This is a genomic window from Escherichia sp. F1, assembly GCF_046764225.1.
GTDB classification, from domain to species: Bacteria; Pseudomonadota; Gammaproteobacteria; order Enterobacterales; family Enterobacteriaceae; genus Escherichia; species Escherichia coli.
On the sequence record NZ_CP177202.1, the window covers coordinates 2,121,247 to 2,351,932 of the forward strand.

Sequence of the window (230,686 nt, forward strand, 5' to 3'; positions counted from 1 at the left end):
ATGGTATGGACCAGTCACCGTTAGTATCGTGTATTTTACCCATCAGCGGCGGCCCACAGGCTGCCAGCAAATACCCGACGGATTGTGCCATCCCCGAGAGTGCCGCCGCCTGATGCGCAGAACTTGCCCGAAGACCAATGAACGTCAACCCCAGTATCATTGTTGCGCCGGAACCAAAACCGAAAAGCAGAGTCCAGGTGATCGCGTGCGCTGGCATAAAGCAGAGCCCAACCGCGCCCACTGCGCACATCAAGGCAACGAACGCTGCAATACCACGCTGATCTTTCACATGATGTAAGAAAAGTGGGATCAGCAAACCGGGAGCTGCTGTGGCTAGTTGCAGCAAACCATGCAGTGAACCCGCCTGTGCTTCGCTATAGCCGTGACTGATGAGGATCGCTGGAAGCCAGCCAATAATCACGTAATAGACCAGTGAGTTGATCCCAAGAAACAATGTTACCTGCCAGGCAAGCGGAGAACGCCAGATACCCCGAGTATGTAAGGCGCGTGAGGTACTCAAATTTGCATGTTGTTGACTTCGCCACTGTGGCAGCCATAAAAAAAGAGCCAGCAGAGGAAAACACATCAGCATGAGCAACGCGCCTTGCCAGCCAAAACCGTTCAAAGCCAGCGGCACGACCATAGCCGATCCCAGTGCCGCTGCAGCTCCCATTGTCAGGGAATATGCGCCGGTAAGTCTGGCGACGGAATGAGGGAAATCGCGTTTGATTAATCCTGGCAGTAAGACATTGCCTAATGCAATTCCACCGCCAATGACCGCTGTACCGCCAAATAATAAGTAAGGCGAAGGGAGAGAGCGAATTGCGATACCAGCACAGATCAAAAGTAACGCGGCAAACAGGCTACGCTCCATACCAAAACGTCGCGCCACCGGGGCAGCCAGAGGTGAGATTAGCGCAAAGGCTAATAATGGCAGGGTGGTCAATAAGCCGGTTTGCGCCGTCGTCAGCGAGTAAGCGGAACGAATCGTATCCAGTAACGGTGCTGCGCCGGTAAAGGTGACGCGTAATGTTGTGGCAATCATTAGAATGCCAGCGATAAGGACAATCCTGTTTTTGCCGCTTAATGAAGTTGAACAGGTCATATGCTTCTCATTGTTACAAACGAGGCTGTACCATACCGTTTTTATTGTTATGTTGAATCAAGCTAAAATGACAAATTATCGCTAAATGCGGACAAAATGATGCATAGGTTGAATCTCAATGGCTATGAACCCGACCGACACCATGAAGCCGCGGTCGCATTTTGTATTCACGCCGGAACGGATGAGTTAACCAGTCCTGTACATCAGCACCGCAAAGGGCAGCTGATACTGGCGCTACATGGTGCAATTACCTGTACGGTGGAAAATGCTTTGTGGATGGTGCCACCGCAATATGCGGTTTGGATACCGGGCGGGGTGGAACATAGCAATCAAGTGACAGCTAACGCTGAACTCTGTTTTCTGTTTATCGAACCCAGCGCAGTGACAATGCCGACAACCTGTTGCACATTGAAAATATCGCCCTTATGCCGGGAATTAATTTTAACCCTGGCAAACAGGACGTCGACTCAGCGTGCTGAGCCGATGACCCGCAGATTAATTCAGGTCCTGTTTGATGAACTCCCTCAGCAGCCACAACAACAGCTGCACCTACCCGTTTCTTCTCATCCTAAAATTCGCGCGATGGTGGAGATGATGGCGAAAGAGCCCGTCGAGTGGGGGTCATTGGGGCAATGGGCTCGCTTTTTTGCGATGAGTGAACGCAATCTTGCCCGACTGATAGTGAAAGAGACGGGGTTGAGTTTTCGCCAGTGGCGTCAGCAGTTACAGCTGATTATGGCGCTTCAGGGATTAGTGAAAGGCGATACTGTACAGAAAGTTGCTCATACGCTGGGGTATGATTCAACAACGGCCTTTATTACTATGTTTAAGAAAGGCCTGGGGCAAACGCCAGGCCGATATATTGCGGGATTAACTACTGTTTCCCCACAATCAGCGAAACCAGACCCGCGGCAATAAGCGGGCCAACCGGTACGCCGCGAAACAGCGCCACGCCCAAAACAGTGCCCACCAGCAGCCCGGCGACCAGTTGCGGCTGGCTGCCCATTAACGTCACGCCGCGCCCACCTAGCCAGGAGACAATAACGCCTACTGCAATTGCCACCAGCGATTTCCAGTTCAGAAACGAGTGAATCAGGGTTGAGGGCGGTAGCGTCCCGCTGGCGATGGGGGCCATAACGCCAATCGTCAGAATGATTATCCCGATACTTAGCCCCTGTTTTTCAATCCACGGGAAAAAGGTGCTTAACGGTGTGACGCGGACAATGATTAACACCAGAATTGAAACGGCGACAGTGGTGTTATGACTGATAAAGCCCAGCGCAGCTAACCCGAGCAGGATCAGCAAAGTGACATCAAACATCGTGGTTTCCTTGCCAAAAAATAATAAGCCTGCTTACTTTACGCTTGCTGCAGGAAGGAAGTAGAAAATCTTTACGTTTTTTGCATAAAAAATCAGGCGAACTGTCATCAAACTGCAATTTGTGCACGCTAACAATAACGTGAAAACAGCTATCTCCCGGGGGCATACTATGAACGATCAAATGTTCGTCGAGACACTGATTATCACGTCATCGTTTTTTGCCATTGCTGTTGTGCTGGTTTTGTCCGTTCTTCTTATCGAACGGACAGGCTAGTTACGCAGTGCGGCGGAAATTGACCAGTTCTGGTTGCGCAATGCGCAAATAATCCGCGGTTTTCAAAATAACGGATTTATCCAGCATGCCTGCATTGAAGGCGATTTCATCAAATCGTTCGAAGAGTAGGGGATCGGCAACCAGTTTGAGTTTTGGATGGAAGCTGAAAGGGGGGATCGCGCCGAAGACACAGCCTGTGAGTTCATCGACTTCCGCCGGGCTGGCCAACGAAGCGCGTAATCCGCCTATATGGCTGGCGAGTTGGCTCAGATCGGCCTGTTGATCGGCCGCGAGGATCGCCAGAACATGTTGATTTACACCATTGCCTTTGACTTTACATACCAGTGCCTTAGCCCCCTGGCCTAAAGCGGTGCCACGAATTTCTGACACCGCTTCACATTTACCTACCGCTTCATGGGTAACGACGCGGAAGTCAGCACCTTCTTGTGATAATAAAGCGATTAACCGCTGATGCGTCACGCTTCCTTTAGCCATTTCAGTCATTTCATGCTCCTGAGATTACAAGCAAACAACCACAGAAGGTTATCATGAACGGCTGTTTTTGTTCTGCTTATTGACATATAAACGCTCATCGGAAGCTTTATACGCATCATGTAACGTATCGTTTTCTTTCATCGCGTAAATACCGGAAGAGAAGCCGATCTCTTTCTGCGGCGCGATATGTTGCAGACGTTTTTCGATACGTTCAGGCAGTTGTGCTGCAATTTGCGGCGTCGAATCGACAAGAATGATGCAGAATTCATCGCCACCGAGTCGGATAGCATAATCACTTTTACGAATCGACTGTTTAATCGCCTGAGCTAATAACGTAATCGCTAAATCCCCCTCCTGATGACCGAGGGTGTCATTTATTTGCTTTAACTTGTCCATGTCAATTGCAATAAACATCACCGAAGAACCGGATTGCACCAGTTTTTGCAACCGCTGCTCCAGTTCAGGAGTTAAAATTTTGCGATTATAGAGTCCAGTCATCGCATCACTAATATTTTCTCGCGACACATTTTGGTATAAACGGAAGTGCATCCGCACCATATTCAGCAAAATTAACGCCGTCAAAATCCAGAACAGAACGCTTTTCCACGAAGACGTGATAAAGTAAAGAATATCAATGGATAACGAGACACGAATGCCGCCCGGTAAGTCATGGACGTAACTGACATACTGGAACAGATTATCTTCGCTCTGGTTGATGATAATGTCGCGCCCCGAATCGGTATCGGTTAGCGTGACATTGAGAAAACGCCAGAGGAGAGGGCGGTCATGAGTGTAAAAGATATTCCGCAGATTGTTTTTGTTAATATCCAGCAGCACAATCCCTTTTAGCTGCCCTGCGACATATACCGGCGTCAGCAAACTCATCACGTTCTGTTTAGTACGCTGATCCTGGTAAATGCTCGATAAAACGGTACGCCCGGTAAATACCTTTTCAATATCTTTGCGATCGATGCCAATACTTCCTGACTGCAGGAAAGACCAGTTATTCATCGCAAAGTATTCAACATTAACCGGCTCATAAAAATAGACATAGCGGTCATTGAGATCGAGATAATAGTGAAATTTCTCTTCGGCCATCCCAAGACCTGAACCGTAATCATCCTGGTGGCGGTTGCCTTCCACTGCCTGATCAAAAGCGGGTAATAGTGCTGCAGCTTCCACAATTGTGTCGCAGTCAGTGGATGCGGTTTGTAGTGTGCCGCGTAAGCCAGGGTATTTATGGGCAGTCAGGTTTAAGCCATGGGTATTATTGGCAGACTCAAAAGCCTCGCAGATGGTGCGCCGCTGTTCTGGCGACACTTCCGACTGCTCAGCAGCGAGAGCGCGCATCACATGCGCGGCAATACTCTGATTCTGATACTTATCATAAAGAAAGGAGGAGTCTGCTCTCTGCACGATATAGCGCAGATAGGCACTCATTGCTCTGTCACTGGCGACAAGTTCAAAAATAAGGAAGGAAGATGTCAGCACAATGACACTTGCGGCGATAAAATGCCGGAGCATTCTATGGTGCAATTTCATGATAAATGGCACTCCTTCGGTTAGTGAAACGAGAAAACCAGATAAAGTTCGATTGCGGCCTGGCACAGGGGCGCTAATTATACTCATCTCTGCGCCGCTGGGGAGGGGAAATTTAGGGGTAATGGTAATAAATTGTATGCAAAAGCCACGCAAAAAGCATGGCTCTGAATATTTTTGCACTTAAATATGATGAATAATCACTTTGTTGCCCCCCTCGCTTTTCGCTTCGCGTAAGGCTTTATCTGCTTCCGTCATGACAAGCGAGATATTACGTGTGTCACCCGTTGAAAAAACCGTGCCAATACTGATGGTCATTTGCTCAGGAACATCATATCTGTTACTAAAGCCGGTCAGGAGTTCGACATTTTTACGCATACGTTCCGCAATGATTTTTGCCTGGGCACTATTGAGTTCGGTAAATAGCAAGCCAAACACCTCACCCTCCAGTCGCGCTAAAATATCATCGGGGCGGATGCTTTGCTGGATAATATCGACAATTGAAACCAGCACTTTATCACCCACACGATGTCCCCATTGGGCATTGATGCGTTTGAACTGATTAATATCAACCAGCATGACACAGAAGTCCTTAACAACAGGTCGCGACAATAATGACTCTACGCTGTTGAAAAAGTAGCGCCGATTATAAATATTGGTCAGTACATCATGAACTGCCAGTTTGCTGGAGAGTTGCAGTTCCTGAAAAATGTTATAAATCAGAAAAGACACCACAAACAGTTTACTGGAAACTTCAATCCCGCGACTGATATACCAGATGGTGTAATTATACTCATCCAGAGTCAGTAGAAGTAAGTTGCAGCATAGCGATGCCAGACATAATAATGCTATTAACGGCCATAGTTCGCTGGCTAATCGTGTACGCATGATAATAAAGAACAGTAAAAATGCCCACAGACAAACCAATATTTTTGTATAGTTGATTCCCCAGGTCGCAGTATGGTTGTCCGGACAGTAATCGACGACATACAAAGAATAGTCAGCGTTATAACTGCTCAGATTGTGTGCCAGAAGGGGAAAAACTAAAAAAGGAATCAGCGCCAGTAACAGAATGCCAGTTTTTTTCTTATTGTTGTCAAGGATGTTGTCTTTCCCATAACAAAAGAGCGCCAGCGAGGTTAAACAAATGAAACTGAGTTGGCGGAAAATATAGAAAATAGAAACATCATTCGACTTTGTCTGGATCAGTGTACTGCCGTTGATTGGTTTATGGATAATTACAATGGTTTCAACTAAATAGATAAGGCCACTTAAAAACGCAAGGCTTAAAATGAGTGTTGGTAAAATTTGTTTGTTAGTGAAATATTTCATTAACATGAAAAGAAAAATGACGGCGTTAAGGAAAAACAAAGCCACAACAACCATCAGGTAATTCATCTGTGGGATGAGTTTTACATTTGTGTTTTCGTTATATAAGGTAGTAATGCAAAATAAAATTAACGTCAGCAATAAGCTGAAAATAAAAAAGCCTTGAGCTTTTAATTTTTGTGTACCCATAGAAGCCATAAAAAGGAGAGCAATGTGAGTGCTGGATTTTATTGATGGCAGAGATATATAGTTTTGACCAGGATCAATTTTCGTTAACGATAAAAAATATTTAAAGAATAACCCCAGGGAAACACGTGTTGACCGAATCATTTTTCCGAATGATTGTTTTCTGGAACTAAATTGTGTAAAGGTTATGCTGTCATATTTAAAGCGATTGTAAGCTAATGTATGTAATAAATGAGATAATTTACAGTGAGCTAAAAATCAGCCAGGCGATAATGACCCGGCTGATAGTTTTAGTCTTTAGCTGTTGCATTTTGTTTATGAAACAGTTCACGGAACACCGGATAAATATCATCCTGGTCGCGGATATGCTGCATCGCAAAGTTGTCGAAAGTAGATTGCAGATGCTCATATTCTCGCCACAGTGTCTGATGTGCACGACGGGTAATTTCGATATAGCTGTAATAACGAACGACGGGTAATAATTTTTTCGCCAGGATTTCATGGCAAAGCGGAGAGTCATCGGCCCAGTTATCGCCGTCCGATGCTTGTGCCGCGTAAATATTCCACTGTGCCGGGTTATAACGCTCTTTCACTACCTCATCCATCAGTTTCAGGGCGCTGGAAACAATGGTGCCGCCTGTTTCCTGCGAGTAGAAAAACTCATGTTCATCGACTTCTTTCGCCTGGGTATGATGGCGGATGTATACGACTTCCACGTTCTTATACGTTCTGCTGAGGAACAGATACAGCAGAATATAAAAACGCTTAGCCATATCTTTAGTGGACTGATCCATTGAACCGGAAACGTCCATCAGGCAAAACATCACTGCCTGGCTGGAGGGATCGGGCCGCTTCTCATAGTTCTTGTAACGTAAATCGAAGGTGTCAATGAAAGGGACGCGTTCAATTTTGGCACGTAATTCTGCAATTTCTTTGCGCAGACGTTCCTCTTCCAGCAGTTGCGCAGGTTCACTATTGCTGATGATGGCCAAATTCTCTTCCAGCGCATGAAGTTCCCGCCGCTTGCCCGCCGTCATGGCTGTGCGTCGTGCCAGTGAGTTCTGCAATGAACGCACAACACTGATATTGGCCGGAACGCCGTTAGCGGTATAACCCGCCCGATGCGTTTTATATTCGGTCAGCTGGCGTTGTTGGTTTTGTTTCAGATTCGGTAAGGCCAAATCTTCAAAGAGCAGATCAAGATACTCATCTTTCGAAATCTGAAAGACAAATTCATCCTGACCTTCACCATCCTGGCTGGCCTGGCCCTGACCGCTGCCGGAACCTCCGCCGCCACCCTGGGGACGTTCAATTCGATCGTTCTGGACGAAATGGTCATTGCCCGGATGCACGCGGTGGCGCAGACCGCCACGCCCCTGATGAAACATCGGTTCGCTAATATCTTCCGTGGGAATGGATACGGACTCGCCGCTGTCGACGTCAGTCACCGAACGCTTATTAATGGCCTCGGAGATCGACTGTTTAATTTGCGCTTTATAACGGCGTAAAAAACGCTGGCGATTCACCATGCTTTTGTTTTTGCCGTTCAGACGCCGGTCAATAAACCAGGTCATATGCCCCCCGTACTACATTTGCCAACTGTATGCTACGCCTGTGTTGCCGCTTCTCTGGCCCACGGTTCGCTGTCGTTGTAGGCCCGGTAGCATGTGTACCGGGCCAGGGTTGTTAAGACGATTTACGTACGCGCAAATACCATTCGCACAGTAAACGCACCTGTTTACGGGTGTAGCCTTTTTCCATCATACGGTCGACAAAATCGTCGTGTTTCTTTTGCTCGTCGGTTGACGTTTTGGCGTTAAACGAAATAACCGGCAACAGCTCCTCGGTATTGGAGAACATTTTCTTCTCAATAACCGTGCGCAGTTTTTCATAGCTGGTCCAGTTCGGATTGCGTCCGCTGTTATTCGCTCTGGCGCGCAGTACGAAGTTAACAATCTCGTTGCGGAAATCTTTTGGATTACTGATCCCCGCCGGTTTCTCGATTTTCTCCAGCTCGGCGTTAAGAGACTCGCGGTCAAACAACTGCCCGGTATCCGGATCGCGATACTCCTGATCCTGAATCCAGAAATCCGCGTAGGTAACATAACGGTCGAAAATGTTTTGCCCATATTCGGAATAGGATTCAAGGTAGGCCGTCTGGATCTCTTTGCCGATAAACTCGGCATATTTCGGGATCAGATAACCTTTCAGGAACTCCAGATAGCGTTCTGCCTGCTCTTGCGGGAACTGCTCGCGCTCGATCTGCTGTTCCAGGACGTAGAACAGATGGACCGGGTTTGCCGCCACTTCTACATGATCGAAGTTGAACACGCGGGAGAGGATCTTAAACGCAAAACGCGTCGACAGACCGTTCATCCCTTCATCGACACCGGCGTAGTCACGATATTCCTGATACGACTTGGCTTTGGGATCGGTGTCTTTCAGACTTTCGCCATCATAAACCCGCATCTTTGAATAAATGCTGGAGTTTTCTGGTTCTTTAAGGCGCGAAAGAATGGAAAAACGTGACAGCGTTTCCAGCGTGCCAGGGGCGCAGGGGGCGTGAGTCAATTCACTGTGATTAAGCAATTTCTCGTAGATTTTGATCTCTTCGGAAATGCGCAAGCAATACGGCACCTTCACGATGTAAACACGATCGAGGAAGGCTTCGTTGTTTTTGTTATTACGGAAAGTGACCCATTCGGATTCGTTCGAGTGGGCGAGAATAATCCCGTTGAACGGCAGGGCGGAGATACCTTCCGTCCCGTTGTAGTTACCTTCCTGAGTGGCGGTTAACAGCGGATGCAGCACTTTTATCGGTGCTTTAAACATCTCGACAAATTCCATGATCCCCTGATTGGCGCGGCACAGCGCACCGGAATAGCCGTAGGCGTCCGGGTCATTCTGCGCGTAGTGTTCGAGTTTACGAATATCGACTTTCCCAACCAGCGCGGAGATGTCCTGGTTGTTCTCATCACCGGGTTCCGTTTTGGCGATAGCAATTTGTTGCAGAATTGACGGCCAGACCTTCACTACCCGGAACTTAGTGATATCGCCACCAAATTCATGCAGGCGTTTTGCCGCCCACGGCGACATGATGGTGCCGAGATAGCGGCGAGGAATGCCATACTCTTTTTCCAGAATCTGCGCATCTTCCTGCGGATTGAAAAGACAGAACGGATGATCGTTGACCGGGCTACGCTCACCGTTGGCGCTCAATACATAAATCGGTACGAGCTGCATTAATGATTTCAGTCGCTCAGCAAGCGATGATTTACCCCCACCCACAGGCCCCAGCAGATACAGAATTTGTTTCTTCTCTTCCAGCCCCTGAGCCGCGTGTTTCAGATAAGAGACAATCTGTTCAATCGCGTCTTCCATGCCGTAAAACTCTTCAAACGCCGGATAACGTGCAATGACCCGGTTAGAAAAGAGTCGAGAAAGTCTGGGTTCCTGGGCTGTATCGACCATGACAGGCTCACCGATAGCCATCAATAGCCGCTCAGCCGCGTTGGCATAAGCACTGCGATCTTGCCGACAAGTGGTAAGAAACTCCTGCAGTGTGAACTCTTCGTCCTTGGCAGCTTCATATCGCTGGCGATAGTGATCGAATATATTCATGGTATGCCGTCCTTTCGTTTTTTAGCACAGGTTAAGAGCCGTTCATATGAATAGTAGAGGCTCCCGGAAGAGGTAAACTGAACGACGTCTCTTGCTAAAACACAGCAACTCTCATGCCATTTTATCGACGATGAGAACAACGTGCCCGGTGATACACCTTCAAAATTAAGCGTAGATGGCAAATGGAAAACTTGCCTGCACGGCTTTCTTAATTTCAATGGCATATCAACAACTCATCCATAAATTTTGCATAATTAATGTAAAGACCAGGCTCGCCAGTAACGCTAAATTCATTTGGCTGTAAGCGCGGTGTCATCCGCGTCAGGAAAATTAAACAGTTACTTTAAAAAATGAAAACGTAAAAAGGTTGGGTTTCGATGTATTGACGGGTAAACTTTGTCGCCCGCTAAACATTTGTTTAAGGAATGATTAATTGTGACCAAACTCAAACTTCTGGCACTTGGAGTGCTTATCGCAACGTCTGCAGGCGTAGCGCACGCTGAAGGTAAATTTTCCCTGGGCGCAGGCGTAGGTGTCGTTGAACACCCATATAAAGATTACGATACCGATGTTTACCCAGTACCGGTAATCAACTATGAAGGCGATAACTTCTGGTTCCGTGGCTTAGGTGGTGGTTACTACCTGTGGAATGACGCAACGGACAAACTTTCAATTACCGCTTACTGGTCGCCGCTTTACTTCAAAGCTAAAGACAGTGGCGATCACCAAATGCGTCACCTGGATGACCGTAAGAGCACCATGATGGCTGGTCTGTCTTATGCTCACTTTACCCAGTACGGTTACCTGCGTACCACTCTGGCTGGCGATACCCTGGATAACAGCAACGGCATCGTCTGGGATATGGCCTGGTTGTATCGTTACACCAACGGTGGCCTGACCGTGACTCCGGGTATTGGTGTGCAGTGGAACAGCGAAAACCAGAACGAATACTATTATGGCGTATCGCGCAAAGAGTCCGCTCGCAGCGGTCTGCGTGGCTATAACCCGAACGACAGCTGGAGCCCTTACCTGGAGCTGAGCGCCAGCTACAACTTCCTCGGCGACTGGAGTGTTTACGGTACCGCGCGCTACACCCGTCTGTCTGATGAAGTTACTGACAGCCCAATGGTGGATAAATCCTGGACTGGCCTGATTTCTACCGGGATCACCTACAAATTCTGATAATGCATCTTTCCAGGGCATTTTGTGCATAAAAACAGGGCGTCATGCCCTGTTTTGCATTACGGTGGTGCAATACCTGGGAGGAAGCAATGCAACAAAAAATGATTCAATTTAGTGGCGATGTCTCACTGCCAGCCATAGGGCAGGGAACATGGTATATGGGCGAAGATGCCAGTCAGCGTAAAACAGAAGTTGCTGCACTACGCGCGGGCATTGAACTCGGTTTAACCCTCATTGATACCGCCGAAATGTATGCCGATGGCGGTGCCGAAAAAGTGGTTGGGGAAGCATTAATCGGTCTGCGTGAGAACGTCTTTCTCGTCTCTAAAGTCTATCCGTGGAATGCTGGCGGGCAAAAAGCGATAAATGCATGCGAAGCCAGTTTACGCCGTCTCAATACTGATTATCTCGATCTCTACTTATTACACTGGTCTGGCAGTTTCGCTTTTGAAGAGACTGTCGCAGCGATGGAAAAATTGATCGCCCAGGGAAAAATCCGCCGCTGGGGCGTTTCTAACCTTGATTATGCCGATATGCAGGAACTCTGGCAGCTGCCGGGGGGAAATCAGTGTGCCACTAATCAGGTGCTTTACCATCTCGGTTCACGAGGGATTGAGTACGATCTACTCCCCTGGTGCCAGCAACAGCAGATACCGGTGATGGCTTACAGTCCGTTAGCTCAGGCCGGGCGGTTGCGCAATGGGCTGCTAAAAAACGCAGTAGTCAACGAAATTGCACATGCTCACAATATCAGCGCGGCACAAGTATTGTTGGCGTGGGTGATCAGTCATCAGGGTGTGATGGCGATTCCAAAAGCGGCCACGATTGCCCATGTCCAACAAAATGCGGCTGTGCTTGAGGTTGAACTTTCGTCAGCGGAATTAGCTATGCTGGATAAGGCATATCCGGCACCAAAAGGAAAAACTGCGCTGGATATGGTGTGATGTTGATACGTGCCGGATGCAACGCACCCGGCACACAACATTAACGCAAATTAACGTTTCGCAACGCGAATGGATTGCGCCAGATGTGCAGGTTTTTCTTTGGTCACTTTTTGCGTTTCTGAAGCGTAAGCCGTTTCTACACAAACAAAGGTTTTGTAGCCATCGTCCGGCATATCGCCCATGCTAACTGAAAGCGCCGGTCCTGGGTTCCAGCCAACGACGTTCAGATGATGCTGGTGGCCTACGGCGATAATACGATTCAGCGCTTCGTCATTAATCACGCTGCAATCTTGCGGATTCAGATACACGCGATCGGTACGGTCAGGGAAGGTCTGAATACCGTCGGTCAGTACATCTTCTTTCGCGTCATTTACTTTATCAATGAAGCGATCGCCCAGCCCACTGACGCTTACCTTAGTGATATCACCCACGTTAAAGTAGGTATGCAGGGCAGAGGTGGTTTCAAATTCGCCGTGTGCTTCAAGATCGATTTCACAGGCTTTACCCACGCGGAAATGCGCTAATAGCGTAAAGTCGTGCGGCCAGAATTTTTTCGTCTCTTCGCTTTGTGTCAATTCAAAAGTCAGCGCTACGCCATCAGCATCTTCACGATGTGATTTCAGCGTCCACGGCAGGTTGCGGGCAAAACCGTGCGCAGGCAGACCTTGTTGTGCAGCCGGACCAAACCACGGCCAGCAAACCGGTACGCCACCGCGAATAGCGACGCCATTTTTGAACGGTGTGTTATTGCTCAACCACAGAACTTCTTCTTCGCCCGCAGGTTTCCACGAGAGAAGGTGTGCGCCCTGTAATGCAAAAGAGGCTTTTACCTGGGGATGATCGACCACAATGAGGTCCAGTTCATCCAGTTTACGACGGGAGAGGACAGGGGAGATTTGTTCGATGACCGGAAGGGCAAAAATTTTCTTAATCATGACGCAGTCCTTTAACTTCATTTTATCAGGTAAAAAAAAGAGCGACCGAAGTCGCTCTTTTTAGATCACAGTGTCATCTCAACTTATTTGGAGATGTGAGCGATCAGGTCCAGAACTTTGTTGGAGTAACCGGTTTCGTTGTCGTACCAGGATACCAGTTTCACGAAGTTGTCGTTCAGAGCGATACCAGCTTTAGCATCGAATACGGAAGTGCAAACTTCGCCGTTGAAATCGGTAGATACTACGTCATCTTCGGTGTAGCCCAGAACGCCTTTCATTTCGCCTTCAGCAGCAGCTTTAACGGCAGCTTTGATCTGCTCGTAAGTTGCAGCTTTTTCCAGACGAACGGTCAGGTCAACTACGGATACGTTCGGGGTCGGAACGCGGAACGCCATACCAGTCAGTTTGCCATTCAGTTCTGGCAGTACTTTACCTACAGCTTTAGCAGCACCGGTAGAGGACGGGATGATGTTCTGGGAAGCGCCGCGGCCGCCGCGCCAGTCTTTGTGAGACGGGCCATCAACAGTTTTCTGAGTAGCGGTAGTAGCGTGAACGGTGGTCATCAGACCTTCGATGATGCCGAAGTTATCGTTGATAACTTTAGCCAGCGGAGCCAGGCAGTTGGTGGTGCAGGAAGCGTTGGAAACGATGTCCTGGCCAGCATATTTGTCGAAGTTAGCGCCTTTAACGAACATCGGAGTGTTGTCTTTAGACGGACCAGTCATAACCACTTTTTTCGCGCCAGCGGTGATGTGTTTACGAGCAGTTTCGTCAGTCAGGAACAGACCAGTTGCTTCAGCGACAACGTCAACACCAACTTCGTCCCATTTCAGGTTAGCCGGATCACGTTCAGCGGTAACACGGATTTTTTTACCGTTAACGATCAGATGACCGTCTTTCACTTCAACGGTACCGTCGAAACGGCCGTGAGTGGAGTCATATTTCAGCATGTATGCCATGTAATCAGCGTCTAACAGGTCGTTGATTGCAACGATCTCGATGTCAGAACGTTTCTGAGCAGCACGGAAAACAATGCGACCGATACGGCCAAAACCGTTGATACCTACTTTGATAGTCATATATTCCACCAGCTATTTGTTAGTGAATAAAAGGTTGCCTGTAAAATTACAAAAACCTTACGCAGCGTCAAGCGGAATCGTGTCAATCATTGCGACAAATCAATCCTGTGCCTAAGCATTACGCGACTGACTCGCCTCACTCTTCCTTTGGGCTTGAGACCACATGGGGTCGGCGTCCCGAATTTTAAAGGGCAATTACGATAAAAATGTGATTTTCATCACGATTTAGGTGCAGCCATTTCGTCGAGATCAAGTTTAGGACAAATTTTTGCCAGTTGGTGTTAATGTTTTGTTAGAATCAGTCACGTAATGTGAGCACGATTAATGTGAGATGTGAGCAAATGGCTAATAAACCTTCGGCAGAAGAACTGAAAAAAAATTTGTCCGAGATGCAGTTCTACGTGACGCAGAATCATGGGACAGAGCCGCCATTTACGGGTCGTTTACTGCATAACAAGCGTGACGGCGTATATCACTGTTTGATCTGCGATGCCCCGCTGTTTCATTCCCAAACCAAGTATGATTCCGGCTGTGGCTGGCCCAGTTTCTACGAACCGGTGAGTGAAGAATCCATTCGTTATATCAAAGACTTGTCACATGGAATGCAGCGCATAGAAATTCGTTGCGGTAACTGTGATGCCCATCTGGGGCATGTCTTCCCCGACGGGCCGCAGCCAACGGGCGAACGTTATTGTGTTAACTCTGCCTCTTTACGCTTTACCGATGGCGAAAACGGCGAAGAAATCAACGGTTGAAAAAACGATTCAGCAACTTATTCCACAGGAGCGGAAAAATTATGAATCTTGATGACATTATCAACAGCATGACGCCTGAGGTATACCAGCGTTTGTCGACCGCCGTTGAATTGGGGAAATGGCCTGATGGCGTTGCGTTGACCGAGGAACAAAAAGAGAACTGCCTGCAACTGGTGATGCTGTGGCAAGCCCGCCATAATACCGAAGCACAGCATATGACAATTGACACAAATGGTCAGATGGTCATGAAGAGCAAACAGCAGTTAAAAGAAGATTTTGGTATCTCAGCAAAGCCGATTGCCATGTTTAAGTAAGTGGTTTGTCCCCTTTTTGCCGCGGTTATAAAGGGGATAGCCAACAATAACCCCACGACTCATCTCAATTATCTCGTCACGACCAGGCTAAGTCCCAGCCCGGTTTCTTGCAGTCGCGTTCACGCCTGAATGACTTCTCCTGAACTTAAGTCTCAGACCTATTTGGCCGGTAATCCCTCTCAAATTTGCTCATTTTGCGTTCCGCCTTCCATCAACCTGTAACAGATCCAGCCATTTTCTGCGTAATTGTGATCTGAGTTGTAAAACGCAGATCATTATCTGTGATTTGCAGATTTAATGTTGACCTCAAAAATCATGTGGGTAAGTATGATGACCATCTAAGCAAAACAAAACACAGAGGATGACGCAATGAAAGCACTGGCTCGGTTTGGCAAAGCCTTTGGCGGCTACAAGATGATCGATGTGCCACAACCCATTTGTGGCCCGGAAGATGTAGTGATTGAAATTAAAGCCGCGGCAATCTGCGGCGCAGACATGAAGCACTACAATGTCGATAACGGTTCTGATGAGTTTAACTCTATCCGCGGCCATGAGTTCGCAGGTTGTATTGCGCAGGTTGGTGAAAAAGTCAAAGACTGGAAAGTGGGGCAACGCGTCGTGTCGGATAACAGCGGTCACGTCTGCGGCGTTTGTCCGGCCTGTGAACAAGGTGATTTTCTGTGTTGTACAGAAAAAGTAAACCTTGGTCTGGATAACAATACCTGGGGCGGTGGTTTTTCCAAATATTGTCTGGTTCCTGGTGAAATTCTCAAAATTCATCGTCATGCGTTGTGGGAAATCCCTGATGGTGTTGATTATGAGGACGCAGCCGTACTTGACCCTATCTGTAACGCCTACAAATCCATCGCGCAGCAATCGAAATTCCTTCCTGGTCAGGATGTGGTCGTCATCGGCACTGGCCCACTCGGGCTGTTCTCCGTACAAATGGCGCGGATTATGGGGGCGGTAAATATCGTCGTCGTTGGTCTGCAAGAAGATGTGGCGGTCCGCTTTCCGGTTGCAAAAGAACTGGGTGCGACGGCTGTAGTAAATGGTTCTACCGAAGATGTGGTGGCGCGCTGCCAGCAAATTTGTGGCAAAGACAATCTGGGACTGGTGATTGAATGCTCCGGTGCCAATATCGCACTGAAACAAGCCATCGAAATGCTCCGTCCGAACGGGGAAGTGGTACGCGTTGGAATGGGCTTCAAACCTCTTGATTTCTCGATTAATGACATTACCGCCTGGAACAAAAGCATCATTGGGCATATGGCCTATGACTCCACCTCATGGCGTAACGCTCTCCGGCTATTAGCCAGCGGCGCTATCAAAGTCAAACCGATGATCACGCATCGTATTGGCCTGTCGCAATGGCGCGAAGGGTTTGAAGCGATGGTCGATAAAACCGCAATCAAAGTGATCATGACTTACGACTTTGATGAATAACTACTCTCCTGAAGGAACGTTATCGCATGGAACAGATAACAAAACCGCATTGTGGTGCACGGCTGGATCGCTTACCGGATTGCCGCTGGCATTCGTCAATGTTTGCTATCGTCGCGTTTGGCTTGCTTGTCTGCTGGAGTAATGCCGTTGGTGGCTTGATCCTCGCGCAGCTGAAAGAGTTGGGCTGGACAGATAATTCCACCACTGCCACATTCTCAGCAATCACGACCGCCGGAATGTTTCTCGGTGCGCTGGTTGGCGGCATCATCGGTGACAAAACCGGTCGCAGAAATGCGTTCATCCTCTATGAGGCCATTCATATTGCCTCGATGATGGTCGGTGCTTTTTCACCGAATATGGATTTCCTTATTGCCTGCCGTTTTGTGATGGGCGTTGGGCTGGGAGCTTTACTGGTGACGCTGTTTGCTGGGTTCACCGAATATATGCCCGGTAGAAATCGCGGAACGTGGTCCAGTCGGGTTTCCTTTATTGGCAACTGGTCATATCCGCTCTGTTCATTGATTGCGATGGGACTCACGCCGCTGATTAGTGCTGAGTGGAACTGGCGGGTACAACTGCTTATCCCTGCAATATTGTCGCTTATCGCTACGGCGCTGGCCTGGCGCTACTTTCCTGAATCCCCGCGCTGGCTGGAATCGCGCGGACGGTATCAGGAAGCCGAGAAAGTCATGCGGAGTATAGAAGAAGGCGTCATACGCCAGACGGGTAAACCTTTGCCGCCCGTGGTTATTGCTGATGACGGTAAAGCGCCACAAGCGGTGCCGTATTCAGCCTTACTGACAGGAGTATTACTGAAACGCGTGATATTAGGTTCTTGTGTGCTGATTGCCATGAACGTTGTGCAGTACACACTAATTAACTGGTTGCCAACGATATTCATGACCCAGGGGATTAATTTAAAAGACTCGATTGTTTTAAATACCATGAGTATGTTTGGCGCGCCATTTGGTATTTTTATTGCCATGCTGGTGATGGATAAAATTCCGCGTAAAACAATGGGTGTGGGGCTATTAATCCTGATTGCGGTGCTCGGATATATCTATTCACTGCAAACCAGTATGTTGCTCATAACGCTGATTGGTTTCTTCCTGATTACTTTCGTCTATATGTACGTTTGCTATGCCTCGGCAGTGTATGTCCCTGAGATCTGGCCGACAGAGGCCAAATTACGTGGCTCCGGTCTGGCGAATGCAGTAGGGCGAATCAGTGGTATTGCCGCACCTTATGCCGTTGCAGTGCTGCTCAGTAGTTATGGCGTAACGGGAGTCTTTATTCTTCTGGGGGCGGTTTCAATTATTGTCGCAATTGCTATCGCCACCATTGGAATTGAAACCAAAGGTGTCTCCGTTGAAAGTTTAAGTATTGATGCAGTAGTCAATAAATAATACTGGTGGATTCAAAATGAAAAATTCAAAAGCAATATTGCAGGTGCCGGGCACAATGAAAATTATTTCAGCAGAAATACCTGTGCCTAAAGAAGATGAAGTTTTGATTAAAGTGGAATATGTCGGTATTTGTGGTTCAGATGTACATGGTTTTGAATCAGGCCCGTTTATTCCGCCTAAAGACCCAAATCAAGAAATTGGCCTGGGTCATGAATGCGCCGGGACGGTTGTGGCTGTGGGAAGCCGAGTGCGCAAATTTAAAGCGGGGGATCGAGTAAATATCGAACCTGGCGTTCCTTGCGGTCACTGTCGTTACTGTCTGGAAGGCAAATATAACATCTGCCCGGACGTTGATTTTATGGCGACACAACCTAACTACCGCGGCGCATTAACGCACTATCTGTGTCATCCGGAGAGCTTTACTTACAAACTGCCCGACAATATGGACACGATGGAAGGGGCGCTGGTGGAGCCTGCCGCAGTCGGGATGCATGCCGCGATGCTGGCAGATGTTAAACCGGGTAAGAAGATAATTATTCTGGGAGCGGGTTGTATTGGTTTGATGACGTTGCAAGCGTGCAAATGCGTGGGAGCTACGGATATTGCCGTCGTTGATGTACTGGAAAAACGTCTGACAATGGCGGAACAGCTCGGCGCGACAGTGGTTATTAACGGCGCAAAAGAAGACACTATTGCACGCTGTCAGCAATTTACCGAAGAAATGGGCGCAGATATTGTTTTCGAAACAGCGGGTTCTGCGGTCACCGTTAAACAGGCACCTTATCTGGTAATGCGCGGCGGTAAAATTATGATTGTTGGTACTGTACCGGGCGATTCGGCAATCAATTTCCTCAAAATCAATCGCGAAGTCACTATCCAGACAGTATTCCGCTATGCCAATCGTTATCCGGTCACGATTGAAGCTATTTCCTCAGGGCGATTCGATGTGAAATCGATGGTGACACATATTTACGATTATCAGGATGTACAACAGGCATTTGAAGAGTCGGTTAACAACAAACACGACATTATAAAAGGCGTTATTAAAATTAGCGATTAACTAATACGGGAGAACAGAATATGCTCGCAGATATCAGATATTGGGAAAACGATGCCACAAATAAACATTATGCAATTGCCCATTTTAACGTATGGAATGCGGAAATGTTGATGGGCGTTATCGACGCAGCCGAAGAAGCGAAATCACCGGTTATTATTTCTTTTGGTACAGGTTTTGTCGGGAACACCTCATTTGAAGATTTCTCTCACATGATGGTATCAATGGCAAAAAAAGCAACGGTGCCGGTAATAACTCATTGGGATCATGGTCGGAGTATGGAAATTATTCATAACGCCTGGACTCATGGTATGAATTCATTAATGCGTGATGCTTCCGCATTTGATTTCGAAGAAAATATTCGTTTAACCAAAGAGGCTGTTGATTTCTTCCATCCGCTGGGTATTCCGGTAGAGGCAGAATTAGGGCATGTCGGTAATGAAACCGTTTATGAAGAAGCGCTGGCGGGCTATCACTATACTGATCCTGACCAGGCGGCTGAATTTGTTGAACGTACGGGCTGTGACTCATTGGCTGTCGCCATCGGCAACCAGCATGGGGTTTATACGTCAGAGCCACAATTGAACTTTGAGGTCGTCAAACGCGTACGCGATGCCGTTTCTGTTCCGCTGGTTTTGCACGGCGCATCGGGGATCAGTGATGCCGACATTAAAACTGCAATTTCGTTGGGTATCGCGAAAATCAACATTCATACGGAGCTCTGTCAGGCCGCAATGGTAGCAGTGAAAGAAAACCAGGATCAGCCTTTCCTGCATTTAGAACGTGAAGTACGTAAAGCTGTAAAAGAACGGGCATTGGAAAAAATTAAACTGTTCGGTTCTGATGGCAAAGCGGAATAATGATATGGATAATCTCGACGTTATTTGTATAGGTGCCGCTATTGTTGATATTCCATTGCAACCGGTCAGTAAAAATATCTTTGATGTGGATTCTTATCCTCTTGAAAGAATCGCAATGACCACCGGGGGTGATGCAATAAATGAAGCAACAATTATTTCTCGTCTGGGCCATCGCACAGCATTAATGAGTCGTATTGGTAAAGATGCCGCCGGGCAATTTATTCTCGACCATTGCCGCAAAGAGAATATTGATATTCAAAGCCTGAAGCAGGACGTCAGCATAGATACCTCAATTAACGTTGGACTGGTGACGGAGGATGGCGAGCGGACGTTTGTCACAAACCGTAACGGCAGTCTGTGGAAATTGAATATTGACGATGTTGATTTTTCGCGGTTTTCTCAGGCGAAATTATTATCTCTGGCCAGTATTTTCAACAGTCCTCTATTGGATGGTAAAGCGCTAACAGAAATTTTTACGCAAGCTCAAGCCCGGCAGATGATTATCTGTGCCGATATGATCAAACCGCGGTTGAATGAAACGCTGGATGATATTTGCGAAGCATTGAGTTATGTCGATTATCTGTTTCCTAATTTTGCCGAAGCAAAATTACTCACCGGGAAAGAGACACTGGATGAAATTGCTGACTGCTTTCTTGCGTGCGGCGTAAAAACGGTGGTGATTAAAACGGGTAAAGACGGCTGCTTTATCAAGCGTGGTGACATGACGATGAAGGTGCCGGCGGTCGCAGGAATAACCGCCATCGACACTATTGGCGCAGGCGATAACTTTGCTTCTGGCTTTATCGCGGCTCTGTTAGAAGGCAAAAATCTGCGTGAATGCGCACGCTTTGCCAATGCAACGGCGGCTATTTCGGTTTTAAGCGTCGGTGCCACCACCGGTGTAAAAAACAGAAAGCTGGTCGAACAATTGCTGGAAGAATACGAAGGATAATGAAGGCAAATGAAAAAGATACCTTTAGGCACAACGGATATAACGCTTTCGCGAATGGGGTTGGGGACATGGGCCATTGGCGGTGGTCCTGCATGGAATGGCGATCTCGATCGACAAATATGTATTGATACGATTCTTGAAGCCCATCGTTGCGGCATTAACCTGATTGATACTGCGCCAGGATATAACTTTGGCAATAGTGAAGTTATCGTCGGTCAGGCGTTAAAAAAACTGCCCCGTGAACAGGTTGTAGTAGAAACCAAATGCGGCATTGTCTGGGAACGAAAAGGAAGTTTATTCAACAAAGTTGGCGATCGGCAGTTGTATAAAAACCTTTCCCCGGAATCTATCCGCGAAGAGGTAGAAGCCAGCTTGCAACGTCTGGGTATTGATTACATCGATATCTACATGACGCACTGGCAGTCGGTGCCGCCATTTTTTACGCCGATCGCTGAAACTGTCGCAGTGCTCAATGAGTTAAAGGCCGAAGGGAAAATTCGCGCTATAGGCGCTGCTAACGTCGATGCTGACCATATCCGCGAGTATCTGCAATATGGTGAACTGGATATTATTCAGGCGAAATACAGTATCCTCGACCGGGCAATGGAAAGCGAACTGCTGCCGCTATGTCGTGATAATGGCATTGTGGTACAGGTTTATTCCCCGTTAGAGCAGGGATTGTTGACCGGTACCATCACTCGTGATTACGTTCCGGGCGGCGCTCGGGCAAATAAAGTCTGGTTCCAGCGTGAAAACATGCTGAAAGTGATTGATATGCTTGAACAGTGGCAGCCACTCTGTGCTCGTTATCAGTGCACAATTCCCACTCTGGCACTGGCGTGGATTTTAAAACAGAGTGATTTAATCTCCATTCTTAGTGGGGCTACTGCACCGGAACAGGTACGCGAAAATGTCGCGGCATTGAATATCAGCTTATCGGATGCAGACGCAACATTGATGAGGGAAATGGCAGAGGCCCTGGAGCGTTAAATACTCAACACGATTCACCTCTGTTTCTGTGAAAACTGTGATGAAAATCTGTGATTCAAACAGGTTATTTTGAAAGTAAACATCGGTTATGCGATAATCGCGCTAATGTGATGTAAAAAGATACAGGGGTGTAATCGTGGCGGCAAAAGACAGGATTCAGGCAATTAAGCAAATGGTTGCCAACGATAAAAAGGTGACAGTCTCAAATTTGAGTGGGATTTTTCAGGTAACCGAAGAAACCATTCGCCGCGATCTTGAGAAGCTGGAAGATGAAGGCTTTTTGACCAGAACCTATGGTGGTGCTGTTTTAAATACAGCGATGTTGACGGAGAATATCCATTTTTATAAGCGCGCTTCATCGTTTTATGAAGAGAAGCAGCTTATTGCACGCAAGGCACTACCCTTTATCGACAATAAAACCACCATGGCAGCCGATTCCAGTAGTACCGTAATGGAATTGCTCAAATTATTACAGGACCGTAGTGACCTGACGTTGCTAACCAACTCGGCGGAAGCGATTCATGTTCTGGCTCAGTCAGAAATTAAAGTCGTTTCAACGGGTGGGGAACTAAACAAAAATACACTTTCCCTGCAAGGAAGAATTACTAAAGAGATCATCAGCCGCTACCATGTCGATATCATGGTAATGAGTTGTAAAGGTCTAGATATTAACAGCGGCGCGCTGGACTCTAACGAAGCGGAAGCTGAAATCAAAAAGACAATGATCCGTCAGGCGACAGAGGTTGCGTTATTGGTTGATCACTCTAAGTTTGATCGCAAAGCTTTTGTCCAGTTAGCTGACTTTAGTCATATTAATTACATAATAACTGATAAATCACCGGGTGCAGAGTGGATAGCATTTTGCAAAGACAATAATATCCAGCTGGTGTGGTAATTTAAGCACACGTCGTCAATATTATTTGTTCCTGCGCCTGGAAAATAAAATGATGATAAAGATGCGGCAAGTGAATTTGCCGCAATTGCTACCTTTTTAGCAAATCCGAGGCACCTAATGGAACAATATGATCAAATTGGCGCAAGACTGGACCGCTTGCCTTTGGCCCGGTTTCATTATCGTATATTTGGTATTATAAGCTTTAGTCTGTTATTAACGGGTTTTTTGAGTTATTCAGGCAATGTTGTTTTAGCAAAGCTGGTAAGCAATGGATGGTCAAATAATTTCCTCAATGCCGCCTTTACCTCGGCATTAATGTTTGGTTATTTCATCGGCTCTCTTACCGGTGGGTTCATCGGTGATTATTTTGGGCGGCGCAGGGCTTTCCGCATAAATCTTCTCATCGTCGGTATTGCGGCAACAGGGGCCGCTTTTGTCCCTGATATGTACTGGCTCATTTTCTTTCGCTTCCTGATGGGCACAGGAATGGGGGCGCTGATTATGGTTGGCTATGCTTCGTTTACGGAGTTTATCCCCGCGACGGTGCGTGGAAAATGGTCCGCGCGGCTGTCATTTGTCGGTAACTGGTCGCCCATGCTGTCTGCGGCGATAGGCGTGGTGGTTATCGCTTTTTTTAGTTGGCGGATAATGTTTCTGCTGGGTGGTATTGGCATACTGTTAGCCTGGTTTCTCTCAGGTAAATACTTTATTGAGTCGCCTCGATGGTTGGCGGGGAAAGGGCAAATCGCAGGTGCAGAAAGCCAACTTCGTGAAGTAGAGCAGCAAATTGAAAGAGAGAAGAGTGTTCGTTTACCCCCGCTTACTTTGAATCAGAGCAACAGCAAGGCTAACATAATCAATGGTACTTTCTGGCTGCTGTTTAAAGGGGAAATGTTACGACGTACATTAGTCGCGATTACTGTTTTAATTGCAATGAACATTTCACTTTATACCATCACCGTATGGATACCGACCATATTTGTTAACTCCGGCATTGATGTCGATAAATCAATATTAATGACTGCTGTTATTATGATTGGCGCTCCGGTAGGAATATTTATTGCGGCATTAATTATTGATCATTTTCCTCGTCGATTATTTGGCTCCGCCTTGCTTATTATAATTGCCGTGTTAGGCTATATCTATTCAATTCAGACTACAGAGTGGGCGATTTTAATCTATGGCCTGGTGATGATCTTCTTTTTATACATGTATGTTTGCTTCGCGTCGGCGGTCTATATCCCGGAGCTTTGGCCAACGCATTTACGCCTGCGCGGTTCGGGTTTCGTTAATGCCGTCGGACGGATCGTCGCGGTCTTCACGCCTTATGGCGTTGCGGCACTATTAACGCATTATGGGTCAATCACGGTGTTTATAGTGCTTGGCGTGATGTTAGTGCTCTGTGCGCTGGTTCTCTCCATTTTTGGCATCGAAACGCGGAAGGTGTCGCTGGAAGAGATTTCTGAGGTGAATTAAATCTTTCGTTGATGGCGTCAATTGCCAGATGTACCACTGACGTGTTTTATCTGGCCTACAATGACAGTACAGAATTGTAGGCCAGCATAAAATTACTCCTGCGTCTCTTCCCAATCTGCCAGCGTATATAGCGTTGCCCCAGCTGCTGACATCTCCATAAACGCGTGCGCACTGTCCTGTGGCTGGATATTCACCCCACGACAGCCATCGGTAATCACGTTTACCTTATAACCTAACTGTAACGCGTCCAGCACGGTAAACTTCACGCAATAGTCAGTAGCCAGGCCCATAACGATCAATTCATCGATTTCATGATCGCGTAACCAGTCATCAAGCGAGGTTTTCTGCCGACGGCCGTTATCAAAAAAGGCACTGTAACTGTCAACTAAAGGATTTTCGCCTTTATGGAACACCGCTGCGATCGCTTTTTGGTTCAGTAACGGATGTAATTGTGCGCCTTCACTGTTCTGCACACAGTGATCTGGCCAGAAGGTTTGTGGCAAACCGTCGAGTTGGCCTGGCGTATAAGGCTCTACACCGTGCTGACTGGCAAAACTGCCGTGATTCGCCGGGTGCCAGTCTTGACTGGCGATAACCGCTTCACCGCGCGACTGGCACCAGTCAATCAGGCGGTTAGCGACATCCACCGTACTGTCACCTTCCGGCACGGCGAGCGCGCCACCAGCACAGAAATCATTTTGTAAATCGACCAGTAACAGGGCGCGAGGGGGCATTGCAGTCTCCTTAATCATCCGGCGTCAGTTCGCCGCGCAGGTTTTGGCTCATGGCCTTGCGAATGGTTTCGGTATCCAGTTCCTGGCTAAGCAGGTAATGCAGTTTGGTTAGCGTGGCTTCTACAGTCATATCTGCACCGCCAATAACGCCGGCATGGGCGAGGGCGTTACCAGTGGCATAACCACCCATGTTCACTTTACCGGACATACATTGTGTCAGGTTGACCACCACAATACCGCGATCGCTGGCTTCTTGTAATTCCTGCAGGAAGGCTTTGTTTTGTGGCGCATTACCCACGCCATATGAGCGCAGAATCAATGCTTTCACCGGTTGGCGCAGAAAATTGCGCACGACATCAGCAGAAATCCCCGGATAAATCGTCACTACGCCAATTGGTTGTGGCGTGATTGGATGAACGATCAATTCCCCTTCACCGTGCGGGGCGGGTGGCGTATTCAAACGACGAATATGGATACCTGCTTCCAGTAACGGAGGAAGGTTTGGAGAGGCAAACGCATCAAAACCATCGGCATGGGCTTTGGTAGTGCGGTTACCGCGATAAAGTCGGTTATTAAAAAAGAGTGTTACTTCGTTGATCGGATAATTCGCCGCAACGTACAACGCATTCAGCAGATTAATTTGTCCGTCAGAGCGTAACTCAGCTAGCGGGATTTGTGACCCTGTCACAATAACCGGTTTACCGAGATTCTCGAGCATGAACGACAGCGCAGAGGCGGTATACGCCATCGTGTCGGTGCCGTGCAGAATGACAAAACCATCATAGTCGTCATAATGCGCTTTAATATCTTCAGCAATATGCTGCCAGTCTTCTGGCGTCATATCTGAAGAATCCATCAGCGGCGTATATTCATGAATGGTGAAATCTGGCATCTCCGGGCGATGGAATTCCGGCATCAGCGCCAGTTGGCGTTGTAGATGACCTGACACCGGAATATAACCCTGCTCGGAACGCTGCATCCCGATGGTCCCGCCCGTGTAGGCGACGTAAATTGATTTCTTTTGCATGATATTGATATGAATGATATCGAAAGAGCAAAAGTATATACGTGAGGCAGGGGGAGCGCACCTGATACTATGCGGATAAGGAAATATGGGGCGAGACAGCGGGAAGAGGATTCGTCGACGTAAAAAGTAATGTGGCCGACGATCTGTCGGCCACTTAGTACAAGGCTTAACGCACGTTGGCGCAGGTCAGGCAAAACGCATAACGGTTTTGTGGGTCGTTAAACGCGGCCAGCTTGTCGCTTTCACTTTTAACGGTAGAGGCTACCGAGGCCAGCGGTGCAGGTAACATGGCCTGGAACGCATCTGGCAACATTGCCCGGACAGAACCAGACATGTTGTCCATCACTTTGTCGAAGAAGGTCGGTTCATCAACGTAGTATTCCAGATGCCACTGTTTCACTTTTGCCAGCTCTGCTGCTTTGGCGACCGCATCATCGAAATCACCGAGACTATCGACCAGCCCGTTAGCTTTTGCATCCTGACCGGTCCAGACGTGGCCCTGGGCGATTTTATCAATCTGCTCCGGCGTCGAATGACGCGCATCAGCAACCAGCGTGATAAAGCGTTTATAGCCATTCTCAATGCTTAACTGCATCATCTGCTGCGCTTCCGGCGGCAGTGCCTTGGTGATGGAAATATCTGCCAGCGGTGAAGTTGAGACGCCATCGGTATGAACACCAATCGAATCCAGACTATTTTCTACGGTAGTGATCACGCCGAAGATACCGATAGAACCGGTCAGGGTGCTGGGGTTAGCCACAATGTAATTAGCTGGCGTGGAAATCCAGTAACCACCAGATGCCGCCATACCGCCCATCGACACAACCACAGGTTTACCCGCTGCTCTGGCGGCAGCCAGTTCAGCGCGAATCACTTCGGACGCGGTAACGCTGCCGCCTGGGCTATTAACACGCAGAACAATCGCTTTCACTTTCGGGTCAAGGCGAGCGTCGCGGATTTGTGCCGCAGTGGTATCACCGCCAACATTCCCCTGAGTTTCCTCGCCATCCATAATTGCGCCATTCGCGAAGACGACACCGATGCTGTCACCGGTATCTGCCGGCGTTTTCAATGCGTAATCGTAATAACTGATGGCGCGATAATTTTTATCAGTCTTACTCCAGCCGAACTCTTTGGTCAGCGCTTTTTCGATTTCGGCACTTGATGCCAGTGCATCGACCAGCTTGTTTTCCAGCGCATATTTCGCGGTATCGCCACCGGTTTTGGTTAAACCCTCAAGCAACCCTTGCGCGCCAGGGAATACCTGCTGAGCAGGGATCTGCCGGTTAGCGGCAACAGTATTCAGATAGTTTTGCCACAGCTCACCAATCCAGCGGCTGTCAGCTTCGCGAGCTGCCGGCGACATATCATCACGAATAAACGGTTCAACGGCAGATTTATACGTACCCACGCGGAACACATGGGTGGAAACTTTCAGCTTATCCAGTAACGATTTGTAGTACAGACCGTTGGTGGCAAAGCCGTGCAGATCAACCACACCTTGCGGAGACAGCCAAATTTTATTGGCGAAACTGGCGAGATAATATTGCCCCTGGCTGTAGTTCTCGCCAACGGCATAAACCGGTTTCCCGCTGTCACGAAACTCTTTCAGGGCTTTGCCGATGTACTGCATAGACGGCTGGTCGCCGCCTGCGAAGTTTTTCAGATCCATCACGATACCGGTGATATTGCGGTCATCCTTCGCCTGGCGAATGGTATTGACGATATCAAACAGTGAGTTTTCCTGCAGACGATCGGAACTGGCACCAAGCAGTTGGCGGCTTAATTTACTAAACCGCTGAGAACTGTCGGGTTTATCGACGATCACACCAGAAATGTCCAGCAGCAGTGCGCCACGACTGGCCGTTTCTTTCGAATCACCACCACTGACCTGCATCCAAATCCCCACACCAACCAGTACGAGAAAAATAAAGAACAGGTTAAGTACCATTTCACGGACGAAATTCAGCAGACGCCACGTCCATTTAAAAAATCCGGCAATAAATCGCCAAAGGGTTCGCATGTATTCTCCCAACTTAAGGTCACACCTGTTTCAGGCGCAATAGATGTGGTTATCGTAATGACCCAACCGGCACTTGTCAGCAGGAATTGCGGACTGGGCTGTAACAAAATTCACTCTCGTGTTAATTTTGTGAATAATTATCACGACAGGAGTTAATCAAATGGATGCACTCGAACTATTGATCAATCGCCGTAGCGCCTCCCGCCTGGCTGAACCCGCACCAACGGGTGAACAACTGCAAAACATCCTGCGTGCGGGTATGCGTGCGCCGGACCATAAGTCCATGCAACCGTGGCATTTTTTTGTGATTGAAGGGGAAGGACGCGAGCGTTTCAGCGCATTATTGGAACAGGGGGCGATTGCTACCGGTAGTGATGACAAAGCCATCGACAAAGCGCGTAATGCGCCGTTCCGCGCACCGCTCATCATAACGGTGGTGGCGAAATGCGAAGAAAATCATAAAGTCCCGCGCTGGGAACAGGAAATGTCTGCGGGATGCGCGGTCATGGCGATGCAAATGGCAGCCGTTGCCCAGGGGTTTGGCGGCATCTGGCGCAGTGGCGCATTAACTGAAAGTCCGGTAGTGCGTGAAGCATTCGGTTGCCGTGAGCAGGATAAAATTGTCGGTTTTCTCTACCTCGGCACGCCACAACTGAAAGCATCTACGTCGATAAACGTCCCGGACCCGACGCCGTTTGTCACTTATTTCTGATAATTGTCGCGAAACTGTCTGGATTGTGAGCAAAGGCGCAGGAATTCAGACACTCTCACTTATCACTTCACGGAATGAGGGTTACCATACCCGGATTGCATTGACAGGAGATGTCCATGAGCGAGAACTCGATTCGTTTGACCCAATACAGCCACGGAGCTGGTTGCGGCTGTAAAATTTCCCCAAAAGTGTTGGAAACTATCCTGCACAGTGAGCAGGCGAAGTTTGTTGATCCGAATTTGCTTGTGGGTAATGAAACCCGCGACGATGCGGCGGTGTACGATCTGGGCAATGGCACCAGCGTTATCAGTACCACCGACTTCTTCATGCCGATCGTTGATAATCCTTTCGATTTTGGCCGCATTGCGGCGACTAACGCCATCAGCGATATCTTCGCGATGGGGGGCAAACCGATTATGGCGATTGCGATCCTCGGCTGGCCGATTAACAAACTTTCCCCGGAAATTGCCCGCGAAGTAACCGAAGGTGGACGCTATGCATGCCGTCAGGCGGGTATTGCGCTGGCTGGCGGTCACTCCATCGATGCGCCGGAGCCGATTTTTGGTCTGGCGGTAACGGGGATCGTACCGACCGAGCGGGTGAAGAAAAACAGTACCGCACAAGCCGGATGCAAACTGTTCCTGACGAAACCGCTGGGGATCGGCGTTCTTACCACGGCTGAGAAAAAATCACTGCTGAAACCAGAACATCAGGGACTGGCGACGGAAGTGATGTGCCGGATGAACATCGCAGGCGCGTCCTTTGCCAACATCGAAGGCGTAAAAGCGATGACCGACGTTACGGGCTTTGGTCTGCTGGGCCATTTGAGCGAAATGTGTCAGGGCGCAGGTGTGCAGGCGCGCGTTGACTATGACGCGATCCCAAAATTGCCGGGGGTTGAAGAGTACATTAAGTTGGGCGCAGTGCCTGGCGGCACCGAACGTAACTTTGCCAGCTACGGTCATCTGATGGGTGAAATGCCGCGTGAAGTGCGCGATCTGCTGTGCGATCCGCAAACTTCTGGCGGTCTGCTGCTGGCGGTCATGCCGGAAGCAGAAAATGAGGTTAAAGCTACAGCCGCCGAGTTTGGCATTGAACTGACGGCGATTGGCGAACTGGTGCCAGCGCGCGGCGGTCGTGCCATGGTTGAGATCCGTTAATTCAATGCGGTTGTTTATTGCCGAAAAACCGAGTCTGGCGCGCGCCATTGCTGATGTCCTGCCCAAACCGCACCGGAAAGGCGATGGCTTTATCGAGTGCGGTAATGGTCAGGTAGTGACCTGGTGTATCGGTCACCTGCTTGAGCAGGCGCAGCCAGACGCCTACGACAGCCGCTATGCGCGCTGGAATCTTGCGGATTTGCCGATTGTCCCGGAAAAGTGGCAATTACAGCCCCGACCCTCCGTGACTAAACAACTTAATGTCATCAAACGCTTCCTGCATGAAGCCAGCGAAATCGTTCACGCCGGTGACCCGGATCGCGAAGGGCAATTACTGGTGGATGAAGTGCTGGACTATCTGCAACTGGCACCGGAAAAGCGCCAGCAGGTGCAGCGTTGCTTGATAAACGACCTGAACCCACAGGCGGTTGAGCGGGCGATCGACCGTCTTCGTTCCAACAGTGAGTTTGTACCGCTGTGCGTTTCTGCGCTGGCGCGAGCGCGTGCCGACTGGCTGTACGGCATCAATATGACCCGTGCGTATACTATTCTCGGTCGCAATGCCGGTTATCAGGGCGTACTTTCCGTGGGACGCGTGCAGACGCCCGTACTCGGACTGGTGGTGCGCCGCGACGAAGAGATTGAAAACTTCGTGGCGAAAGATTTCTTTGAAGTCAAAGCGCATATCGTGACACCTGCCGATGAGCGGTTTACCGCTATCTGGCAACCGAGCGAAGCGTGTGAACCTTATCAGGATGAAGAAGGGCGCTTGTTACATCGTCCGCTGGCGGAGCATGTGGTCAACCGCATCAGCGGCCAACCGGCTATTGTCACCAGCTATAACGATAAACGGGAATCAGAATCCGCACCGCTGCCGTTTTCGCTTTCGGCGTTGCAGATTGAAGCGGCAAAACGCTTTGGTCTGAGTGCGCAGAACGTGCTTGATATCTGCCAGAAGCTGTACGAAACGCACAAGCTAATCACTTATCCGCGTTCCGATTGTCGCTATTTGCCAGAAGAACATTTTGCCGGACGCCACGCGGTGATGAATGCCATCAGCGTTCATGCACCAGATCTGTTGCCGCAGCCAGTGGTCGATCCAGATATACGCAACCGCTGCTGGGATGACAAAAAGGTCGATGCGCACCACGCCATCATCCCGACCGCACGGAGTTCTGCGATCAACCTGACGGAGAACGAAGCGAAGGTCTATAACCTGATTGCCCGTCAGTATTTGATGCAGTTCTGCCCGGATGCGGTGTTCCGCAAGTGTGTTATCGAACTGGACATTGCCAAAGGCAAATTTGTCGCTAAAGCCCGTTTTCTTGCTGAAGCAGGCTGGCGCACACTGTTAGGCAGCAAAGAGCGCGATGAAGAAAACGACGGCACGCCGCTGCCTGTGGTGGCGAAAGGCGATGAGTTGCTGTGTGAAAAAGGTGAGGTGGTAGAGCGGCAAACCCAGCCGCCGCGCCATTTTACCGATGCAACACTGCTTTCGGCGATGACCGGGATCGCGCGCTTTGTGCAGGACAAAGATCTGAAAAAGATCCTTCGTGCGACCGATGGTCTGGGAACAGAAGCGACTCGCGCCGGGATTATTGAACTGCTGTTCAAGCGTGGTTTCCTGACCAAAAAAGGGCGCTATATCCACTCCACCGACGCCGGAAAAGCGTTATTCCATTCGCTGCCAGAGATGGCGACGCGACCGGACATGACCGCGCACTGGGAATCGGTGCTGACGCAAATCAGCGAAAAGCAGTGTCGCTACCAGGACTTTATGCAACCGCTGGTGGGGACGCTGTATCAGCTTATTGATCAAGCCAAACGTACTCCGGTGCGGCAGTTTCGCGGCATAGTGGCTCCGGGCAGTGGAGGCAGTGCTGATAAGAAAAAGGCGGCTCCGCGTAAACGTAGTGCGAAAAAAAGTCCGCCAGCAGATGAAGCCGGAAGCGGGGCGATAGCGTAAGCGCGCGAGTTTTTCGCACCACACGAGTCATATTCTGAAATATCCAGCGGATCAAGAAAATTCGTTGGATATTTTTTTGGCATGGATAAAATTATCGCCTCTAAAGTAAGTAATAACAGGGAATGTGATGAAAAAAGTTTTATTGCAAAACCATCCAGGGAGCGAGAAGTATTCTTTCAATGGCTGGGAAATATTTAATAGTAATTTTGAACGGATGATTAAAGAAAATAAGGCCATGCTGCTTTGCAAGTGGGGGTTTTATTTAACAGGTGTTGTCGCTGTAATGTTTGTATTCGCAGCTATAACATCCAACGGTTTGAATGAAAGAGGCCTGATTACCGCGGGATGCTCTTTTCTTTGTCTATTAATTATGATGGGTCTTATTGTTCGGGCCGGGTTTAAAGCAAAAAAAGAACAACTGCATTATTATCAGGCTAAAGGTATTGAGCCGCTCAGTATCGAGAAATTACAGGCGCTACAATTGATCGCACCTTATCGATTCTATCATAAGCAATGGTCTGAAACGCTGGAGTTCTGGCCGCGAAAGCCTGAGCCTGGCAAAGATACCTTTCAATATCATGTGCTTCCTTTTGATTCGATCGATATCATCAGTAAAAGACGCGTGTCTTTAGAGGATCAATGGGGTATCGAAGATAGCGAAAGTTATTGTGCCTTAATGGAGCATTTTCTTTCTGGCGACCATGGAGCCAATACCTTTAAAGCGAACATGGAGGAAGCCCCAGAGCAGGTTATCGCCTTGTTGAATAAATTTGCTGTTTTCCCCTCTGACTATATCTCTGATTGCGCTAATCATTGCTCCGGTAAATCCTCGGCGAAGCTAATATGGGCGGCGGAATTATCATGGATGATCTCGATATCGAGCACAGCTTTTCAAAACGGGACAATTGAAGAAGAACTGGCCTGGCATTATATAATGCTTGCTTCTCGAAAGGCGCACGAGTTGTTCGAAAGCGAAGAAGATTATCAAAAAAATAGTCTAATGGGATTTCTTTACTGGCATATCTGCTGCTATCGCAGAAAGTTAACGGATGCTGAACTTGAAGCGTGTTATCGTTACGACAAGCAGTTTTGGGAGCACTACAGTAAGAAATGCCGTTGGCCCATCAGAAATGTTCCCTGGGGAACATCATCCGTTAAATACTCATAAACGCCTGAAATTTTGCCGGGGGCGCTGCGCTTGCCCGGCCTACATTAGAGCGTAATTTCAATGAATTGTGCCCAATTGTAGGTCTGATAAGCGTAGCGCCATCAGACATTTACAACTTAAATCACACCCTGCGCCAGCATCGCATCGGCAACCTTCACAAAACCGGCAATGTTCGCGCCCTGCACGTAGTTGGTTTGCTCACCTTCACCACCATGCTCAACACAGGCATGGTGGATATCCAGCATGATGTGATGCAAACGCGCATCAACTTTCTCGGCTTTCCAGCCCAGGCGCGCAGCGTTTTGCGCCATTTCCAGGCCCGATGTTGCTACACCGCCAGCATTAGCCGCTTTACCCGGTGCAAACAGTACGCCTGCCTGCTGGAACAGTTCAGTCGCTTCGATGGTGGTCGGCATATTTGCCCCTTCGGCGACGGCTTTAACGCCATTGGCGATAAGCTGATGCGCGGCGTCTACATCCAGTTCATTCTGGGTGGCGCAAGGCAGGGCGATATCAACCGGTACAGACCACGGCTGTTGGCCTTCGAGATAGACCAGACCAAATTCTTTGGCGTAATCTGCCACTCGGCCATCGCGGCTGGCTTTGATTTCGATAAGACGTGCCAGTTTCTCTTTCGTGAATCCGCTTTCATCAACTACAGTGCCACTGGAGTCTGACGCAGTGATCACACGAGCACCAAATTCCATCGCTTTTTCGATAGCGTACTGGGCGACGTTGCCGGAGCCAGAAACGGAAACGCGCATTCCTTCAAAACCCATACCGTGGCGTTTTAGCATTGCTTCTGTGAAATAAACCAGACCGTAGCCGGTAGCTTCCGGGCGAATAAGGCTGCCGCCAAATGAAAGGCCCTTACCGGTGAAGACGCAGGCGGTATTGTTGGAGAGCTTTTTCATCATCCCCGCCATAAAGCCGACTTCACGACCACCAACCCCGATATCACCTGCCGGAACGTCGGTATCCGCGCCCAGGTGGCGATACAGTTCAGTCATCAGCGCCTGGCAAAAACGCATCACTTCACCTTCGCTTTTTCCTTTCGGATCGAAATCGCTGCCGCCTTTACCACCGCCCATCGGCAGAGTAGTCAGGGCATTTTTGAAGGTTTGTTCGAAGCCGAGGAATTTGAGAATGGAAAGGTTAACTGACGGATGGAAGCGCATACCGCCTTTGTACGGGCCGATGGCAGAGCTGAACTGCACACGCCATGCACGGTTGACCTGTACCTGGTTGCGATCATCAACCCATACCACGCGAAACTGGATCACGCGCTCCGGTTCAACCAGACGCTCCAGTAATGACATCTGGCGATATTTTGGATTTTGTTCAAGAAAAGGCCAGAGTGTGGTCATTACTTCACGAACGGCTTGCGCGAACTCGGTTTGATTCGGGTCGCGCTTTTGGACATGGTTGAGGAATGACTCCAGAGAATATGTCTGATCCATAGATATAAAACCCTTATATATTAATACGATTGTGCTTATGTTGTTTATGTCATGTGCTTTTGCAGTTTTCGACTATACCATCAAGAATGTGACGGTAAGCAAGAAAAAAATGACCCAGGAAAGCAAATTAATAACGAGAGTAATCTCATAACCAAATGCGATAACTCAGACGCTAAAGTTTTGCCACCCGGCTACCGTTATCAGTAGCAGAGACAATAACGTTAAGGAGTTCCCTGTGAGTCGAGCATTGTTCGCCGTAGTATTAGCATTTCCATTAATTGCACTGGCTAACCCGCATTATCGTCCGGACGTGGAGGTAAACGTACCGCCAGAAGTGTTCAGTTCAGGCGGGCAGTCAGCGCAGCCCTGTACTCAGTGCTGCGTTTATCAGGATCAAAATTATTCTGAAGGGGCGGTAATTAAAGCCGAAGGAATACTGCTGCAATGCCAGCGGGATGACAAAACCCTTAGCACTAATCCGCTGGTCTGGCGGCGCGTAAAGCCATAAACGCCTCTAATAATGGAATGTCAGCAGGGGCCAGAGGATATTGCAGCGCCTCTTCAGGTGAGCACCAGACCAGCGCCTGATGTTCATGTGCCTGTAACGTCCCGTGGAAGTCGGGTACGTGCCAGGCATGAAGATGGATAATCCGCCCCGACACTTCTCGCTGATGGCTGGCAACATAGTCACCAACAGTTGCTTCGATGCCCAATTCTTCGCGTAACTCACGCACCAGCGCCTGCTGCTGGCTTTCATCCAGCTCGACTTTACCACCGGCAAACTCCCATAATCCCGCCTGATCGCTATGCGCGGGGCGTTGCGCGAGTAAAATTTTGCCATCACGTTCGATGATGGCGGCAACAACTTCAACCATTTTCATAAATTACACACGGGTAGATAAGCGAAAAATGCCATAATATCCGCACTGTTGCTCAATCAGAAAGGCTTTATATTTAAGGAGTGCCTGTGCTAGACCGCCATCTTCATCCCCGAATTAAACCTTTGTTGCATCAGTGTGTGAAGGTGCTGGATAAACCCGGCATTACGCCAGATGGTTTAACATTAGTGGGATTTGCCATCGGCGTGCTGGCACTGCCGTTTCTGGCGCTGGGCTGGTATCTGACGGCGCTAATCGTCATTTTGTTGAACAGGCTGCTTGATGGTCTGGACGGTGCGCTGGCGCGGCGCAGAGGACTTACCGACGCGGGCGGCTTTCTCGATATTTCTCTCGATTTTCTCTTTTACGCGCTGGTGCCGTTTGGTTTTATTCTCGCCGCACCAGAACAAAACGCGCTGGCCGGAGGCTGGCTGTTGTTTGCGTTTATCGGCACGGGCAGCAGTTTTCTCGCCTTTGCTGCACTGGCAGCAAAACATCAGATTGATAACCCCGGTTATGCACATAAGTCGTTTTACTATCTGGGGGGATTAACCGAAGGCACAGAAACGATCTTACTGTTTGTGCTGGGATGTTTATTCCCTGCATGGTTTGCGTGGTTTGCGTGGATCTTCGGTGCGTTGTGCTGGATGACGACCTTTACGCGGGTGTGGAGTGGGTATCTGACGCTGAAGTCGCTCCAGCGTCAGTAATTGCAATGTTATTTGCTGCTGTCCGGGCCGCGTTCACCGGTTGCAACCGGATTTTTTGGATCGCTGCTCCATTCGTACCAGCCGCCGTCGTAAACGGAGACGTTATTCCAGCCCATTGCTCGTGCGTACATAAAGGTTTCGGACGCGCGCCAGCCAGTGCCGCAGTAGAATGAAACTTGCTGATCTGGTTTGATATTCCATGCTTTCCACATAGCGGTAATATCATCGGCGCTACGCATGGTGCCATCCGGGTTATGGAAATCTTCCATATGCGTCGAGTCGCTACCAGCGTGTCCCCAACGTGCTCCGGCTATTTCACCTTTTGGTTTAATATAGCTGTAACCGCTGGTCGTACCGATAAATTCTGGCCACGAACGAATGCTCACCAGCGATGCATCCTGGCGATGCAGCAGTCCACGCGCCTGTTCCATATCAAGCATCAGTTGCGGTTGTGCCGGGATCTTCACGCCGAAATCCGGTTCCGCTTTCACTTTCGGTGGCGTTCCGCGCTCAACGGGCAGACTCGCGTCGGACCAGGTTTGCCAGCCTCCGTCCAGCAGGCGCACATCTTTCACGCCGGCATAAAGCATAATTTGCGCCACACGCGCTGCAGCGTATACGTCACGCCCGTACAGAATGACCGTGGTGTCATGGCGAATGCCGTGTTTTGCCAGCATCGCTTTCAGTTGTTCATCAGAAACTTTGTTCCACAGCGGTTCGCTTTCTACTTCGTTGGTATCGATGTAGTCAGCGCCGGGAATATGGCTGATAAGGTAAAGCTTAGGAGCGCCCCAGGCCGCTTCAATGACTTTCCAGTCACCGGCAGGTTTCGCCGTAACCTCTTTACCTTGTTGCAGGTCGTGCAGCCATTGCGGATAAACCAGCTGCTCAAAGTGCGGCAGTTTTTGCAGACGGGAAGGTTCGCTTAGTGCGTCGCTCAAAATGGAGATATGCGTAAAACCTGCTTTTTGCAGTCGCGTTTTGACGGCGTCGACATCTTTGTCATTACCGTACAGCGCCACCGGAGCATCGGCTTTCAGGTTATGTTGCTTGATCCACGCGTTAAGCTGTTCGGTGCTCATTTTGTCGAGCCAGCTAGCAGAGAGGTTTAAGGCGGCAGGTTCATGACCAGAAGGGCCATTTAAGGTTTGTGGCCAGCCGTTATAAAACGCGCTGGGGCGAGTATCTATCGCTTTGCCATTTTGTTGTTGAAGCTGGTCAAGTGTAAGAGGCTTCGCCAGTTCAGCGGCCCACGAAGAAGCGCAAGCCAGCCCTAAAGCCATTGCCAGCGCGGTCATTTGAGAAACACGTTTCATCGAAAATCCCGACATTGTAGTTTTGAGTGCGCCATTCTGAACTGACGCATTGGGAAAAACTTTGCGTTATCGCAGTTTGTTGTAATTTTCTGACCACTGCGCCATATCCAGAACAGAACTATCAGCAGGAACATCCTGGAGATCGTGCGTTACCTGAACGACTGGGATCGCCTGGGCGCGAACTTCGCTGAACACCCACTGGCGAAAATTATCGCGCAGAGCCACATCAAGACGGCTGAATGGCTCATCCAGTAGCAACGCTTTTGGCTGAGCGAGAAGAGCGCGAAGCAGAGCAACGCGCGCTCGCTGACCGCCAGACAAAGTGGCAGGATCCTGATGGAACATACCGCCAAGCCCCGCACGCTCCAGCGCATCATTTACCGCATCGCGCCTTGCAACACCTTTGAGTGCCGCTGGCAGAGCCAGCAGTAAATTTTGCCCGACGCTGAACTGGTCAAATAACAGTGCATCCTGGAAAAGAATGCCAATCTGACGCTGTGCGGTGGGTAGCATGTCAATCCGTTGCTCATTGAGCCATAGCTCACCTGTACAAGAAAACTGTCCGGCCAGCGCACCAATCATCCATGAAAACAGAGTGGATTTTCCACAGCCAGACGGCCCCATTAACGTGACAATGTCACATTTATCCACCGTAAAGTTAACGTTTGTCAGCAAGCGGCTTTCTGGTAAACGTAGCGAAACATTTTTCACGCAGAGCATTAGCGGAGTCCTTGTCTGACATAACCTACCCATTTTGCGACTAACGCGGTCAGGGCAAAAATAATAAGCGGCAACAGTAGTTGCCATAAAGCCTGGGCGGCGAGAATGCCGTTGCTGCCGCCGCTGCTTAATGCCACCGCTTCAGTGGTGAGCGTCGGAAAACGCCCCGCGCCCAGCCACAGCGTCGGCATATACTGTGCAATACTGACTGAAAATCCCACCGCGAAGGCAATCAGCACAGGGCGCAACATGAGTGGGCATTTCACGTAAAAGAAGATTTTGGCCCGCGACCAGCCCAGTGTTTGCGCAATCAAAATTAACCGTGAATCAATGCGCTGCCAGGCGGGTTGCAGGATAAATAGCATCCACGGCATTACCCACAGCAGATGCCCCCAGACCACCGCCGTCCAGCTTCCATCCAGGTTTAGCCATAGCGCCAGCGTGTACTGGCCCGCCACCAGTGGCAGAGCGGGTAATAAAATGGGCAACCATAGCCAGAAGTGCCGACGTGACGATCCCCATTCCAGCCACGCCAGTATCAGGATTAAAGCGATAAACGTCGCGTTAAGTCCCATCGTCAGGCTATTGATGAGCGCTTCACTATTGATCGTCGACTGATCCGCGAGGATCGCCAGCAGAACCACACACAGCACACCGGTCAAGGGTAAAAAACTCGCCAGCGTATTGCCTGGCAATAAAGACGTGGCAGGCTTACGAACGCCATCTACGCGGGGAATAGTACGCCGCCAGCTACGCCATAGCAGATAGCCCAGCAAAACGTAGGCGGCGAGTAACAGCATCAGCAGCAGGCTGGCGAGTGCGCCTTTCGTTTGTTGATCGGCGTCGCCCTGAGTTAACCACTGCCAGCTAATTACTGCCAGCGTCGGGGGATTACCTGGCCCAAGGATAATCGCCACATCCACGACCGACAGCGACCAGGCGACAATCGCCAGCATCGCCATTGCCAGTGCAGGTGCGACGGAGGGCAACAACAGCCAGTTCAGGCATTGCCAGCGGCTGTAGCCCAGCGAATCCAGTACAATAACTTGCTGCAACAGCCGTTTTTCGCTCAATACTGCCGCTAAGATCCACAGCAGAAATGCGCTTTCTTTCACTGCAAGGGTGAGGCCCAGACCGATGCCAAATCGGTCCATTGGCGGAGTGAAATACGGGAAATAGTCATAAAGCAGCCCTCCGTCAGCAAAGAGCAGAAGGGCGCTGGTGGCAAAAGCCACATGGGGAATGGCGAGCAGCCACGGCAGACGGGCGCACATACGCTGCCATTTCGGCCCTGGCCACAGCGCCACAATCACCAGCAGGGCAATCAACAACGCCCCGACCGCCGCGATGGTTGTCGACACCAGCGTTGCCAGTAATGCCTGCGGTAACTGTGGATCGACAAATAACGTCTGCCAGTGTGTCAACGACAAAGCAGGCGATATCAGCGTGAGAGCTGCCGGGATCAGCGGTGCATAAATCACCGCCACCATCGCCCACAGCAAAAAGATTAATGCGTACCGTAACGGTGTAGCCATTCTTGTTCCAGCGCATTTACCCAACCTGCGTGCGGTTCAGCCAGTACCGGCGGCAGATCCTGCGGCATTCTTGATTGCAATATTTCGCGCTGCCCGTCAGGCAGTTTTTGCGGATCGAGAACCGAAGGATCGCCCCAGACAGCAGGGTCTGCTTTACGCAGTTGTGCATCGGGTGAGAGCAGGAAATTGGCAACTACCTTCGCCGCAGCACTGGCATTCGCGTTAGCAGGAATGGTGACGAAATGCACGTTGCCAATCATCCCCTCGCTAAAGCCAAAGCTGTAACTGCTGGCGGGTAAATCGCCGCTGGCGATTTTTTGCTGCGCATGAGCAGGATTAAAGGTCAGCGACAGGCGCAATGTGCCGGCTTTCAGCAGAGCATCCATCCGCGCGGGCGAAGGCGGGAAATCCTTTCCTTCGCGCCATAAATACGGATGCAGCGCATCAAGAAATTGCCACAAGGGCGCAGTGACACGGGCGAAAGTCGCATCGTCCGGCGCTTCTTTTAATGCGGCGGGATCGGGCGTCAGCATAATCAGCAACTGTTCAAGAAACGCCGTGCCGGTAAAGTCCGGTGGGCGCGGATAGGTAACCGTGCCAGGATTGGCTTTAGCAAACTCCAGCAACGCTTGCGGCGTTTGTGGTGGCTGTGGCGTAACATCGCGGCGGGCGATAAACGTCAGTTGTGCGCCACCCCAGGGCGATTCAGCCCCTTCTGTAGGCACTGAAAAATCTTCCCGCACCGGCAGCTGCGTGTCGACATAGCGCCAGTTGGGCAGAGTCTCTGCCCAGTCGGTTTGCAGTAAATTAGCCTCTTTTAAGGTGCGGAAGTTTTCGCCGTTCACCCAGAGCAGATCCACCGAGCCGCCCGTTTTGCGCCCGGCAGCAGCTTCGGTCTGAATGCGCTTCACCGCGTCTGCGGCATCCGCGAGACGAACAATCTTCAGGTTTATAGCGTAATGGGTTTTCATCTCGCCGCTAACCCAGTCGAGATAGCGGTTAATTGCGGTATCGCCGCCCCAGGCGTTAAACCAGACGGTTTGCCCTTTGGCGTCGTTTTTGATTTCCTGCCAGTCACTGGCATGTGTTGCCAAAGAAAACAGCGATAACAATCCCAGCAACCACCCACAATGGCGCATCATCTCTCCTTAAGAACGTTTTTCAGGAATACGGCACAGCCCCTGAGCGGGAATGTCCATGGCAGAATTAAAACGGGCTGACAGGTTTTGCAGGCCGATCAATGCCGTCAGTTCGGTGAGCGCCTGGGCGTCAAAATGCGCAGCCAGTCGGGTACGCAGGGCATCATCGACCGTTGGCGGCGTTACGCTTGCGGCTTCGGCGTACTCCAGCGCCAGCCGTTCTTCATCGCTAAAGAGCGGGCTTTGCCGCCAGTCAGCCACTGCCAGCAGTTTATCGGTGCTGCCAGTGCGCTCGGCGACTTTCATACTGGTGATATCCACGCAAAACTCACACAGACACATTTGCGCAATGCGCGCGCTGACAAGCGATCGCACTACTGGATCCAGCGGTGAGCGTTTGCGCTCCAGCCAGCCGACAAACATCGACACCAGATAAAAGATAAACGGGATCCGCCCCCACCAGCGAATCGGGCTTAGCACCTCGCCGTAATGGCGACGATGCAGCCACGCCTGCGGACGTAAAATGAAAGGAATTTTGCTAAGCGGCGGTAAACCCATCAGGCATTCCTCTTCTGGCGCTCAAGCCATATTTTCTTCGCCATAAAAATCACCACGGTCAGGGCAAACAGAATAAACAGTCCGGTGACAAACCAGAAAGTACCGCCTGTTAACATGCTGCCCGCCCAGGAATAAACAATAGTCGCCGGTAACTGACCAAGCCCGGTGGCGATAAAAAACGAGCGAAAACGTATTGAAGTCAAACCGGCAGCATAGCTGATTGGATCGAAAGGGACAAAAGGCAATAACCGACATACCAGGATGGTGTGTTTGCCGTAGCGAGTGAAAAAGCCGTCCATACTCTCAAGCACGGTCTTGCCGGTTAATTTTTCCACCACTTCGCGGCCCATCACTCTGGCGATAAAAAAGCACAGCGCCGCGCCGGCCATCGAACTGGTCCACGACAGCAAGCCGCCCCAGAACGCGCCAAACAGCGACGCATTTGCAAAGGTGATCAGAAACGCAGGTAGCGGTGCAGCAATGGCCTGCAAAATCATCAACAAGAACGAGACAACTGCCGCTAGTGCGCCGTAAGACTGAATAAAGCGTTCTATACCCTGTTGGTCCACGGCGGCAAACGCCGCAACGCTGCGATTGATAAACTCATGGACGCCGGGAAGCAGCGCCCATGCCAGCAGCATAGCGAACAACAGGATGATGAGGGTTATACGGTAATACCAGATTTTTCGCGATTGCATCTTCATCATCCTTTATTCTGGCTTTATTCGGTGATTTTAAAGGTAACCGTTGCCAGCGTGTTATCCGCCGGGAGAACCGAGGCATTGCCTTTGAATTTAACTTCACCTCGTTTTTCAACCGCACCATAAGTGTATGTTGCATTGCTGACGATGCCGACCGGGCAGCTATCCAGACACACCAGGCAGCCCGTTTTCTTCTCTTCTGCTGCCGTTAAATTACCGCCAAAGCGCATGTCCAGTTTCTTGCCATTACTGTCAACAATCACTTCATCGAAGGAATACGCTTTTGCCGCCCCTTGCCAGTTGACCGAAATATCCAGTTTGCTGCCTGTGACATGAGTCGTTTCTTTATTATCCATCGTCATGTTTTCGCCCGGTGTACCACCTGCCTCTTTCAGGGCTTCATAAAATGCTTTCGGGGTCGCATAACCCATAAACAGCGATTTATGTCCGTTGGAGCCATCTTTAAACACAATACCGTGACGAGTGTCGTCGGTGAGGAAACGACCATTAATTTGCACCAGCATGGTTACCGTATGGTTATTGGCATCGACACGCAGCGGTTGGCTGTTCGAAAGTCCGTCGTATTCCACTTTTGCACCCGCATTCTCTTTTTGATCGCAGCCGCTAAGCCCGGCAACAGCCAGTAAGCAGAGTGCAGCCAGTCCTTTTTTCCATGACGCTGAATAATGTTGCAACATCGTTCTATCCTTCATTTTTGGGGTGAGTAAGTGGGCTGCGGCGCGAAGCAGACAGATCCACATGTTTGTGTCGGGCGTAGAGTTTGGCGAGCTGGACGAGAATAAACAGCGCCAGGCCCGCCAGACAGAGTTGTAAAATAAAGCGCAGCGTAATGCCTTCATTGGCGAGATCGCTTGCCATCACGGTATAAATAACAATACCGGGCAGGGTCGTGAGTGCCGAAATAAGGGTATAAGGCCAGAAGGCGATTGTGGTTAATCCGTAAGCGTAATTTTGAATATTGTAAGGAAACAACGGGATTAAGCGGGTCAGAATAAGAAAATCAATACCGTTACGCGCAATGCCTTTTTCAATGGCCTGAAAGGTATGGCTATGGCCAACGTATTTCAGCAGTAAATCACGTCCCAGCCAGCGCGCCAGCAGGAATGAGCACGAGGAGGCCAGCGTGGCGGCAATTAATGATAGTAGTGTCCCTAAGAGCGGGCCAAAAACTATCCCTCCAGCGATCACCAGTATGCTTCCTGGTAACAGAAAGAAGGTGGCAATGATGAATAACAGAATATAGAGGCTATAACCGAACAATCCGCTCTGGCGAATGAGTGTTTGTAAGTGAGGTAAATCGGTGAGCAGCTCGAATAAACCGAAAGCGTGGATAGCGTAAATGACCAGCGCAAAAATAAGACAGGCAAAAAGAAATTTACGCTCAGCGTTCATTGTGGAGTTTCCTATATCAAACTTGATAATAGAGAAGTGGTCAGACAACTAAAAACGCAGTGACGGTATAACAAAGGGCGGCAGGCAACAAATCATTACTGACAGTTTGTTGATTTTTCTCAAGGTTAATTCTCCTGACCCAGTTTGAGCCAGGAGAACAGCTAAATTAGCGGCGGAAGGTCGCCCAGACGGGGGCGTGATCGGACGGTTTTTCCATGCTGCGGATTTCATAGTCGATGCCGGTTTCTACGCAACATTCTGCCAGCGGTTGGCTGGCGAGAAGCAGGTCGATACGCAGACCGCGGTTATCGTCAAAACCTTTTGAGCGGTAATCAAACCATGAGAAACGATCGGCTGTTTGCGGATTCGCATGGCGGAAGGTATCGACCAACCCCCAGCTCATCAGTCTCTCCATCCATTCGCGTTCTTCCGGAAGGAAAGAGCATTTTCCGGTACGCAGCCAGCGCTTACGGTTCTCTTCGCCAATGCCAATATCCAGGTCGCCAGGACTGATATTCATATCGCCCATAATCAGCACCGGATTTTCACGCTTGAGTTCGGTTTCCAGGTAGTTTTGCAGATTCTGATAAAACTGCGCCTTTGCCGGGAATTTTATCGGATGGTCGCGGCTTTCACCCTGCGGGAAGTAACCGTTGATCACGGTGACATTACCCAGCGGTGAGGGGATTTCCGCCATAATAATCCGCCGCTGCGCCTCTTCGTCGTCACCGGGAAAACCGCGACGCACGGCAATCGGCGTCTCTTTGGTCAGCAGCGCCACGCCATAATGGCCTTTCTGCCCGTGATAAAACACGTTGTAGCCGAGCTTCGCCACCTCTTCGAGTGGAAACATATCGTCATGAACTTTTGTCTCCTGCAGGCCAATCACATCCGGCTGGTGCTTTTCGACGATGGCTTCAAGCTGGTGAGGTCTGGCGCGCAGGCCGTTGATATTAAAAGAGACAAATTTCATAGTCGCTGCCATTTATTCAGATAAAGAGTGCGTGGATGGTAGCAGAATTTCGCTTTGCTTACCGCCTGTTGTTAAGTGATTTGATCGATGGTTGTTAATGATGTCAACGATGGCGCAAAAAATGCCCGCTTTTGGTGCGCGCTGCGTCAGAATGGCGCAGTAATTTCCAGTAAATTTCGTCAATGATCACAATTCCAGAATTATATTTTACTTCTGCATAACATTGCGTTTTTTATTCTTTTTATTCACCCATATCGCAAACGTATTCACTTTATATGCACTTTAAATGCATATGGTTTGGTTATAACTCCTTGATTTCCAGTTAGCCACCGCGGTTTATGCACTTTTATCACTGGCTGGCACGAACCCTGCAATCTACATTTACAGCGCAAACATTACTTATTATTAACATATAAATAACGAATTATTTACTGTAGAGGTCGCTATGTCTCAGCCAATTACGCGTGAAAACTTTGATGAATGGATGATACCTGTTTACGCTCCGGCACCGTTTATACCGGTACGTGGCGAAGGTTCGCGCTTGTGGGATCAGCAGGGGAAAGAGTATATCGACTTCGCGGGTGGCATTGCGGTGAACGCGCTGGGCCATGCGCACCCGGAACTGCGTGAGGCGCTGAACGAACAGGCGAGTAAGTTCTGGCATACCGGCAACGGTTACACCAACGAGCCGGTACTGCGACTGGCGAAAAAATTGATCGACGCCACGTTTGCCGATCGCGTCTTCTTTTGTAACTCCGGTGCGGAAGCCAACGAAGCGGCGCTAAAACTGGCGCGTAAATTCGCTCACGACCGCTACGGCAGCCATAAGAGCGGTATCGTGGCGTTCAAAAATGCGTTTCATGGTCGCACGCTGTTTACTGTCAGTGCGGGTGGGCAGCCCGCCTATTCACAGGATTTTGCGCCACTGCCGCCGGATATTCGTCATGCTGCATATAACGATATTAACTCTGCCAGCGCGCTGATTGACGACTCTACCTGTGCGGTGATTGTCGAACCCATCCAGGGGGAAGGCGGTGTGGTGCCAGCCAGCAACGCATTTTTACAAGGTCTGCGTGAATTGTGTGACCGCCACAATGCGCTGTTGATTTTTGATGAAGTACAAACCGGCGTCGGGCGCACCGGGGAACTGTATGCCTATATGCACTACGGCGTGACGCCTGATCTGTTAACTACCGCCAAAGCGCTGGGCGGCGGTTTCCCGGTCGGTGCGTTGTTGGCAACCGAAGAGTGCGCCAGCGTGATGACTGTTGGCACTCATGGCACCACCTATGGCGGCAATCCGCTGGCCTCGGCGGTGGCAGGCAAAGTGCTGGATCTCATCAACACGCCAGAGATGCTTAATGGCGTTAAACAGCGTCACGACTGGTTTGTTGAGCGTCTTAATACCATTAATCACCGCTACGGTTTGTTCAGTGAAGTTCGCGGCTTAGGTTTGTTGATTGGTTGCGTGTTGAATGCCGATTACGCCGGGCAAGCGAAACAGATCTCTCAGGAAGCGGCGAAAGCAGGCGTGATGGTACTGATTGCGGGTGGCAACGTGGTGCGTTTTGCGCCTGCGCTCAATGTTAGCGAAGAAGAGGTGACGACCGGACTGGATCGCTTTGCAGCTGCTTGCGAACACTTTGTTAGCCGAGGTTCTTCATGATGGTCATCCGTCCCGTTGAGCGTTCAGATGTCTCGGCGCTGATGCAGCTTGCCAGCAAAACGGGCGGCGGCCTGACGTCGCTTCCCGCCAATGAAGCCACGCTTTCGGCGCGTATCGAAAGGGCAATCAAAACCTGGCAAGGCGAACTGCCCAAAAGTGAGCAGGGCTATGTGTTCGTGCTGGAAGATAGCGAGACAGGCACAGTGGCGGGGATTTGCGCCATTGAGGTGGCAGTTGGGCTGAACGATCCCTGGTACAACTATCGCGTCGGCACGCTGGTTCACGCTTCGAAAGAGCTGAATGTCTATAACGCGTTGCCGACGCTGTTTCTCAGTAACGATCACACCGGCAGCAGCGAGCTGTGCACGCTGTTTCTCGACCCGGAGTGGCGCAAAGAGGGCAACGGCTATTTGCTGTCGAAATCGCGCTTTATGTTTATGGCGGCTTTTCGCGACAAGTTTAATGACAAAGTGGTTGCCGAAATGCGCGGGGTGATTGACGAACATGGCTATTCACCGTTCTGGCAAAGCCTCGGTAAGCGCTTCTTTTCGATGGATTTTAGCCGCGCCGATTTTCTCTGCGGCACCGGGCAAAAGGCATTTATTGCAGAACTGATGCCGAAACATCCGATCTATACCCACTTTTTATCTCAGGAAGCCCAGGACGTCATCGGTCAGGTACATCCGCAAACCGCGCCTGCCCGTGCGGTACTGGAGAAAGAAGGTTTTCGCTACCGTAATTATATCGACATCTTCGACGGTGGGCCGACGCTTGAGTGTGACATCGACCGCGTGCGCGCCATCCGTAAAAGTCGGCTGGTGGAAGTGGCAGAAGGGCAGCCTGCGCAGGGCGATTTTCCGGCCTGCCTGGTCGCCAATGAAAATTATCACCATTTCCGCGTGGTGCTGGTGCGTACCGATCCGGCAACCGAGCGTTTGATTTTAACCGCCGCACAACTGGATGCCCTCAAATGCCACGCAGGGGATCGCGTTCGTCTGGTGCGCCTGTGCGCAGAGGAGAAAACAGCATGACTTTATGGATTAACGGTGATTGGGTAACGGGCCAGGGCGCATTGCGTGTGAAGCGTAATCCGGTATCGGGCGAGGTGTTATGGCAAGGCAATGATGCCGATGCCGCTCAGGTCGGGCAGGCTTGTCGGGCAGCCCGTGCGGCGTTTCCGCGCTGGGCGCGTCTCTCCTTTGGCGATCGTCAGGTAAGAGTTGAACGCTTTGCCGGATTGCTGGAAAGCAATAAAGCCGAATTAACCGCGATTATTGCCAGAGAAACGGGTAAGCCGCGCTGGGAAGCGGCAACCGAAGTGACGGCGATGATCAATAAAATCGCGATATCAATTAAGGCGTATCATGTTCGTACCGGCGAGCAGCGTAGCGAAATGCCGGACGGCGCGGCGAGCCTGCGCCATCGCCCGCACGGCGTGCTGGCGGTGTTTGGGCCGTATAATTTCCCTGGTCATTTGCCGAACGGACATATCGTTCCGGCATTGCTGGCAGGTAACACCATTATCTTTAAACCCAGCGAACTGACACCGTGGAGTGGCGAAGCGGTAATGCGTTTATGGCAGCAGGCTGGCTTGCCGCCGGGCGTGCTGAACCTGGTGCAGGGCGGGCGTGAAACGGGTCAGGCGCTGAGTGCGCTGGAGGATCTCGACGGCTTGCTGTTTACCGGTAGCGCCAATACTGGCTACCAGTTGCATCGTCAGCTTTCCGGTCAGCCGGAGAAAATTCTCGCCCTCGAAATGGGCGGCAATAACCCGCTGATTATCGATGAGGTGGCGGATATCGACGCGGCTGTCCATCTGACCATTCAGTCGGCGTTTGTCACAGCCGGGCAACGCTGCACCTGCGCCCGCCGTTTATTGTTGAAAAGTGGAGCGCAGGGCGATGCATTTCTTGCCCGCCTGGTTGCCGTCAGCCAGCGATTAACGCCGGGCAACTGGGATGACGAACCGCAGCCGTTTATTGGCGGGCTGATTTCTGAACAGGCCGCACAGCAGGTGGTTACTGCCTGGCAGCAACTGGAAGCGATGGGCGGACGAACCCTGCTTGCGCCGCGCTTATTACAAGCAGGGACATCGTTGCTGACGCCGGGGATCATTGAAATGACAGGCGTTGCTGGCGTACCAGATGAAGAGGTGTTCGGACCGTTATTGCGCGTCTGGCGTTATGATACTTTCGATGAAGCGATTCGAATGGCGAATAACACTCGCTTCGGACTCTCTTGCGGACTGGTTTCCCCCGAGCGGGAAAAATTCGATCAACTGTTGCTGGAGGCGCGGGCGGGGATTGTTAACTGGAACAAACCGCTTACCGGCGCTGCCAGTACCGCGCCATTCGGCGGCATTGGCGCTTCCGGTAACCATCGCCCCAGCGCCTGGTATGCCGCAGATTACTGCGCCTGGCCGATGGCGAGTCTGGAGTCGGACTCGTTAACATTGCCCGCCACGCTTAACCCTGGGCTGGATTTTTCCGATGAGGTGGTGCGATGAACGCCTGGGAAATCAATTTCGACGGGCTGGTAGGGCTGACGCATCATTACGCGGGCCTGTCGTTTGGTAATGAAGCCTCCACCAGTCACCGTTTTCAGGTCTCTAACCCGCGACTGGCGGCGAAGCAGGGCTTACTGAAAATGAAAGCCCTTGCCGACGCGGGATTCCCCCAGGCTGTGATCCCGCCGCACGAGCGCCCGTTTATTCCGGTGCTGCGTCAGTTGGGTTTCAGTGGTAGCGATGAGCAGGTGCTGGAAAAGGTTGCACGCCAGGCACCGCACTGGCTTTCCAGTGTCAGCTCCGCTTCGCCAATGTGGGTAGCCAATGCGGCAACGATCGCGCCATCTGCCGATACGCTGGATGGCAAAGTGCATCTCACCGTTGCTAACCTGAACAATAAATTTCACCGTTCGCTGGAAGCGCCCGTCTCTGAATCGCTGTTAAAAGCGATTTTTAACGACGAAGAGAAATTTAGTGTCCATTCGGCGTTGCCGCAGGTAGCCTTGCTCGGTGATGAGGGGGCGGCAAACCACAATCGTCTCGGCGGTCATTACGGTGAACCGGGTATGCAACTTTTTGTCTACGGGCGAGAAGAGGGCAATGATACCCGGCCTTCCCGTTATCCGGCGCGACAGACTCGCGAAGCCAGCGAGGCGGTGGCAAGGCTGAATCAGGTGAATCCCCAACAGGTGATTTTCGCCCAGCAAAACCCGGACGTTATCGACCAGGGCGTTTTTCATAATGACGTGATTGCCGTGAGTAACCGCCAGGTGCTGTTTTGTCATCAACAGGCGTTCGCTCGACAGGTGCAGTTACTGGCAAACCTGCGTGCGCGGGTGAACGGTTTTATGGCGATAGAAGTTCCGGCGACTCAGGTTTCCGTGTCGGATGCGGTGTCTACGTATCTGTTTAACAGCCAGTTACTGAGCCGCGATGATGGTTCCATGATGTTGGTGCTGCCTCAGGAGTGTCGGGAACACGCAGGAGTATGGCGTTATCTCAATGAACTCCTTGCCGCTGACAACCCGATTAGCGAACTAAAAGTTTTTGATTTACGTGAAAGTATGGCAAACGGCGGCGGCCCGGCGTGCCTGCGGTTGCGCGTGGTATTGACAGAAGAAGAACGCCGGACGGTGAATCCGGCGGTGATGATGAACGATACGCTGTTTAATGTGCTCAATGACTGGGTGGATCGTTACTACCGCGATCGTCTTACTGCTGCCGATCTGGCCGACCCGCAATTGCTGCGCGAAGGGCGGGAAGCACTGGATGTATTGAGCCAATTACTGAATCTCGGTTCGGTTTATCCGTTCCAGCGCGAGGGAGGGGGCAATGGATAATTTTCTTGCTCTGACCTTAACGGGTAAAAAACCGGTTATCACCGAGCGAGAAATCAACGGCGTTCGCTGGCGCTGGCTGGGCGATGGTGTGCTGGAACTGACGCCATTAACGCCACCGCAAGGCGCACTGGTGATTTCAGCGGGAATACACGGTAATGAGACGGCACCTGTGGAGATGCTGGACGCGTTGCTTGGCGCGATATCTCACGGCGAGATCCCGTTACGTTGGCGGTTGCTGGTGATCCTCGGGAATCCTCTTGCGCTGAAGCAAGGGAAACGTTATTGCCATAGTGATATGAACCGAATGTTTGGCGGTCGTTGGCAGCTATTTGCTGAGAGCGGGGAAACCTGTCGGGCGCGTGAACTGGAACAGTGCCTGGAAGATTTTTATGACCAGGGCAAAGAATCTTTGCGCTGGCACCTTGATCTCCATACCGCAATTCGTGGCTCCTTGCATCCGCGGTTCGGTGTATTACCGCAACGCGACATTCCCTGGGACGAGAAATTTCTGACGTGGCTGGGTGCGGCGGGGCTGGAGGCGCTGGTGTTCCATCAGGAGCCTGGTGGTACGTTTACCCATTTCAGCGCCAGACATTTTGGCGCGCTGGCCTGTACGCTGGAACTCGGCAAAGCGTTGCCCTTTGGACAAAACGATCTTCGCCAGTTTGCAGTCACTGCCAGCGCCATTGCTGCGCTGCTATCTGGTGAGAATGTCGGTATCGTGAGAACGCCGCCGCTCCGTTATCGGGTGGTTTCGCAAATTACTCGCCACTCGCCGTCCTTCGAAATGCATATGGCAAGTGACACGCTGAATTTTATGCCGTTTGAGAAAGGAACATTGCTGGCGCAGGACGGGGAGGAACGTTTTACCGTAACCCATGATGTAGAGTATGTATTATTCCCTAATCCATTGGTAGCGTTGGGATTACGCGCGGGATTAATGCTCGAAAAAATAAGCTAATACTTACCCGCAGAAATCATTCTGCGGGTATTAAGTTGCTTTCTTATAAATTAATACAGATTAATCCTGGTTATTTGCTTTATTTATCACCAGTCATCCGGTATAGTTCTTCATAATCTCTGCAAAATCATCGTGTTGTAATATTCTCTCATCACTCTCCATCAAATTTTCTTTTTTTCTCCATAATTGGCGCAAAAGTGTTTTTTACACTTTCATTGTTTTACCGTTGCTCTGATTAATTGACGCTAAAGTCAGTAAAGTTAATCTCGTCAACACGGCACGCTACTTAAGAAAGCCGTAATAAATAACTGAAAGGAAGGATATAGAATATGCGTAAATTAACTGCACTGTTTGTTGCCTCTACCCTGGCTCTTGGCGCGGCTAACCTGGCCCATGCCGCAGACACCACTACCGCAGCACCGGCTGACGCGAAGCCGATGATGCACCACAAAGGCAAGTTCGGTCCGCATCAGGACATGATGTTCAAAGACCTGAACCTGACCGACGCGCAGAAACAGCAGATCCGCGAAATCATGAAAGGCCAGCGTGACCAGATGAAACGTCCGCCGCTGGAAGAACGCCGCGCAATGCATGACATCATTGCCAGCGATACCTTCGATAAAGCAAAAGCTGAAGCGCAGATCGCAAAAATGGAAGAACAGCGCAAAGCTAACATGCTGGCGCACATGGAAACCCAGAACAAAATTTACAACATCCTGACGCCGGAACAGAAAAAGCAATTTAATGCTAATTTTGAGAAGCGTCTGACAGAACGTCCAGCGGCAAAAGGTAAAATGCCTGCAACTGCTGAATAATCTTTCAGCCAAAAAACTTAAGACCGCCGGTCTTGTCCACTACCTTGCAGTAATGCGGTGGACAGGATCGGCGGTTTTCTTTTTTGTTCTCAAACAGATGCAAAAAAAGCCTGATCGCCACTAACGTAAATCACCCGAGTTGCCGATAACCATCCACGGTTACCTGAACGATAACAATGAAAAGAACGGGCCGGGAGCGAGTATGGAATACTTTGATATGCGTAAAATGTCGGTGAATCTGTGGCGAAATGCTGCCGGTGAAACGCGCGAAATTTGCACTTTCCCACCGGCAAAACGTGATTTTTACTGGCGTGCCAGCATTGCATCCATCGCGGCGAATGGGGAGTTTTCTTTGTTTCCTGGTATGGAAAGGATAGTGACGTTGCTGGAAGGCGGCGAGATGTTCCTTGAAAGCGCAGACCGCTTTAACCATACCCTAAAGCCGTTACAGCCTTTTGCCTTTGCGGCGGACCAGGTGGTTAAAGCGAAACTGACGGCAGGGCAGATGTCGATGGATTTCAACATCATGACACGACTGGATGTCTGTAAGGCGAAAGTCAGAATTGCCGAACGTACGTTTACTACCTTTGGCTCACGCGGCGGGGTAGTGTTTGTGATTAACGGGGCGTGGCAACTGGGCGATAAACTGCTCACTACCGACCAGGGCGCGTGCTGGTTCGATGGCAGGCACACCCTGCGGCTTTTACAACCGCAAGGTAAACTGTTGTTCAGTGAAATCAACTGGCTTGCTGGTCATTCGCCGGATCAAGTTCAGTAATTTCATAGTTACCGGAAAGCAGCGGCTTACAAAGAATTTTATAACCGTCGTGATCAAACCCGGCGGGTGTCCGAATTAACGTTGTCGCTTCTTCCAGCGAATTAACCGCCCCCAGCCACAGCCAGTTTTGAATAATATGATATTGAGTCATTTCCGGGTGCTGTTCTTTCAATGCCACCGCCCCTTGCCAAGGCCAACACACCACCCGCAAACGCTCCAGAGCCTGGCGCAAGCGTAGCGCATGTTCCTCATGGCTCTCTTTACCGCAACACGCCCCGGCGCAACGTTTTAATGCAGAACGAAAACATGAACGACCGCGGCTTAACGGTTCCAGTCCCAACAGGCCATAACAAAGTTTTTGTTCATCGGCGATGGTCTGCAATGCTTGCAAAGCTGCGCGCCTATTGGCAAACAGGCCAAACAGGTTGGAGGCTCGTGAAAAATCCACCTCTTTGGCATACACCACATCAACACGCTTTTCATTTAATTGCAGGGCGCAGAGCTGGCGATTGCGGCGCAAGCGTTTATTAAACAGCGGCTGTTGTTCTTTGATTAATCGCGCTTCAAGGAGTAGAGCGCCGATTTCGCCTGCGGTGCAGATCCAGCTAATTCGCCGGGATTGCCGCAGCATGGCGGCTTCATCAGGGGTGCGTAAATGAGAAAGCACCCGACTGCGGATATTAACGCTTTTGCCGATATAGAGCGGCATGGTGTCACTTTCGCCATGAAACAGATACACCCCTGGTCGGGTGGGTAAGTCATTAAGGAATGAACGTAAATGTTCGGGATATTCATAAATTGCCGCAGCTTCAAATTCGAGCCGCGGAGAAGTTAAACGCCGTACCACTGTTGACTCCGAATGCTGGTTATCTATCCAGTGTAACAGGCGGGGAGCGATTAAAAAAGAGGCGGGTTGATGACAAAGGTTACACCGTCTGACGTGCTACGCCTGTCAGGCCTATTCGACTCATGCAATATATTGAATTTGCATAGTTTTGTGGGGCGAATAAGGCGTTCACGCCGCATCCGGCGTGAACAAAGTACTCTTTTTCGCACAAACCAATATGTGCAAATTATTACTTATTCCAGAAATCATCGAAAACGGTAATTGGCGGACGGCGTTTATGTTCGGTTTTCAGATACCAGTTCTCTATTGTTCTGGCGACCTGTTCAGGTAGGTTTTTCCCTTCCAGATAGTCGTCGATATTGTCATAGGTCACGCCGAGTGCCACTTCATCTGGCAGAGAAGGGCGATCATCTTCCAGATCGGCCGTTGGGGCTTTCTTATAAAGGTGTTCCGGGCAACCTAATGCCGCCAGTAACTGTTTACCCTGGCGTTTGTTGAGACGATACAGCGGATTAATGTCCGTACCGCCGTCACCATATTTAGTGAAGAATCCGGTAATGGCTTCTGCAGCATGATCGGTGCCCACCACGACACCGCTGGTCATACCCGCAATGCTATATTGTGCTTTCATCCGCTCACGCGCTTTTTCATTGCCACGGACAAAATCACTTAATTCAATACCCGCTTCGCGCAGCGCCTGTTCGCTGGCCAATACCGCGCCCTTGATATTAACGGTTAATACGCGATCCGGTTGAATAAAGGCAATGGCATCCTGGCAATCTTGTTCGTCGGCCTGAACACCATAGGGCAGGCGTACGGCAATAAATTGCAGTGATTCGTTGCCGGTTTCCTGGCGCAGCTCATTAATCGCCATCTGGCACAGCTTACCGACAAGCGTGGAGTCCTGACCGCCGCTGATCCCGAGCACCAGTGATTTAATGAACGGATAAGTTTGCAGGTAGCTTTTCAGAAAATCGACACTACGACGAATTTCCTCTTCAGCATTAATCTGCGGTTTTGCGCCCAGCGCCTTTATTATTTGTTGTTGCAATGTCATTGAACCCCTCCAGACAGAAAAGACAAAACTTCCTTAAAGCTAACCCGTTGCTACTGAAACGACAAGCGACAGCGGGTTGAATGGTGGTTAAAACGTCATACAGGAATCCTCTGAAAGCGGAGCCGTTTCGTTCACGGGCTTGAAAAAGCGCCCAATGTATTCCAGGCTTATCTAACACGCTGATAAACAAGAGGACGGAATATGAACAAGAATATGGCAGGAATTCTGAGTGCAGCGGCGGTATTAACCATGCTGGCGGGTTGTACGGCTTATGATCGTACCAAAGACCAGTTTGTACAGCCTGTGGTGAAAGACGTCAAAAAAGGCATGAGCCGGGCGCAGGTTGCACAAATTGCGGGTAAACCTTCGTCTGAAGTGAGCATGATCCATGCTCGTGGTACTTGCCAGACCTACATCCTGGGTCAACGTGATGGTAAAGCAGAAACCTACTTTGTCGCGTTAGATGATACCGGACATGTCATCAACTCCGGTTATCAGACCTGTGCTGAATACGACACTGATCCACAGGCTGCGAAGTAATCACTTCGTCTGAAAGCTTGAGTAACAACGGAAACCGGCCATTGCGCCGGTTTTTTTTGGTCTGAGTTCTTAATTATCTTCGCGAATTATTTGCCCGAAATGTGAAGAGGGTCATAACCGCAGGTCAAGGAGAGACAATTTATAAGGTCAAAGAAATACTATTGCTCAGGTCTATACCGTATACTCCTTTCAGCCACAAAAAAAGTCATGTTGGTTTCGCAAGTTACCCAGAGCATGGAAGCAGGTTAAGGCTTGCGGAGTGTCTGGCTGACAGATAATCGTCGATGAGGGCAGTTTTATGGAAAAGAAACACATTTATCTGTTTTGTTCTGCGGGCATGTCTACCTCTTTACTGGTATCAAAAATGCGCGCACAGGCAGAAAAATATGAAGTTCCGGTCATTATTGAAGCATTTCCGGAAACACTGGCTGGTGAAAAAGGTCAGAATGCCGATGTCGTGTTATTAGGGCCGCAGATTGCTTATATGTTGCCCGAAATCCAGCGTTTGTTACCCAACAAACCGGTTGAAGTAATTGACTCGCTGCTTTATGGCAAAGTCGATGGTTTAGGCGTGCTTAAGGCTGCGGTTGCAGCGATTAAAAAAGCCGCAGCAAATTAATTTATTTTAAATTTTCCCGTCAAAGAGTTATTTCATAAATCAATACCGCAATATTTAAATTGCGGTTTTTAAGGGTATTTTTCTATGAGTAATGTTATTGCATCGCTTGAAAAGGTACTCCTCCCTTTTGCAGTTAAAATAGGAAAGCAGCCACACGTTAATGCAATCAAAAATGGCTTTATTCGCTTAATGCCGTTAACCCTTGCGGGGGCCATGTTTGTATTAATTAACAACGTTTTTCTAAGCTTTGGGGAGGGGTCGTTTTTTTATTCCTTAGGTATTCGCCTGGATGCCTCAACCATTGAAACACTTAATGGTCTGAAAGGTATTGGCGGCAACGTATATAACGGAACATTAGGGATAATGTCTTTAATGGCACCGTTCTTTATTGGCATGGCACTGGCAGAAGAGCGTAAAGTCGATGCGCTGGCGGCTGGGTTGTTATCCGTTGCAGCATTTATGACCGTCACCCCTTATAGTGTCGGTGAGGCCTATGCGGTTGGCGCAAACTGGTTAGGTGGGGCGAATATCATCTCCGGGATTATTATTGGCCTGGTGGTGGCAGAAATGTTTACCTTTATTGTCCGCCGCAATTGGGTCATTAAATTGCCCGATAGCGTACCTGCTTCAGTATCGCGTTCCTTCTCGGCATTAATTCCCGGCTTTATTATTCTTTCCGTGATGGGGATTATTGCCTGGGCGTTGAATACCTGGGGCACCAACTTCCATCAGATCATTATGGATACCATCTCAACCCCACTGGCATCGTTGGGTAGCGTGGTGGGCTGGGCCTATGTGATCTTTGTTCCACTGCTCTGGTTCTTCGGTATTCATGGTGCGCTGGCGCTGACCGCACTGGACAACGGCATTATGACGCCTTGGGCGCTGGAAAATATCGCGACCTATCAGCAATATGGTTCCGTCGAAGCGGCGCTGGCAGCCGGTAAGACCTTCCATATCTGGGCCAAGCCGATGCTGGACTCCTTTATTTTCCTCGGTGGCAGTGGTGCGACTTTAGGTCTGATCCTGGCTATCTTTATCGCTTCTCGCCGTGCTGATTATCGTCAGGTGGCAAAACTGGCGCTGCCGTCCGGCATCTTCCAGATTAACGAACCGATTCTGTTTGGTCTGCCAATTATCATGAACCCGGTGATGTTTATCCCGTTTGTACTGGTACAACCGATTCTGGCGGCAATCACCCTGGCAGCGTACTACATGGGCATTATTCCTCCGGTGACCAATATTGCACCGTGGACCATGCCAACCGGTCTGGGAGCCTTCTTTAACACCAACGGTAGCGTCGCCGCATTGCTGGTCGCACTCTTCAACCTTGGTATCGCAACGTTAATTTATCTGCCCTTTGTTGTGGTCGCTAACAAAGCACAAAACGCGATTGATAAAGAAGAGAGCGAAGAAGATATCGCTAACGCCCTGAAATTTTAATCGATGCCGGCACGGGTAATCGTGCCGGTAAGAAAAGAGAGGAACGATGTATGATGGATCTCGATAACATTCCCGATACGCAAACAGAAGCTGAAGAGCTGGAAGAAGTGGTGATGGGACTTATCATCAACTCCGGACAAGCGCGCAGCCTGGCGTATGCCGCACTGAAACAGGCGAAGCAGGGCGATTTTGCCGCAGCAAAAGCCATGATGGATCAGTCACGGATGGCATTGAATGAAGCGCATCTGGTACAGACGAAACTGATTGAAGGCGATGCGGGCGAAGGTAAGATGAAAGTGAGTCTGGTGCTGGTCCACGCTCAGGATCATTTAATGACGTCCATGCTTGCGCGTGAACTGATTACCGAATTAATTGAGCTTCATGAAAAACTGAAGGCATAAGGAGTCGATGATGCAGCCAGTGATTAACGCGCCGGAAATTGCCACTGCCCGAGAACAGCAGTTGTTTAATGGCAAAAACTTCCATGTGTTTATCTACAACAAAACTGAGAGTATCAGCGGACTGCATCAGCACGACTATTATGAATTTACTCTGGTATTAACCGGGCGTTATTTCCAGGAGATTAACGGTAAGCGCGTGTTACTGGAACGGGGCGATTTTGTTTTTATTCCGTTAGGTTCGCACCATCAAAGTTTTTATGAGTTTGGTGCCACGCGCATATTGAATGTTGGGATCAGTAAACGCTTTTTTGAGCAGCATTACCTGCCGTTGTTGCCTTATTGCTTTGTCGCTTCGCAGGTATACCGGACCAATAACGCTTTTCTCACCTATGTGGAAACCGTGATTTCTTCATTGAATTTCCGCGAAACAGGGCTGGAAGAGTTTGTTGAGATGGTTACTTTTTATGTCATTAACCGTTTACGTCATTACCGCGAAGAACAGGTGATTGATGATGTACCGCAGTGGCTGAAAAGTACGGTAGAAAAGATGCATGATAAAGAGCAGTTTAGTGAGTCGGCACTGGAGAATATGGTGACGTTGTCAGCCAAATCACAGGAATATTTGACGCGAGCGACTCAACGATATTATGGCAAAACGCCAATGCAGATTATTAATGAAATCCGTATTAATTTTGCCAAAAAACAACTGGAAATGACCAACTATTCAGTGACGGATATTGCGTTTGAGGCCGGTTATAGTAGCCCGAGTTTGTTTATTAAAACGTTTAAGAAATTAACGTCCTTTACGCCTAAGAGCTATCGTAAGAAATTGACTGAATTTAATCAGTAAGTCGTTATACCTGACAATTCACATATCTGTCCTGTTGCTGGATTATTTATGTCCGGGGGGGCAGATATGCCAGATATCAGTATTCTGTACTGAAGGGAGAAATTATGAGCCAGAAATTAAAAGTCGTCACTATTGGTGGCGGGAGCAGCTATACCCCGGAGTTACTGGAAGGATTTATTAAGCGTTATCACGAATTGCCGGTCAGCGAATTATGGCTGGTGGATGTAGAAGGTGGTAAAGCTAAACTGGATATTATTTTTGATCTCTGCCAACGGATGATTGATAACGCTGGCGTCCCGATGAAGCTTTATAAAACGCTGGATCGCCGCGAAGCATTGAAAGATGCTGATTTCGTTACTACCCAACTGCGCGTAGGCCAATTACCGGCGCGCGAACTGGATGAACGTATTCCATTAAGTCATGGTTATCTTGGTCAGGAAACTAACGGCGCGGGCGGTCTGTTTAAAGGTCTGCGTACCATTCCGGTGATTTTTGACATCGTAAAAGATGTCGAAGAACTTTGTCCGAATGCATGGGTGATTAACTTCACTAACCCGGCGGGAATGGTCACTGAAGCCGTTTATCGTCATACCGGATTTAAACGCTTTATCGGCGTGTGTAATATTCCGATCGGCATGAAGATGTTTATTCGCGATGTTCTGATGCTGAAAGACAGCGATGATTTATCTATCGATCTGTTCGGCCTCAACCATATGGTGTTCATTAAGGATGTGCTGGTAAATGGCAAATCTCGCTTTGCCGAATTACTTGATGGTGTGGCATCCGGGCAGTTAAAAGCATCTGGCGTTAAAAATATTTTCGATCTGCCATTTAGCGAAGGCTTAATTCGTTCTCTGAATCTGTTGCCGTGTTCTTATTTGCTTTATTACTTCAAGCAAAAAGAGATGCTGGCTATTGAAATGGGCGAATACTACAAAGGCGGCGCACGAGCACAGGTAGTACAGAAAGTCGAGAAACAACTTTTTGAGCTGTATAAAAACCCGGAGTTGAAAGTTAAGCCGAAAGAACTGGAACAGCGCGGTGGGGCTTATTACTCTGATGCAGCGTGCGAAGTGATCAACGCTATCTACAACGACAAGCAAGCTGAACATTACGTTAATATCCCGCATCATGGGCATATTGATAATATTCCGGCAGACTGGGCGGTAGAAATGACCTGTACGCTGGGGCGCGATGGCGCGACGCCACATCCGCGCATTACGCATTTCGATGATAAAGTGATGGGGCTGATTCACACCATTAAAGGCTTCGAGATTGCTGCCAGCAACGCTGCACTTAGCGGAGAATTTAACGATGTGTTACTGGCGCTAAACCTTAGTCCGTTGGTGCATTCCGATCGCGATGCTGAGCTGCTGGCACGCGAGATGATTCTGGCGCACGAGAAATGGCTGCCAAATTTTGCCGACTGCATCGCAGAGCTTAAAAAAGCACATTAACCGAGGCTGATTATGGAACGCTTACTGATTGTTAATGCCGATGATTTTGGCTTAAGCAAAGGTCAGAACTACGGCATTATCGAGGCCTGTCGCAATGGGATTGTCACATCGACGACGGCACTGGTGAATGGGCAGGCTATTGACCATGCAGTGCAGTTGAGTCGTGATGAACCGAGTTTGGCCATAGGGATGCACTTTGTCCTTACTATGGGCAAGCCACTGACAGCTATGCCGGGGTTAACCCGCGATGGCGTGCTGGGAAAATGGATCTGGCAGTTGGCAGAAGAAGATGCTTTACCGCTGGAAGAAATTACTCAGGAGCTCGCCAGTCAGTATTTGCGTTTCATTGAGCTATTTGGACGCAAACCTACGCATCTTGATAGCCATCATCATGTGCATATGTTCCCGCAGATTTTCCCGATTGTTGCCAGGTTTGCGGCAGAAGAGGGGATTGCGTTGCGCATCGACCGTCAGTCGCTTTCTAAGGATGGTGATTTACCGGCTAATCTGCGCAGTTCGCAGGGATTCAGTAGCGCGTTTTATGGTGAAGAGATTAGCGAGACACTGTTCCTGCAAGTGCTTGATGACTCCAGTCATCGCGGCGAGCGCTCGCTGGAAGTGATGTGCCACCCGGCGTTTATCGATAATACGATTCGCCAGAGTGCTTATTGCTTCCCTCGGTTAACGGAACTGGATGTGCTGACTTCAGTGTCGTTGAAATATGCGATTGCTGAGCGTGGTTATCGGTTGGGTAGTTATCTTGATGTGTAAGTAAGGTGGTAAGGTCACTCCCCAGGGGGCGTGACCTTATCCATATTTACGCCGGGATTTTGTCAATCTTAGGAATGCGTGACCACACGCGGTGTGCTGCCATCAGCGTTAACAGTTCATCCATAAAACTACCATCGGCGCTGTCAGCTTCCACAATCCCTTCTTCACCTTGGTCAGCGACCTTGATTGTTGCTTTAAACTTGCGCGCGTCTCCTGCCAGCGCAATCGGTTTAAGGTGTTTGTAGGCTTCCATCAGGTAGTAGTTGGCATCGCCGTTGTCAGCGATATCCGCGATATTGCCGCAAGGGACAATAACCGCATCGACCGTCAGCGAAGGCGCTCCGGCAAAGGTAGCAGCTATAGGCAGCACCGTACCGTCATCCGCAGTCACTTCACCCATTCGGGAGTAGAGCAGTTTGGCATGAACGCCTTTGGCCTTCAGCGCCTTGAGAATGGTCATAAGGTCTGCCGATCTCACTTCATCATTAAGCAAAATCGCTACCACGCGACCTTTTACATCACCGTCAGGAATGGCGTACAGACTTAAGGATGGATCCTTTTTCAGACCGTTGACGTCCGGAGGCGGGGTGATATTCAGCTGGTCGTCAGTCAGTTCGATACCGAGATTTTTCGCCACCGCCTGGGCCAGAGTAAGATCAATATGCGCCAGCTGGTCAACAACGCGTTCACGAATATACGGCCGAACTACTTTGCTTAACTCAAAACTGAAACCATCGACAATATGGCGCTGCTCGAATGGCGTCTGACTTAGCCAGAACAGACGCGGATGGGAATAATATTCGCCAAACGATGGACTGCGCTCGCGAACTTTATTGCCTTCCACGCGTTCCTGGTATGATTCAAAACCGCCACGTTTCGGCCCCGGCGGTGTTTCGCGCGGCCAGTTATCGTTGATCGAGTTCGGTTCGTAATTCGCCGGGTTAGTGTCGATCCCCATACGATGCATGCCGTCACGCTGGAAATTATGGTAAGGGCAGGTCGGGCGGTTAATCGGAATCTCATGGAAATTGGGTCCGCCAAGACGACTGATTTGTGTATCGGTATAAGAGAACAAACGCCCCTGCAACAGCGGATCGTTGGTGAAATCCAGACCGGGGACAATATGCCCAGGATGGAAAGCCGCCTGTTCGTTTTCGGCAAAGAAGTTATCCGGGTTGCGATTGAGCACCATTTTGCCAACACGCTGAACGGGTACCAGTTCTTCCGGGATGAGTTTGGTTGGATCGAGAAGATCGAAGTCAAACTTGAATTCATCTTCTTCAGGAATCAACTGGAAGCCCAGTTCGTATTCCGGAAAATCGCCTGCTTCGATGGCTTCCCACAACTCGCGGCGGTGGAAGTCCGGGTCACGTCCGGTTAGTTTTTGTGCTTCATCCCAAACGAGTGAGGCTTTACCTGCCAGTGGTTTCCAGTGGAAACGTACGAACGTTGCCTTCCCTTCGGCATTAATCAGGCGGAAGGTGTGAATACCGAAGCCTTCCATGGTGCGGTAACTGCGTGGGATCCCGCGATCCGACATCGCCCACATCACGTTGTGCAGAGTTTCAGGTTGCAGAGAAACATAATCCCAGAAAGTATCGTGGGCGCTTTGCCCTTGTGGAATTGCCCAGTGCGGTTCTGGTTTTACCGCATGAACAAAATCGGGGAATTTATGCGCATCCTGGATAAAGAAGATTGGCGTGTTATTGCCAACGAGGTCAAAAATACCCTCTTCGGTATAGAACTTGGTGGCAAAGCCACGGATATCACGCACGGTATCGGCAGAGCCAGCACCACCCTGAACGGTAGAGAACCTAACAAATACTGGGGTGATTTTGTTCGGATCTGAGAGGAAATCCGCTTTGGTGATATCGCTTAAGCTTTTATATGGCTGGAAATAACCGTGAGCGGCTGATCCGCGTGCATGAACAATACGTTCCGGGATGCGCTCATGGTCAAAGTGAGTGATTTTCTCGCGCAGAATAAAATCTTCCAGCAGCGTTGGACCACGGTTACCGGCACGCAGTGAGTTTTGATCGTCGGCGATGCGTACGCCCTGATTAGTGGTCAGCGCATAATTTTCACTGCCTTTGCGTACGTCTTCCAGAGAATTAAGTTTTTCGTTACGCGTATCAGGGGCTTTCAGGCTCCCTGGGGCGGTAGGTTGTGCACCTGGCGGTGTTGGTTCAGTCGCTGGACGATGAGATCCGTCCTCAGGTGCCAGTGAGTCCATCCCCGGTTTCGCTTCGCTGGAATCGTGTAGTGGTGACTGGTGCTGATGTGGGTTCTTTTCGTTATGTTGCGACATTGAACTCGTCTCCTTAATTTATTACTGAAAGGGCCGCTGTTTTGGTCAAAAAACCCTCTAACTATAGACCATCAGCCAGATCCCGCTTCGGAGACTATTCTGGAAACGGTGTTATGAAATACACGCAAAGCGGGACGTATGGGGGCTAGATCGGCTAAACTACAGTTTTTCTGATTTTTAATATGCGTTTAGTGAAGCCAGTAATGAAGAAACCGCTCCGCCAGCAAAACCGCCAGATTATTAGCTATGTCCCACGCACGGAACCCGCGCCGCCAGAACATGCGATAAAGATGGATTCGTTTCGTGATGTCTGGATGCTACGTGGCAAATATGTTGCGTTTGTACTGATGGGAGAGTCATTTCTGCGCTCACCGGCGTTTACTGTGCCTGAATCCGCCCAGCGTTGGGCAAATCAGATCCGCCAGGAAGGGGAAGTGACTGAGTAAGGATTACGTACCTCCCGGTTCTGCCGGGAGTTACATGGCCTGAAATTCTGTATTTCATTGCTACATTCATTCAAACCACCTGTAACAAAAAGCTGCCTTTGACGATCTATTGCTATAAATAAGTGAACTTTTTTCTTTAATTGTTTATTTATTTTAAAATGGTTAAGTTTTGCTAATCATGATGAGCTATTTTTGATAGTTCATCCTGTGGTGTCGCTCTTAAACTTATATTGTAAATGACTTAGATTTAAATGAGATAATAATTTTGTTAACAATATGAGGCGGGAGATGTTTTCTACAAACTTAATACAGAGTGATTATGGTAATTTAAATATTAAAAACCTTGCCTTCGACTCTTTTAAAGAAAGACTGCAGTCTACCATGACAGCACTCACTTTCTTTATATCAACGGGTCAATGTGCCTGCGATGAAATAGCAGAATCAAACTTCAATTATATGATTGCCTATATGTCTAACATTAACTATGATGCCTCAAAGCCAGGAGCGCCAGCACTTAGTTTTGATACATATCTGCAGGACAATGTTAAATATAGAGTGATAATTAATAATCTTTATGGTAGTGAAATTAGGATAAGAGGTATTAATGAGAATTTTGTTGGGATGGATTTTACCTGTGAATTCCGACCAGAAAAAATGACCAATTTGATCAATATAAAAAACAGGTTGGTTATTCACTATTTAAGAACGATATACTATGAACAAAATTATATACATCCTGTTGGGAGCATTTTTGCTGCGATTCAAAAAAATGAGAGTCTCCTAAAGTTTCCTTCGGTAATATCAATGCTTAATGTCAATCTTCTTTTTAATCCACTGAATCTTCCGGGAATGGGAAGTGGTGTGCTTGAAGAGATTATGAGTATTTCAGATAGTTCACTTAGAAAACGTCTTGGGTATGAGGTTTTAAGCTTTTCGCTACAGGCACATTCATTGAGTCAGGAATGTATCGATAAGTTAGCCATTTTTTTCGCTGACGATCTGTTTAAATATGAGTCAGTATGCATCGCCGCGATGGAACATTTAAAAAGTAAGGCAACGGCTCCTATACAAAACGGACCGTTGCCAGCATAAGAATTAACGGTGTGCCAGTTCGGCGTCGTCTTCGCTATCCAGAATGGCTTTATCGGTTTGCTTCAGCCACTGGCTGGTCAGCGTGCCAGCGGTCATCGAGCCACTAACGTTTAGCGCCGTACGGCCCATGTCGATAAGCGGTTCAACGGAGATTAACAGCGCCACCAGGGTAACTGGCAGGCCCATCGCAGGCAGCACAATCAGTGCGGCGAAAGTTGCACCACCACCGACACCGGCAACGCCTGCGGAACTAACGGTAACAATACCGACCAGCGTCGCAATCCACATCGGGTCCATCGGGTTAATGCCAACCGTAGGCGCAACCATCACCGCCAGCATTGCCGGATACAAACCGGCACAGCCGTTCTGACCAATGGTTGCACCGAAAGAGGCGGCGAAACTGGCGATGGATTCAGGAACACCCAGACGACGCGTTTGTGCTTCCACATTCAGTGGGATAGACGCAGCACTGGAACGGCTGGTAAAGGCAAACGTCAGTACTGGCCATACCTTACGGAAGTACTTCAGCGGGCTCACGCCATTAATACCCAGCAGAAGGCCATGCACTGCAAACATAATCAGAAGACCGAGGTAGGACGCGACAACGAAACTTCCCAGTTTGATGATGTCTTGCAGGTTAGAACCTGCAACCACTTTGGTCATCAGCGCCAGAACGCCGTAAGGGGTCAACTGCATGACCAGGCGAACCAGCTTCATTACCCAGCTTTGCAGGGTATCGATAGCGGTTAAGACGCGTTCACCTTTCGGCGCATCATCCTTCAGCAGTTTCAGCGCAGCTACACCGAGGAATGCGGCAAAAATTACCACGCTGATAATTGACGTCGGATTGGCTCCGGTCAGATCGGCAAACGGGTTTTTCGGGATAAAGGACAAGACCAGCTGCGGAACGCTCAGGTCAGAGACTTTACCAACATAGTTACTTTCAATGGCGTTCAGACGTGCAGTTTCTGCACCACCCTGAACCAGACCTTCAGCCGTCAAACCAAACAGGTTGGTGACCAGCACACCGACCAGCGCCGCAATCAGCGTGGTAAACAAAAGCGTACCGATGGTCAGAAAACTGATTTTGCCTAACTGAGATGCGTTATGCAGACGGGCAACCGCGCTCAGAATAGAGGCGAAGACTAACGGCATAACGATCATTTGCAACAGTTGAACATAGCCGTTACCAACAATGTTAAACCACTGTACAGAATCTTTAAGTACCTGGCTGTCAGAACCATAAATGGTATGCAGGGCAAGGCCAAAAACCACACCCATCACCAGACCCACCAGCACTTTTTTCGCCAGACTCCACTGTTTATGGCGGGTCTGAGCCAGCGCAAACAGCAGTACAACGAACACCACGATGTTCGCAATTAATGGAAAGTTCATCCCCGTTCTCCTGATCTTATTATTTCTATCGCTGCGTAGCAGTCATAGTGTTGGCGCAAGATTAACAGAACTGTGAGCTGGCTCTTATATTCATATGGAATTGCTTATTCCAGAAAGGTGATTTTTGCCTTTTTAGTATTCAACCTGATGCTTAATAAGCCGATGAAACTGGATCTGCAACGTATTGATCATTTGCGATGACCAACGAACAGCGCTGTTTTCGGGTAATGAATGGGGCATCCATACCGACCAGACAAATAATGCCATGCAGATAAAACGTTCCAGTTGGTTGCCCTTTTGGGGAACCAGGATAGGCAAGCGGAAACGCCAGCGGCATGGCCAGAGCAGGGGAACACCGGCGGGTGTCAGCATATCGGCAAGTATGTGGCTCAAATAACCCAGCACCATGCCCTGCAATGCATCAGCCGGAATGAACCAGCTTTCAGGAACCTTAAGGTAAAAGGTTGCCAGCAGCGCAAATACCGCCAGCAGACTGTGGGTAAAACCACGATGCCCAAAAGCGCGGGCGATCGGTTTTGATATCCACTTTAATCGCTGCCCAAGAAACGACTTTGGGTGATCGATGTCCGGTAACAAACACGTCAGGATTGCGGAAGGGACAATATGCCACCAGTCACCCTGTGCCAGCACGGGCGTCAGCTCGGCATTTTTGGCAAATACCGCACAAGCAATAGAAAAGAGAAGGTGACCTTCCGCCGTCATGATAAAACTCACTAAACTGTCGATACGTACAGTATAGGATTTTTATACAGTGCGCGGAAGTGGTGACGGTGTAACTCTTTCTCTTAAATTGACGATTAATCCGTCAGTTGAATGCAAATTCAGATAAAGAACCAGGAGCAGTGTGATCACTGCCCCTGGTCATTAACCGAGAAGGTCTTTTGCGGTGAGTTCTGTCAGCGATGAGAGTTTGACGTTTGCTAATACAAAACGTGGATCATTTTGCGCTTCTGGCGCAGGAACGACGATGGAACGCATGCGGGCTGCTTTAGAGGCGATCATGCCATTTACTGAATCTTCCAGCGCTACGCAGGTCAGTGGGTCAACGCCCAGTTTTGCTGCGCAGTCAAGATATACTTGCGGATGCGGCTTGCTGTAAGGCAATTTTTCAGCCGAGGCGAGGGCATCGAAACTGTCGCGTAAGTCAAACATGGTCAACACTTTTTCCAGCATATGTAGTGGTGACGCGGAGGCCAGTCCCACCAATAAACCTTGTTCTTTGCATAACGCAACGGCTTCACGCACGCCTGGCAATAATGGGCGTGTCTCTTCAACCAGTGAAATGGCACGAGCAATAACCCGTTCTACTACTTCCTGACGGCTTGGCCCATTCCAGGGTTGCCGAGCGTACCAAAGATCGACCACCATATCGATGCGTAAACCTAAGGTGTCCGGCAGCTCGTTACGACGGGAGATATCCACCCCCAGGCTTGCCATCACATCCAGTTCAGCTCGATCCCATAAAGGTTCTGAGTCGATAAGTAATCCATCCATATCAAAAATTGCAGCAAGAATCTGACGCGGGGTTGACATTACAACCTCTCCTTTAGAGCATTATGTGTAAGGTATTAAGCCGTGCTTATGATTAAGCGCCTATCATATCGCCTTTAAAGAATGGGCGAAAACAGATATCTACAGGTAAACTAAGTGAAACGACGCGTCTTAATCAAGGAGAACTCATGACGTATCAACAAGCTGGACGCATTGCTGTTTTGAAAAGGATTTTGGGTTGGGTGATTTTTATACCTGCATTGATCTCTACATTGATTTCTTTGCTTAAATTTATGAATACCCGGCAGGAAAACCAGGAAGGCATTAATGCGGTCATGCTCGACTTTACTCATGTCATGATCGATATGATGCAGGCGAATACGCCTTTTTTGAATCTGTTCTGGTATAACTCCCCGACGCCCAATTTTAATGGTGGCGTGAACGTTATGTTCTGGGTGATTTTCATCCTGATTTTTGTCGGACTGGCGTTGCAGGATTCCGGTGCCCGGATGAGTCGCCAGGCGCGCTTCTTGCGGGAAGGTGTTGAAGATCAACTCATTCTGGAAAAAGCCAAAGGGGAAGAGGGGCTAACGCGTGAACAAATTGAGTCACGTATTGTTGTGCCGCACCATACTATTTTCCTGCAGTTTTTCTCGCTGTATATCCTGCCGGTTATTTGTATTGCTGCAGGTTATGTGTTCTTTTCTCTGCTGGGGTTTATTTAATCAAAAGGCCGCACGGAGCGGCCATTATCCTCACCCCATATTATGCTGCTAATAATCTATCCAGTGACTGCTGAGCAATAACCAAATGCTGACCGCCAAATAACCTTGCACGATTTAACAGCGTGTAGAGTTGGTAAACCGGTTGACGTTCAAGGAAATCGGCAGGTAGCGGGGATACTGACTGATAGCCGTCATAGATTTGTGGCGGCTGTTCAGTATGCAGCGGTAACATCGCCAGGTCGCACTCTCGGTCACCCCAGTAGCAGGCCGGGTCGAAAATGTACGGGCCATCCGGACCCAGCGCACAGTTGCCGGACCATAAATCGCCGTGCAACAGAGAAGGCTGCGGTTGATGCGAGGCCAGACGCTGCTGAATATGCTCGACGATGGCATCGATATTGCCGAAAGCGATCCCTTTTTCTGCCGCCAGTTCCAGCTGCCAGCCAATCCGTTGTTCAGCAAAAAAAGTTGACCAGCGACGTTGCCAGGTGTTGGGCTGGGGAGTTGTGGAGAGCGCGTTATCGAAATCGAGGCCAAATTGCGGTTGGTCGCTCCATTGATGTAAACGCGCAATTTGCTGACCAAGAATAAATGCGCTATGCGCATCCAGCGGGCGAGGTGGGAGATAGTCCATCACCAGAAAACTGTAGTCACGGTCAGCGCCAACTGCCCAAACCTTAGGCACGGTGACGGTTTTACTACGCGACAGTAACTCCAGTTGGTCGGCTTCGGCGGTAAAACCGGGAAGCAGTTCCCTTTCATCACATTTGACGAAAAAGTCACGTCCTGCATAGCGCAAATGCCATGCGGCATGGACTTCTCCGCCAGGCAGTTCATTACGCAGTTCGATTTCGCCTTCACTTAACTGCTCGCTCAAAAGACGACTGATTGCCTGCCACATGATGTCTCTCCCATGTTGTCTGCCAGATCATAAGGTTAGCGCAAGAATGCGGTGTAAAAACACGAGCTAACGCACACCACAGACTGATTATTGCCCAAAAACCATTTATTTTCTGTTGCTATTCCATTCCTCCCAGGTCGTGATGGTGATTTCAGGATCTTTGCCGGTTGCACTTTGGGTAAGCCCCGAAACCAGTTCTCTAATTTCTTCTTCACTTTGGGTACTGATAAGTCCAAAAGTGTTAGTCCCGAGCTCATGGATATTGCCATCATCATCCGTCATGGTGAGCAAAAAACCGTCGCGAGTCAGGTAATTATTCAACTCGTTAATTTCAGTCAATGTATCCTCATGCAACATGACAGTTATGACATAACGGACAAGATCGCCACTGGCCATAGTTCACCCCTTTGTTATCACATGACTTTTGAGCATAGTCGGAGAAACGCGTTGCCGACAGGTTGGTGGTGATTCCCCCAATGCAGGGGGAATGTTTCAGTTAGCGGGAAAGGTAAGCGTAAATTTTTTGTGTATCGTCATGGGAGCACAGGCGTGTTCCCTGATTGAGTGTGGCTGCACTCCCCGCAGCTACGCCAAAACGGACCATCTCTTCAAGAAAGGCATTTTCTGCCAGTTTCAGTGTCATCGCGCCGACCATGCTGTCACCAGCGCCAACGGTGCTCTGGCTTTTCACCGGTGGTGGCACAACCTGAATGCAGTTTTCACTATCAACGCCCAGCGCCCCTTGTGGACCCAGGGAAACGACAACTCGTTTGGCCTTGCCGCTATTAACGATTTCCTGCGCGGCTTTGCGGACATCGTCTGGCTGGGTGAGTTCGCGATTCACCAGCGCACTGAGTTCTTTTTGGTTAGGCTTAACCAACTCGATGTTACCAATCGCCAGTGCTGCACTTAACGCTTCGCCAGAACTGTCGACGATGCAGCGGATCCCTTGGTTTTGCGCAGCGGAAATCAGTTGGGTTAATTTTTCCAGCTTCACACCTGGCGGCAGGCTTCCGCTTATGACCAGGATAGCACCGGATTCAATTTCCAGAACTTGCTCTTCAAGCTGGCGAAACTCATCTTCACTTAATGCCGCGCCTGGCATGACAAAACGATACTGCTCACCGCTTGCTTCCACATGTACGTGTAAATTCTGGCGGGTCCAGTCTTTGGCTTCTACAGTAGCGACGGGGACATTTTCATCTGCCAACAGTGAAACCAGATGTTCGCCGGTCGCACCACCCGCCGGGAAGATCGCTGTGGCACTGCCTCCAAGATGGGCAATGGCGCGGGCGACGTTGATGCCGCCGCCCCCGGGTTCGAACACCGGTGCGGTACAGCGCAGTTTTCCTTCGGGATAAATTTGCGGGGTAATTGTTGCGCTATCGAGAGAGGGCGCAAGTGTCAACGTATAGATACGTACCATCATTTCCTCCTATAGGCTGATTTCAGTCTGGCACCGAATCAGCGGAAAGTGAAGAAATTAACAATATGATTTATTAGAGCTTTATTTAAAATTTTGCAGATAAATATATATAAATAAAAATCTGTTTTCGCCACATGCTTATTCAAAAAATGAAATAAGAATACATTGCTAAGTTATTCGCGCCTTTTTATAATTCGTTACCTTTCCAGGGACGCTAATCTTTGATCCTTAAGAAAGTTTCCGGGACCGCGAAGGTCTCTTTTTTTGTTGTACGGACTCTTGATAAATGAAGCTTTTGAAGACAGTTCCTGCCATCGTTATGTTGGCGGGGGGCATGTTTGCGTCATTGAATGCAGCTGCCGATGATTCCGTTTTTACTGTCATGGACGATCCTGCCAGCGCTAAAAAACCTTTCGAAGGTAATCTGAACGCAGGATATCTTGCACAATCAGGCAATACGAAAAGCTCCTCACTTACGGCTGACACCACCATGACCTGGTATGGACAAACCACTGCCTGGTCGCTGTGGGGGAACGCCAGTAATACTTCTTCTAATGATGAGCGTTCTTCAGAAAAATATGCGGCGGGCGGGCGTAGCCGTTTTAATTTAACTGATTATGACTATTTATTTGGGCAGGCAAGCTGGCTGACAGACCGTTATAACGGCTATCGAGAGCGCGATGTGTTGACCGCGGGTTATGGTCGCCAGTTTTTGAATGGCCCGGTACACAGTTTCCGCTTTGAATTCGGTCCAGGTGTGCGTTACGACAAATATACCGATAATGCCAGTGAAACCCAGCCGCTGGGTTATGCCTCCGGGGCTTATGCATGGCAGTTGACTGACAACGCTAAATTTACGCAGGGTGTTTCCGTCTTTGGCGCGGAAGACACAACGCTGAACTCCGAAAGCGCATTAAATGTTGCTATTAATGAACATTTTGGACTGAAGGTGGCTTACAACGTCACATGGAACTCTGAACCTCCAGAGTCTGCACCGGAACATACCGATCGTCGGACAACCTTATCGCTGGGCTACAGCATGTAACATTATCTGCCGGACCGTAGTACGCGGTCTGGCTGTTTTCGTTTGTCACTGCTCAGCCCCAAATCATTGCTGCCCAACGTAGCAACAACATAGCGCCACAGATTGCCAGTAGCACCACCACCATCTTCCAGTGTTTTTTATCAAAGCGTTTAGTCGGCATACCAGTGTCCTGCATATCTCTTGTGCGTGATAACGGAGTGTAACAAAAGGGACAGGCATCAAGGGATTTTTTGTTATTACAGCCGTCGGGTGGCGTTGTACACCTGATCACTGTTTTTGCGGTTTATGAAAAAAATAAAATTATGTATCGATATATAAATATCTGGTTATAAATACGTCTTTAGTTCATCAGCACTAAAACTCAGGCTTTGGCTGATTACGTTTATAGCAGCATAATATGTTTCTACAGTTTTATAATGATCATGATGAATGGCTATATGAACAGCTGACATGTTGTCATGATTTTTAGCGGCCAACAATGTGAATAACTGACATTGACTAAAAGAATATTTTTTTGCAAAAGTACCCAGCGTTGATATATAAGATAACACGACGTCTTTATTACCCTTGCTCATGGCGATGTATAAAGCAGGGGTTCCATGTGCTGTTGCGCCTTTTAATAAATCCATGATGTTAATTTTGCTGAGGTTATATTTAACAGCGATTCCATAAACTTTAGAGAGGAACCGTGTGACACACAAAGGGTGATTATTTTCCATTGCGGCATATAATCCTGGCTCACCATCACGTGTTTTCATTGCTAAAATATTCATTACCATTTTTTTGTTTAAAAGATCTTGTGCTATTGGAGTGGTTAATGCATTCAGAAAGATATCGATTATTTCATCGAATCCATACAACATGGAGATATAGAGTCCAGGTGTTTCGTTAGCACTTTTAGTTTGCAGTAATTTAACCAGATTATCTTCATGAATGATATGATTATCTACCAGTGACTGAATTTCTTGCATAAATATTTTTACGTTGTCAGTATGTCCGTTCATCATAGCCAAAAATAAAGCAGGTGTACCAACGCTATTCTGCGCAGTTATTATTTCAATGATTTCTTTTTCAGGGAGTATGGGTAACTGTTTGAATAATGTAATAAGCTGTTGAGTCTGGCCTGTGGCCATTATTAACAACATTGCCGATGGATGTATAGGGGCAAATGGCATTCGTGATGCAATACCCGCGAAAATAGCCCCTGGAACTCCCTCAGGTAATAGGGGCAGAAAAGCAATTGCACAGTTGCGAACATACATATCAGCCCAGGTCTGAGCATCGGGACCTGAACTGATGAACTTATCGAGCGAGAGAAAGCCCCGTGCTGTCCTGTGGGTGCCTCTGACGGCAATGTTGGTATCGTTCGGGTCGTAAACGGACACAACATAATTTAATTGTCCATACGCTGACTGCTTTATTCGTAGCCTTACTGACAAAGTATGATTGTCTATATATAAAATCGCGGACATATGACTGACATTGTTTGCCATCATTCGACAGAAGAAAATATCTAAAGCGAAGCCAAAATCCTTACTCGCGATAACGCGACTCCCTGCAGGAGGATGGCGAAGTAATGATCTGAACTCCGCGTCCCGGACTAAGGGGACATGCTGCTGTATGGATTCAACGGAGGAGTAATGTTTAATCAGATTGACTTTGCCTTTTCCATTTCTCAGTGAATCAAGGGCGTATTGCAATGACAGATGGCGACAAAAAATAGCGTCAGAAGGAGATTGCAAAAAAAATGCACTACCATTGAGATTTACTGTTGGTTGTATAGTTTTTTCTCTATGGATTTTTTTAGACAGTTTCATACAATGGTTACGATTTTCGGCAGTTAACTGTTCCTGTTCAATATAATCCAGTATGCTTCGCAAATGGTTAGCTTTAATAGGCGTGGTTTCCAGTAATAAGGAAATGATTTCTTTTTTATAGTGTAATGTAATGAGTATATTTTCTGCATGGATGGGTGAAGTGGCAAAGTTAATGGTAAAAAGGGCAGTGGAATAACAATTTTGTGATATTTTTCGACAGTTTGCGGTAAATTCCTGAGTAACACAGTATGACAGCATCGAACTTAAGTCAGAGGTATCAAGTAGGGTGATGAGTTGGCACGCAAATTGATTAATAGGCTCTGATGAAGGCGTTGGTATGTCGCTATCGATGTGCATTCTATGAGGAGACTTATAATGAGTTCTGATAATAATGTCGTTTTGACTCATAATCTATTCGCCTTATATATGTCTGGAGGTTTTGAGGATGATAATTAATTATTATCGCCAGAATGAAATGTGCACGAAAAATTGCTATAAGAATTGTGTCACTTTTATCATTGTGATATGACCAGTTCGTCATTAATCTCATGATCGTTTAAATACTACCGCCAAATCATGCAACGAACTTTGCTGGATTCAGTTTATGCTGCTGTAAATCCGCTCGCAGTAAACCTTTCAGACGCTCCGTGATGTTATCAGTTGTTCTTTAAGCGTTTTGCTGGTGTACTCACTACAAACGAATTGCGAATCGAATCAATGTGAAACGGAAAGGTACAATCTCCCTTTTTTTAGTGTTAACATCGCTCAACCGGGTGGAAGGTGAGAGGTTAATGTCTTTCATTTGTGTACCTGATTGCGAACCAATTTAGCATTTGTTGGCTAGATGGTTTCGCAATGAACTGTTAATAAACAAATTTTTCTTTGTATGTGATCTTTCGTGTGGGTCACCACTGCAAATAAGGATATAAAATGCCTGTTATAACTCTTCCTGATGGCAGCCAACGCCATTACGACCACGCTGTAAGCCCCATGGATGTTGCGCTGGACATTGGTCCAGGTCTGGCGAAAGCCTGTATCGCAGGGCGCGTTAATGGTGAACTGGTTGATGCTTGCGATCTGATTGAAAACGACGCACAACTGTCGATCATTACCGCCAAAGACGAAGAAGGTCTGGAGATCATTCGTCACTCCTGTGCGCACCTGTTAGGGCACGCGATTAAACAACTTTGGCCGCATACCAAAATGGCAATCGGCCCGGTTATTGACAACGGTTTTTATTACGACGTTGATCTTGACCGCACGTTAACCCAGGAAGATGTCGAAGCACTCGAGAAGCGGATGCATGAGCTTGCTGAGAAAAACTACGACGTCATTAAGAAGAAAGTCAGCTGGCATGAAGCGCGTGAAACTTTCGCCAACCGTGGGGAGAGCTACAAAGTCTCCATTCTTGACGAAAACATCGCCCATGATGACAAGCCAGGTCTGTACTTCCATGAAGAATATGTCGATATGTGCCGCGGTCCGCACGTACCGAACATGCGTTTCTGCCATCATTTCAAACTAATGAAAACGGCAGGGGCTTACTGGCGTGGCGACAGCAACAACAAAATGTTGCAACGTATTTACGGTACGGCGTGGGCAGACAAAAAAGCGCTTAACGCTTACCTGCAGCGCCTGGAAGAAGCCGCGAAACGCGACCACCGTAAAATCGGTAAACAGCTCGACCTGTACCATATGCAGGAAGAAGCACCGGGTATGGTCTTCTGGCACAACGATGGCTGGACCATCTTCCGTGAACTGGAAGTGTTTGTTCGTTCTAAACTGAAAGAGTACCAGTATCAGGAAGTTAAAGGTCCGTTCATGATGGACCGTGTTCTGTGGGAAAAAACCGGTCACTGGGACAACTACAAAGATGCAATGTTCACCACGTCTTCTGAGAACCGTGAATACTGCATTAAGCCGATGAACTGCCCGGGTCACGTACAAATTTTCAACCAGGGGCTGAAGTCTTATCGCGATTTGCCGCTGCGTATGGCCGAGTTTGGTAGCTGCCACCGTAACGAGCCGTCAGGTTCGCTGCATGGCCTGATGCGTGTACGTGGTTTTACCCAGGATGACGCGCATATCTTCTGTACTGAAGAACAAATTCGCGATGAAGTTAACGGATGTATCCGTTTAGTCTATGATATGTACAGCACTTTTGGCTTCGAGAAGATCGTCGTCAAACTCTCCACTCGTCCTGAAAAACGTATTGGCAGCGACGAAATGTGGGATCGTGCTGAGGCGGACCTGGCGGTTGCGCTGGAAGAAAACAACATCCCGTTTGAATATCAACTGGGTGAAGGCGCTTTCTACGGTCCGAAAATTGAATTTACCCTGTATGACTGCCTCGATCGTGCATGGCAGTGCGGTACAGTACAGCTGGACTTCTCCTTGCCGTCTCGTCTGAGCGCCTCCTATGTGGGCGAAGACAACGAGCGTAAGGTACCGGTTATGATTCACCGCGCAATTCTGGGGTCGATGGAACGTTTCATCGGTATCCTGACCGAAGAATTCGCTGGTTTCTTCCCGACCTGGCTTGCGCCGGTTCAGGTTGTTATCATGAATATTACCGATTCACAGTCTGAATACGTTAACGAATTGACGCAAAAACTATCAAATGCGGGCATTCGTGTTAAAGCAGACTTGAGAAATGAGAAGATTGGCTTTAAAATCCGCGAGCACACTTTGCGTCGCGTCCCGTATATGCTGGTCTGTGGTGATAAAGAGGTGGAATCAGGCAAAGTTGCCGTTCGCACCCGCCGTGGTAAAGACCTGGGAAGCATGGACGTAAATGAAGTGATCGAGAAGCTGCAACAAGAGATTCGCAGCCGCAGTCTTAAACAATTGGAGGAATAAGGTATTAAAGGCGGAAAACGAGTTCAAACGGCGCGCCCTAACCGTATCAATGGCGAAATTCGCGCCCAGGAAGTTCGCTTAACAGGTCTGGAAGGCGAGCAGCTTGGTATTGTGAGTCTGAGAGAAGCTCTGGAGAAAGCAGAAGAAGCCGGAGTAGACTTAGTCGAGATCAGCCCTAACGCCGAGCCGCCGGTTTGTCGTATAATGGATTACGGCAAATTCCTCTATGAAAAGAGCAAGTCTTCTAAGGAACAGAAGAAAAAGCAAAAAGTTATCCAGGTTAAGGAAATTAAATTCCGTCCTGGTACAGATGAAGGCGACTATCAGGTAAAACTCCGCAGCCTGATTCGCTTTCTCGAAGAGGGTGATAAAGCCAAAATCACGCTGCGTTTCCGCGGTCGTGAGATGGCGCACCAGCAAATCGGTATGGAAGTGCTTAATCGCGTGAAAGACGATTTGCAAGAACTGGCAGTGGTCGAATCCTTCCCAACGAAGATCGAAGGCCGCCAGATGATCATGGTGCTCGCTCCTAAGAAGAAACAGTAAGGCCATCAAGTAATCATTCCTGTGGGCCTTGGCTCACAGGGTGATTCGCCTTTGTTTCTGTTTATTAACAATGCGAAGTGGAAGTTATTAAAATGCCAAAAATTAAGACCGTACGCGGTGCTGCTAAGCGCTTCAAAAAAACCGGTAAAGGTGGTTTTAAGCACAAGCACGCTAACCTGCGTCACATTCTGACCAAAAAAGCGACCAAACGTAAACGTCACCTGCGTCCGAAAGCCATGGTTTCCAAAGGCGATCTGGGCCTGGTAATCGCGTGCCTGCCGTACGCATAAGCCGTTAACGTTTTTTAACTTTTTAATTAGAATATAGATACAGGAGAGCACATATGGCTCGCGTAAAACGTGGTGTTATTGCACGCGCACGTCACAAGAAAATTTTGAAACAAGCTAAAGGCTACTACGGTGCGCGTTCTCGCGTATACCGCGTTGCCTTCCAGGCTGTTATCAAAGCTGGTCAGTATGCTTACCGTGACCGTCGTCAACGTAAGCGTCAGTTCCGTCAACTGTGGATTGCGCGTATCAACGCAGCAGCACGTCAGAACGGTATTTCTTACAGCAAATTCATCAATGGCCTGAAAAAAGCCTCTGTTGAAATCGACCGTAAGATCCTGGCTGATATCGCAGTATTCGACAAAGTAGCGTTCACCGCTCTGGTTGAAAAAGCGAAAGCAGCTCTGGCATAAGCCAGTTGAAAGAGGGAGCTAGTCTCCCTCTTTTCGTTTCAACGCCATCAAAACATTGACTTTTACCGCCGTAGCCTTTTCAATAAAGGTCTTTTGAAAAGTACCAAAAGGTAACGCAAGCAATGAATGCTGCTATTTTCCGCTTCTTTTTTTACTTTAGCACCTGACTCCAGGAGGCTAGCGCGTGAGAAGAAAAACGGAAAACAGCGCCTGAAAGCCTCCCAGTGGAGGCTTTTTTTGTATGCGCGTTTTGAAAAAATTAAGTCCAACGAACCAGTGTCACCACTGACACAATGAGGAAAACCATGTCACATCTCGCAGAACTGGTTGCCAGTGCGAAGGCGGCCATTAGCCAGGCGTCAGATGTTGCCGCGTTAGACAATGTGCGCGTCGAATATTTGGGTAAAAAAGGGCACTTAACCCTTCAGATGACGACCCTGCGTGAGCTGCCGCCAGAAGAACGCCCGGCAGCCGGTGCGGTTATCAACGAAGCGAAAGAGCAGGTTCAGCAGGCGCTGAATGCACGTAAAGCGGAACTGGAAAGCGCAGCGCTGAATGCGCGTCTGGCGGCGGAAACGATTGATGTCTCCCTGCCGGGTCGTCGTATTGAAAACGGCGGTCTGCATCCGGTGACCCGTACCATCGACCGTATCGAAAGTTTCTTCGGTGAGCTTGGCTTTACCGTGGCAACCGGGCCGGAAATCGAAGACGATTATCATAACTTCGATGCTCTGAACATTCCTGGTCACCACCCGGCGCGCGCTGACCACGACACTTTCTGGTTTGACGCTACCCGCCTGCTGCGTACCCAGACCTCTGGCGTACAGATCCGCACCATGAAAGCTCAGCAGCCACCGATTCGTATCATCGCGCCTGGCCGCGTTTATCGTAACGACTACGACCAGACTCACACGCCGATGTTCCATCAGATGGAAGGTCTGATTGTTGATACCAACATCAGCTTTACCAACCTGAAAGGCACGCTGCACGACTTCCTGCGTAACTTCTTTGAGGAAGATTTGCAGATCCGCTTCCGTCCTTCCTACTTCCCGTTTACCGAACCTTCTGCAGAAGTGGACGTCATGGGTAAAAACGGTAAATGGCTGGAAGTACTGGGCTGCGGGATGGTGCATCCGAACGTGCTGCGTAACGTTGGCATCGACCCGGAAGTTTACTCTGGTTTCGCCTTCGGGATGGGAATGGAGCGTCTGACCATGTTGCGTTACGGCGTCACCGACCTGCGTTCATTCTTCGAAAACGATCTGCGTTTCCTCAAACAGTTTAAATAAGGCAGGAATAGATTATGAAATTCAGTGAACTGTGGTTACGCGAATGGGTGAACCCGGCGATTGATAGCGATGCGCTGGCAAATCAAATCACTATGGCGGGCCTGGAAGTTGACGGTGTAGAACCGGTTGCCGGTAGCTTCCACGGCGTGGTCGTTGGTGAAGTGGTTGAGTGTGCGCAGCATCCGAACGCTGACAAACTGCGTGTGACAAAAGTCAATGTCGGCGGCGATCGCCTGCTGGACATTGTCTGCGGTGCGCCAAACTGCCGTCAGGGCCTGCGTGTGGCGGTAGCGACCATTGGTGCTGTTCTGCCGGGTGATTTCAAAATTAAAGCGGCGAAACTGCGTGGCGAACCGTCTGAAGGGATGCTGTGCTCCTTTTCTGAGCTGGGAATTTCTGACGATCACAGCGGCATTATCGAACTGCCTGCAGATGCGCCGATTGGCACAGACATCCGCGAATACCTGAAACTCGATGACAACACCATCGAAATCAGCGTAACGCCAAACCGTGCCGATTGCTTAGGTATCATTGGTGTTGCGCGTGACGTTGCCGTGCTGAACCAGCTGCCGCTGGTTGAACCGGAAATCGTTCCGGTTGGTGCGACCATCGACGACACGCTGCCGATTACAGTCGAAGCGCCGGAAGCCTGCCCGCGTTATCTTGGCCGTGTGGTAAAAGGCATTAATGTTAAAGCGCCAACTCCGCTGTGGATGAAAGAAAAACTGCGTCGTTGCGGGATCCGTTCTATCGATGCAGTTGTTGACGTCACCAACTATGTGCTGCTCGAACTGGGCCAGCCGATGCACGCTTTCGATAAAGATCGCATTGAAGGCGGCATTGTGGTGCGGATGGCGAAAGAGGGCGAAACGCTGGTGCTGCTTGATGGCACTGAAGCGAAGCTGAATGCTGACACTCTGGTCATCGCCGACCACAACAAGGCACTGGCGATGGGCGGCATCTTTGGTGGCGAACACTCTGGTGTGAATGACGAAACGCAAAACGTTCTGCTGGAATGTGCTTTCTTCAGCCCGCTATCTATCACCGGTCGTGCTCGTCGTCATGGCCTGCATACTGATGCGTCTCACCGTTATGAGCGTGGCGTTGATCCGGCACTGCAGCACAAAGCGATGGAACGTGCGACCCGTCTGCTGATCGACATCTGCGGTGGTGAGGCTGGTCCGGTAATTGATATCAGCAACGAAGCAACGCTGCCGAAGCGTGCAACCATCAATTTGCGTCGCAGCAAACTGGATCGCCTGATTGGCCATCATATTGCCGATGAGCAGGTCACTGACATTCTGCGTCGTCTCGGCTGCGAAGTGACCGAAGGCAAAGACGAGTGGCAGGCCGTTGCGCCGAGCTGGCGTTTCGACATGGAGATTGAAGAAGATCTGGTCGAAGAAGTCGCGCGTGTTTACGGCTACAACAACATCCCTGATGAGCCGGTGCAGGCAAACCTGATTATGGGTACTCACCGTGAAGCTGACCTGTCGCTCAAGCGCGTGAAAACGCTGCTCAACGACAAAGGCTATCAGGAAGTGATCACCTACAGCTTCGTTGATCCGAAAGTGCAGCAGATGATCCATCCAAGCGTTGAAGCCTTACTGCTGCCAAGCCCTATTTCCGTTGAAATGTCAGCAATGCGTCTTTCCCTGTGGACCGGCCTGCTGGCAACCGTGGTGTACAACCAGAACCGTCAGCAGAACCGTGTGCGCATTTTCGAAAGTGGTCTGCGTTTCGTACCAGATACTCAGGCACCGTTGGGCATTCGTCAGGATCTGATGTTAGCCGGTGTGATTTGCGGTAACCGTTACGAAGAGCACTGGAACCTGGCAAAAGAGACCGTTGATTTCTATGATTTGAAAGGCGATCTGGAATCCGTTCTCGACCTGACCGGTAAACTGAATGAGGTTGAGTTCCGTGCAGAAGCGAATCCGGCGCTGCATCCGGGGCAATCCGCAGCGATTTATCTGAAAGGTGAACGTATTGGTTTTGTTGGGGTTGTTCATCCTGAACTGGAACGTAAACTGGATCTTAACGGTCGCACTCTGGTGTTCGAACTGGAGTGGAACAAGCTCGCAGACCGCGTGGTGCCTCAGGCGCGCGAGATTTCTCGCTTCCCGGCGAACCGTCGTGACATCGCGGTGGTGGTCGCAGAAAACGTTCCCGCAGCGGATATTTTATCCGAATGTAAGAAAGTTGGCGTAAATCAGGTAGTTGGCGTAAACTTATTTGACGTGTACCGCGGTAAGGGTGTTGCGGAGGGGTATAAGAGCCTCGCCATAAGCCTGATCCTGCAAGATACCAGCCGTACACTCGAAGAAGAGGAGATTGCCGCTACCGTCGCCAAATGTGTAGAGGCATTAAAAGAGCGATTCCAGGCATCATTGAGGGATTGAACCTATGGCGCTTACAAAAGCTGAAATGTCAGAATATCTGTTTGATAAGCTTGGGCTTAGCAAGCGGGATGCCAAAGAACTGGTTGAACTGTTTTTCGAAGAGATCCGTCGCGCTCTGGAAAACGGCGAACAGGTGAAACTCTCTGGTTTTGGTAACTTCGATCTGCGTGATAAGAATCAACGCCCGGGACGTAACCCGAAAACGGGCGAGGATATTCCCATTACAGCACGGCGCGTGGTGACCTTCAGACCCGGGCAGAAGTTAAAAAGCCGGGTCGAAAACGCTTCGCCCAAAGACGAGTAATCTGATCTAACTAAAAAGGCCGCTTTGCGGCCTTTTTTCTTTTCACTGTCGAAGAGTCACCGTAAAATCAACGCAATGATACTTCAGCAGAACGGATACCATGCTGACACTTGCCCGCCAACAACAGCGACAAAATATTCGCTGGTTATTATGCCTGTCAGTTTTGATGCTGCTGGCGCTTCTCTTAAGCCTTTGCGCCGGTGAACAATGGATTTCGCCCGGTGACTGGTTTACTCCTCGTGGCGAACTGTTCGTCTGGCAAATTCGCCTGCCACGTACGCTGGCTGTATTGCTGGTTGGTGCGGCGCTGGCTATATCCGGCGCAGTAATGCAGGCGTTGTTTGAAAATCCTCTGGCAGAACCTGGACTACTTGGCGTCTCTAACGGCGCAGGCGTAGGGCTTATCGCCGCGGTGTTGCTTGGGCAAGGGCAACTCCCAAACTGGGCACTAGGGCTGTGTGCGATTGCTGGCGCGCTTATCATCACTTTAATACTCTTACGTTTCGCCCGTCGTCATCTTTCGACCAGTCGGTTATTGCTGGCTGGCGTTGCATTAGGGATTATCTGTAGCGCACTAATGACGTGGGCTATCTACTTTTCCACCTCTGTTGATTTACGTCAGCTGATGTACTGGATGATGGGCGGTTTTGGCGGCGTAGACTGGCGGCAAAGCTGGCTGATGCTGGCATTGATCCCCGTGTTGTTGTGGATCTGTTGTCAGTCCAGACCGATGAATATGTTAGCACTTGGCGAGATCTCGGCGCGGCAACTGGGTTTACCCCTGTGGTTCTGGCGCAATGTGTTGGTCGCAGCGACCGGCTGGATGGTTGGCGTCAGTGTGGCGCTGGCGGGTGCTATCGGCTTTATTGGTCTGGTGATCCCACATATTCTCCGGTTATGTGGTTTGACCGATCATCGCGTATTACTTCCCGGCTGCGCGCTGGCAGGGGCGAGCGCATTGCTGCTGGCCGATGTTGTAGCGCGCCTGGCATTAGCTGCCGCAGAGCTGCCTATTGGCGTGGTCACCGCAACGTTGGGTGCGCCGGTGTTTATCTGGTTATTGTTAAAAGCAGGACGTTAGCCGCAAAAAGACGGTCTATGATTAAAAGCTAAGATTTTTACTGACCACACCCAGGAGAAACGATGCAAGATTCCATTCTGACGACCGTAGTGAAAGATATCGACGGTGAAGTGACCACGCTGGAGAAGTACGCCGGTAATGTGCTGTTGATTGTCAATGTCGCCTCAAAGTGTGGCTTAACGCCGCAATATGAGCAGTTGGAGAATATTCAGAAAGCCTGGGCCGATCGTGGTTTTGTGGTGCTGGGATTCCCGTGCAACCAGTTTCTGGAGCAAGAACCGGGCAGCGATGAAGAGATTAAAACTTACTGCACCACTACATGGGGGGTGACGTTCCCGATGTTCAGTAAGATTGAAGTTAATGGCGAAGGACGCCATCCGCTGTATCAAAAATTGATTGCCGCAGCGCCGACCGCAGTCGCGCCGGAAGAGAGCGGATTCTATGCCCGTATGGTCAGCAAAGGTCGTGCACCGCTGTACCCTGATGATATTTTATGGAATTTTGAGAAATTTTTAGTTGGCAGGGACGGATTGGTCATCCAGCGTTTTTCCCCGGATATGACGCCGGAAGATCCCATTGTGATGGAAAGCATTAAACTGGCGTTGGCAAAATAATGTCTATTGTGATGCAGTTACAGGATGTTGCGGAATCAACCCGCCTGGGGCCGCTTTCTGGCGAGGTTCGGGCTGGGGAGATCTTGCACCTGGTGGGGCCGAATGGCGCGGGTAAGAGTACCTTACTGGCGCGAATGGCCGGAATGACCAGCGGTAAGGGAAGCATTCAGTTCGCGGGGCAACCACTGGAAGCATGGTCCGCAACAAAACTCGCGCTGCATCGCGCCTATCTTTCACAACAACAGACGCCACCGTTTGCAATGCCGGTCTGGCACTACCTGACACTGCATCAGCACGATAAAACGCGTACCGAACTACTGAATGATGTCGCAGGGGCGCTGGCTCTTGATGACAAACTCGGACGTAGCACCAATCAACTTTCCGGTGGCGAATGGCAACGCGTACGTCTTGCTGCGGTGGTGCTGCAAATCACACCACAAGCCAATCCCGCAGGCCAATTGCTGCTTCTTGATGAGCCGATGAACAGTCTTGATGTTGTGCAACAAAGTGCATTAGACAAAATTCTGAGCGCGCTGTGTCAGCAAGGACTGGCGATTGTGATGAGCAGTCACGATCTCAACCATACATTGCGTCATGCGCATCGGGCGTGGTTGCTAAAAGGTGGAAAAATGCTGGCCAGTGGACGCAGAGAAGAGGTGCTCACGCCGCCAAATCTGGCGCAGGCCTATGGGATGAATTTTCGCCGTCTGGATATCGAAGGTCACCGAATGCTGATTTCGACCATCTGATTTCATTAGTATCTTGAAAATCGGGTAATTACGACGCTAAATTAATGCAAGAATAAAAAACAGAGGAACCGTACGGAATGCGTTTCTGCCTTATTTTGATCACAGCACTGTTTCTGGCCGGGTGTAGCCACCATAAAGCACCGCCGCCAAATGCCAGACTTTCTGATTCGATTACCGTTATTGCCGGTTTGAACGACCAGCTACAGAGCTGGCATGGCACGCCGTATCGTTATGGTGGCATGACGCGGCGCGGTGTGGACTGTTCGGGGTTTGTGGTTGTGACGATGCGCGATCGTTTCGATTTGCAGCTGCCCCGAGAAACTAAAGAACAAGCCTCTATCGGCACGCAAATTGATAAAGACGAGTTGCTGCCAGGTGACCTGGTCTTTTTCAAAACGGGCTCCGGACAAAATGGTTTGCATGTAGGTATTTACGATACCAACAACCAATTTATCCACGCCTCTACCAGCAAGGGAGTGATGCGTTCCTCACTTGATAATGTCTATTGGCAGAAAAATTTCTGGCAGGCGAGACGAATCTAGTATGTCGAAAAATTGACGGCGATGATACATCGCCGTCAATTTACTCCAGAATACGGTAGTATTTTGCAGACAAAAATTCCGTAAATGGATTATTCGTTTATAATCAGGATAATCTAAAAAAAGGACCCCTGAAAAAGTGGTTAACATGGAACAAATGAAAGTTACTCCTTCTGTAATTGTTATGTCTTATGGCCTCATCCCTTTTAGCCGGATACTGAAAAACATCCTTCGAGAGGGACGGTTACCATGAAGATTTTTTTGGAGAATCTTTATCATTCTGATTGCTATTTCCTGCCGATAAGAGATAACCAGCAAGACCTTGTCGGCGTTGAGTTAATTACCCATTTCTCCAGTGAAGATGGTACGGTTCGTATCCCGACGAGTCGGGTTATAGCGCAACTTACCGAGGAGCAACATTGGCAATTATTTTCAGAGCAGTTGGAATTACTAAAATCATGCCAACACTTTTTTATTCAACATAAACTCTTTGCCTGGCTTAATTTAACCCCACAAGTGGCTACATTATTATTAGACAGGGATAATTACGCAGGCGAACTATTAAAATATCCGTTTATTGAACTGTTGATTAATGAGAATTACCCGCATCTCGATGAAGGAAAAGATAATCGCGATCTTTTGTCCTTATCGCAAATGTATCCCCTTGTGTTAGGTAATTTGGGCGCAGGCAATAGCACAATGAAAGCGGTTTTTGATGGTCTTTTCACCCGCGTCATGCTGGATAAAAGTTTTATTCAGCAACAAATTACGCATCGCTCCTTCGAACCGTTTATTCGTGCGATCCAGGCGCAAATTTCCCCATGTTGCAATTGCATCATCGCGGGGGGCATTGATACGCCAGAAATAATGGCACAGATTACCCCCTTTGATTTCCATGCTCTCCAGGGATGTCTGTGGCCTGCCGTTCCTGTAAATCAGATAACGACGTTGGTTCAGCGATAACCCTCCTGTTTGCTGGTGTTTAAGACGAGAGTAACCGTCTACACTATCAAACAGGAGGATCTATGACCCTGTCTTTTATTACCCGTTGGCGCGATGAATTGCCAGCAACCTATACAACACTTTCCCCTACGCCTTTAAATAATGCCCGGCTGATTTGGCATAATGCCGAACTGGCTAACACGTTGGGTATTTCATCGTCACTGTTTAAAAATGGCGCAGGTGTCTGGGGTGGCGAAACCCTACTGCCTGGTATGTCACCACTGGCGCAGGTGTACAGTGGTCATCAGTTCGGCGTCTGGGCGGGCCAACTGGGTGATGGGCGCGGCATTTTACTCGGCGAACAACGGCTTGCTGATGGCACTACAATGGACTGGCATCTGAAAGGTGCTGGCCTGACGCCTTATTCGCGAATGGGTGATGGACGGGCGGTTTTACGTTCGACGATACGAGAAAGTCTCGCCAGTGAGGCGATGCATTATCTGGGCATTCCGACGACCCGCGCGTTAAGTATCGTCACCAGCGATTCGCCAGTGTATCGGGAAACGGTGGAGCCAGGCGCGATGCTGATGCGTGTGGCACCAAGTCATCTGCGCTTTGGTCATTTCGAACATTTTTACTATCGCCGCGAGCCGGAAAAGGTTCGTCAGTTAGCTGACTTTGCCATTCGTCATTACTGGTCACATCTTGATGATGAGGAGGACAAATACCGTCTCTGGTTTAACGATGTTGTCGCACGTACCGCATCGTTAATTGCCCAATGGCAGACGGTCGGCTTTGCTCATGGGGTGATGAATACCGACAACATGTCGCTGCTGGGGCTGACGCTTGATTACGGGCCGTTTGGTTTTCTTGATGATTACGAACCCGGTTTTATTTGTAATCACTCGGATCACCAAGGGCGTTATAGCTTTGATAATCAACCTGCCGTCGCGTTGTGGAATTTACAGCGTCTGGCGCAGACATTGTCACCATTTGTCGCCGTTGATGCCCTGAATGAGGCCCTGGACAGTTATCAGCAGGTTTTGTTGACGCATTATGGACAACGGATGCGGCAGAAACTGGGCTTCATGACGGAGCAAAAAGAGGATAACGCGCTACTGAATGAATTATTCAGTCTGATGGCGCGAGAGCGCAGCGATTATACCCGCACATTCCGCATGCTGAGTCTGACCGAGCAGTACAGCGCGGCGTCACCGCTACGTGATGAGTTTATCGATCGTGCGGCATTTGATGACTGGTTTGCCCGTTATCGGGTACGTTTGCAACAAGACGAGGTTACCGATAGTGAGCGTCAGCAGCTGATGCAAAGCGTTAACCCAGCTCTGGTGTTGCGCAACTGGTTGGCGCAACGGGCGATTGAAGCGGCAGAAAAGGGTGATATGACGGAATTGCACCGCCTGCATGAGGCGTTGCGAAATCCTTTCAGCGACAGAGATGATGACTACGTCAGTCGTCCACCTGACTGGGGTAAACGGCTGGAAGTCAGCTGCTCGAGTTAAAGGCTACTTGGTCAACAGCAGCTTGCCAGCCTGAGTTTTACGAAGCAGATATTCTTGCCCGTCATGATCGATAATAAGTTTGCCATCCGGACCTAACAGTGTCTGGCTGGTAATTCGCCGAATGGGCTGCGGGGAAGCGGTCTTGTGATTGGCATCCGTTTCAGGCGTGAGTTTTCTGCTATCCGTATAACGCATAAAAATTAATAATAATTGATATAACAATGATTCTTATTATCAATATTCTGGCGGGCCAGAGCAAGCAGTAATTTGTTGAGAAGACAACAAGTTGCGCAGAAATGCCCATTCCGTCAGGAATGGGCACGCATTCAGAAGCGGGTATCAACCGCAGAGGCGAGTTTTTCGACCAGGCGTTCGGTATCTTCCCAGCCCAGACACGGGTCGGTAATCGATTGACCGTAAGTGAGCGGCTGACCGCCGACGATTTTTTGCGTTCCTTCGCGCAGGAAACTTTCCGCCATAATTCCAGCAATCGCCGTAGAGCCATTGCGGATTTGCTGACAAATATCCTCACAAACTTCTAACTGGCGACGGTGCTGCTTCTGGCAGTTACCGTGGCTGAAATCCACCACCAGATGTTCAGGTAAATCAAACTCGTGCAGCGTATCGCAGGCTGCGGCGATATCATCGGCATGATAATTCGGTTTTTTGCCGCCACGCATAATAATGTGGCCATACGGGTTGCCGCTGGTCTGATAGATGGTCATCTGACCATTTTTGTCTGGCGAGAGGAACATATGGCTGGCGCGGGCTGCGCGGATAGCATCCACAGCAATCCGCGTGTTGCCATCGGTACCATTTTTAAAACCTACCGGACAGGAGAGTGCCGAAGCCATTTCACGGTGGATCTGACTTTCGGTAGTACGTGCGCCAATCGCGCCCCAACTGATTAAATCAGCAATAAACTGACCGGTCACCATATCGAGGAACTCAGTCGCGGTGGGGACGCCCAGCTCATTTACCTGTAAAAGTAATTTGCGCGCCAGCTCCAGACCGTGATTTACCCGATAGCTGCCGTTTAAATCCGGATCGGAGATTAGCCCTTTCCAGCCGACAACAGTTCGTGGTTTTTCAAAATAGGTGCGCATTACGATTTCCAGCCGTGACTGGTACTGGTTGCGCAGCGACTGCAGACGGGTGGCGTACTCCATTGCAGCGGTGAGATCGTGGATCGAGCAGGGGCCAATAATGACCAACAGTCGCTTATCTTCACCATTCAGTATTTTTTCAATTCTGCGGCGGGAGTCGGTGACATGGGTGGCGACGCCAGGCGTTACGGGATACCGTAGCGCGAGTTCGGCGGGCGTTACCAGGCTCTCAATACGCGCAGTACGGAGTTCGTCAGTTCTGTTCATTACAAGTCTCAGAAATTTGTTGCTTCTACGGCAGGACTACCGGGAAGTGATGCGCATCACGATAAACCAATCGCAGCTGATTTCAAGTGCGAGGTGTGTCACACCTCGCCGGGTGGTTAGCATGATAACAAAAAAACAAGTTAATGCACTAGTTCTCTAGTACATTCGGCGGCTAAGGCCCATGATATCGAGGATCTTGGTGGCAATCTCTTCTACCGAATAATTGGTACTGTTAATCCACGGGATCTGATTTTTACGGTACAACGCTTCCACTTCCGCGACTTCCATCCTGCACTGACGAAGCGAGGCATAGCGACTGTTCTCCCGACGTTCCTCGCGAATCGCCGCCAGACGTTCCGGGTCGATAGTCAGGCCGAACAATTTATGCTGAAGCGGTTTGAGCGACGCGGGTAGCACCAGATTATCCATATCGTCGGCAATAAAGGGGTAGTTTGCCGCGCGGATACCAAATTGCATTGCCAGATACAGACTGGTGGGGGTTTTACCACAGCGAGAAACACCGAGCAGGATCACCTGAGCCTGATCCAGATTGCGCAACGAAATGCCGTCATCGTGGGCGAGGGTGTAATCAATCGCCGCAATGCGCGCATCATATTTATTGAGATTATTAGGGTTAAGGCCATGGGTACGATGAGCAATCGGCGTGGGATCCAGTTTCATCTCTTGTTGTAGCGGGGCAACCAGCGCCTGAACGATATCCTGGCAAAAGCCCTCACTTTGCAAGATGATGGCGCGAATCTCCGGCAACACGATGGAGTAGAAGACCAGCGGGCGCACACCTGTCTGGTGATAAATTGCGTCAATCTGATCCTTCACTGCCCGTGCACGGCTCTCATTTTCGACAAACGGCAGCGTAATGCTGCTGATAGTGACGGGAAATTGTGACATTACTGCGTGTCCTAATACCTCCGCAGTTATTGCCGTACCATCAGAAATATAAAAAACGTGGCGATCAACAGCATTATCCATTTTGTTCTTCCCGTGATGCAGACATAATTCTATGAAAGCATAAATTAAAAACGCACAGAAGCGTAGAACGTTATGTCTGGTTTATAAATGAACCTTCAATTTTATTTTTTATGAAAACAGCATTTCATTTTTATGGCTTCGTTTATACCGATGGTTTATGTGGAAATTGTCGAAGAGAGCAGATTTGCGCAACGCTGGGATCAGTCTTAAAAAGTAAAAAATATATTTGCTTGAACGATTCACCGTTTTTTTCATCCGGTTAAATATGCAAAGATAAATGCGCAGAAATGTGTTTCTCAAACCGTTCATTTATCACAAAAGGATTGTTCGATGTCCAACAATGGCTCGTCACCGCTGGTGCTTTGGTATAACCAACTCGGCATGAATGATGTAGACAGGGTTGGGGGCAAAAATGCCTCCCTGGGTGAAATGATTACTAACCTTTCCGGAATGGGTGTTTCCGTTCCGAATGGTTTCGCCACAACCGCCGACGCGTTTAACCAGTTTCTGGACCAAAGCGGCGTAAACCAGCGCATTTATGAACTGCTGGATAAAACGGATATTGACGATGTTACCCAGCTTGCGAAAGCGGGCGCGCAAATCCGCCAGTGGATTATCGACACTCCCTTCCAGCCTGAGCTGGAAAACGCCATCCGCGAAGCCTATGCACAGCTTTCCGCCGATGACGAAAACGCCTCGTTTGCGGTGCGTTCCTCCGCTACTGCAGAAGATATGCCGGACGCTTCTTTTGCCGGTCAGCAGGAAACTTTCCTCAACGTTCAGGGTTTTGACGCCGTTCTCGTGGCAGTGAAACATGTATTTGCTTCTCTGTTTAACGATCGCGCCATCTCTTATCGTGTGCACCAGGGTTACGATCACCGTGGCGTGGCGCTCTCCGCCGGTGTTCAGCGGATGGTGCGCTCCGACCTCGCATCTTCTGGCGTGATGTTCTCCATTGATACCGAATCCGGCTTTGACCAGGTGGTGTTTATCACTTCCGCATGGGGCCTTGGGGAAATGGTCGTGCAGGGCGCGGTTAACCCGGATGAGTTTTACGTGCATAAACCGACACTGGCGGCGAATCGCCCGGCTATCGTGCGCCGCACCATGGGGTCGAAAAAAATCCGTATGGTTTACGCGCCGACCCAGGAGCACGGCAAGCAGGTTAAAATCGAGGACGTACCGCAGGAACAGCGTGACATCTTCTCGCTGAGCAACGAAGAAGTGCAGGAACTGGCAAAACAGGCCGTACAAATTGAGAAACACTACGGTCGCCCAATGGATATTGAGTGGGCGAAAGATGGCCACACCGGCAAACTGTTCATTGTGCAGGCGCGTCCGGAAACCGTGCGCTCACGCGGTCAGGTCATGGAGCGTTATACGCTGCATTCACAGGGTAAGATTATCGCCGAAGGCCGTGCTATCGGTCATCGCATCGGCGCGGGTCCGGTGAAAGTCATCCATGACATCAGCGAAATGAACCGCATCGAACCTGGCGACGTGCTGGTTACTGACATGACCGACCCGGACTGGGAACCGATCATGAAGAAAGCATCTGCCATCGTCACCAACCGTGGGGGGCGTACCTGTCACGCGGCGATCATCGCTCGTGAACTCGGCATTCCGGCGGTAGTGGGCTGTGGTGATGCAACAGAACGGATGAAAGACGGTGAGAACGTCACTGTTTCTTGTGCCGAAGGTGATACCGGTTATGTCTATGCGGATTTGCTGGAATTTAGCGTGAAAAGCTCCAGCGTGGAAACCATGCCGGATCTGCCGCTGAAAGTAATGATGAACGTCGGTAACCCGGACCGTGCTTTCGACTTCGCCTGCCTGCCGAACGAAGGCGTGGGCCTTGCGCGTCTGGAATTTATCATCAACCGTATGATTGGCGTCCACCCACGCGCACTGCTTGAGTTTGACGATCAGGAACCGCAGTTGCAAAACGAAATCCGCGAGATGATGAAAGGTTTTGATTCTCCGCGTGAATTTTACGTTGGTCGTCTGACTGAAGGGATCGCGACGCTGGGTGCCGCGTTTTATCCGAAGCGCGTCATTGTCCGTCTCTCTGATTTTAAATCGAACGAATATGCCAATCTGGTCGGTGGTGAGCGTTACGAGCCAGATGAAGAGAACCCGATGCTCGGCTTCCGTGGCGCGGGCCGCTATGTTTCCGACAGCTTCCGCGACTGCTTCGCGCTGGAGTGTGAAGCAGTGAAACGTGTGCGCAACGACATGGGGCTGACTAACGTTGAGATCATGATCCCGTTCGTGCGTACCGTTGATCAGGCGAAAGCGGTGGTTGAGGAACTGGCGCGTCAGGGGCTGAAACGTGGTGAGAACGGGCTGAAAATCATCATGATGTGTGAAATTCCGTCCAACGCCTTGCTGGCAGAGCAGTTCCTCGAATATTTCGACGGCTTCTCAATTGGCTCAAACGACATGACGCAGCTGGCGCTCGGTCTGGATCGTGACTCCGGCGTGGTGTCTGAACTGTTCGATGAGCGCAACGATGCGGTGAAAGCACTGCTGTCGATGGCGATTCGTGCCGCGAAGAAACAGGGCAAATATGTCGGGATTTGCGGTCAGGGTCCATCCGACCACGAAGACTTTGCTGCATGGTTGATGGAAGAGGGGATCGATAGCCTGTCTCTGAACCCGGACACCGTGGTGCAAACCTGGTTAAGCCTGGCTGAACTGAAGAAATAAAATAAATACCCGGCGGCGTTTTGTCGCCGGGTTTATGTGATCCCAGAAGATGAAACTTATTCAATCTCTTCACAGACATCCTGAGTTAATCGCAGCATAATATCTTTCCTTAACAAAAACTTTTGTATTTTACCTGAGGCAGTGCGAGGTAGTTTTTCGATTACCACGATATGTTCAGGATATTTATATTTCGCGACCCGTTTACGGCTAAAAAAAGTCACCACGTCTTCCAGCGATAATGAATGATGCGGGGCTTTCAGCACGACATAAGCGCATGAGCGTTCACCTAAACGTTCATCGGGCATCGCAACCACACAGGCATCGTGAATTTTAGGATGCTGCAATAAAATATCTTCTACTTCACGGCTGCTAATATTTTCGCCGCCGCGGACAATAATATCTTTCTTGCGCCCGGTTATTTTTATATAGCCAGCTTCATCCATGCGGCAGAGATCGCCGCTGTAATACCAGCCTTCTTCATCCAGCGCACGGGCGGTTAATTCAGGTTCATCAAAATACCCCATAAACACATTGGGGCCACGCGAGGCTTCTTCACCTTCGCAACCTGGCGGTAAGGTCTTGCGTGCGTCATCGACCACTTTAATCTCAACACCTGCGGCAGCGTAACCATCGGTGTGCATAAAGCGCGACAAAGGATCGTCGAGATTCACCACTGCGTGCGGCGAACTTTCTGTGGAACCATAAACACTTAATAATTTAATGCCTCGCTGCTGGCATTCACGCGCCACTTTTTTGGGGATTGTGGTCCCGCCGCAAAGAAAGAAGCGCAGCGCTGAAAGGTCAGCGGGTTGTTTCTCCAGTAAATTCAAAAGATCATAGACAAACGGCGTTGCGCCGAGCATACAGGTGCAACGCTGCTGCTCAAGCAACGCGAGACACGCATCAGGAGTGAAAATATCTAACAACACGCTGCGAGCGCCAATTAAGAATGGTGCCGTTACGCCATGCAGAAAGCCCGTTGCATGACCAAGTGGCGCAGGCATCATAAAGACATCCTGCCAGGTCAGATTCAACCGCGCGCAATAAGCCCGCTCACTGGCGAGAATATTGTTATGCGTTAGCATCACGCCCTTTGGCAGACCCTCGGTTCCGGAGGTAAACAGCACCGCGGCTAATTCATCGCCGTGGACCGTTATCGCCGTGGTCAGAGGAGTATTGTCGGCGATAATCTGACTTAATGAGAGGGAAGAGGTGGCGGGAGCCAGTTTGTCCACGCCGACAATTTGTTGTAGTTGTGGAAGCTGATTTTGCAGCGGCAGGATTAAATCTACCGGACGCGTTTGTTTAAACAACGTCGGTGCAAAGAACATTTTTGCCTGACACTTATTGAGTACCCATACCAGTTCTGCTTCCCGCCAGGAAGGCAACAGCGGTACGGAAACCGCACCGATTTTCAGGCAGGCAAGATAGATAACGGTAAATTCACACCAGCCAGGCAGTTGAAATGCGATGCGATCGCCTGATTCAATACCCTTCGTCAACATCCAGTTTGCCAGACAGCTCGCGGCGTGATCGAGCGCGCTATAGGTGTATGATGCACCATGATTATCGACCACGGCAATTTTGTCTGGCATCGCACGAGCGGTCTGCTGCCAGTAATCGGCCAGCGAAGCATCGCCCCATAGCCCTTGCTGACGATACGCCGCACGACGTTGTTCGTTAAACGTTAATGTCACTTTCATTTTGGACTCTCGAGACAGAACATCAGGCCCGAGATGCGGGCCTGTGGGATGCATGATTAGCCGTAGCGAAAATCAATACCGAAGGTGCCTGCGGGATATTGCCACTGTTCGAGAATAGTGTTGCCGCACAGCACCCGACAGGTGCCGCATTCCAGACAACCGGCGGGATCGAAATGAATGTTTCCTGCGTCATCCTGCTTATAAAGTCCGGCAGGGCAGGCTTTCATTAATTTACGGAATTCATTGATATCGGGATTTGCCGCCAGAATGATATGCGGATGGCCCTCATCAACATGGAATTTATTGACGCCTAATTTGATGTCGACGTTAACCGTAGCGTTCTGGCTCATAGCGCGGTTGCTCCCTTAATGCCATCTTTCAGCAAGTTGATTAGCCCAATTTTCTTCGCGTGTCCCATGATCATTTTGCGTACCGGCTGGTTTGGTTTGCCGTCAATGGTGAACATCTCGTTCATGATGTCGGCTACCATTCGTGGGTATTGGCTAAACAGGCGCGGGTTTTCCATCAGCGCCGGGATCTCGCGAAAATGCTGCATATCACGCATGACGCAGCTTTGTTCCAGCTCACGTTTGTATTGCGCAAGACTGCTGGCGGAGAAATCCGCACGTTCTTTGGCGGCGATCACTGTTGTGGCGGCAGCCTGAGCCGATGCAATGGCTAAATCCATGCCGCGGACCGTAAAACCCAAATTCAGGCAGAAGCCTGCGGCGTCACCAACGATCATCACGCCATCGTTAACCAGCTGCGGCACCATTGCCAGACCGCCCTCCGGCACCATATGCGCGGAGTATTCAAGCAGTTTGCCGCCGCTAATCAGCGGGCGAATGGCGGGGTGTTGTTTAAAATCTTCCAGCATTTGCGGCACACTTTTTTGCGCATGGGCGATATCACCCAATCCACAAACCAGCCCCAACGATACGGAATCCTTGTTGGTATAGAGAAATCCCCCGCCCATCAGGCCGTCAGAAGGGGAACCGGCAAACAGCCAGGCGGCACCTTCCTCGCCCGTAATATTAAAGCGATCGTTGATCTGTTCTGGTGTGAGGCCAATAACCTCTTTAACACCAACAGCGTAATGATGCGGATCGGAAGCGGGAACCATTCCCAGCGAGCGGCCAAGCATCGAGTTAACGCCATCAGCCAGAATCACCACATTCGCTTCAAGAACATCATCCCCGGCCTGGACGCCAGTGACCTTGTTTCCTTCACGAACCAGCGCATCGACGCGAACGCCCGGGATAAACTGCGCGCCCGCCTGCTCGGCTTGTTCCATCAACCACGGGTCCAGACGATTACGCAATACGGTATAAGACGCGTGTTGCGGAACATCTGGTTGCTCGCGGTGAAAGTCGAGGGTAACGGCGCTTTCTTCGGTTAAGAAGGAGATTTTCTCGCGTGTGACCTTGCGTTCTACCGGCGCTGATGCTGCAAAGCCTGGAATAATCGCTTCAAGTGTGTGGGCATAAAGACGCCCGCCGGTCATGTTTTTACATCCGGCACTGTCGCCGCGTTCTATCACCAGGACATCCAGCCCGGCTCGCGCCATGACCAGTGCGGCAACGCTACCGGCAACGCCCGCACCGACCACAATGGCATCAAATTTGTCATCCGACATGCGTTATGCTCCCTTCCCGCTGCGTTTACAGCGGGAGATGTGGTTGAAAGGGGAATTAGCGGCTCAACTGGCTAATCAGGGCAGGGACGACTTTGTAGATATCGCCCACCAGACCGTAGTCGGCATAGTTGAAGATTGGCGCATTTTTATCTTTATTGATGGCGACAATCACTTTTGCGCCGTTGCCGCCAACCATATGCTGGATCTGCCCGGAGATCCCCAGCGTCAGGTAGAGATCGGATTTCAGCAACACGCCGGAGACACCGATATAACGTTCACGCTCCATCCAGTTCTCGCCTTCGGCAATTGGACGTGAACAGCCGACTTCAGCATTCAGCACCGCCGCCAGTTCGTGGACCATTTTCAGGTCATCCTGCGCCGCCAGACCACGACCGACGCCAACCACACGTTTTGCTTTGCTCAGGTCCACGCTGCTTGCGGCTTTCGCACGGCGTTCGCGACAGAGAATTTCATGACGCGGAGCAACATAAGGTACCGTTTCTGTCGGGCACTGATGAGCGGTATCACTGGTGCACGGTTCCTGAACTCCGGGTGCAAGGGTAATGATCGCCAGCGGGCTGTTGATCTTTTCCTGTGCGAACGCTAACCCGCCATACATCCGGTGTTCGGCGCAAATGTGACCATCGACAATATCCACCGCCGTGGCATCGTTCACCAGCGCCGCATTCAGTTGCACACTTAACCGTGCTGCCAGAGCTTTACCGCGTTTCGTCGCGGCCAGCAGCAACATAGAAGGGTGTTTATCTTTCAGCAGGGCAGCAATGCTTTCGGCGTAATTTTCAGTACGTTGCAGCGCATCATTTTGCTCAAGAACATAAATACATTTTGGACCATAAGGCATAACTGCCTGCGCCTGGTCGGTATTTTGTACAATGGCATACACCTGTTGGCCCCATTGCTGCGCGCCGCTAAACAGTTCAGCATAACGTTCAGGATTATCGCTAAAGACCCAGACGCTGTTTAATTGACTCATCGTTTCTTCTCCGTAGGCTTCAGTTCAGGGCTTTCTTCAGATATTCCGCCAGCTCGGCAATGGCCTCCGGCGAATCGTTATCGAGAATGATGTGCTTACGTTCTGTTTGCGGCGGTACGCGAATGCTGGTCAGTTCAGCAAGTGGCGCGCTCTGGCTCCAGCCAATGTCACTTGCCTGCCACTGATTTATCGGTTTTTTACCCGCGCCGAGAATGGCTTTCATCGAAGGAATGCGTGGCATATTAATATCGGAGGTGACGCAGAGCACGGCTGGAACAGAGAGCTCAATAACTTCAACATCATCTTCAAGCGTGCGTTCAATCACCAGTGTATTGCCCTGACGCTGAATAGCACTCACTGCATTAATCACCGGAAGTTGCAGAATTTCTCCGACCAGCAAGCCAACCTGCTGGGCATAAAGGTCGCCGGAACCTTCACCAAAGATCAGTAAATCGAAGCCGATCTTTTCAACTGCTGCCGCCAGTGCTTTTGCGGTATCGAGAGGCAGTGCATGTTCAAGTTGCGCATCCTGCACCAAATACAGGCTGTGCGGCCCGCGGGATAGCACGTCTTTACGCACTTTCGAGTTCTGCAACAATGAGCCGCCAATGGTCAGCGCGGCTATCTCATCGTCATCTGTTGCAATCTGGCTTGCAGCTTCAATGGCATTGAGATCGAACTGGCTGATTTTGGCGTCGGCATTGTCGAAATTCAGGGTGTATTCTGGAGTGACAACAATGTCCTGTTCTTCAGGCACCAGCTTAAAGCAGGTTATTATTTTCATGATTTCTCCTGTGAGTCGCATACGGAACCATCTCCGATGGAAGGTAAAAATGGTCTGAAAATAGTGTGCGATAGCGGTGCGGGGTTTTCGACGGAGCAAGCTGTTTTCCTTGCCAACAATCTTGCAAAAAAAATGCGATCGCTAAAACAAAAGTGCAATTTGCGGCAATATAGTTATTCCATGACCGTACAATCTTGCATTCAGTGTAAATAATCTTGTTTAGCTCTCGCTAAACGCGGTTGTATAACCGCAATACACGCCGTATTTTATCCGGCATATATTGTTTTTGCTTGCTCATGGAATAGGGAGGTTGTCATGTATCAACGCTGTTTTGATAACGCCAGCGAAACGCTGTTTGTCGCCGGTAAAACGCCACGGCTTTCACGTTTTGCATTTAGCGATGATCCAAAATGGGAGTCCGGACATCACGTTCATGACAATGAAACCGAGTTGATTTACGTCAAGAAAGGGGTAGCAAGGTTTACCATCGATTCTTCGTTATATGTCGCGCATGCCGATGACATTGTGGTGATAGAACGCGGCAGGCTGCATGCGGTGGCCTCTGACGTTAACGATCCGGCAACGACGTGTACCTGTGCGCTGTACGGCTTTCAGTTTCAGGGGGCTGAGGAAAATCAGCTACTGCAACCGCATTCTTGCCCGGTAATTGCCGCAGGGCAGGGAAAAGAAGTCATTAAAACCTTATTTAATGAGCTAAGTGTGATTTTGCCGCAAAGTAAAAATAGCCAAACATCTTCGTTATGGGACGCATTTGCCTATACGTTAGCAATTCTTTACTACGAAAACTTTAAAAATGCTTATCGTTCGGAGCAGGGATATATTAAAAAAGATGTTCTGATAAAAGATATTCTTTTCTATCTGAATAATAACTATCGCGAAAAAATCACTTTAGAGCAGTTATCGAAAAAGTTTCGTGCCAGCGTCAGTTATATTTGCCATGAATTTACCAAAGAGTATCGTATTTCCCCTATTAACTATGTTATTCAACGGCGTATGACGGAAGCGAAATGGTCACTCACTAATACTGAATTATCACAGGCAGAGATCTCCTGGCGTGTGGGTTATGAAAATGTCGATCACTTTGCCAAACTGTTTTTGCGCCATGTCGGCTGTTCGCCCAGCGATTACCGCAGGCAATTTAAAAACTGTTTTGCGGAACAAGAAATCTTATCTGAATTTCCTCAACCGGTAAGTCTTGCCGGATAAATCTGGCGGCGCAGTTTGTTAAGAAGCTGCGCCGCCTGCAGATTATTTGTTCTGATAATCTTTCAGGATCTGCCGACCCGCTACGTAAATCATAATTTCGTCTGTACCGCCGCCGATACGTTCACAACGGACATCACGCCAGAAGCGAGAGACGCGCGCCTCATCGGTATAGCCCAGACCGCCCATGATTTGAATCGCATCATCAATGACTTCCATTGCAGTACGTGCGCAATACAGTTTTGCCAGCGCCGCGCTGGTGCGCAGTGACTGATGTTGATCGGCTTGCCATGCCACTTTCAGCACCATGTTGCGCATGTTGTCGATCTTAATCGCCATCAGCGCCAGTTTTTCCTGGATCATCTGGTTATGCCCAATAGGTTTACCAAAAGCGATACGCTGGTTGGCATAGCGGGCGGCATCTTCAAAGGCACACTCGGCAAAGCCGGTGCTGCGCGCGGCGTTGATCAGGCGCTCCATCTCAAAGTTATACATCACATTGAGGAAACCCATTCCTTCTTCGCCCACCATGTCGCTCTCTTCAACTTCCACGTTGTCGAGATAGACTTCGCAGGTGCTGAGCATATGCCAGCCGATTTTATGCAGCGGGTTAATCTTAATGCCGGGCTTACTGGAGTCGACCCACCACAGGGTGAAGGCTTTTTTGGGATCTTTCGGTTGCGGATCGCGCGCCAGCACCAGCATATACGGGTACTCTTTCGCACCGGTAATAAAGGTTTTCTGTCCGTTGATGTAAACCTTGCCGTTTTTACGCGTGTAAGTGGTGGTGGCGCTGTTGTTATCTGAGCCTGCGCCTGGTTCCGTCAATGCCAGGGCATAGGCGGGATCACCCGTTTCCAGGGTGCTTTCCGCCGTTTTACGTAGCTGCTCTGCAGAACCGAAACGGCGCATACTGTGAATACATTGACCGTTGGTGATCAAAAATGCCGGAGCACCGCATTTTGACACTTCCATCAGCGCCAGCATCTGGGTGACGTAATCCGCAGGGATGCCACCAAATTCTTCCGGCACGCCAAGCATGGAAATACCGTTATCCGCCAGTGCCCGCATAAACTCACGCGGGTATGTCCCGTTTTGATCGCAGGTGCGGAAATACTCTTCCGGAAAGTTAGTCGTAATCAGTTCGCGAATACTGGCCAGCAGCAGTTCTTGTTCTTCAGTTAAAGAAAAATCCATCGTGATACTCCTGTTAATGAGCCGCTTCAGGCAGGACAAAACCCATCGCCGCATCGATAAATAATCTTTCGTCCATCAGTTTGAGTTCTGGCGAAATCACTGGGGTGAAATCCATTTTGTCGAGAATATCTTTTTGTAAATCGACGCCAGGGGCGATTTCGATTAAATGCAGGCCGTCTTCTTTCAGCGTGAATACTGCGCGTTCAGTGATATAACGAACATCCAGCCCTCGCTCGAGAGCGATTTTTCCGCTGAAAGTAATTTCCGGTAGTTCCCGAATAAATTTCTTCACCCGCCCTTCCTGGACGATATTTAATTTGCCGTCGGTAATTTCTGTTTTTAAACTGCCCGCAGTTAATGTGCCGCAGAAAACGATTTTCTTCGAAGTGGCACTGATATCAATAAATCCACCGGTGCCCATGATTTTACCATTGAATTTATGCACGCCGACGTTACCGTGCTGGTCGACTTCAGCAAAACTCAAATAACAAACATCCAGACCGCCACCGTGATAAAAATCAAACTGGGACGTCATATCCAGAATGGCACGGGTATTCACGTTCGCGCCAAAGGCGATCCCCTGTGAAGTAATTCCGCCAATCGGACCTGTTTCTACCGTCAGAATAAAGTCATCAGCACAACCTTCTTCTCGGGCGACCAGGCCAATGCCGTCAGCAATACCGACGCCGACATTCCCCACCGCGCCTTTACGCATTTCGAATAATGCGCGCCGCGCAACTAATTTACGTTGGTTTAGGGGCAGGCTAAGTTTGGTACTGTCATCAAGGGTGAAGTCACCAGAAATAAAGCGGTTAACCGGTGCACCGCCATACAGTTGGGTTTGATCCGGATCGACCACCACAATATCCACCAGATAACCCGGAATACGGACAGATTTAGGATGCAGCGTGGCTTTCTTAACCATTTTCTGCACCTGCATCATCACAATACCGCCGTTATTGTGCACCGCCTGGGCAATAACCAATGCGTCGAGATACATCACCTCATCTTCAAAAGTGGCGTAGCCTTCGCTGTCGCAGGTGGTAGCGCGAATGAAGGCGATATCTGGCGCAATCGCTTTGTAATAGAGATATTCTTGGTTATCAAACTCGACCAGTTTAATCAGGTCTTCTTTAGTGACTTCATTCAGTTTGCCGCCTTGCTGGCGTGGATCAACAAATGTCCCGATGCCAATATCACTAATAATACCAGGCTGGTGGGCTGCGGCGGCGCGTAAGGTTTGTGTAAGTACACCTTGTGGATAGTTATAAGCAATAATTTTATTTTGTTCTGCGAGATCAGAAATACGCGGCGATTGTCCCCAGTGACCGCATAATGCCCATTTCACCAGACCTTCTTGTGCCAGCGGACTAATACCACGGTCGGCGCGATCGCCAAGCCCTGTTGGACTAATAATCGATAAATTACGTGGTGTTTGAGTCTGTTTATATTTATCAGCAAGAGCAGTAATTAACGTGGTGGCTTCCAGAATACCGCCGCCAGCGCCTAACACACAAAGTGTTGCTTCGTCGGGAATATAATTCACCGCTTCCTGTGCCGACAGGACCGGCACTCGTCCATTAATACGAGGTGGTTTTACAGGTTTCATTGTTAATTCCTGATTCAGATGTGATTTTCCCTACGCCAGATGGAGAATTAGCGCACAGAGACTCACGAAATATTTTTATTAAATACGGTTAAATATATTTTTTTAGTTCGGCGGGGGAGGATGTTCCCGCCGAAATATTATTGCTTATGCCTGATGTAAAATAGTTAATACTGTGCGCAAATCATTTACCGAGATTTGCCCTGGTGCAGAGGCTTTTTTTACCGCACCAAAAGTTGCCGCCGAGCCAAATACTTCACCAGCCAGACGAGAAATTACGCCAGTTTTTGCCATTGACATCGTGATGATTGGACGATCGGCATACTGCTCCTGCATCTCCAGGGTCGCAGCAAGCAACGTCAGCACATCGCTGGTACTTTGCGGCATCAGCGCAATCTTAGGAATATCGGCATCGAAGGACTGCATTTTGCGCAGACGGGCAATGATTTCTTCGGCTTCCGGCGTTTTATGGAAGTCATGGTTGGACATGACAACTTTCACATCATGCGCGTGGGCGTAGGCGACGGTTTCTTTAACCTGATCATCGCCGGTAAATAACTCCAGATCGATTATATCAACCAGGCCGCTGTCGATGGCTGCACGATTGAGTGCAATATAAGCCTCGGTGGAAATCGCCTGCTCGCCGCCTTCTTTGGCACTGCGGAAGGTAAACAGCAGCGGTTTTTCTGGCATGGTTTCACGGAGAATTTTTGCTGCCGCCATGACAGACTCCACATTGGAGAGGTCGGCATAGTGGTCCACACGCCATTCCAGAATATCAAAGTCCGCTTCACGATAGGCGAGAGCTTCGGATTTCACGCTGGCGATATCTTTCGCCATCAGCGAGACGATGATTTTAGGTGCGCCCGTACCAATGACGAGATCTTTTACAGTTACGGTTTTCATTTTTTACCCTTTCTGCACGCGGTCAGCCTGTCAGGCACCGAACCCCATGACCTGTTTAACATATTCCAGAGGGAAATCTTTGCCAGTCCATAACGTGAACTGTTCAGCCCCTTGCCACAACAACATGCCGTATCCATCAATCGTTTTGCAACCAGCTTGTTGCGCCTGCTGCAATAACTTCGTCATATGCGGGTTATACACGCATTCAGTGACCAGAAGTCCCGGATGTAACAGACTGATATCATTAACCAATGATTCATTCTCAAGGGGTTTCATGCCCACTTTTGTGCCATTGGTTAAAATGTCGGCGGAAGCCAGGGCTTCAGCAAAGGCTTGCTGATCGGCGAGATCGGTAACCGTGACGACACAATCGGTGTTTTCGTTAACCCGCTGCGCGAAGGCGAGGGCTTTATCGAAGAACTCATCCCGACGGTTAAAGAGTTTAATTTCTTTTAAACCTTCAATTGCCCCCTGCGCGCCAATCGCCGTTGAGGCACCTCCGGCCCCTAACAGCACCATCGTTTTGCCTTTGATATCAAAACCGCTCTCTTTAATGGCGCGAATATGGCCCGTGCCGTCGGTGTTATAGCCACGCAGATAGCCATCATCATTAACGATGGTGTTGATGGCTCCCACCAGTTTGGCCGCTGGCGTTAATTCATCAACATATTCACACGCCAGTTGTTTGTTCGGCATTGATACACCAGTTCCGCGCATTTTGAGGGCTTTTAATCCTTCAATTGCTCCGGGAAAGCTATCGTTATCCACTTCAAAGGCCATATAGGTAAATGGTAATCCCGCTTTTTCTAAGGCTTTATTCTGCATTTCGGGCGATAAACTGTGGCGGATGGGATAGGCCATCAGCCCAATCAATTCGTATTTTGCGGTAACATCCATAATTAACTCCTTTAACCTCTATGCTTAATTGTGTTTAACCGGGTGCTAAATTTACGCTCGCCAAACCGCACATCATTTTCAGGAATAATGAAAACGCGGTAATAGCGGATAAAGACAATAATTGCGGTAATCAGGGCCAGCAGCGCGAAAGTAAAATCGAGAGCAATGATATATTGCAGACCGATGTTCGACAGATAACCGGTAATCAGCGGAATAACAAAGTTAGCCAGTCCACCCATCATCATATAAATACTGGTGACTTTGGCTTTGCTTTTGGGGAAAAACTCTGACATGACCGAAACGCCGAGCTGTAAAATGCCGCCAGCCGCTGAGAAACCGATAACAAAGGCTCCGGCATTACACACCAGTGGAGAAGGGTACAGGTAGATAATGGCTGCTGTTATTGTTGCCAGTGCAGAGTTAAATACATTAGCCCAGATGGGCCGGACCATTTTTTTCAGCAGTGCGGCAAAAATAAAGACACAGACCAACGAGCCCATACTGTAATAAGAGATGGTTTTTAATGCTTCAGCTTCTGACATACCAGCAAAAGCCATCGCATATTTGGGCATCCACACCACAATCACATAAAAGGTCGAGAATGCGGCTACACCGAACAGTACCGATGAAACACCTTCCAGCCAGACTAACGGTTTGCTGTTCATTTGCGGTAATTCATTAGCTACGCTGGCGTCCACCAACTGGCTGGGGAATTTGCTTTTCAACAGCATCAGCGTGATCAGTACAAACAGAATACCCGGAATAATCAGCCCATAGCCGTACCAGATGTTATTGAGCAACATATAGCTCACCAGCATTGGGTAGAACATTTGTCCGAATGACACCATCGCTTTAACCAGTATGACCGCCGAACCAGAGGCTTTCGGAAAGCATTCCATGAGCGCGGGGTAGCCACCCGTATCCAGCGCTGAGTTAGCGATACCTACGCACACTGCCAGACAGTAGGCGAGAGTTAAATTCGGGCAAGCAGGGATACCAAAGAAGAATAGCAGATACATTATTACTGCCATTAATATTACCGCCCGACGACCAAACTTATCGGAGATCACACCGAAGAATAAAATACTGATCAATCGCCCCAAACCGATACCGGAAATTAAATAGGCAATGCCCGCGTTGTCAGTGGAAAACTTTTCTGCCAGAGATGACATATTTTGGGCAAGCGTAATAACACTAATGCCGTGCAGGAAATAGCCGAAGTAAATACAAAGAACAGCCAGGATAAATGGCGTGCTGAAAGCCTTATTTTGAGACATTTTCACAGCTCCTTGCTGAAAGATAATTTCGTTACCGTACGTATTGTTCTCCGACGGTTTACATAATTACTATACTGAAGATGATTTTCCCTGGGTACATGGCATAAAGTTTATGTTTCCAGGAATATTGCATGTCATAGTTTGTTTTTTATCGCGATTTTCCTTAGTTGGTGCAGAAAGAGTTATTTATCCGTAAGATCTTGCATGACCTGAAAAGAATATTGCATTACCCACCCGGAGCGACATTTTCCTTTAGCGAGTGATGCTGCGTTTCTTTGCGGCTGCGTAAGCCGATAAACAGTGCCAGTAAAAAGCCGATGGCAGCGATGGCGGTATCGAACCACATAATATCGGCAATACTTCTTTGGGACAGATGAGCCGTAATCAATGGAATAGTAAAGGTCGCAATACTGCCCGCACTGTAATAGATCCCTGTAGCTTTACCTTTAGCGTAGGGGAAACGTTCAGCCATTAATGTCAGGCCAATTTGCACAACACCTCCAGCAGAGGTAAAACCAATGACAAAAGCAAATATTATCACCACATAAAATGTGGGATGCAGACAGACGGTAAACAGAGCAATAAATGAGATAAAAGTGTACAGCATCAGTAATGTTGTTGGGCGAACGGTATTACGAATGAGTGGAGCGGTAATAAATACACAAAGCAGCGAACCCACGGTGTAGATACTGAGTAGTTTGATCGACATGGTGTATGACATGCCTGCAACAAATTGCCCGTACTGTGCCAGCCACTGGCTAACCAGATAAAATGTTGCCATTGAGATATAGCCATATAAGGTATAACTGGCTAAATCGATAATTGAACAGCGATGTTCCGTAGAGCTGGTGGTTTTCTTTATGACAGGTAAGCGACGACCCGGATGGGGTGGGAACGTACAACGGTATAAAAACAGAGCGTTAATAAACATAATGCCTGCAGCAATCATAAAGGACCAACCGAACCACAGTTCAGCCCACACTAACAGGCTAATGATTAGCGGTAATAAAAATTGCCCGCTGGAAACAAATGCTTTAATTAAAATATTGGCTGTACCCGGTGAGCGTGGAAAAGCTTCCATCAAACTGGGATAGGTGCCTGCATCGAGAAAACTGTTTGCCATTCCCGCCAGAAAGCCAAAAACATAAGCGATAATGATGTTATTGGTGTGCAGGATGCCAAAAAAGAAGGCCATATAGCAGCACATCCCGAGCATGATAAAAGGGCGGCGACCAAAGCGATCGGATAATAATCCTGCAAAAAGCAAGACACTTAATCGACCAATGCCCAGTGATGAGATAACTATCGAGACGCCCGCGGCATTAGTCTGCCAAAGCGTCTCCAGCGAGGCCATATTCAGGCTCATCAAAATGACGCCCATACCATGCACCAGGTAATTAAAATACAACCCCAGTGCGGTAGGGTAATAGGGATTTTTCATAGGTTCTACTTAGCAAAGGTGCTTTAAAAAGTGTAGAGATGTTGTGTCAGTATCCGTTCATTATTGTTGTAACAAAGACAATTCCTTTCTGTGGAGAAATTAACAAAGCCGCTCCAGATCGTGTGCATATAATTCAGCAGCTACCGATTGATAGATCTTCCAGTCAATAAAATTGCCATCAGGGTAGACACGTTGAAACGCGGTTAAGTCAGGGAAAAAACGCATGGTGTTGTTGCCGATGCGGTTATTTATTTTCTCTATGATGGCATGAAGATGTTTTTTTCGTTGCTGACGCATAGCCAACAGTTGCTCGACTACATAATCAGGAATGGCGCATTTGCCATTTTCCCATTGACGCCAGCTTTCACTGTCATCGGTCTGGGCAATCCAGGTCGCGCATTCATCAATAGTCATGGCAAAAATATGGCGAAGAGCCTGGAGTTCATAAGCGTTCATCGTGTAATGGCTGCATGAAATAAACAATAAAATATAAATAACATTATCAGCCTGCTGACGGCTTGAAGAGAGTCACAGTATCTTGTGCAACATTATTGGAAAGCGTGAGGGGCGAGGTAGCGAAGCGGAAAAATGTTAAAAAAAAGCCCATCATGGGAGATGGGCAAAGACTACACACAGCAATTCGTTGTTTCACTCAGGGGATTTCCATGCTTATAAATCAATATGTTGATTTATAACCGTGAGCTAATAGTAGGCATACGGACTTTTTGCGTCGATCAGATTCGTCTCATTAGTTTAAAAACTGTAAAGAATTTGCGACAGGTACTACCAGCTGAATGGCGGTAAGCAGGAAAATATGGGGAAGAGCAAGCAAATATCAATTAGCGGAGGTTAACAATCAGGCGGCAGAGCCGCCTGATGAGAAATTACTTATTCGGTTTCTCGATTTCGCCAAGTTCTTCGAGAACTTCTTCCGGTTGGTCAGTCGGCGGTGGGACTTCTTCCACCCACGCGGCAAAAAGACGCCAGGAAACGGCTAACAGAACCGGACCAATAAACAGGCCGATCATCCCGAAAGCAATCAAACCACCAATAACGCCAGAGAGGATCAGGATTAGCGGTAAATCGGCACCCATGCGAATTAACATTGGGCGGATGACGTTATCCAGCGTGCCGACCACACCGCTCCACACTAACAGTACCGTTCCCCAGGTGGTATCACCGGTCCAGTAGAGCCAGATAATCGCCGGAATCAGTACCGGCAATGGTCCAAGCTGGACAAGGCAGGAGAGGATCATTAACACCGTGAGCAAAGTTGCATAAGGTACGCCGGATACGGCGAGGCCGATACCGCCAAGCACTGCCTGTACTAACGCTGTCACCACAACACCCAGCGCCACCGCGCGGATAGCTTGTGCCGCTAGCAGCACGGCGGCATCTCCACGAACGCCTGCCAGACGGGTTGCAAAATGGCGAATGCCTTGTGCCACCTGTTCACCGCGCCAGTACAGCAGGGCACTGAAGAGAAGCATCAGCGCACAATGCACCATAAAGCGCCCGATATGCGCCGCTTGCCCAACGAACCAGGTGGTGGTGGTGCCAATATAAGGACGGACTTTTGCCATGATCGCCGTCCCCCCCATATCCAGCAAGTTGTGCCAGCCTGCATATAGCTTCGCGCCAATCACCGGAATGGTATTAAGCCACGCCAGATCGGGTAACGTCATGTCACCGCTGGAAATGGCTTTAATTAGCGGGCCGCTGCCGTCGACGATACTGTTAACCAGCAAAGCAATAGGGATGATAAACACCATCACTAATAACAGCGTCATCACCAGAACGGCGAGAGAGCGGCGGCCAAACATGATCTTTTGCAAACGTAACAATACCGGCCAGGTGGCGATAACCACCGTACCGGCCCATGCAAAGCCGAGAATAAAGGGTTGAACGATCCACAGACATGCCACAATCATGATGGCTAAAAACAGCACCGAAAGCAGAATTTGTGCGACATCCCTGGGCTGACGAACATTTACCATAACTACTTTTCACCTTTTTTGTGCGTCAAATCGTCGACGCGACGTGAACACGCGAAACTCACCTGCATAATGATGAGCAATTTCAGCGGTTTTTAACAGGCCGATTCTGCCCTTAATTCTGATGGGCGTGTTAGAAAAAAATGTGGTACAACAACTCAGGCAACACGCAAACGATTTACTCGTCGTATTTCAAGTTGCATGTGCTGCGGCTACGTTCGTTCACCCCAGTTACTTACTGTTGTAAGCTCCTGGAGTTCACTCGCTTGCCGCCTTCCTGCAACTCGAAATCCATAGAGTAAATAAACATCACCTTTCAGTGCGCTATTGCAGCCGCCTGAAAGAATAGTGTATCGACCTACATCACAGACCGCAGGAAAGGGTCAATATAATGATTCCACAGATTTCCCAGGCACCCGGCGTCGTTCAACTGGTGCTTAATTTTTTGCAAGAGCTGGAGCAACAGGGGTTTACCGGCGATACGGCGACAAGTTATGCCGATCGTCTGACAATGTCGACCGACAACAGTATTTACCAACTTCTCCCCGATGCGGTGGTATTTCCGCGTTCAACCGCAGATGTGGCGCTGATCGCCCGTCTTGCCGCGCAGGAACGCTATTCATCGCTGATCTTTACCCCCCGCGGCGGCGGCACCGGCACTAACGGTCAGGCGCTCAACCAGGGGATTATTGTTGATATGTCCCGCCATATGAACCGCATCATCGAAATTAACCCTGAAGAGGGCTGGGTGCGCGTTGAGGCCGGGGTGATAAAAGACCAACTCAATCAGTACCTGAAACCGTTCGGCTACTTTTTTGCGCCGGAGCTTTCGACCAGCAACCGGGCAACGCTCGGCGGGATGATCAATACCGATGCATCCGGTCAGGGATCGCTGGTCTATGGCAAAACGTCAGATCACGTACTTGGCGTACGTGCAGTGTTGTTGGGGGGCGATATTCTCGATACGCAACCTTTACCCGTCGAACTGGCGGAAACGCTGGGTAAATCCAATACCACAATCGGGCGAATTTATAACACGGTTTATCAACGTTGCCGTCAGCAACGCCAGTTAATCATCGACAACTTCCCCAAACTTAACCGCTTTCTTACCGGTTACGATCTGCGTCATGTCTTTAACGATGAGATGACCGAGTTCGACCTGACGCGCATTCTGACGGGTTCAGAAGGGACGCTGGCCTTTATTACCGAAGCGCGGCTGGATATTACGCCCTTGCCTAAAGTGCGCCGTCTGGTGAACGTCAAATATGACTCTTTTGACTCTGCGCTGCGTAACGCGCCGTTTATGGTTGAGGCGCGGGCTCTTTCGGTAGAGACGGTGGACTCAAAAGTGCTGAATCTGGCGCGGGAAGATATTGTCTGGCATTCCGTCAGCGAGTTGATTACCGATGTGCCTGACAAAGAAATGCTCGGGCTGAACATTGTGGAATTTGCTGGTGATGATGAGACGCTGATTGATGTGCGAGTAAATGCACTCTGTGCGCGGCTGGATGAACTTATCGCCAGTCAGCAAGCAGGTGTGATTGGCTGGCAGGTGTGCCGCGAACTGGCGGGTGTTGAACGTATCTATGCGATGCGCAAAAAAGCTGTTGGTCTGCTTGGCAATGCCAAAGGAGCAGCCAAGCCAATTCCGTTTGCTGAGGATACCTGCGTACCGCCGGAACATCTGGCAGATTATATTGCTGAATTTCGCGCGCTGCTCGACAGCCACGGCTTAAGCTACGGTATGTTCGGTCACGTCGACGCAGGTGTCTTGCACGTCCGTCCAGCGCTGGATATGTGCGATCCGCAACAAGAGATTTTGATGAAGCAAATCTCTGATGATGTAGTGGCGCTTACCGCGAAATACGGTGGTTTGTTGTGGGGCGAACACGGCAAAGGTTTTCGCGCCGAATACAGCCCGGCGTTTTTTGGTGAGGAACTTTTTGCAGAACTGCGTAAAGTGAAAGCGGCATTTGACCCGCATAACCGACTCAACCCTGGGAAGATTTGCCCGCCAGAAGGTCTCGATGCGCCGATGATGAAAGTGGACGCGGTGAAGCGCGGTACATTCGATCGACAGATCCCCATTGCGGTACGCCAGCAGTGGCGTGGTGCAATGGAGTGTAACGGCAACGGTTTATGCTTCAACTTTGATGCTCGTAGTCCGATGTGTCCGTCGATGAAGATCACCCAGAACCGGATTCATTCACCGAAAGGGCGCGCAACGCTGGTGCGTGAATGGCTGCGTTTGTTGGCAGATCGCGGCGTTGACCCAGTCAAACTGGAACAAGAGCTGCCTGAATCAGGCGTCAGTTTGCGGACGTTAATTGCCCGCACGCGCAATAGCTGGCATGCGAATAAAGGCGAATATGACTTCTCCCACGAAGTCAAAGAGGCGATGTCTGGTTGCCTGGCCTGTAAAGCGTGTTCGACACAGTGCCCAATCAAAATTGACGTGCCTGAGTTTCGTTCTCGCTTTCTGCAACTCTATCACACCCGTTATTTGCGCCCGCTGCGCGACCACCTCGTCGCCACGGTCGAGAGCTACGCACCGCTGATGGCACGCGCGCCGAAAACCTTTAACTTCTTCATTAACCAGCCGCTGGTGCGCAAACTCTCGGAAAAACATATCGGCATGGTTGATTTGCCGCTGCTGTCGGTCCCCTCGCTACAACAACAAATGGTGGGGCATCGCTCGGCAAACATGACGCTGGAACAGCTTGAAGCTCTCAGTGCAGAGCAGAAAGCGCGCACGGTGCTGGTGGTGCAGGACCCCTTTACCAGCTATTACGATGCGCAAGTGGTGGCGGATTTTGTCCGTCTGGTCGAAAAATTAGGTTTCCAGCCGGTGTTACTGCCATTTTCGCCAAATGGCAAAGCCCAGCATATCAAAGGCTTTCTTAATCGTTTTGCGAAGACGGCGAAAAAGACGGCGGATTTCCTCAACCGTGTGGCGAAGCTGGGGATGCCAATGGTGGGCGTCGATCCGGCGCTGGTACTTTGTTATCGCGATGAATATAAACTGGCGCTGGGCGAGGAACGTGGCGAGTTTAACGTCTTACTGGCGAATGAATGGCTGGCAAGCGCACTTGACTCACAGCCAGTGGCTACAGTCAGCGGTGAATCATGGTATTTCTTTGGTCACTGTACCGAAGTTACCGCTTTGCCGGGCGCGCCAGCACAATGGGCCGCGATATTTGCCCGTTTTGGCGCGAAACTGGAAAATGTCAGCGTGGGTTGCTGCGGCATGGCAGGGACTTACGGACATGAAGCGAAAAACCATAAAAATTCGCTCGGGATCTATGAGTTATCCTGGCATCAGGCGATGCAGCGACTGCCGCGTAATCGCTGTCTGGCGACCGGATATTCCTGCCGTAGCCAGGTAAAACGGGTCGAAGGCACGGGGGTACGCCATCCTGTGCAGGCTTTACTGGAGATTATTAAATGATATGGAAACGAAAAATCACCCTGGAAGCACTGAATGCCATGGGTGAAGGAAACATGGTGGGGTTGCTGGATATTCGCTTTGAACATATTGGTGATGACACCCTTGAAGCGACAATGCCAGTAGACTCGCGGACAAAGCAGCCTTTCGGGTTGCTGCATGGAGGGGCATCCGTGGTACTGGCCGAAAGTATCGGTTCCGTTGCCGGTTATTTATGTACCGAAGGTGAGCAAAAGGTGGTTGGTCTGGAAATCAATGCTAACCACGTCCGCTCGGCACGAGAAGGGCGGGTGCGCGGCGTATGCAAACCGTTGCATCTCGGTTCGCGTCACCAGGTCTGGCAGATTGAAATCTTCGATGAGAAAGGGCGTTTGTGCTGTTCGTCACGATTGACGACCGCCATTTTGTGACGTTGTCACCAGAAAAGTGTGACGCATATTGCTTTTGGTCATTATCTGCACAGTAAACGGTGGTATACTGTGCAGGTCTTGTCTAAAAGCGAGGATGCTATGTCTACTCAACTTGATCCCACCCAGCTGGCCATTGAATTTTTACGCCGTGACCAAAGCAATCTTTCACCTGCCCAATATCTCAAACGTCTGAAACAACTAGAACTTGAATTTGCTGACCTGCTTACTCTCTCTTCTGCTGAATTAAAAGAAGAAATCTACTTTGCCTGGCGTCTGGGCGTGCATTGATCCTGACTTGATGCCGCAATTTCGCCAAATCGACCTGGATTAACCTCCGTCCAGGTTCGATGGCCTTCTTAATACTGCTTATCTACCCGCCTGATATTGTTCAAAAATAATACTAATCGCAGTTTGTGTTAAAACGGCGGGTTAGCTTTATGAGATTATTCTTATCGCCCCTTCAAGAGCTAAGCCACTGAGAGTGCCGGAGATAAGCGCCGGATGGGGTAGAAACCCTTAAGCCTGTGTCGCACAGACTTAAGGGTTTTCTTATTTCTGAACGCTGCACTTTTTTACCTATCTCTTAAATAGTCATTTTCAATACAACTTTTTCTTTTTCATCACAGCCTTAATGCTCCTTAGATAATAATCATTATCTAACAATGAGATACCTAATTCTTAGCGTGCCTGTTAACCCACACATCAGGGTCTATGCTTATTAAAAGCAGGAAAAAAGCATGTTTTACGGTAAAGCCCCTGCGTTTGCTGGGTTGAACTGATAATCATTATCACTAACATGCTGTTATACGCTGAAAGCGATGAAGTGAGGTAAATCGATGGACATGCATTCAGGAACCTTTAATCCACAGGATTTCGCCTGGCAGGGCTTAACGCTGACACCCGCAGCCGCTGTCCACATCCGCGAGCTGGTGGCAAAGCAGCCGGGTATGGTCGGCGTGCGCTTAGGCGTGAAGCAAACGGGCTGCGCGGGCTTTGGCTATGTGCTCGACAGTGTTAGCGAGCCGGACAAAGACGATCTGCTGTTTGAACACGACGGCGCGAAGCTGTTTGTCCCGCTGCAAGCGATGCCGTTTATTGATGGCACGGAAGTCGATTTTGTTCGTGAAGGACTTAATCAGATATTCAAATTTCACAACCCTAAAGCCCAGAATGAATGTGGCTGTGGCGAAAGCTTTGGGGTATAGGCGGTACTATGTCTCGTAATACTGAAGCAACTGACGATGTCAAAACCTGGACCGGCGGCCCGCTGAATTATAAAGAAGGATTCTTCACCCAGTTAGCCACCGATGAGCTGGCAAAGGGGATAAACGAAGAGGTGGTGCGCGCAATTTCGGCGAAGCGTAATGAGCCGGAGTGGATGCTGGAGTTTCGTCTCAACGCCTATCGCGCATGGCTGGAGATGGAAGAACCGCACTGGTTGAAAGCGCACTACGACAAGCTGAATTATCAGGATTACAGCTACTACTCAGCACCATCGTGCGGTAATTGTGACGACACTTGTGCGTCTGAACCCGGCGTGGTGCAGCAAACTGGCGCGAACGCCTTTTTAAGTAAAGAGGTGGAGGCGGCGTTTGAGCAGTTGGGCGTTCCCGTGCGGGAAGGCAAAGAGGTGGCGGTGGACGCCATTTTCGACTCTGTTTCGGTTGCCACCACTTATCGCGAAAAACTGGCGGAACAGGGAATTATTTTCTGTTCCTTTGGCGAGGCGATCCACGATCACCCGGAACTGGTGCGTAAATATCTCGGCACCGTGGTGCCGGGGAATGACAACTTCTTTGCCGCACTTAATGCGGCGGTAGCCTCTGACGGTACGTTTATTTATGTGCCTAAAGGCGTGCGCTGCCCGATGGAACTTTCCACCTATTTTCGTATTAACGCGGAAAAAACCGGGCAGTTTGAGCGCACCATTCTGGTGGCCGACGAAGACAGCTACGTTAGCTACATTGAAGGCTGTTCCGCTCCGGTGCGTGACAGCTATCAGTTACACGCGGCGGTGGTGGAAGTCATCATCCATAAAAACGCCGAGGTGAAATATTCCACGGTACAAAACTGGTTCCCTGGCGATAACAACACCGGCGGTATTCTCAACTTCGTCACCAAGCGTGCTTTGTGCGAAGGCGAAAACAGCAAAATGTCATGGACGCAATCAGAAACCGGGTCAGCGATTACGTGGAAATATCCCAGCTGTATTTTGCGCGGCGATAACTCCATTGGTGAGTTTTACTCAGTGGCGCTGACCAGCGGTCATCAGCAAGCGGATACCGGCACCAAGATGATCCACATCGGTAAAAACACTAAATCGACCATTATCTCGAAAGGGATCTCTGCCGGACATAGTCAGAACAGTTATCGCGGCTTAGTGAAAATCATGCCGACGGCAACCAATGCGCGCAATTTCACTCAGTGCGACTCAATGCTGATTGGCGCTAATTGTGGGGCGCATACCTTCCCGTATGTCGAATGTCGCAATAACAGCGCACAACTGGAGCACGAGGCAACAACATCACGTATTGGTGAAGATCAACTGTTTTACTGCCTGCAACGCGGGATCAGCGAAGAAGACGCCATCTCGATGATTGTTAACGGTTTCTGCAAAGACGTGTTCTCAGAACTGCCGCTGGAATTTGCCGTTGAAGCACAAAAACTCCTCGCCATCAGTCTTGAACACAGCGTCGGATAAGGAATAAACATGTTAAGTATTAAAGATTTACACGTCAGCGTGGAAGATAAAGCTATCCTGCGTGGATTAAGCCTCGACGTTCGTCCCGGCGAAGTTCACGCCATTATGGGGCCAAACGGTTCTGGCAAAAGTACCTTATCGGCAACGCTTGCCGGGCGAGAAGATTATGAGGTGACGGGCGGCACGGTTGAGTTCAAAGGCAAAGATTTGCTTGCGCTGTCGCCGGAAGATCGTGCAGGTGAAGGCATCTTTATGGCCTTCCAGTATCCGGTGGAAATTCCCGGCGTCAGTAACCAGTTTTTCCTGCAAACGGCACTTAATGCGGTGCGCAGCTATCGCGGCCAGGAAACGCTCGACCGCTTTGATTTTCAGGATTTGATGGAAGAGAAAATCGCTCTCCTGAAGATGCCGGAGGATTTATTAACCCGTTCGGTAAACGTTGGTTTTTCCGGCGGCGAGAAAAAGCGCAACGATATTTTGCAAATGGCGGTGCTGGAACCGGAGTTATGTATTCTTGATGAGTCGGACTCCGGGCTGGATATTGACGCATTAAAAGTGGTTGCCGATGGCGTGAACTCGCTGCGTGACGGCAAGCGTTCATTCATCATTGTTACGCACTACCAACGCATTCTCGACTACATCAAGCCTGATTACGTCCATGTGCTGTATCAGGGACGAATTGTGAAATCCGGCGATTTCACGTTGGTCAAACAACTGGAGGAGCAGGGTTATGGCTGGCTTACCGAACAGCAGTAACGCGCTGCAACAGTGGCATCACTTGTTTGAAGCTGAAGGGACAAAACGCTCACCGCAAGCACAGCAGCATTTACAACAATTGCTGCGTACCGGACTGCCGACACGGAAACATGAAAACTGGAAATATACGCCGCTGGAAGGGCTGACCAATAGCCAGTTTGTCAGCATTGCGGGAGAGATATCCCCACAGCAGCGTGATGCCTTAGCGTTAACGTTAGACGCCGTGCGGCTGGTGTTTGTTGATGGACGTTACGTGCCCGCGCTGAGCGATGCAACTGAAGGCAGCGGATATGAAGTGAGCATTAACGATGACCGCCAGGGGTTACGCGACGCTATTCAGGCGGAAGTGTTTCTGCATTTGACGGAAAGCCTGGCGCAAAGCGTGACGCATATCGCCGTGAAGCGCGGTCAACGACCGGCAAAGCCATTGCTGTTAATGCATATTACCCAGGGCGTGGCAGGTGAAGAGGTCAACACTGCCCATTACCGACATCATCTGGATCTGGCGGAAGGTGCCGAAGCGACGGTGATCGAACATTTTGTCAGCCTTAATGATGCTCGTCATTTTACCGGGGCACGGTTCACTATCAATGTCGCAGCGAACGCCCACTTGCAGCATATCAAGCTGGCGTTTGAAAACCCGGTCAGTCACCACTTTGCCCATAACGATTTGTTGCTGGCTGACGATGCCACCGCATTTAGCCACAGTTTCCTGCTGGGTGGCGCAGTGTTACGACACAACACCAGTACGCAACTCAATGGCGAAAACAGCACGCTGCGGATCAATAGCCTGGCGATGCCGGTGAAAAACGAGGTGTGTGATACCCGTACATGGCTGGAACACAATAAAGGTTTTTGTAACAGCCGACAGTTGCACAAAACTATCGTCAGCGACAAAGGCCGCGCGGTATTTAACGGTTTGATCAACGTCGCGCAGCACGCCATCAAAACGGATGGTCAGATGACCAACAATAATCTGCTGATGGGCAAACTGGCAGAAGTGGATACGAAACCGCAGCTGGAAATCTATGCAGATGATGTGAAATGCAGCCACGGCGCGACGGTGGGGCGTATTGATGATGAACAGATGTTCTATCTGCGCTCGCGCGGGATCAATCAGCAGGATGCCCAGCAGATGATCATTTACGCCTTCGCTGCCGAACTGACGGAAGCACTGCGTGATGAGGGGCTTAAACAGCAGGTGCTGGCCCGAATCGGTCAACGGCTGCCAGGAGGTGCAAGATGACTTATTCCGTCGACAAAGTGCGGGCCGACTTTCCGGTGCTTTCGCGTGAGGTAAACGGTTTGCCGCTGGCTTATCTCGACAGCGCCGCCAGTGCACAGAAACCGAGCCAGGTGATTGACGCCGAGGCCGAGTTTTATCGTCATGGCTACGCGGCGGTGCATCGCGGTATTCATACCTTAAGCGCCCAGGCGACCGAGAAAATGGAGAACGTGCGCAAGCGGGCATCGCTGTTTATCAACGCCCGTTCGGCGGAAGAGCTGGTGTTCGTCCGCGGCACGACGGAAGGGATCAATCTGGTCGCCAATAGCTGGGGCAACAGCAATGTGCGGGCAGGCGATAACATCATCATCAGCCAGATGGAGCACCACGCTAACATTGTTCCCTGGCAGATGCTTTGTGCACGCGTTGGCGCAGAGCTGCGTGTGATCCCGCTCAACCCCGACGGTACGCTGCAACTGGAGACGCTGCCTACGCTGTTTGATGAGAAAACTCGTCTGCTGGCAATTACTCATGTCTCCAACGTGCTGGGAACGGAAAATCCGCTGGCGGAAATGATCACGCTTGCGCATCAGCATGGCGCAAAAGTACTGGTGGATGGCGCTCAGGCGGTGATGCATCATCCGGTGGATGTTCAGGCGCTGGATTGCGATTTTTACGTGTTCTCCGGGCATAAACTGTATGGACCCACCGGGATTGGCATTCTTTATGTCAAAGAAGCCTTGTTGCAGGAGATGCCGCCGTGGGAAGGGGGCGGTTCTATGATCGCCACCGTCAGCCTGAGTGAAGGCACTACCTGGACCAAAGCACCTTGGCGGTTTGAAGCCGGTACACCCAATACCGGGGGCATCATTGGTCTTGGCGCGGCGCTGGAGTATGTTTCGGCGCTGGGGCTTAATAACATAGCCGAGTATGAACAGAATCTGATGCACTACGCGCTATCACAGCTGGAATCTGTACCGGATCTCACTCTCTATGGCCCGCAGAACAGGCTTGGCGTTATTGCTTTTAATCTCGGTAAACACCACGCCTATGATGTTGGCAGTTTTCTCGATAATTACGGCATTGCTGTGCGTACCGGACATCACTGCGCAATGCCATTGATGGCCTATTACAACGTTCCTGCTATGTGTCGGGCGTCGCTGGCCATGTATAACACCCATGAAGAAGTGGATCGTCTGGTGACCGGCCTGCAACGTATTCACCGTTTGCTGGGATAACAGGGAGGCACTATGGCTTTATTGCCGGATAAAGAAAAATTGCTGCGTAATTTTTTACGCTGCGCCAACTGGGAAGAGAAATATCTCTACATTATTGAGCTGGGCCAGCGTCTGCCAGAATTACGCGACGAAGACCGAAGCCCACAAAATAGCATTCAGGGCTGCCAGAGTCAGGTGTGGATTGTCATGCGCCAGAATGCGCAGGGAATTATTGAATTGCAGGGTGACAGCGATGCGGCGATTGTGAAAGGGCTTATTGCGGTCGTCTTTATTCTCTACGATCAGATGACGCCGCAGGATATTGTCAATTTCGATGTGCGTCCGTGGTTTGAAAAAATGGCGCTGACCCAACATCTCACCCCATCTCGTTCACAAGGTCTGGAAGCGATGATTCGCGCAATTCGCGCCAAAGCCGCTGCACTTAGCTAAACTAAAGGGACAGCTTTCATCCGGTTGGCTCACATTGCCGGATGGTCAATGTTTACACTGACCTGCACAGGAGTGTTTTGGTTTCAGGTGAACATAAGTACCATCCGACGTTTCAGCGTGAGTCTCCGGCAAATACAGGAGGTTTACAATGAAACGCGCGTCTTTGCTTACACTCACGCTTATCGGCGCTTTTAGCGCCATCCAGGCTGCCTGGGCGGTTGATTATCCGCTACCTCCAACCGGAAGCCGACTGGTTGGGCAAAATCAAACGTATACGGTGCAAGAAGGGGATAAAAACCTTCAGGCCATCGCCCGACGTTTTGATACTGCGGCAATGTTGATCCTTGAAGCCAATAACACTATCGCCCCGGTGCCAAAACCTGGTACGACGATAACTATTCCTTCGCAACTGTTATTACCTGATGCGCCGCGTCAGGGGATTATCGTTAACCTGGCAGAGCTGCGCCTTTATTATTATCCGCCGGGAGAAAATATCGTGCAGGTCTATCCGATAGGTATTGGTTTGCAGGGGCTGGAAACGCCAGTGATGGAAACGCGTGTGGGGCAGAAAATCCCTAACCCAACCTGGACGCCTACGGCGGGCATTCGTCAGCGTTCGCTGGAGCGTGGCATTAAATTACCGCCAGTCGTTCCTGCCGGGCCAAATAACCCACTAGGACGTTACGCACTGCGCCTCGCGCATGGTAATGGCGAATACCTCATTCATGGCACCAGTGCGCCGGACAGCGTCGGTTTGCGCGTCAGTTCAGGGTGTATTCGCATGAATGCACCGGATATTAAAGCCTTATTCTCCAGCGTGCGGACGGGAACGCCGGTGAAAGTGATCAACGAACCGGTGAAATATTCCGTGGAACCGAACGGGATGCGTTATGTTGAAGTACATCGACCACTATCAGCAGAAGAACAGCAGAACGTTCAGACAATGCCATACACACTGCCAGCAGGCTTTACGCAATTTAAAGACAATAAGGGTGTAGATCAGAAATTAGTCGATAAAGCGTTGTATCGTCGGGCAGGGTATCCGGTTTCGGTGAGCAGTGGAGCAACTCCCGCAGCCAGCAATGCGCCTTCAGTAGAGTCAGCGCAGAATGGTGAACCAGAGCAAGGGAATATGTTACGCGCGACTCAGTAGCGGTAAATGGCAGGCAAAAAAAAATGGCGCACAATGTGCGCCATTTTTCACTTCACAGGTACTATTACTTGCGGTATTTAGTAGCCATGTTGTCCAGACGCTGGTTAGCACGAGCTGCGTCATCTTTAGCAGCCTGAACGTCGGAACGCATTGCGTTCACGTCGTTGCTCAGCTGGTCAACTTTAGCGTTCAGAGTCTGAACGTCAGAAGACAGCTGATCGATTTTAGCGTTGCTGGAGCAACCTGCCAGCAGAGTAGAACCCAGGATTACCGCGCCCAGTACCAGTTTAGTAGCTTTCATTATTAATACCCTCTAGATTGAGTTAATCTCCATGTAGCGTTACAAGTATTACACAAAGTTTTTTATGTTGAGAATATTTTTTTGATGGGAAGGCACTTATTTTTGATCGTTCGCTCAAAGAAGCATCGAACGCTGGGTTTTAGATAAAAAAATTGAGAGAAAACAGGATGCTTCCATCGGATTCATCTTAGATAAAGTGAGATTATATAGTGAAATCCGATTTGATTTTTTATTGCTTCTGGTTATCGATTAAATAAAAAAAGCGCCCATCAGGGCGCTTCGATATACAAATTAATTCACAAAAGCAATATTACAGGACGTGAACAGATGCGGTGTTAGTAGTGCCGCTCGGTACCAGTGCACCAGAAACCATAACTACGACGTCACCTTTGTGTGCCAGACCGCTCTGCAGAGCCAGTTCTTTACCCAGACGGTAGAAATCATCAGTAGAAGTGATCTCTTTAACCAGCTGCGGCACAACGCCTTTGCTCAGTACCAACTGATGAGCCGTTTTTTCGTTGGTGGTCAGTGCCAGGATGGTGGCATCCGGGAAGTATTTACGTACTGCGCGAGCAGATTTACCGCCCTGGGTAGCAACCACGATCAGCGGGGCATCCAGTTTTTCAGCAGTTTCAACGGCACCACGGCATACCGCTTCGGTAATGCGCAGTTTACGGTTGTCATTGTTGAACTCGAGACGGCTGTTCATCACGCGGTCGGTACGTTCGCAGATGGTCGCCATGATAGAAACCGCTTCCAGCGGGTATTTACCTTTTGCGGATTCACCAGACAGCATCACTGCGTCAGTACCGTCGAGGATGGCGTTTGCAACGTCACCGGCTTCTGCGCGAGTCGGGCGTGGGTTTTTAATCATGGAATCCAGCATCTGGGTCGCAGTGATAACGACTTTACGTGCACGGATACATTTTTCGATCATCATCTTCTGGGCGAAGATAACTTCTTCTACCGGGATTTCTACACCCAGGTCGCCACGCGCAACCATGATGCCGTCAGAGGCTTCGAGGATTTCGTCGAAGTTGTTGAGGCCTTCCTGGTTTTCGATTTTCGAGATGATGTGGATGTTTTCGCCGCCGTGCGCTTTCAGGTGTTCACGGATTTCGATAACGTCAGAACGCTTACGAATAAAGGAAGCAGCAACAAAGTCTACGCCTTGTTCGCAACCAAAGATCAGGTCCTGTTTGTCTTTTTCAGCCAGTGCTGGCAGGGCAATGGAAACGCCAGGCAGGTTCACACCTTTGTTTTCACCCAGGTCGCCGTTGTTCAGCACTTTACAGATAACTTTGTTACCTTCAATGGCAGTAACTTCCATACCGATCAGACCATCGTCAACCAGTACGGTGTTGCCAACAGACAGGTCAGTAGTGAAACCTTCATACGTTACCGCAACCATTTCGCTGTTGCCGATAACAGATTTATCAGTGGTGAAAGTAAAGGTCTGACCCGCTTTCAGAGAAACGTCGTTACCGCCTTCCAGTTTCATGGTGCGGATTTCCGGACCTTTGGTATCAAGCAGGATAGCGGCGGTTTTACCAGTTTTGCTCATCACGTTGCGCAGATTCTGAATGCGCTGACCGTGTTCTGCATAGTCACCATGAGAGAAGTTCAGACGCATAACGTTCATGCCAGCGTCCAGCATTTTAGCTAACATCTCTTCAGATTCGGTTTTCGGTCCGATGGTGCAAACAATTTTGGTCTTTTTCATGACAGTCTTAGTCTTTAAGTTGAGAAGGATGGGAGAAACTTGCTTTCTGGGCGCACTGCCGGAAAGCGAATCCGGTATTACGAAAGTGGTGGTGCCTCGCTCTAAGGATAGGTGACATCGAAAAAGCGTGCAGAGGAATGTGTGCTTGTGTCTCAGCCCAACGTGAGTGCCTGTTTTTGAGTCGTTGAGTTCTACAGTCCAAAGTGCTGAAACCATTCAAGAGTCAATTGGCGCGCATTATACGCTGAAATTAATCCAAAAGGAAAACAAAAACAGCGTTTCAAAAAATATACAACTTGTAAGACAATAAATTGTTATCAAAGATTTAACGTTCCAGGGAAAAGGTTACGCAAAAACTTCGCTGTTTGCGCAACGTCTGGTGCCGGGGTTGTCACTGTGAAGATAAGTGAAAGTTCATCCGGTGTATAAATACATCATCGCTCAATTGCTACAGTTAAAATAATTTATCGCGTTATTTGTCTGATTTTGTTTGATTTTTGTCTAATTGGTTAGATTGATATATGCTGATAGTTGGCATGATAAATAGGTATAAAGAATGGGAAATCGGACAAAAGAGGATGAACTGTACCGAGAAATGTGCAGAGTTGTCGGTAAAGTTGTGCTGGAAATGCGCGATCTGGGGCAGGAACCAAAGCATATTGTTATCGCAGGCGTATTACGTACAGCATTAGCCAATAAACGCATTCAGCGCAGTGAGCTGGAAAAGCAGGCGATGGAAACCGTCATTAACGCACTGGTAAAATGACCATTCAGGATGAGGCGATAAGCTTCATCCTGATATTCTTGCTTCAGTTGCGGTCCAGTTAATCATTCTAAATAACAACTGCTGAAATTATACGAATTTCGGTATGTATTTTAATTTATAGCGATAATGTTATTTTTATTTTCTGCAATGAACGTCACAAATAATTGTCGCTTAAGTTAAATTTATTTCAAATGATAATAAATATCAGTTCACTTATAATTTCTTGCTTTGTAATTTTAATTGATAACGATCAATGTTAAGGGCTCAGAATAATCACATTATTTTTTCTCCTAACCATAAAGGATTAGTTTATCGGCGTTAAATCTTTTCTCATACACTATCGGGTTAGGGAAAATATCTGGTGTTGGGGACAGAGTCAGCAGCGTATTAGTTGAATGCTTAATATCAGGCTGCTGAATTGTCAGCACTGTGTTTGCGAAGAGGATGCGAAATAAATGAACCCGGTTGATCGTCCACTATTAGATATTGGCTTAACGCGATTAGAATTCTTGCGTATATCAGGAAAAGGCCTTGCTGGTCTAACAATTGCCCCTGCGTTACTGTCACTTTTGGGTTGCAAACAGGAAGATATTGATAGCGGCACAGTAGGGTTGATAAATACACCCAAAGGGGTGCTGGTGACCCAGCGAGCGCGATGCACGGGTTGCCACCGCTGTGAAATCTCTTGTACCAACTTCAACGATGGCTCAGTAGGGACATTCTTCTCCCGTATCAAAATCCATCGCAATTATTTCTTTGGCGACAACGGGGTTGGCTCTGGCGGCGGCCTGTATGGCGATCTCAACTATACCGCGGACACCTGCCGTCAATGCAAAGAGCCGCAATGCATGAACGTCTGCCCGATTGGTGCGATTACCTGGCAGCAGAAAGAAGGGTGTATTACCGTCGATCATAAACGTTGTATTGGCTGTAGCGCCTGTACTACGGCATGCCCGTGGATGATGGCCACCGTAAATGCCGAAAGTAAAAAATCCTCGAAATGTGTGTTATGCGGTGAATGCGCAAACGCCTGCCCAACAGGGGCGTTAAAAATTATCGAGTGGAAAGATATTACTGTGTGAATCTTGCAAAGGAAAAAATCATGGCTAACGGTTGGACAGGTAATATATTAAGAGTCAATCTCACGACAGGAAATATTACCCTCGAAGATTCCAGTAAGTTTAAAAGTTTTGTCGGTGGTATGGGCTTCGGCTACAAAATTATGTATGACGAAGTACCGCCAGGCACGAAACCTTTCGATGAAGCGAATAAATTAGTCTTTGCTACCGGCCCATTAACTGGATCTGGTGCCCCCTGTAGTTCTCGCGTAAATATCACCTCACTTTCTACTTTTACCAAAGGAAATTTAGTCGTCGATGCCCATATGGGGGGCTTTTTTGCAGCGCAAATGAAATTCGCTGGATACGACGTCATTATTATCGAAGGGAAAGCGAAATCACCGGTATGGCTGAATATTAAAGATGACAAAGTTAGCCTGGAAAAAGCCGATTTCTTATGGGGAAAAGGGACACGCGCAACTACGGAAGAGATTTGTCGATTGACCAGCCCTGAAACCTGTGTGGCGGCTATTGGTCAGGCTGGGGAAAACCTTGTTCCTCTCTCTGGCATGTTGAATAGCCGTAACCACAGCGGTGGTGCGGGAACTGGCGCAATAATGGGTTCGAAAAACCTGAAAGCGATTGCGGTTGAAGGGACGAAAGGGGTAAACATTGCCGATCGTCAGGAGATGAAGCGTCTCAACGATTACATGATGACTGAACTTATCGGTGCGAATAACAACCATGTCGTGCCAAGTACGCCGCAATCGTGGGCAGAGTATTCAGATCCCAAGTCACGTTGGACAGCACGTAAAGGGCTGTTTTGGGGGGCGGCTGAAGGTGGTCCGATTGAAACGGGGGAAATTCCGCCAGGCAATCAGAACACGGTCGGCTTTCGTACCTATAAATCCGTTTTTGACTTAGGTCCGGCGGCAGAGAAATACACAGTAAAAATGAGCGGCTGCCACTCTTGCCCGATCCGTTGTATGACCCAAATGAATATTCCTCGGGTGAAAGAGTTTGGCGTGCCCAGCACAGGTGGTAACACTTGTGTAGCCAACTTTGTCCATACCACCATCTTCCCGAACGGTCCGAAAGATTTTGAAGATAAAGACGATGGTCGTGTGATTGGTAACCTGGTTGGTCTGAATCTGTTCGATGACTACGGGCTATGGTGTAACTACGGTCAGCTACATCGCGACTTTACCTATTGTTACAGCAAAGGGGTGTTCAAGCGTGTTCTGCCTGCTGAAGAGTATGCGGAAATTCGCTGGGATCAACTGGAAGCGGGTGACGTTAACTTCATTAAAGATTTTTACTACCGTCTGGCGCATCGCGTGGGTGAGCTGAGTCACCTGGCTGATGGTTCATATGCCATCGCAGAACGCTGGAATTTGGGTGAAGAGTATTGGGGCTACGCGAAAAATAAACTCTGGTCGCCGTTTGGCTATCCAGTTCACCACGCCAATGAAGCGTCAGCGCAGGTCGGCTCCATTGTTAACTGTATGTTCAACCGTGACTGCATGACGCATACCCATATCAACTTTATTGGTTCCGGCTTGCCATTGAAACTGCAACGTGAAGTGGCGAAAGAACTTTTTGGTTCTGAAGATGCTTACGATGAAACCAAAAACTACACGCCAATCAATGACGCAAAAATTAAATATGCTAAGTGGTCGCTGTTGCGGGTCTGTTTGCATAACGCCGTCACCCTGTGCAACTGGGTCTGGCCAATGACCGTTTCGCCGCTGAAAAACCGTAATTACCGGGGCGATCTGGCGCTTGAAGCCAAATTCTTCAAAGCGATCACTGGCGAAGATATGACTCAGGAAAAATTAGATTTAGCTGCAGAGCGTATCTTTACGTTGCATCGCGCCTACACGGTAAAACTGATGCAAACCAAAGATATGCGTAATGAACACGATCTTATCTGTTCCTGGGTATTCGACAAGGATCCGCAGATCCCGGCCTTTACTGAAGGTACTGACAAAATGGATCGTGACGATATGCATGCTTCGCTCACGATGTTCTACAAAGAAATGGGCTGGGACCCACAGCTTGGTTGTCCGACCCGCGAAACATTGCAGCGTCTGGGGCTGGAAGATATTGCCGCCGATCTGGCAGCACACAATCTACTGCCTGCATAAGGAATGGGTGAGATGAACCATCAGGATGTCTTGCCGTTAGCGGAAGTCAGCGAAATTGACGAGGCGAAGCGGCAATGGTTGCAGGGGATGCGTCACCCCGTTGATACGGTAACCGAACCAGAACCGGCTGAAATCCTGGCAGAGTTCATTCGTCAGCATTCTGCGGCTGGGCAGCTGGTGGCGCGCGCCGTGTTTCTCTCGCCACCCTATTCGGTTGCAGAAGAGGAACTGTCAGTTTTGCTGGAAAGCATTAAGCAGAACGGAGACCACGCGGATATCGCTTGTTTGACGGGAAGCCAGGATGATTACTATTACTCAACGCAGGCCATGAGTGAAAACTACGCGGCGATGTCTTTGCAAGTTGTGGAGCAGGACATTTGTCGCGCCATTGCACACGCCGTTCGTTTTGAGTGCCAGACGTATCCTCGTCCTTACAAAGTCGCCATGCTGATGCAAGCGCCATATTACTTCCAGGAAGCGCAGATTGAAGCCGCGATCGCCGCGATGGATATTGCACCTGAATATGCCGATATACGGCAGGTGGAGTCATCGACGGCGGTGTTGTACTTGTTTAGCGAGCGATTTATGACCTATGGCAAGGCGTATGGCTTATGCGAATGGTTCGAGGTAGAGCAGTTTCAGAACCCCTGAAATTTCAGGGAGATGTCATGGATAGGGTGGACAGTAGCAGCCACTGCATTAGGGGATAATCAGATGTCCTTCACTCGACGCAAATTTGTTCTGGGGATGGGAACAGTAATCTTTTTTACTGGTTCTGCGTCTTCTCTGTTAGCGAACACGAGGCAAGAAAAGGAAGTTCGGTATGCCATGATTCATGACGAGTCACGGTGCAATGGCTGTAATATTTGCGCCCGCGCATGCCGTAAAACTAACCACGTCCCCGCTCAGGGAAGCCGTTTATCGATAGCACACATTCCAGTCACCGATAACGACAACGAAACGCAGTATCACTTTTTTCGCCAGTCATGCCAGCACTGTGAAGATGCTCCTTGCATCGACGTTTGCCCGACAGGGGCGTCGTGGCGTGATGAGCAGGGGATCGTGCGGGTAGAAAAATCGCAGTGCATCGGCTGCAGTTATTGCATTGGCGCTTGCCCGTATCAGGTTCGCTACCTTAACCCTGTCACTAAAGTGGCAGATAAATGTGATTTCTGCGCTGAGTCCCGACTGGCAAAAGGCTTTCCGCCCATTTGCGTTAGCGCCTGCCCGGAACATGCATTGATCTTTGGTCGCGAAGATAGCCCAGAAATTCAAGCGTGGTTGCAAGAAAATAAATACTATCAATATCAGCTACCTGGTGCCGGGAAACCGCATCTGTATCGCCGATTCGGTCAACATTTGATTAAAAAGGAAAATGTATGAACCCGTCGCAACATGCTGAACAGTTTCAGAGCCTGTTGGCGAACTATGTGCCACAGTTCACTCCCGAATTTTGGCCGGTGTGGTTGATCATTGCCGGACTATTGCTGGTTGGGATGTGGTTGGTGCTGGGGCTGCATGCCTTGCTTCGTGCTCGTGGCGTGAAGAAATCAGCCACCGATCATGGTGAGAAGATTTATCTTTACAGCAAAGCGGTCAGATTATGGCACTGGTCGAATGCGTTACTCTTTGTATTGTTGCTGGCAAGTGGGCTGATAAATCACTTTGCGCTGGTGGGCGCAACTGCGGTTAAAAGTCTGGTTGCGGTGCATGAAGTTTGCGGATTTTTGTTACTGGCATGCTGGCTTGGCTTTGTTCTGATCAATGCCGTTGGGGGTAATGGTCACCACTATCGCATTCGTCGTCAGGGTTGGCTGGAGCGAGCGGCAAAACAAACGCGATTTTATTTGTTTGGTATTATGCAGGGGGAAGAACATCCTTTCCCGGCAACAACACAGTCTAAATTTAATCCCTTACAGCAGGTCGCCTATGTTGGTGTCATGTATGGATTGCTGCCGTTGTTACTATTGACGGGGCTGCTGTGTCTCTATCCGCAAGCCGTGGGAGATGTGTTTCCTGGCGTAAGATACTGGTTATTGCAGGCGCATTTTGCTCTGGCATTTATAAGCCTCTTTTTTATCTTCGGTCATCTTTATCTTTGCACCACGGGGCGTACGCCACACGAAACCTTTAAAAGCATGGTCGATGGCTATCACCGGCACTAACGAATGATCATTACACGAGCAGACCTGCGAGAATGGCGTATCGGAGCGGTGATGTATCGCTGGTTCCTGCGCCATTTCCCACGCGGCGGTAGTTATGCCGATATTCATCATGCACTGATTGAGGAAGGATATACGGACTGGGCGGAGAGTCTGGTTGAGTATGCGTGGAAAAAATGGCTGGCGGATGAAAACTTCGCGCATCAGGAAGTTTCCTCTATGCAAAAATTGGCCACAGATCCCGGAGAGAGAGCATTTTGCAGTCAGTTTGCCCGCAGCGACGATCATGCTCGCATCGGCTGTTGTGACGATAACGCCAGAATCGCAACCGCTGGGTATGCTGCACAAATTGCCAGTATGGGTTATAGCGTGCGGATTGGAAGTGTCGGCTTTAACAGTCACATTGGCAGCTCCGGTGAACGCGCACGGGTTGCTGTAACCGGTAATTCTTCGCGGATAAGCAGCGCTGGAGATAGTAGTCGGATTGCGAATACTGGAATGCGAGTACGCGTTTGTACATTGGGTGAACGATGTCATGTCGCCAGTAATGGTGACCTGGTGCAAATCGCCAGCTTTGGCGCAAACGCCAGAATTGCCAACAGCGGCGACAATGTACACATCATTGCCAGCGGTGAAGATTCAACAATAGTGAGCACGGGCGTGGTCGACTCAATTATTCTCGGGCCAGGAGGAAGCGCCGCACTGGCATATCATGACGGCGAAAGAGTTCGCTTCGCCGTCGCCATTGAAGGTGAAAACAATATTCGAGCTGGAGTCCGCTATCGCCTTAATGAACAGCATCAGTTTGTTGAGTGCTGATAGCTTTACATTTGATCAAACGAAAGACGCCGACGAGCACGGGATGCAGGATTTACGACCGCCTGAGCCATCGCCTCACCAATTTCTGCACATGCCGTAAGTCCCTGTACGAATGGCTGGTCGTGCATCAACCAGGGCAACGCGCCGAACGCTACGCGCCCACGAATTTCTTCGGGTTGCTGTAGCGTATAATCTTCGCCAACATCAGGGATTTCATCCCCTGTTTTCTGTAATTGTTCGCGTAGTCCAGGGAAAGGAATATCTTTCACTTTAAGCGGACGCTGCCCGCGGGCATCAATAAAAACGTCAAACGAGTAGCTGTTGTCTTCCGTTTTCAGGACGGTGCGCGACTCATTAATTTCCATTTCGTAGTCTTCACCGAGGGCGAGAATATGAATGATTCCCGCTTCACGTAAGGCCAGTAGTCGACGAATAGACTCTGAAGGGATTGCCGCATAATTATCGATGAAAACCCGGGCAAGGCCTTTACTGAACCGTTTATGGTCGTGTTCATTCAGATGAGGAACAATTTCCTGTACGGCTTCATGCAGGCGCAGAATGACATAACGCCAGGGAACAGTATGTTTTTCTCGTTTATTGCGTTCGACTTCCTGGAGATTTTTTTCTGCCCAGTCAAATGGGTCGCGTTGTTTGCGCTCGGCAAACCAGGCTTGAGCAAAGGAGTCGACATTCAGGCTCTCTAAGGCTATGCGTTGGCTCCAGCCTGGATCAGCAAACTTGATTTCCTCTACTATCAATCTAAATACCCGATCCAAAAGGCCATATTCGCCTTTTTGAATCTCAGCATTTAATGCCTGATCAGTGACGATGTGTAAGGGCTCGTAGGGAATAGGGCAATAGAAATCGGCTTCGGGTAAAATACCTGTGCGCGACATTAACATAATATTTAGCTTTTCACTTGCGTTATCGCGGTGAAAAATGACGTGTTGTTTATCATCTTCAATGAACGAACCATGCTGAATAGCCACTGCCATTGCCGCATCCAGTCCGCTCAAGGATGTTCCCATAATACCCACGTTACACGCATCGACCTTTGCTTCCATCAGGCCTGACCACGGGCTGGGAAAGTACGTTCTGGTTGCTTCTTCTTCATCAGGCCAGACGTGACCCGTCGCGATCACTGCTAAATCAAACGTCTCGCTGGGTAAATCCTGATTTGTAGCGAGCATGACGCCAGCATTTGTAATTTGCAGATCGGTAACCTGGCATGATTCATAAACAGCCACCGCAAATTTTTGCTGTCGTGCCTGGTCTACTAATCGTAAAAATTGATCGCGGAAATATTCGCCCAGCAGAATTCGCGGTAAAAACTGACGATCGTGCAAGGTTTCTTTTTTAACGCCATAACGCTGGAGATGGCTGACTTCTTGCTTTTGTAGCCATTCGAGATACGTACAATAAATCGGCGGTATTTCAATACTGGCAATATTTGCCAGCATCAGTTTTGAGTTTTCCTCATCACTGTATGGCATCCCGACACCGGCTTCATCAGCCTGCTCGAAGATAGAAATAGAAAGTGGAGTTTGTTGCTGTAGAAGCGAGAATAAGGTGTAGATCCCCGTAGGCCCGGCACCCACAATAGCAATTTTTTTCATTGTTACTTACCTGTACGCATTCTTTCGAATTTAGTGTTATCAGATAAGTTTGGTTGAGATTTTTAGAATTTGAGAAATTTCAGACAGGGATGAAAAGGGCGCTAACCGCCCTTGATTAAATTCTGTCAGGCGAGTTTTGCCTGATTGATTTGACTAAGTGGCTCATTGACATCGAAAACTTTGGCGACAACTTCCTCAACGCCGAGATTTTTCAGTCGGGCAGTATGTTTTTCCAGATAGGCAAGGGCGCTTTTTTCATCAGTAAAAAGGTAGATCCCACCGGCTTCGTGGTTCTTTTCACTTTCTGTCCATACCTTCCACAGAAAACCAGGTTCCTGATTAATCGACTCAGCAAGCGGTTTAAGCTGCTCAGCCATTGCGTCGCCAAATGGGCCATTGAAAGAAAAATGAAGTTGTAACAAAGTTGCCATAGCGATTCTCCTTCTGATAACGCATACGAAGACAGTGTAAATCTTTTAACGTATTGGATACAGAGAAGAAACAGAGGGAAAAAAGGAGAAGACCAGATTAAGAAAATCTGGTGCGTCCGAGTGGACTCGAACCACCGACCCCCACCATGTCAAGGTGGTGCTCTAACCAACTGAGCTACGGACGCAGGATGGTGCGTTCAATTGGACTCGAACCAACGACCCCCACCATGTCAAGGTGGTGCTCTAACCAACTGAGCTATGAACGCAACGTTGTAGGTGACAACGGGGACGAATATTAGCGGCAGAGTGGGAAGGTGGCAAGAGGCAAAACGTAATTTTCTGCGCTATTTCGACCGTTTGCAGAGCTTTTAAGCAAATTGGCTATATTTTGTTGATTTGCAAGGGCGATTTTTATTCAGGATCGCATTTACATCTGACACAACCCAATAATCTGTGTATCAGAGTTTAAACAGAGTTGTTTGCCACCATCTCAAAATCTGTCGTGGATAAATCCTCCGTAGCCTTTACACTTAGGTAGCAATAAAGGCACACAGATGCAGCAAAGGAATAAATCATGGGATCTGATGCGAAAAACTTGATGAGCGACGGGAACGTGCAAATTGTTAAGACCGGCGAGGTCATTGGCGCGACGCAACTTACTGAAGGCGAGTTAATTGTTGAAGCTGGCGCAAGAGCCGAAAATACCGTGGTCACGGGGGCCGGTTGGTTGAAAGTGGCAACTGGTGGGATCGCCAAATGCACACAGTACGGCAACAATGGCACGCTATCGGTCAGTGACGGTGCCATTGCCACAGATATTGTTCAGTCAGAGGGAGGCGCAATTAGTCTCTCTACGCTCGCTACGGTTAATGGCCGCCATCCCGAAGGTGAATTTAGCGTTGATCAGGGTTATGCCTGCGGTTTGTTGCTGGAAAATGGCGGTAACCTGCGTGTACTGGAAGGCCATCGCGCGGAAAAAATCATTCTCGATCAAGAAGGCGGCCTGTTGGTCAATGGGACAACCTCAGCGGTCGTGGTAGATGAAGGTGGCGAATTGTTGGTGTATCCAGGTGGGGAAGCCAGCAATTGTGAGATTAATCAGGGCGGCGTTTTTATGCTGGCGGGGAAAGCCAGTGATACGTTGCTTGCTGGTGGCACCATGAATAATCTCGGTGGTGAAGACTCTGACACTATTGTTGAGAATGGATCCACTTATCGTCTGGGGACGGATGGTCTTCAGCTCTACAGTTCCGGTAAGACGCAAAACCTGTCCGTTAATGTGGGAGGTCGGGCTGAAGTGCATGCCGGTACGCTGGAAAATGCGGTAATACAAGGTGGGACAGTCATCCTGTTGTCACCCACCAGCGCGGACGAAAATTTTGTCGTAGAGGAAGATCGCGCACCGGTTGAACTGACCGGTAGTGTTGCATTACTGGACGGCGCTTCAATGATTATTGGCTATGGCGCAGATCTGCAACAATCAACGATTACTGTACAGCAGGGCGGTGTATTGATTCTCGACGGCAGTACGGTAAAAGGTGACAGTGTCACTTTCAGTGTTGGTAGCATCAATCTAAATGGCGGAAAACTGTGGCTAATCACTGGTGCGGCAACGCATGTGCAACTGAAAGTGAAACGCCTGCGCGGAGAGGGAGCGATTTGCCTGCAAACCAGTGCGAAAGAAATTTCACCTGACTTCATCAATGTGAAAGGGGAAGTTACTGGTGATATACACGTTGAGATAACAGATGCCAGTCGGCAAACTCTGTGTAACGCACTGAAACTACAGCCAGACGAAGACGGGATTGGCGCAACGCTCCAGCCTGCGTAAAAACACAGGCGCAACCCGTGAAGGTTGCGCCTTGTCTTTACTAGCGAGCTGCTCGTTGCAGAATGATGGCTGACGGCAGACGTTGCAGGAACCGCATACGCAGCATCATCATAATGGCTGCCGACGTCAGGCCAATAATAAAGCCTATCCAGAAGCCTGCTGGCCCCATAGGTTCAACGACCAGATCGGTCAGTGCCAGAATATAGCCGCTTGGCAAGCCCAGCACCCAGTAAGCCGTAAAGGTGATATAGAAAATGGAACGCGTATCTTTATAACCACGCAAAATCCCACTGCCAATCACCTGGATAGAGTCAGAAATCTGATATACCGCCGCCAGCAACATCAAATGCGCAGCCAGCGTTACAACCTCGGGATTGTCGTTGTACAACAGGGCGATTTGCTCCCGCAGTGAAACCGTGAAAATGGCCGTCAGGGTTGCCATACAGACACCCACCATAAGCCCGGTCCGCGCAGCGGTTTGCGCATCCAGCGTTGAGCCCTGACCCAGACGATAACCTACGCGGATAGTTACCGCTGCCGCCAGCGACATTGGAAGCACAAACATCAGTGAACTAAAGTTCAGGGCAATCTGGTGTCCTGCGACATCAACAATACCGAGCGGAGACACTAACAGAGCCACGACGGCAAACAGCGTTACTTCAAAGAACAGTGCCAGCGCAATCGGCAAACCGAGTTGAATCAGTCGTTTCATAACCGCAGGATCGGGCTTAGCGGTGCCTTTTTCGTTACGAATATCGCGCATGGAGCGGGCGCGTTTAATGTAAGAAACCATGGCAAGGAACATGACCCAATACACCGCCGCAGTAGCCACGCCACAACCAACGCCACCGAGCTCAGGCATACCGAAATGACCATAAATAAAGATATAGTTCACCGGAATGTTCACCAGCAGGCCGATAAAGCCCATCACCATACCCGGCTTGGTTTTGGCCAGACCTTCACACTGGTTACGGGCAACCTGGAAGAAAAGATAGCCCGGCGCGCCCCATAGCAACGCACGCAGATAACCCACGGCTTTGTCCGCCAGAGCCGGATCGATGTTTTCCATGGAGCGGATAATGTAACCTGCATTCCACAGCACCAGCATAATGAGAACGGAAACAAAACCCGCCAGCCAGAAACCTTGTCGCACCTGATGCGCAATGCGCTCACGTCGACCGGAACCATTTAATTGCGCGATAACCGGCGTTAATGCCAGCAGCAGTCCGTGACCAAAGAGGATCGCCGGAAGCCAGATAGAAGTACCGATAGCGACCGCCGCCATGTCGGTGGCACTATAGCCGCCCGCCATCACGGTATCGACAAAACCCATCGCAGTTTGGGCGATTTGCGCGAGAATCACCGGGATTGCTAATGCTAATAACAGACGCGCTTCACTGATATACTTCTGCACGTGAACACCTTTTATTTGTAGTTATATGAGAGACTAAAAAGCCGCCTGAATGGGCAGCAAAAAGAAGAAGCAGGGGAAATTCAGTCTATTGTAGCGAGGATTTATTAATTCTCCAGTGAAAAAATAGTCATTCTTACCCCTTCACTGGTAAGGGCGTTTGCCACCTGCTATTGTGCTGAACAGAATGTCTTAACTGATTTCAGGAGTTGTAAGTATGTTTACGGGGATTGTACAGGGCACCGCAAAACTGGTGTCGATTGACGAGAAACCAAATTTTCGCACACATGTGGTGGAGTTACCCGACCACATGCTGGACGGTCTGGAAACCGGTGCTTCCGTGGCGCATAACGGTTGCTGCCTGACCGTGACGGAAATTAACGGCAACCATGTCAGTTTTGACCTGATGAAAGAAACGTTACGCATTACCAATCTTGGCGATTTAAAAGTGGGGGATTGGGTAAACGTTGAGCGTGCAGCGAAATTCAGTGATGAAATTGGCGGACACTTAATGTCAGGTCATATTATGACCACCGCTGAAGTGGCGAAAATATTAACCTCGGAAAATAATCGCCAGATCTGGTTTAAAGTCCAGGATAGTCAGTTGATGAAATATATTCTGTACAAAGGATTTATTGGCATCGACGGTATTAGCCTGACCGTCGGCGAAGTCACGCCAACGCGTTTTTGCGTCCATTTAATTCCGGAAACACTGGAACGCACGACTCTTGGGAAGAAAAAACTTGGCGCACGCGTCAACATTGAAATCGATCCACAAACTCAGGCAGTGGTAGATACGGTAGAACGAGTGCTGGCGGCACGAGAAAATGCCATGAATCAATCAGGTACAGAAGCCTGATCTGAAATCGCCCCCGGAGAGGGGGCGATAGAATAGCCTTTAGCGAGCCACTCGAAGGCCGTTTTCAACACCGCGTGAGAACACGACCTGCCAGAGCTGAATATCACGGGCGCGGAAAGCACCTGCACAGGCATTCAGATAATAGGTAAACATTCGTTTAAAGCGTTCACTGTAGTTATCCGCAATTTCTGGCCATGCGGCGAGGAATCGTTCATACCACGCCATCAACGTAGTATCGTAATCAGCACCGAAGTTATGCCAGTCTTCCATCACAAAGTGGGGTTCGCTGGACTGAGCAATCTGGCGTACAGAGGGCAGGCAACCGTTCGGAAAAATATATTTATTAATCCAGGGATCAACATTCAGATCGGTTTTTTTCGAACCGATAGTATGGAGCAGGAATATGCCTTCCGGTTTCAAATTACGATCCACCACCGCAAAATAGGTATCGTAATTTTTCGGTCCGACGTGCTCGAACATCCCCACAGAAACAATACGATCAAACTGGTCGTTCAGGTCACGATAATCTTGCAGCAAAATGGTGACATCCAGGCCTTCACAGCGTTCCTGAGCCATTTTTTGCTGTTCGGCAGAAATGGTGACGCCAACCACGCTTACGTCATAATTAGATGCCATGTAGTGCGCCAGTCCGCCCCAGCCGCAGCCAATATCCAGTACGCGCATCCCTGGTTTTAACTGCAATTTTTCACAAATCATTTTGAGCTTCGCCTGCTGGGCAGATTCCAGATTATCGGCATCTTTCCAGTAAGCGCAGGAATATTGCATGAAGGGATCAAGCATGCGGCTGAACAAGTCATTACCCAAATCGTAATGCTCTTTGCCGACTATCCAGGCACGTTTTTTACTCTGAAGATTGAAGAGACGAGCGCCGGCAATACGCAGCGTGTCTTTGAAATGATGGGGGAGTTGGTTCTCGAGACCTGCGCGTAAGACTTTGCTAAAAAACATATCCAGTCGGTCACATTCCCACCAGCCATCCATATAACTTTCGCCTAACCCCAAAGAGCCTTCCTGCAGAACGCGTTTAAAAAAATCGGGGTTTTTCACACGAATATCCGCCGGGGCAGAACCGTTAATGGCTATACCGGCACGGCTAAGTAATTCGTTGGCGATACGGTACCAGTTGTCATCCGGTACACTGACTTCTTCTATACACGATGAACTCATAGTTTCTCCATCACTGGTCGGTGATCAGAACCTTAAAACAGCGTAGACGCTTTTTGGGCTTTGTGAGAAATCTCGCAGAAAAAACCGCGAGTCTATAATCCGACGTAGAACAGAGGGAAAGGAGGAACCCTTGCCGAAATGACCATCCATAGCGAGTCGGGAACGATCCTGTCCCCGTAAAAACATAATATTTATCGTAGCTTTAACAACTCGAAATTAGTATAGGCCGCTAATTTCAATCATACAACAAAATTTTGTTAGCAGCCTAAGTATAAGTATATCGATATAGATCAGTGTGATTCGCTATGAGCGACTTCGGCATTGCCATGATTCTGGCAGCCAACTTCTTCACAACGTTGCATCATGTAACCCAGAGCAACCAGCACTACTGTTGATAACATCACGCTGGTGGTGGTGAGCAATGGCGTGCTGATACTGATAAGCCAGGAAACTACCAGACTTGCGAGGAAGCACAGACCCAGTTGTAGAGTGTTTTGCAACGCTGCGGCGCGACCAGTTGCATGTGGGAAGGGACGCAGCGCCTGGGCGACAACAATCGGGTAGATCGCGCCATTGGCAATCGCCATCACACAGAATGGGATCAGGATTTCGACTAGCGACACATGGCTAATGAAGCCCGCAGCCCAGGTCGCAATGACGCTGACAGCAAACAGTACCAGCAACCACGGTAATAACTGCTTGCCTTGCCATTTCTGCAGTGCGGCGCGACAGCCATAACCACCTATCAGAAACGCGATAGTTTGCGGGACATAACTTAAACCAATAACTGCCGGGCTGTAGCCCATTTCACTAAGGATGAACGGTGAGCCGGTCAGCCATGCAAAAAAACTGGCTGAACAGGCCGCATATATCAGCACGTTGCCGCGATAGGTTTTAGAACGTAGCAGGTCGGTAAAGGTCAGACCATCCTGACTATTGTTACGGGCCTTCGTCGTGGGTTTGAGCCAGAAAATAGGCAGAATCAGCACCACGGTAATGGCAAACAGGGTGGCGAAAATCGCCTGCCAGGAAAAATGGACCAGCAGCCAGCTTCCTAACAGAGGAGCCAGTGCCGGAGATAGACCCACCAGCGGCATGATGGTCGCAAAAATACGGTTAACTTTCTGTGAAGGATAATAATCCGTCACTAACGCTTGCCAGATAACTGCCGCGGCGCAGACACCCACAGCCTGTACAAAACGCAATACCAGCAGCGTAGCGGCGTTTTCTACCCACAGCATCCCCAGACTACCTAACGCAAAAATTGTCAGGCCGATTAATAATACCGGTTTACGACCATAACGGTCGGAGAGCGGCCCCCACAGAAGCTGGGCTGCGGCAAAACCGGCAAGGAACAGACTAAGGCTGGCACTGACAGCAGATGCAGGCGTTTGCAGGTCGGCCTGTATGGCGGCGAAAGCAGGCAGATACATATCGGTTGCCAGAAAACCGAGTACGCTCAAACCCGCCAGCCAGACTAAAAATCTTTTCCCAGGTTGCATGTATATTCTCTAAATCTCTCAATTAAACACCGCCGCAAAGTGTAGGGAGTGAAATTAGTGTTGTGAAACGGTAATATTTGATGACTGGTTTCAAAAATTTTGCAGGCAGACTATGTGGTCAGAATATTCACTCGAAGTTGTTGATGCGGTAGCGCGTAATGGTAGTTTTAGCGCTGCGGCACAGGAGTTGCATCGCGTTCCTTCTGCGGTCAGCTATACCGTGCGTCAGCTGGAAGAGTGGCTGGCGGTGCCGCTGTTTGAACGACGTCACCGTGATGTGGAACTGACCGCTGCCGGGGCGTGGTTTCTCAAAGAAGGGCGCTCTGTTGTCAAAAAAATGCAGATCACCCGGCAGCAATGTCAGCAGATAGCGAACGGCTGGCGCGGTCAGTTAGCTATCGCAGTGGATAATATTGTCAGGCCAGAACGTACACGGCAGATGATCGTTGATTTTTATCGCCATTTTGATGATGTCGAACTTCTTGTCTTTCAGGAAGTGTTCAACGGTGTCTGGGATGCGCTTTCCGACGGGCGCGTGGAACTGGCGATTGGCGCAACACGCGCGATTCCGGTAGGCGGTCGTTATGCCTTCCGGGATATGGGGATGCTAAGCTGGAGTTGCGTTGTTGCCAGTCACCACCCGCTGGCGTTGATGGATGGCCCGTTCAGCGATGATACGTTGCGCAACTGGCCGTCGTTGGTGCGCGAAGACACCTCGCGAACGCTACCTAAACGTATTACCTGGTTGCTGGATAACCAAAAAAGACTTGTCGTGCCTGACTGGGAATCATCGGCAACCTGTATCTCGGCAGGATTATGCATAGGGATGGTGCCAACACATTTCGCCAAACCGTGGCTTAATGAGGGTAAGTGGGTAGCACTAGAACTGGAAAACCCCTTCCCGGATTCGGCATGTTGTCTGACATGGCAGCAAAATGATATGTCGCCTGCGTTAACCTGGTTGCTTGAGTATCTCGGCGATAGTGAGACGCTGAATAAGGAGTGGCTGCGGGAGCCGGAAGAGACTCCCGCAACGGGTGATTAACGACGATAGTCGCGGAACGGGCCGTCAGCCACGGAGCGGCGTTCAATCAACCGCGGATGCACTTCAATGGACTGCGGTTCTTCACGTTTGTTGACGATACGATCCAACAGCATGTTGAACGCCGTTTCACCCAGCGAATCTTTTGGCTGGTGGATCGTGGTCAGCGCCGGCGTAAAATAGCGGGCGTTGCGCACGTTATCATACCCGATCAGCGAAACATCCTGCGGGACGCGCAGACCCATTTCATCAGCAGCACAAAGTGCGCCCATTGCCATGATATCGCCACCACAGAAGACGGCAGTAGGGCGATGCGGCTGCGACAGGATTTGCTGCATGGCGCGATAACCGGATTCAGGTTCAAAGTCACCCTGTACAATCCAGCTTTCCGGCACCTTGATCATCGCTTCTTCCATCGCCTTCATAAAACCGGCAAGGCGGCCTGCGCCAGTGTTACGTTCCAGCGGGCCGGGGATAACGCCGATTTCGCGGTGACCGCGTTCTATCAGATAACGCCCGGCCATGTAACCGCCTTCGAACGCGTTATCAATGACCGCATCGGTGAAGTCAGCTTTTGCTTCACCCCAGTCCATCACCACCATTGGGATATGGCGATACTCTTCCAGCATCGCCAGCAACGGCTCTGGGTACTCAGAACACATCACCAGCAGACCATCGACGCGTTTTTGCGCCATCATCGACAGATAAGCCCGCTGTTTCTCAAGATTGTTCCACGCATTGCCCAGAATCAGGGTGTAACCTTTCTGGAAGCAATTTTTTTCAACCGCTTCAATGATCTCGGCAAAATAGGCCGCTTCGCTGCTGGTCGCCAGCAAACCGATAGACTTGGTGTGGTTAACCTTCAGACTACGCGCCACCGCGCTAGGGGAGTAGTGTAATTCTTTGATCGCTGCCCACACGGCGTTGCGCGTTTCTTCAGCGACGAAACGTGTTTTGTTGATCACGTGTGACACAGTTGTAGTGGAAACGTTTGCTCGTTTCGCTACATCTTTTATTGTTGCCATTCCATTTCACTCCAGACCCTAACTTCAGCTCCTGCAAAATCGCAAGGTAAACGTTTGCCTTTACACACCTTACGCACAACAAAAGTGTTGCGGTACGCCGGAAAAACGACACGGAGCGTCAGGAAGGGGTCAATGGCCAGTACGCAAATAGTGTAAGCGTGGAATTTTGGCCGATCTTGACGAAAAGGGGAAGTGGTAAAAACACTTATCATTATAAATGACGGGAGATTTTTTCATCACAGTGTGTAAAAATGCGTAATATCACTTTTTGTGTGGTAATAAAAAAGGAGAAAACTTGATGAGCACCGACCTTAAATTTTCACTGGTAACAACGATTATCGTCCTCGGTTTGATCGTGGCCGTGGGTTTGACTGCCGCGCTGCACTGATTTCCTCTCGAGGGAGCGCGTTCTCCCTCGCATCTCCTTCCTGTTTGTTAGCAAAATGGCAAAAGTGTTTTCTCTTTTTGTTATTTTCATTTTTTTGTGATTGCTGTCATGCTTTCGCCACTTTAATGAATATCGCGTAATGACGCGAAGAGGTGGAGATAAGACATGAAAATTAACTATCCGTTGCTGGCGCTGGCGATTGGTGCGTTTGGTATTGGGACAACGGAGTTCTCGCCAATGGGCTTATTGCCCGTCATTGCGCGCGGTGTGGATGTCTCGATTCCCGCTGCCGGAATGTTAATCAGTGCCTATGCAGTTGGCGTAATGGTTGGCGCGCCGCTGATGACGCTTCTACTTTCTCATCGTGCTCGCCGCAGTGCGTTGATTTTCCTGATGGCGATTTTCACGCTCGGCAACGTACTTTCCGCCATCGCGCCGGATTATATGACCCTGATGCTTTCACGCATTTTGACCAGCCTGAATCACGGAGCATTTTTTGGTTTGGGTTCAGTTGTGGCCGCAAGCGTGGTGCCAAAACATAAACAGGCCAGCGCAGTTGCCACTATGTTTATGGGGTTAACCCTGGCAAATATCGGTGGCGTTCCGGCAGCGACCTGGTTGGGCGAAACCATCGGCTGGCGGATGTCATTTCTGGCAACGGCGGGGCTGGGCGTGATTTCAATGGTAAGTCTGTTCTTCTCATTACCTAAAGGTGGAGCAGGGGCGCGACCTGAAGTGAAAAAAGAGCTGGCGGTATTAATGCGTCCGCAGGTGCTGTCTGCATTGCTGACGACGGTACTGGGAGCTGGTGCAATGTTTACCCTCTACACCTATATCTCTCCGGTACTGCAAAGCATTACCCACGCAACGCCGGTGTTCGTCACGGCAATGCTGGTGCTGATTGGTGTCGGATTCTCTATCGGTAACTATCTCGGCGGCAAACTGGCAGATCGTTCAGTTAACGGCACGTTGAAAGGCTTTTTGTTGCTGCTGATGGTGATTATGCTGGCAATCCCGTTCCTGGCCCGCAATGAGTTCGGCGCAGCTATTAGCATGGTGGTGTGGGGAGCTGCAACCTTTGCGGTCGTACCGCCGTTACAGATGCGCGTGATGCGTGTCGCCAGTGAAGCGCCAGGTCTGTCTTCATCAGTCAATATTGGTGCCTTTAATCTTGGAAATGCGCTGGGAGCAGCTGCTGGTGGTGCGGTAATTTCCGCTGGGCTGGGATACAGTTTTGTGCCGGTGATGGGGGCGATTGTCGCGGGACTGGCATTATTACTGGTGTTTATGTCAGCCAGAAAACAACCTGAAACAGTTTGCGTTGCCAACAGCTAATTAAACAAAAACGCAGAAGGATAACCTTCTGCGTTACAGTTGCTGGCAACGTGCGATTTATCTTGCCGGATGCGGTGTTAACGACTCATCCGTGTTGGTATGGTAAGCGAAGCGCATCAGGCAATGCTGCATTTGCCATCAGTTATTATGCAGCGAGATTTTTCGCTACGAATTCCCAGTTCACCAGCGCCCAGAAGTGCTCCAGATAGCCAGGACGTGCATTACGATAGTCGATGTAATAAGCGTGTTCCCAGACATCAACGGTCAGCAGTGGAGTTGCATCGGTGGTCAGTGGAGTACCCGCGTTAGAGGTTGAAACGATAGCCAGCTTGCCATCGCTGTTTTTCACCAGCCAGGTCCAGCCAGAACCAAAGTTTTTGATTGCTGCATCAGTAAACTGTGCTTTGAAATCGGCAAAGCTGCCAAAAGATGCGGCGATAGCTTCAGCGACTTTTCCAGTCGGTTCGCCACCCGCGTTCGGTGCCAGGCAGTTCCAGTAGAAAGTATGGTTCCAGACCTGAGCTGCGTTGTTGAATACGCCACCTTCAGAGCTGCGAATAATCTCTTCCAGTGATTTACCTTCAAACGCGGTACCTTTAATCAGGTTGTTCAGGTTAGTGACATAAGTCTGATGATGCTTGCCGTAGTGATACTCGATGGTTTCCGCAGAAATGTGCGGTGCCAGAGCATCTTTAGCATATGGTAGTGCAGGTAATTCGAATGACATTGCTACTCTCCTTTATTATTAATTTGCATACGTACAATAGCCTTATTGTGCGTATGGATAGGGTAGCAAATTAAAAGGTGAGACAAAAGATGAACTTACCCTGTTGCCGTAACAACAGGGTAAAGTTTTAGCGAAGTGTTTTTGGGGTCATTACCCGACGAGCGCCAACATAGTGGCGCTGCCAGTAGTCTTCACTGAGAGAAGTGATTTGAATTTCTTGGCCCGTGCGCGGTGACTGAATAAATTTGCCGTTGCCGACATACACGCCGACATGATCGGCTGTACCGCGTCCCTGAGTACGAAAGAAGACCAGGTCGCCGTTTTTCAGTTCACTACGTTCGATAGGTGCTGCATCACGCAGGTGATACATTTCATTCGCCGTACGCGGAATACGAATTTTCACCAAATCTTTATAAGCGTAATAAACCAGGCCGCTGCAATCAAAACCGGTACGCGGTGAGCTGCCACCCCAACGATATGGCTTACCAATTTGCTGCATCAGTTTATTCATTGCCACTTTTGTGGCTTTTTGCACTTTGGCTTTGTGTGCGTCGGCAAGGGTTCCGGACGCGGCATTTTTGACTTTCACACAATGCGATTTATAGCCCTTACGTTTGGTACACTTTTCGGTAAAGCTGGCTGAGGCCGTTTTATTGACGGCGTGTTTGCTGCGAGTTTTGGCGTTTTTAGAAGCGGTAATGGAAGATTTTTTAACGGAAGAAGCGGTTTTGCTTTTGGTCGTACTTTTACTGGCGGCTTTTTTCGCTGTTTTCTGGCTGGCTTTCTGGGTCTTTTTGGTGGTTGCCGTGCTTTTCTTTTTATCTGCTTTTTTGGTGATATGAGTGGTAGCAGAACTCTCCCTGGCTTGCTTTGAAGCATGGGCCATAGGCGTTAAAGGCAGGGTGGTAAAAAGTAAAGCACAGAGCGTGATCGAAATACGGTTTATCCGCGCCACTGAGCGTCCCTCTGTTAAGGCAGGTCTATCATGCCTGCGTCTGATTTACAAAACTTGATGATTCTAATGCATAGAAGAAGAGAAAGTTAATAGCTTTTATTGTTAAAAAATACGTTTCGTTGGCGAGCGCAAAAAAATGCAGCAGTGAAAGCTAAAAATGGTTATAAATACGCCAGTTTGCCGTGCATCTGGGAAGAAACGAATATTTGAAATGCAACAAATAGCGCAAAGGGATAAAATAGCAAAAGCGTGATGAAAATGTTATTTTCCGATGCCGCACTGACCCGCTACAATGTCAGATTACTGCCGTAAAGAAGTTTGAGGAAGCAAGACAATGAGCACCACTATCGAAAAAATCCAACGCCAGATTGCTGAAAACCCGATCCTGCTGTACATGAAAGGTTCACCGAAACTGCCGAGCTGCGGTTTCTCTGCCCAGGCAGTCCAGGCGCTTGCCGCATGTGGCGAACGTTTTGCCTATGTTGATATCCTGCAGAATCCGGACATTCGTGCGGAACTGCCGAAATATGCTAACTGGCCGACCTTCCCGCAACTGTGGGTTGACGGCGAGCTGGTCGGCGGTTGTGATATCGTGATCGAAATGTATCAGCGTGGCGAACTGCAGCAGCTGATCAAAGAAACTGCCGCTAAATACAAGTCTGAAGAGCCGGACGCGGAATAATCCGTCCAGCAATACTGACGGATGCGAACGGGCATCCGTCAGTCCTTTCTCTATCCCCAATCCAGTCCTTGTGGCGAACTTGAAAATCCCGCCTCACGCAGCAGCGTAAACATCGGCGTTTGCCGGACCGGTAGGTCATTCACTTCTGTTAGCGTAAAGCGCAGCCGTGGTTCGCGACGCAGTGCGGTAGTCAGCGCGTGGAAAACCTCTGGGGCGAGTAATTCATCTTTTTCCTGCCAGACCAGCATTTTTTTGCCACCTTGCGCCAGATAGAGTAACAATTTTCCGCCAGAAACGACCACCAGCGCACCCGCCCGACGCGTTGGAATCAGCGTTGCCGGATGTGCAGGCCAGGGCAGAAGATTTCCCCACACATTAGCCGGATCGTTGGCAGAGAGCGCCACTGGTGTATAGTGGCGCGTTTGCGTGGCTTGTGTCGCCAGATCGCGCAATCGGTCAATAGTCAGACGTTCAGCGAATTGCGCGCCACCCAGACCTTCTACAAAACGACCTCGCATAATTCGCCCGGAGTCTTCCATACTTCGACAAAGCGTTTGCATCGATGGAAACCCGCCAGGGATATTTTCGGCTATCACCGCCTGACGACTGATGATGCCGTAGCGGTCGAGCATATTTTCCGCCAGCGCCAGCATCCTTTCGGTATCGTTTAGTGGCTCCACCTGCAATAACGACCAGCGTCCAGCCAGATTTGGTGTGTTGTAAGACACCCGCGGCGAGACGGGTTGTGCATAGACAGGACGCCCACGACGAGCCCGGTGACTGCGGCGAGTTGAGGTGCGTGCGTTGGAACTGCTGCGGGTGAGGGCGCGTAACGGTGCCCAAATATCGCTGGTGATGACGCCTTGCCAGACCAGCGCCCATAACGCCTCTTGCAGTGCCGAGGGATCAACCGATTCGCCGATTTTATCGCGTATCCGTTGGCTGATTTGTTGTGCAAACCAGGCTCCTCCGTCAGCCAGAACAGCGACTATCGCTTGCTGCAGCGCCGAACGATTCGGCTGATCCGCTTCGGCGGGAGTGAACGATTCTGCGGCATATTCCTGTAGATGCAGTGCCACCAGGCCGTCATCTTCACCCAGCTTTTTTTGCCCCGACCAGATAACCGCACCGGTTGCCAGTAATTCATCGAGCATTTCTGGCGAATAGTCGCGTACGCGGGCAGGCAGGATCTGGCTTTCCCAGAGTGAGGCGGGTAAACCGACTCCTGCAAGCTGTTCGATCACCCGCATGACGCCATCCACGCCCTCATAAACGCCTGGCGATGTTGAGGCAAAGAGTGCCGGGCTACCATCGGTGGCGGGTAATACGCCCTGACGTTCCAGCAGCAATCGCGCATAGGTCGTGGCCGCAACGGGACGTGTCGCTTCTCTGGCGGCTTGCAGCGAGCGCAAACGCAGACGACGAAATACTTCATCGCTCACCCAGATGTCTTGTTGCAGATTCATCACCAGCCCCTGTTCGCGCAGTTGCTGAAGTTGCTCTTCGACAATGGCAATACCGAGGCTAAACTCATGAGCCAGTTGTTCAGCCGTGACCAGAGCATGAGCCCGGAGATAGCGCAGAAAGAGGTCGCGAAGCGGGTAACTGACTCGGTGCAAATAAATCTCTGGCAGTGACTCTGGTAGTCGTACGCCGAGGGCATCGCGCAGCCTGGCGGCATCATCCATACAGGCAAGACGCTCCTGCCCGCTAATCATCGTCGGGAAGATTCGTTTTACTGCAAGAAGATTTTCCAGATACGACGCAATCTCTTCACTGCTGCCTGTATGCCGTTGCGCCAGGTCTTCAACGGTCATTGGCCCCAGTTCGCGCAGCAGGTCGAACAATCCTTCTTCACCTTTCGCTCTTCTGCCAGGAGCCAGTCGTTGCAACTCTTCTTCCACCTGGCGAATGACCTGTGGGTCGAGTAATTCCCCCGGATCGACCTGTCCGAGTAGATTGCGCAGTAACTCGCTGTCCAGCGACAGTACGGATGCCCGGCGCTCTGCCAGCGGGGCGTCGCTCTGGTACATAAATTCCGCGACATAGCCGAACAATAAACTGGCGGCGAAAGGCGAGGGCGTTGTGGTCGTTACATCGGATATTTGAATTTCGCCACCGTTCAGGCGACGCATCAAACGTTCCAGCGCGGGAAGATCATAAACATCTTGCAGACATTCGCGTAGGGTTTCGAGAATGACCGGAAAATCCGGATATCCCTGAGCGATTTCCAGCAACTGACTGGCGCGCAGCCGTTGTTGCCAGAGCGGGGTGCGATGGCCCGGCGTGCGGCCCGGCATTAATAATGCCCGCGCGGCGCATTCGCGAAAACGGGCGGCGAAAAGTGCCGAGCTGCCTACCACCTCACGGACAATTTGTAGCAACTTTTCTGGTTCAAACAAAAAAATCGCGGCGTCGGGCAATTTACCATCAGTGTCAGGAATGCGCGCAACAATGCCGTCATCACTGGCGACCACAGACGCGTCAGCGCCCCATAGTGCATGTATTCGCCCGGCAATCGCCAGCGCCCAGGGTTCATGCACCCGTCTTCCATAGGGAGAGTGCAAAATAATACGCCAGTCGCCAATTTCATCACGGCACCGTTCGAGGACCAGATGACGACTCCCCGGAACGATGCCCGTCGCGTTGCGCTGCTCGTCAATCAACCCCTGAATATTGGCGATCGTATTTTCTTCTGCCAACCACGGGGGAATAGTCCCGGAAAAGAACGCGCCATCCGCCAGTAAATGGAGAAAATCGCCGATCATCTCGCCTAATTCTGCCGGACGTCCGTTACCTTCACCACGCCAGAAGGGGAGCCGGGCAGAACGACCCGGAGCAGGAGTCACAATCACCTGATCGCGGGTGATTTGCTGGATCCGCCATGAGGTAGCGCCGAGAGTGATAATGTCGTTCACCCGCGACTCATATACCATCTCCTCATCCAGTTCACCCACCCGCCGCGAACCGGCCTGTTCTTCACCTTCGGGTAATAACACGCTATACATGCCACGATCCGGAATGGTGCCACCGCTGGTAACCGCCAACAGCTGAGCGCCAGGTCGGGCGGTCAATATCCCGGTCTCCCGGTTCCAGACCAGTTTGGGGCGAAAAGCAGAAAAATCGCCAGAGGGATAGCGCCCGGAAAGCATATCCAGCGTGGCGTCAAAAACACGTCTTGGCAGATCTTTCCACGGTGCGGCACGGCGTACGCGGGAGTACCATTCGTCTACCTGTAATGCATCCATCGCCGCGGCGGCAACGGTTTGCTGCGCAAGGACGTCGAGTGGATTATGCGGTGGTGTCAGGTTTTCCAGCCTGCCTGCGAACATACACTCAACAATGACTGCGGAATCGACTAAGTCACGCCTGGTTCGGGGGAAAAAAAGCCCTTTGGAGATACCACCTACCTGGTGTCCGGCACGTCCAATGCGTTGTAACCCACTGGCAACAGAAAGCGGCGTTGCCACCTGAATCACCAGATCCACCGCGCCCATATCAATCCCCAGTTCGAGACTGGAGGTTGCGACCACGCAGCGTAATTCACCCGATTTCAGCGCCTGTTCGGTGATTGCTCGTTGTTCTTTAGACACGGAGCCGTGGTGTGATCGAGCAATAAAAACGTCGCTACTTTGTACACGGTTAGAGGTTGCGCCAGAGGTCGACTCGAAATGGGCCGCATCAACGGCGATAGACGGGGAACGCTGTAAGCGTGCGGCGTAAAGCTCATTCAATCGTGCCGTCAGTTTTTCCGCCAGCCCGCGTGAATTAGTAAAGACAATGGTCGAGCGATGGCGCAACACTTCATCAAGGATACCCGTTTCAATATATGGCCAGATGGAGCCTTCTCGGCCGGCATGGCTGTCTTCGCCGGTGCCGCTGGCGACCGATGAGACATCATCCATATTGGCGACCGGTACAACAATCCGTATCTGCGGATGGCGCATTGCGGGCGGGTTTACTACCGTAACCGGGCGATCGCCACCAAGAAATGCTGCCACATCGCTGGCTGAGCGTACAGTGGCAGAAAGGCCAATTCGCTGTGCTGAGGTGTGGAGCAGCGCATCGAGCCGCTCCAGACTTAACGCCAGATGCGCACCACGTTTACTGCCCGCTACCGCGTGGACTTCATCAATAATTACCGTTTCGACGCCGCGTAGCGTTTCGCGCGCGCGGGAGGTCAGCATCAGATAGAGTGATTCGGGTGTGGTGATCAGAATATCCGGCGGATTACGGGTGAGTTTGCTGCGTTCCTGTGCAGGCGTATCGCCAGTACGGATCCCCACGCGAAGATTGACTTCCGTTTCGCCGCGCCGCCGCCGTTCATCGGCAATACCCTGTAACGGGATCTGCAAGTTGCGCTGAACGTCGGTGCCAAGGGCTTTTATCGGTGAAATATAGAGAATGCGTGAGGTTTTACGCTTATGCGCCTCGCGGGTATCTTCGCCGCCTTCGCGGAAGAGCTGATCGAGGGCGTAGAGAAATGCTGCCAGCGTTTTCCCGGAGCCAGTCGGTGCAATCACCAGCGCATGTTCGCCTCGCGCCGCCACATGCCAGGTTTGCGACTGGACAGCGGTCGGCTGTTTAAAGGCGCGAAGAAACCAGTCGCGGGTTGCCGGTGAAAACACGTCCGGCAGGGGCGATGAAAGGTTTGGATTATCTGCCATTAACGCTATTCCCCGTGAATATCATGCATGATGCGTGGAATAGCCTCACTATAGATGCCTGAATCATTGCATGTCATCAGGCATCGACTCGATTACACCTCTTCGGCGGCAGGTAGCGGCCAGCCTCCCAGACGTTTCCAGCGGTTGACGATTTCACAAAACAGCACAGCAGTGCGTTCGGTGTCGTACAGCGCGGAGTGCGCCTGGGTGCTGTCGAAGTCCATGCCAGCGGTCTGGCAAGCCTTTGACAATACGGTTTGTCCGAGTGCCAGCCCGGCCAGTGCAGCAGTGTCAAAAGTGGCGAAAGGGTGGAACGGGTTACGTTTCAGTGAGGCGCGTTCTGCGGCGGCCATCATAAAGCTGTGATCGAAATTGGCGTTGTGCGCCACCATAATGGCGCGGTTACAACCGCTCGCTTTAATACCTTTACGCACAACTTTAAAAATTTCGTGCAGCGCCTCGTATTCGCTGACCGCGCCGCGATCGGGATCGTTCGGGTCAATGCCGTTGAAGGCGAGGGCCTCTGGCTGCAAATTTGCGCCGACAAATGGTTCGACGTGGAAATGTAATGTGGTGTCCGGCATCAGCCAGCCTTGTTCATCCATTTTCAGGGTGATGGCGGCAATCTCAAGCAGCGCATCGGTTTTGGCGTTAAATCCAGCTGTTTCAACATCGATCACAACAGGATAAAAACCACGAAAACGGTCGCACAGACCGGTAAGTTGAGCGTTATCGGACATCTGATTCTCTTAATACGGATAAATTGCAGCGCGCATTATGACAAATATTACTTGTCGATGCAGTAAAGATGCGGGCGCGATGAGTTCACGCCCGGCAGGAGATTAGTTGCCCAGACCGCGACCGGCGTCTTTCTCTTCGATTAACTCAATTTTGTAACCGTCCGGATCTTCCACAAACGCGATAACCGTAGTACCGCCTTTTACCGGACCCGCTTCACGGGTCACGTTACCCCCGTTTTGACGGATTTTTTCGCACGCTTCAGCTGCGTTATCTACGCTAAGCGCGATGTGACCATAAGCAGTGCCGAGTTCGTATTTATCCACGCCCCAGTTGTAGGTCAGTTCAATCACCGCTTCTTCGGTTTCCGGACCGTAGCCAACAAACGCCAGTGAGTATTTGTATTCCGGGTTTTCGCTGGTACGCAGCAGTTTCATGCCCAGCACTTTGGTATAAAAATCGATGGAGCGTTGCAGATCGCCAACGCGCAGCATGGTATGAAGAAGACGCATCTTTATATCCTCAAAATGGCTAACAGATTCAAAATGTTGTTTTAGTATAGCGGCGGCTTTGCGCCGCTCGCAATGTTGGATTACAGCGTCGGGTAATCCGTGTAGCCTTCCGCACCGCCGCCATAGAAACTTTCAGCACGCTGTGGATTAAGCTCAGCTTTGCGCTGCAAGCGGGCGACCAGATCCGGGTTCGCAATCCAGTCACGACCAAATGCCACCGCATCAATTAACCCTTTGCCGATCAGCGTTTCGGCTTTTTCTACCGTGTATGCACCTGCGCCGATAATCGGACCGTGGAAACGGGCGCGTACTTTTTCGCGGAACGCATCAGTATACGGTTCACCCCCCGCCCAATCTGGTTCTGACATATGCAGATAAGCAATGCCGCGTTTACCCAGTTGTTCAATCAGATACAATGCATCGGCTTCTTCATTCGGGCCGTTATCTGTGTTCTGAAAAGTACCGATTGGCGAAACGCGAATGCCAATGCGGTCGGCACCCCATTCATCAATCCCGGCATCGACCACTTCCAGTACCAGACGTGCGCGATTTTCCACGCTGCCGCCGTACTGATCGGTACGATGGTTTGAAGAAGGGGAAAGGAACTGATGCAGCAAATAACCGTGAGCAGAGTGAAGCTCTACCAGATCAAATCCAGCTTCACGCGCGTTAGCAATGGCCTGACGGAAATCATTGACGATACCCGGAATCTCTTCCAGTTCAAGCGCACGCGGCATGGATGTTTCAACACGGATCGCCTGACCATTTTCATCGCGCAGAGAAGTACGAGTTCCCGCGCTAAGTGCTGAAGGCGCTACCGGTGCCTGACCGCCAGGTTGCAGGCTGGCATGAGAAATGCGTCCAGTGTGCCACAGCTGTACGGCCATATGACCATTTTCAGCATGAACGCCAGCGGTAATTTTTTTCCATGCGGCAATTTGTTCCGAACTATGGATGCCAGGCGCACCTGCATATCCTTTTGCCTGGGCAGAAATTTGCGTGGCTTCACTAATAATCAAACCGGCACTGGCACGTTGGCGATAGTATTCCGCCATCAACGGGGTAGGGATGTCACCCGGTTCAATACTGCGCAGACGCGTCAGCGGTGCCATAAAAATACGGTTTGCCGCCGTGATCGCGCCCACTTTCAGTGGGGAATACAGTTTTTCAGATGACATAAAGGCTCCCGGTCGTCTGGTGATAAAAAATGCCTGCTAAACGGCAGGCGTCGCAATAATGGTTTTTACATGTGCCAGCGCGTTTTCCAGTGGCTCGGAATTGCGCGAAATTTTGGCCTGCAGATTCGCACCCAGCCATAGTGCGTAAAGCACTTGTGCCTGTTGCAGCGGTTCGCCACAAAAGGTTAAACAATGGCTATCACGGCCATTTTCCAGCGCCTGCGAGAGCAGAACGATCACGCCGCGAGCGCCTTTATCCATCGCGCTACGCATATCTTCTGACAGATCGCACACTTCGGCAGAGAGTTTTACTGTCAGGCAACCACTGATGGTTCCATGTTGGCAAAACTGGTTCAGTGTTTGCTGGTAATAAGCCAGTATGCGGTCGCGGTAGTTACCTTCGCCGGATTGCAGCAACTCAGTCAGTCGCTGGTGATATGCGGCGTAATGGCGCTCAAGCATGGCAACGCCAAACGCTTCTTTAGAGCGAAAGTAGTGATAGAAGGACCCTTTCGGCACTTCAGCGGTTTTTAGTAATTCGCTTAGCCCCATCCCGGTGAATCCACGTTGCAGGCAAAGTTGCTCGCCCGTCGCCAGGAGATGTTCGCGAGTATCATGTTCGGTGTGTTTGTTCATGCGTTGGAGTGTAGTAGACCAGTCGGTCTAGTGCAAGCAAAGTTGCTACTTTGGGCATTAACAGCTTCAATAATGGTAATAATCTTATTTTGAGGAGGGCGAAGTGGCGGAGCAATTAGAGTTCTTTCCCGTCCAGAGCCCGTGCCGGGGAATTTGCCAGTCTGACGAACGCGGGTTTTGTCGCGGCTGTTTTCGTAGTCGGGATGAGCGTTTTAACTGGAATAAAATGAGCGATGGCGAAAAACAAGAGGTGCTGCGCCTTTGTCGGCAGCGATTAATGCGTAAATTACGCGCAAATAAGCCAGCGTCATCAGACGAACCGGAGCAACCATCACTCTTTTGAGCCTAATCTTGCGTATACTCCTCTCATATCTGATAAGAGGAAGCGATTATGGTTCAGCGTATTACTATTGCGCCGCAAGGCCCGGAGTTTTCCCGTTTTGTGATGGGCTACTGGCGATTGATGGACTGGAATATGTCCGCCCGCCAGCTGGTCAGTTTTATTGAAGAGCATCTGGATCTCGGCGTGACCACCGTGGACCATGCTGATATTTATGGTGGCTATCAGTGCGAAGCGGCGTTTGGCGAGGCGCTGAAACTGGCTCCTCACCTGCGTGAACGGATGGAAATCGTCAGTAAATGCGGTATCGCGACGACCGCGCGTGAAGAAAACGTCATTGGTCATTACATCACTGACCGCGATCACATCATTAAGAGCGCCGAACAGTCGCTAATTAATCTCGCGACCGATCATCTGGATCTGCTGTTAATCCACCGACCAGACCCGTTAATGGATGCCGATGAAGTGGCGGACGCGTTTAAACATCTGCATCAGAGCGGCAAAGTGCGCCATTTTGGCGTATCGAACTTTACGCCTGCGCAATTTGCCCTGTTGCAATCACGTCTGCCGTTTACCCTTGCCACTAATCAGGTGGAAATATCCCCGGTACATCAGCCGTTACTGCTGGATGGCACGCTCGACCAACTGCAACAACTGCGTGTTCGTCCGATGGCGTGGTCCTGCCTTGGTGGTGGTCGTCTGTTTAATGATGATTATTTCCAGCCGCTGCGTGATGAACTGGCTGTGGTGGCGGAGGAGTTAAACGCGGGCTCGATTGAACAGGTGGTTTACGCCTGGGTATTACGTTTACCGTCGCAGCCGCTGCCAATTATCGGCTCAGGTAAAATTGAGCGCGTACGGGCAGCTGTCGAAGCTGAAACACTGAAAATGACCCGTCAACAATGGTTCCGTATCCGTAAAGCGGCATTGGGTTACGACGTACCGTAAGCACTTTTAGGAATAGCCGCCGTTCAAAAATGTGTCACTGGTTTACACTTATTCAGGAATGCACAATGAACGGAGGTCCTATGAAACGTTTTAGTCTGGCCATTCTGGCGCTGGTTGTTGCGACCGGCGCACAAGCTGCCAGTGAAAAAGTCGAGATGAACCTCGTCACGTCGCAAGGGGTTGGGCAGTCAATTGGTAGCGTTACCATTACTGAAACCGATAAAGGTCTGGAGTTTTCGCCCGATCTGAAAGCATTACCTCCCGGTGAACATGGCTTCCATATTCATGCAAAAGGAAACTGCCAGCCAGCCACCAAAGATGGCAAAGCCAGCGCCGCGGAATCCGCAGGCGGGCATCTTGATCCACAAAATACCGGTAAACATGAAGGGCCAGAAGGTGCCGGGCATTTAGGCGATCTGCCTGCACTGGTCGTCAATAATGACGGCAAAGCCACCGATGCCGTCATCGCGCCTCGTCTGAAATCACTGGATGAAATCAAAGACAAGGCGTTGATGGTCCACGTTGGCGGTGATAATATGTCCGATCAACCTAAACCGCTGGGCGGTGGCGGTGAACGCTATGCCTGTGGTGTAATTAAGTAATTAAGAGGCCAGCGTACCTTGCGGTGGTGCTTGCTCAAGTTGCGAAAGCGAGCAGTACAGCCGCCAGACAATTGCCGCCAGCTCACGGGCAGCAGGTTGATGATGACGGGCAAGGCTGTCACAAATCCGCTGTAATTCTTCAAGTGTGGCCGCCAGTGATTTTTGCTGAACGCCACGCTCACTCATCACTCCCCGCAACAGTGAAATACAGTTATCCCGTACTCGCGATAACGGATCGGAACGCGATTCCCAGTCGCGCAATTGCCAGACAACATGAGAACAGTTCAGCAGCACTACACCCCAGCGTAATAACCAACGGCGAGCCAGCGCATCCTGGCTGTTACTCAACTGACTGACGTGATGATAAGTGAGCGATTCAAATTCGCTTTCACTCAGTGTTGGATGGCGGCTTAGCTGATCGACAAAATCCCGGCGCAGCGCGCGAATATGACGACGGCTTTTACGAGCATCCGACCCTGGACGCAAAATGGCGAACGCTAACCACGCCAACGCGACGCCAACGATTTTTGCCAGATTATCGTTAAGAAAATCAGCAAAATCATACACCGGGGGATTAGTGACAGCGATAAACGAACCCATAAAAACAATCAGTTGCCCCCACAGTGCGGCAAATTTGGGCATCTGCAATTTAAGAAGCTGCATTGTCGCCAGCAGTGGAAAGAGAAACAGTAAAAATTGCCACAGATCGCTAATCTGGACCATCAGGCCAAATTTGACCACAAAGCTGAATAGCGAAAGTAACACCAGCGTGCGCATCAGCAGTGACAACGACTTAAACGGTGCTGCGACGGCGGAGTAGAGTACGCAGCTAATTGCTGCCAGCGTTAATGCATTGGCACCGGCATCCCATTGCGATGCAATACTCCATGCGCCAATCATCATCAACGTACAAAATGTACGCAGCCCGCTCCACATAGCTTCGGCGTTGTCGGTATGACGAGCCAGGCCGGATGTCCGTGGGAGTCTGGCATGGTCATCTACACCGCTTTGCAGACGATGTAATTCCTGACTACTTTGCAGATAAAGGCGGCAAAAATAACGTAGTCGCTGCCAGAAGGCGACGTGCCGGTAGTCGGCGACGTTGGTCGGGCGTAGCGGGGCGATAATACGTGCGACGGTGTAAACATCTGTTTGCGAACTGGCGAGCGCCGTCAGCAGCTGTTCGAGAATTTCTCGTGTGGCACATGGCGGTGAGGGCCAGTTGAGCAACATACGTCGCAGGCTGGAGATGACACTGGTCATACGTAATTGCTGGTGGAGTAGCGCATTAAGGCGCGCGTTTTGCTGGCGAAAACGATAGTGGCTCCAGAAAGCCTGGATACGCAGCAAATTCATGGTCAGTATCTGCCCAATCACCCCCTCATGTGCTGCACGAATGGCATCGGTTGTTTCTGGCTGCCAGAGTAAACTGGCATGTTCCAGTAATCGGGCGTGCATGTTTTTCAATGCGGTTAAAAGGGCAGTAGCATCGGAACTGCTCGGCAGGATCATCATCATCATGCCGCCGCACAAAATACCGACAATCACCTCGCAAACGCGCGCCTGAGCGATATCCCACAGCTGGCTGGCCTCAGTAATATTAACCATCGGAAAGGCGATGATGGCAGCCGTGTAGCCCGCCAGTTGAAATGCATACGCGACATTATTCGTGAAGTGCGCACAGGCCCAGGTACAAAAGCCAAGCCACGCCGCCATGCTCAAAAGAAAAAACCACGGCTCATTAAGTGTATGTCCGGCAAGAAGCAGTGCCGCAATGGCTCCGAGCAAACTGCCAGCGATGCGTCCGAGGCTTTTGCTGATGACACCGCCAACGGTGGGAAAGCTAACCACGGCAGCCGAGGTCATCGCCCAATAGGGCTCATCAAGATTCAAATAATAGGCAACCGTCAGCGCCAGACACATGGCAATGGTATTGCGTAACGCATAACGCCATTGCGCCAGCGTGGCCCTGAACCAGGGCAAATTGCGCAAGGACCATGACGATGCGTTCATTATTGACCTACGGCAATGCTACAGGTGGTGCCCGACACCAGCGTGACATCGCCTGGGACTTTATCCAGCGCAAAGCGGACGGGAACGCGTTGGGCGAGTCGAACCCAGGGGACGTTAGGTTTCACATCCGGAATAAGGCTTGAGTCACTTTCAACGCTCTGATCATAAATCGCCCGACCGATACTGGAAACGTGACCCTGTAACGTTTTGTTATCACTATAGAGGGTAATTTGTGCTGGTGCACCTTCGCGGATATGGCGCAACTTGGTTTCTTCAAAATAACCAATGACGTAAAACGAGTGGCTGTCGACAAGGGCAAACAGCGGTTTCCCGGTGTCAGCGTAATCGCCGATGCGGGTAGTGAGGTTAGTCACCCATCCACTCACCGGGGCGCGAATTTCCGTTTGCGCCAGTTGCCATTGTGCCTGTTTCAGCGCCGCCTGTGCGGCATCAACACTGGCCTGCATCGCTTTAACATTGAGGTTAGCGGTATCGAGTTCTTCGGCAGAAATAAAATTTTGTGAGAGATGACGACGACGATTGGCTTCGTTATTGGCTTTTGCGAGGTCAGATTGCGCTTTCGCCAGCTGAGCCTGTGCGTTCAGCTCGGCGATCTGAAAGGGCGTTTTATCGATCGTGAGCAGAAGATCCCCCGCGTTAACCAGTTGGTTGTCTTTTATATTCAGCTCAACAATACGTCCCGACACCTGAGGGGTGATAGAAACCTGTTCAGCGCGTATTTTCCCGTCGCGTGTCCACGGAGATTGCATGTAATAATTCCACAGCCACCATCCGGCAAGAACCGCAACTACCGCTACAATGATTGTTGAGAAATACTTAATTGTTTTAATTGACATAGTTACCACGCAATCAGTATTGCCAGGGCAAGGCAAACGCAAATCGCAAACAGCGATAAATCCATTAACAAGGGATGCCAGATGTCACCGGCGTAGATCCAGCCACGAAGCAGGCGGTGTACGACAAGCCAGATGACGAATCCAAACGCGAAGGCTTTGAAAAACGGAGGAAAGTAGACGGACGCACCGAACACCAGATCTTGTAAGGGCAATCCTGTTGCATTGAGCATAAACTTCACAAAGTAGATTCCTTTACGACCGAATATATTGCGTTAGATTAATAAATATTCTTTAAGTGCGAAAAATTTACGCGCAATTTCTGAAAAATATGTCTGACGGTAACCAAATGCAGCAATACATTTGTTTTAGCAATACAATTGCTGCACACTATTCTAAAAGCCGCATTATATCTTAGCAAGCTAATTATAAGGAGATGAAATTGGAATCGCCACTAGGTTCTGATCTGGCACGGTTGGTGCGCATATGGCGTGCTCTGATAGACCATCGCCTGAAACCGCTGGAGTTAACACAAACCCATTGGGTTACGTTACACAATATCCATCAGTTACCTCCAGACCAGTCGCAAATTCAACTGGCAAAAGCGATTGGCATCGAGCAGCCATCACTTGTCCGTACTCTGGACCAACTGGAAGAAAAAGGGTTAATTTCGCGTCAAACTTGTGCCAGCGATCGTCGGGCTAAACGTATTAAACTGACGGAAAAGGCAGAGCCGCTGATCAGCGAAATGGAAGCTGTTATTAACAAAACCCGCGCGGAAATTTTACATGGCATCTCCGCAGAGGAACTGGAACAACTGATTAAGCTCATCGCAAAACTTGAGCATAATATCATTGAGTTACAGGCCAAAGGGTGAAATGAAGGGGGCGTGTGGTCAGTAACCTGACCACACGCAAACTTATTTAGCGCGGGGAAACGGTCACCTGACTGCCATTGCTGGCCAGTACGACACGTTGGCCCGGAGAGAAACGAGTGTTGCCTTGTTTTTGTACCACCATGATAGTATTACCATCGTCTTTACGAATTTCCAGCTCGACACCCTGCGTTTTGTTCATTGCACTCTGTACGCCCTGACCGGCTACGCCACCTGCAACAGCGCCTGCTGCAGTAGCCAGAGAACGCCCGGTTCCGCCACCAACAGTATTCCCCAGGAAACCACCAAGAACAGCACCGCCAATTGCGCCGATAACGTTGGAATCATCACCGCCCTGAATCTGTACCGGACGTACGTTAACGATGGTGCCATAGCTGACATTCTGTACTTGTTTCGCTTCAGAAGCGGTATAAACATCCCCTGACAGGGTGTCGTTATTAACACAACCGACAAGAGACAGACCTACCATTGAAACAACCAATACGCGTTTAATCATTGAAAAATCTCCTGTTCACCATGAAACGCCACGCAAGCATCCCTCATGGTCAAAGTATATGGCATATGTGAATCCATGGTTACATGTTCTACCAAATATGAGCAAATCATAATGAAAGTAGGATCAACCAATTATAAACAAAACATTCATGATGATTATTGATTTGAAGATAATGTTTTACTACCAACGGTAAAAATCGGTCATTCCGCATGGTATTCACGAAAAGTTTATGTTTGAGTGGTGCGCAAACGTCAGATTGAAAAAGGATGAACTATGAAATCGGGCCGCTTTATTGGCGTTATGTCAGGCACCAGCCTTGATGGTGTTGATGTTGTGTTGGCGACAATTGATGAACACCGGGTCGCACAGCTGGCAAGTTTGAGCTGGCCGATCCCGGTGTCTCTGAAACAGGCTGTACTGGATATTTGCCAGGGCCAGCAGCTTACACTTTCTCAGTTTGGACAGCTTGATACTCAACTCGGGCGACTTTTTGCTGATGCGGTCAATGCCTTGCTTAAGGAACAAAACCTGCAGGCGAGAGATATCGTTGCGATCGGCTGTCACGGTCAAACCGTCTGGCATGAACCGACGGGCGTGGCACCACACACTTTACAGATTGGCGATAACAATCAAATTGTGGCACGCACCGGAATTACGGTTGTCGGTGATTTTCGTCGTCGCGATATTGCCTTGGGAGGACAAGGCGCACCGCTGGTACCTGCGTTCCATCATGCGCTGCTGGCTCACCCAACCGAGCGACGAATGGTGCTCAATATTGGCGGCATCGCCAATCTGTCACTGCTCATTCCTGGGCAGCCGGTAGGGGGCTACGATACCGGCCCTGGTAACATGCTGATGGATGCCTGGATCTGGCGTCAGGCAGGTAAACCTTACGATAAAGATGCCGAGTGGGCACGGGCGGGTAAAGTCATTCTCCCACTGCTGCAAAATATGCTTAGCGACCCGTATTTCTCGCAACCTGCACCGAAAAGCACCGGACGCGAATACTTTAACTACGGTTGGCTGGAGCGCCATTTGCGCCATTTTCCGGGTGTTGATCCCCGAGATGTACAGGCGACACTGGCAGAACTCACCGCCGTGACCATTTCTGAACAAGTTTTGTTGAGCGGTGGCTGCGAACGATTGATGGTATGTGGTGGAGGAAGTCGTAATCCGCTACTCATGGCGCGTCTGGCGGCATTACTGCCAGGCACAGAAGTCACCACCACCGATGCCGTTGGCATTAGTGGTGATGACATGGAAGCATTGGCTTTCGCCTGGCTTGCCTGGCGTACGCTGGCGGGATTACCAGGAAATCTGCCTTCCGTCACTGGCGCAAGCCAGGAGACGGTACTGGGGGCTATTTTCCCTGCTAACCCGTGATATCAGAGTTAACTGAATTTTTCTTACCGCGTCTGCCGTTACACTTGGAACGTTAGGGAGGGCGTATTGCCCTCCAGACCAGGAAAGTCTTCGGGAAATGTCTATGAAAAAACTGTTACTGATCTGTTTGCCGGTGCTTCTCACCGGCTGTAGCGCGTTCAATCAACTGGTTGAGCGCATGCAAACCGATACGCTGGAATACCAGTGTGATGAAAAACCGTTGACGGTCAAACTGAATAATCCGCGCCAGGAAGTCAGTTTTGTTTACGATAATCAACTACTGCATCTCAAACAGGGCATTTCTGCGTCTGGTGCACGTTACACCGACGGGATCTATGTTTTCTGGTCGAAAGGCGAGGAAGCGACTGTCTATAAACGCGACCGCATCGTCTTGAATAACTGTCAGTTACAAAATCCACAGCGTTGAGATTTTTCCAGGGGCGGCGCACAATAGCGTCACCCACTGACAATCCGTAAAGAAAACCATGTCTGATAACGACGAATTGCAGCAAATCGCGCATCTGCGCCGTGAATACACCAAAGGCGGATTACGCCGCCGCGATCTTCCCGCCGATCCATTAACCCTTTTTGAACGCTGGCTCTCTCAGGCGTGTGAAGCCAAACTGGCGGACCCTACCGCGATGGTGGTCGCTACCGTGGATGAACATGGTCAGCCTTATCAGCGCATCGTTTTGCTCAAACATTACGACGAAAAAGGCATGGTGTTTTACACCAACCTCGGCAGCCGTAAAGCACATCAAATCGAAAATAATCCGCGCGTTAGCCTGCTGTTCCCGTGGCATACCCTTGAGCGCCAGGTGATGGTGATCGGTAAAGCTGAACGACTTTCGACTCTCGAAGTGATGAAATATTTTCATAGTCGCCCCCGTGATAGCCAGATTGGTGCATGGGTTTCGAAGCAGTCCAGTCGCATTTCTGCCCGCGGTATCCTTGAAAGTAAATTCCTGGAGCTGAAGCAGAAGTTTCAACAGGGCGAAGTGCCATTGCCGAGTTTTTGGGGCGGTTTTCGCGTCAGCCTTGAACAGATTGAGTTCTGGCAGGGCGGTGAGCATCGCCTGCATGACCGCTTTTTGTACCAGCGTGAAAATGATGCGTGGAAGATTGATCGTCTTGCCCCCTGAAAAGATGCAAAAATCTTGCTTTAATCGCTGGTACTCCTGATTCTGGCACTTTATTCTATGTCTCTTTCGCATCTGGCGAAAAGTCGTGTACCGGCAAAGGTGCAGTCGTTATATACATGGAGATTTTGATGGCAAGCAGTAACTTGATTAAACAATTGCAAGAGCGGGGGCTGGTAGCCCAGGTGACGGACGAGGAAGCGTTAGCAGAGCGACTGGCGCAAGGCCCGATCGCGCTCTATTGCGGCTTCGATCCTACCGCTGACAGCTTGCATTTGGGGCATCTTGTTCCATTGTTATGCCTGAAACGCTTCCAGCAGGCGGGCCACAAGCCGGTTGCGCTGGTAGGCGGCGCGACGGGTCTGATTGGCGACCCGAGCTTCAAAGCTGCTGAGCGTAAGCTGAACACCGAAGAAACTGTTCAGGAGTGGGTGGACAAAATCCGCAAGCAGGTTGCCCCGTTCCTCGATTTCGACTGTGGAGAAAACTCTGCTATCGCGGCGAACAACTATGACTGGTTCGGCAATATGAATGTGCTGACCTTCCTGCGCGATATTGGCAAACACTTCTCCGTTAACCAGATGATCAACAAAGAAGCGGTTAAGCAGCGTCTCAACCGTGAAGATCAGGGGATTTCGTTCACTGAGTTTTCCTACAACCTGTTGCAGGGTTATGACTTCGCCTGTCTGAACAAACAGTACGGTGTGGTGCTGCAAATTGGTGGTTCTGACCAGTGGGGTAACATCACTTCTGGTATCGACCTGACCCGTCGTCTGCATCAGAATCAGGTGTTTGGCCTGACCGTTCCGCTGATCACCAAAGCAGACGGCACCAAATTTGGTAAAACTGAAGGCGGCGCAGTCTGGTTGGATCCGAAGAAAACCAGCCCGTACAAATTCTACCAGTTCTGGATTAACACTGCGGATGCCGACGTTTACCGCTTCCTGAAGTTCTTCACCTTTATGAGCATTGAAGAGATCAACGCCCTGGAAGAAGAAGATAAAAACAGTGGTAAAGCACCGCGCGCCCAGTATGTACTGGCGGAACAGGTGACACGTCTGGTGCATGGTGAAGAAGGTTTGCAGGCGGCAAAACGTATTACCGAATGCCTGTTCAGCGGTTCCTTGAGTGCGCTGAGTGAAGCGGACTTCGAACAGCTGGCGCAGGACGGCGTACCGATGGTTGAGATGGAAAAAGGCGCAGACCTGATGCAGGCGCTGGTCGATTCTGAACTGCAACCTTCTCGTGGTCAGGCGCGTAAAACTATCGCTTCCAATGCCATCACCATTAACGGTGAAAAACAGTCCGATCCTGAATACTTCTTTAAAGAAGAAGATCGTCTGTTTGGTCGTTTTACCTTACTGCGTCGCGGCAAAAAGAATTACTGTCTGATTTGCTGGAAATAATGCATTAAGTGGAAAGGGGGAGTGAGAAATCACTCCCCCTGGTTTTTATACAGGGAACATGATGAAAAATATTCTCGCTATCCAGTCTCACGTTGTTTATGGTCATGCGGGTAACAGTGCGGCAGAGTTTCCGATGCGCCGCCTGGGCGCGAACGTCTGGCCGCTGAACACCGTTCAATTTTCTAATCACACCCAATACGGCAAATGGACTGGCTGCGTGATGCCGCCCAGCCATTTAACCGAAATTGTGCAAGGCATTGCCGCCATTGATAAATTACACACCTGTGATGCCGTATTAAGTGGCTATCTGGGTTCGGCGGAGCAGGGTGAACATATTCTCGGTATCGTTCGTCAGGTGAAAGCAGCAAATCCGCAGGCGAAATATTTTTGCGATCCGGTAATGGGTCATCCGGAAAAAGGCTGTATCGTTGCACCGGGTGTCGCAGAGTTTCATGTGCGTCACGGTTTGCCTGCCAGCGATATCATTGCGCCGAATCTGGTTGAGCTGGAGATACTCTGTGAGCATCCGGTAAATAACGTCGAAGAAGCGGTTCTGGCAGCGCGTGAACTCATTGCGCAAGGGCCACAAATTGTGTTGGTTAAACACCTGGCGCGGGCTGGCTACAGCCGTGACCGTTTTGAAATGCTGCTGGTTACCGCCGATGAAGCCTGGCATATCAGCCGTCCGCTGGTGGATTTTGGTATGCGCCAGCCGGTAGGTGTTGGTGATGTGACGAGCGGTTTACTGCTGGTGAAACTGCTTCAGGGGGCAACGCTGCAGGAGGCCCTGGAACATGTGACCGCTGCAGTATACGAAATCATGGTGACCACCAAAGCAATGCAGGAATATGAGCTGCAAGTGGTTGCTGCTCAGGATCGTATTGCCAAACCAGAACATTATTTCAGCGCAACAAAGCTCTGAAATATCTCATTTCGGCCCACAACGACCTGTGGGCCGATGGCTATTACTTTAAGCCTTCCGCTGACAGCGCGTCTTGTACTTCCGGACGTTCAGCCATACGTTGCATAAATGCCGCAATGTGCTCTAACCCTTCCAGATTCAGTTTCACCGCGTATGCCCAGCGCAGAACCGTAAACAGATAGGCATCAGCAATTGTAAATCGTTGCCCGCAGATCCAGTGCTCATCCTTCAGAGCATCGTTCACATATTGCAGCTTCTTCTCCAGCTGCGCGCGAACTGTTGGTTTGTACTCTTCCGGTGTATCAGGGCGAAACAGAGGTGTGAAGCCTTTATGCAGCTCGGTGGCGATGTAATTCAGCCATTCGATGGTTTTATAGCGGGAAATACTGTTTACCGGTGCCAGCAACTGGCGGTCGGGGACGCTGTCGGCAAGATACTGCATAATTGCTACGCCTTCCGTCAGCAAAGTACCATCGTCCAGCAGCAATGCAGGCACCTGTCCCTTAGGGTTAACGGCAAAGTAATCGTCACCGTTTTCGAGACGTTTTTTCATTAAATCCACACTGACGAGCGTAAAATCCTTTCCGCTCTCACGCAGGGTGATATGGGAAGCGAGAGAGCAGGCGCCCGGTTTGTAGAACAATTTCATCGGTAACTCCTTTTGTCTGTGGTTTAAAGTATGGTAGTGCGTTGCTGAACAAAAAAAAAGCCGCTAACGAAAAGTTAGCGGCTTGTAAAAAAGTTTCCCTGAATTTTACGCTACAGCAGCTTTCGCCGCTTTGTCTGCAGCGTCATCCTGCGTCATGCGGTGCAGTTTCGGCGCGGTCAGCAGCATCAGTACTGCAATAACGGCAGTAGCGACACCAATCTGCAAGAATACGCGACCATAGACTTCCAGTGACATCAGTGGATCGGTAACGTTATCCGGCACAGCCATCATACCCGCAACATAACCACCAATCAGGTTTGCACCGGCAGTGGTCAGGAACCAGCTACCCATAATGAAGCCCATCAGACGCTGCGGAACGAGTTGTGCGACCATTGCCAGACCCAGACCAGAGATCATCAGTTCCCCGATACTCTGCAGGCCATAGCTCGCGACCAGCCAGCTTACAGACACGATACCAGCGTCAGACGCGAATTTCGCACCCAGCGGCAGAATCAGGAACGCACCAGAACACATCACCATGCCGATTGCAAACTTGGTTGGCATCGGCAGGGTATCGCCCATCTTGTTATAGATAGCGGCCAGAATCGGGCTACCAATGATGATCCAGAACGGGTTCAGTGCCTGATACTGCTCAGGTTCTACGGCCAGGCCCAGAATGGTGTGTTCAACGTTACGAATCGCAAAGAAGTTCAGTGACGTTGGCATCTGGCTGTACAGCACGAAGAAGATAATGGCTTCGAGCATCAGGATGAAGGCAACGATCATTTTACGACGCGCAGCACCTTTCATCGCGAAGGCTTCTTTACCGAAGATAACCACAATACCGAAGGCAACAACGCCCAGCGCCATACGCGCAACTTCCTGATTGTGCAGCAGCCAGGTGGCGATAGCGATCAGTGCCACAACACCAATAATGGTCAGCAGCAGGTTACGGTAGTTGATAGGCTCGAAGTCTGGTTTTGAACCGTACTGTTTAACCCAGCGTTGGCAGAAGGCGAAGTTAACGATAGTGATCAGCAGGCCTACAACGCTCAACGCAAACGCAACACTCCAGCCGTATTTCGCGGCCAGCCACGGGGTGGCGATCATAGAGAAGAAAGAGCCGATGTTGACGGACATGTAGTACATGGTGAATGCACCCTCCAGACGCGGGTCGTTTTTCTCATAGCATGTAGAAAGCAGAGAAGACGGGTTAGCTTTAAACAGGCCGTTACCGACCGCAATAGCTGCCATACCCATATAAACGATACCGGCGTCGTGACCAGACCAGGCAACCAGAGCATAACCAATCGCCAGCACAATAGCGCCAAGCATAATTACGCGTTTAGTACCCAGTACCTTGTCACCTAACCAGCCGCCGATAGCGACCAGACCATAAACCAGGGCACTAAAGGAAGAGAAAAGGGTGATTGAATCCGCTTCAGACATACCCAGTTGTTTAACCAGGTAAACAGCCATAATTCCTTGTAGGCCGTAATAACCAAAACGTTCCCATAACTCAATCGAGAAGATGAGATAGAACGCCTTCGGTTGTTTGAAAGCGTTCAAACTGACGCTTTCAGTTGGTTTTTGGTTTGCAGTGGACACTTTTACCTCTTTTTTTACATCCCATATTAACGGGGGTGCTTTCTCGCGTTATGCCTAAAAAACATACGCGCAATTGTTATAGTGGGAGGGGAAACGGCAGGTAATGTTCACTATCTTGCACTTTCAGACAAGTCCTTTGTAATAATCTGTTACATATAACTGAGGCGGGGAATTCAACCATTCCGGGAAATGTTATCCAGCGTTAAATTTTTCAAAAAACGTAACGGCAGATTTTTTCACTACCCTGAGAGGGGGATGATGGCTTAACGGCGATATGTTCTGCTATTTAGCGTTTTTCCTAGTGAGATAGTCCAGTTTCTGAAAAATAGCCAGTGTAATGTTTTGTAGGTCAATATTTGTTGCGTGTGTAAATTTAAATGATTTTAACCTAATTCTTGCAATGTTTTTACATTGCCACAGCATCGTGATCTTGATCACGAATGAATAGAAAATTTCGCTATTAAAAAAACAATTAACCTGCATTTTTGGTTATCCGCAAACGGATTACCTGATGATAACGCTAAGCAATGGCATCATTGACGTTAAAAAGATGTTTTAAAAGAGGATAAAGAAAGGTTATGAATGGGGTAATCGGTGTTACCCCTTTTCTTCAGATGTCAACTTTCTCTTTGTATTCACAAAGATCTTCAATAATACAAGAGCCACAGCGGGGCTTGCGGGCAATACAGGTATAACGCCCGTGTAGGATCAACCAATGGTGGCAGTCGACTTTAAACTCTGCCGGAACCACTTTCAGTAGCTTTTCTTCTACCTGTTCGACGTTTTTCCCCGGCGCAAATTGAGTACGATTACAAACGCGGAAAATGTGCGTGTCGACAGCAATAGTCGGCCAGCCGAATGCAGTGTTTAATACGACGTTGGCTGTTTTACGACCTACACCAGGCAGGGCTTCAAGCGCAGCACGATCTTCCGGAACCTCGCCATTATGCTGTTCCAGTAAGATACGGCAGGTTTTGATGATATTTTCTGCTTTGCTGTTATAAAGCCCAATGGTTTTGATATAGGTTTTCACCCCTTCGACGCCCAGTTCAAGCATCGCTGCAGGTGTATTCGCCACCGGGTAGAGTTTCGCCGTCGCCTTATTAACACTGACATCGGTCGCCTGAGCGGAAAGCAGTACGGCAATCAGCAATTCAAAAGGCGAACTGAAATTAAGCTCGGTGGTGGGATGAGGATTGTTCTCACGCAGGCGAGTGAGGATCTCCAGGCGTTTTGCTTTGTTCATCAGACATTCCCTGTTTCACCGTTTGGCAATGCACGTTCGGCAGCTGCTTCAGCACGGCGCTTTTTCATTCTTTCATCAATCAGGTATTTTCCTGCCAGCATCAGTCCCAGGCCAATAAATGCACCTGGTGGCAGCATCGCCAGCAGGAAAGGGGAGTCGGTGTGGAAAATTTCCACGCGTAATACTTTTGCCCAGCTACCTAACAGCGCATCTGCACCGTCAAACAACGTGCCATTGCCGATAATTTCGCGTAGTGAACCCAGCACGAACATGGCGCAGGTTGCGCCCATACCAATTGAAAAGCCGTCCAGTGCCGAAAGCGCCGGACCTTTTTTGGCGGCGAAGGCTTCAGCGCGGCCAACAACGATACAGTTAGTGACAATCAGCGGAATAAAAATCCCTAATGATTGATACAGGCCAAAGGCGTAGGCGTTGATCAGCATCTGTACAGCGCTGACCACCGAGGCGATGATCATCACGTAAATGGGAATGCGGATCTCGGCTGGCGTCCAGTGACGCAGCGTCGAAATGGTCAGGTTGGTCAGCGTCAGTACCAGCGTAGTCGCAAGTCCTAAACCCAGGGCGTTGGTGGCAGTGGACGTGACCGCCAGCAGCGGACAAAGGCCGAGCAACTGGACCAGCGCAGAGTTGTTTTTCCACAACCCCTGAACAATAACGTCTTTAATTTCGCTCACGCTTTATTCTCCACAGGCAGGAAGTTGGGAAAGTTGTGCCGGTAACGTCTGAGCGTACAATCCGGCGCGTTTTACCGCATTTACCACCGCGCGCGGAGTAATCGTCGCGCCGGTGAACTGGTCGAAATCACCACCATCTTTCTTCACCGCCCAGTGCGCATCATCCGCACCACTGATTTTTTTACCCGCAAAATGGGTGATCCAGTCAGAAAGGCGCAGTTCGATTTTATCGCCAAGCCCTGGCGTTTCGTGGTGCTCTGTCACGCGCGTGCCAAGTACCGTGCCGTTAAAATCGGCTCCCACCAGCAGCTGAATCGCACCGGAATAGCCATCTGGCGCGGTTGTTTCCAGAACGGCGGCTACCGGTTTGTCATCCTGTTTGGCGATGTAAACCCGATGCTCACCTTTACCTAACTCTGGCGCAGTGACCAGATAGCAACTCTGTGCCAGCGCATTGTTATAGCGTTCGGCTGGCAGCACCTGATCAAATAAAGCCTTTTGTTGCAGACTGGCCTGTTCAGCAATTGTCGTTTTGGTCATCTGGTTGATGGCCGCAGTTAACCCTGTAGAACCCGCTGCAAATAGTGCCAGTGTAATGCCGTGTTTTCGGATAGTTTTCAGCATGGTTTACCCTTTGCGATGGCCGTAGACGCGCGGACGCGTGTAGTAATCGATCAGAGGAACCGTGATGTTCGCCAGCAGGACGGCAAAAGCCACGCCGTCAGGATAGCCGCCGAAACTGCGGATCAACCAGACTAATAAACCCGCCAGCGCGCCGAAAATAAGACGACCACGATTGGTCGTAGAAGCAGTAACCGGGTCAGTCAAAATAAAGAATGCGCCGAGCATAGTCGCACCAGACAGCAGATGAATTTGCGGTGATGCCAGTGTTTCTGGTGAGAACAACCAGCCCAACGTTGCGCATAACGCCAGCGTTACTAAGAAGCTGAGGGGAATATGCCAGCGAATCGCTTTCTGCCATAGCAACCACACGCCGCCAGCCAGCCAGGCGAGATTTACCCATTGCCAACCAGCGCCCGCCAGAATACCGCTGTAGATCGGATATTGCATAATCTGTTCAACCGAATGACCGGCACGCACAGAGGTTTTAAATGTATCCAGCGGTGTCGCCTGACTAATGCCATCAATACCTAAGCGTAGTGTGTTCATATCACCACCACTGGCGGTATGTCCGCTGAAAATAACCTGTATGGCGTCGATAAAACCAGGGATGTTGACCGCGATTTCATGTGGCGGTAACCAGCTGGTCATCTGCACCGGGAAGGAGATCAGTAAGACCACATAACCAATCATTGCCGGATTAAACGGGTTTTGCCCCAGACCGCCATACAACTGTTTAGCGATGATCACCGCAAACACCGTACCCAGCACGACCATCCACCATGGCGCGAGGGGGGGAATACTTACCGCCAGCAATAAGCCTGTCAGCAATGCTGAGTTATCTTTCAACGTTGCGGCTACCGACTGCTTGCGTAGTTTGAGTACGAGAGCTTCGGCTAACAGAGCACTGACCGACGCCAACAGGATCTGAACGAGAGTACCCCAACCAAAAAACCACAGTTGCGCTGCGATTCCTGGCACGGCTGCGAGCAACACCAACAGCATAATGCGCGATGTTTGGCGCTGGTTATGGGTATAAGGGGAGCTAGCTATTCTGAATACCATTTAGTCCTCGTTTACAACCTTTTGCTGGGCGGCTTTTTTGGCCTGAACGCGGGCAATAGCCGCAGCAACTGCCGCTTTGCGCGGATCAATCTGTTCTTCTGGCTCCGCATTAGCCTGTTGCTGTTCCAGCTTGCGTGCTTTGGCGCGGGCAATAGCGGCTTCGACGGCGGCTTTGCGCGGATCGACCTGTTCTTCTGGTTCCGCATTAGCCTGTTGCTGTTCCAGCTTGCGTGCTTTGGCGCGGGCAATAGCGGCTTCGACGGCGGCTTTGCGCGGATCGACCGTTTCGTCTGGTTCCGCATTAGCCTGTTGCTGTTCCAGCTTGCGTGCTTTGGCACGGGCAATCGCAGCTTCGACGGCGGCTTTGCGCGGATCGACCTGTTGTTCTGGTTCGGCATTAGCCTGTTGCTGTTCCAGCTTGCGTGCTTTGGCACGGGCAATAGCTGCTTCGACGGCGGCTTTGCGCGGATCGACCTGTTCTTCTGGTTCCGCATTAGCCTGTTGCTGTTCCAGCTTGCGCGCTTTGGCGCGGGCGATAGCTGCTTCAACGGCAGTTTTACGTGGATCAGCAACGGTTGCTGCGTCGTTAGTTTGCTGCAGTTCTGCCTGTTTCGCTCTGGCTTGCGCTTTACGGGCTTCCCGTGCTGCAATAATTGCGCTGTTATCCGGGCGTTCGCCCGCTTTAATCACAATAGGCTGTGTAGCCTGGGCCTGTTTCTCTTTCACCCGCGCCAGAGCGGCAGCAATCGCATCTTTATCTTTGGCTGCAGGTTGAACGGCTGCGCTCTTATGTCGTTCAAGGCGAGCCGCTTTTTCGCGCTCCAGACGAGCCTGGCGCGCTTCGAAACGCGCTTTGGCTTCTGCGGCGCGCTTTTCTTCCTGACGAATAGCTGAAATTTCAGCTTTTTCCTGACGGAAATATTGCACCAGGGGAATATTGCTCGGGCAAACCCACGCGCAAGCCCCACATTCAATGCAGTCGGCAATGTTATGCGTGGTAGCTTTATCGTGTTGCTGACCTTTGCTGAACCAGTACAACTGTTGCGGCAAAAGATCCGCAGGGCAGGCGTCAGCACAGGCGCTACACCGGATGCAGCTTTGTTCTTCCTGTGGTTCGCCAAGCTCATTGGCAGAGGGAGCCAACAGACAGTTGGTAATCTTTACGACCGGGACATCCAGCCATGGCAAGGTAAAGCCCATTAGCGGGCCGCCCATAATCACCATTTGATCGGCAGAGGGGCAGAATCCGGCGTCATTCAATAAATGACGCACTGGCGTCCCCAGCCGTGCCCAGACGTTGCCCGGGCGAGCGATTGCTTCGCCAGTCAGGGTTACGACACGCTCGGTAATCGGCTCGCCATCAATAACGGCACGTTTCACTGCATAAGCAGTGCCGACGTTTTGCATTAATACGCCGATATCGGATGAACGCCCGCCATGTGGAACCTGCTTCCCGGTCAGAATGTAGGTTAATTGTTTAGCACCGCCAGAAGGATATTTGGTTGGAATCACCCGCAGAGAAATATCGTGAGAGTCCGCCAGCACCGCGCGCAGCATGGAAATCGCCTGCGGTTTGTTATCTTCAATGCCGATAAGAATTTCGCGTGGCTGCAGAATATGCGCAAGAATGCGAATACCCTCTACGACCTGAGCCGCGCAATCCTGCATCAAACGGTCATCGGCGGTAATGTACGGCTCGCACTCAGCAGCGTTGATAATCAACGTTTCAATCTTATCTCCGCCGCCCTGCAATTTAACGCCTGTCGGGAATCCTGCACCACCCAGCCCGGCAACACCAAACTGATGAATGCGCTCGATTAACTCTTCGCGACTGCGAGAGCGATAATCGGCCCAGCCGTCTCGCGGGATCCAGCAGTCTTCACCATCGGCATCAATAATCACGCTTAATTCAGCTAAAGCTGAAGGATGAGCCGTAGAGTGGGGCGCAATAGCCGTAACGGTACCCGAGGTGGGCGCGTGAACTGGCAGCATTTTGCCGCGTCCACGGGTAAGCGGCTGGCCGCGCAGTACTTTATCGCCGACGCTAACGCACAACTCACCTTCAGCGCCAATATGTTGTTTCAGTGGTATGACAAAACGCTGCGCCAGTGGTACCTGGCGCAGGGGCGTACCGTTGGACTGGGTTTTCATCTCCGGTGGATGGATGCCGCCGTTGAAATCCCAGATTTTATTTTTTCTGAATGCAGAGAATAACTTAAGCATGGTGTTCCACGGGAATGATACGCACGGGAATGGTGTTCAGATCCCATTTCCAGGAGTCAGGTGTTTCTGCAACCGGTTGCAACGAGATGCAGTGCGTCGGGCACGGATCAACACATAAATTGCAGCCCGTACAGAGATCACTCATTACCGTATGCATGGCGCGGGTAGCACCAACGATGGCGTCTACCGGACACGCCTGAATACATTTAGTGCAGCCAATACAGTTATTTTCATCAATAAACGCCACCATCCGCGCAGGCGTTAGCTCTTGCGCTTCGCCATCCAGCGGCTGTGGCTCGACATTAAGCAACTCAGCAATTTTTAGCATCACAGCTTCGCCACCTGGGGCGCAGCGGTTAATTTTTTCACCGTTACAGCTGATGGCTTCCGCGTAGGGGCGACAGCCGGGATAACCGCACTGACCACACTGGCTCTGCGGTAAGATTTCGTCAATTTTCTCAACGACCGGATCGTCTTCCACCGCAAAACGGCGGGAGGCATAACCCAGAATGGCGCCAAACGCCAGGCCCAGCAGGCTCACGGCGGCAACGGCAATCCAGATAGCATTCATTACAACTTCACCAAACCACTAAAGCCCATAAAGGCCAGAGACATAAGACCTGCGGTAATTAACGCAATGGCATTACCGCGAAAAGGTGCCGGGACATCAGCCACAGCAAGGCGTTCGCGGATGGCGGCGAAGAGCACCATCACCAGCGAGAAACCGACAGCGGCGGAAAAACCGTACAGCGCCGACTGCAAGAAATTGTGCCCGAGATTGATATTCAGCAACGCCACGCCGAGCACTGCACAGTTGGTGGTGATAAGCGGCAAAAAAATCCCCAGCAGACGGTAAAGCACCGGGCTGGTTTTGCGTACCACCATCTCGGTGAACTGCACAACCACAGCAATCACCAGAATAAATGCCAGGGTGCGCAGGTAAATCAGATTAAGCGGGATCAAAATCCACGTATCGATAAGCCAGGCGCAAATAGACGCCAGCGTCATCACAAACGTTGTAGCCAGCCCCATGCCCATCGCGGTTTCCAGCTTTTTGGAAACCCCCATAAACGGACAGAGACCGAGAAACTTGACCAGTACAAAGTTATTGACCAGTACAGTTCCGACAAACAGTAACAGGTAGTCAGTCATTTTTCGGCCTGAAATAAAAAAGCCGCCTATTATCCGTTAATCCAGAGCAGGCGACAACAGGTTAACTGTAAGGTTATTACGGATTCACAAACGTCGCTTTCACCCGCGACGAGCGTTTAAAATAGGGGACGATCAATGCGGTTGCCAACAAAGTAAACAGTAACTGGCGAACGGCTATGCCATCTTCCACGGGTGAAAAAGCGAACGCTTTTACTGCCAGCAATACGGAAATAAGCAGCCAGATAATATAGTGTTTAGGAACACAACGCCGACGTTTAAAGAAAGCGATGGTCAACCACAGTGTGTAATACCACATGGCGATAGCGGTAATAAAAGAAACGCCCCATAAGATTTGTGTCGTCAGTGCTTGTTCGCCGAGCGTTTGAAATGTTTGCGGAGAAGATAACGCAGCGGTATACAGCAACAACGCCAGCGTCGTACTTAACAGAGCGACTAAAAGCCAGGCCAATGGGCCAAGCAACCAGCCTCCAATACGTTGTGGCGTTGTGGTGGTCATAGGTTCTCCAGAATAGCGACGCAAACAGGCAAATCTAATTTTAGGGGCGTTATTATAAGGCTTTTATAACCGATCGCTACTTTCTTTATTGGACATAGTGCCAGACGGACTTCGGTACCTGGCCGAGGTCAAACAAACGCCCGCCAGAAACCAGCTCTGCGCGACGGTGATCGGCAGCACGATACATATTGATCAGTTCCTGATCGTCCGTCAGGGTGTAATTAAGATGGTCGTAGAGTTTTTCCAAACTTTCGAGTGAACTGATTTTGCGAAATTTTAATAAGTAGTCCTGAACAGTCATAAAAGGTCCATAAAATAATTAATACCAAAGGGGTAGGTATTATTAGTGATGATAAAATTTCACCAAAAGTGAACGCTTGTGTTATTACAATAATAAGAATGCGCTGATGGCAAATATTCAGGGATGAAAAACTGCTCTGAAAAGAGTAACGCGCTTTACTATCTCTGACAATCACCAACAACATCGAACAAGATAATAAATTCCTGGTTTAATATCCGACAAGTGAAAACATGCACCCGGACGGGCAGCATGTCGCTCTACAAGCGCAGAGCTTACTTGTGTTGTACCGTAGTACTCTGTTCAGGTGGCTGATAGTTGTCAATGTGACTCGCCACGCCAAGAAGAATGACTGAAACGACAAGAACGATCCAACCTGTTAATTCAATAAGACGATTCATTACAGCCCACATCTCTGTTGATTGATCCATTAACTTCAGGGGGTAAATGTTACTTAGCAATAATAGCTCCAGCAAGATTTTTACTGAGGTTTTTGCGATATTTAGCTTTTGTCGTTGGAAAATTCGCTATTTTTTTGACTTAAGTTAAACAACATCCCTTATTGCTGGCAGGTTATTAAACTGTTGAGCGAGGGTAAAGGATAGTGTCAAATAGCCATCATACTTCAATGAGAGGCAATGACATGAGCGACAACATCCGTGTTGGGTTGATTGGGTATGGTTATGCGAGCAAAACCTTCCATGCGCCCCTGATTGCGGGCACACCCGGGCTGGAACTGGCGGTAATCTCCAGCAGCGATGAAACAAAAGTAAAAGCCGACTGGCCAACGGTTACGGTTGTCTCTGAGCCGAAGCATCTGTTTAACGATCCCAACATAGACCTGATTGTCATCCCTACACCCAACGATACCCATTTCCCGTTAGCCAAAGCGGCGCTTGAGGCGGGTAAACATGTGGTCGTTGATAAACCCTTTACCGTGACACTGTCACAAGCGCGAGAGCTGGAAGCGCTGGCAAAAAGCCTGGGGCGTGTGCTGTCTGTATTCCATAACCGTCGCTGGGATAGCGATTTCCTGACGCTAAAAGGTTTGCTCGCGGAAGGCGTGCTGGGTGAAGTTGCTTACTTTGAGTCTCATTTTGACCGCTTCCGTCCGCAGGTGCGCGATCGTTGGCGTGAACAGGGCGGCCCTGGCAGCGGTATCTGGTACGATTTAGCACCGCATCTTCTTGATCAGGCCATTACGCTATTTGGTTTACCGGTTAGCATGACGGTAGATTTGGCACAGTTACGGCCCGGAGCGCAGTCGACTGATTATTTCCACGCCATCTTGTCCTATCCGCAGCGGCGAGTCATTTTACACGGCACTATGCTGGCAGCCGCTGAGTCAGCACGTTATATCGTGCATGGATCCCGAGGCAGTTATGTGAAATATGGCCTCGATCCACAGGAAGAACGTCTGAAAAATGGCGAGCGTCTGCCGCAGGAAGACTGGGGCTACGATATGCGTGATGGCGTACTTACCCGCGTGGAAGGTGAGGAACGTGTCGAAGAAACCCTGTTGACAGTACCAGGGAATTATCCGGCTTACTATGCGGCTATTCGTGATGCGTTAAATGGCGATGGTGAAAATCCGGTTCCGGCAAGTCAGGCAATCCAGGTAATGGAGTTGATTGAGCTGGGCATCGAATCCGCCAAACATCGCGCGACGCTGTGCCTTGCGTGAAAAGAGGATGGTGCAATTAGCACCATCCATTTTTGTTACTTCGCGGCGACTTTTTCTCGCAGTGCGCGTTTTTCCTCTGCGCTGAGGAAAGCCATTTCCAGACCATTAATCTGCGCCTGACGGATTTGCTCGCGGGATAACCCAGCAGCCGGCGCGGCAACGGTATATTCGTGAATGATATCCACTCCCTGTACGCCGGGATCGTCAGTGTTAATGCTGGCACGAATGCCATGCTCAAGGAACGTTTTCAGCGGATGTGCAGCCAGCTCTGCTACGGTGCTGGTCTGAATATTGGAGGTCAGACAGGATTCAATACCAATTTGTTGCTCGGCGAGAAAATCCATCAGCGCCCGATCTTCAATGGCTTTTACGCCATGTCCAATACGCTCCGCACCCAGTTCACGAATCGCCTGCCAGATGCTTTCCGGCCCGGCAGCTTCGCCTGCATGGACGGTAATATGCCAGCCCGCATCACGCGCAAGGTTGAAGTGAGAAAGGAACAGACTTCCCGGGAAACCAAGTTCATCACCGGCTAAATCAAGTGCGGTAATCTGGTCACGGTGGGCTAAAAAGGCCTCCAGCTCTTGCTGACAGGCGGCTTCGCCGAAGGTTCGGCTCATAATGCCGATAAGCTTCGCCTGCACACCAAAGGTGCGGCAACCTTCACGTACGCCATCGATCACCGCTTCGACAACACCCGCTACAGGCAGCTTATGTGCCATTGCCATGTAGCCTGGTGAAAAACGCAGCTCGACATAGTGCAGGCCGTTACGGGCTGCATCTTCAATGTTTTCAAATGCTACGCGGCGGCAGGCATCAAGAGAGGCGAGAACTTTAACACCCCAGTCAAGTTTGGTCAGAAAGCTCACCAGATCGGGTTCGTTGGCAATGACCTGAACGTGGGGAATCAGTGTTTCCAGGGATTGTGCAGGAAGCGAGATATTATACTGGCGGCCAAGTTCAAGAATGGTCTGGGGACGAATGTTGCCATCAAGGTGGCGATGGATATCAGTTAATGGCAGGGTGGTATCAATCATGGTCGCACTCTTTTTCTGGATATAAAAGTGCGCACCATTATAAAAACAAAGCAGGGTAAAAATCCACGATTGCGCAACGATTTTTTACGTTGCGCAATTGGGGTTAACGAACAGCGCGGATGGCGTTAATTAATCCAGCAACACCTTTTTCCAGTTTCGAACGCGGGCACCCGGCATTGAGACGGACAAAACCACGACCTTCTTCACCGTAGGTATACCCCGGCATGATCGCGACCTTCTCTTGCTCGATAAGCGCTTTTTGCAACGCGTTGTCGTCAATATTCAACGGACGTAGATCAATCCAGGCCAGATAAGTGGATTGCGGGATCTGCCAGTTGAGTTCAGGGAACGCGGCGTTCATTTTATCTGCGATATACGTCAGGTTATCTTTCAGATAGACGCGTAAGGCATCCAGCCACGGCGCGCCTTGCTGATAGGCGGCGATATGGGCAGTTAACGCCAGTACTGAAGGGGAAGAAAGGCCATCACGTCCTTTCAGTGCCGATAAATAGGCATCACGGCTGCTGCTATTTTCTATAATCCCGTAAGCACCGGTCAGGGCGGGAATATTGAAACTTTTCGATCCCGACGTTAGCAATGCCCAGTCTCCGCGCGCCACATTACTCCAGGGAATATGCGGCTGCTCGCCCCAAACCATATCCATATGGATTTCATCGGAAATAACCCGCACACCATGACGCTCGCACAGGTCAGCCATGATCTCCAGTTCATCGCACGTCCACACTTTCCCGGTAGGATTCTGTGGGCTACACAGGAGCATAATTTTACATTCTGGTTTCGCCAACACGGCTTCCAGCTTGCCCATATCGCAAAACCAGCCGTCAGCATGCTTCTCTAAAGCGACGGGCATTACTGTGCGCTGGTTACCTTCAATGGCCTTGTAAAATGCGTCATAGGCGGGTGTGTGGATCACCACGCCTTCACCTGTTTCAGACCACTGACGAATCAGTTCCGAGACCATGTAGATAACAGAAGGTCCATACACCACCGACTGCGTATCAATTGCGGTGTAATGCTGGGTGGAAAACCAGTGGGCAATAGCCGCGAGAAACTCATCGTTTTTCCAGCGGCTGTAGCCAAACACGCCGTGCATCAGGCGCTGATTCAGCGCCTCGATAATGCAGGGGGCAGTGGCAAAATCCATGTCTGAAATCGTGAACGGTAACAGGTCAGCAGTGCCGAAACGGTCAGCGACATAATCCCACTGCGTACACCATGTGCCATGACGATCCACGACCTTTGAAAAATCGAACATATCTTATCCTTATGCCTGGACAGTATGCATCAGACCGGCCATTTCATCTTTTACTGACTGAACTTGTGGCCCGATAACAACCTGCAGGTTATGTTGATTAAGTTGTACTACGCCAATTGCCCGATTGTCCTTCAGTGCCTGCACATTAACAAGCGACATATCTTTCACAGACAAACGCAGACGGGTAATGCAGTTATCGAGGCTGACAATATTGTCGGCACCGCCTAAGGCTTCGAGGATTGCCGGAACGTTGTAACCTGATTTACCCGGCGCACCGGCAACGGCTTTTTCGATTGAGCTGGCAACTTCGCTATCGCGCCCCGGGGTTTTCAGATTGAAGCGGGTGATAGCGAAACGGAAGATGACGTAGTAAACGACAAACCAGATTGCCGCCACCACTGGCACCATGTACCACTTGGTTGACAGACCATGCAAAATACCGAACACCACGAAGTCGATGATATTGCCGTCGGTATTACCGATGGTGACGCCGAGCACAGACATGACGGTGAAGCCGAGGCCGGTTAACAGCGCGTGGATGACATACAGAACTGGCGCTACGAACAGGAACAGGAATTCCAGCGGTTCGGTAGTGCCGCCAACGACGCAGGCGATCAGGCCAGAAATCAGCAGACCTTTAATTTTATGGCGATTTTCCGGGCGCGCGCAGTGATACATAGCTAACGCTGCACCTGGCAGGCCGCCGAGAAACACAGGCATTTTACCTTGCGAAAGGAAACGCGTGGCGCTTTCAGAAAAACCGTGAGTGGTCGGGCAACTCAATTGCGCCTGGAAGATGGTCAGCGCGCCGCTGATGGTTTGACCGCAGACTTCCTGCGTGCCGCCTGCGTCGGTAAAGCGAATTAATGCCACCAGAATGTGATGCAGACCAAACGGCAACAGCAGACGTTCACCGGTACCAAACAGCATCGGTCCGAAATCACCCGCGCTGTTGATCATATGGCCTAAGCCGCTAATACCCATGGCGAAAATTGGCCAGACTAATGGAATCACCAGACCGACAAGGCCCATCACCAGCGAGGAGATGATTGGTACGAAGCGCGTACCGCCGAAGAATGCCAGCGCATCTGGCAGGCGGATATTATGGAATCGCTCATGCAGCATCCAGACGATAATACCGGCGATCACCGCACCGAGGATCCCGGTATCGATCGACTGGATCCCAAGAATGCTCTGTATGTTATTGGCTTTCAGAACGGCGGCGTCAGTGGTTGGCAGAATGCCTTTGTTGGTCAACCAGAAGTTTACCGCGAGGTTCATTACCGCATAACCGACGAAGCCAGCGAATGCCGCTACGCCTTTGTTTTCGCGTGCCAGGCCCAGCGGGATGGCGATACAGAACATGACTGGCAGGAAACTAAAAGCAAACGAGCCAATCTTACTCATCCAAGTAAAGATAGCCTGCAACACGGGGTTGCCCAGGACCGGGATTAGGGTGATGACATCGTGGCTACTAAGGGAACTACCAATGCCGAGCATAATGCCGCAGAACGACAATAATGCCACGGGTAACATGAAGGTTTTGCCTAACTGCTGGAAGAACTCCCACAGCGTGACTTTCGGTGCTGTTTTCGCCGTCATAAAACGACTCCTCGTAGAGAACAATCTGGATTCAGTAAATTGCGCGAGAAGATAAAACGTTTTATCAAATTTTAGTGAGGCATAAATCACATTACGCAACGATAATAGCGGGTATAAGATAAATAAAAGGTAAAACGTTTTATCTGTCACATAATCAGGGAGTAGGTCATCTGCATGGCTACCGCCAAAAAAATAACCATTCATGATGTTGCGCTGGCTGCGGGCGTGTCGGTAAGTACCGTTTCGCTGGTTCTAAGTGGCAAAGGGCGAATATCTACCGCCACAGGAGAACGCGTTAACGCCGCCATTGAAGAGCTGGGATTTGTGCGCAATCGTCAGGCGTCGGCGCTGCGCGGCGGGCAAAGCGGCGTCATTGGTTTGATCGTCCGTGATTTATCTGCGCCGTTTTACGCCGAATTAACGGCCGGATTGACGGAAGCTCTGGAAGCGCAGGGACGGATGGTTTTTTTGCTTCACGGCGGTAAAGACGGCGAGCAGCTGGCACAACGGTTTTCACTGTTACTGAATCAGGGGGTCGATGGTGTGGTAATTGCCGGGGCTGCAGGAAGCAGCGATGACCTGCGACGGATGGCAGAAGAAAAAGCTATCCCGGTGATTTTCGCTTCCCGTGCCAGTTATCTTGATGATGTTGATACGGTTCGCCCGGATAACATGCAGGCTGCACAGTTGTTGACGGAGCATCTCATTCGCAATGGGCATCAGCGTATCGCCTGGCTGGGAGGGCAAAGTTCCTCATTAACCCGGGCAGAACGGGTGGGGGGCTATTGTGCAACTCTACTAAAATTTGGCCTGCCGTTTCACAGTGATTGGGTGCTGGAGTGCACTTCCAGCCAGAAGCAAGCCGCGGAAGCTATCACGGCGCTTTTACGTCATAACCCGACCATCAGTGCCGTGGTTTGCTATAACGAAACCATTGCGATGGGGGCATGGTTTGGTTTGCTGAAAGCAGGGCGGCAAAGCGGTGAAAGCGGAGTCGATCGTTACTTTGAACAACAGGTTTCGCTGGCGGCATTTACCGATGCGACACCAACCACACTTGATGATATACCTGTTACCTGGGCCAGCACGCCAGCGCGGGAACTTGGTACCACACTTGCGGATCGCATGATGCAAAAAATCACCCATGAAGAGACGCATTCACGCAATCTTATTATTCCCGCCCGGCTCATTGCGGCGAAATAATCCTCTCTTTATCTGCTATACCTGGTAGTGTCCTTTCCTCAAGGTTAATGATAAAAAATGTGGCACACAGGCGGTGCCTTTTATTTTTACTGAAGTTCACAGGAGGTTTATGTGTTTAATTCTGACAACCTGAGACTCGACGGAAAATGTGCCATCATCACAGGTGCCGGTGCAGGTATTGGTAAAGAAATTGCCATTACATTCGCGACAGCTGGCGCATCTGTGGTGGTCAGTGATATTAACGCCGACGCAGCTAACCATGTTGTTGATGAAATTCAACAACTGGGTGGTCAGGCATTTGCCTGCCGTTGTGATATTACTTCCGAACAGGAACTCTCTGCACTGGCAGACTTTGCCGTCAGTAAGCTGGGTAAAGTTGATATCCTGGTTAACAACGCCGGTGGCGGTGGTCCTAAACCGTTTGATATGCCAATGGCAGATTTTCGCCGTGCTTATGAACTGAATGTGTTTTCTTTTTTCCATCTGTCACAACTTGTTGCGCCAGAAATGGAAAAAAATGGCGGTGGCGTTATTCTGACCATCACTTCTATGGCGGCAGAAAATAAAAATATAAACATGACCTCCTATGCATCATCTAAAGCTGCGGCCAGTCATCTGGTCAGAAATATGGCGTTTGACCTGGGTGAAAAAAATATTCGGGTGAATGGCATTGCGCCGGGGGCAATATTAACCGATGCCCTGAAATCCGTTATTACACCAGAAATTGAACAAAAAATGTTACAGCACACGCCGATCAGACGTCTGGGCCAACCGCAAGATATTGCTAACGCGGCGCTGTTCCTTTGCTCGCCTGCAGCCAGCTGGGTAAGCGGACAAATTCTCACCGTCTCCGGTGGTGGGGTACAGGAGCTGAATTAATACACTAACGGACCGGTAAACAGCCGTACGTGTTGTTTACCGGGATAAACTCATCAACGTCTCAGCTAAATAACTGGCAGCCAAATCACGGCTATTGGTTAACCAATTGCTGGGTGAAAAGTATACGAATAGAGTGTGCCTTCGCACTATTCAACAGCAATGATAGGCGCTCACCTGACAACGCGGTAAACTAGTTATTCACGCTAACTATAATGGTTTTATGATGGATAACATGCAGACTGAAGCACAACCGACACGGACCCGGATCCTCAATGCTGCCAGAGAGATTTTTTCAGAAAATGGATTTCACAGTGCCTCGATGAAAGCCATCTGTAAATCTTGCGCCATTAGTCCCGGGACGCTCTATCACCATTTCATCTCCAAAGAAGCCCTGATTCAGGCGATTATCTTACAGGACCAGGAGAGGGCGCTGGCCCGTTTCCGGGAACCGATTGAAGGGATTCATTTCGTTGACTATATGGTCGAGTCCATTGTCTCTCTCACCCATGAAGCCTTTGGACAACGGGCGCTGGTGGTCGAAATTATGGCGGAAGGGATGCGTAACCCACAGGTCGCCGCCATGCTTAAAAATAAGCATATGACGATCACGGAATTTGTTGCCCAGCGGATGCGTGATGCCCAGCAAAAAGGCGAGATAAGCCCAGACATCAACACGGCAATGACTTCACGTTTACTGCTGGATCTGACCTACGGTGTACTGGCCGATATCGAAGCGGAAGATCTGGCGCGTGAAGCGTCGTTTGCTCAGGGATTACGCGCGATGATTGGCGGTATCTTAACCGCATCCTGATCCTCTCTCTCTTTCCGCGGGCTGGTGACAACTGAGCCCGCGTTTCATATCGTAATTTCTCTGTGCAAAAATTATCCTTCCCGGGTTCGGAGAATTCCCCCCCCAAATATTCACTGTAGCCATATGTCATGAGAGTTTATCGTTCCCAATATGCTCGAACGAACGTTCGATTGCTTATTTTGTGTCTTATGTCAACGCTGTTTTAAAGATTAATGCGATCTATATCACGCTGTGGGTATTGCAGTTTTTGGTTTTTTGATCCCTGTGTCAGTTCTTTTTATTTCCATTTCTCTTCCATGGGTTTCTCACAGATAACTGTGTGCAACACAGAATTGGTTAACTAATCAGATTAAAGGTTGACCAGTATTTTTATCTTAATGAGGAGTCCCTTATGTTACGTCCTGTAGAAACCCCAACCCGTGAAATCAAAAAACTCGACGGTCTGTGGGCATTCAGTCTGGATCGCGAAAACTGTGGAATTGATCAGCGTTGGTGGGAAAGCGTGTTACAAGAAAGCCGGGCAATTGCTGTGCCGGGAAGTTTTAACGATCAGTTCGCCGATGCAGATATTCGTAATTATGTGGGCAACGTCTGGTATCAGCGCGAAGTCTTTATACCGAAAGGTTGGGCGGGCCAGCGTATCGTACTGCGTTTCGATGCGGTCACTCATTACGGCAAAGTGTGGGTAAATAATCAGGAAGTGATGGAGCATCAGGGCGGCTATACGCCATTTGAAGCCGATGTCACGCCGTATGTTATTGCCGGGAAAAGTGTACGTATCACCGTTTGTGTGAACAATGAACTGAACTGGCAGACTATCCCGCCGGGAATGGTGATTACCGATGAAAACGGCAAGAAAAAGCAGTCTTACTTCCATGATTTCTTTAACTATGCCGGGATCCATCGCAGCGTAATGCTCTACACCACGCCGAACACCTGGGTGGACGATATCACCGTGGTGACGCATGTCGCGCAAGACTGTAACCACGCGTCTGTTGACTGGCAGGTGGTAGCAAATGGTGATGTCAGCGTTGAACTGCGTGATGCGGATCAGCAGGTGGTTGCAACTGGACAAGGTACCAGCGGGACTTTGCAAGTGGTGAATCCGCACCTCTGGCAACCGGGTGAAGGTTATCTCTATGAACTATGCGTCACAGCCAAAAGCCAGACAGAGTGTGATTTCTACCCGCTGCGCGTCGGCATCCGGTCAGTGGCAGTGAAGGGCGAGCAGTTCCTGATTAACCACAAACCGTTCTATTTTACTGGCTTTGGTCGTCATGAAGATGCGGATTTGCGTGGCAAAGGATTCGATAACGTGCTGATGGTGCACGATCACGCATTAATGGACTGGATTGGGGCCAACTCCTACCGTACCTCGCATTACCCTTACGCTGAAGAGATGCTCGACTGGGCAGATGAACATGGCATCGTGGTGATTGATGAAACTGCAGCTGTAGGCTTTAACCTCTCTTTAGGCATTGGTTTCGAAGCGGGCAACAAGCCGAAAGAACTGTACAGCGAAGAGGCAGTCAACGGAGAAACCCAGCAGGCGCACTTACAGGCGATTAAAGAGCTGATTGCGCGTGACAAAAACCACCCAAGCGTGGTGATGTGGAGTATTGCCAACGAACCGGATACCCGTCCGCAAGGTGCACGAGAATATTTCGCGCCACTGGCGGAAGCAACGCGTAAACTCGACCCGACGCGTCCGATCACCTGCGTCAATGTAATGTTCTGCGACGCTCACACCGATACCATCAGCGATCTCTTTGATGTGCTGTGCCTGAACCGTTATTACGGTTGGTATGTCCAAAGCGGCGATTTGGAAACGGCAGAGAAGGTACTGGAAAAAGAACTTCTGGCCTGGCAGGAGAAACTGCATCAGCCGATTATCATCACCGAATACGGCGTGGATACGTTAGCCGGGCTGCACTCAATGTACACCGACATGTGGAGTGAAGAGTATCAGTGTGCATGGCTGGATATGTATCACCGCGTCTTTGATCGCGTCAGCGCCGTCGTCGGTGAACAGGTATGGAATTTCGCCGATTTTGCGACCTCGCAAGGCATATTGCGCGTTGGCGGTAACAAGAAGGGGATCTTCACCCGCGACCGCAAACCGAAGTCGGCGGCTTTTCTGCTGCAAAAACGCTGGACTGGCATGAACTTCGGTGAAAAACCGCAGCAGGGAGGCAAACAATGAATCAACAACTCTCCTGGCGCACCATCGTCGGCTACAGCCTCGGTGACGTCGCCAATAACTTCGCCTTCGCAATGGGGGCGCTCTTCCTGTTGAGTTACTACACCGACGTCGCTGGCGTCGGTGCCGCTGCGGCGGGCACCATGCTGTTACTGGTGCGGGTATTCGATGCCTTCGCCGACGTCTTTGCCGGACGAGTGGTGGACAGTGTGAATACCCGCTGGGGAAAATTCCGCCCGTTTTTACTCTTCGGTACCGCGCCGTTAATGATCTTCAGCGTGCTGGTATTCTGGGTGCCGACCGACTGGAGCCATAGCAGCAAAGTAGTGTATGCATATTTGACCTACATGGGCCTCGGGCTTTGCTACAGCCTGGTGAATATTCCTTATGGTTCACTTGCTACCGCAATGACCCAACAACCACAATCCCGCGCCCGTCTGGGCGCGGCTCGTGGGATTGCCGCTTCATTGACCTTTGTCTGCCTGGCATTTCTGATAGGACCGAGCATTAAGAACTCCAGCCCGGAAGAGATGGTGTCGGTATACCATTTCTGGACGATTGTGCTGGCGATTGCCGGAATGGTGCTTTACTTCATCTGCTTCAAATCGACGCGTGAAAATGTGGTACGTATCGTGGCGCAGCCGTCATTGAAGATCAGTCTGCAAACCCTGAAACGGAATCGCCCGCTGTTTATGTTGTGCATCGGTGCGCTGTGTGTGCTGATTTCGACCTTCGCGGTCAGCGCCTCGTCGTTGTTCTACGTGCGCTATGTGTTAAATGATACCGGGCTGTTCACTGTGCTGGTACTGGTGCAAAACCTGGTCGGTACTGTGGCATCGGCACCGCTGGTGCCGGGGATGGTCGCGAGGATCGGTAAAAAGAATACCTTCCTGATTGGCGCTTTGCTGGGAACCTGCGGTTATCTGCTGTTCTTCTGGGTTTCGGTCTGGTCACTGCCGGTGGCGTTGGTTGCGTTGGCCATCGCTTCAATTGGTCAGGGCGTTACCATGACCGTGATGTGGGCACTGGAAGCTGATACTGTAGAATACGGTGAATACCTGACCGGCGTGCGAATTGAAGGGCTCACCTATTCACTATTCTCATTTACCCGTAAATGCGGTCAGGCAATCGGAGGTTCAATTCCTGCCTTTATTTTGGGGTTAAGCGGATATATCGCCAATCAGGTGCAAACGCCGGAAGTTATTATGGGCATCCGCACATCAATTGCCTTAGTACCTTGCGGATTTATGCTACTGGCATTCGTTATTATCTGGTTTTATCCGCTCACGGATAAAAAATTCAAAGAAATCGTGGTTGAAATTGATAATCGTAAAAAAGTGCAGCAGCAATTAATCAGCGATATCACTAATTAATATTCAATAAAAATAATCAGAACATCAAAGGTGCAACTATGAGAAAAATAGTGGCCATGACCGTTATTTGCCTGACGGCTGCCTCTGGCCTTACCTCTGCTTACGCGGCGCAACTGGCTGACGATGAAGCGGGACTACGCATCAGACTGAAAAACGAATTGCGCAGGGCTGATAAGCCCAGTGCTGGCGCGGGAAGAGATATTTACGCATGGGTACAGGGAGGATTGCTCGATTTCAATAGTGGTTATTATTCCAATATTATTGGCGTTGAAGGCGGAGCGTATTATGTTTATAAATTAGGTGCTCGTGCTGATATGAGTACCCGGTGGTATCTTGATGGTGATAAAAGTTTTGGCTTTGCCCTGGGGGCAGTAAAAATAAAACCCAGTGAAAATAGCCTACTTAAATTAGGTCGCTTCGGGACGGATTATAGTTATGGTAGCTTACCTTATCGTATTCCGTTAATGGCTGGCAGTTCGCAACGTACATTACCGACAGTTTCTGAAGGAGCATTAGGTTATTGGGCTTTAACGCCAAATATTGATCTGTGGGGAATGTGGCGTTCACGAGTATTTTTATGGACTGATTCAACAACCGGTATTCGTGATGAAGGGGTGTATAACAGCCAGACGGGAAAATACGATAAACATCGCGCACGTTCTTTTTTAGCCGCCAGTTGGCATGATGATACCAGTCGCTATTCTCTGGGGGCATCGGTACAGAAAGATGTTTCCAATCAGATACAAAGTATTCTCGAGAAAAGTATACCGCTCGATCCGAATTATACGTTGAAAGGGGAGTTGCTCGGCTTTTACGCGCAACTCGAAGGTTTAAGTCGTAATACCAGCCAGCCCAATGAAACGGCGTTGGTTAGTGGACAATTGACCTGGAATGCGCCGTGGGGAAGCGTATTTGGCAGTGGTGGTTATTTGCGCCATGCAATGAATGGTGCCGTGGTGGACACCGACATTGGCTATCCCTTTTCATTAAGTCTTGATCGTAACCGTGAAGGAATGCAGTCCTGGCAATTGGGCGTCAACTATCGTTTAACTCCGCAATTTACGCTGACATTTGCACCGATTGTGACTCGCGGCTATGAATCCAGTAAACGAGATGTGCGGATTGAAGGCGCGGGTATCTTAGGTGGTATGAACTATCGGGTCAGCGAAGGGCCGTTACAAGGGATGAATTTCTTTCTTGCTGCCGATAAAGGGCGGGAAAAACGCGATGGCAGTGCGCTGGGCGATCGCCTGAATTACTGGGATGTGAAAATGAGTATTCAGTATGACTTTATGCTGAAGTAAGAAAAAAATGCCGGAGAGAAAAATCTCCGGCGTTTTGGCTGTGAATTACTGCTGCGGAATAGCGGGTACAGCCGGAACGTTTAATGCCGGCATTGCAAACATCCCAACAAAATCTTCCAGTGGCATTTTCTGCCCGTTTAACGTGATCTGACCGTTAGCATATTGCAGGCTGGTGGTGATGGTATTGTCCTGCAAGGTGGTCAGGCGGAACATCTGCCCCATTGCTGACGCACCTTCAACTTGCTGTTTCGCCAGTTTTTTTGCTTGATCTTCCTGATAACCTTCCAGCTTCGCTACCTGAGTCATAAACTCAGTTGCCATATCCACCGGAATGGTCAGTTTCGCACCCAGAGATTTAACCGAGCGGTCTACTTCCTGCGCCAGCGTTTGCGGCGCTTCTTTAGTCGTTGCCGGATCTTTCAGGAACAGCGACAGATTCAGCGCACTTTCACCCTGACTGTTTTTCCAGCTTAGCGGCGCGATAGTAATCACCGGATCGCCTTTCAACATCAGCGGCAGGGCGCTAAAGAAGGCTTCCGTCACTTTTTCCTGATAAAGTTCGGGATTGTTGGCAATTTCTGGCTGTGCCAGCAGCGCCTGAGTTTGCGCGTTATATTGCTGGCTAAACTGATGCCAGGCTTCGCCATCAATTTGGCCGACTTTTAAAGTCAGCTTGCCGCTGCCCAGATCCTGATTCTGTACCTTCAGGCTGTTTAGCGAGTAATCCAGTTGGCTATTGATCGTTTTACCGTCATTGACCAGATCCGATTTACCGCTGATCTCCATGCCTTCCAGCAGTGCCAGTTCTTTGCCTTCCACTGAAATGGTCATTTTTTCCAGTGACAGTTTTTGATTTCCTACGCGCTCACCAAAACTTGCCAGCGTGCTGGAACCGTCGGTTTTCAGATTATTAAAGGTCAACTGTACTTTCTGGTTATATTCGTTAACCGCGTCTATCCGACCACTTTGCGCCTCCCCGGAAAGGGAGATAGCTTTGCCGTCTCTGTCTGCATTTAACTGGAACTCGCCGCCGCTAAAGGCGACTTTTTCATCCTTTTGCTCGTAATTCAGCGGCTTGAGCGAAATATCGGAACTGGAATCACCGCTGTAACCAATGCGGGAGTTAATCTCAAAAGGCGTTTCACCTTTTGCCATATCAAACAGTGGTTTGCTTACTTCGTTATTAACCAGCGTGGTTTGAATTGATGCCATCGACGGGATCAGGTTCAGTTTTTTTAGCTGGGCAAGGGGGAAGGGACCATGATCAACCGATTCGTTAAAGATGACGCTCTGACCGCTTTTAATCCACGGATTTTCTTTCCCGGCAATGGGTTTCACCAACAGTTGCAGCTGACTGCTGAATACGCCGCGATGATAGTTTTGATAACTGACTTCCAGGTTGGATTCAGGAGCGGTCAGTTTGAGTTGCGCGTTCGCCTGCGCGACCATGTCTTCGAGATGGGTTTCAATCTTCTTGCCTGTATACCATGCGCCGCCTGTCCAGACTACGCCTAGCGCAACAATGACGCCTACCGCTACCAGCGATTTATTCATAATGATTATCCATAAAATGAAATCAGGCGGACTGGCCGCCTGAAGGTGTTATAAGCCTTTAATAAGCTTAGCAAGAGATGTTAATTTTTTCAGTAAGCTCTTACAGCTTGTTGTAAACACGCGCTAAACGGCCGTGGCCTTTGACAGTCACCGGTGATTCGTTGGCGGCAATAAACGCTGATTCACCCGGTTTAAGCTGTAACTGCTGAGAACCTTTACACAGCGTTGCATCGCCTTCGACGCAGAACAAAATGGCGGCACTCTGCTGGCTGATGGTGGTTTCTTTATCACTAAGGTCATGCAGCGAGAAGGCAAAATCATCAACAGGAATCGGGAAGTCCAGTTCTGCACCTTGTTTCACCGGCTGGGTCAACAACTGGTTAGCCGGTTTGGCTTCGAACTTCACATTGGCAACCAGTTCCGGAATATCAATGTATTTAGGCGTCAGACCCGCACGCAGCACGTTATCGGAGTTCGCCATCACTTCCAGCGCCACGCCTTGCAGGTAAGCGTGCGGTGTTTCAGCGAACAGGAACATCGCTTCGCCAGGATTCAATTTCACCACATTCAGCAACAGCGGGGAGAACAGACCGCTGTCATCCGGGTAAAATTCAGAAATTAAACGAATCGTTTGCCACGGTTCACCCTGCTGACTGTCGAGCGCCGATTTTAAAATCGCCAGCGCACGGGATTTTTCTTCACCCTGCATATTCAACAGGCTGGCGAACAGTTCGCTTAAACGTTCGGCATCAGGCTGTTGTAAAAAGTGAGCAATCGCCGGATGTGCACCTGCGACCGGCTGGAGCAGGGAGACAATCTCGGAAAACTCACGAAACGCGTTCATCGCAAGGAAAGGCGTCAGCGCAAAAACCAGCTCCGGCTTGTGGTTAGGATCTTTATAGTTACGCTCGGCGGCATCCATCGGAATACCTGCGGCATTTTCTTTGGCAAAACCGATTTCAGAATTGCGTTTGTTTGGATGAACCTGAATGGAGAGCGGCTGTGCTGCGCATAATACTTTGAACAGGAAAGGCAGTTCGCCAAAGCGTTTGGCAACGGCCTCTCCGAGCAGAGTCGATTTATCACTCTCAATCACATCACGCAGTGAAACGATATCTCCGGCGGCAGTCTGCACCCGTGAACTGCTTTTCGGATGTGCGCCCATCCACAGCTCGGCCATCGGCTGGCTGGACGGATTTTCCATACCATAAAGTTCTGTCAACGCCGTTTTGCTGCCCCAGGCATAGTTTTGCACTGAGTTAATGAGTTTTTGCATGATCAATCCCTGTTTAAATGTGGAAATTAATCCCGCTATTAAAGCAAGAATCCTACGGGAAGTAACCTGGAGCCGCAAAAAGTCGTACTAGTCTCAGTTTTTGTTAAAAAAGTGTGTAGGATATTGTTACTCGCTTTTAACAGGGCAACGGAACACCCGCCCAGAGCATAACCAAACCAGGCAGTAAGTGAGAGAACAATGTCAAACAAACCCTTTCATTATCAGGCTCCTTTTCCACTCAAAAAAGATGATACTGAGTATTACCTGCTAACCAGCGAACACGTTAGCGTATCTGAATTTGAAGGGCAGGAGATTTTGAAAGTCGCACCCGAAGCGTTAACTCTGTTGGCGCGTCAGGCGTTTCATGATGCGTCGTTTATGCTGCGTCCGGCGCACCAACAACAGGTGGCCGACATTCTGCGTGACCCGGAGGCCAGCGAAAATGATAAATATGTGGCGCTGCAATTCCTGCGTAACTCCGACATCGCGGCGAAAGGCGTTCTGCCAACCTGTCAGGATACCGGCACCGCGATTATTGTTGGTAAAAAAGGGCAGCGTGTATGGACCGGTGGTGGTGATGAAGCGGCGCTGGCGCGCGGTGTCTATAACACTTATATCGAAGATAATCTGCGCTACTCGCAAAACGCGCCGCTGGATATGTATAAAGAGGTGAATACCGGCACCAATCTGCCAGCGCAGATCGATCTTTATGCCGTTGATGGCGACGAGTACAAATTCCTCTGTATCGCCAAAGGTGGCGGTTCGGCAAACAAGACGTATCTGTATCAGGAAACCAAAGCGTTACTGACGCCGGGAAAACTGAAAAATTACCTGGTTGAGAAAATGCGCACGCTGGGTACGGCAGCCTGTCCTCCGTATCATATTGCGTTCGTTATTGGTGGAACTTCTGCAGAAACGAACCTTAAAACGGTGAAACTGGCTTCCGCTAAATACTATGATGAACTGCCAACGGAAGGGAATGAGCACGGACAGGCGTTCCGCGATGTGGAACTGGAAAAAGAATTGCTGATCGAAGCGCAAAATCTTGGTCTGGGTGCGCAGTTTGGCGGTAAATACTTCGCTCACGACATCCGCGTGATTCGCCTGCCACGTCACGGCGCATCCTGTCCGGTTGGTATGGGTGTTTCCTGCTCTGCTGACCGTAATATCAAAGCGAAGATCAACCGTCAGGGGATCTGGATCGAAAAACTGGAACATAATCCAGGCAAATATATTCCGGAAGAGCTGCGCAAAACGGGAGAAGGCGAAGCGGTGCGCGTTGACCTTAACCGTCCGATGAAAGAGATCCTCGCACAGTTGTCGCAGTACCCCGTTTCTACACGCTTATCGCTGAATGGCACGATTATCGTTGGTCGTGATATTGCTCACGCCAAACTGAAAGAGCGGATGGATAACGGTGAAGGGCTGCCGCAGTACATTAAAGATCATCCGATTTACTACGCGGGTCCGGCCAAAACGCCGGAAGGTTATGCCTCCGGTTCTCTTGGCCCAACGACCGCCGGACGGATGGATTCTTATGTCGATCAACTGCAAGCGCAGGGCGGAAGTATGATCATGCTGGCGAAAGGCAACCGCAGCCAGCAGGTGACGGATGCCTGTAAAAAACACGGCGGCTTCTACCTTGGCAGTATCGGTGGTCCGGCCGCTGTATTGGCGCAGGGTAGTATTATGAGCCTAGAATGTGTTGAATATCCGGAACTGGGAATGGAAGCCATCTGGAAAATTGAAGTGGAAGATTTCCCGGCATTTATCCTTGTGGATGATAAAGGAAATGACTTCTTCCAGCAGATACAACTCACACAGTGCACCCGCTGTGTGAAATAAACAGAGCCGCCCTTCGGGGCGGTTTTTTTACATGGCACGAAAGACCAAACATTTGTTATCAAATAGTAAATAATGAGTGAGCTAAAAGTTGCTTAACGAAAGCAAAACAGAAAGAAAAAATTAATCAGGTGAGGAGCAGGCCATGAATACAGTACGCAGCGAAAAAGATTCGATGGGGGCGATTGATGTCCCGGCAGATAAGCTGTGGGGCGCACAAACTCAACGCTCGCTGGAGCATTTCCGCATTTCGACGGAGAAAATGCCCACCTCACTGATTCATGCGCTGGCGCTAACCAAGCGTGCAGCGGCAAAAGTTAATGAAGATTTAGGCTTGTTGTCTGAAGAGAAAGCGAGCGCCATTCGTCAGGCGGCGGATGAAGTACTGGCAGGACAGCATGACGACGAATTCCCGCTGGCTATCTGGCAGACCGGCTCCGGCACGCAAAGTAACATGAACATGAACGAAGTGCTGGCTAACCGGGCCAGTGAATTACTCGGCGGTGTGCGCGGGATGGAACGTAAAGTTCATCCTAACGACGACGTGAACAAAAGCCAAAGTTCCAACGATGTCTTTCCGACGGCGATGCACGTTGCGGCGCTGCTGGCGCTGCGCAAGCAACTCATTCCACAGCTTAAAACCCTGACACAGACGCTGAGTGAAAAATCGCGCGCATTTGCCGATATCGTCAAAATTGGTCGTACCCACTTGCAGGATGCCACGCCGCTAACACTGGGGCAGGAGATTTCCGGCTGGGTAGCGATGCTCGAGCATAATCTCAAACATATCGAATACAGCCTGCCGCATGTAGCGGAACTGGCTATGGGCGGTACAGCTGTGGGTACTGGACTAAATACCCATCCAGAGTATGCGCGTCGCGTGGCAGATGAACTGGCAGTCATTACCTGTGCACCGTTTGTTACCGCGCCGAACAAATTTGAAGCGCTGGCGACCTGTGATGCCCTGGTTCAGGCGCACGGCGCGTTGAAAGGGTTGGCTGCGTCACTGATGAAAATTGCCAATGATGTCCGCTGGCTGGCCTCTGGCCCGCGCTGCGGAATTGGTGAAATCTCAATCCCGGAAAATGAGCCGGGCAGCTCAATCATGCCGGGGAAAGTGAACCCAACCCAGTGTGAGGCATTAACCATGCTCTGCTGTCAGGTGATGGGGAACGACGTGGCGATCAACATGGGTGGCGCTTCCGGTAACTTTGAACTGAACGTCTTCCGTCCGATGGTGATCCACAATTTCCTGCAATCGGTGCGCTTGCTGGCAGATGGCATGGAAAGTTTCAACAAACACTGCGCAGTGGGCATTGAACCGAATCGTGAGCGAATCAATCAATTACTCAATGAATCGCTGATGCTGGTGACTGCGCTCAACACTCACATTGGTTATGACAAAGCCGCCGAGATCGCCAAAAAAGCGCATAAAGAAGGGCTGACCTTAAAAGCTGCGGCCCTTGCGCTGGGGTATCTTAGCGAAGCCGAGTTTGACAGCTGGGTACGGCCAGAACAGATGGTCGGCAGTATGAAAGCCGGGCGTTAATCTGCTACATACAGGTGCAGCCGGGGAATGATCAAACGAAGCGGCTGCGCCTGTGGTTTATAACGGTGTTGCACATTGTCGGCATCGTAATTTAACAACTCCCCAACGTCCGGCACGCCCGCGCCATTATCCCGATTAATCAGCGCAATAAGCGGTGTAGGGCAAGCGTGTTGTACTTGTTTTTGATCTCCCTTGTACCAGACGCGGGCAATCGGCTGCACCTTCACCGGACGTTTGATTTTTAACTTCGCGTCCTGTGGCAGGGTAGCAATATCCTGATACTCTCTCTCCAGTTTTCTTTGCCACTCCTCGCGCGTCCACGGTGCGACACTGCGCGGTGATTTCAGGCTTTTTTCCAGCTGTGCAAGGACTTCATCACGATGCAAATTCTTAATGATATGTTTATTGGCCCAGCCAAAACGTAAAGTGGCGGGGTCGTGCAGAACAGTGAGCGTTCGGTAAGCATTAAGGGTGATCAGCCCCGGCAAATGACGATGCACCCATTCAAAACGCGCCGCTGTGGGGAGTTCTGACTCAACCGTGACGATATGCTCGAACGTAGTCTTGAGTTGATTGATGCGCTGAATATGACTGACCAACGCTGCTTGCGAAAGGTTATCGACCTGGTAACACAACACGCCAGGTAGACGAACAGCGGCCTTGCTGCTGCGATTTTCGGACTGTTGTTGAATAAATAAATGGCGGAAATGACGTAACGCCAGCGACTGCGCGTCGTTGCCGAGATGTTGCTTTACCTCAATACGATTAAGCGGATTATGCTCATCCTCTTTTTTTACCTCCGGCAAAGAGAACACGCGGGCAACCAGCAATTTGTGCTGTTCTAGCTCAGCGGCAAATGCAGCCAGTTCTTGTTCCATCTGGCGAAAGGTAGTGTTGAGTCGGTCTACGAGATCGTAACGCGCCATAATATTAACCACTTTAGTTACAACATACTTTATTTTATAGCACAGTATCGACAGCCTGACCACCGTGCGCGTAGTGTCAGGCAGAGGTAAATTGCGGGATGTTATGCCATAACGGCCAACTAAACGAGAAGCGGGCACCACCCAGTTCGCTGGTGTCACAATTAACCGTACCGCCCATTGCCAGTGCTATAGAGTGGACAATCGCCAACCCCAGCCCGCAGCCGCCGGTTGAGCGATCCCGGCTGGGATCGAGGCGAACAAAAGGTTCAAAGATATGTTCGCGGTTTTCTGGGGCAATCCCTGGGCCATCATCCTCAACAATTAATGTCGCTCTATTCCCCGACAGTAGCAGGCTGGTTTCAACCGTTGAGTGACAGTAGCGCAGGGCGTTATTGAGCAAATTATCCAGCACGCGCTCCATTAAGCGCATATCCAACGCCGCATAATGGCCTTGCGCGAGCGTTTTAATCCGTACCGTTTTATCGGGCGTTACTGCCTGAATGTCTGCCAGATGCGTTGACAGCCACAACGGCAGGTCTGGTTCGCTAAGATGAAGCTCGTTTTGTGGGCGATCGAGTCGGGCATAAGTCAGCAGCTCTTCAATTAAAGCTTCAAGTTGACTGATATCGCGATTCAACGCCTGGGATTCGGCGGCGCTCAGGTTATCGCTCATCTCCAGTCGATAACGCAGGCGCACTAACGGTGTTCGCAGTTCGTGAGCGATACCGTCAATAAGCTGTTTTTTGCTGGCAATCAAGGCGTTGATATTGTCCGCCATCTGGTTAAATGCGACGCCAAGGCGTTCAAAGCTCGAACCCTCATCAAAGTGGATACGCTCACTGAGATGCCCATCGCCAAATCGTTGCGCCGCTGCTTCCAGTTTTAACATATCCTGCCAGTGCGGACGCATCCAGATAAACACCGGAAAGGCGAGGGAAATGGCAATAAAAGCGATCAGGGCGATATCCAGTAATCGCATCTGATGGAGGTAATAAAGATAAGGAACAGGACCAACTGCCAGCACGTAGTGGCTGCGCGGGATACGTTGCAAAAAGGTGTACTGATCGTCCAGAGCGACAATTTCGCCGCCACGCAGCCGGTGCATGGAAATATCATCCAGATGGTATTTACTCAGTGGCTCAACACGCAGATCGAAAGAGAGATTTAAATCCATCTCTTTCAGCGTCTTACCCCAGTCGTGTGGGGGTATCTCACGCAATTCGCTACGCATCAGATACAGCGAACTGTTCATCAAATCATCCAGCGACTGTTTGCCCGCGCGTTCGGCGGTAAATTTGTACACCAGCCCAACCAGCAGAGACATCACAAGGAAGCAGACAAACAATAACAGGTAAAACTGGATAAACAGTTTTTTCATCGCTTATTCCCATGCATGAGGCGCAAAAAGATAGCCTTTGTTACGCACAGTTTTAATGCGATAAGGTTCTGCGGCGTTATCGAGCAGTTTTTTTCTTAACCGCGAAATAGCCACGTCCACGCTACGATCCAGTCCGTCATAACTGACGCCACGTAAATTTTTCAGCAATGCATCGCGGTCCATGATTTGCCCAGCATGGGTAGCTAATTCCCACAATAATTCGAAATCAGCTGTCGAGAGCGAGATTTCAGTGTTAGCCAGGGTGACTACGCGGTTGATGGGATCGATGGTCAACGTGCCGAAATGCAGGGCTTTGTAGGGAGTCAGAGACGTTTCCTGAAGACCTTTGCTCAGTGTGGCTTGCTCATTCTGACGCAAATGCAAACGTAAACGCGCTAACAAAACAGCAGGGGGCGTCGTTTTGAGAATATAGTCGCAGGCTCCCATTTCCAGTGCCAGGATGTGGTTCATATCGCTATCGAGAGAGGTTAGAAGAACAATTGGTCCGGACCACTTTGCGCGTAAATCACGACAAATGGTCATGCCGTCCTTGCCTGGTAGCATGATGTCGAGTAACACCAAATCCGGATTTTCTCGCAGAATAGTTTCTTCGGCCTGGTCGCCGCGCGGCTCTACGGTAACCTGCATATCATGTTTTGCCAGGTACGCGGCAATCAGTGAACCGACTTCCGCATCATCTTCCACAAATACGATAGTGTTCATATTATTCACGGTAGATATAAAAACGTCACAATACACCGCGCTGTTTTTACTTACTATCAATCGTTTCTAAACAAGTTTTCATCAGGTATTCTACTGATGACTTGTTATGGAAGTGTTAAGGTAAAAAGATGGGGCTGGTAATCAAAGCCGCGCTCGGTGCGCTGGTAGTGCTGTTGATTGGTGTTTTAGCAAAAACGAAAAATTATTATATCGCCGGGCTGATCCCACTTTTCCCGACCTTTGCGCTCATCGCGCATTATATTGTTGCCAGCGAACGCGGCATTGAAGCCTTACGCGCAACCATCATTTTTAGCATGTGGTCGATTATTCCCTATTTTGTTTACCTGGCGTCGCTGTGGTATTTCACCGGAATGATGCGCTTGCCCGCCGCTTTTGTTGGTTCTGTTGCATGCTGGGGGATAAGCGCATGGGTGTTGATTATATGCTGGATTAAGCTGCATTAACGCAGATGACGACCGCCATCAAGAGGGAAACTGCGTCCGGTGACAAAGCAGCTGGTAAGTAAGTAATCGACCAGGTCGATCACTTCTTTCTCGCCAGGCGCGGTTTTCATCAGTGATTTATTCAGCGCCTGTTGTCGATATTCGGCATCATCATGCTCATTAAACAGGATCAGCGATGGCGCAATAGAATTCACTTTCACTTCCGGTGCCAGCTTGCGGGCAAACGAGCGAGTCATATTATCCAGTGCCGCTTTGCTTGCAGCATAGGCAATATGTTTGTCGCTACCGCGCTCCACCACATAATCGGTAAAGTGAATGATATCGCTGGCGGCGTGTCCGTGCCCACGCAGTAATCTTTCCAGGGCATGGTTGAGTAGATATGGGGTATTAACGTGGATCTGCATCATGCAAGCCAGTATGTCGGTCAGTGGTGTACCTGGTTTTTCTGCCATCCACGCGCTGGCGTTATGCAAAATAGCACGCAGGCCATGGGTGCTTTTTAGTACTTCATCGGCAAACGCCATCACACCGTCGTTGGTCGAAAAATCAGCCTGAATACACTGCGCACCTGCGTTAATCAGTCCATCAATGGCTGGATAGTGCGTCCGATAGCTGATAATCACCGGTTGCTTTTGATTAATGAAATGCCATGCGAGGGCGAGGCCGATGCGACGACCTCCGCCAGTAATTAATATTGGCAAGGGCTGGGCTTTACCCATCGTTATCTCCTTTGCTATCCAACGATGGGATGAACGTTATCCCACCAGCATCCAGGTCGCCGGAACTGAGGCAATTAACAGCATGCCAATTAGCACCATTTCCTGACGGTTCAGTACGTTATCATGGGTATGCGTTTTACGCGCATACAGGAAAACCAGCAGCCCCGGCGCATACAGAACAACGGATAACAGCAAGTGCATTGGACCAGAGGCGTACAATAACCATAAGCCATAAATGCAGGCACCGACACCTACCGCTTTATGCAGTGGACGGGTTGCGATTTTCAGCAAGAACGCGCCGACCAGGAAATAGGGCACCAGAATCATTTCTGAGGCGATGGTCAGCAATGTGTTGTAATCGGAACCGGTCAGCCAGATGAGTACCAGACAAATTTGCACGCAGATATTGGTCAGCCACAATGAAGCGGATGGCGCAGCTTGTGCGTTCTGGCACGCAAAAATTCGCGGGAATGCTTTATGAGTGGCTGCCAGGAACGGAACTTCTGCCGCCATGATGGTCCAGCTTAAGTACGCGCCGCAAACGGAAACGATCAAACCGGCAGCGATGATGATTTCGCCCCACGGTCCCATCATTTCCACCATCAGACCGGCCATTGACGGGTTACGAATTTCAGCCAGTTCAGGACGTGCCACCACGCCCAGCGAAAGTAGCGTTACCAGCAAGTAAACGCCCAGAGCGGAGAGAACCGCCAGCAGTGTCGCTTTGCCAACATCACGTTTATTACGCGCACGCGCAGAAACAACCACGGCACCTTCCACACCAATGAAAACCCACAGGGTGATCAGCATGGTGTTTTTCACCTGTTCCCACACGGGTACGCCAAGTGCAAGTCCGGTGAAGTCGAGCTTGAAGGTATCCAGTTTGAACATCATCATCGCCAGCACAACAAACAGACCCAGCGGCAACAATTTTGCCAGTGTCGCCACCAGGTTAATGCTGGCAGCGGTTTGCACTCCGCGCAGGATCAAAAAGTGAACAATCCATAATAAAGCCGATGCACCGACGATCGATTGCCAGGTATTACCATCGCCAAACAGGCGCAATTCCGGCGTGTCCGTAAAAAAGCTTAACGCGGAAAAAACGATCACCAGATAGGAGACGTTGGCGATGACTGCGCACAGCCAATATCCCCATGCGGAACAAAAGCCGATTAGCTCGCCAAACCCTTCGCGGGCATAGGTAAAGATACCGCCGTCAAGTTCGGGACGAATGCGCGTGAGGATCAGCATGGCAAAGGCCAGCAATAAAATGCCAGCGCCAGTAATGCCCCAGCCGATGAGCAGTGCTGCCGGGCTGGCAACTGCCGCCATATTTTGCGGCAGACTGAAAACACCCGCGCCCAGCATTGAGCTTAATACCAGCGCGGTGAGTGCGCTCAGTCCCAGTTTCTTTTCCATCGATATCCAGTGATTAAAACGTGATAAGAAGAATAAATATTAGGGCAAAACGCATAAAAATGGAGTTTGCCACTGAAGCGCGGGATTTTACGAAGAGATGTGTCTGCATGCAATGGTCGCGGGGAAATTTGTGACTAAAAATGCGAAAGGCGGCATCAAGCCGCCTTATAGGAGTAACTGAATAGTTATTTATACAGATCTGCGCTGACGGTCAGGTTATTACCACGTTCCTGCCACTGGCGGGTGATGTGGTAATACTTAGCACCTTTCTTCGCGGCACGTTTCGCAACCTGATAGGAGACTTCGGTCATGTTGCCGTAGTTGCCAGAGAATTTGATGCTGTCGAACGGGACCATCATCGCTGCGGTCGCTTTGTTCAGTTCTTCGACTTTAGTGCCATCCGGGAGCGTGACGGTGTAACGCCCGCCTTTTGATGACTGGGTTTCAAAGAAGCGACCGACTTCAGAACTTGGTGATGCGGTAGTCGCAACACCCGGGATCTCAACTTTCTTCGCGGCTTCGCCACCGGCAGCCAGAGCTGCACGTCCTGCTTCGGAATCTGCCGGGATCACATCCGGGCTCTGGACGATACGTTTCTTAGCATCTTTTTTATAGATGAATGCAGTAATACGCTGGTTGCCGCCCTGGTTGGCATCGATTTGACGAACGATGTAGAAAGAGTAGGCACCTTTCGCTTTTGCCGCTTTGGTGATGGCATCATTGACTTCTGGCTGGCTACGATAAAAGCCCTGGACGGTGACCGTGTCAAACGGTTCAATCAGAACGGCCTGATCTTTCGGCAGTTCGACAACTCCGTTAATTACGCGATTACTTGTTTCTTCTGCTTTTTCAGCATCGGCTTTATAGAGGTCAGCGACCACACGCCAGTTACCGCTGTTACCAAAATCAGAAGTGTCGACAACATAAAAAGAGGCGGCACCTTCTTTATCTGCGCGACGAGAAACGGCTTTCACCGCTTCGCCAATAGCATTAAAACGACCGGTAACCACTACACGGTCAAAAGGTTTAACCGCTGCCGCTTGCTCCGGTGTCAGTTCTGTTGCTGCGTTAACGGAGAATGCCGTAGCAGAAAGCAGTGCCGACGCCAGGAGGGTGTTCTTAAGCTTCATAAAAATAATCCTTCGCCTTGCGCAAACCAGGTACTGGTATTGTTATTAACGAGAAACGTGGCTGATTATTGCATTTAAACGGTGTAACTGTCTGCGTCATTTTTCATATCACATTCCTTAAGCCAATTTTAATCCTGCTCAAATGACCGTCTATGCTTAAAAAACAGCCGTATCAGCATCAATACTACTGAAGCAACTGAATTGTATAAGTTAATTTAATGTTAAGTAGTGATTCGTGCCGGGGCGATATCACGTTTTACCCGACCGTCGAAGACAATTATCAGTCTTTATCCGGCGTTCTAAGGTGTTTATCCCACTATCACGGCTGAATCGTTAATATTTTGCGAGTTCACGCCGAAATACTGATTTTTGGCGCTAGATCACAGGCATAATTTTCAGTACGTTATAGGGCGTTTGTTACTAATTTATTTTAACGGAGTAACATTTAGCTCGTACATGAGCGGCTTGTGTGGCTCCTGACACAGGCAAACCATCATCAATAAAACCGATGGAAGGGAATATCATGCGAATTGGCATACCAAGAGAACGGTTAACCAATGAAACCCGTGTTGCAGCAACGCCAAAAACAGTGGAACAGCTGCTGAAACTGGGTTTTACCGTCGCGGTAGAGAGCGGCGCGGGTCAACTGGCAAGTTTTGACGATAAAGCGTTTGTGCAAGCGGGCGCTGAAATTGTAGAAGGGAATAGCGTCTGGCAGTCAGAGATCATTCTGAAGGTCAATGCGCCGTTAGATGATGAAATTGCGTTACTGAATCCTGGGACAACGCTGGTGAGTTTTATCTGGCCTGCGCAGAATCCGGAATTAATGCAAAAACTTGCGGAACGTAACGTGACCGTGATGGCGATGGACTCTGTGCCGCGTATCTCACGCGCACAATCGCTGGACGCACTAAGCTCGATGGCGAACATCGCCGGTTATCGCGCCATTGTTGAAGCGGCACATGAATTTGGGCGCTTCTTTACCGGGCAAATTACTGCGGCCGGGAAAGTGCCACCGGCAAAAGTGATGGTGATTGGTGCGGGTGTTGCAGGTCTGGCCGCCATTGGCGCAGCAAACAGTCTCGGCGCGATTGTGCGTGCATTCGACACCCGCCCGGAAGTGAAAGAACAAGTTCAAAGTATGGGCGCGGAATTCCTCGAGCTGGATTTTAAAGAGGAAGCGGGCAGCGGCGATGGCTATGCCAAAGTGATGTCGGACGCGTTCATCAAAGCGGAAATGGAACTCTTTGCCGCCCAGGCAAAAGAGGTCGATATCATTGTCACCACCGCGCTTATTCCAGGCAAACCAGCGCCGAAGCTAATTACCCGTGAAATGGTTGACTCCATGAAGGCGGGTAGTGTGATTGTCGACCTGGCAGCCCAAAACGGCGGTAACTGTGAATACACCGTGCCGGGTGAAATCTTCACTACGGAAAATGGTGTCAAAGTGATTGGTTATACCGATCTTCCGGGCCGTCTGCCGACGCAATCCTCACAGCTTTACGGCACTAACCTCGTTAATCTGCTGAAACTGTTGTGCAAAGAGAAAGACGGCAACATCACTGTTGATTTTGATGATGTGGTGATTCGCGGCGTGACCGTGATCCGTGCGGGCGAAATTACCTGGCCGGCACCGCCGATTCAGGTATCAGCTCAGCCGCAGGCGGCACAAAAAGCGGCACCGGAAGTGAAAACTGAGGAAAAATGTGCCTGCTCACCGTGGCGTAAATACGCGTTGATGGCGCTGGCAATCATCCTTTTCGGCTGGTTGGCAAGCGTTGCGCCGAAAGAGTTTCTTGGGCACTTCACCGTTTTTGCGCTGGCCTGTGTTGTCGGTTATTACGTGGTGTGGAATGTATCGCACGCGCTGCATACACCGTTGATGTCGGTCACCAACGCGATTTCAGGGATTATTGTTGTCGGAGCACTGTTGCAGATTGGCCAGGGCGGCTGGGTTAGCTTCCTTAGTTTTATCGCGGTGCTTATAGCCAGCATTAATATTTTCGGTGGCTTCACCGTGACTCAGCGCATGCTGAAAATGTTCCGCAAAAATTAAGGGGTAACATATGTCTGGAGGATTAGTTACAGCTGCATACATTGTTGCCGCGATCCTGTTTATCTTCAGTCTGGCCGGGCTTTCGAAACATGAAACGTCTCGCCAGGGTAACAACTTCGGTATCGCCGGGATGGCGATTGCGTTAATCGCAACCATTTTTGGACCGGATACGGGTAATGTTGGCTGGATCTTGCTGGCGATGGTCATTGGTGGGGCAATTGGTATCCGGCTGGCGAAGAAAGTTGAAATGACCGAAATGCCAGAACTGGTGGCGATCCTGCATAGCTTCGTGGGTCTGGCGGCAGTGCTGGTTGGCTTTAACAGCTATCTGCATCATGACGCGGGAATGGCACCGATTCTGGTCAATATTCACCTGACGGAAGTGTTCCTCGGTATCTTCATCGGGGCGGTAACGTTCACGGGGTCGGTGGTGGCGTTCGGCAAACTGTGTGGCAAGATTTCGTCTAAACCGTTGATGCTGCCAAATCGTCACAAAATGAACCTGGCGGCTCTGGTCGTTTCCTTCCTGCTGCTGATTGTATTTGTTCGCACGGACAGCGTCGGCCTGCAAGTGCTGGCATTGCTGATAATGACCGCCATTGCGCTGGTATTCGGCTGGCATTTAGTCGCCTCCATCGGTGGTGCAGATATGCCAGTGGTGGTGTCGATGCTGAACTCGTACTCCGGCTGGGCGGCCGCGGCTGCGGGCTTTATGCTCAGCAACGACCTGCTGATTGTGACCGGTGCGCTGGTCGGTTCTTCGGGCGCTATCCTTTCTTACATTATGTGTAAGGCGATGAACCGTTCCTTTATCAGCGTTATTGCGGGTGGTTTCGGCACCGACGGCTCTTCTACTGGCGATGATCAGGAAGTGGGCGAGCACCGCGAAATCACCGCAGAAGAGACAGCGGAACTGCTGAAAAACTCCCATTCAGTGATCATTACTCCGGGGTACGGCATGGCAGTCGCGCAGGCGCAATATCCTGTCGCTGAAATTACCGAGAAACTGCGCGCTCGTGGTATCAACGTGCGTTTCGGTATCCACCCGGTTGCGGGGCGTTTGCCTGGACATATGAACGTATTGCTGGCTGAAGCAAAAGTACCGTATGACATCGTGCTGGAAATGGACGAGATCAACGATGACTTTGCTGATACCGATACCGTACTGGTGATTGGTGCTAACGATACGGTTAACCCGGCGGCGCAGGATGATCCGAAGAGTCCGATTGCTGGTATGCCTGTGCTGGAAGTGTGGAAAGCGCAGAACGTGATTGTCTTTAAACGTTCGATGAACACTGGCTATGCTGGTGTGCAAAACCCGCTGTTCTTCAAGGAAAACACCCACATGCTGTTTGGTGACGCCAAAGCCAGCGTGGATGCAATCCTGAAAGCTCTGTAACCCTGACGGCCTCTGCGGAGGCCGTCACTCTTTATTGAGATCGCTTAACAGAACGGCGATGCTTTGACCTCCCGCGGTTTGTTCAAGCGCAATTTTGACAATAATTGTCAACGGCACGGAAAGCAGCATACCCACCGGTCCTAACAACCATCCCCAAAAAATCAACGAGAGAAATACCACCAATGTGGAAAGCCCCAGCCCACGCCCCATGATGCGCGGCTCCAGAATATTGCCGAAGACCAGATTAATCAGCAGATATCCCGCCAGCACCAGCAACGCTTCGTAGAAGCCATTAAACACCAATACCTGAGCGATAGGGGGGATTGCCGCGAGAACTGAACCAATATTCGGGATGTAATTAAGCGCAAAGGCCAGCAATCCCCAGACAAAAGCGAAGCGAACATCGAGTGCGGCGAGCATCGCCCAGGCGACCAGGCCGGTGATGATGCTGATGGCTGTTTTCAGCACCAGATAATGAGAAACACTGTCAATCGCACGCTGAATCGCCGCCATCCCTTCAACCGGACGCGCCATCATTTGCTGAAATTTTCCGGGCAATTGTGGCACTTCGAGCAGCATAAACAGCACCGTCAGCAGCAATAAAAATATTGATGACATGGCATTAGATAACTGCGTCAATAAGTTGGTGAGCAACGTCATCGCCGCGTTCGGATCAATGTAATGCGCCAGTTGGTCAACTGAGACATCAATCCCTACGCGTTGCAACAACGGTTCAATCGCTTGCAGCGGCGTCATAATAGAGTTGCGATATTGCGGTAACGTCCGCGTCAACTCGTTGAGTGCGGAACCCAGATAAGCTAACAGCAACACCATCGCCATCACGATGATGGTCATCAAAATCGACACCGCCAGTACACGCGGCACTCGCCAGCGGACCATGTGTTGCACCAGCGGGTTAAGAATAACAGCAATAAATAATGCGAGAATAAACGGCACGATGATCTCGGCGGCAAAACGGATACCGCAGAGAATAATGACCAGCATTCCCAACATAATGACGATTTTTAGGCCATTGAGCGTGATGATCGGCTTTGCCATGCTTGTCCCCGTTTTTTCTTCCTTTGCTAATAATAATGTCTTTTTCGCTCCGTCATCATAACGAAAATCAAACCGCTCAGGTAAAGAAGTGAAAATATTTTGAGTTAATTCTTAAGCTATGATACAAATCAGGCGTGTTCAACTACCGAGGACAATTATCATCCGCGATGACGAGAAGCAACACTGCGGATAATTGTAATATTATGGACAATTTGTTCAGGACGTTATTTTCTACATTTACCCATCTTCGTACCTCATCCACTATCTTGCTCGTAGGTGAGCAGCACTGGCGCAACGCGCTTTAGTCCTTTCTTCTGCCAAAGCTTGCGCTATGCGCGGGGCTTGACCACTTTACTTTGGTTTCGCTGAATTAAGCGAAAATTAAAATAATTCTCTTGCAGGAGAAGGACAATGTATATTTATTGGATTTTATTAGGTCTGGCTATTGCTACAGAAATTACCGGTACGCTGTCTATGAAATGGGCGAGCGTCAGTGAGGGAAATGGCGGCTTTATTTTAATGCTGGTGATGATTTCTCTGTCGTATATATTTCTCTCTTTCGCCGTTAAAAAAATCGCCTTAGGCGTAGCTTATGCGCTGTGGGAAGGTATCGGTATTTTATTTATTACCTTGTTTAGCGTTTTGTTATTCGACGAAAGTTTATCGCTGATGAAAATTGCCGGGTTAACCACCCTGGTGGCCGGGATTGTGTTGATCAAATCAGGTACCCGTAAAGCGCGTAAACCTGAACTGGAGGTGAACCATGGCGCAGTTTGAATGGGTTCACGCCGCCTGGCTGGCATTGGCAATCGTGCTGGAAATCGTTGCTAACGTCTTTTTGAAATTTTCTGACGGCTTTCGTCGCAAAATATTTGGCTTGCTCTCTCTGGCGGCGGTGCTGGCTGCCTTTAGTGCGCTTTCTCAGGCCGTTAAAGGGATCGACTTGTCTGTCGCTTATGCATTGTGGGGCGGATTTGGTATTGCCGCCACGTTAGCCGCAGGTTGGATCTTGTTTGGTCAACGGTTAAATCGTAAAGGCTGGATTGGCCTGGTGCTGCTGTTGGCTGGAATGATCATGGTGAAACTTGCCTGATGAACACGCTGCCCGCACAGTCGGGCAGCGTTTGAACATTATTTTTGCGACAGTTGATCCAGCCTGTCGCGAAAGCCGGTAACAGAAATGGCCCGGTTATCGGCGCGCCAGCGATCTTTCGCGGCAGGAGCCGAACTTTGCACCCCAATTAATTGCCAGCCGTCATCGGTATGCAACATCAGAGGCGAACCGCTGTCACCCGGCAAGGTATCGCACTGATGCGACATCACCGACGTTTGCGCCCAGCCAGTCACTTCACAGTTTTGATGACTGTACAACGTATCGAGATGATCTTCAGGGTATCCCGCCTGAGTCACTTTACGACCTGCCGCTTTTAATGCGGCGGTAAGCGCGGCTTTATCTCCCTCAAATAACGGCAATGGTGTAATGCCAGAAGGGGGATTACGCAGCACTATCAAGCCGAAGTCCCATGGTGCAGCTGCGGGAGGAACAATCCAACCATCCCCATCTGCTTTTAACCGCTTTCCCAGTGTCGGATCAACGCGGCCTTCTATGTCGTGGATCTCATAGCGCCAAAGACCTTTATTTGACACGAAACGCAGCGCTACCGCTTTATCGGCTTTACCCTTTGGCGGCGTCAATAAACAGTGTCCTGCCGTTAATGCCAGATTGGGTGCAATCAGCGTCGCCGTACATAAATTGCCGCTGGCCGTTTCAAGTTGGCCAACCGCATCCCACGGTGATTGGGTCGTGTCATTCACTGGCACACGATCATCATGACCAAAAAACAGGGTGCTGACCTCATCGTTTGCCGATTTGGCAACGTCTGGTTTATCTGCAAACACAAAAGCAGACGTCAAACTAATTGCACCCAACACTACAGCAATGGTTGTACGCATATCACACTCTGGTGGGTAATTATGATTATTAAAAGCAAACCCTCATAAATACTATAGACGGGACGGGATGAAAGTGGGAGTAAAATCAGATAACTACGATCAGGAAAGATAAAAACGGGCGGCAATCAGTGCGCATAAAATAAGGATGATAAGAATGAACTCAAAGCGATAACGGCCCACCATACTACCCTCCGCTAAAGGCGGTGCTAAACGTTACCCGCTTAGCACCGTAATTTTCAGGCGCGAGGGGGCGCGCCAGCATTACTATTGATAACTTACGCTGCGGGTTGTGCAGCAGGTTTTGCCGGTTGCTGATGGCTGTGTTTCTTGGCGTGTTTCTTCGCTGCCTGCGCTTTTTGTTCAGGAGCTTTCTGTTCAGCTTTGGCATTTTTATGATGCTTTTTAGCCGCCTGCGCTTTCTGGGCAGGTGCTGCTTTATGCTGTTTTTTATGATGTGTGGTTTTCGCCGGCGCTGCTTTGGTGGTCGTCGCAGTCGGAGCAGGTGTGGTCGCAGTCTCTGCAGCAAAGGCAGCAGAAGACAGACCCATAGCAGCGGCAACAACCAGAGCTAATACTTTTTTCATTGTCATACCCTCAATTTGTTTTTTCATTTAACCCCACTGCGGGGCCGTTGAAATAACTATATCCCTGGGAATGGCAGACTTCCGTGAGTGGTTGGTTTCAGCGTGTAACGATATGTACAAACGCTGAATAAATTACAGCGTTGATAATAACGTATTGTGACTTAAGGGAAATTTAGCTACCAATAATAGTAGTCTTGATCAGGTTAACTATTTTACTACTTACAAAGCGGTAGAATAACTGCGCATCAGTAATAAATGACACACAGCAAAATGAATCCGTTTATTTGGGTACTTATAATCCTGATGACGCTAGATGCGCTGCGGGAATTGGCTGGCGCTTCGTCTATTTTAGGATGGCTATTAACGTTGGTTTGAGCAGGCAATAAGTCCGGATGGGTATTTACCGCAGTCCGGACTTATTTTTCAGGCGTGCAGACGACGATGCAAACGCGTCCCGACCAGCAGAGCAATGACCAGCATCAGAGCAATAAATGCGCCGACGCCGTTCCAGCCATAGTTATGCCAGAAAACACCACCCAGCGTCCCGGCAATACTCGACCCCAGATAGTAACTGAACAGATACAGCGAGGAGGCCTGGCCTTTAGCGCGTTTTGCGCGGGGGCCGATCCAGCTGCTGGCTACTGAGTGGGCTGCGAAGAATCCGGCTGAGAAGAGTAACATTCCGGCAAAGATCAGCCACAGCGAGCTAAATAAGGTCATCAGTAAACCAAACAGCATAACCCCCGTCGAAAACAACATCACCGGACCGCGCCCATAGCGGGTGGTCATGGTTCCGGCTTTGGGGGAGCTCCATGTACCGGTCAAATAGGCCAGCGATAATAAGCCAACCACGGCCTGGCTGACATGCCAGGGAGAGAGCATCAACCGATAGCCGATGTAATTAAACAGCGTGACGAACGACCCCATCAGCAAAAAGCCTTCTGCGAACAATAACGGTAATCCCCGGTCACGCCAGTGCAGACGAAAGTTGATGAATAACGTCTTAGGGCGCAGTGAAGTCGGGCGAAAATGGCGTGATTCCGGGAGGATTTTCCAGAACATCAACGCCGAGGCCAGCGCGAAACAACCGATTGCCGCCAAAGCAATTCGCCAGTTGAAAAAGTCCGTGAAGACACCGCTAATTAAGCGTCCGCTCATACCGCCAATTGAGTTGCCGCTGATATACAACCCCATCGAAAAGGCCACGAAACTGGGGTGGATTTCCTCGCTAAGATAAGTCATGCCAACAGCTGCCACGCCACTTAACGAAAGCCCAATCAAGGCGCGCATAATCAAAATGCCGTGCCAGCTGGTCATCATTGTCGAAAGTAACGTACAAATGGAGGCCAACAGTAGCGCCGTGACCATCACTGGTTTGCGACCAATGGCATCGGATAGCGGGCCAGTAAACAGCAAACCGATAGCCAACATCGCCGTTGAAATGGACAGTGAAATACTACTGTTAGCAGGCGTTAAGCCAAACTCCTGCGAAAGCACCGGAAGGATAGGTTGCACACAATAGAGAAGTGCGAAGGTTGCCAGTCCGGCAGAGAAAAGCGCCAGGGTGACACGCATAAATTGCGGCGTACCGCGTTTAATAAATTGATTTGGCTGAGAAATGCTTTGCTTGTCAGTGTCGCTTGCCGGAGCGCCATCAACAGTTGTAGTACGGCTCACTTGAAATCCTTGCTAAATATGCCTGTGGATCAGGCTTATGAATAGATTAGGAAAATCGAATTGTTCTGTCTAATATATTAATAATCTCAAATAAGATGTTTTAAATATGAATATTGAACTTCGTCATCTGCGTTACTTTGTTGCGGTTGCAGAAGAGCTGCATTTCGGGCGCGCCGCTGCCCGCCTGAATATTTCGCAACCACCGCTAAGTCAACAGATTCAGGCGCTGGAGCAACAAATTGGTGCCCGACTGCTGGCACGGACCAATCGCAGTGTATTGCTGACGGCAGCAGGAAAACAGTTTCTTGTAGATAGTCGGCAAATCCTGTCTATGGTGGATGATGCTGCCGCTCGCGCTGAAAGGCTGCATCAGGGCGAAGCGGGGGAGTTGCGCATTGGTTTTACTTCGTCCGCTCCTTTTATTCGGGCAGTGTCCGATACGTTATCGCTGTTTCGCCGTGATTATCCCGATGTCCATTTACAAACCCGCGAAATGAACACTCGCGAGCAAATCGCTCCGCTCATTGAAGGAACGCTGGATATGGGATTGCTGCGTAACACAGCGTTACCGGAGACGCTTGAACACGCAGTCATCGTCCATGAACCGCTTATGGCGATGATCCCGCACGATCATCCCCTGGCAAATAACCCGAGTGTAACGCTGGCTGAACTGGCGAAAGAACCCTTTGTCTTTTTTGATCCGCACGTCGGGACAGGGCTGTATGACGATATTCTCGGGCTGATGAGACGTTACAATTTGACGCCCGTCATCACTCAGGAGGTGGGTGAGGCAATGACCATCATCGGTCTGGTTTCCGCCGGTCTGGGTGTTTCAATTTTGCCTGCGTCATTTAAACGTGTTCAGCTCAACGAAATGCGCTGGGTGCCGATTGCTGAAGAGGATGCGGTTTCTGAAATGTGGTTGGTCTGGCCGAAACATCATGAACAAAGTCCGGCTGCGCGTAACTTTCGTATTCATCTGCTGAATGCTCTCAGGTGAGGGAAATTTCAGCGAAAAAGCCCGAAAAATGTGCTGTTAATCACATGCCTAAGTAAAAATTTGACGACACGTATTGAAGTGCTTCACCATAGCCTACAGATTATTTCGGAGCGCGAAAATATAGGGAGTATGCGGTGGTTGCTGAAAATCAGCCTGGGCACATTGATCAAATAAAGCAGACCAACGCGGGCGCGGTTTATCGCCTGATTGATCAGCTTGGTCCAGTCTCGCGTATCGATCTTTCCCGTCTGGCGCAGCTGGCTCCTGCCAGTATCACTAAAATTGTCCGTGAGATGCTCGAAGCACACCTGGTGCAAGAGCTGGAAATCAAAGAAGCGGGGAACCGTGGCCGTCCGGCAGTGGGGCTGGTGGTTGAAACTGAAGCCTGGCACTATCTTTCTCTGCGCATTAGTCGCGGGGAGATTTTCCTTGCTCTGCGCGATCTGAGCAGCAAACTGGTGGTGGAGGAGGCGCAGGAACTGGCGTTAAAAGATGACTCACCATTGCTGGATCGTATCATTTCCCATATCGATCAGTTTTTTATCCGCCACCAGAAAAAACTTGAGCGTCTGACTTCGATTGCCATTACCTTGCCGGGAATTATTGATACGGAAAATGGTATTGTACATCGCATGCCGTTCTACGAGGATGTAAAAGAGATGCCGCTCGGCGAGGCGCTGGAGCAGCATACCGGCGTACCGGTTTATATTCAGCATGATATCAGCGCATGGACGATGGCTGAGGCCTTGTTTGGTGCCTCACGCGGGGCGCGCGATGTGATTCAGGTGGTTATCGATCACAACGTGGGGGCGGGCGTCATTACCGATGGTCATCTGCTACACGCAGGCAGCAGTAGCCTCGTGGAAATAGGTCACACGCAGGTCGACCCGTATGGGAAACGCTGTTATTGCGGGAATCACGGCTGCCTCGAAACCATCGCCAGTGTGGACAGTATTCTTGAGCTGGCACAGCTGCGTCTCAATCAATCCATGAGCTCGATGTTACATGGACAACCGTTAACCGTGGACTCATTGTGTCAGGCGGCATTGCGCGGCGATCTGCTGGCAAAAGACATCATTACCGGGGTGGGCGCGCATGTAGGGCGCATTCTTGCCATCATGGTGAATTTATTTAACCCACAAAAAATACTGATTGGCTCACCGTTAAGTAAAGCGGCAGATATCCTCTTCCCGGTCATCTCAGATAGCATCCGTCAGCAGGTCCTTCCTGCGTATAGTCAGCACATTAGCGTTGAGAGTACTCAGTTTTCTAACCAGGGCACGATGGCAGGGGCTGCGCTGGTAAAAGACGCGATGTATAACGGTTCTTTGTTGATTCGTCTGTTGCAGGGTTAACATTTTTTAACTGTTCTACCAAAATTTGCGCTATCTCAATTTGGGCCAGGAAAGCATAACTTAGACTTTCAAGGTTAATTATTTTCCTGGTTTATATTTGTGAAGCATAACGGTGGAGTTAGTGATGCTGAAGCGTTTCTTTATTACCGGTACAGACACTTCTGTAGGGAAAACGGTGGTTTCCCGCGCATTGCTACAAGCGTTAGCCTCCCAGGGAAAAACGGTTGCGGGATATAAACCCGTAGCGAAGGGGAGCAAAGAGACACCCGAAGGGCTGCGTAATAAAGATGCCCTGGTGTTGCAGAGTGTTTCAACCATCGAACTGCCTTATGAAGCAGTTAATCCTATCGCGTTAAGCGAAGAAGAAAGTAGCGTGGCGCACAGTTGCCCAATCAATTACACCCTCATTTCAAACGGCCTGGCAAACCTGACCGATAAAGTCGATCATGTGGTGGTAGAAGGGACTGGCGGCTGGCGCAGTCTGATGAATGATTTGCGTCCGCTCTCTGAATGGGTGGTGCAGGAACAACTGCCGGTATTGATGGTTGTCGGTATTCAGGAAGGTTGCATTAACCATGCACTACTAACAGCTCAGGCGATCGCCAACGACGGGCTACCGCTCATTGGCTGGGTGGCTAACCGAATCAATCCAGGACTGGCGCATTATGCGGAAATCATTGATGTGCTGGGTAAAAAACTTCCGGCACCGCTCATTGGTGAACTGCCTTATCTGCCGCGCGCCGAACAGCGTGAACTGGGGCAATACATCCGCTTAGCTATGCTGCGCAGTGTGCTGGCGGTAGATAGAGTCACGGTGTAACGTCCGCGAAATTACCGACGCAATTACGCAGGCAATCAATAAACCGGGGAGTAGCTGATATTCCCCGGTCATTTCACATATCATCAACGTCGACATAATCGGCGCGTGCGTGGTTGCCGCCAACAGTGTCGCCATCCCGGTCAATCCGAGTAAAAGCGTAATTTCTTCGCCATCAGGGAACCATAATCCCAGGCTACGACCATACAACATGCCAATGGCAAGACCGATAAATAGCGTCGGTGTAAAGACACCACCGGGCGCGCCAGAACCACTACTCGCCAGCACGGCAAACAGTTTACAGAGGAAGATCCCGGCAATGATCATTAACAGTGGCGGGGCGGTTAAAAAGGATTGTACGGTGCTATAGCCGTTGCCCCACACTGCAGGTGTGAACAGGGAAAGCAGACCCACGATCAACCCGCCCAGTGCCAGTTGCCAGGGCGGCGCAAGTTTGAGACTTACAAATCCACGATGACAGGCGTTCATTAACGTTAACAACAGTGGTCCGCACAGACCTGCCAGCACACCTGTACTGATAATCAGCGCATAGTCACGAGCCTGAACCGTCATTGAGAGTTGTACGCTGTAGAGTAACGCGTCGCTATGATTAATCAGATTGCTAACCAGCAACGCCACGACGGCGGAAATAATCACCGGGCCGAGAGAGGCCAACATCATAGTGCCAAACAGCACTTCGGCTATAAATAAACTGCCAGCAAGCGGGGCGCGATAGGCCGCAGCCATTCCCGCCGCGGCCCCACAGGCGATCCATAATTTCCACTCCTGGCGTGGCGTAAAACGTTGGGCAAAACAGGAGGCGGCAAGGGCAGCTAAAAGAATCATCGCACCTTCGCGACCAATTGCACTGCCGCTGGTTACTACCAGCAGAGAGGCAAGCGATTTAACCAGGCTTGCTGCGTAATCAAACTGACCCTCGGTTTGCAACGCTTCCATGTAATCGGTCGGCGCATGAGGGCGTTGCTGGGTAAATTTCTGCCAGCCCATCAACAACAAACCCGCCGCCAGTCCGCCGAGCGCCGGAGTTAGCAGCCGTCGCCATGGGGAAAGATTTGTAGCTGCATTGACCAGACTGCCGGAGTCATTATTGAGGAACAACCACTCCAGTAGCAGCATCGCATGACGAAACCCGGCAACGGCAAAGGCCGCGAGAATACCGACGACTGTTGCGATAAGTAGACGGCGGAACATAGTGCGCAGATCCGGATAGATGTGTAGATGATGCATGAGCAGAAATGGGCAATGAAACACGGGCGACTATTTTGCGGCAAAAGAAGCCAGACGCAAAAGCAGTGCGTGCTTTAAGAGATAAAAAACGTGACACTGTAACCTATTATTGCCGAATTGCGCGTAATCGCCACCATCCGGCAATATTACGGTGATCCTATCGAAAGAGTGGTTTAACCGCGACAGGAATTAACAGTTGTGATTGCCATTGCGCCAGCGTTAAGCGAGCCAGTTCACCCAGTGCACTGTAGAAAGGGTGTTCTGCTTTTTCGATAAAAACGTCAAGAAAACGTGTTGACCACGGAAAAAGGTGCCATGCCAGCAATTCTTCGCATTCTGTCTGGCGACCATTCTCCGCCAACCACGCAGCCATCAACAGCAGTGAACCAAAATGATCTTCCGGTTCGTTTTGCTGCATTTCAAACTGAATGCCTTTCTCGCGCATCCACTGACGAAGTGCCAATGTTGAATCGCCAAACAGCACAGATTCGCGATCCAGCCAGACCGATCCCCACGGCGGAGACGGCAGTGCCCACGGGCCGACAAACAAACGCTGCCAGGCCTGGGCGCGAGTCTCTTCACTCTGTGCCTGAAAAGCCGTCACCAGCGGCGCTAATGACGCTTCTGGTAGAGGCCACTGAGTTTCCCAGCCGTCACGGGTGAGTACCGCAACCAGAGGTGCGGCTTCCGCACTCTCTGGAGCGTAATAAAACAGCGCGCCCAACACGCGCGCCGCGACAGAAAAATTATCTTGCTGTGAAAAATGGGTCATTCCTAACATCCTGAAATGTGCGGGTTGCCCCGCACCAATTTGTTAACCTGCAATAGCCATTCCTACCGTCATGTGCAGGCCATAAAAGAGCACACGCCCGATCATCTCACCGCCAAGTATGAGGATTAGCCCCAGAACAAGTCCGGCAACGTGAGGTTCACGGCGACGAATGAGCGGACAAAGCCAGCATCCTAGACCTGCGCATAACAATACCACACGCCAGACCTGTAAGGAGGCGTAATCTGGTACCAGTGCGCTGGCTTGTTGTACGGATGAGTGAATAGACGCCAGAGACAAACCTTGCAGCACAATCACCCCGGCACAAGCGATCAGCGCCAGAACGCTAATGATGGCAAAGGGTGTGGTATTAAATGTAATGCGGGCTGCCCGCAGAATTGCGGCAGCAAGTATTGGACCGCTCAACAATACTGTCAGGAAGAAAGCCAGCGTAGTGTAACCGTTATGCCAGGTTGGCACTGTGTCGATTTGATACACGCAGGTCATCATCCAGACGAAAATGACGCCGAGCGCCATGCTGACAAGTAACCAGAGTTTCCCCAACGCTTGCGGCATTTTACCGATGACTGCCACCAGCCACCATAATCCGCCAACGGCAAAAAATATGGAACCGGCAGCAATCTCGTTACTCAGACCAGAAGCTCCGATTCGATTCAGCGAGTTAAACGCTCGCAGTGGCGATCCCAGGTGCATGACAGAGGCAATAAACCCGATGCCCATCAACAGCCAGAGGAAAAACATGCCACGGACAATACGCTGACGGTCTGCGTCATTATTGGCGGCGAACCAGCCAATTCCGCTAACAATCAGCGCGCCTACTACGCATTGACCCAATACGGTAAAGATAACCAGTGGCCATTCATGCCATCCATTTCCCATTTTACACTTCCTCCGGATTAGCCAGATAACCAGTGGTATCGCCGGTCGGGCGGCTGTTGGCGTTAGGTTTGATAACGATATTGGGTTTTGTGAAATGCGCGCGCGGCAGTGGCGCGACGGCAGCCAGAGTGCCGTGCTTCTGGCGCAGCTCTTCAATTGGACCGAACTCAAGTGCACGCAGCGGGCAGGATTCGACACATATGGGTTGTTTCCCCTCGGCGACGCGCGAATAACAACCATCGCACTTCGTCATGTGCCCTTTTTCAGCATTGTACTGTGGCGCGCCGTACGGACAAGCCATGTGGCAGTAGCGGCAGCCGATACAAACATCTTCATCAACCACCACAAAGCCATCTTCACGCTTATGCATTGCGCCGCTGGGGCAGACTTTTGTACATGCGGGGTCATCGCAATGGTTACAGGAGATGGAGAGATAATAAGCGAACACGTTCTGGTGCCAGACGCCATTATCTTCCTGCCAGTCGCCGCCAGCATATTCATAAATACGGCGGAAACTGACTTCCGGGCCAAGATCTTTAAAATCTTTGCACGCCAGTTCGCAGGTTTTACAGCCAGTACAGCGGCTGGAATCGATAAAAAATCCATATTGTGTGGTCATGGGCTACTCCTTAAACCTTTTCGATCTGGACAAGATTGCTGTGCGACGGGTTTCCCTTTGCCAGCGGTGAAGGGCGGTGAGAGGTCAGAATATTGATACTGCCGCCGTGATCGACCCGGTCACCAAACATATCCGCTTTAAGCCACGCACCTTGCCCGATGGCGGTAACGCCAGGCAGAATACGCGGAGTCACTTTTGCGGCAATCAACATTTCTCCATTATTGTTAAATACTCTCACGGTATCGCCATGACGGATACCGCGTGCCTGAGCATCAATGGGGTTGATCCACACCTCTTGTGGGCAGGCCTGCTGTAACACATCAATATTGCCGTAGCTGGAGTGGGTACGCGCTTTGTAGTGGAAGCCTGTTAACTGCAGTGGATAGGTTTTCCGCAGGGGATCGTCCCAGCCATCAAAACCTGGGGTATACGCAGGAAGGGGATGAATAATTTCATCTTTTTTCAATTCCCAGGTATCCGCAATCGTCGCCAGTCGTTCAGAATAAATTTCGATTTTCCCAGAAGGTGTTTTCAACGGGTTTGCATGTGGATCTTCACGGAATGCGCGGAAAGCGACGTAGTGTTCTTCCGGGCATTTTTTCTTAAAGATCCCGGTCGTTTTCATCTCCTCGTAGTCGGGCATCTCAGGGTTACGTTCCTTCGTTTTCGCATGGAGATATTTGATCCATTCATGCTGACTGCGACCTTCAGTAAAGGTTTGATAAACGTCCGGTCCTAAGCGTTTGGCGACTTCACTCAGCATCCAGTAGATGGGTTTGCGTTCAAATTTTGCTGAGGTTGCGGGTTGGGCGAGGATCACATAGCCCATATTCCCTGCAGATTCATGAGAGATAAGGTCTACTTGCTCTGTTGGCATCAGGTCGGGCAACAGGATATCGCAATACTTAGCCGAGGCCGTCATGAAGTGGTCAATGCCAACAATCATCTCGCACTTGCTGTCATCCTGAAGCACCTCATGGGTGTGATTGATGTCGCCATGTTGATTGATCAATGTGTTACTGGCGTAGCACCATAAAAACTTGATGGGGACATCCAGTTTTTCTTTTCCACGAACACCATCACGGGTCGCGGTCATTTCCGCACCATGGTCGATGGCATCTGTCCATGTAAAGACGGAAATCTGCGTTTTAACAGGATTCTCGAGCATCGGGAACCATTCTACCCCCAGATCCCAGCTACCTTCGCGTACACCTGAGTTGCCGCCGTTTATGCCGACGTTACCGGTGAGAACGGAAAGCATGGCAATAGCGCGGGACGTTTGCTCGCCGTTGGAGTGTCGTTGTGGCCCCCAACCCTGACAAATATAAGCAGGTTTTGCTGAACCGATCTCTCGTGCCAACTGGATAATTTTTTCTGCCGGGATGCTGGTGATTTTTGCTGCCCATTCCGGCGTTTTAGCTATGCCGTCAGGCCCTTCGCCCAGAATATAGGCTTTATAATGCGCGTTACGTGGTGCGTTGGCGGGCAGCGTTTTTTCATCGTAACCAACACAATATTTGTCGAGAAATGGCTGATCGACCATGTTTTCAGTAATCAGTACCCAGGCAATCGCACAGGCCAGTGCGCCATCAGTGCCAGGGCGAATGGGCAGCCATTCATCTTCACGTCCGGCAGCTGTGTCGTTATAACGTGGATCGATGACGATCATGCGTGCGTTTGAACGTTCGCGGGCTTGCTCGACGTAGTAAGTGACACCACCGCCGCTCATCCGCGTTTCTGCCGGATTATTACCGAACATAACGACCAGTTTCGTATTGGCGATATCATCCGGGCTGTTGCCATCATTGGCACCGAACATATAACTCATTGCGGCACTGATTTGAGCGGTACTGTAGCTGCCATAGCGACTGAGAAAACCACCGCAAGAGTTCATCAGACGGTACGGGACGTTCGAGTTGGTGATGTTTCCGCCATCTACGCCTGTTCCGTACAGGACATGTACAGCCTCATTGCCGTAATCTTTAAGGATCCGCCGAAGATTATCACTGATGGTATCCAGGGCTTCGTCCCAACTTATCCGTTCAAATTTACCTTCACCGCGCTTGCCGACGCGCTTCATGGGATATTTCAACCTATCAGGATGATTCATCCGTCGGCGGATAGAGCGTCCGCGTAAACACGCTCGAACCTGATGATTACCGTAGACGTCGTCACCTGTCGTATCAGACTCCACCCAGTACACGGTGTCATCTTTCACATGCAAACGTAACAGACAGCGGCTCCCGCAGTTAACGGTGCAGGAACTCCAGACCGCTTTCTCTTCTACCGGTGCCTGTGCCGCTCGGACCATTTGGGAAAATGGCAGAGTGAAAGCACTGCTTGCCAGCGCGAGACTGCCAAGTGCGGAGGTTTTCATCAGACTTCTACGGCTGATTTCAGCCTTCATGAGCGCCTCTGTGGTATGGATTTTCATCATTACTCACTTATTGCTTTTCAAACAAAATGTCATGTCAAAATTTATGGTCGTAGTGGGTTATATTTTTTCGATCTCGACCAGATTAGTGTGCTGCGGGTTTCCCTTCGCCAGTGGTGAAGGGCGCAGAGTGGTTAGCGTATTCACACAGCCGCCGTGGTCGATTTTATCGCCAGACATATTGGCCTCGTGCCAGGCTCCCTGACCCATAGCGCTAACTCCAGGAAGAATGCGTGGTGTCACTTTGGCTGGTAGCCGAACTTCGCCACGATGGTTAAACACCCGCACCATATCGCCGTTGGCAATCCCACGTTTCTGTGCATCTATAGGGTTGATCCACACTTCCTGACGGCAGGCTGCCTTCAGGACATCAATGTTGCCGTAGGTCGAGTGAGTACGGGATTTGTAATGGAAACCAAACAGTTGCAGTGGAAAGGTACTACGTTCAGGGGAGTCCCAGCCTTCAAAGGTTGAGGCATAAACCGGCAGTGGGCTTATCACTTCATCTTTTTCCAGTTCCCAGGTACGGGCAATTTCCGCCAGCTTGCTGGAATAAATTTCAATCTTACCGGAAGGCGTTTTAAGTGGATTTGCCTCGGGGTCGTCACGAAATGCTTTGTAGGCGACAAAATGACCATTGGGATCTTTACGCTTATAGATACCCATTTTTTTCAGTTCGTCGTAAGACGGTAACGCCGGATCTTTGGCAAGCATTTTGGCGTACAGATGTTGTAACCATTGTTCCTGCGTGCGACCTTCTGTGAACTTTTGATAGACGTCAGGTCCAAGACGTTTCGCGACCTCACTCAGGATCCAGTAAATCGGTTTGCGTTCGAATTTTTCGCTGGTGACTGGCTGGAGGAAAATGAGATATCCCATGTTACCGGCGTAATCGTTAGGAATAATATCTTCCTGCTCAACGGTCATCAGGTCTGGCAGCAGAATGTCGGCATATTTTGCCGATGAGGTCATAAAGTTTTCGATGACCACAATCATTTCGCATTTCGATTCGTCCTGCAGAATTTCATGCGTTTTGTTGATGTCAGAATGCTGATTAACCAGGGTATTTCCCGCGTAGTTCCAGATGGACTCCACTGTCAGACGGATGGACGGACTTGAAGTAGTTGACTCAACGCTACTTAAGGTCCTGATATGACTGACATTAACTATGACAACACTGTATATCCATCCAGTTCTTTCTCTGGGTCTCCCTATCTGTATGGGAAAGTCTACACCCCAAGTCCTGACACAAGGCTGACACAAATCAATCTACTCGGAGTAGCTAAGCCTCAGTTAGTCCGTAGAGCCAATGGTCGATATACTATCCGCTTCAGACTCAAGGGACAGACCACACCGTTTCTTTCAGTATCGACCCGCAGCACAGACAGGAGAGTAGCCACAATGCGTCAGAGAGAGCTTGCAGCCACCGCTAAGGCCTTCATGTTGGATAGGCCTGAAGTCACGCTACAGGAGCTTAAAGAGCACCTCCGGTCTATGGCTGAGCAGTTCCTGACAGACGCTAGTGATGACTACTGGAATGGACTTGAGGTCGCTACTCTGGTCGACGAGAAGTCCAACCTGAAGGAGCTAGCCGCTACGCAAGCCTTGAGTCTGGACCAGCAGAAGGGCATAAGGTTAGCGCTTGAAGTCCTGACCGCAGCACAGCAGAGGGTAGACACTGGTGATACCTCTGGTCTGATTAAGCTGATTGATGGTGGCGTAAGCCAGCTTACTGATGATAATAACCATACTGATTACTCAACTATAGGCGACTCTACGTCAATTCTGAAGAATGAGCAGGGGGATAGACCGGCAGTTTTCACACAGGAGCGCCAGTCATCTGTAGTTTTTTCAAGCCTAGTGTCCTCGCTGCTGGCTGAGAAGGTCCAGACCCTGAAGACATCCAGCTACAAGGACCTCTCGTCCTCACTGAATACCGTCTCTCGGTTCTTACCTGAAGACATGGACCTGATGTCCCGCTCTGGGTGGCTGGCTGTCAGGGACTCTATGCTGGCTTCTGAGGTGAGACCATCGACAATCAACAAGCTGCTGACCAAAGCGAAGATGTGTCTTGATTATGCTCTGATGAATGGGCAACTTGAGGGCCGCAACCCTATTGAGAGAATGAAGCTGGTGAAGGATGTCGAATCTAAGCGCAGAGCGTTCACAGATGAGGAGCTGGAGAGACTTCTCGGAAGAGTTGAAGCGGAGTATCAGTTCACACGACACACGGCCCAGACGTCCTCTGAGGCTCGCAGGTGGGCGTCGCTGGTGTCTGTGATTACCGGGGCACGAGCTGCTGAGGTATGCCACCTGACTAAACGTGACATTGTAACCTTGGACAATGGACTGGTCTGCATCGACATCAATGAAGACGGTGAAGGCAAATCAGTTAAGAACAAACATTCAGTCCGACTGGTGCCGCTGACCGATGGTGCGTATGGTTTCGACTTGGCGTCCTTCCTCTCATGGGTGAACACGCAGTCAGACGAGGGTCCTCTCTTTGGTATGACTCCGAGTGCATACTCAAGCTGGTTTAACTCCCGGGTCATCACTGAGGCTCTCCCAGACGCTGAGAACGTCTCTCTACACAGTCTGAGACATTGGTTGGCGACCCGGATGAAAGAGCGTGGAGTCAATCTGGTGGACGCTCAAGGCATCTTAGGTCACAGCAGTCAGTCAATTACGTATGACCTGTACGGGAAAGGACACGCTGTTGGTAGGCTGGCAGAGGTGCTGAAGACAGCTTTACTTTAAGTAGGATGACACAAGGTGGAGACCATGATTGTTCTGATGGTTGAACCTTGTGTTACTGAAGTCAGGACTGAAGTTATGGAGGGTGATAATAATCATAATCCCTCCTGACTATAGGCCTACTGGTTCGCCTTCGGCTGTCCCACTTTGAGTCTATGTGTCTTATTTAAACTGGTTCCCTAACTCAGGTCCTCCAAATTCCTATGGTCTCCTCTTGACATTCCTGTTTAACTGTGAGTCGCCTCTGGTCTCTCTTTATATATACTTCCTTAATTCCTGAGGCGTCTTTAGTCCTTGACATTCGGTCCAACCTGTGAGTCACATCCGGTCCCCTCTTTATATTTACTTCCTTAATTCCTAGGGTCGCCTTAATCCTTGACATCCAGTCCAACCTGTGAGTCACATCCTGTCGCGCTACTGTATGCATCACCAGTGATGGACTTGATTATCACTATAGGGAACCAACTAATTCAACTACAGGAGATACTCTATGGCACGACCAATCGCGACTCACGACAACACGTTCACCAAAGCCTACTTGCAGCAGCACTGCGGGGACCTGCTGTCATTCGATGGTCAGGGTGACTTGAGCGGCTGGCTGGATGATGTCCTAACTGGTGCTGGTCGCCTGAGCGAATCAATGGCAAGCAATACCAAGCCTGTCAGCCCATACTTGATTCTGACCCAACTACTAACGCACGACACATTAACTGTAAGCGCTGTGCAGGAGTCCCTGAGCCGTAAGCGTGTTGCCTTGGGTGAACCTATGGTTTCAACTCGCTACGCTCGCTACGTCTATGCTGCTGTCGTCAGCGCCAGTAAATCCGTCCAGTACCACGCCAGTAAAGCTGGTTCATGATTACGGACCCTAAACTATCACTATAGGGGAGACCAGCCTCCGCCTCTGAGTCTGATGCGTCAGAACATGCGAGCATCTGGTCAACCGACATTAAGCATCTCTCCTAAGTAATCAAGGCCCGTGACCGCCTCTGTCATTACCGCATCCCGTGAGTGTTCTTCAGTCATCGGTTAGTAGCTCGTCTACTCACTACACTGACTTAAGTCTATCAGCACCCACCAGATGCACGCCTGATATGCGGTCCCGCCTTTATTGACACCTACAGGAAATCATGGTCATCCCCGACCAATCAAATCAACCCTATTCACTTTCGTAAGCACTTTCGGCGGCTCCATTTGGTAGCGCTGAATAGGTGTGGAGACCCGCAGGGGAACGAGAGTGCTTTCTAAAGGAGCTACCTTAATGAACATCCATAAATTCATCGACCTGAACGAAGTTATCGCCAGCAACCACCCTCTGGCTAACGGTACCACTGACAGCGTAACGCAGGTCATCGTGGCCCACCTGAAGTCCAGCGATGCAGGTATCGACATCCTGAATGCGCCTAAGGTCGCTAGCGATATGTCTGCCAGCTTCCTGAATGACTTGAAGAGCAAGTATCGTGTCGTGACTGGTCGTAACTCTGAGGGTCACATTGATGCATGGCTGGCGCATAAGCACAGCGGACGCCGGGTGACTACTCGAAGCAATGACAAGGGTTATCGTGCTGTGAATGTGAATGGTCGCCCGTATCAGGAGCACCGCCTTATCATGGCCCTGTTCTATGATGTGGCACTGCCGGGCTGGGTGGTCGTTAATCACGCTGTGTCCTGCACCATTTGGAACGAAGGCAAATCAAACCATCCGTTCAACCTCCGATTAACGACAGCGTATGGTAACCAGCTTGATAAGAAGGTCCGCGAAGGTGTTCGCAATAAGTTCACCGGGTACCACTTCGATGAATATCGTGGCAAGTGGCGCGTCCAGATGAAGCTGCCTTTCGTCGGTGACTTGAAGCATTTCGGCTACTACGACACTGAAGCTGAGGCGTACATCGTTCGCTGCGCTGTCCTGCACAAGCACCTAGGGTCATTCTGGGCGGTCACCACCGGAGAATCTGGACTCATCCCGCGTGTCAAACCTGATGGTTCTCTGGTACTGCCTGCTGAGCATGGCTATGACTGGGCTGAACCTCTGGGTGAACCTGAGGATTGGGACGACGAGTTCAAAGACAAGCTGATGGAGATGCACCTGTACTGTGATGCGTATTGCGTGTTCGGTATTGAAGGTGATGAAGACTTCGGTGACTTCATGTCAGGACTGGAGGTGAACGCAGAAGTGTTTAACGGCGTGCCTGCCATTATCGACATCACAGAAGGACTTCCGGTGTCATATGCACACTGGTTCGGACCGAGCCAACGCTTCGAGTTCAACAACTACTACCAGCGCTGCATTCTCGCCTGTGACCTTGATGCGGAACCTGTAGAGGAAGACTGGATGGAGAACGATTTCTGATGACAACCAAACAGCATATCGACCCTCGCACCGCTATCGGCAGGGCAACACTTCGCTACCGTGGTCTTCCTACTCGTCATCTTCTGTCAATGCTGGGGATGGGTACTGATTCATCCGAGCGCCCTTACTACAGTCGAGACGAGCTTATCTCAATGCTGGTGGACCGGGATTTGAACAATCAGTTACGCCGAGCGTTTGCGAAGTCTAGCGCAGCTAGTGAACTGGAGTCTTGAACCTTATGGGACCGAAAAGTGGTCGCATAAACCTATCGTCTGATGACCGAAGTTTCGACGCATTGAGCCAGACGGAAAAGTTTTCCTGCTGGTAAACCACCTTAATTTAAACACCTTTTGAGAATGACCGATGCGGGGAGACCCGTAGGCATAACTGTGTCTGCGATACCGATAGTTCTCACCTTCTCAATAGGAGTACACCTTATGTTATTCAACAACAACGACTGGAAGCTGTCAGTCACCGACATCAACCTTTATGAAAACACTGTGAGTCTGGACGGTAAGTCCTATCCGCTGTCATTCGCTATTAAGACCCTGATTCCGGGCTACCTGTCAGGACTGCCGTCCACCAGCCGCGAGGCAATGGAAATGCTGGAAGCTCTGGCTGAAGCTGGTGTGACCATCGGCAACTTCTTCAGTAATGACCTGATGACCGCCTATGGTCGCCGCCAGCAGAACAAGCGAGCCGAAGCTGAGCGTATTGCTAAAGAGCAGCGCATTCAGGCTGAGCGCATGCGTGAAGAGAACATGACTGATGCAGAGTGGCAGAAAGAGCTACAGCGCCGCGAACAGGTCAAAGCTGAACGCCGGACCTATGGTGAGAACCTGCTCAGTGCTACCCATTCCGCTGGTCGCTCCCGTGCCGCTATCGTCGCTGACCTTGAGTCAGGCGGTAACTGGATGGATAGCTTGTAAAACACACAGTCCCTGACCCGATGTTAGGGACTCCTCAGTTTTGAGGACTCACAGTATTTAAACTAATTTAGGAGATTGATTATTATGACGATTAAAGACGCTTTCCAGTTTGGCATTGAGCCAGTACGCATCACCGATACCGACAACATTCAGGTCAATGAAGGTCTGCCAACTAACGCTGACCCACAGGTCTATGCCCTCCAGTTAGCTAAGACGGTTAAGGCTATGCTGAACGGTGTACTTAAAGACGCTCAAGAGAACATCCCGTTCCCTGTAGAAGTCCTGCCTACCCGCAATAGCCTGCCGACCCCAATCATTGCTCACACTCTGGCTGACCGCTCTGTGGTCGTTCCTGTCCGTGGTGGCAAGCGACCTGAAGTCGTGACCGTTCCGTCTGGACAAGAAATCGTGGTCGAACCAATCGAGCAGGCTATTCTCATCTCTGAGCAGACCAAGCTCTGGGACGCCAAGTCATCCACCGGATTCACTCAGGGCACACTTCAGCAGGACGCTATGAACATCTGTGAGAATGTGGTCCGCACCATCAACGCTCGCATGGTCGACGTTCTGGAATCCTCTAAGCTGCTGAAGACCGTAGAGCTTCCTGTCCTGACTGGTAGCCTGACCGCTAAGGCAGACGCTATCATGGACGCTCTGTATGAGAACACCGAGTCTTCCTTTGGCGCTGAAGTGTCTGATTACGGCATCATCGCCCATGAGTCCCAACTGAAAGCACTGTCACGTCTGGCTGCTAAACAGGGCTTCTCTGGTGAAGACGCTATCGTTGATATGCTGGGTACCGACATCGCCTATTACAACGGTGAAGACAAAGGTGTGTTCATGCTGGCTAAACGCTTCACGGCCCTGAGCTTCGGCTGCTTCCGTCACGACGGTGAAAATATTACGGTCGTCCTATCTCGTGATGGCGACTCTCAGTCCCACGACTTGGAAATCCTCGGTAAAGTGTTCGTTGTCGCTGAAGCTGCTACGACCATCAAGATGGACACTGGCTCAGCTACTGCCGTCCTGCCTGTAGTCAAACGCCTGAAGTTCACCAAGGCTGAATAATGGGTAAGAGCGTCAGTAAGGGCCTCCGGTCCATCGCTAAGGGCTTCTCTGCTGGTGGTGGTACATCGTATCACCTCCGGTTCCTGCGCCTGCTGTGGAGCTTCCTGTAGAGCCTGATGCGTCACCAGTGGTGGAGACTGCCAGTGGCGACACCCCGGTTAAGACTCCTAGCATGGGTAAGGCTGGACTGAATGTTGGCAGGACTTCAGGTGGTGGATTATCAATGTGATTAATTAACTATGGTCTGGACTTCGGTCTGGACCTTGTTTAATGTAATAATATAACATAACAGGAGGGCGCATGGACCTGCATAAAGTCTATCTTGTCGTCTTCCTGCTGAAGCTGGTGCTGGTGGTCGTGCTTACAGTAGTACGGCTGTGAGCTGGCGAGCAGCTAACGATGAGTTTTGGACCAAAAGTTAGAGACCTCACTCAATACATTAAGCCAGCAGACTTCCCCCATAGCCCGCCTCAAGTCCAGACCGAGGCCACCGGGGGTCCTGACCAGCCGTCTAGACATCCCGTCTAATGACACAAAGCTGACACAAAGCCTGACACAAAGTCCTTGACTTAATGCAGGACCTCAGGCCTACTAATGTCTCTCGTGACTCTAACGAGTAACCGCTTCAAGTCCTTGTAGTTCCAGATGAACTTAATGGGCACATCCAGTTTATCTTTGCCCCGGACACCGTCGCGGATTGCCGTCATTTGCGGGCCATGATCGATAGCATCTGTCCAGCTGAAGCAGGAGATTGATGTTTTGACCGGGTTATCCAGCACCGGCAGGCGTTCTATGGTAATGGTATAGGTCGATTCACGCGCGCCACTATTCCCGCCGCTGATGCCGACATTGCCCGTCAGAATAGGCAACATCGCAATAGCGCGTGCAGTCAGCTCGCCGTTTGCCTGGCGTTGCGGCCCCCAGCCCTGGCAGATATAAGCGGGTTTTGCTGTGCCAATTTCACGAGCCAGCTTGATGATACGGTCCACCGGGATACCGGTAATTTGCGAAGCCCACTGCGGCGTTTTCGCTGTTTTATCATCACCTTCACCAAGAATATAGGCTTTATAGTGACCATTTTTTGGTGCATCTGCGGGTAAGGTTTTTTCGTCATAGCCGACGCAGTATTTATCGAGAAAAGGTTGATCAACGAGATTTTCGTTAATCAATACCCAGGCAATCCCCGCAACCAGCGCGGCATCGGTGCCCGGGCGAATAGGAAGCCATTCATCTTCACGACCAGCAGCCGTATCGGTATATCGCGGATCGATAACAATCATTTTGGCGTTCGATTTCTCGCGCGCTTTTTCAAGAAGATAAGTGATGCCACCGCCGCTCATGCGGGTTTCTGCCGGGTTGTTACCAAACATCACGACCAGCTTGCTGTTTTCAATATCCGTGGTGCTGTTGCCATCATTACTGCCGTAGGTGTAGGGCATGGCACAGGAAATTTGCGCGGTGCTGTAGGAGCCATACTGGTTGAGTGAACCGCCGTAGCAGTTCATCAGGCGTTTGACCGCCGAGGCGGATGGCGAAGAGCGGGTCATATTGCCGCCAACGATCCCTGAAGAGTACTGAATATATACAGCCTCATTGCCATATTGTTCGACGGTTTTTTTCAGGCTACTGGCGATAGTATCCAGGGCTTCATCCCAGCTAATCCGTTCGAATTTGCCTTCGCCGCGTTTGCCCACGCGTTTCATTGGGTAATTCAAGCGATCGGGATGATTAATACGCCGACGGATGGAGCGACCGCGCAAACAGGCACGTACTTGATGATTGCCATACTCGTCGTTGCCGGTGTTGTCAGTTTCCACCCAGGTCACTTCATTATCTTTAACATGCAGACGAAGTGCACAGCGGCTACCACAGTTGACGGAACAGGCACCCCAGACCACTTTCTCGCTGGCCTGCTGTACCGCTGCCGCTGCACTGCGCAGGGTGAACGGTAAAGAAAAACCGCCTGCAGCCAGCGCCAGAGAACCTATCGCGGTAGATTTAACGAGTGTTCTGCGGCTGATGCCCACCATTTGTTCATTTTTGGACATAACTCACTCCCTGTTCTTTATCGTTATATAAAAGTTTATATATTGAATATTTAGCGCGCTAACAATAGAGGGAGTCTACCTATTTTGGGTTAAGAATTATTAATCCATATCAATAGAAGGGTATGAGTAATAAGGTGGGATTATGTTGTATGTTCAAATCGCCGGATGTGTCGTATCCGGCGTGCAGTCGATAATGTGTTACTGCGGTTCGGCAGGCGCGCCATCCTGGGTAGACTGCGCGGGAGCAGAGACGTTACCGCTGGTGGTGCGGGTGTAGAGAATTTTATGCGTATCATTAGCGCAATGCCCGACGACCTGGGAATCAGGCTGATCAACCTGGTCATTGGGTACAATACTTAACGTGAAGCTGCTTTCGGGAACGCCATTATTGATAATGCGCTGTGATATATCGCTCTGTATGCGCTCACAGGATCCCGGCGCGGCGAGTACCGCGGGTGAGGCGAGGGCGAGCAGAAGCGCGGCACAGCAGGTTGAGAGTTTCATCATAAGCTCCTTACGCGAAGATAACTTCTTTAAGCATAGCATTTAACGTGTAAAGTACTGTATTTGCTACTATGATTGAGAATCATCTCTACTCTCTGGTGACTGTTGTGAAATACAAATTACTGCCATGCTTACTCGCGATATTCCTCACAGGATGTGACCGCACAGAGGTAACACTTTCATTTACCCCTGAGATGGCCAGTTTCTCTAATGAATTCGATTTTGATCCGCTGCGTGGTCCGGTAAAAGATTTCACTCAGACATTAATGGATGAGCAAGGTGAAGTGACGAAACGTGTTTCGGGGACTTTGTCGGAAGAAGGCTGTTTTGATTCACTCGAATTACTGGATCTGGAAAATAATACCGTGGTTGCCCTGGTACTGGACGCCAATTATTACCGTGATGCCCAGACACTGGAGAAAAGAGTTCGTTTGCAGGGAAAATGCCAGCTAGCAGAATTACCTTCTGCAGGGGTGAGTTGGGAAACCGATGATAATGGCTTTGTGATTAAAGCCAGCAGCAAACAGATGCAGATGGAATATCGCTATGATGATCAGGGTTATCCGCTGGGTAAAACCACGAAAAGTAACGACAAAACATTATCTGTTAGCGCTACGCCATCAACGGATCCGATCAAAAAATTAGATTACACAGCGGTTACTTTACTGAATAATCAAAGGGTTGGTAATGTAAAACAGAGCTGTGAATATGACAGTCACGCCAATCCGGTGGACTGTCAGCTAATCATTGTTGATGAAGGAGTAAAACCCGCCGTCGAACGGGTTTACACCATCAAAAATACTATCGATTATTATTAATGCTATTGTGCGGTCGGCTTCAGGAGAGTCTGACCCGGTGTTTTGTGCTCTGCCAGATACTGATGCTGGAATATGCACATGCGAATGGCATTCCGATATTGACCATTAATAAAGAACTCATGCATCAATTCACCTTCAACCGTAAAGCCAAGCTTGCGGTAAATGTGAATCGCTTTTTCATTCTCTTTATCGACGATCAGATACAGCTTATAGAGATTGAGAACGGTGAAGCCATAGTCCATTGCTAATTTTGCGGCACGCGTTGCCAGACCTTTCCCCTGATATTCCGGGGAGATAATTATCTGAAATTCTGCGCGGCGATGAACATGGTTAATTTCCACCAGCTCCACCAGACCGGCTTTTTCGCCGTCACATTCCACCACAAAGCGTCGTTCGCTCTGATCGTGAATATGCTTATCGTACAGATCAGAGAGTTCAACAAAGGCTTCGTAGGGTTCCTCAAACCAGTAACGCATCACACTGGCGTTATTGTCGAGTTGATGTACATAGCGTAAATCTTCACGCTCCAGCGGGCGTAGCTTAACACTGTGGGCGCTTGGCATAACGTGTCCTTACATTCCTTAAATCAATAACAGGTTAGGGGGTAATAACGCGGCCAGTTCGACGGTCCAGGCAGCGCAAAGTATTTGGCTCCCAGTAGGCATTGATGTTGGCGCTTTGCTCACATTTATCGCGGTTATCAAAAGCGGCGTCGGCTTTATCCCACTCTTTTTCAGTGCGTTTATTCACTTTCTGGCGCAGATTGCGCGTGTCATTCCATTGCTCTTTTTCCATAGCGGCGTGCTGGCGGCTTTGTACACTGTCGCCAGACTCAATCACCAGTTTGTTAGTTTCGGCATGAACAGTTGTGCTCAATGCCAGTGCGCAAGGCAGCAGAAAAGCGAGCAGGCCAATTCGTTTGCTGAGAGTAATTTTCATAATTCATTCCCTGTATGAATGATTAAAGGTGATTCTACACCATCCACTGCGAACGCAAAACTTACCAGGAGGATGTTTATATTGATGATATTATGTCGCCCTATAACTATACATGATGTCAATAAGTGACAAAGATGATTAAAACAACGTTACTATTTTTTGCTACTGCGCTGTGTGAAATTATTGGATGCTTTCTGCCCTGGTTGTGGTTAAAACGAAACGCCAGTATCTGGCTGTTGCTTCCGGCGGGGATTTCTCTGGCACTGTTTGTCTGGTTGTTAACGTTGCATCCTGCGGCGAGTGGGCGTGTTTACGCGGCTTATGGTGGCGTTTATGTCTGCACGGCGTTGATTTGGCTGCGCGTTGTGGATGGCGTGAAACTGACTCTTTATGACTGGACGGGGGCGTTGATTGCGCTTTGCGGCATGTTGATCATTGTTGCGGGCTGGGGGCGCGCGTAAGGACATAAATCCATTTTATCAATAAGATACAAGGAAGTGTCAGCTGACAAAAGGTATTCTATTTCATCTTTTGTCAACCATTCACGGCGCAAATATACGCCTTTTTTTGTGATCACTCCGGCTTTTTTCGATCATCATACTTGTATGGTAGTAGCTCAGTTGCGTAGATTTCATGCATCACGACAAGCGATGCAAGGAATCGAACATGAAGATCGTAAAGGCTGAAGTTTTTGTTACCTGTCCGGGGCGTAATTTCGTCACATTAAAAATCACCACTGAGGACGGTATTACGGGCCTTGGGGATGCCACCCTCAATGGACGTGAGCTTTCCGTGGCCTCTTATTTGCAGGATCACCTTTGTCCGCAGCTTATTGGTCGCGATGCACACCGTATCGAAGATATCTGGCAGTTTTTCTATAAAGGTGCTTACTGGCGTCGCGGTCCGGTGACGATGTCGGCCATTTCAGCGGTTGATATGGCGCTGTGGGATATTAAAGCCAAAGCTGCCAACATGCCGCTTTACCAGTTACTCGGCGGCGCGTCTCGTGAAGGGGTGATGGTTTATTGCCATACCACCGGTCACAGTATTGATGAAGCTCTGGATGATTATGCCCGTCATCAGGAGCTGGGATTCAAAGCCATCCGCGTGCAGTGCGGAATCCCTGGTATGAAAACCACCTACGGCATGTCGAAAGGTAAAGGTCTGGCTTATGAACCCGCAACCAAAGGACAGTGGCCGGAAGAGCAGCTGTGGTCGACGGAGAAATACCTCGATTTCATGCCGAAATTGTTTGACGCGGTACGTAACAAGTTTGGTTTTAATGAACATTTGCTGCATGACATGCACCATCGCTTAACGCCTATTGAAGCGGCGCGCTTTGGTAAAAGCATTGAAGATTATCGCATGTTCTGGATGGAAGACCCGACGCCTGCGGAAAACCAGGAATGCTTCCGTCTCATTCGCCAACATACCGTCACACCCATCGCGGTGGGTGAAGTCTTCAACAGCATCTGGGACTGCAAGCAACTGATTGAAGAGCAACTTATCGATTATATCCGCACCACGCTGACCCATGCAGGCGGAATTACCGGTATGCGCCGGATTGCCGATTTTGCTTCGTTGTATCAGGTACGTACTGGCTCACACGGTCCTTCCGATTTGTCACCAGTCTGCATGGCTGCGGCGCTGCACTTTGATCTGTGGGTCCCCAATTTCGGTGTCCAGGAGTACATGGGTTATTCCGAACAAATGCTCGAAGTCTTCCCGCACAACTGGACTTTCGATAACGGCTATATGCATCCGGGAGACAAACCGGGTCTTGGCATCGAATTCGATGAAAAGCTGGCGGCGAAATATCCCTATGAACCTGCTTATCTGCCAGTCGCACGTCTGGAAGATGGCACGCTGTGGAACTGGTAAGGAGTAAGATAATGAAAAGCATTTTAATTGAAAAACCGAATCAACTGGCAATTATCGAACGCGAAATACCCACCCCGTCAGCGGGTGAAGTACGAGTAAAAGTGAAACTTGCCGGAATTTGTGGTTCAGATAGCCATATTTATCGTGGGCATAATCCTTTTGCGAAATATCCGCGCGTCATTGGTCATGAATTCTTTGGCGTCATTGATGCAGTGGGTGAAGGCGTGGAAAGCGACAGAGTCGGTGAACGCGTTGCTGTCGATCCGGTGGTCAGCTGTGGGCATTGCTATCCGTGCTCTATAGGTAAGCCGAACGTTTGTACGACACTGGCTGTATTAGGTGTGCACGCTGACGGTGGTTTCAGTGAATATGCCGTGGTGCCGGCAAAAAATGCGTGGAAAATTCCTGAAGCAGTGGCCGATCAATATGCGGTGATGATCGAACCTTTTACCATTGCGGCTAACGTTACCGGTCATGGTCAACCGTCTGAAAATGATACCGTTCTGGTTTACGGTGCCGGTCCAATCGGCCTGACGATTGTTCAGGTATTAAAAGGCGTCTATAACGTTAAAAATGTGATTGTTGCCGATCGCATTGATGAACGACTGGAAAAAGCGAAAGAGAGCGGGGCAGACTGGGCGATTAATAACAGCCAGACACCGCTTGGCGAGATTTTCGCTGAAAAAGGCATAAAGCCGACATTAATTATCGATGCGGCTTGTCATCCTTCAATCCTGAAAGAAGCCGTAACGCTGGCTTCTCCAGCGGCACGTATTGTATTGATGGGTTTCTCCAGTGAACCTTCTGAAGTGATTCAGCAAGGAATTACCGGAAAAGAACTCTCTATTTTCTCTTCACGCTTAAATGCAAATAAATTCCCGGTCGTTATCGACTGGTTAAGTAAAGGGTTAATTAAACCAGAAAAATTAATTACCCATACGTTTGATTTCCAGCATGTTGCTGATGCCATTAGTTTATTTGAACAGGATCAAAAACATTGCTGCAAAGTCTTACTCACTTTTTCTGAATAATACCAATAACGGCGAGTAAGTAGTACGCATCTTACCTCTTTTTTAGAGATAACCATTATGACAATAGAAAAACACGAAAGAAGCACTAAGGATTTGGTGAAAGCAGCAGTATCGGGATGGCTGGGCACTGCGCTTGAATTTATGGATTTCCAGTTATATTCGCTCGGCGCAGCGTTAGTGTTTCATGAAATATTTTTTCCTGAATCATCAACGGCAATGGCGTTAATTCTGGCAATGGGAACCTACGGTGCAGGTTATGTGGCGCGTATTGTCGGAGCATTTATTTTCGGCAAAATGGGCGACAGAATAGGGCGTAAAAAAGTGCTCTTTATTACCATCACCATGATGGGGATCTGTACCACCTTAATTGGAGTGTTACCGACCTATGCACAGATTGGTGTTTTTGCACCCATCTTGCTGGTGACGCTGCGTATTATTCAGGGGTTGGGTGCAGGTGCGGAAATTTCCGGTGCCGGTACGATGCTGGCGGAATATGCACCAAAAGGTAAGCGCGGAATTATCTCCTCATTTGTGGCTATGGGAACTAACTGCGGAACCTTGAGCGCAACGGCAATCTGGGCCTTTATGTTCTTCATTCTCAGTAAAGAGGAACTGCTGGCGTGGGGATGGCGTATACCGTTCCTGGCGAGCGTTGTCGTGATGGTC

General features: G+C 50.0%; 221 protein-coding genes, 2 tRNA genes, 1 other RNA gene, 2 pseudogenes and 1 other annotated feature (2 of these 227 running past the window's edge). Of the genes and pseudogenes, 115 read left to right on the forward strand and 111 right to left on the reverse strand.

Annotation, left to right across the window (positions count from 1 at the left end):
• Positions 1-1,105: the 5' portion of a 2-nitroimidazole transporter gene (gene nimT, locus ACK8NJ_RS10270; protein ID WP_000128492.1), read on the reverse strand. Its footprint begins 77 nt before the window's first position; only the first 1,105 of its 1,182 coding nucleotides appear in the window; it begins with the start codon at positions 1,103-1,105; its stop codon lies off the left edge, out of view.
• A 96-nt stretch (positions 1,106-1,201) separates the two neighbouring features.
• Here nimT and nimR point away from each other — a divergent pair, with 96 nt between their 5' ends.
• On the forward strand, positions 1,202-2,023 hold the full coding sequence (gene nimR, locus ACK8NJ_RS10275; protein WP_000972237.1) for a DNA-binding transcriptional regulator NimR: 822 nt from the start codon (positions 1,202-1,204) through the stop codon (positions 2,021-2,023).
• Here the strand turns inward: nimR and ACK8NJ_RS10280 are convergent.
• The gene (locus ACK8NJ_RS10280) at positions 1,980-2,426 is read right to left on the reverse strand and encodes a DUF441 domain-containing protein (RefSeq protein ID WP_000460707.1); all 447 of its coding nucleotides are present in this window, start codon (positions 2,424-2,426) and stop codon (positions 1,980-1,982) included. The genes nimR and ACK8NJ_RS10280 overlap by 44 nt on opposite strands.
• A gap of 169 nt (positions 2,427-2,595) precedes the next feature.
• On the opposite strand from ACK8NJ_RS10280, the gene yoaI reads away from it, so the two are divergent.
• A complete protein-coding gene (gene yoaI / locus ACK8NJ_RS10285; RefSeq protein WP_000999630.1) occupies positions 2,596-2,700 on the forward strand; it encodes a small membrane protein YoaI in 105 nt (34 codons plus the stop codon).
• On the opposite strand, the gene yeaK is transcribed toward yoaI, so the two are convergent.
• From yeaK to yeaG, 5 genes are all read right to left on the reverse strand, one after another.
• Positions 2,701-3,204 carry a mischarged aminoacyl-tRNA deacylase gene (gene yeaK, locus ACK8NJ_RS10290; protein ID WP_000138043.1) on the reverse strand — a complete coding sequence of 168 codons (504 nt, stop codon included), beginning with the start codon at positions 3,202-3,204 and terminating at the stop codon, positions 2,701-2,703.
• A gap of 42 nt (positions 3,205-3,246) precedes the next feature.
• Positions 3,247-4,737 carry a diguanylate cyclase DgcJ gene (gene dgcJ / locus ACK8NJ_RS10295; protein WP_001322965.1) on the reverse strand — a complete coding sequence of 497 codons (1,491 nt, stop codon included), beginning with the start codon at positions 4,735-4,737 and terminating at the stop codon, positions 3,247-3,249.
• A gap of 180 nt (positions 4,738-4,917) precedes the next feature.
• On the reverse strand, positions 4,918-6,393 hold the full coding sequence (locus ACK8NJ_RS10300) for a sensor domain-containing diguanylate cyclase (RefSeq protein ID WP_000621404.1): 1,476 nt from the start codon (positions 6,391-6,393) through the stop codon (positions 4,918-4,920).
• A 146-nt stretch (positions 6,394-6,539) separates the two neighbouring features.
• Positions 6,540-7,823 (reverse strand): YeaH/YhbH family protein, encoded by a 1,284-nt coding sequence (locus ACK8NJ_RS10305; RefSeq protein WP_000219686.1) that lies wholly within the window; start codon positions 7,821-7,823, stop codon positions 6,540-6,542.
• Between the two features lie 112 nt (positions 7,824-7,935).
• Positions 7,936-9,870 carry a protein kinase YeaG gene (gene yeaG / locus ACK8NJ_RS10310; protein ID WP_001019882.1) on the reverse strand — a complete coding sequence of 645 codons (1,935 nt, stop codon included), beginning with the start codon at positions 9,868-9,870 and terminating at the stop codon, positions 7,936-7,938.
• A 435-nt stretch (positions 9,871-10,305) separates the two neighbouring features.
• On the opposite strand from yeaG, the gene mipA reads away from it, so the two are divergent.
• Entirely contained in the window at positions 10,306-11,052 is a 747-nt protein-coding gene (gene mipA / locus ACK8NJ_RS10315) for a scaffolding protein MipA (RefSeq protein ID WP_000163771.1), read from the forward strand.
• Between the two features lie 89 nt (positions 11,053-11,141).
• On the forward strand, positions 11,142-11,996 hold the full coding sequence (yeaE, locus tag ACK8NJ_RS10320) for a methylglyoxal reductase YeaE (protein WP_407235743.1): 855 nt from the start codon (positions 11,142-11,144) through the stop codon (positions 11,994-11,996).
• Between the two features lie 50 nt (positions 11,997-12,046).
• Here the strand turns inward: yeaE and ACK8NJ_RS10325 are convergent, their stop codons facing one another.
• The gene (locus ACK8NJ_RS10325; RefSeq protein WP_001520671.1) at positions 12,047-12,931 is read right to left on the reverse strand and encodes a D-hexose-6-phosphate mutarotase; all 885 of its coding nucleotides are present in this window, start codon (positions 12,929-12,931) and stop codon (positions 12,047-12,049) included.
• Between the two features lie 83 nt (positions 12,932-13,014).
• A complete protein-coding gene (gene gapA / locus ACK8NJ_RS10330) occupies positions 13,015-14,010 on the reverse strand; it encodes a glyceraldehyde-3-phosphate dehydrogenase (protein WP_000153502.1) in 996 nt (331 codons plus the stop codon).
• 341 nt (positions 14,011-14,351) lie between these two features.
• Here gapA and msrB point away from each other — a divergent pair, with 341 nt between their 5' ends.
• The 10 genes from msrB to ACK8NJ_RS10380 all read left to right on the forward strand — a co-directional run bounded on the left by msrB (position 14,352) and on the right by ACK8NJ_RS10380 (position 24,161).
• Positions 14,352-14,765, forward strand: coding sequence for a peptide-methionine (R)-S-oxide reductase MsrB (gene msrB, locus ACK8NJ_RS10335; RefSeq protein ID WP_001284618.1), 414 nt, complete (start codon positions 14,352-14,354; stop codon positions 14,763-14,765).
• A gap of 41 nt (positions 14,766-14,806) precedes the next feature.
• A complete protein-coding gene (locus ACK8NJ_RS10340) occupies positions 14,807-15,079 on the forward strand; it encodes a YeaC family protein (RefSeq protein WP_001046790.1) in 273 nt (90 codons plus the stop codon).
• Between the two features lie 369 nt (positions 15,080-15,448).
• The gene (locus ACK8NJ_RS10345) at positions 15,449-16,525 is read left to right on the forward strand and encodes a zinc-binding dehydrogenase (protein WP_411962416.1); all 1,077 of its coding nucleotides are present in this window, start codon (positions 15,449-15,451) and stop codon (positions 16,523-16,525) included.
• 26 nt (positions 16,526-16,551) lie between these two features.
• Positions 16,552-17,931, forward strand: coding sequence for an MFS transporter (locus ACK8NJ_RS10350; protein WP_001559236.1), 1,380 nt, complete (start codon positions 16,552-16,554; stop codon positions 17,929-17,931).
• A gap of 16 nt (positions 17,932-17,947) precedes the next feature.
• On the forward strand, positions 17,948-18,991 hold the full coding sequence (locus tag ACK8NJ_RS10355; RefSeq protein ID WP_021564428.1) for an NAD(P)-dependent alcohol dehydrogenase: 1,044 nt from the start codon (positions 17,948-17,950) through the stop codon (positions 18,989-18,991).
• Positions 18,992-19,011: 20 nt separating this feature from the next.
• A complete protein-coding gene (locus tag ACK8NJ_RS10360) occupies positions 19,012-19,848 on the forward strand; it encodes a ketose-bisphosphate aldolase (RefSeq protein WP_000878882.1) in 837 nt (278 codons plus the stop codon).
• Positions 19,849-19,852: 4 nt separating this feature from the next.
• Complete coding sequence (locus ACK8NJ_RS10365; RefSeq protein WP_001559234.1) at positions 19,853-20,800, forward strand: sugar kinase; 948 nt, start codon at positions 19,853-19,855, stop codon at positions 20,798-20,800.
• 9 nt (positions 20,801-20,809) lie between these two features.
• Complete coding sequence (gene ydjG, locus ACK8NJ_RS10370) at positions 20,810-21,790, forward strand: NADH-dependent methylglyoxal reductase (protein WP_000723728.1); 981 nt, start codon at positions 20,810-20,812, stop codon at positions 21,788-21,790.
• A 136-nt stretch (positions 21,791-21,926) separates the two neighbouring features.
• The gene (locus tag ACK8NJ_RS10375) at positions 21,927-22,685 is read left to right on the forward strand and encodes a DeoR/GlpR family DNA-binding transcription regulator (protein WP_000719088.1); all 759 of its coding nucleotides are present in this window, start codon (positions 21,927-21,929) and stop codon (positions 22,683-22,685) included.
• Between the two features lie 117 nt (positions 22,686-22,802).
• A complete protein-coding gene (locus ACK8NJ_RS10380) occupies positions 22,803-24,161 on the forward strand; it encodes an MFS transporter (protein WP_000438816.1) in 1,359 nt (452 codons plus the stop codon).
• A gap of 92 nt (positions 24,162-24,253) precedes the next feature.
• Here ACK8NJ_RS10380 and pncA read toward each other — a convergent pair whose 3' ends face one another.
• From pncA to sppA, 3 genes are all read right to left on the reverse strand, one after another.
• Positions 24,254-24,895: a bifunctional nicotinamidase/pyrazinamidase gene (gene pncA, locus ACK8NJ_RS10385; protein ID WP_034173449.1), complete on the reverse strand. Its 642-nt coding sequence runs from the start codon at positions 24,893-24,895 to the stop codon at positions 24,254-24,256.
• A gap of 10 nt (positions 24,896-24,905) precedes the next feature.
• The gene (ansA, locus tag ACK8NJ_RS10390) at positions 24,906-25,922 is read right to left on the reverse strand and encodes an asparaginase (protein ID WP_001170162.1); all 1,017 of its coding nucleotides are present in this window, start codon (positions 25,920-25,922) and stop codon (positions 24,906-24,908) included.
• A gap of 166 nt (positions 25,923-26,088) precedes the next feature.
• On the reverse strand, positions 26,089-27,945 hold the full coding sequence (gene sppA / locus ACK8NJ_RS10395) for a signal peptide peptidase SppA (RefSeq protein WP_112835178.1): 1,857 nt from the start codon (positions 27,943-27,945) through the stop codon (positions 26,089-26,091).
• Positions 27,946-28,105: 160 nt separating this feature from the next.
• Here sppA and ACK8NJ_RS10400 point away from each other — a divergent pair, with 160 nt between their 5' ends.
• The 4 genes from ACK8NJ_RS10400 (at position 28,106) to ACK8NJ_RS10415 (ending at position 32,951) form a co-directional block, all read left to right on the forward strand.
• On the forward strand, positions 28,106-28,657 hold the full coding sequence (locus ACK8NJ_RS10400) for an NAD(P)H nitroreductase (protein WP_034173448.1): 552 nt from the start codon (positions 28,106-28,108) through the stop codon (positions 28,655-28,657).
• Positions 28,658-28,773: 116 nt separating this feature from the next.
• Complete coding sequence (gene selD, locus ACK8NJ_RS10405; protein ID WP_001298241.1) at positions 28,774-29,817, forward strand: selenide, water dikinase SelD; 1,044 nt, start codon at positions 28,774-28,776, stop codon at positions 29,815-29,817.
• A gap of 4 nt (positions 29,818-29,821) precedes the next feature.
• Positions 29,822-31,783: a DNA topoisomerase III gene (topB, locus tag ACK8NJ_RS10410; protein ID WP_023154312.1), complete on the forward strand. Its 1,962-nt coding sequence runs from the start codon at positions 29,822-29,824 to the stop codon at positions 31,781-31,783.
• A gap of 127 nt (positions 31,784-31,910) precedes the next feature.
• Positions 31,911-32,951, forward strand: coding sequence for a DUF1266 domain-containing protein (locus ACK8NJ_RS10415; protein WP_096983803.1), 1,041 nt, complete (start codon positions 31,911-31,913; stop codon positions 32,949-32,951).
• Positions 32,952-33,067: 116 nt separating this feature from the next.
• On the opposite strand, the gene gdhA is transcribed toward ACK8NJ_RS10415, so the two are convergent.
• Entirely contained in the window at positions 33,068-34,411 is a 1,344-nt protein-coding gene (gene gdhA / locus ACK8NJ_RS10420; RefSeq protein WP_000373043.1) for an NADP-specific glutamate dehydrogenase, read from the reverse strand.
• Positions 34,412-34,646: 235 nt separating this feature from the next.
• Here gdhA and ACK8NJ_RS10425 point away from each other — a divergent pair, with 235 nt between their 5' ends.
• Positions 34,647-34,919, forward strand: a complete 273-nt coding sequence (locus ACK8NJ_RS10425; RefSeq protein WP_000085240.1) for a YnjH family protein — start codon at positions 34,647-34,649, stop codon at positions 34,917-34,919.
• Here ACK8NJ_RS10425 and nudG read toward each other — a convergent pair.
• On the reverse strand, positions 34,885-35,292 hold the full coding sequence (nudG, locus tag ACK8NJ_RS10430; RefSeq protein ID WP_025210556.1) for a CTP pyrophosphohydrolase: 408 nt from the start codon (positions 35,290-35,292) through the stop codon (positions 34,885-34,887). The genes ACK8NJ_RS10425 and nudG overlap by 35 nt on opposite strands.
• A gap of 86 nt (positions 35,293-35,378) precedes the next feature.
• On the opposite strand from nudG, the gene ACK8NJ_RS10435 reads away from it, so the two are divergent.
• Positions 35,379-35,999 (forward strand): CDP-alcohol phosphatidyltransferase family protein, encoded by a 621-nt coding sequence (locus tag ACK8NJ_RS10435; protein ID WP_225383217.1) that lies wholly within the window; start codon positions 35,379-35,381, stop codon positions 35,997-35,999.
• Positions 36,000-36,007: 8 nt separating this feature from the next.
• On the opposite strand, the gene ynjE is transcribed toward ACK8NJ_RS10435, so the two are convergent.
• The 9 genes from ynjE to xthA all read right to left on the reverse strand — a co-directional run bounded on the left by ynjE (position 36,008) and on the right by xthA (position 44,354).
• On the reverse strand, positions 36,008-37,315 hold the full coding sequence (gene ynjE, locus ACK8NJ_RS10440; protein ID WP_411962420.1) for a thiosulfate sulfurtransferase YnjE: 1,308 nt from the start codon (positions 37,313-37,315) through the stop codon (positions 36,008-36,010).
• Positions 37,316-37,381: 66 nt separating this feature from the next.
• Positions 37,382-38,035 (reverse strand): ATP-binding cassette domain-containing protein, encoded by a 654-nt coding sequence (locus ACK8NJ_RS10445; protein WP_411962421.1) that lies wholly within the window; start codon positions 38,033-38,035, stop codon positions 37,382-37,384.
• Positions 38,035-39,570 carry a thiamine ABC transporter permease gene (locus tag ACK8NJ_RS10450; RefSeq protein ID WP_411962422.1) on the reverse strand — a complete coding sequence of 512 codons (1,536 nt, stop codon included), beginning with the start codon at positions 39,568-39,570 and terminating at the stop codon, positions 38,035-38,037. Before ACK8NJ_RS10450 ends, ACK8NJ_RS10445 begins: the two co-directional genes overlap by 1 nt.
• Positions 39,543-40,709, reverse strand: a complete 1,167-nt coding sequence (locus ACK8NJ_RS10455) for an ABC transporter substrate-binding protein (RefSeq protein WP_411962526.1) — start codon at positions 40,707-40,709, stop codon at positions 39,543-39,545. Before ACK8NJ_RS10455 ends, ACK8NJ_RS10450 begins: the two co-directional genes overlap by 28 nt.
• Positions 40,710-40,718: 9 nt before the next feature.
• Complete coding sequence (locus ACK8NJ_RS10460; protein WP_000524080.1) at positions 40,719-41,267, reverse strand: carboxymuconolactone decarboxylase family protein; 549 nt, start codon at positions 41,265-41,267, stop codon at positions 40,719-40,721.
• The gene (locus tag ACK8NJ_RS10465) at positions 41,267-41,974 is read right to left on the reverse strand and encodes a TVP38/TMEM64 family protein (RefSeq protein ID WP_089704344.1); all 708 of its coding nucleotides are present in this window, start codon (positions 41,972-41,974) and stop codon (positions 41,267-41,269) included. Before ACK8NJ_RS10465 ends, ACK8NJ_RS10460 begins: the two co-directional genes overlap by 1 nt.
• A gap of 14 nt (positions 41,975-41,988) precedes the next feature.
• The gene (gene ydjY, locus ACK8NJ_RS10470; protein ID WP_001544600.1) at positions 41,989-42,666 is read right to left on the reverse strand and encodes a lipoprotein YdjY; all 678 of its coding nucleotides are present in this window, start codon (positions 42,664-42,666) and stop codon (positions 41,989-41,991) included.
• 4 nt (positions 42,667-42,670) lie between these two features.
• Positions 42,671-43,381, reverse strand: a complete 711-nt coding sequence (locus ACK8NJ_RS10475; RefSeq protein WP_411962423.1) for a TVP38/TMEM64 family protein — start codon at positions 43,379-43,381, stop codon at positions 42,671-42,673.
• 166 nt (positions 43,382-43,547) lie between these two features.
• A complete protein-coding gene (gene xthA / locus ACK8NJ_RS10480; protein WP_000673927.1) occupies positions 43,548-44,354 on the reverse strand; it encodes an exodeoxyribonuclease III in 807 nt (268 codons plus the stop codon).
• 445 nt (positions 44,355-44,799) lie between these two features.
• Here xthA and astC point away from each other — a divergent pair, with 445 nt between their 5' ends.
• From astC to ves, 7 genes are all read left to right on the forward strand, one after another.
• A complete protein-coding gene (gene astC / locus ACK8NJ_RS10485) occupies positions 44,800-46,020 on the forward strand; it encodes a succinylornithine/acetylornithine transaminase (RefSeq protein WP_000082004.1) in 1,221 nt (406 codons plus the stop codon).
• Positions 46,017-47,051, forward strand: a complete 1,035-nt coding sequence (gene astA / locus ACK8NJ_RS10490; RefSeq protein WP_000989429.1) for an arginine N-succinyltransferase — start codon at positions 46,017-46,019, stop codon at positions 47,049-47,051. The genes astC and astA overlap by 4 nt, the downstream gene beginning before the upstream one ends.
• Positions 47,048-48,526 (forward strand): succinylglutamate-semialdehyde dehydrogenase, encoded by a 1,479-nt coding sequence (gene astD / locus ACK8NJ_RS10495; protein ID WP_096978870.1) that lies wholly within the window; start codon positions 47,048-47,050, stop codon positions 48,524-48,526. The genes astA and astD overlap by 4 nt, the downstream gene beginning before the upstream one ends.
• Positions 48,523-49,866: an N-succinylarginine dihydrolase gene (gene astB, locus ACK8NJ_RS10500; RefSeq protein ID WP_115423271.1), complete on the forward strand. Its 1,344-nt coding sequence runs from the start codon at positions 48,523-48,525 to the stop codon at positions 49,864-49,866. Before astD ends, astB begins: the two co-directional genes overlap by 4 nt.
• Positions 49,859-50,827, forward strand: coding sequence for a succinylglutamate desuccinylase (gene astE, locus ACK8NJ_RS10505; RefSeq protein ID WP_115423270.1), 969 nt, complete (start codon positions 49,859-49,861; stop codon positions 50,825-50,827). The genes astB and astE overlap by 8 nt, the downstream gene beginning before the upstream one ends.
• A gap of 329 nt (positions 50,828-51,156) precedes the next feature.
• Entirely contained in the window at positions 51,157-51,642 is a 486-nt protein-coding gene (spy, locus tag ACK8NJ_RS10510; RefSeq protein WP_001228981.1) for an ATP-independent periplasmic protein-refolding chaperone Spy, read from the forward strand.
• A 202-nt stretch (positions 51,643-51,844) separates the two neighbouring features.
• Positions 51,845-52,420: an environmental stress-induced protein Ves gene (gene ves / locus ACK8NJ_RS10515; protein ID WP_000455601.1), complete on the forward strand. Its 576-nt coding sequence runs from the start codon at positions 51,845-51,847 to the stop codon at positions 52,418-52,420.
• Here the strand turns inward: ves and cho are convergent.
• Together cho and nadE are read right to left on the reverse strand one after the other, a co-directional pair.
• Entirely contained in the window at positions 52,380-53,267 is an 888-nt protein-coding gene (gene cho / locus ACK8NJ_RS10520) for an excinuclease Cho (protein ID WP_000252403.1), read from the reverse strand. The two genes, ves and cho, sit on opposite strands and share 41 nt — an antisense overlap.
• Positions 53,268-53,496: 229 nt before the next feature.
• The gene (gene nadE, locus ACK8NJ_RS10525) at positions 53,497-54,324 is read right to left on the reverse strand and encodes an ammonia-dependent NAD(+) synthetase (RefSeq protein ID WP_411962424.1); all 828 of its coding nucleotides are present in this window, start codon (positions 54,322-54,324) and stop codon (positions 53,497-53,499) included.
• 201 nt (positions 54,325-54,525) lie between these two features.
• On the opposite strand from nadE, the gene osmE reads away from it, so the two are divergent.
• From osmE to chbG, 7 genes are all read left to right on the forward strand, one after another.
• Complete coding sequence (osmE, locus tag ACK8NJ_RS10530) at positions 54,526-54,864, forward strand: osmotically-inducible lipoprotein OsmE (RefSeq protein WP_001039044.1); 339 nt, start codon at positions 54,526-54,528, stop codon at positions 54,862-54,864.
• Positions 54,865-55,162: 298 nt separating this feature from the next.
• Positions 55,163-55,483 carry a PTS N,N'-diacetylchitobiose transporter subunit IIB gene (gene chbB, locus ACK8NJ_RS10535; protein WP_000412169.1) on the forward strand — a complete coding sequence of 107 codons (321 nt, stop codon included), beginning with the start codon at positions 55,163-55,165 and terminating at the stop codon, positions 55,481-55,483.
• 84 nt (positions 55,484-55,567) lie between these two features.
• The gene (chbC, locus tag ACK8NJ_RS10540) at positions 55,568-56,926 is read left to right on the forward strand and encodes a PTS N,N'-diacetylchitobiose transporter subunit IIC (RefSeq protein WP_000073041.1); all 1,359 of its coding nucleotides are present in this window, start codon (positions 55,568-55,570) and stop codon (positions 56,924-56,926) included.
• Positions 56,927-56,976: 50 nt separating this feature from the next.
• Positions 56,977-57,327: a PTS N,N'-diacetylchitobiose transporter subunit IIA gene (gene chbA, locus ACK8NJ_RS10545; protein ID WP_000968919.1), complete on the forward strand. Its 351-nt coding sequence runs from the start codon at positions 56,977-56,979 to the stop codon at positions 57,325-57,327.
• 7 nt (positions 57,328-57,334) lie between these two features.
• On the forward strand, positions 57,335-58,177 hold the full coding sequence (chbR, locus tag ACK8NJ_RS10550; RefSeq protein ID WP_000983653.1) for a transcriptional regulator ChbR: 843 nt from the start codon (positions 57,335-57,337) through the stop codon (positions 58,175-58,177).
• Between the two features lie 104 nt (positions 58,178-58,281).
• The gene (celF, locus tag ACK8NJ_RS10555; RefSeq protein ID WP_000078748.1) at positions 58,282-59,634 is read left to right on the forward strand and encodes a 6-phospho-beta-glucosidase; all 1,353 of its coding nucleotides are present in this window, start codon (positions 58,282-58,284) and stop codon (positions 59,632-59,634) included.
• A gap of 12 nt (positions 59,635-59,646) precedes the next feature.
• Entirely contained in the window at positions 59,647-60,405 is a 759-nt protein-coding gene (gene chbG, locus ACK8NJ_RS10560; RefSeq protein WP_411962426.1) for a chitin disaccharide deacetylase, read from the forward strand.
• A 46-nt stretch (positions 60,406-60,451) separates the two neighbouring features.
• Here chbG and katE read toward each other — a convergent pair whose 3' ends face one another.
• The gene (gene katE / locus ACK8NJ_RS10565; RefSeq protein ID WP_089704370.1) at positions 60,452-62,713 is read right to left on the reverse strand and encodes a catalase HPII; all 2,262 of its coding nucleotides are present in this window, start codon (positions 62,711-62,713) and stop codon (positions 60,452-60,454) included.
• Positions 62,714-62,895: 182 nt separating this feature from the next.
• Here katE and cedA point away from each other — a divergent pair, with 182 nt between their 5' ends.
• A complete protein-coding gene (gene cedA / locus ACK8NJ_RS10570) occupies positions 62,896-63,159 on the forward strand; it encodes a cell division activator CedA (RefSeq protein ID WP_001241561.1) in 264 nt (87 codons plus the stop codon).
• 288 nt (positions 63,160-63,447) lie between these two features.
• Complete coding sequence (locus ACK8NJ_RS10575; protein ID WP_001306144.1) at positions 63,448-64,251, forward strand: hypothetical protein; 804 nt, start codon at positions 63,448-63,450, stop codon at positions 64,249-64,251.
• A gap of 3 nt (positions 64,252-64,254) precedes the next feature.
• Here the strand turns inward: ACK8NJ_RS10575 and tcyP are convergent, their stop codons facing one another.
• From tcyP to hxpB, 3 genes are all read right to left on the reverse strand, one after another.
• Positions 64,255-65,646, reverse strand: coding sequence for a cystine/sulfocysteine:cation symporter (gene tcyP, locus ACK8NJ_RS10580; RefSeq protein ID WP_001010716.1), 1,392 nt, complete (start codon positions 65,644-65,646; stop codon positions 64,255-64,257).
• A 132-nt stretch (positions 65,647-65,778) separates the two neighbouring features.
• Positions 65,779-66,369, reverse strand: coding sequence for a metal-dependent hydrolase (locus ACK8NJ_RS10585; RefSeq protein WP_001295408.1), 591 nt, complete (start codon positions 66,367-66,369; stop codon positions 65,779-65,781).
• Positions 66,370-66,531: 162 nt separating this feature from the next.
• Positions 66,532-67,200 carry a hexitol phosphatase HxpB gene (hxpB, locus tag ACK8NJ_RS10590; protein WP_000106834.1) on the reverse strand — a complete coding sequence of 223 codons (669 nt, stop codon included), beginning with the start codon at positions 67,198-67,200 and terminating at the stop codon, positions 66,532-66,534.
• 146 nt (positions 67,201-67,346) lie between these two features.
• Between hxpB and ACK8NJ_RS10595 the strand changes: the two genes are divergently transcribed.
• Positions 67,347-67,883 (forward strand): YniB family protein, encoded by a 537-nt coding sequence (locus ACK8NJ_RS10595; RefSeq protein WP_000222172.1) that lies wholly within the window; start codon positions 67,347-67,349, stop codon positions 67,881-67,883.
• Between the two features lie 40 nt (positions 67,884-67,923).
• On the opposite strand, the gene ACK8NJ_RS10600 is transcribed toward ACK8NJ_RS10595, so the two are convergent.
• The 3 genes from ACK8NJ_RS10600 to pfkB all read right to left on the reverse strand — a co-directional run bounded on the left by ACK8NJ_RS10600 (position 67,924) and on the right by pfkB (position 70,210).
• Positions 67,924-68,784, reverse strand: a complete 861-nt coding sequence (locus tag ACK8NJ_RS10600) for a fructosamine kinase family protein (RefSeq protein ID WP_127791320.1) — start codon at positions 68,782-68,784, stop codon at positions 67,924-67,926.
• Positions 68,785-68,889: 105 nt separating this feature from the next.
• Positions 68,890-69,180, reverse strand: coding sequence for a type V toxin-antitoxin system endoribonuclease antitoxin GhoS (gene ghoS, locus ACK8NJ_RS10605; RefSeq protein ID WP_000146149.1), 291 nt, complete (start codon positions 69,178-69,180; stop codon positions 68,890-68,892).
• A 100-nt stretch (positions 69,181-69,280) separates the two neighbouring features.
• Positions 69,281-70,210, reverse strand: coding sequence for a 6-phosphofructokinase II (pfkB, locus tag ACK8NJ_RS10610; protein ID WP_089704373.1), 930 nt, complete (start codon positions 70,208-70,210; stop codon positions 69,281-69,283).
• Between the two features lie 286 nt (positions 70,211-70,496).
• On the opposite strand from pfkB, the gene ACK8NJ_RS10615 reads away from it, so the two are divergent.
• On the forward strand, positions 70,497-71,255 hold the full coding sequence (locus tag ACK8NJ_RS10615; protein ID WP_000771396.1) for a DUF481 domain-containing protein: 759 nt from the start codon (positions 70,497-70,499) through the stop codon (positions 71,253-71,255).
• Between the two features lie 52 nt (positions 71,256-71,307).
• On the opposite strand, the gene yniD is transcribed toward ACK8NJ_RS10615, so the two are convergent.
• Together yniD and espL1 are read right to left on the reverse strand one after the other, a co-directional pair.
• A complete protein-coding gene (gene yniD, locus ACK8NJ_RS10620; RefSeq protein WP_001142445.1) occupies positions 71,308-71,415 on the reverse strand; it encodes a small membrane protein YniD in 108 nt (35 codons plus the stop codon).
• Positions 71,416-71,581: 166 nt separating this feature from the next.
• Positions 71,582-73,480 carry a type III secretion system effector EspL1 gene (espL1, locus tag ACK8NJ_RS10625; RefSeq protein WP_411962428.1) on the reverse strand — a complete coding sequence of 633 codons (1,899 nt, stop codon included), beginning with the start codon at positions 73,478-73,480 and terminating at the stop codon, positions 71,582-71,584.
• A 522-nt stretch (positions 73,481-74,002) separates the two neighbouring features.
• Between espL1 and thrS the strand changes: the two genes are divergently transcribed.
• From thrS to selO, 14 genes are all read left to right on the forward strand, one after another.
• A complete protein-coding gene (thrS, locus tag ACK8NJ_RS10630) occupies positions 74,003-75,931 on the forward strand; it encodes a threonine--tRNA ligase (RefSeq protein WP_001144202.1) in 1,929 nt (642 codons plus the stop codon).
• A 3-nt stretch (positions 75,932-75,934) separates the two neighbouring features.
• Complete coding sequence (gene infC / locus ACK8NJ_RS10635) at positions 75,935-76,477, forward strand: translation initiation factor IF-3 (protein ID WP_001700733.1); 543 nt, start codon at positions 75,935-75,937, stop codon at positions 76,475-76,477.
• 92 nt (positions 76,478-76,569) lie between these two features.
• Entirely contained in the window at positions 76,570-76,767 is a 198-nt protein-coding gene (rpmI, locus tag ACK8NJ_RS10640) for a 50S ribosomal protein L35 (RefSeq protein WP_001124225.1), read from the forward strand.
• Between the two features lie 53 nt (positions 76,768-76,820).
• The gene (gene rplT, locus ACK8NJ_RS10645; RefSeq protein WP_000124850.1) at positions 76,821-77,177 is read left to right on the forward strand and encodes a 50S ribosomal protein L20; all 357 of its coding nucleotides are present in this window, start codon (positions 76,821-76,823) and stop codon (positions 77,175-77,177) included.
• Between the two features lie 116 nt (positions 77,178-77,293).
• Positions 77,294-77,418: a sequence feature (Phe leader region), on the forward strand.
• Positions 77,300-77,344 (forward strand): pheST operon leader peptide PheM, encoded by a 45-nt coding sequence (gene pheM, locus ACK8NJ_RS10650; RefSeq protein ID WP_001386830.1) that lies wholly within the window; start codon positions 77,300-77,302, stop codon positions 77,342-77,344. (Overlaps the previous feature by 45 nt.)
• A 64-nt stretch (positions 77,419-77,482) precedes the next feature.
• Positions 77,483-78,466, forward strand: a complete 984-nt coding sequence (gene pheS / locus ACK8NJ_RS10655; RefSeq protein WP_000018588.1) for a phenylalanine--tRNA ligase subunit alpha — start codon at positions 77,483-77,485, stop codon at positions 78,464-78,466.
• Positions 78,467-78,480: 14 nt separating this feature from the next.
• Positions 78,481-80,868 carry a phenylalanine--tRNA ligase subunit beta gene (pheT, locus tag ACK8NJ_RS10660; RefSeq protein ID WP_411962429.1) on the forward strand — a complete coding sequence of 796 codons (2,388 nt, stop codon included), beginning with the start codon at positions 78,481-78,483 and terminating at the stop codon, positions 80,866-80,868.
• 4 nt (positions 80,869-80,872) lie between these two features.
• Complete coding sequence (ihfA, locus tag ACK8NJ_RS10665) at positions 80,873-81,172, forward strand: integration host factor subunit alpha (RefSeq protein WP_001229265.1); 300 nt, start codon at positions 80,873-80,875, stop codon at positions 81,170-81,172.
• Positions 81,173-81,272: 100 nt separating this feature from the next.
• Positions 81,273-82,253 (forward strand): vitamin B12 ABC transporter permease BtuC, encoded by a 981-nt coding sequence (gene btuC, locus ACK8NJ_RS10670; RefSeq protein ID WP_000956530.1) that lies wholly within the window; start codon positions 81,273-81,275, stop codon positions 82,251-82,253.
• A 62-nt stretch (positions 82,254-82,315) separates the two neighbouring features.
• The gene (gene btuE, locus ACK8NJ_RS10675) at positions 82,316-82,867 is read left to right on the forward strand and encodes a bifunctional thioredoxin/glutathione peroxidase (RefSeq protein ID WP_001154187.1); all 552 of its coding nucleotides are present in this window, start codon (positions 82,316-82,318) and stop codon (positions 82,865-82,867) included.
• Positions 82,867-83,616, forward strand: a complete 750-nt coding sequence (gene btuD / locus ACK8NJ_RS10680) for a vitamin B12 ABC transporter ATP-binding protein BtuD (RefSeq protein ID WP_124798461.1) — start codon at positions 82,867-82,869, stop codon at positions 83,614-83,616. Before btuE ends, btuD begins: the two co-directional genes overlap by 1 nt.
• Before the next feature lie 77 nt (positions 83,617-83,693).
• The gene (locus ACK8NJ_RS10685) at positions 83,694-84,158 is read left to right on the forward strand and encodes an NlpC/P60 family protein (protein ID WP_001209780.1); all 465 of its coding nucleotides are present in this window, start codon (positions 83,694-83,696) and stop codon (positions 84,156-84,158) included.
• A 246-nt stretch (positions 84,159-84,404) separates the two neighbouring features.
• Positions 84,405-85,118: an anti-FlhDC factor gene (gene ydiV / locus ACK8NJ_RS10690; protein ID WP_001563444.1), complete on the forward strand. Its 714-nt coding sequence runs from the start codon at positions 84,405-84,407 to the stop codon at positions 85,116-85,118.
• Between the two features lie 62 nt (positions 85,119-85,180).
• Positions 85,181-86,617: a protein adenylyltransferase SelO gene (selO, locus tag ACK8NJ_RS10695; protein ID WP_411962431.1), complete on the forward strand. Its 1,437-nt coding sequence runs from the start codon at positions 85,181-85,183 to the stop codon at positions 86,615-86,617.
• A gap of 3 nt (positions 86,618-86,620) precedes the next feature.
• On the opposite strand, the gene hemP is transcribed toward selO, so the two are convergent.
• The 3 genes from hemP to ppsR form a co-directional block, all read right to left on the reverse strand.
• Positions 86,621-86,812, reverse strand: a complete 192-nt coding sequence (hemP, locus tag ACK8NJ_RS10700; protein WP_001270810.1) for a hemin uptake protein HemP — start codon at positions 86,810-86,812, stop codon at positions 86,621-86,623.
• A gap of 131 nt (positions 86,813-86,943) precedes the next feature.
• Positions 86,944-87,990 (reverse strand): 3-deoxy-7-phosphoheptulonate synthase AroH, encoded by a 1,047-nt coding sequence (gene aroH, locus ACK8NJ_RS10705; RefSeq protein WP_001082226.1) that lies wholly within the window; start codon positions 87,988-87,990, stop codon positions 86,944-86,946.
• A 156-nt stretch (positions 87,991-88,146) separates the two neighbouring features.
• Positions 88,147-88,980 carry a posphoenolpyruvate synthetase regulatory kinase/phosphorylase PpsR gene (gene ppsR, locus ACK8NJ_RS10710; protein ID WP_000368046.1) on the reverse strand — a complete coding sequence of 278 codons (834 nt, stop codon included), beginning with the start codon at positions 88,978-88,980 and terminating at the stop codon, positions 88,147-88,149.
• A 330-nt stretch (positions 88,981-89,310) separates the two neighbouring features.
• Between ppsR and ppsA the strand changes: the two genes are divergently transcribed.
• Entirely contained in the window at positions 89,311-91,689 is a 2,379-nt protein-coding gene (ppsA, locus tag ACK8NJ_RS10715; RefSeq protein WP_411962433.1) for a phosphoenolpyruvate synthase, read from the forward strand.
• Between the two features lie 56 nt (positions 91,690-91,745).
• Here ppsA and fadK read toward each other — a convergent pair whose 3' ends face one another.
• Genes fadK through ACK8NJ_RS10740 form a run of 5 tightly spaced genes read right to left on the reverse strand, consistent with a single transcriptional unit; the run spans position 91,746 to position 96,806 of the window.
• Positions 91,746-93,392, reverse strand: coding sequence for a medium-chain fatty-acid--CoA ligase (fadK, locus tag ACK8NJ_RS10720; RefSeq protein WP_411962435.1), 1,647 nt, complete (start codon positions 93,390-93,392; stop codon positions 91,746-91,748).
• A gap of 56 nt (positions 93,393-93,448) precedes the next feature.
• Complete coding sequence (locus tag ACK8NJ_RS10725) at positions 93,449-93,742, reverse strand: ferredoxin family protein (RefSeq protein WP_024230417.1); 294 nt, start codon at positions 93,740-93,742, stop codon at positions 93,449-93,451.
• Positions 93,739-95,028 carry an FAD-dependent oxidoreductase gene (locus ACK8NJ_RS10730; RefSeq protein ID WP_411962436.1) on the reverse strand — a complete coding sequence of 430 codons (1,290 nt, stop codon included), beginning with the start codon at positions 95,026-95,028 and terminating at the stop codon, positions 93,739-93,741. Before ACK8NJ_RS10730 ends, ACK8NJ_RS10725 begins: the two co-directional genes overlap by 4 nt.
• Positions 95,029-95,083: 55 nt before the next feature.
• Positions 95,084-96,022, reverse strand: a complete 939-nt coding sequence (locus ACK8NJ_RS10735; protein WP_025210542.1) for an electron transfer flavoprotein subunit alpha — start codon at positions 96,020-96,022, stop codon at positions 95,084-95,086.
• Positions 96,023-96,041: 19 nt separating this feature from the next.
• Complete coding sequence (locus ACK8NJ_RS10740) at positions 96,042-96,806, reverse strand: electron transfer flavoprotein (protein ID WP_411962437.1); 765 nt, start codon at positions 96,804-96,806, stop codon at positions 96,042-96,044.
• A gap of 315 nt (positions 96,807-97,121) precedes the next feature.
• On the opposite strand from ACK8NJ_RS10740, the gene ACK8NJ_RS10745 reads away from it, so the two are divergent.
• Complete coding sequence (locus tag ACK8NJ_RS10745) at positions 97,122-98,033, forward strand: AraC family transcriptional regulator (RefSeq protein WP_000284798.1); 912 nt, start codon at positions 97,122-97,124, stop codon at positions 98,031-98,033.
• 42 nt (positions 98,034-98,075) lie between these two features.
• On the opposite strand, the gene ACK8NJ_RS10750 is transcribed toward ACK8NJ_RS10745, so the two are convergent.
• The 9 genes from ACK8NJ_RS10750 to ydiK all read right to left on the reverse strand — a co-directional run bounded on the left by ACK8NJ_RS10750 (position 98,076) and on the right by ydiK (position 107,351).
• A complete protein-coding gene (locus ACK8NJ_RS10750) occupies positions 98,076-99,227 on the reverse strand; it encodes an acyl-CoA dehydrogenase (RefSeq protein ID WP_000347850.1) in 1,152 nt (383 codons plus the stop codon).
• Between the two features lie 13 nt (positions 99,228-99,240).
• Positions 99,241-100,836, reverse strand: a complete 1,596-nt coding sequence (locus tag ACK8NJ_RS10755; RefSeq protein WP_000805670.1) for an acyl CoA:acetate/3-ketoacid CoA transferase — start codon at positions 100,834-100,836, stop codon at positions 99,241-99,243.
• Positions 100,837-100,980: 144 nt separating this feature from the next.
• Complete coding sequence (gene aroD / locus ACK8NJ_RS10760; RefSeq protein WP_024230421.1) at positions 100,981-101,739, reverse strand: type I 3-dehydroquinate dehydratase; 759 nt, start codon at positions 101,737-101,739, stop codon at positions 100,981-100,983.
• Between the two features lie 30 nt (positions 101,740-101,769).
• Positions 101,770-102,636, reverse strand: coding sequence for a quinate/shikimate dehydrogenase (gene ydiB, locus ACK8NJ_RS10765; RefSeq protein ID WP_000383469.1), 867 nt, complete (start codon positions 102,634-102,636; stop codon positions 101,770-101,772).
• A gap of 11 nt (positions 102,637-102,647) precedes the next feature.
• Positions 102,648-103,913 carry an MFS transporter gene (locus ACK8NJ_RS10770; protein ID WP_411962439.1) on the reverse strand — a complete coding sequence of 422 codons (1,266 nt, stop codon included), beginning with the start codon at positions 103,911-103,913 and terminating at the stop codon, positions 102,648-102,650.
• Positions 103,914-104,139: 226 nt separating this feature from the next.
• Positions 104,140-105,354, reverse strand: coding sequence for an MFS transporter (locus ACK8NJ_RS10775; RefSeq protein WP_000795587.1), 1,215 nt, complete (start codon positions 105,352-105,354; stop codon positions 104,140-104,142).
• 99 nt (positions 105,355-105,453) lie between these two features.
• The gene (locus tag ACK8NJ_RS10780) at positions 105,454-105,810 is read right to left on the reverse strand and encodes a YdiL family protein (protein ID WP_089564417.1); all 357 of its coding nucleotides are present in this window, start codon (positions 105,808-105,810) and stop codon (positions 105,454-105,456) included.
• 135 nt (positions 105,811-105,945) lie between these two features.
• Positions 105,946-106,053, reverse strand: an RNA gene (gene rprA / locus ACK8NJ_RS10785) — antisense sRNA RprA.
• Positions 106,054-106,238: 185 nt separating this feature from the next.
• A complete protein-coding gene (gene ydiK, locus ACK8NJ_RS10790; RefSeq protein ID WP_000248640.1) occupies positions 106,239-107,351 on the reverse strand; it encodes an AI-2E family transporter YdiK in 1,113 nt (370 codons plus the stop codon).
• 388 nt (positions 107,352-107,739) lie between these two features.
• Between ydiK and ydiJ the strand changes: the two genes are divergently transcribed.
• The 10 genes from ydiJ (at position 107,740) to ldtE (ending at position 118,705) form a co-directional block, all read left to right on the forward strand.
• Positions 107,740-110,796 (forward strand): D-2-hydroxyglutarate dehydrogenase YdiJ, encoded by a 3,057-nt coding sequence (gene ydiJ, locus ACK8NJ_RS10795; protein WP_328115961.1) that lies wholly within the window; start codon positions 107,740-107,742, stop codon positions 110,794-110,796.
• On the forward strand, positions 110,793-111,203 hold the full coding sequence (gene menI / locus ACK8NJ_RS10800) for a 1,4-dihydroxy-2-naphthoyl-CoA hydrolase (protein WP_000637986.1): 411 nt from the start codon (positions 110,793-110,795) through the stop codon (positions 111,201-111,203). The genes ydiJ and menI overlap by 4 nt, the downstream gene beginning before the upstream one ends.
• 99 nt (positions 111,204-111,302) lie before the next feature.
• Entirely contained in the window at positions 111,303-111,491 is a 189-nt protein-coding gene (locus ACK8NJ_RS10805) for a YdiH family protein (RefSeq protein WP_001296104.1), read from the forward strand.
• 548 nt (positions 111,492-112,039) lie between these two features.
• Positions 112,040-112,408, forward strand: a complete 369-nt coding sequence (gene sufA / locus ACK8NJ_RS10810) for a Fe-S cluster assembly scaffold SufA (protein WP_000367171.1) — start codon at positions 112,040-112,042, stop codon at positions 112,406-112,408.
• 8 nt (positions 112,409-112,416) lie between these two features.
• Positions 112,417-113,904 (forward strand): Fe-S cluster assembly protein SufB, encoded by a 1,488-nt coding sequence (gene sufB, locus ACK8NJ_RS10815; protein WP_001389790.1) that lies wholly within the window; start codon positions 112,417-112,419, stop codon positions 113,902-113,904.
• A 9-nt stretch (positions 113,905-113,913) separates the two neighbouring features.
• Positions 113,914-114,660, forward strand: a complete 747-nt coding sequence (gene sufC / locus ACK8NJ_RS10820) for a Fe-S cluster assembly ATPase SufC (RefSeq protein ID WP_000948872.1) — start codon at positions 113,914-113,916, stop codon at positions 114,658-114,660.
• Entirely contained in the window at positions 114,635-115,906 is a 1,272-nt protein-coding gene (sufD, locus tag ACK8NJ_RS10825; protein WP_328115972.1) for a Fe-S cluster assembly protein SufD, read from the forward strand. The genes sufC and sufD overlap by 26 nt, the downstream gene beginning before the upstream one ends.
• Complete coding sequence (gene sufS / locus ACK8NJ_RS10830; protein ID WP_001520612.1) at positions 115,903-117,123, forward strand: cysteine desulfurase SufS; 1,221 nt, start codon at positions 115,903-115,905, stop codon at positions 117,121-117,123. The genes sufD and sufS overlap by 4 nt, the downstream gene beginning before the upstream one ends.
• Positions 117,124-117,135: 12 nt before the next feature.
• On the forward strand, positions 117,136-117,552 hold the full coding sequence (gene sufE, locus ACK8NJ_RS10835; RefSeq protein ID WP_001196530.1) for a cysteine desulfuration protein SufE: 417 nt from the start codon (positions 117,136-117,138) through the stop codon (positions 117,550-117,552).
• 148 nt (positions 117,553-117,700) lie between these two features.
• Positions 117,701-118,705 (forward strand): L,D-transpeptidase LdtE, encoded by a 1,005-nt coding sequence (gene ldtE / locus ACK8NJ_RS10840; protein ID WP_000817111.1) that lies wholly within the window; start codon positions 117,701-117,703, stop codon positions 118,703-118,705.
• Positions 118,706-118,769: 64 nt separating this feature from the next.
• Here ldtE and lpp read toward each other — a convergent pair whose 3' ends face one another.
• From lpp to ACK8NJ_RS10855, 3 genes are all read right to left on the reverse strand, one after another.
• Positions 118,770-119,006 (reverse strand): murein lipoprotein Lpp, encoded by a 237-nt coding sequence (gene lpp, locus ACK8NJ_RS10845; protein ID WP_000648420.1) that lies wholly within the window; start codon positions 119,004-119,006, stop codon positions 118,770-118,772.
• 310 nt (positions 119,007-119,316) lie between these two features.
• The gene (pykF, locus tag ACK8NJ_RS10850; protein WP_001295403.1) at positions 119,317-120,729 is read right to left on the reverse strand and encodes a pyruvate kinase PykF; all 1,413 of its coding nucleotides are present in this window, start codon (positions 120,727-120,729) and stop codon (positions 119,317-119,319) included.
• A 7-nt stretch (positions 120,730-120,736) separates the two neighbouring features.
• Positions 120,737-120,931, reverse strand: a complete 195-nt coding sequence (locus tag ACK8NJ_RS10855; protein WP_240806354.1) for a protein YnhH — start codon at positions 120,929-120,931, stop codon at positions 120,737-120,739.
• Positions 120,932-121,285: 354 nt separating this feature from the next.
• On the opposite strand from ACK8NJ_RS10855, the gene fumD reads away from it, so the two are divergent.
• From fumD to ydhT, 7 genes are all read left to right on the forward strand, one after another.
• A complete protein-coding gene (fumD, locus tag ACK8NJ_RS10860; protein WP_000528342.1) occupies positions 121,286-121,495 on the forward strand; it encodes a fumarate hydratase FumD in 210 nt (69 codons plus the stop codon).
• A 455-nt stretch (positions 121,496-121,950) separates the two neighbouring features.
• Positions 121,951-122,577 carry a ferredoxin-like protein gene (locus tag ACK8NJ_RS10865; RefSeq protein WP_063086044.1) on the forward strand — a complete coding sequence of 209 codons (627 nt, stop codon included), beginning with the start codon at positions 121,951-121,953 and terminating at the stop codon, positions 122,575-122,577.
• 20 nt (positions 122,578-122,597) lie between these two features.
• Entirely contained in the window at positions 122,598-124,700 is a 2,103-nt protein-coding gene (locus tag ACK8NJ_RS10870; RefSeq protein WP_001559192.1) for an aldehyde ferredoxin oxidoreductase, read from the forward strand.
• A 12-nt stretch (positions 124,701-124,712) separates the two neighbouring features.
• On the forward strand, positions 124,713-125,351 hold the full coding sequence (locus ACK8NJ_RS10875) for a YdhW family putative oxidoreductase system protein (protein ID WP_001559190.1): 639 nt from the start codon (positions 124,713-124,715) through the stop codon (positions 125,349-125,351).
• Between the two features lie 63 nt (positions 125,352-125,414).
• Entirely contained in the window at positions 125,415-126,083 is a 669-nt protein-coding gene (locus ACK8NJ_RS10880; protein ID WP_001602609.1) for a 4Fe-4S dicluster domain-containing protein, read from the forward strand.
• Positions 126,080-126,865: a thiosulfate reductase cytochrome B subunit gene (phsC, locus tag ACK8NJ_RS10885; RefSeq protein ID WP_001559187.1), complete on the forward strand. Its 786-nt coding sequence runs from the start codon at positions 126,080-126,082 to the stop codon at positions 126,863-126,865. Before ACK8NJ_RS10880 ends, phsC begins: the two co-directional genes overlap by 4 nt.
• A gap of 3 nt (positions 126,866-126,868) precedes the next feature.
• The gene (ydhT, locus tag ACK8NJ_RS10890) at positions 126,869-127,681 is read left to right on the forward strand and encodes a protein YdhT (protein ID WP_072648311.1); all 813 of its coding nucleotides are present in this window, start codon (positions 126,869-126,871) and stop codon (positions 127,679-127,681) included.
• Between the two features lie 5 nt (positions 127,682-127,686).
• Here ydhT and ACK8NJ_RS10895 read toward each other — a convergent pair whose 3' ends face one another.
• From ACK8NJ_RS10895 to ACK8NJ_RS10910, 4 genes are all read right to left on the reverse strand, one after another.
• Positions 127,687-129,297, reverse strand: coding sequence for an FAD-NAD(P)-binding protein (locus ACK8NJ_RS10895; RefSeq protein ID WP_411962443.1), 1,611 nt, complete (start codon positions 129,295-129,297; stop codon positions 127,687-127,689).
• A 125-nt stretch (positions 129,298-129,422) separates the two neighbouring features.
• Positions 129,423-129,728 (reverse strand): monooxygenase, encoded by a 306-nt coding sequence (locus ACK8NJ_RS10900; protein WP_000212678.1) that lies wholly within the window; start codon positions 129,726-129,728, stop codon positions 129,423-129,425.
• A gap of 108 nt (positions 129,729-129,836) precedes the next feature.
• Positions 129,837-129,913 (reverse strand) — tRNA-Val (locus ACK8NJ_RS10905).
• Positions 129,914-129,917: 4 nt separating this feature from the next.
• Positions 129,918-129,994, reverse strand: a tRNA-Val gene (locus ACK8NJ_RS10910).
• 308 nt (positions 129,995-130,302) lie between these two features.
• Between ACK8NJ_RS10910 and ACK8NJ_RS10915 the strand changes: the two genes are divergently transcribed.
• Positions 130,303-131,559: an AIDA repeat-containing protein gene (locus ACK8NJ_RS10915; protein ID WP_000534245.1), complete on the forward strand. Its 1,257-nt coding sequence runs from the start codon at positions 130,303-130,305 to the stop codon at positions 131,557-131,559.
• Positions 131,560-131,599: 40 nt separating this feature from the next.
• On the opposite strand, the gene mdtK is transcribed toward ACK8NJ_RS10915, so the two are convergent.
• Complete coding sequence (gene mdtK, locus ACK8NJ_RS10920; protein WP_001174939.1) at positions 131,600-132,973, reverse strand: multidrug efflux MATE transporter MdtK; 1,374 nt, start codon at positions 132,971-132,973, stop codon at positions 131,600-131,602.
• Positions 132,974-133,187: 214 nt separating this feature from the next.
• Here mdtK and ribE point away from each other — a divergent pair, with 214 nt between their 5' ends.
• The gene (gene ribE / locus ACK8NJ_RS10925) at positions 133,188-133,829 is read left to right on the forward strand and encodes a riboflavin synthase (protein WP_000493949.1); all 642 of its coding nucleotides are present in this window, start codon (positions 133,188-133,190) and stop codon (positions 133,827-133,829) included.
• A 39-nt stretch (positions 133,830-133,868) separates the two neighbouring features.
• Here ribE and cfa read toward each other — a convergent pair whose 3' ends face one another.
• Both cfa and punC read right to left on the reverse strand, forming a co-directional pair.
• Positions 133,869-135,017: a cyclopropane fatty acyl phospholipid synthase gene (gene cfa / locus ACK8NJ_RS10930; protein WP_000098896.1), complete on the reverse strand. Its 1,149-nt coding sequence runs from the start codon at positions 135,015-135,017 to the stop codon at positions 133,869-133,871.
• Between the two features lie 290 nt (positions 135,018-135,307).
• The gene (gene punC / locus ACK8NJ_RS10935) at positions 135,308-136,519 is read right to left on the reverse strand and encodes a purine nucleoside transporter PunC (protein WP_001182363.1); all 1,212 of its coding nucleotides are present in this window, start codon (positions 136,517-136,519) and stop codon (positions 135,308-135,310) included.
• A gap of 112 nt (positions 136,520-136,631) precedes the next feature.
• Here punC and punR point away from each other — a divergent pair, with 112 nt between their 5' ends.
• Entirely contained in the window at positions 136,632-137,564 is a 933-nt protein-coding gene (gene punR / locus ACK8NJ_RS10940; RefSeq protein ID WP_000269493.1) for a DNA-binding transcriptional activator PunR, read from the forward strand.
• Here the strand turns inward: punR and purR are convergent.
• Positions 137,561-138,586 (reverse strand): HTH-type transcriptional repressor PurR, encoded by a 1,026-nt coding sequence (gene purR / locus ACK8NJ_RS10945; RefSeq protein ID WP_000190982.1) that lies wholly within the window; start codon positions 138,584-138,586, stop codon positions 137,561-137,563. The two genes, punR and purR, sit on opposite strands and share 4 nt — an antisense overlap.
• 298 nt (positions 138,587-138,884) lie before the next feature.
• On the opposite strand from purR, the gene cydH reads away from it, so the two are divergent.
• Both cydH and ACK8NJ_RS10955 read left to right on the forward strand, forming a co-directional pair.
• Positions 138,885-138,974 (forward strand): cytochrome bd-I accessory subunit CydH, encoded by a 90-nt coding sequence (cydH, locus tag ACK8NJ_RS10950; protein WP_000102278.1) that lies wholly within the window; start codon positions 138,885-138,887, stop codon positions 138,972-138,974.
• Between the two features lie 165 nt (positions 138,975-139,139).
• On the forward strand, positions 139,140-140,309 hold the full coding sequence (locus ACK8NJ_RS10955; protein ID WP_000701040.1) for an MFS transporter: 1,170 nt from the start codon (positions 139,140-139,142) through the stop codon (positions 140,307-140,309).
• 145 nt (positions 140,310-140,454) lie between these two features.
• Here ACK8NJ_RS10955 and sodB read toward each other — a convergent pair whose 3' ends face one another.
• Complete coding sequence (gene sodB / locus ACK8NJ_RS10960; RefSeq protein ID WP_000007283.1) at positions 140,455-141,036, reverse strand: superoxide dismutase [Fe]; 582 nt, start codon at positions 141,034-141,036, stop codon at positions 140,455-140,457.
• A gap of 127 nt (positions 141,037-141,163) precedes the next feature.
• Positions 141,164-141,991 (reverse strand): peptidoglycan DD-endopeptidase MepH, encoded by an 828-nt coding sequence (gene mepH / locus ACK8NJ_RS10965; RefSeq protein WP_000101183.1) that lies wholly within the window; start codon positions 141,989-141,991, stop codon positions 141,164-141,166.
• A 334-nt stretch (positions 141,992-142,325) separates the two neighbouring features.
• On the opposite strand from mepH, the gene grxD reads away from it, so the two are divergent.
• Positions 142,326-142,673 (forward strand): monothiol glutaredoxin 4, encoded by a 348-nt coding sequence (gene grxD / locus ACK8NJ_RS10970; RefSeq protein WP_000108172.1) that lies wholly within the window; start codon positions 142,326-142,328, stop codon positions 142,671-142,673.
• Positions 142,674-142,723: 50 nt separating this feature from the next.
• Here the strand turns inward: grxD and ACK8NJ_RS10975 are convergent, their stop codons facing one another.
• The 5 genes from ACK8NJ_RS10975 to nemR form a co-directional block, all read right to left on the reverse strand.
• Complete coding sequence (locus ACK8NJ_RS10975) at positions 142,724-147,340, reverse strand: ATP-dependent helicase (protein WP_411962445.1); 4,617 nt, start codon at positions 147,338-147,340, stop codon at positions 142,724-142,726.
• A gap of 92 nt (positions 147,341-147,432) precedes the next feature.
• Positions 147,433-148,080, reverse strand: a complete 648-nt coding sequence (gene rnt, locus ACK8NJ_RS10980) for a ribonuclease T (protein WP_001282281.1) — start codon at positions 148,078-148,080, stop codon at positions 147,433-147,435.
• A gap of 102 nt (positions 148,081-148,182) precedes the next feature.
• On the reverse strand, positions 148,183-148,590 hold the full coding sequence (gene gloA / locus ACK8NJ_RS10985; RefSeq protein WP_001237796.1) for a lactoylglutathione lyase: 408 nt from the start codon (positions 148,588-148,590) through the stop codon (positions 148,183-148,185).
• 80 nt (positions 148,591-148,670) lie between these two features.
• Positions 148,671-149,768, reverse strand: a complete 1,098-nt coding sequence (nemA, locus tag ACK8NJ_RS10990) for an N-ethylmaleimide reductase (RefSeq protein WP_411962448.1) — start codon at positions 149,766-149,768, stop codon at positions 148,671-148,673.
• Positions 149,769-149,804: 36 nt separating this feature from the next.
• Positions 149,805-150,404 carry a DNA-binding transcriptional regulator NemR gene (gene nemR, locus ACK8NJ_RS10995; RefSeq protein ID WP_001032943.1) on the reverse strand — a complete coding sequence of 200 codons (600 nt, stop codon included), beginning with the start codon at positions 150,402-150,404 and terminating at the stop codon, positions 149,805-149,807.
• A 103-nt stretch (positions 150,405-150,507) separates the two neighbouring features.
• On the opposite strand from nemR, the gene ACK8NJ_RS11000 reads away from it, so the two are divergent.
• From ACK8NJ_RS11000 to sodC, 3 genes are all read left to right on the forward strand, one after another.
• Positions 150,508-150,747 (forward strand): DUF1289 domain-containing protein, encoded by a 240-nt coding sequence (locus ACK8NJ_RS11000; RefSeq protein ID WP_000840481.1) that lies wholly within the window; start codon positions 150,508-150,510, stop codon positions 150,745-150,747.
• Positions 150,748-150,795: 48 nt separating this feature from the next.
• A complete protein-coding gene (locus ACK8NJ_RS11005) occupies positions 150,796-151,692 on the forward strand; it encodes an aldo/keto reductase (protein WP_000250656.1) in 897 nt (298 codons plus the stop codon).
• A gap of 80 nt (positions 151,693-151,772) precedes the next feature.
• Positions 151,773-152,294 (forward strand): superoxide dismutase [Cu-Zn] SodC, encoded by a 522-nt coding sequence (gene sodC, locus ACK8NJ_RS11010; RefSeq protein WP_411962451.1) that lies wholly within the window; start codon positions 151,773-151,775, stop codon positions 152,292-152,294.
• Here the strand turns inward: sodC and ACK8NJ_RS11015 are convergent, their stop codons facing one another.
• From ACK8NJ_RS11015 to ACK8NJ_RS11025, 3 genes are read right to left on the reverse strand one after another with little or no spacing between them, the layout of a single operon-like run.
• Complete coding sequence (locus ACK8NJ_RS11015) at positions 152,295-154,307, reverse strand: FUSC family protein (protein WP_000994308.1); 2,013 nt, start codon at positions 154,305-154,307, stop codon at positions 152,295-152,297.
• Positions 154,307-155,164 carry an HlyD family secretion protein gene (locus ACK8NJ_RS11020; protein ID WP_204098215.1) on the reverse strand — a complete coding sequence of 286 codons (858 nt, stop codon included), beginning with the start codon at positions 155,162-155,164 and terminating at the stop codon, positions 154,307-154,309. The genes ACK8NJ_RS11015 and ACK8NJ_RS11020 overlap by 1 nt, the downstream gene beginning before the upstream one ends.
• A 2-nt stretch (positions 155,165-155,166) precedes the next feature.
• A complete protein-coding gene (locus tag ACK8NJ_RS11025; protein ID WP_000670998.1) occupies positions 155,167-155,403 on the reverse strand; it encodes a DUF1656 domain-containing protein in 237 nt (78 codons plus the stop codon).
• Positions 155,404-155,603: 200 nt separating this feature from the next.
• On the opposite strand from ACK8NJ_RS11025, the gene slyA reads away from it, so the two are divergent.
• A complete protein-coding gene (gene slyA / locus ACK8NJ_RS11030; RefSeq protein ID WP_000445640.1) occupies positions 155,604-156,038 on the forward strand; it encodes a transcriptional regulator SlyA in 435 nt (144 codons plus the stop codon).
• Between the two features lie 46 nt (positions 156,039-156,084).
• Here the strand turns inward: slyA and slyB are convergent, their stop codons facing one another.
• Positions 156,085-156,552, reverse strand: a complete 468-nt coding sequence (gene slyB / locus ACK8NJ_RS11035; protein WP_000597196.1) for an outer membrane lipoprotein SlyB — start codon at positions 156,550-156,552, stop codon at positions 156,085-156,087.
• Positions 156,553-156,825: 273 nt separating this feature from the next.
• On the opposite strand from slyB, the gene anmK reads away from it, so the two are divergent.
• The 5 genes from anmK to pdxY all read left to right on the forward strand — a co-directional run bounded on the left by anmK (position 156,826) and on the right by pdxY (position 161,402).
• Complete coding sequence (gene anmK / locus ACK8NJ_RS11040; protein ID WP_000835077.1) at positions 156,826-157,935, forward strand: anhydro-N-acetylmuramic acid kinase; 1,110 nt, start codon at positions 156,826-156,828, stop codon at positions 157,933-157,935.
• A 97-nt stretch (positions 157,936-158,032) separates the two neighbouring features.
• The gene (gene mliC / locus ACK8NJ_RS11045) at positions 158,033-158,362 is read left to right on the forward strand and encodes a C-type lysozyme inhibitor (RefSeq protein ID WP_000061974.1); all 330 of its coding nucleotides are present in this window, start codon (positions 158,033-158,035) and stop codon (positions 158,360-158,362) included.
• Between the two features lie 58 nt (positions 158,363-158,420).
• Positions 158,421-159,077 (forward strand): pyridoxamine 5'-phosphate oxidase, encoded by a 657-nt coding sequence (pdxH, locus tag ACK8NJ_RS11050; protein WP_001282319.1) that lies wholly within the window; start codon positions 158,421-158,423, stop codon positions 159,075-159,077.
• A 128-nt stretch (positions 159,078-159,205) separates the two neighbouring features.
• A complete protein-coding gene (gene tyrS / locus ACK8NJ_RS11055; protein WP_001295400.1) occupies positions 159,206-160,480 on the forward strand; it encodes a tyrosine--tRNA ligase in 1,275 nt (424 codons plus the stop codon).
• Between the two features lie 61 nt (positions 160,481-160,541).
• On the forward strand, positions 160,542-161,402 hold the full coding sequence (pdxY, locus tag ACK8NJ_RS11060; protein ID WP_001302086.1) for a pyridoxal kinase PdxY: 861 nt from the start codon (positions 160,542-160,544) through the stop codon (positions 161,400-161,402).
• Positions 161,403-161,445: 43 nt separating this feature from the next.
• Here the strand turns inward: pdxY and gstA are convergent, their stop codons facing one another.
• The 12 genes from gstA to blr all read right to left on the reverse strand — a co-directional run bounded on the left by gstA (position 161,446) and on the right by blr (position 171,877).
• On the reverse strand, positions 161,446-162,051 hold the full coding sequence (gene gstA, locus ACK8NJ_RS11065) for a glutathione transferase GstA (protein WP_000765742.1): 606 nt from the start codon (positions 162,049-162,051) through the stop codon (positions 161,446-161,448).
• Between the two features lie 105 nt (positions 162,052-162,156).
• The gene (gene dtpA / locus ACK8NJ_RS11070; protein ID WP_411962456.1) at positions 162,157-163,659 is read right to left on the reverse strand and encodes a dipeptide/tripeptide permease DtpA; all 1,503 of its coding nucleotides are present in this window, start codon (positions 163,657-163,659) and stop codon (positions 162,157-162,159) included.
• A gap of 610 nt (positions 163,660-164,269) precedes the next feature.
• The gene (gene nth / locus ACK8NJ_RS11075; protein ID WP_001030339.1) at positions 164,270-164,905 is read right to left on the reverse strand and encodes an endonuclease III; all 636 of its coding nucleotides are present in this window, start codon (positions 164,903-164,905) and stop codon (positions 164,270-164,272) included.
• Complete coding sequence (gene rsxE, locus ACK8NJ_RS11080; RefSeq protein WP_001289652.1) at positions 164,905-165,600, reverse strand: electron transport complex subunit RsxE; 696 nt, start codon at positions 165,598-165,600, stop codon at positions 164,905-164,907. Before rsxE ends, nth begins: the two co-directional genes overlap by 1 nt.
• A gap of 3 nt (positions 165,601-165,603) precedes the next feature.
• Complete coding sequence (rsxG, locus tag ACK8NJ_RS11085; protein WP_000920798.1) at positions 165,604-166,224, reverse strand: electron transport complex subunit RsxG; 621 nt, start codon at positions 166,222-166,224, stop codon at positions 165,604-165,606.
• A gap of 3 nt (positions 166,225-166,227) precedes the next feature.
• The gene (gene rsxD / locus ACK8NJ_RS11090) at positions 166,228-167,286 is read right to left on the reverse strand and encodes an electron transport complex subunit RsxD (protein WP_001559178.1); all 1,059 of its coding nucleotides are present in this window, start codon (positions 167,284-167,286) and stop codon (positions 166,228-166,230) included.
• Positions 167,287-169,509: an electron transport complex subunit RsxC gene (rsxC, locus tag ACK8NJ_RS11095; RefSeq protein WP_411962457.1), complete on the reverse strand. Its 2,223-nt coding sequence runs from the start codon at positions 169,507-169,509 to the stop codon at positions 167,287-167,289.
• A complete protein-coding gene (gene rsxB / locus ACK8NJ_RS11100; RefSeq protein WP_000991806.1) occupies positions 169,502-170,080 on the reverse strand; it encodes an electron transport complex subunit RsxB in 579 nt (192 codons plus the stop codon). The genes rsxC and rsxB overlap by 8 nt, the downstream gene beginning before the upstream one ends.
• Complete coding sequence (gene rsxA, locus ACK8NJ_RS11105; RefSeq protein WP_000133193.1) at positions 170,080-170,661, reverse strand: electron transport complex subunit RsxA; 582 nt, start codon at positions 170,659-170,661, stop codon at positions 170,080-170,082. Before rsxA ends, rsxB begins: the two co-directional genes overlap by 1 nt.
• 76 nt (positions 170,662-170,737) lie before the next feature.
• On the reverse strand, positions 170,738-171,178 hold the full coding sequence (locus tag ACK8NJ_RS11110; RefSeq protein ID WP_001306099.1) for a DUF2569 domain-containing protein: 441 nt from the start codon (positions 171,176-171,178) through the stop codon (positions 170,738-170,740).
• A gap of 85 nt (positions 171,179-171,263) precedes the next feature.
• Positions 171,264-171,479 (reverse strand): transcription modulator YdgT, encoded by a 216-nt coding sequence (ydgT, locus tag ACK8NJ_RS11115; RefSeq protein WP_000217950.1) that lies wholly within the window; start codon positions 171,477-171,479, stop codon positions 171,264-171,266.
• A gap of 272 nt (positions 171,480-171,751) precedes the next feature.
• Positions 171,752-171,877 carry a division septum protein Blr gene (gene blr / locus ACK8NJ_RS11120; protein WP_001296096.1) on the reverse strand — a complete coding sequence of 42 codons (126 nt, stop codon included), beginning with the start codon at positions 171,875-171,877 and terminating at the stop codon, positions 171,752-171,754.
• 242 nt (positions 171,878-172,119) lie between these two features.
• On the opposite strand from blr, the gene ACK8NJ_RS11125 reads away from it, so the two are divergent.
• Positions 172,120-173,160, forward strand: a complete 1,041-nt coding sequence (locus ACK8NJ_RS11125) for an oxidoreductase (protein WP_001282537.1) — start codon at positions 172,120-172,122, stop codon at positions 173,158-173,160.
• Positions 173,161-173,195: 35 nt separating this feature from the next.
• Here the strand turns inward: ACK8NJ_RS11125 and add are convergent, their stop codons facing one another.
• From add to malX, 3 genes are all read right to left on the reverse strand, one after another.
• Positions 173,196-174,197, reverse strand: a complete 1,002-nt coding sequence (gene add / locus ACK8NJ_RS11130) for an adenosine deaminase (protein WP_000567501.1) — start codon at positions 174,195-174,197, stop codon at positions 173,196-173,198.
• A 103-nt stretch (positions 174,198-174,300) separates the two neighbouring features.
• Positions 174,301-175,473: a bifunctional maltose regulon transcriptional repressor/cystathionine beta-lyase MalY gene (gene malY / locus ACK8NJ_RS11135; protein WP_220418063.1), complete on the reverse strand. Its 1,173-nt coding sequence runs from the start codon at positions 175,471-175,473 to the stop codon at positions 174,301-174,303.
• Between the two features lie 9 nt (positions 175,474-175,482).
• Positions 175,483-177,075, reverse strand: a complete 1,593-nt coding sequence (gene malX, locus ACK8NJ_RS11140) for a PTS maltose transporter subunit IICB (RefSeq protein WP_411962458.1) — start codon at positions 177,073-177,075, stop codon at positions 175,483-175,485.
• Positions 177,076-177,249: 174 nt separating this feature from the next.
• Between malX and malI the strand changes: the two genes are divergently transcribed.
• The 6 genes from malI (at position 177,250) to uidC (ending at position 184,845) form a co-directional block, all read left to right on the forward strand.
• A complete protein-coding gene (gene malI, locus ACK8NJ_RS11145) occupies positions 177,250-178,278 on the forward strand; it encodes a mal regulon transcriptional regulator MalI (protein ID WP_000179513.1) in 1,029 nt (342 codons plus the stop codon).
• A 111-nt stretch (positions 178,279-178,389) separates the two neighbouring features.
• Entirely contained in the window at positions 178,390-179,157 is a 768-nt protein-coding gene (gene hdhA / locus ACK8NJ_RS11150) for a 7-alpha-hydroxysteroid dehydrogenase (protein ID WP_000483362.1), read from the forward strand.
• A gap of 220 nt (positions 179,158-179,377) precedes the next feature.
• A complete protein-coding gene (uidR, locus tag ACK8NJ_RS11155) occupies positions 179,378-179,968 on the forward strand; it encodes a DNA-binding transcriptional regulator UidR (RefSeq protein ID WP_000969092.1) in 591 nt (196 codons plus the stop codon).
• 391 nt (positions 179,969-180,359) lie between these two features.
• A complete protein-coding gene (gene uidA, locus ACK8NJ_RS11160; RefSeq protein ID WP_001520590.1) occupies positions 180,360-182,171 on the forward strand; it encodes a beta-glucuronidase in 1,812 nt (603 codons plus the stop codon).
• Entirely contained in the window at positions 182,168-183,541 is a 1,374-nt protein-coding gene (gene uidB / locus ACK8NJ_RS11165; RefSeq protein ID WP_001075893.1) for a glucuronide transporter, read from the forward strand. The genes uidA and uidB overlap by 4 nt, the downstream gene beginning before the upstream one ends.
• A 38-nt stretch (positions 183,542-183,579) precedes the next feature.
• A complete protein-coding gene (gene uidC / locus ACK8NJ_RS11170; protein ID WP_105478578.1) occupies positions 183,580-184,845 on the forward strand; it encodes a glucuronide uptake porin UidC in 1,266 nt (421 codons plus the stop codon).
• A gap of 45 nt (positions 184,846-184,890) precedes the next feature.
• On the opposite strand, the gene ACK8NJ_RS11175 is transcribed toward uidC, so the two are convergent.
• Positions 184,891-186,399, reverse strand: coding sequence for a YdgA family protein (locus tag ACK8NJ_RS11175; protein WP_411962459.1), 1,509 nt, complete (start codon positions 186,397-186,399; stop codon positions 184,891-184,893).
• 100 nt (positions 186,400-186,499) lie between these two features.
• Positions 186,500-187,675 (reverse strand): mannose-6-phosphate isomerase, encoded by a 1,176-nt coding sequence (gene manA, locus ACK8NJ_RS11180; RefSeq protein ID WP_097438812.1) that lies wholly within the window; start codon positions 187,673-187,675, stop codon positions 186,500-186,502.
• Between the two features lie 198 nt (positions 187,676-187,873).
• Between manA and fumB the strand changes: the two genes are divergently transcribed.
• Entirely contained in the window at positions 187,874-189,520 is a 1,647-nt protein-coding gene (gene fumB, locus ACK8NJ_RS11185; RefSeq protein ID WP_097438813.1) for a class I fumarate hydratase, read from the forward strand.
• Between the two features lie 142 nt (positions 189,521-189,662).
• Complete coding sequence (gene fumC, locus ACK8NJ_RS11190) at positions 189,663-191,066, forward strand: class II fumarate hydratase (RefSeq protein WP_001099112.1); 1,404 nt, start codon at positions 189,663-189,665, stop codon at positions 191,064-191,066.
• On the opposite strand, the gene tus is transcribed toward fumC, so the two are convergent.
• The 3 genes from tus to rstA form a co-directional block, all read right to left on the reverse strand.
• Entirely contained in the window at positions 191,063-191,992 is a 930-nt protein-coding gene (tus, locus tag ACK8NJ_RS11195; RefSeq protein WP_001354691.1) for a DNA replication terminus site-binding protein, read from the reverse strand. The two genes, fumC and tus, sit on opposite strands and share 4 nt — an antisense overlap.
• A gap of 76 nt (positions 191,993-192,068) precedes the next feature.
• On the reverse strand, positions 192,069-193,370 hold the full coding sequence (rstB, locus tag ACK8NJ_RS11200; protein WP_000732519.1) for a two-component system sensor histidine kinase RstB: 1,302 nt from the start codon (positions 193,368-193,370) through the stop codon (positions 192,069-192,071).
• 3 nt (positions 193,371-193,373) lie between these two features.
• Positions 193,374-194,093, reverse strand: coding sequence for a two-component system response regulator RstA (rstA, locus tag ACK8NJ_RS11205; protein ID WP_001092504.1), 720 nt, complete (start codon positions 194,091-194,093; stop codon positions 193,374-193,376).
• Positions 194,094-194,221: 128 nt separating this feature from the next.
• Here rstA and ACK8NJ_RS11210 point away from each other — a divergent pair, with 128 nt between their 5' ends.
• Positions 194,222-194,557 carry a GlpM family protein gene (locus tag ACK8NJ_RS11210; RefSeq protein WP_000524861.1) on the forward strand — a complete coding sequence of 112 codons (336 nt, stop codon included), beginning with the start codon at positions 194,222-194,224 and terminating at the stop codon, positions 194,555-194,557.
• Here ACK8NJ_RS11210 and folM read toward each other — a convergent pair.
• From folM to ydgH, 3 genes are all read right to left on the reverse strand, one after another.
• On the reverse strand, positions 194,554-195,276 hold the full coding sequence (gene folM, locus ACK8NJ_RS11215) for a dihydromonapterin reductase (protein WP_032352557.1): 723 nt from the start codon (positions 195,274-195,276) through the stop codon (positions 194,554-194,556). The two genes, ACK8NJ_RS11210 and folM, sit on opposite strands and share 4 nt — an antisense overlap.
• A gap of 36 nt (positions 195,277-195,312) precedes the next feature.
• On the reverse strand, positions 195,313-196,695 hold the full coding sequence (locus ACK8NJ_RS11220; protein ID WP_193131095.1) for an amino acid permease: 1,383 nt from the start codon (positions 196,693-196,695) through the stop codon (positions 195,313-195,315).
• Positions 196,696-196,880: 185 nt separating this feature from the next.
• On the reverse strand, positions 196,881-197,825 hold the full coding sequence (gene ydgH, locus ACK8NJ_RS11225) for a DUF1471 family protein YdgH (RefSeq protein WP_000769322.1): 945 nt from the start codon (positions 197,823-197,825) through the stop codon (positions 196,881-196,883).
• 523 nt (positions 197,826-198,348) lie between these two features.
• On the opposite strand from ydgH, the gene pntA reads away from it, so the two are divergent.
• Positions 198,349-199,881, forward strand: a complete 1,533-nt coding sequence (gene pntA, locus ACK8NJ_RS11230; protein WP_001295398.1) for a Re/Si-specific NAD(P)(+) transhydrogenase subunit alpha — start codon at positions 198,349-198,351, stop codon at positions 199,879-199,881.
• A 10-nt stretch (positions 199,882-199,891) separates the two neighbouring features.
• The gene (gene pntB, locus ACK8NJ_RS11235; protein WP_000014036.1) at positions 199,892-201,280 is read left to right on the forward strand and encodes a Re/Si-specific NAD(P)(+) transhydrogenase subunit beta; all 1,389 of its coding nucleotides are present in this window, start codon (positions 199,892-199,894) and stop codon (positions 201,278-201,280) included.
• Positions 201,281-201,304: 24 nt separating this feature from the next.
• Here the strand turns inward: pntB and tqsA are convergent, their stop codons facing one another.
• Positions 201,305-202,339, reverse strand: coding sequence for an AI-2 transporter TqsA (tqsA, locus tag ACK8NJ_RS11240; RefSeq protein WP_001118215.1), 1,035 nt, complete (start codon positions 202,337-202,339; stop codon positions 201,305-201,307).
• Positions 202,340-202,473: 134 nt separating this feature from the next.
• Here tqsA and ACK8NJ_RS23870 point away from each other — a divergent pair, with 134 nt between their 5' ends.
• From ACK8NJ_RS23870 to mdtI, 3 genes are all read left to right on the forward strand, one after another.
• Positions 202,474-202,644, forward strand: a complete 171-nt coding sequence (locus tag ACK8NJ_RS23870) for a hypothetical protein (protein WP_001303517.1) — start codon at positions 202,474-202,476, stop codon at positions 202,642-202,644.
• 106 nt (positions 202,645-202,750) lie between these two features.
• Positions 202,751-203,116 (forward strand): multidrug/spermidine efflux SMR transporter subunit MdtJ, encoded by a 366-nt coding sequence (gene mdtJ / locus ACK8NJ_RS11245; protein WP_000276149.1) that lies wholly within the window; start codon positions 202,751-202,753, stop codon positions 203,114-203,116.
• Positions 203,103-203,432: a multidrug/spermidine efflux SMR transporter subunit MdtI gene (mdtI, locus tag ACK8NJ_RS11250; RefSeq protein WP_000046661.1), complete on the forward strand. Its 330-nt coding sequence runs from the start codon at positions 203,103-203,105 to the stop codon at positions 203,430-203,432. The genes mdtJ and mdtI overlap by 14 nt, the downstream gene beginning before the upstream one ends.
• A 38-nt stretch (positions 203,433-203,470) precedes the next feature.
• On the opposite strand, the gene ACK8NJ_RS11255 is transcribed toward mdtI, so the two are convergent.
• The 3 genes from ACK8NJ_RS11255 to asr all read right to left on the reverse strand — a co-directional run bounded on the left by ACK8NJ_RS11255 (position 203,471) and on the right by asr (position 204,876).
• Positions 203,471-204,292 (reverse strand): trypsin-like serine peptidase, encoded by an 822-nt coding sequence (locus ACK8NJ_RS11255; RefSeq protein WP_001260850.1) that lies wholly within the window; start codon positions 204,290-204,292, stop codon positions 203,471-203,473.
• A 99-nt stretch (positions 204,293-204,391) separates the two neighbouring features.
• A complete protein-coding gene (locus ACK8NJ_RS11260) occupies positions 204,392-204,475 on the reverse strand; it encodes a hypothetical protein (RefSeq protein WP_000233090.1) in 84 nt (27 codons plus the stop codon).
• A gap of 92 nt (positions 204,476-204,567) precedes the next feature.
• Complete coding sequence (gene asr / locus ACK8NJ_RS11265) at positions 204,568-204,876, reverse strand: acid resistance repetitive basic protein Asr (RefSeq protein WP_001362115.1); 309 nt, start codon at positions 204,874-204,876, stop codon at positions 204,568-204,570.
• A 303-nt stretch (positions 204,877-205,179) separates the two neighbouring features.
• On the opposite strand from asr, the gene ACK8NJ_RS11270 reads away from it, so the two are divergent.
• Positions 205,180-205,251, forward strand: a complete 72-nt coding sequence (locus ACK8NJ_RS11270; RefSeq protein ID WP_211114082.1) for a hypothetical protein — start codon at positions 205,180-205,182, stop codon at positions 205,249-205,251.
• A 48-nt stretch (positions 205,252-205,299) separates the two neighbouring features.
• Here ACK8NJ_RS11270 and ACK8NJ_RS11275 read toward each other — a convergent pair whose 3' ends face one another.
• Complete coding sequence (locus ACK8NJ_RS11275; protein WP_000091840.1) at positions 205,300-206,553, reverse strand: MFS transporter; 1,254 nt, start codon at positions 206,551-206,553, stop codon at positions 205,300-205,302.
• A gap of 106 nt (positions 206,554-206,659) precedes the next feature.
• Here ACK8NJ_RS11275 and ACK8NJ_RS11280 point away from each other — a divergent pair, with 106 nt between their 5' ends.
• The 3 genes from ACK8NJ_RS11280 to bioD all read left to right on the forward strand — a co-directional run bounded on the left by ACK8NJ_RS11280 (position 206,660) and on the right by bioD (position 209,728).
• Positions 206,660-207,553 (forward strand): LysR family transcriptional regulator, encoded by an 894-nt coding sequence (locus tag ACK8NJ_RS11280; RefSeq protein WP_001019558.1) that lies wholly within the window; start codon positions 206,660-206,662, stop codon positions 207,551-207,553.
• A gap of 134 nt (positions 207,554-207,687) precedes the next feature.
• On the forward strand, positions 207,688-208,908 hold the full coding sequence (gene mlc, locus ACK8NJ_RS11285) for a sugar metabolism global transcriptional regulator Mlc (RefSeq protein WP_411962464.1): 1,221 nt from the start codon (positions 207,688-207,690) through the stop codon (positions 208,906-208,908).
• Positions 208,909-209,032: 124 nt separating this feature from the next.
• Positions 209,033-209,728, forward strand: coding sequence for a dethiobiotin synthase (gene bioD, locus ACK8NJ_RS11290; protein WP_000919226.1), 696 nt, complete (start codon positions 209,033-209,035; stop codon positions 209,726-209,728).
• On the opposite strand, the gene clcB is transcribed toward bioD, so the two are convergent.
• The 6 genes and pseudogenes from clcB to ACK8NJ_RS11320 form a co-directional block, all read right to left on the reverse strand.
• Positions 209,681-210,973, reverse strand: a complete 1,293-nt coding sequence (gene clcB / locus ACK8NJ_RS11295; protein WP_097336544.1) for a voltage-gated ClC-type chloride channel ClcB — start codon at positions 210,971-210,973, stop codon at positions 209,681-209,683. The genes bioD and clcB overlap by 48 nt on opposite strands.
• Positions 210,974-211,130: 157 nt before the next feature.
• Entirely contained in the window at positions 211,131-211,745 is a 615-nt protein-coding gene (gene dmsD, locus ACK8NJ_RS11300; RefSeq protein ID WP_411962466.1) for a Tat proofreading chaperone DmsD, read from the reverse strand.
• A gap of 42 nt (positions 211,746-211,787) precedes the next feature.
• Positions 211,788-212,642, reverse strand: a complete 855-nt coding sequence (gene ynfH, locus ACK8NJ_RS11305) for a selenate reductase membrane anchor subunit YnfH (RefSeq protein ID WP_000526517.1) — start codon at positions 212,640-212,642, stop codon at positions 211,788-211,790.
• A 1-nt stretch (position 212,643) separates the two neighbouring features.
• The gene (gene ynfG, locus ACK8NJ_RS11310; RefSeq protein ID WP_000213028.1) at positions 212,644-213,261 is read right to left on the reverse strand and encodes a DMSO reductase like molybdoenzyme iron-sulfur subunit YnfG; all 618 of its coding nucleotides are present in this window, start codon (positions 213,259-213,261) and stop codon (positions 212,644-212,646) included.
• 10 nt (positions 213,262-213,271) lie between these two features.
• Positions 213,272-215,695: a selenate/tellurate reductase subunit YnfF gene (ynfF, locus tag ACK8NJ_RS11315; RefSeq protein ID WP_411962527.1), complete on the reverse strand. Its 2,424-nt coding sequence runs from the start codon at positions 215,693-215,695 to the stop codon at positions 213,272-213,274.
• 60 nt (positions 215,696-215,755) lie between these two features.
• Positions 215,756-216,790, reverse strand: a pseudogene (locus ACK8NJ_RS11320) (molybdopterin dinucleotide binding domain-containing protein); the annotation flags it as partial.
• Between the two features lie 306 nt (positions 216,791-217,096).
• On the opposite strand from ACK8NJ_RS11320, the gene ACK8NJ_RS11325 reads away from it, so the two are divergent.
• The 5 genes from ACK8NJ_RS11325 to ACK8NJ_RS11345 all read left to right on the forward strand — a co-directional run bounded on the left by ACK8NJ_RS11325 (position 217,097) and on the right by ACK8NJ_RS11345 (position 222,799).
• Positions 217,097-218,452, forward strand: coding sequence for a site-specific integrase (locus ACK8NJ_RS11325; protein WP_411962468.1), 1,356 nt, complete (start codon positions 217,097-217,099; stop codon positions 218,450-218,452).
• 487 nt (positions 218,453-218,939) lie between these two features.
• A complete protein-coding gene (locus ACK8NJ_RS11330) occupies positions 218,940-219,308 on the forward strand; it encodes a hypothetical protein (protein WP_000113586.1) in 369 nt (122 codons plus the stop codon).
• A gap of 402 nt (positions 219,309-219,710) precedes the next feature.
• Positions 219,711-220,802: an AP2 domain-containing protein gene (locus ACK8NJ_RS11335; RefSeq protein WP_024242829.1), complete on the forward strand. Its 1,092-nt coding sequence runs from the start codon at positions 219,711-219,713 to the stop codon at positions 220,800-220,802.
• A gap of 437 nt (positions 220,803-221,239) precedes the next feature.
• A complete protein-coding gene (locus ACK8NJ_RS11340; RefSeq protein ID WP_411962469.1) occupies positions 221,240-221,731 on the forward strand; it encodes a hypothetical protein in 492 nt (163 codons plus the stop codon).
• 81 nt (positions 221,732-221,812) lie between these two features.
• The gene (locus tag ACK8NJ_RS11345) at positions 221,813-222,799 is read left to right on the forward strand and encodes a hypothetical protein (RefSeq protein ID WP_411962528.1); all 987 of its coding nucleotides are present in this window, start codon (positions 221,813-221,815) and stop codon (positions 222,797-222,799) included.
• A 635-nt stretch (positions 222,800-223,434) separates the two neighbouring features.
• On the opposite strand, the pseudogene ACK8NJ_RS11350 reads toward ACK8NJ_RS11345, so the two are convergent.
• Positions 223,435-224,847: pseudogene (locus ACK8NJ_RS11350) on the reverse strand (DMSO/selenate family reductase complex A subunit); the annotation flags it as partial.
• A 198-nt stretch (positions 224,848-225,045) separates the two neighbouring features.
• Positions 225,046-225,351, reverse strand: a complete 306-nt coding sequence (locus ACK8NJ_RS11355; protein WP_001295396.1) for a DUF1161 domain-containing protein — start codon at positions 225,349-225,351, stop codon at positions 225,046-225,048.
• A gap of 107 nt (positions 225,352-225,458) precedes the next feature.
• Here ACK8NJ_RS11355 and ACK8NJ_RS11360 point away from each other — a divergent pair, with 107 nt between their 5' ends.
• Positions 225,459-226,169, forward strand: a complete 711-nt coding sequence (locus ACK8NJ_RS11360; RefSeq protein ID WP_001445899.1) for a YnfC family lipoprotein — start codon at positions 225,459-225,461, stop codon at positions 226,167-226,169.
• A gap of 2 nt (positions 226,170-226,171) precedes the next feature.
• Here the strand turns inward: ACK8NJ_RS11360 and speG are convergent, their stop codons facing one another.
• Both speG and ACK8NJ_RS11370 read right to left on the reverse strand, forming a co-directional pair.
• Positions 226,172-226,732 (reverse strand): spermidine N1-acetyltransferase, encoded by a 561-nt coding sequence (gene speG, locus ACK8NJ_RS11365; RefSeq protein ID WP_001138584.1) that lies wholly within the window; start codon positions 226,730-226,732, stop codon positions 226,172-226,174.
• A gap of 34 nt (positions 226,733-226,766) precedes the next feature.
• Positions 226,767-227,108, reverse strand: a complete 342-nt coding sequence (locus ACK8NJ_RS11370; protein WP_411962470.1) for a DUF1283 family protein — start codon at positions 227,106-227,108, stop codon at positions 226,767-226,769.
• Positions 227,109-227,242: 134 nt separating this feature from the next.
• Between ACK8NJ_RS11370 and ACK8NJ_RS11375 the strand changes: the two genes are divergently transcribed.
• From ACK8NJ_RS11375 to ydfJ, 4 genes are all read left to right on the forward strand, one after another.
• A complete protein-coding gene (locus ACK8NJ_RS11375; protein WP_001374832.1) occupies positions 227,243-227,569 on the forward strand; it encodes a YnfA family protein in 327 nt (108 codons plus the stop codon).
• Positions 227,570-227,774: 205 nt separating this feature from the next.
• A complete protein-coding gene (gene rspA, locus ACK8NJ_RS11380) occupies positions 227,775-228,989 on the forward strand; it encodes a starvation-sensing protein RspA (protein WP_001295394.1) in 1,215 nt (404 codons plus the stop codon).
• Between the two features lie 11 nt (positions 228,990-229,000).
• Positions 229,001-230,020 (forward strand): Zn-dependent oxidoreductase, encoded by a 1,020-nt coding sequence (locus ACK8NJ_RS11385; RefSeq protein ID WP_411962471.1) that lies wholly within the window; start codon positions 229,001-229,003, stop codon positions 230,018-230,020.
• 57 nt (positions 230,021-230,077) lie between these two features.
• Positions 230,078-230,686 carry the 5' end (the start) of an MHS family MFS transporter YdfJ gene (gene ydfJ / locus ACK8NJ_RS11390; RefSeq protein ID WP_411962472.1) on the forward strand. 759 nt of this gene lie beyond the right edge of the window, so 609 of the gene's 1,368 nt are visible here — the first part of the coding sequence; it begins with the start codon at positions 230,078-230,080; its stop codon lies off the right edge, out of view.

Excerpts from the sequence above, each read along its gene's own strand:
- nimR (WP_000972237.1), top strand. The coding sequence starts at position 1,202 with ATGATGCATAGGTTGAATCTCAATGGCTATGAACCCGACCGACACCAT.
- ACK8NJ_RS10280 (WP_000460707.1), bottom strand. The coding sequence starts at position 2,426 with ATGTTTGATGTCACTTTGCTGATCCTGCTCGGGTTAGCTGCGCTGGGC.
- yoaI (WP_000999630.1), top strand. The coding sequence starts at position 2,596 with ATGAACGATCAAATGTTCGTCGAGACACTGATTATCACGTCATCGTTT.
- yeaK (WP_000138043.1), bottom strand. The coding sequence starts at position 3,204 with ATGACTGAAATGGCTAAAGGAAGCGTGACGCATCAGCGGTTAATCGCT.
- dgcJ (WP_001322965.1), bottom strand. The coding sequence starts at position 4,737 with ATGAAATTGCACCATAGAATGCTCCGGCATTTTATCGCCGCAAGTGTC.
- ACK8NJ_RS10300 (WP_000621404.1), bottom strand. The coding sequence starts at position 6,393 with ATGATTCGGTCAACACGTGTTTCCCTGGGGTTATTCTTTAAATATTTT.
- ACK8NJ_RS10305 (WP_000219686.1), bottom strand. The coding sequence starts at position 7,823 with ATGACCTGGTTTATTGACCGGCGTCTGAACGGCAAAAACAAAAGCATG.
- yeaG (WP_001019882.1), bottom strand. The coding sequence starts at position 9,870 with ATGAATATATTCGATCACTATCGCCAGCGATATGAAGCTGCCAAGGAC.
- yeaE (WP_407235743.1), top strand. The coding sequence starts at position 11,142 with ATGCAACAAAAAATGATTCAATTTAGTGGCGATGTCTCACTGCCAGCC.
- ACK8NJ_RS10325 (WP_001520671.1), bottom strand. The coding sequence starts at position 12,931 with ATGATTAAGAAAATTTTTGCCCTTCCGGTCATCGAACAAATCTCCCCT.
- gapA (WP_000153502.1), bottom strand. The coding sequence starts at position 14,010 with ATGACTATCAAAGTAGGTATCAACGGTTTTGGCCGTATCGGTCGCATT.
- msrB (WP_001284618.1), top strand. The coding sequence starts at position 14,352 with ATGGCTAATAAACCTTCGGCAGAAGAACTGAAAAAAAATTTGTCCGAG.
- ACK8NJ_RS10340 (WP_001046790.1), top strand. The coding sequence starts at position 14,807 with ATGAATCTTGATGACATTATCAACAGCATGACGCCTGAGGTATACCAG.
- ACK8NJ_RS10345 (WP_411962416.1), top strand. The coding sequence starts at position 15,449 with ATGAAAGCACTGGCTCGGTTTGGCAAAGCCTTTGGCGGCTACAAGATG.
- ACK8NJ_RS10350 (WP_001559236.1), top strand. The coding sequence starts at position 16,552 with ATGGAACAGATAACAAAACCGCATTGTGGTGCACGGCTGGATCGCTTA.
- ACK8NJ_RS10355 (WP_021564428.1), top strand. The coding sequence starts at position 17,948 with ATGAAAAATTCAAAAGCAATATTGCAGGTGCCGGGCACAATGAAAATT.
- ACK8NJ_RS10360 (WP_000878882.1), top strand. The coding sequence starts at position 19,012 with ATGCTCGCAGATATCAGATATTGGGAAAACGATGCCACAAATAAACAT.
- ACK8NJ_RS10365 (WP_001559234.1), top strand. The coding sequence starts at position 19,853 with ATGGATAATCTCGACGTTATTTGTATAGGTGCCGCTATTGTTGATATT.
- ydjG (WP_000723728.1), top strand. The coding sequence starts at position 20,810 with ATGAAAAAGATACCTTTAGGCACAACGGATATAACGCTTTCGCGAATG.
- ACK8NJ_RS10380 (WP_000438816.1), top strand. The coding sequence starts at position 22,803 with ATGGAACAATATGATCAAATTGGCGCAAGACTGGACCGCTTGCCTTTG.
- pncA (WP_034173449.1), bottom strand. The coding sequence starts at position 24,895 with ATGCCCCCTCGCGCCCTGTTACTGGTCGATTTACAAAATGATTTCTGT.
- ansA (WP_001170162.1), bottom strand. The coding sequence starts at position 25,922 with ATGCAAAAGAAATCAATTTACGTCGCCTACACGGGCGGGACCATCGGG.
- sppA (WP_112835178.1), bottom strand. The coding sequence starts at position 27,945 with ATGCGAACCCTTTGGCGATTTATTGCCGGATTTTTTAAATGGACGTGG.
- ACK8NJ_RS10400 (WP_034173448.1), top strand. The coding sequence starts at position 28,106 with ATGGATGCACTCGAACTATTGATCAATCGCCGTAGCGCCTCCCGCCTG.
- selD (WP_001298241.1), top strand. The coding sequence starts at position 28,774 with ATGAGCGAGAACTCGATTCGTTTGACCCAATACAGCCACGGAGCTGGT.
- topB (WP_023154312.1), top strand. The coding sequence starts at position 29,822 with ATGCGGTTGTTTATTGCCGAAAAACCGAGTCTGGCGCGCGCCATTGCT.
- ACK8NJ_RS10415 (WP_096983803.1), top strand. The coding sequence starts at position 31,911 with ATGAAAAAAGTTTTATTGCAAAACCATCCAGGGAGCGAGAAGTATTCT.
- gdhA (WP_000373043.1), bottom strand. The coding sequence starts at position 34,411 with ATGGATCAGACATATTCTCTGGAGTCATTCCTCAACCATGTCCAAAAG.
- nudG (WP_025210556.1), bottom strand. The coding sequence starts at position 35,292 with ATGAAAATGGTTGAAGTTGTTGCCGCCATCATCGAACGTGATGGCAAA.
- ynjE (WP_411962420.1), bottom strand. The coding sequence starts at position 37,315 with ATGAAACGTGTTTCTCAAATGACCGCGCTGGCAATGGCTTTAGGGCTG.
- ACK8NJ_RS10445 (WP_411962421.1), bottom strand. The coding sequence starts at position 38,035 with ATGCTCTGCGTGAAAAATGTTTCGCTACGTTTACCAGAAAGCCGCTTG.
- ACK8NJ_RS10450 (WP_411962422.1), bottom strand. The coding sequence starts at position 39,570 with ATGGCTACACCGTTACGGTACGCATTAATCTTTTTGCTGTGGGCGATG.
- ACK8NJ_RS10455 (WP_411962526.1), bottom strand. The coding sequence starts at position 40,709 with ATGCGCCATTGTGGGTGGTTGCTGGGATTGTTATCGCTGTTTTCTTTG.
- ACK8NJ_RS10460 (WP_000524080.1), bottom strand. The coding sequence starts at position 41,267 with ATGGGTTTACCGCCGCTTAGCAAAATTCCTTTCATTTTACGTCCGCAG.
- ACK8NJ_RS10465 (WP_089704344.1), bottom strand. The coding sequence starts at position 41,974 with ATGATGAAGATGCAATCGCGAAAAATCTGGTATTACCGTATAACCCTC.
- ydjY (WP_001544600.1), bottom strand. The coding sequence starts at position 42,666 with ATGTTGCAACATTATTCAGCGTCATGGAAAAAAGGACTGGCTGCACTC.
- ACK8NJ_RS10475 (WP_411962423.1), bottom strand. The coding sequence starts at position 43,381 with ATGAACGCTGAGCGTAAATTTCTTTTTGCCTGTCTTATTTTTGCGCTG.
- xthA (WP_000673927.1), bottom strand. The coding sequence starts at position 44,354 with ATGAAATTTGTCTCTTTTAATATCAACGGCCTGCGCGCCAGACCTCAC.
- astC (WP_000082004.1), top strand. The coding sequence starts at position 44,800 with ATGTCTCAGCCAATTACGCGTGAAAACTTTGATGAATGGATGATACCT.
- astA (WP_000989429.1), top strand. The coding sequence starts at position 46,017 with ATGATGGTCATCCGTCCCGTTGAGCGTTCAGATGTCTCGGCGCTGATG.
- astD (WP_096978870.1), top strand. The coding sequence starts at position 47,048 with ATGACTTTATGGATTAACGGTGATTGGGTAACGGGCCAGGGCGCATTG.
- astB (WP_115423271.1), top strand. The coding sequence starts at position 48,523 with ATGAACGCCTGGGAAATCAATTTCGACGGGCTGGTAGGGCTGACGCAT.
- astE (WP_115423270.1), top strand. The coding sequence starts at position 49,859 with ATGGATAATTTTCTTGCTCTGACCTTAACGGGTAAAAAACCGGTTATC.
- spy (WP_001228981.1), top strand. The coding sequence starts at position 51,157 with ATGCGTAAATTAACTGCACTGTTTGTTGCCTCTACCCTGGCTCTTGGC.
- ves (WP_000455601.1), top strand. The coding sequence starts at position 51,845 with ATGGAATACTTTGATATGCGTAAAATGTCGGTGAATCTGTGGCGAAAT.
- nadE (WP_411962424.1), bottom strand. The coding sequence starts at position 54,324 with ATGACATTGCAACAACAAATAATAAAGGCGCTGGGCGCAAAACCGCAG.
- osmE (WP_001039044.1), top strand. The coding sequence starts at position 54,526 with ATGAACAAGAATATGGCAGGAATTCTGAGTGCAGCGGCGGTATTAACC.
- chbB (WP_000412169.1), top strand. The coding sequence starts at position 55,163 with ATGGAAAAGAAACACATTTATCTGTTTTGTTCTGCGGGCATGTCTACC.
- chbC (WP_000073041.1), top strand. The coding sequence starts at position 55,568 with ATGAGTAATGTTATTGCATCGCTTGAAAAGGTACTCCTCCCTTTTGCA.
- chbA (WP_000968919.1), top strand. The coding sequence starts at position 56,977 with ATGATGGATCTCGATAACATTCCCGATACGCAAACAGAAGCTGAAGAG.
- chbR (WP_000983653.1), top strand. The coding sequence starts at position 57,335 with ATGATGCAGCCAGTGATTAACGCGCCGGAAATTGCCACTGCCCGAGAA.
- celF (WP_000078748.1), top strand. The coding sequence starts at position 58,282 with ATGAGCCAGAAATTAAAAGTCGTCACTATTGGTGGCGGGAGCAGCTAT.
- chbG (WP_411962426.1), top strand. The coding sequence starts at position 59,647 with ATGGAACGCTTACTGATTGTTAATGCCGATGATTTTGGCTTAAGCAAA.
- katE (WP_089704370.1), bottom strand. The coding sequence starts at position 62,713 with ATGTCGCAACATAACGAAAAGAACCCACATCAGCACCAGTCACCACTA.
- cedA (WP_001241561.1), top strand. The coding sequence starts at position 62,896 with ATGCGTTTAGTGAAGCCAGTAATGAAGAAACCGCTCCGCCAGCAAAAC.
- ACK8NJ_RS10575 (WP_001306144.1), top strand. The coding sequence starts at position 63,448 with ATGTTTTCTACAAACTTAATACAGAGTGATTATGGTAATTTAAATATT.
- tcyP (WP_001010716.1), bottom strand. The coding sequence starts at position 65,646 with ATGAACTTTCCATTAATTGCGAACATCGTGGTGTTCGTTGTACTGCTG.
- ACK8NJ_RS10585 (WP_001295408.1), bottom strand. The coding sequence starts at position 66,369 with ATGACGGCGGAAGGTCACCTTCTCTTTTCTATTGCTTGTGCGGTATTT.
- hxpB (WP_000106834.1), bottom strand. The coding sequence starts at position 67,200 with ATGTCAACCCCGCGTCAGATTCTTGCTGCAATTTTTGATATGGATGGA.
- ACK8NJ_RS10595 (WP_000222172.1), top strand. The coding sequence starts at position 67,347 with ATGACGTATCAACAAGCTGGACGCATTGCTGTTTTGAAAAGGATTTTG.
- ACK8NJ_RS10600 (WP_127791320.1), bottom strand. The coding sequence starts at position 68,784 with ATGTGGCAGGCAATCAGTCGTCTTTTGAGCGAGCAGTTAAGTGAAGGC.
- ghoS (WP_000146149.1), bottom strand. The coding sequence starts at position 69,180 with ATGGCCAGTGGCGATCTTGTCCGTTATGTCATAACTGTCATGTTGCAT.
- pfkB (WP_089704373.1), bottom strand. The coding sequence starts at position 70,210 with ATGGTACGTATCTATACGTTGACACTTGCGCCCTCTCTCGATAGCGCA.
- ACK8NJ_RS10615 (WP_000771396.1), top strand. The coding sequence starts at position 70,497 with ATGAAGCTTTTGAAGACAGTTCCTGCCATCGTTATGTTGGCGGGGGGC.
- yniD (WP_001142445.1), bottom strand. The coding sequence starts at position 71,415 with ATGCCGACTAAACGCTTTGATAAAAAACACTGGAAGATGGTGGTGGTG.
- espL1 (WP_411962428.1), bottom strand. The coding sequence starts at position 73,480 with ATGAGTCAAAACGACATTATTATCAGAACTCATTATAAGTCTCCTCAT.
- thrS (WP_001144202.1), top strand. The coding sequence starts at position 74,003 with ATGCCTGTTATAACTCTTCCTGATGGCAGCCAACGCCATTACGACCAC.
- rpmI (WP_001124225.1), top strand. The coding sequence starts at position 76,570 with ATGCCAAAAATTAAGACCGTACGCGGTGCTGCTAAGCGCTTCAAAAAA.
- rplT (WP_000124850.1), top strand. The coding sequence starts at position 76,821 with ATGGCTCGCGTAAAACGTGGTGTTATTGCACGCGCACGTCACAAGAAA.
- pheS (WP_000018588.1), top strand. The coding sequence starts at position 77,483 with ATGTCACATCTCGCAGAACTGGTTGCCAGTGCGAAGGCGGCCATTAGC.
- pheT (WP_411962429.1), top strand. The coding sequence starts at position 78,481 with ATGAAATTCAGTGAACTGTGGTTACGCGAATGGGTGAACCCGGCGATT.
- ihfA (WP_001229265.1), top strand. The coding sequence starts at position 80,873 with ATGGCGCTTACAAAAGCTGAAATGTCAGAATATCTGTTTGATAAGCTT.
- btuC (WP_000956530.1), top strand. The coding sequence starts at position 81,273 with ATGCTGACACTTGCCCGCCAACAACAGCGACAAAATATTCGCTGGTTA.
- btuE (WP_001154187.1), top strand. The coding sequence starts at position 82,316 with ATGCAAGATTCCATTCTGACGACCGTAGTGAAAGATATCGACGGTGAA.
- btuD (WP_124798461.1), top strand. The coding sequence starts at position 82,867 with ATGTCTATTGTGATGCAGTTACAGGATGTTGCGGAATCAACCCGCCTG.
- ACK8NJ_RS10685 (WP_001209780.1), top strand. The coding sequence starts at position 83,694 with ATGCGTTTCTGCCTTATTTTGATCACAGCACTGTTTCTGGCCGGGTGT.
- ydiV (WP_001563444.1), top strand. The coding sequence starts at position 84,405 with ATGAAGATTTTTTTGGAGAATCTTTATCATTCTGATTGCTATTTCCTG.
- selO (WP_411962431.1), top strand. The coding sequence starts at position 85,181 with ATGACCCTGTCTTTTATTACCCGTTGGCGCGATGAATTGCCAGCAACC.
- hemP (WP_001270810.1), bottom strand. The coding sequence starts at position 86,812 with ATGCGTTATACGGATAGCAGAAAACTCACGCCTGAAACGGATGCCAAT.
- aroH (WP_001082226.1), bottom strand. The coding sequence starts at position 87,990 with ATGAACAGAACTGACGAACTCCGTACTGCGCGTATTGAGAGCCTGGTA.
- ppsR (WP_000368046.1), bottom strand. The coding sequence starts at position 88,980 with ATGGATAATGCTGTTGATCGCCACGTTTTTTATATTTCTGATGGTACG.
- ppsA (WP_411962433.1), top strand. The coding sequence starts at position 89,311 with ATGTCCAACAATGGCTCGTCACCGCTGGTGCTTTGGTATAACCAACTC.
- fadK (WP_411962435.1), bottom strand. The coding sequence starts at position 93,392 with ATGAAAGTGACATTAACGTTTAACGAACAACGTCGTGCGGCGTATCGT.
- ACK8NJ_RS10725 (WP_024230417.1), bottom strand. The coding sequence starts at position 93,742 with ATGAGCCAGAACGCTACGGTTAACGTCGACATCAAATTAGGCGTCAAT.
- ACK8NJ_RS10730 (WP_411962436.1), bottom strand. The coding sequence starts at position 95,028 with ATGTCGGATGACAAATTTGATGCCATTGTGGTCGGTGCGGGCGTTGCC.
- ACK8NJ_RS10735 (WP_025210542.1), bottom strand. The coding sequence starts at position 96,022 with ATGAGTCAATTAAACAGCGTCTGGGTCTTTAGCGATAATCCTGAACGT.
- ACK8NJ_RS10740 (WP_411962437.1), bottom strand. The coding sequence starts at position 96,806 with ATGAAAATAATAACCTGCTTTAAGCTGGTGCCTGAAGAACAGGACATT.
- ACK8NJ_RS10745 (WP_000284798.1), top strand. The coding sequence starts at position 97,122 with ATGTATCAACGCTGTTTTGATAACGCCAGCGAAACGCTGTTTGTCGCC.
- ACK8NJ_RS10750 (WP_000347850.1), bottom strand. The coding sequence starts at position 99,227 with ATGGATTTTTCTTTAACTGAAGAACAAGAACTGCTGCTGGCCAGTATT.
- ACK8NJ_RS10755 (WP_000805670.1), bottom strand. The coding sequence starts at position 100,836 with ATGAAACCTGTAAAACCACCTCGTATTAATGGACGAGTGCCGGTCCTG.
- aroD (WP_024230421.1), bottom strand. The coding sequence starts at position 101,739 with ATGAAAACCGTAACTGTAAAAGATCTCGTCATTGGTACGGGCGCACCT.
- ydiB (WP_000383469.1), bottom strand. The coding sequence starts at position 102,636 with ATGGATGTTACCGCAAAATACGAATTGATTGGGCTGATGGCCTATCCC.
- ACK8NJ_RS10770 (WP_411962439.1), bottom strand. The coding sequence starts at position 103,913 with ATGTCTCAAAATAAGGCTTTCAGCACGCCATTTATCCTGGCTGTTCTT.
- ACK8NJ_RS10775 (WP_000795587.1), bottom strand. The coding sequence starts at position 105,354 with ATGAAAAATCCCTATTACCCTACCGCACTGGGGTTGTATTTTAATTAC.
- ACK8NJ_RS10780 (WP_089564417.1), bottom strand. The coding sequence starts at position 105,810 with ATGAACGCTTATGAACTCCAGGCTCTTCGCCATATTTTTGCCATGACT.
- ydiK (WP_000248640.1), bottom strand. The coding sequence starts at position 107,351 with ATGGTAAATGTTCGTCAGCCCAGGGATGTCGCACAAATTCTGCTTTCG.
- ydiJ (WP_328115961.1), top strand. The coding sequence starts at position 107,740 with ATGATTCCACAGATTTCCCAGGCACCCGGCGTCGTTCAACTGGTGCTT.
- menI (WP_000637986.1), top strand. The coding sequence starts at position 110,793 with ATGATATGGAAACGAAAAATCACCCTGGAAGCACTGAATGCCATGGGT.
- ACK8NJ_RS10805 (WP_001296104.1), top strand. The coding sequence starts at position 111,303 with ATGTCTACTCAACTTGATCCCACCCAGCTGGCCATTGAATTTTTACGC.
- sufA (WP_000367171.1), top strand. The coding sequence starts at position 112,040 with ATGGACATGCATTCAGGAACCTTTAATCCACAGGATTTCGCCTGGCAG.
- sufB (WP_001389790.1), top strand. The coding sequence starts at position 112,417 with ATGTCTCGTAATACTGAAGCAACTGACGATGTCAAAACCTGGACCGGC.
- sufC (WP_000948872.1), top strand. The coding sequence starts at position 113,914 with ATGTTAAGTATTAAAGATTTACACGTCAGCGTGGAAGATAAAGCTATC.
- sufD (WP_328115972.1), top strand. The coding sequence starts at position 114,635 with ATGGCTGGCTTACCGAACAGCAGTAACGCGCTGCAACAGTGGCATCAC.
- sufS (WP_001520612.1), top strand. The coding sequence starts at position 115,903 with ATGACTTATTCCGTCGACAAAGTGCGGGCCGACTTTCCGGTGCTTTCG.
- sufE (WP_001196530.1), top strand. The coding sequence starts at position 117,136 with ATGGCTTTATTGCCGGATAAAGAAAAATTGCTGCGTAATTTTTTACGC.
- ldtE (WP_000817111.1), top strand. The coding sequence starts at position 117,701 with ATGAAACGCGCGTCTTTGCTTACACTCACGCTTATCGGCGCTTTTAGC.
- lpp (WP_000648420.1), bottom strand. The coding sequence starts at position 119,006 with ATGAAAGCTACTAAACTGGTACTGGGCGCGGTAATCCTGGGTTCTACT.
- pykF (WP_001295403.1), bottom strand. The coding sequence starts at position 120,729 with ATGAAAAAGACCAAAATTGTTTGCACCATCGGACCGAAAACCGAATCT.
- fumD (WP_000528342.1), top strand. The coding sequence starts at position 121,286 with ATGGGAAATCGGACAAAAGAGGATGAACTGTACCGAGAAATGTGCAGA.
- ACK8NJ_RS10865 (WP_063086044.1), top strand. The coding sequence starts at position 121,951 with ATGAACCCGGTTGATCGTCCACTATTAGATATTGGCTTAACGCGATTA.
- ACK8NJ_RS10870 (WP_001559192.1), top strand. The coding sequence starts at position 122,598 with ATGGCTAACGGTTGGACAGGTAATATATTAAGAGTCAATCTCACGACA.
- ACK8NJ_RS10875 (WP_001559190.1), top strand. The coding sequence starts at position 124,713 with ATGAACCATCAGGATGTCTTGCCGTTAGCGGAAGTCAGCGAAATTGAC.
- ACK8NJ_RS10880 (WP_001602609.1), top strand. The coding sequence starts at position 125,415 with ATGTCCTTCACTCGACGCAAATTTGTTCTGGGGATGGGAACAGTAATC.
- phsC (WP_001559187.1), top strand. The coding sequence starts at position 126,080 with ATGAACCCGTCGCAACATGCTGAACAGTTTCAGAGCCTGTTGGCGAAC.
- ydhT (WP_072648311.1), top strand. The coding sequence starts at position 126,869 with ATGATCATTACACGAGCAGACCTGCGAGAATGGCGTATCGGAGCGGTG.
- ACK8NJ_RS10895 (WP_411962443.1), bottom strand. The coding sequence starts at position 129,297 with ATGAAAAAAATTGCTATTGTGGGTGCCGGGCCTACGGGGATCTACACC.
- ACK8NJ_RS10900 (WP_000212678.1), bottom strand. The coding sequence starts at position 129,728 with ATGGCAACTTTGTTACAACTTCATTTTTCTTTCAATGGCCCATTTGGC.
- ACK8NJ_RS10915 (WP_000534245.1), top strand. The coding sequence starts at position 130,303 with ATGGGATCTGATGCGAAAAACTTGATGAGCGACGGGAACGTGCAAATT.
- ribE (WP_000493949.1), top strand. The coding sequence starts at position 133,188 with ATGTTTACGGGGATTGTACAGGGCACCGCAAAACTGGTGTCGATTGAC.
- cfa (WP_000098896.1), bottom strand. The coding sequence starts at position 135,017 with ATGAGTTCATCGTGTATAGAAGAAGTCAGTGTACCGGATGACAACTGG.
- punC (WP_001182363.1), bottom strand. The coding sequence starts at position 136,519 with ATGCAACCTGGGAAAAGATTTTTAGTCTGGCTGGCGGGTTTGAGCGTA.
- punR (WP_000269493.1), top strand. The coding sequence starts at position 136,632 with ATGTGGTCAGAATATTCACTCGAAGTTGTTGATGCGGTAGCGCGTAAT.
- purR (WP_000190982.1), bottom strand. The coding sequence starts at position 138,586 with ATGGCAACAATAAAAGATGTAGCGAAACGAGCAAACGTTTCCACTACA.
- cydH (WP_000102278.1), top strand. The coding sequence starts at position 138,885 with ATGAGCACCGACCTTAAATTTTCACTGGTAACAACGATTATCGTCCTC.
- ACK8NJ_RS10955 (WP_000701040.1), top strand. The coding sequence starts at position 139,140 with ATGAAAATTAACTATCCGTTGCTGGCGCTGGCGATTGGTGCGTTTGGT.
- sodB (WP_000007283.1), bottom strand. The coding sequence starts at position 141,036 with ATGTCATTCGAATTACCTGCACTACCATATGCTAAAGATGCTCTGGCA.
- grxD (WP_000108172.1), top strand. The coding sequence starts at position 142,326 with ATGAGCACCACTATCGAAAAAATCCAACGCCAGATTGCTGAAAACCCG.
- ACK8NJ_RS10975 (WP_411962445.1), bottom strand. The coding sequence starts at position 147,340 with ATGGCAGATAATCCAAACCTTTCATCGCCCCTGCCGGACGTGTTTTCA.
- rnt (WP_001282281.1), bottom strand. The coding sequence starts at position 148,080 with ATGTCCGATAACGCTCAACTTACCGGTCTGTGCGACCGTTTTCGTGGT.
- gloA (WP_001237796.1), bottom strand. The coding sequence starts at position 148,590 with ATGCGTCTTCTTCATACCATGCTGCGCGTTGGCGATCTGCAACGCTCC.
- nemA (WP_411962448.1), bottom strand. The coding sequence starts at position 149,768 with ATGTCATCTGAAAAACTGTATTCCCCACTGAAAGTGGGCGCGATCACG.
- nemR (WP_001032943.1), bottom strand. The coding sequence starts at position 150,404 with ATGAACAAACACACCGAACATGATACTCGCGAACATCTCCTGGCGACG.
- ACK8NJ_RS11005 (WP_000250656.1), top strand. The coding sequence starts at position 150,796 with ATGGTTCAGCGTATTACTATTGCGCCGCAAGGCCCGGAGTTTTCCCGT.
- sodC (WP_411962451.1), top strand. The coding sequence starts at position 151,773 with ATGAAACGTTTTAGTCTGGCCATTCTGGCGCTGGTTGTTGCGACCGGC.
- ACK8NJ_RS11015 (WP_000994308.1), bottom strand. The coding sequence starts at position 154,307 with ATGAACGCATCGTCATGGTCCTTGCGCAATTTGCCCTGGTTCAGGGCC.
- ACK8NJ_RS11020 (WP_204098215.1), bottom strand. The coding sequence starts at position 155,164 with ATGTCAATTAAAACAATTAAGTATTTCTCAACAATCATTGTAGCGGTA.
- slyB (WP_000597196.1), bottom strand. The coding sequence starts at position 156,552 with ATGATTAAACGCGTATTGGTTGTTTCAATGGTAGGTCTGTCTCTTGTC.
- anmK (WP_000835077.1), top strand. The coding sequence starts at position 156,826 with ATGAAATCGGGCCGCTTTATTGGCGTTATGTCAGGCACCAGCCTTGAT.
- mliC (WP_000061974.1), top strand. The coding sequence starts at position 158,033 with ATGTCTATGAAAAAACTGTTACTGATCTGTTTGCCGGTGCTTCTCACC.
- pdxH (WP_001282319.1), top strand. The coding sequence starts at position 158,421 with ATGTCTGATAACGACGAATTGCAGCAAATCGCGCATCTGCGCCGTGAA.
- tyrS (WP_001295400.1), top strand. The coding sequence starts at position 159,206 with ATGGCAAGCAGTAACTTGATTAAACAATTGCAAGAGCGGGGGCTGGTA.
- pdxY (WP_001302086.1), top strand. The coding sequence starts at position 160,542 with ATGAAAAATATTCTCGCTATCCAGTCTCACGTTGTTTATGGTCATGCG.
- gstA (WP_000765742.1), bottom strand. The coding sequence starts at position 162,051 with ATGAAATTGTTCTACAAACCGGGCGCCTGCTCTCTCGCTTCCCATATC.
- nth (WP_001030339.1), bottom strand. The coding sequence starts at position 164,905 with ATGAACAAAGCAAAACGCCTGGAGATCCTCACTCGCCTGCGTGAGAAC.
- rsxG (WP_000920798.1), bottom strand. The coding sequence starts at position 166,224 with ATGCTGAAAACTATCCGAAAACACGGCATTACACTGGCACTATTTGCA.
- rsxD (WP_001559178.1), bottom strand. The coding sequence starts at position 167,286 with ATGGTATTCAGAATAGCTAGCTCCCCTTATACCCATAACCAGCGCCAA.
- rsxC (WP_411962457.1), bottom strand. The coding sequence starts at position 169,509 with ATGCTTAAGTTATTCTCTGCATTCAGAAAAAATAAAATCTGGGATTTC.
- rsxB (WP_000991806.1), bottom strand. The coding sequence starts at position 170,080 with ATGAATGCTATCTGGATTGCCGTTGCCGCCGTGAGCCTGCTGGGCCTG.
- rsxA (WP_000133193.1), bottom strand. The coding sequence starts at position 170,661 with ATGACTGACTACCTGTTACTGTTTGTCGGAACTGTACTGGTCAATAAC.
- ACK8NJ_RS11110 (WP_001306099.1), bottom strand. The coding sequence starts at position 171,178 with ATGACCACCACAACGCCACAACGTATTGGAGGCTGGTTGCTTGGCCCA.
- ydgT (WP_000217950.1), bottom strand. The coding sequence starts at position 171,479 with ATGACTGTTCAGGACTACTTATTAAAATTTCGCAAAATCAGTTCACTC.
- blr (WP_001296096.1), bottom strand. The coding sequence starts at position 171,877 with ATGAATCGTCTTATTGAATTAACAGGTTGGATCGTTCTTGTCGTTTCA.
- ACK8NJ_RS11125 (WP_001282537.1), top strand. The coding sequence starts at position 172,120 with ATGAGCGACAACATCCGTGTTGGGTTGATTGGGTATGGTTATGCGAGC.
- add (WP_000567501.1), bottom strand. The coding sequence starts at position 174,197 with ATGATTGATACCACCCTGCCATTAACTGATATCCATCGCCACCTTGAT.
- malY (WP_220418063.1), bottom strand. The coding sequence starts at position 175,473 with ATGTTCGATTTTTCAAAGGTCGTGGATCGTCATGGCACATGGTGTACG.
- malX (WP_411962458.1), bottom strand. The coding sequence starts at position 177,075 with ATGACGGCGAAAACAGCACCGAAAGTCACGCTGTGGGAGTTCTTCCAG.
- malI (WP_000179513.1), top strand. The coding sequence starts at position 177,250 with ATGGCTACCGCCAAAAAAATAACCATTCATGATGTTGCGCTGGCTGCG.
- uidR (WP_000969092.1), top strand. The coding sequence starts at position 179,378 with ATGATGGATAACATGCAGACTGAAGCACAACCGACACGGACCCGGATC.
- uidA (WP_001520590.1), top strand. The coding sequence starts at position 180,360 with ATGTTACGTCCTGTAGAAACCCCAACCCGTGAAATCAAAAAACTCGAC.
- uidB (WP_001075893.1), top strand. The coding sequence starts at position 182,168 with ATGAATCAACAACTCTCCTGGCGCACCATCGTCGGCTACAGCCTCGGT.
- uidC (WP_105478578.1), top strand. The coding sequence starts at position 183,580 with ATGAGAAAAATAGTGGCCATGACCGTTATTTGCCTGACGGCTGCCTCT.
- ACK8NJ_RS11175 (WP_411962459.1), bottom strand. The coding sequence starts at position 186,399 with ATGAATAAATCGCTGGTAGCGGTAGGCGTCATTGTTGCGCTAGGCGTA.
- manA (WP_097438812.1), bottom strand. The coding sequence starts at position 187,675 with ATGCAAAAACTCATTAACTCAGTGCAAAACTATGCCTGGGGCAGCAAA.
- fumB (WP_097438813.1), top strand. The coding sequence starts at position 187,874 with ATGTCAAACAAACCCTTTCATTATCAGGCTCCTTTTCCACTCAAAAAA.
- fumC (WP_001099112.1), top strand. The coding sequence starts at position 189,663 with ATGAATACAGTACGCAGCGAAAAAGATTCGATGGGGGCGATTGATGTC.
- tus (WP_001354691.1), bottom strand. The coding sequence starts at position 191,992 with ATGGCGCGTTACGATCTCGTAGACCGACTCAACACTACCTTTCGCCAG.
- rstB (WP_000732519.1), bottom strand. The coding sequence starts at position 193,370 with ATGAAAAAACTGTTTATCCAGTTTTACCTGTTATTGTTTGTCTGCTTC.
- rstA (WP_001092504.1), bottom strand. The coding sequence starts at position 194,093 with ATGAACACTATCGTATTTGTGGAAGATGATGCGGAAGTCGGTTCACTG.
- ACK8NJ_RS11210 (WP_000524861.1), top strand. The coding sequence starts at position 194,222 with ATGGGGCTGGTAATCAAAGCCGCGCTCGGTGCGCTGGTAGTGCTGTTG.
- folM (WP_032352557.1), bottom strand. The coding sequence starts at position 195,276 with ATGGGTAAAGCCCAGCCCTTGCCAATATTAATTACTGGCGGAGGTCGT.
- ACK8NJ_RS11220 (WP_193131095.1), bottom strand. The coding sequence starts at position 196,695 with ATGGAAAAGAAACTGGGACTGAGCGCACTCACCGCGCTGGTATTAAGC.
- ydgH (WP_000769322.1), bottom strand. The coding sequence starts at position 197,825 with ATGAAGCTTAAGAACACCCTCCTGGCGTCGGCACTGCTTTCTGCTACG.
- pntA (WP_001295398.1), top strand. The coding sequence starts at position 198,349 with ATGCGAATTGGCATACCAAGAGAACGGTTAACCAATGAAACCCGTGTT.
- pntB (WP_000014036.1), top strand. The coding sequence starts at position 199,892 with ATGTCTGGAGGATTAGTTACAGCTGCATACATTGTTGCCGCGATCCTG.
- tqsA (WP_001118215.1), bottom strand. The coding sequence starts at position 202,339 with ATGGCAAAGCCGATCATCACGCTCAATGGCCTAAAAATCGTCATTATG.
- mdtJ (WP_000276149.1), top strand. The coding sequence starts at position 202,751 with ATGTATATTTATTGGATTTTATTAGGTCTGGCTATTGCTACAGAAATT.
- mdtI (WP_000046661.1), top strand. The coding sequence starts at position 203,103 with ATGGCGCAGTTTGAATGGGTTCACGCCGCCTGGCTGGCATTGGCAATC.
- ACK8NJ_RS11255 (WP_001260850.1), bottom strand. The coding sequence starts at position 204,292 with ATGCGTACAACCATTGCTGTAGTGTTGGGTGCAATTAGTTTGACGTCT.
- ACK8NJ_RS11260 (WP_000233090.1), bottom strand. The coding sequence starts at position 204,475 with ATGGTGGGCCGTTATCGCTTTGAGTTCATTCTTATCATCCTTATTTTA.
- asr (WP_001362115.1), bottom strand. The coding sequence starts at position 204,876 with ATGAAAAAAGTATTAGCTCTGGTTGTTGCCGCTGCTATGGGTCTGTCT.
- ACK8NJ_RS11280 (WP_001019558.1), top strand. The coding sequence starts at position 206,660 with ATGAATATTGAACTTCGTCATCTGCGTTACTTTGTTGCGGTTGCAGAA.
- bioD (WP_000919226.1), top strand. The coding sequence starts at position 209,033 with ATGCTGAAGCGTTTCTTTATTACCGGTACAGACACTTCTGTAGGGAAA.
- clcB (WP_097336544.1), bottom strand. The coding sequence starts at position 210,973 with ATGCATCATCTACACATCTATCCGGATCTGCGCACTATGTTCCGCCGT.
- dmsD (WP_411962466.1), bottom strand. The coding sequence starts at position 211,745 with ATGACCCATTTTTCACAGCAAGATAATTTTTCTGTCGCGGCGCGCGTG.
- ynfH (WP_000526517.1), bottom strand. The coding sequence starts at position 212,642 with ATGGGAAATGGATGGCATGAATGGCCACTGGTTATCTTTACCGTATTG.
- ynfG (WP_000213028.1), bottom strand. The coding sequence starts at position 213,261 with ATGACCACACAATATGGATTTTTTATCGATTCCAGCCGCTGTACTGGC.
- ynfF (WP_411962527.1), bottom strand. The coding sequence starts at position 215,695 with ATGAAAATCCATACCACAGAGGCGCTCATGAAGGCTGAAATCAGCCGT.
- ACK8NJ_RS11325 (WP_411962468.1), top strand. The coding sequence starts at position 217,097 with ATGCGTCAGAGAGAGCTTGCAGCCACCGCTAAGGCCTTCATGTTGGAT.
- ACK8NJ_RS11330 (WP_000113586.1), top strand. The coding sequence starts at position 218,940 with ATGGCACGACCAATCGCGACTCACGACAACACGTTCACCAAAGCCTAC.
- ACK8NJ_RS11335 (WP_024242829.1), top strand. The coding sequence starts at position 219,711 with ATGAACATCCATAAATTCATCGACCTGAACGAAGTTATCGCCAGCAAC.
- ACK8NJ_RS11340 (WP_411962469.1), top strand. The coding sequence starts at position 221,240 with ATGTTATTCAACAACAACGACTGGAAGCTGTCAGTCACCGACATCAAC.
- ACK8NJ_RS11355 (WP_001295396.1), bottom strand. The coding sequence starts at position 225,351 with ATGAAACTCTCAACCTGCTGTGCCGCGCTTCTGCTCGCCCTCGCCTCA.
- speG (WP_001138584.1), bottom strand. The coding sequence starts at position 226,732 with ATGCCAAGCGCCCACAGTGTTAAGCTACGCCCGCTGGAGCGTGAAGAT.
- ACK8NJ_RS11370 (WP_411962470.1), bottom strand. The coding sequence starts at position 227,108 with ATGAAAATTACTCTCAGCAAACGAATTGGCCTGCTCGCTTTTCTGCTG.
- ACK8NJ_RS11375 (WP_001374832.1), top strand. The coding sequence starts at position 227,243 with ATGATTAAAACAACGTTACTATTTTTTGCTACTGCGCTGTGTGAAATT.
- rspA (WP_001295394.1), top strand. The coding sequence starts at position 227,775 with ATGAAGATCGTAAAGGCTGAAGTTTTTGTTACCTGTCCGGGGCGTAAT.
- ACK8NJ_RS11385 (WP_411962471.1), top strand. The coding sequence starts at position 229,001 with ATGAAAAGCATTTTAATTGAAAAACCGAATCAACTGGCAATTATCGAA.